The sequence below is a fragment of the Rhodanobacter sp. A1T4 genome, assembly GCF_014207185.1.
Lineage (GTDB): Bacteria > Pseudomonadota > Gammaproteobacteria > Xanthomonadales > Rhodanobacteraceae > Rhodanobacter.
Window position 1 is genome coordinate 55,104 of record NZ_JACHCP010000001.1, and the last position, 172,316, is coordinate 227,419.

The following is a 172,316-nucleotide window of genomic DNA, read 5'->3' on the forward strand; positions in this document are numbered from 1 at the left end:
AGATCAAGGCCGTGCTCGGCCACGAAATGGGCCATTACGTGCTCAATCATGTTTATAAGGGTCTGGTGTTTTTTGCCGTCATCATCGTGATCGGCTTTGCGTTCGTGTACTGGAGCTTTGGCTGGGTCATGCGACGCTGGGGTACAGGCTGGGACATACGCGATCCGGGTGATGTGGCCGGCTTGCCGCTGTTCGCGGCGCTGTTCACGATTTTCGTTTTCGTGCTGACGCCGGTGACCAACACGATCACCCGCAGTGCCGAGGCGGAAGCCGATGCATTTGGCATCAATGCCGCGCGTCAGCCGGATGGCTTTGCCGAAGCGGCGGTGCAACTGTCCGAATATCGAAAGATGCATCCCGGCCCGATCGAGGAATTCGTGTTCTTCGACCATCCCAGCGGTTGGAACCGTATCCACCGGGCGATGGTCTGGAAGGCCGAGCATCTGGACGATGCGGATATTCGTGCTCTGCAGGTCATCACACCGGTGACTTCGCGCTGAGGTGCAGGGCGACCGAGTCAGGCGGCCTGTCTGCTGTTACGACTTCGGCGTCTTGTTCGGCGCGCTGCTGCTGCCGTGGTTCAGCAGGATAAGAAAATAGCGGCTTTGGTGCCCGCGATCGACAAGTGATCGGGCGCGGCGTGGCGTGCTTGAATCAAGGGCCTTCAGCTTTTGCGTGTGCGCGAGACCAGGCTCGCCAGCTGCAGCACGGCGGCTTCCGACACGGCGCGATTCGGTGTTACGTCGCTATTGTTGAAGTTGCCGGTATCGCCAAACGCCTGCACCAGCAGGCCATCGCTGCGCGGCACCATGCTGATGTGCTCGCTGCTTATGCCATAAGTGACCTCGGGCTGCGGAATCAGCCGTGCCGTCTGTCCGCGCACGGGAATGATCGAGTTGTCATTGAACAAGGCCCTGGCGCCATAGCCGGTGGCATTGATCAGCGTTCGCTCGGGCAATTTCAGCAGCTCGTGCGGATGGTCGAACTCGCGCACCTCGATCTTGCCACCGGCGGTCAGGAAGTCGGTCATCAGCATGCGTGCATAGGTGCTGATGTTGAACATCATGGTTGTATAGCGATGCACGTACGGCTGGTGAAACGGATGGCTTCCGGCAGGCATGTCGATCGTGCGCGGTGTGAGATCGCGCACGCGATCGCGGAACTCGCCGTAGTCCGGCTCGTCGGATACCTCCGGCGGCTGCGGCTGATTGAATGGCGTATCCGATAGCGAGTAACCGTCGATCCATTCGATTGGTCGGCCGGGCAAACCCAGCAAGGTTTGATACATGCCGTAAGACGTGCGCGCCATCGTTTCCCAGCGTGCGCCAAAATCCGGTGCGTGTTGGGCGTCGCAGATGCGCGAGTCGGGCGTCCATAGTCCGGAAGCACGCATCGAGTAAACGTCCGGTGGCAGTGCCTTGGCGTAAATGCACACCGACATGCCGGCACGCTGGGCCAGCAATGCCGAGGTAAGGCCGAGTGCGCCGCAACCGATGACGCCGAGTTTATGCACGCCGGTGTCCTGTGCCATACGCAGGGCCAGCATGCTCGATCCCCACGACAGCGACCAGCCGCTGCCGCCGTGCCCGTAGTTGTGCACGATAGTTTTCTCGCCCAACCTTTGCGTTTCGATGCGCGGCCCGGCGGCGCGGAACGGTCGCGTGCAAACGTACACGCCGGTGATCCGGTCGGTCTGCGCCCGGATCGGTGCCAGCTCGACCATGCCCGGCGTGCCCGCGATCGGTGGCGAAACGAGGGTTCCCGCTTTCGATGTGGGGGCCAGGGGCTGCCGCGCGCAGGCCACCAGTCCTGCCGTTGACGCCACCGCCAGCGTTGCACCGGCGTTGCGCAGAAATTGCCGTCGTTGCATGGATCGATCCCCGAATGTGATTAAAAAACCAGCCGCTGCTTCTGCAGAATGCATCGCGCCGACTCTTCTTAGCCGATCGTTCTGGCGAAATCAAAGCCTTCGTCTGGCACCGATGTGACGCGACACCTTGAGGCAACCACCGTCATACTGCCCCGATTGTGCTTCAACGCATTCGTTCAACACCGAGTTGCTGTCTATGAGAACACTGTTCCGGTATGCACTGGCCTTTGCCGCGATGCTGCTCGCTACCAACGCATCGGCAGCACAGCCCGATCCACAGAAAACGCGCGCCTATATCGACCACGCCTGGGACACGCTCACACGTGCGATGGACGATTGTTCGGCGTTGCGCGAGAGCAAGGTGACCACGCATCCGGTGCTGTATCTGCCTGCAGATATGCCAACGCCGCCTGGACTCGCCGGCGTAGTGAAACACTGCAACGTCGATGTGCGCGTGTTACCGCAGGTGATTGGCAAGCTGGGTGACTTTTCGCCCGCGGCGCTCTCCAAACAGGGTCTGCTCTATCTGCCGCACCCCTATGTCGTGCCTGGTGGCTTTTTCAACGAGATGTATGGCTGGGACAGCTACTTCATCGTGCTTGGCCTGATCGCCGATCATCGCGATGCGATGGCACGCGACATGGTCGACAACGCACTGTTCGAGGTGCAGCACTACGGTGCGGTACTCAACGCCAACCGGACCTACTATCTCACGCGCTCGCAGCCGCCATTCCTCGGCGCGATGATTCGCGCGGTGCTGGATGATCCGGCCAGCTTCAAGGACAAGGCCGAAGCGCGCGCCTGGCTGGCGCAGGCGTATCCATTGGCGGTGCGCGACTACTCGACCTGGACACGCAAGGAGCATCTCGCCGGCGATACCGGCCTGGCCCGCTATTACGACTACGGTGGCTCGGCACCCGTGCTGGAGATGCAGGACAGCGACTACTTGCGCGGCGTGATCGCGTGGCTGATCGCGCATCCATCGGATGATCCCGGCTATCTGGTCAAAGCCTCCGAGCATCCTGACGATGCGGAAGCCATGCGTCTGAAAGTCACCAGCTGCGATGTGCGTGCATCCAAGGTGTGCGCCGGTGCGTGGGTCAACGGTTATCGCCTCAGCGCTGACTACTACCTCGGCGATCGTGCGATGCGCGAGTCGGGTTTCGACACCACCTTCCGCGTCGGTCCGTTCGGCGGTTCCACCCATCAGTACGCCACTGTCGATCTCAACAGCCTGCTGTATGGCTACGAGCGCGACCTACATGATTTCGCCGCGCAGCTCGGAAACGATGTCGACGCAAAGCGCTGGACTGCGGCGGCCGTTGTCCGTAAAGCGGCGATCGACAAATACCTGTGGCGCGCCGACAAGGGCATGTACATGGATTACGACGTGGTTACCGGTAAGCCATCGGACTACCACTTTGTCTCGACCTATTATCCGCTCTGGGCCGGTGTGGCCTCGCAGCTGCAGGCAAAGGCACTACGAGGAAACCTGGGCATCTTCGAACGTAAGGGTGGGCTGCAGATCAGCGACCAGAGCAGCGGCGCGCAGTGGGATGCGCCGTTCGGCTGGGCGCCAACCAACTGGCTCGCCATTGCCGGCCTCGATGCCTATGGCTTTCACGACGATGCGCGCCGCATTGCCCGCGAGTTTACCGGCACCATCGATCGCAGCCTCGCCGACGATGGCACCATCCGCGAGAAATACAACATGGTCAGCGGCAACGCCGACGTAAAAATCAGCGCAGGCTACAAGGACAATGTCATCGGATTCGGCTGGAGCAACGGCGTGTACCTGAAGCTGCAGCAGTTGTTGAACGAAACGCCCTCCGAGCATTGAAGGAAGGCGGCGCCATGCCACCAGCCTGACGTCGTCGAGATGTCTGACGTGGCTTCAGTTCGTCGAGTGTGACTTGGTTTATGGTCTGCCCATGGCACTTCGTCGGCCGAGCTATATGATGGGGCGACTTAAGCACTAGACTTGTATCAAGCTTTCTTGCAGTCACTTAATCTCGGTGGCGATCGCGTTGACACAAGACACTCCTCAGAGCAGTGATTATCTGAAGGCTCTTTCGTCGGGGCTTAAACACCAATGATCGCCCTGTTCTTTAAATGTCTGCTCGGCGCACTTGCGGTTCTCGTAATCGCGTTGCTGTCCAAGTCGAAGAGTTTCTACATTGCCGGCATGGTTCCGCTGTTTCCGACGTTTGCGCTATTGGCGCATTACATCGTTGGGTCGGAGCGGTCGATGGTGGCGCTAAAGACAACGGCGCTATTCGGGTTGTGGTCGTTGATTCCATATGCCGTCTATCTGTTCGCCGTCTATTTGTTATGCACACGGGTCGGGCTGGTCGCGACGCTCGGTTTTGCCATGCTGGCCTGGACGGTGAGCGCAGGCATGCTTTTAATCGCGTGGTCGCGACTGCATCCCGAAGCCGGTTGAAGGCAAGGTTCATCGAGTCTCCTTTACGCGCAGTGCTGCGGCGTAGACAAAGCCTCTCGCCTGTATAAGGCGCCGTATACGTTTATCCAGTACGCCTGACCTGCGTACGATTGAAGCCCCGATGGTGCCCGGGCTCCCCTATTTGGCCCCGCGGGCTAAAACCTCGCGACGCGCACCAATCGACATCGGAGCTTGCAGATTCCGCCGCATAGTCATGTCTGGCTGTTTAACTGTGTTTGTCCCCCCTTCGAATTCACGAATGGGGTTATGGAAAGGAGTGGAACCATGATCACGTTGGGTGTGGAAGAGGAAATCCAGATAATCGACGACCAGGGACAACTGGTCGCACATGATTTTTCGTTGGATTTTGCGGAGGCGAATATTCCCGAGGGCTTGATGGATAAGGAAATCCATCGATGTGTTATCGAAACCAAGACGCGCATTTGCCGAACCGTGCCGGAGCTGCTTTCCGCGGTTCGTCTGCTGCGCGGGCAGGCACGGCGCAGGGCCGCATCGCAGGGGCAGCGCATTCTGATCGCCGGTATTCATCCTACGTCGGCGTGGCAACAGCAGCCGCTACACGAAGGGACGGACTTCCCGCACTACGCGCGGCTGATCGACGAGTACCGCGATGTGTCTCGCAGCGCGCTGAGCTTTGGCATGCACCTACACCTGGGTTTTGCTATTGGTGCACCGCGCATGGCCATCATGAATCGGTTGCGGCATGTACTTCCAGAGGTACTTGCGTTGTCGGCCAGTTCGCCATTTTTTGAAGGCCGCGATACCGGCCTGCATTCGTGGCGGCACAGCCTGCTGGATCGCTATCCGCGGATGGGTACGCCGGATGTGTGGGAAAGCGAACAGGATTATCAGACGCATGTGGACCGGCTGCGCAAGGTCGGCTGCCTCGCTGAAGATCAGGGGCTGTGGCAGGACATCCGCTTGCATCATCGCTATGGCACGCTCGAAGTGCGCGTCATGGATACACATCCAGACCTGGCACGTATTGGCCTGATTGTGACCTTGTTGAAATGGGAGGCCGAAACGCTGCTGCTGGAGTTGCAGGCCGACAGACAGGGTCCGGTGTGGTCACGTGCATGCATCGAAGAAAACAAGTGGCGCGCGCGTCGCCACGGCTTGCACACGGAGTGGATTGACTGGAGCCGTGACAGTGTTTCCAGCACACCAGAGCACTTCGAGCGTTGGTGGTCACGCATCGCTCCGCGTGCCAAAGATGCCACCGAGCGCACGTACTGGGAACGACAACTTGCCGATGCGTTGATCCAGGGCACCTTTGCCGATGTGCTGCGTCAGCAGGCCCATCGGCAGGCTGACTGGCATGCCACCTTGGAATGGATGGCTGCTCTGGTTGGCGACGACATCGTCGTTCCACAGCGCGTGGAGGTGTGTTGATGAGCGTTTCTCCACAGGTTCGGCTTGAATTCATCGGCGCCGAACGCTTTGCACGCGCGCTATCGGATACATGCGCGCCACATCTCCCGCAAAGCCTGTTATCCGACCACTATGCGGTCGGCAATGCGGCGTTGCGTAACGCGTTGGATATCAAGATCCAGCATCTGGTCAACGCCTTGAAACCGCACCTGCACCCTGATCGTGTTGCATGGCCGGGCGCGCGGGCGGATGTGCTGGCGCTGGATATGGCGTTCACGGAACATCCCTCTCAGCCATTCGATCTGGCGTGGGTGGAAATCCAGGCCTTTACTTCGATGCTGCCCACTTTCCACACCATGCATCTGGCGCAGCGTCGGGTTCATGGTTTGGACGTCCATCTGCTTCCGCACGATCCATTGCCACGCGATACCTCGTGGATTGATCATTCGCGGCAATGGCTCGCCCCACACGCCAACACCGTATTGATCGAAGATCACCCACGCGATGGTCTCAGCTGGCCGGATCTCGACGGCGCACGCCACTGGTGGAATGTGGAAGTGCACGATTGGCGCGACGTTGTCGTCGACGATGGCTATCTATGCAGTCCCGATCACTCAAAGCGTTATACGCATGTGTGGAACCGGCTGATCTTTTCCGATCTCTCTGCCGCCGACCGCGTGCTGGCCGAAGCGAAAATGCGCGCCGCCCACAAGCTCAACTGGCACAGCCATCCGGCCTGGTACGACGGCGTGCACAAAGGAAGCCTCGCTGATCTGTCGCTGGCCGCGCACGAAGCCTGCCACTGGGTGGAAGACGATGCGCTGCGCGCTACACAGTGGAACGAGCCCGAAAGGTGGGTGGCCAAATCCGTCAGCGGCCATTCCGGCAATGGCCTGCTGCTGAATCCCACCAGCGCCGAACTGCAGGCGTTGCCGATGCCACGTCAGTGGATCGTACAGAACAAATTCCGCCAGGTACCCATCGGCAAACATCCGCTGACCCTGCAGCCGCTGTTCGGCGAAGTCCGCTGCCTGCTTGCCCTGCAAGATGGCAAGGCGCCCTGGGTGATGGCCTGGATTTTCCGCTGCTCTACCAATGGTATCGCCACCATGAGTGGCCGACAGACTTTGCCGGGCGAGGGCATGACGCTGTTGTACTTTGATACGGGTAGGAAGTAGGGCAGGGCATGGCTGTAAGCCCGCGAACTACCGAGATCGTTGGACGCTCTACCAAGCATGATTACAGCCTTCTGGACATGTTCGTTTCAATTCGATGCGAACAGTCTGTAAGCGACACCCATGAATCTCTGCGTTGCCGCAGGGCATCGTCCCTACGGCCAGGTCAACTCAGTGCGGTGCCTGCCAGGAACATTTCAACAGCGCGTTTGGCGATTCGCCGAATTGCCGGAAGTGCTATCGGAGGTGGTTCGCGCTGATACATCCGCTTGTTCACCTCGGCAGTGATCAGCGACATGAGCTGGAGTGCGTTCACGCGTGGGTCGCTGCGGCGTAGCAGGCCATGATTCATCGATGCACCCAGCAACTTGGCGAGCGCCGTCATGCACTCGCTTGGGCCCGCATCGTGAAACAGTTCCCCAACTTCGGATCGGCCTGCCTCGGCGACGACCATCCGGTTGATGGCGACTGCCTTGGCGTCATTCGTCAGTACATGGAGGATTCCCTGGGCAAAGCGCAACAGCACGGACTTGAGTTCCGTTTTGTCATTGGCGGTTGCCGGCAATGCCCGCGCGGCTTCCGAAAGATGCTGGGTAGCAAACGATCGGACCACTGCACCGAACAGTACCTCCTTCGACGGAAAGTACCCATAGAGCGTTGCCTTTGAACCGCCAAGCCGCTTCGCCAGCTCGTTCATGGACGCGCCTTCGTAACCAAATTCCTGAAACAACGTCGCCGCCGTTTCGATGATGGCTTCGCGCTTCGCTTCTGTACGAACTTTCATTCGGCCTCCGTAAGTGAACCCAACTGTACATTTTTCTTGACAGAAGCAAAACACTATCTCTAAAGTGTACAGTACAGTACGGTTTATTTTATGGCCGGCGTTGTGCAAGCCAGCCACTTGTTCGCGATGTCTAGCTCTTCACTTGCCAGCTGAATACCTAATTTTCCATCGGAGTCATCAAATGAAAGTTTCATCAATGGGGTATCAAGTGGCTTTGCTGGCCGCTTGCGTTGCGCTGGCGGCTTGCGCTGGAACTCAACCGGTTCGATACACCGGACTCGAGTCATCAACACAATTGCAGCCGAATGCGAACGACAGTTCCGGGCGCGTGCCTTACAACTATTCCTCTGGAGCGAACTGGCGGAAATACTCCAATGCCATCGTCGAGCCCGTCGTCGTTTATAGCGGCGCGGATAGTCAGTTCGAGAACGTGTCCGAAGATCAAAAACAAGAGCTGGCTGAATATATGCGCGCGCAATTTACAGAAGCGCTGAAGGAAAGATTCTCCGCGGCGAGCCAGCCGAATGCGCGTACCTTGCTTGTGAAGCTGACGCTGACGGGTGCAAAACCCACCAAGCAGTTTATGGGTACGGTGACGAAGTTTGATCTTGCCGGTGGGCCGTATAACGCAGTGCAGTCCATCCGCGGTAAAGAGGGAATGCTGTCAGGTTCCGTCAGCTATGCCGTCGAAATCTATGATGCGTCCACCAATCAGCTTCTCAGCGCCTATGTGGCAAAGCAATATCCCAATGCCATGAATGTAAAAGCCACCTTTGGGGCAATGAGTGCATCAAAGACCGGAATAAAGAAAGGTGCAGAAGACCTGGTCGCACGATTGAATTGACGTAATTAGCTCTGTTCGTTCGATGCGCTCAGAAGCGCATCGATGCGATCTTCTGTCATCGACGCGGCCAAGCCGATAGCCGGGCCATCAGGTCTTTCATGTCATGAAAACCTTTCCACATCTCATTGTCTGCGAGCATTGCGACACCGTATACCGGCGCGTCTCCCTGGAATCGGGCGATGCGGCGCGCTGTGTGGACTGCGCGGCCACCCTCTATCGCGCCAATCGCATGAACGTCGATGGCTGGTTGGCCCTCACTGTCACTGCTGCCATCGCACTCGTCATGGCGAACGTCTGTCCCGTGATCCGCATCAGCCTGCACGGACAACATAATGAAGTCACGCTCTGGCAGTCCGTCGCGGCGCTGGGGCATGGTGCGGCGGCTCCCATCGCTGTGCCGGCTGCGCTGTCGGTCATTGTCGTGCCTGGTTTGCAGATACTGCTGCTTGGCTGGGTGCTGGCCTTCGCGCGGGCCGGGCACCGGGCTCCTGGCTTCGCAATGGCCATGAAGGTGCTTGCCACGTTGCGGCCGTGGAGCATGGTTGAGGTTGCCATGCTGGGCATCCTGATATCGATCATCAAATTATCGAATGTCGTGCAGGTGACGCCGGGCGATGGCGTCTGGGCTACGGCAGGACTGATGGTGCTGATAACGCTCATCGCCAGTCGCGACATCCACTGGCTGTGGGGCATAACCGACAATCACCCTCTACGCGGCAGGCAGGGGGTATGAGTGGACGCCTGCGTGCGCGTCAACTAGGTGTGATCGGTTGCCATGTCTGCGGGCTGGTCTGCAAGGACCGGCTTGGCGAAAGGGGGCATGCGCGTTGTCCATGCTGCCATACGACTTTGCGTCGCCGCCGTCCTGACAGCATCGGGCGGGCCTGGGCCTTCCTGCTTGCAGGCATGGTTTTCTACATTCCGGCCAACGCGCTACCGGTGATGTACACCGGTCTGCTCGGCAGCAGTAGCGACAACACGATCCTGCAGGGTGTCATCTCCTTTTGGAAAGATGGCTCGTATGGCATTGCCTTGGTGATTTTCGTCGCAAGCGTCGTCGTGCCGTGCACCAAGTTTCTGATCCTTGGCCTGCTGCTGGTGACCTCTCAACGGCACAGCCGCTGGGCCATGCGCGAACGTGCCCGACTCTATCGCCTGATCGAGCTGGTCGGTTACTGGTCGATGCTCGATGTGCTGGTGGTGGCTACGGTCGCCGCCCTGGTCAAGTTCCAGGCTCTGGGCGACATCGAACCGCGCATCGGCATCTTCTTCTTCGGCGCGATGGTGATCCTGACGATGCTATCGGCCCTAAATTTTGACCCCCGCTTGATCTGGGACGGCATGGCAACGCATGAATGAGACCTTTGAACGGATGACCGAACCTGGTTATCCAGTGGTGGCTCGAAGTGGCCGGCGATTGTCGCTGGTCTGGCTGGTGCCGCTGGTTGCCGCGCTGATCGGTCTGTCGATGCTGGTCCAGGCGTGGCTCTCGGCTGGCCCAGTCATCACCATCACGTTCCAGACTGCGGTGGGACTGGAAGTCGACAAGACTCCCGTCAAGTACAAGGACGTCACGGTCGGCACGGTGTCTTCGATTACTTTGAGCGACGATGGCTCGCAGGTGATCGCCACCGTTGCGCTGCTGAAGAGTGCCGAGAGTCTGGCTCGCGCAGATACGCGTTTCTGGGTGGTGCGCCCACGCATTTGCCTCAATGGTGTGTCGGGTATCGACACGCTGCTCTCGGGTGCCTACATCGGTGTGGACAAGGGCAAGTCCAGCCAGTCGAACAAGGCATTTGCTGGCCTGGAAACACCGCCAACGGTCATCAACGGAGCACCCGGCAGAAGTTTTGTACTGCATACCGATGATCTGGGCTCGTTATACATCGGTTCGCCGGTCTATTACCGACGCATCCAGGTGGGACATGTGGCGTATTCCCAGCTTGATCCGGATGGGAAGCACGTCAGTGTGCAGATCTTCATCGATGCGCCGTATGACCGCTTTGTCACGGCTGGCACACGTTTCTGGAATGCGAGCGGGGTCGATGTTTCCCTCGACACCAAAGGACTCAAACTCAGTACACAGTCACTGACCACCCTCATCGCTGGTGGCATCGCTTTTGCCACGCCGCCCGACGATGTGGGCGCTCCGGCCATCACGGCCTACGACTTGGCGAAGGATCAGCAAAGTGCGATGGCGCCGCCCGACGGACCGGCGCGGTATATCCAGCTGCGCTTCGAGAAATCGCTGCACGGCCTGTCGGTCGGCGCGTCGGTGGAGTTTTCCGGTTTGGATATCGGACGGGTGGTCGCGATCGATCTGGACTATGACCCGATCGGACATCGCTTTTTTTCCGTCGTCGGCATCGAGGTCTACGCCCAAAGAATGGGGAGCGTACTGAACAAGCTGCCAAAACCCGATGGCGACCCGCAACGACAAGCCGCCCAGTTTTTGCGAGGAATGGTCGAACACGGTCTGCGCGCGCAGGTACGTTCCGACAACCTGTTGACCGGACAACTCTACGTGTCGCTTGATTTCATGCCGAATGCCACGCCGGTCACATTCGACGTCGATGCACGCCCTCTCGCCGTGCCTACCGTGGATGGTGGCTTTGACCGGTTGCAGGAACAGGTCGCCTCCATCGTGGGCAAGATCGACAAAATGCCGCTCGAAGCGATCGGCAACAATCTCAACACCACCCTGGTGGATCTGGATCAGACCCTCAAGCAGGTCAACGTCCAACTGCTGCCAGCGACAACACAGACTCTGCAGCAAGCCAGGCAAACGTTCGGTGTGGTGCAAGGCGTGCTGGCCAGCGATGCGCCGTTGCAACAGAACTTGGGCCAGACGCTGCAGGAGGTTCAACGAACGGCTCGTTCGCTGCGTGTGCTGACCGATCTGCTGAGCCGTCATCCCGAAGCCCTGCTGCGTGGCAGTCCAGATGACGCGCCACCGGTTACATCCGGCTCTCGCTCTGTCTCTGCACCACAAGAGTTCCCGCGATGAATCTCTCCATTCGTCATTGCGTGATCGTACTCACCTTCGGCCTGACGGCTTGCGCTTCTGCACCGGTGCACTACTACACACTGCTTGAGCCGGTGACTACAACAAGCCCTGCTTTGCCACCTGCCTCGTTCCTGATCGATGTCCTCCCGATCGGTGTCCCCGCCCAGCTCGATCAACCGCAATGGGTGGCGCGACAAGGCGACAGTGGCATTGCAGTACTCGATGGTGAGCGATGGGCTGCACCGCTGAGCGACGAACTACGCGCCGCGCTGTCCGCACAATTGGTGCAGCGTCTTGGCACCCTGGATATCGCCGGACTCCCGCAGCCGATAAACACGCCCGTGCTGAGAATAAAGTTGCAGGTCCATCGCTTCGACGCATGGCCGGGACAGACGGTCCAACTCGATGCGGACTGGAGTCTGGGTTATGCGGATGACGTGAATCACGTGCACTTGATCTGCCGCGGTCAGTTCAACGAAACGGCACCGGGCGGCTATCCCGAGCTGGCAAGAGCTGAGCAACGCGCCGTCGGCAAGCTGGCTATCCAGATCGCTGAAGATGCATCCGGGTGGACTCGCGCAAATCAGGCGAAGTGCTCAAGCATGACATCTCTCATCAGTTCGCGGCGCTGACATTGGCCAGTCAGTCGCAAGCATTGCAACCACACTCTGCCATCAATCGTGCACAGGTCATGATATTAGTTCCATTAAGCCATTCGGTTTCTCCGTGTGTCGCGGCTGCAACGGTACTGCGTTGGGCGTCTCGAATAGACGCCAACGAGGCGCACACCCTTGACTGGTTCAGGACTGCGAAAATTCATGAGCTGGGTAATAAAACAGCAGCTGAGCTCGTGCGAGATGGCGCTCACTATGCGGTCATCCGATTTCTTCAGGAAATCATTGCAGGTCGCCGTGATTGATGGCGCATTGAGCGGCAACTATCCATCGTTGACCGGGGTCACCTAGCTAAAATGTTTATCCTTGATGGTCGTTGGTGGTCACTCCATCAAAGACGGTCAAACCACAATTTCATAATGTCTGCTTTCACCAAGCCGGACGTTACCGATTGAAAAGATTTCTAACTTGAGGCGACCTGCTTAAGAAATCAAACGCTTTCCGCGCAGTGCGTACGGGCCGCAAGATGACGGTGAATCATCCATGGTTTCGCGAGACTAGAAGCTCAGCCCTGGCGGTCTATTGCAGTCATATTTTTCGTCAACTTTGTCGACGTCATCAGGCGAGATATGTCGTGCGTTCAACTCCTGTGGAGTGAGACTGCGCCACACATCGACATCAATACAGTGACAATCTTTAATGCCAAAAGCGCGTTGTGTCTTGCGCATTACCGCACCTATACCTTGGCTCATTGGATCGATCAGATGGATGCCAGGTGCAGAGGGCGTATCTGATCCGGGCAGCCCGTGAACCGCATAAGAGTGCTGGGCATTGCGTAGCCGCTCCTGAAAGCCTCCGTCGCTGGTGGAGCCTTCATTGCTCGTGTCCAGGTTTGGTGTGGTTGGTGAGTTGGTTAGATGCGTTTCAGATGACTGTGCGTCAAGGTGCGCGGCTTGTTGAACTGCTAGCGGCTTGGATGGCCTCCCCGATTGTGCTGTATGAATGTGCACTGCCGCAGCGATCAGATGGAGTACCGGTGATACAAGATGCGGTGAAGACGGCCGCGGCGACTGGAAGAAACGCAGCTTGAGTACCAACGGGTTGTTTCTTTCGACCGGAGTCGTATCCCGATAGAAGATTGCTGGCCGCAGCAACAGTATCAACAAACCAAGATGGCAACTGATCACCACGACCAGCACTGCGATCCGGTAACTCGACTCGTGCAAGCTGCTGGACTTCCCCCATCCTACTTTCACGGTCGACCTTCCCTTGGTACAGGCTTTGGATGGACCGTCCCATCGCTCGCAAAGTTCCTGCGCACGCATTGCAAGCACCATTGCCAGGCCGCCGATTTCTCCACCGTAGATCGGCTCAGGATCTGAGAGGCGATCAATCAGATGGTGGTGGCCTGCGGGAGTACGGTGCTGCCTCGCTTAAAACGTGTAGCGCACTCGTCCGTACCAGTACGCGCCATTGCTGCCGATCGGCGAGATCAGGTCGTACGGAAAGTTGCCGCCATAGTTGATGTCGCTGTCGGGGCGGGTGGGGTACTGGTGGTGATGTTGTCGCCGCCCAGCGCAAAGCTGACCTGCTCCATCGCCCGATACTCGACTTCGGCATCCAGTTGGAAGCGCGGTACATAGGTTTGCGTCGAGACGTAACCGTCGCCAAAATCGAAGACGCGTGTGGTGACGCCCTGGCGGGTGAGCAGGACCCAACGTTTGTTGTCCCACACTGGTTCCTTATGGGTGCAACAATCCATCACGCGGGTCGTTATGGCTGCCGCAGGATGGGATGAGTCTGAAGGCGGAGACTGTGGATGGAGCGTGGGCTAGGATTTAGCCCGGACAACATCGCCGCATGGTGATGCCATGCGGCGCGTGTGGGTTCGCAAGCATGTTGTCCGTCATGTTCGACAAGCTTGGTTCCCCGGGGTACAACTGGCAGTGGGCCCGGTCCGCATCGCGGCCGGTGGTTATTTGTTGCATTGCGTAAGATATCTTGTCAATACTTTGGGGATATCGAAATATCTTTGTCCATTTATACGTATAGATGTCCAAATGGACATGAGGAAATAGCCATGGGTTATTTGCGTTTTTCGTCGTTCGTGTTAGTGGCCGCATTGCTGTCTGGTTGCATCGCCTCGGTTGCTCCGACGTCGGCTACCTTGCAGGGCGACGCGGCCCACCCAGCCCGGGCTCAGGGCTGGGTGGATACGAAGTTGTATTTCGGGCTCGGCGTTGCCGGTGATACGGTCAACGGTGTCAGCGAGCAGCGCTGGCGTGACTTTCTCGATGCTGAGGTGACCCCGCGTTTCCCGGACGGGCTGAGCGTCGTCGATGTCTACGGCCAATGGCAGGGCAAGGGGCAGGCGGTTCCGGAGCGGCTGCGCTCAAAAATGCTGGTCGTCGACTACCCGGACACCGCTGCCAATCGCGCGAAGGTGGAGGCGATCCGCACAGCGTGGAAGCAGCGCACTGGCGACCAGTCGGTGCTGCGCGTAACGCAGCCAGCTGAGGTGTCGTTCTGACATGGGCACGAACCGCCCGCAACGCTGGCTATCGCCTGGTGATCTCAATGGCTTTCTTGGATTGGTGGTCGACAACTTGTCGATCATGGCCTTCCTTGCCACTGCTTTGATCGGCATCTTCGGCTTTCCTGCCGATATCGTGTTCCTGCGTATGTTTCCCGGCACCACGTTCGGCGTGCTGTTGGGTAACCTCGCCTACACCGCGATGGCGCGTCGGCTGGCTAAACGGACCGGCCGCGACGATGTCACTGCCATGCCGCTGGGCCTGGATGCACCCACCAGCATCGGCATGGCGTTGCTGGTGCTTGGCCCGGCCTTTTTGCATTTCAAACAGAGCGGTCTGGACGAACATGCCGCAGCGATTGCCACTTGGCAGTTGGGCATGGCGTCGCTGGTCATCATGGGCGTGCTCAAGTTTGTGCTGTCGTTCTTTGGCGGTATGGTGCAGCGGCATGTGCCGCGCGCGGGTCTGCTCGGTTCCATTGCGGGTATCGCGTTGGTGCTGATGGGCTTTCTTCCGCTGGTCGAGATACTCAAGGTGCCGGTGGTGGGTTTTGCCGGCTTGGGCGTAGTGTTGTACGCACTGGTAGCGCGGGCGCGCATGCCGTTGGGGCTGCCCGGCGTGCTGGTGGCATTTGTGGTCGCTACATTGTTGTATTACGGGCTCGGCCCACTGGGCTGGCTAGGCAGTGGCTATCACCCACCAGTCGCCTGGCAATGGCGTTTTGCGTTGCCCTTGCCGACGTTGCAATGGATCGACGGCCTGGCGGCAGCCACGCCTTATCTGCCGTTGATCCTACCGTTCGGCCTGCTGATGGTGGTAGGCGGCATCAACGTCACGGAAAGCGCACGTGCTGCGGGTGATGACTACCGCACGCGGGACATCCTTCTGGTGGAGGCATTGGCCACCCTCGTAGCGGGTTTCTGCGGTGGCGTGGCGCAGACCACGCCGTATATCGGTCAGCCGTCCTACAAGGCGATGGGGGCTCGCAGCGGCTACACCTTGCTGACCGGGTTGGTCATTGGTCTTGGCGGTGTGTTTGGCTACCTCTCCAATCTGGTCGAACTGCTGCCTCTGTCCGTGCTGGCGCCGATTTTGGTGTTTGTGGCGATTGGCATCACCGTGCAGGCATTCGAAGCGACCCCGGTCCGCTATACGGCCGCGGTGGTCTTCAGCTTTTTTCCTGCCATTGCGCGCATGGTGACGATCAAGCTCAGCGATCCCACCTATGTGCCAAGCGACCACTTCGGTGTGCTGTTCGCCGACCATAGCCACGGTATTTCCGAACTGGCGGTGATTACCATCCTCGGTAATGGTTTCATCATCACCTCGATGATCTGGGCAAGCTTCCTGGTGGCGCTGATCGATGGCCGGACCTTGCGCGCCGCGTGGATACTGCTACTTGGCAGTGCACTGAGCCTATTTGGCATCATTCATTCGGTGCAGCTCAGTGGCGGTGTCTATCTGCCCTGGTCGCTGGATGAGGTGTCACGTCAACTGGTTTGGCAGTTCACGGGGGCTTATCTGGTACTGGCCGTCGTGCTAATCCTGCTTTTTATGATTACGCCGCGCACACCACGCGACACCGTTTGAGGGCTCGCGCAGAAACTGCGAGTGATCGCAACGATGATGCGAGGTCACTCGAAGACCCTGGCGGATGTCTGAGGTAACCTCGAATCACAAAGCGGGAGTATGGTCATCGTCAACAGGTGCGAGATGAGACATTCCATGCGGTATGCAAGCCGAATGGCTGCACGCCGGTGATGCTGGGCAGGCAACGGCTGTTCACGGTATTTATCCTTGCGGCTACTGTGCTGGGTATTGTCGTCGGATGGTTATGCAACCGTTCCCTGCCATCGGAGAAGGCGCTTGAGGTTGCCGCGAACCTCTCCATCATCACCGACGCTTTTCTTCGACTCATCAAGATGGTCATCGCGCCACTGGTATTCGCGTCACTGGTGTCGGCGATCGCCAGGATGGGTAATGCCACCGAGATCGGGCGCGTCGGGATCAAGACGATGGCGTGGTTTCTCGGTGCGTCGTGCATTTCATTGATGGTTGGCCTGGTGATGGCGCACTGGCTTCAACCCGGTGCAGCACTGCATTTGCACGTGGACGCGCAAGTATCGCCAGTGGCCGTGAGCAGCAGCAACGCGGAAAGCTTTGGTTTGACGGATTTCATGACACACCTGATACCGCGTTCAATCGTCGAAGCGATGGCCAACAACGAGATCCTGCAAATTGTCGTCTTCTCGATCTTTATCGGAACGGCAGCGGCGGCGCTCAGGGAAAAGGCATCCAAGCTCGTCGAGCTGGTTGAGCAGTTGGCCGCCATCATGTTCAAGATGACGGACTATGTGATGAAGACCGCACCACTGGCGATCTTCGCTGCACTGGCCAGCTCGATATGCCTTCATGGCATCGGTATCGTCGACACGTATGCGCGGTTCGTGGCAGGTTTCTATCTGTCGCTTGGCATCCTGTGGGCTCTGCTGATTGCCGCGCTTGTGGTGACTGTCGGGCCACGCGGCCTTCGTCTGATTTCCAGTATCCGACATACCGTCTTGCTGGCATTCGCTACGTCGTCTTCGGAGGCCGCTTATCCACGCCTGCTGGAGCAACTGGTCGACTTTGGTATTCCACGGCGCATCGCAAGCTTTGTGCTGCCGCTTGGCTATTCGTTCAATCTGGACGGGGCGATGATGTACTGCACGTTTGCGATTCTGTTCATCGCGCAGGCCTATGGCATCGAATTGACGCTGGCCCAGCAGGTCGCGCTATTCGGCTTGCTCATCGTGACGACCAAAGGCGTCGCCGGTGTACCCCGCGCTGCCATTGCCGTTATCGCGGTGACGCTGCACTACTTCAAACTTCCCGAAAGCGGCATAGCGCTTGTGCTTGCCGTTGACCACATCCTCGATATGGGGCGATCGGCCACGAATATCGTTGGCAACTCCGTCGCTGCTGCCGTGGTCGCCACTTGGGAGGGTGCCGCCGAACCGCCACCGCAGAGCGATTCTGCGTGAGCTCTCGGTTTCCGTTCCGTAGCGATTTTCCATCCACCTCATGACGAATTCCCATGCCTGCCATCGCCTATCTTGAATGCTCCCGCTGCCATGCACGGCTATCGGCCGACACGCCGCAGACGCTTTGTACGCAGTGTCCGGACCAGCCGGCCGGTGCGCTCTATGTGAGGTACGACCTTACGCATCTGCATGGCAGTTCGCCCAACGATATTGTGGGTCAAGCGGCTTCGCTGCCGTGGAGTGGCATGTGGCGGTATCACGCCGTGCTTCCCGACGTGGAGCCGGTGACCCTGGGTGAAGGGTGGACACCCATGCTTCGCAGCAAGCGCCATCGCGGCGTCTACCTGAAAGAAGAGGGTGCCAATCCCACCGGCTCATTCAAGGCGCGCGGGTTGGCGCTGGCAGTGACGATGGCGCGGCATTACGGCTTGCGCAAGTTGGCGGTTCCTTCCGCAGGCAACGCGGCAGGAGCGCTGGCGGCTTATGCCGCTCTGGCGGGTATCGAGGCGCACATCTTCATGCCACGCGACGTGCCGCTCGCCAACTATGTGGAAGCCACGGCATACGGTGCGAAGGTGACACTCGTCGATGGCGTCATCTCTGATTGCGCGCGAATGGTTGGCGAACGTAAGCAGCAAGAGGGCTGGTTTGATATTTCCACGCTAAAGGAGCCTTTTCGCGTGGAAGGCAAGAAGACCATGGGTTATGAACTGGTCGAACAGCTCGGCTGGGAATACCCCGACGCTGTGTTCTATCCCACCGGCGGCGGTGTCGGTCTTATCGGCATGTGGAAGGCCTTCGACGAACTGGAGCAATTGGGCTGGGTGAAGCCAGGCAAGCGCCCACGCATGTTTGCCATCCAGTCTTCCGGATGCGCTCCCGTCGTGCGCGCATTCAACGAAGGTGCTGACGCAAGCCAGATGTGGCAAAACCCGGAAACGGCCGCGTCAGGTCTGCGCGTGCCCAAAGCCTATGGCGACTACATCATTCTGGACATTCTGCGCGCGTCTGGTGGCATGGCCGTTGCCGTTTCCGACGAGGATATATTTTCCTCCCTGAAAGACTGGGCCGCCAATGAGGGTATCTTTCTTTCACCCGAGGGAGCGGCCGCCACGGCGGCCTATTCGCAGCTGCTCAAATCCGGCGTTCTCGATGACTCTCATCGCGTCGTACTGTTCAACACGGGAGCCGGCTTGAAATATACCGAAGTCATTGCGGCTGCTCTCGGCCTCAAGGCGCCTGGCCTGATCTGAAACGTCCGCTATCGACCGAAGGCTGTATGAAAATGCAGCTATGCGTTTTTGGTCGATCAAGATTTGCTCGGATTGATGCGTGCACGATGAGACGCCTAGGGAAGTGGACTAATGGAAGGCGCCCCATAACATAGACAACCCCGAAGCGATCATCACCCCGTCGAGGATGAGATGAAAGTGGCTCGGACTCATACGCAAGACGATGGCCTTTCCTGCAATGGCTCCGACCATCAACGATGAGCCAACAATAAGACCTTTGAGGACCACGCTTTCAGGCAATGCACCTAGCTCACGAAATGCAAAGACCTTGCTGCTATACAGCGCCAAGGAGCTGGCCGCCTCAGTGGCAAGGAATGGCCCTTTCAGTAACCCATATGCCGTGAATGCCGGAACGCTGAGCGGCCCCGTCGAGAGCACCAGGCCGGTTAGAAACCCGATGAAAGCGCCCGCAACAGCCAGTTGCCACAATCGTATACGGACGTCCATCCTGGCGAGCTGATAGCGTGCAGGGACCATAGCCAGGAAAAAAACACCCAACGCGCCTTCGATAACATGCGCTGGCAATGCCAACAAAGTACGCGCACCCAGCGCCGCTGCCGGCGCTCCTGGCAGTGCATAGGCAAGGAACGCCCGCCAATTCATGTCACGCCACCAGAGCGCGACACGCGACACGTTGGACATTACGGCCGCGACGGCCATGATCGGGACAGCTTCCTTGGGGCCATAAGCGAACACGAGCACCGGCAGAAGCATGATCGATGATCCAGTCCCGATAACGCCACTCAGGCAGCCCGCGACCAGCGCCACAACCAGCACAAAAAAATATGCCAGCAAAGGCACTCTCCTCTCGAGGTATAGACATACTAGTTCAGCGGCTAAGGCACATGCTTTTCCAATGCTGAAATGTGCGCCTTCCTGGTACTTGAGCCATCGTCTTTCACATGCCGCTTCCCATAGCTGATTCAAGAGACGTCAGCTTCGAAATTGACGAGAATTCGGTCATCCGTTGCGAGTCAAACGGGATGGTTGCCAACCAGTATTCGCGCCTATTCTCGTAGGCACAGTCAGTACAGATCTCTGCGATGAAGTCTACGAACATCCGTGCTTTGGCCGGTAGCCGCCGCCCAGAGGCAGATACGGTGTGGATCGGACGGAGAGGAGGCTGGAAGGACGCTAACGACTGTTGCGAAGATCGGCTAGGCTGGATGCTGCTGTCAGGGAACGCCAAAGGGGGATGGGGATGGCCAAGACGCCAGCGTGGGTGATGTTCAAGAGAATCATCGGTTGCATACCGTTGTTGCTGGCATCGAACGCTTTCGCGATGAGTGCCACCCCGGCGAACTTGCCAGCTTCCGGCAGTGATCAGCCGAAAACCATGGCGACCGATACGCCAAGTGCAACCAGGGGTGGCACCACGTTTACCGTCCCGGCAGGTTGGACTATGGCTGCGCGTGGTTCCTTTATCGTCCTGAGTGCTCCCGAAGGGGATTTCCAGATCGCCGTGACGGATATCCAGGCGTTGGATGCAGACACTGCCGTAGCGTCTGCATGGCAGGAGTTCGAGCCGGGCTTCAAGCGACCTTTGCAACTTTCGGAGCCTCTCCGGCCTGGTGATGGTTGGGAGAAAATCCAGCATTTCGAATATAAAGTGTCGCCGAACGAAAAGCGCATCGTCAGGGCCAGGGCTTTCGCGAGACGCGCAAACAACCGCTGGTTGGTCGTGATCTATCAAGGGGGCTTGGCTACGCGGGAAAAGCGGATGAGTTCGATCGTCCTTGTCTTCGGAAGCCTGCACCCACATGGGTACAAGCGCGAGAGTTTTGCTGGCAAGACGGCACGACCGATCGACGCGCACGTGATTCATGTCATGAAGGATTTCGTCGCTGGTGGAATGAAGCAGCTGGGCATTCCTGGCGCAGCGTTCAGTCTTATCGATCACGGCAAGATCGTTTACGTTGGCGGCCTGGGTGTGCGTGAATTGGGCAAGCCTGATCCTGTAGATGCCGACACCAGGTTCATCGCCGCTTCGGATACCAAGGCGCTGACCACCCTGTTGTTGGCCGAACTGGTTGATGAGAAAAAATTGCGTTGGGACGAGTCCGTCACTGAAGCCTATCCGTCTTTCAAGTTTGGTGATGCCAGAGTCACGCGCGAAGTTCAGATCAAGCACCTTGCTTGCCAGTGCACGGGGATGCCGGCGCAGGACTATGATTCGGAATTCCGCAACTGGAGCATGACGCCCGCCGCATTGATCCAGTTCCTGGGCACCATGCAGCCGACCGCACCCTTCGGCAAGGTTTTTATATATAGCAACGTGTTGCCAGCCGCAGCGGGCTTCATCGCCGGCAGCGTCGCCGAACCCGGCAAGGAACCCGGAGCTGCCTACAATGACGCGATGCAAAGCAAGGTACTCGATCCGCTTGGCATGACGCGCAGCACCTTCGATTTCACTAAGGCGATGCAGGGCAATTACGCGCGACCCCATGACGAAGATGTTGACGGCAAGCTCGTCGTCAGCCCGATGACCTATACCCAAAGCTACGGCGCACGACGACCCGCAGGAGGACTCTGGACCACTGCGCATGACCTCAGTCAGTACGTAATGATGGAGTTAGCTGATGGCGTCTTGCCAAACGGTCATCAGCTGGTATCGAAGGAAAATCTTCTGCAGCGTCGCGCGCCAAATGTGCTGGTCAGCGAAGATATTCAATATGCCATGGGTCTGCTAATCGACAAACACTGGGGCGTCACTGTGGTGAACCACAGCGGTGGCCGACCAGGTTATGAGAGCTACATGATGTGGTTGCCGGATTACGGCATCGGTGCGGTGATCTTGACGAATTCCGATACCGGCGGAGAGCTGATGGACCCGTTCGCGCGCAAGCTCATGGAACAGGTGTTCGATGGAGAGCCTGAGGCCGATCGACAACTGCAGGCCGCGGTTATGCGGAACGAGAGCGACGTTCGTGCCTTCCGCCAGTCATTGCAGATTCCGGCCGATCGCTTGGCTGGCAACCGCCTGGCGGCGCGGTATCACAACGACGCGCTCGGCAATCTCGTGGTGACGCGGTCAGGAAAGAACATCGATTTTCACTTTGACGAATGGCATAGCATGGTTGCCTCACGCGCTAATGGCGATGGAAGTACGACCTTCATCACCTTGGGAGAGGATATGTCGGACACCGAATTCCTCGCCGCAGAACAGCACGGAAAGCGCACTCTGACCTTGCGCGATGGCCAGCGTGAGTACGTGTTCGTGGAGCAGCGTAGCCTCTGAAATGCCGCTGGAGCTTGCCAGCGGAAGCAGCTCCGCCACCAAAGCAGCCACTGACCTTAGAGATGGGGAAAGGAGACTGCGCCATCAAAGTGCCGACAAAGCGACGTTCAATGCCATGACCATGGCCGTTTTGCCCCTCTCAGGTCCCGCTTGCCACATAGGCAACGTCCGTTGCCGCAGGCACGGCTACACTCGATCACCATGAACGTGTTATCTCACCCATTGTCGGCAGGCGTCCACACCGACTACGGCGCGACGTTTCCTCCGAAGACCTTGGTCACGTTTTGGGCGTTGTGGGCAGCATTCTGGCTGCTCATGATCGGTGTTTCCATCGAGGATCAGCTCCGTGATCCGCTCACCCGGTGGTGGGAGCCAGTCCTGTCGGAAGGGAGTTCGGCACTGGTTTCAACAGGATGGATGTGGCTTGCCGTCCGGGTTCGCGAGCGCTATGCGCCGTATCTGGACAAGCCCTTGATCTGGTTCGCTAGCTACCTGCATTGGTTGCCGTTGGTCTTCATCACGTGGATCACGGTGGTTTACTCGATACGGCATGGCGTCTATGCCGCCGTGGGCCGTATCTACGAGCACCCAACCTGGGGCTTCGTCGTTGTGTACGAGAGCTTCAAACTGACGATTTTTACGGGACTGTGGCTCGGGATCCTGTTTGGTATCGATTCGTATGGGCAGTGGCAACTCCAGCGGCACCGTTTGCTGCAAACGCAGAAGGCGCTGGCCCAGGCGCAGCTTGCACAGCTTCAGGGTCAGCTGCGGCCGCATTTTTTGTTCAATGCACTCAATACCGTTTCTGCCCTGATGCATACGGACGTAGCACGAGCCGACCGTTTGGTGGCAACGCTTGGCGATCTGCTGCGTATCAGTCTTCGGTCAAGTGAGAATGAGATGACGCCGCTCGCCGAAGAACTTCGCACGCTTGAGCTATACGCGGGCATCATGCACGAGCGGTTTCGGGATCGCGTGACGCTGAGCTGGCAGACCGATCAGACGCTCCTCGACATCCCCGTTCCGGCACTATTGCTGCAGCCCTTGCTTGAGAATGTGTTCAAACACGGTGTCGAGCCTACGGTGACGCGCGTACGCATCATTATCAGCGTCCGACGCGAAAGCGGCTCGCTGGAAATCGTCGTGAGCAATTCCGGCTCCATGCTGGCACCGGAGCATCATGACGGGATGGGGTTCCGCAACTGTCGGGAGCGGCTGAGCATCATCTACGGCGATGCGGCGTCCCTGCGGGTCCGTAACGAGGACGACGGCGTTGCCGCGCGAGTCTCCATACCGCTGACGGGCATCATTCAATGATCCGCGTCGTCATCGCCGATGATGAGGCCCCGGCTCGCGAAAAGCTCGAACGTTGGCTGGTGGAGCAACCGGACGTGGACGTGGTTGGGGTGGTTGAGGATGGATTGTCTGCGGCGCAGTGTATCGAACAGCTCCGCCCGGACGTTGCCTTTCTTGACATACAAATGCCTATGTTGTCGGGACTCCAGGTCGTGGGGCAGCTCGAGCTATCGAGCGCGCCACTGATCGTCTTCGTGACCGCATTCGACGAGCATGCGGTGAAGGCGTTTGATCTCAATGCGGTCGATTATCTCCTCAAGCCTTACGATCAGGATCGTTTCGCGCGCACCTTGCAGCGCGTCCGCGAACGGCTGCACGGCCATGAGTCCGGCGCTACAGCGGTGGCGATTGGACGAGCACGGGCTCCTTCTTGCGAGCGCTTGCTCGTGCCGGATCGCGAACGGCTACAGCTGATCGACGCTGCATCCATCGAATGGCTAGAAGCCGACGACAACTACGTCCACGTGCACACACCTGCGCGCAGCTACCTGTTACGCAGGACACTGCAGGATCTGCTTTCCCAATTGGGTGAACAGCGCTTCGTGCGGATTCACAAGTCGACAGCGGTGAACATCAACTCAATCGAATCACTCACCCCCCTCTTCAAGGGCGACTACGAAATCCATCTGAACAACGGCCGCATTCTCCGGCTCAGCCGGCGGTATCGCGAAGCGTTATTCGTCCGCATGGGGCAGTAGTTCCCCCTTGCCACGCCGAGCTCTCCATTCACCCCAAATGTGCTGCCAGCTGGTTGCGGGTGGATCAAGCTTCTGCTTATCGCTGCGAGGCGAGAACTTGATGGCTGTTGCGAGCGTCCTGTGATGCGCGCCTTGCTGTTCCTGTCTGCGGTGATGGGAAGTGTGAGTTGTCCGTACGCTTATTTGTAGAAGCGGAAGTGAATGAAGGGGAAAAGGAATGTTCGGCTACTACGTTGACCTTGCCTTGCGTAGCCTCCGGCGTAACAAGGTACTCACCGCGCTGATGGTGCTGGCTATTGCGCTGGGTATCGGTGCCAGCATGACCACGCTGACTGTATTGCACGTGCTGTCCGGTGATCCGTTGCCGGGGCGCAGCAGCGCGTTGTACGCGCCACAAGTTGACCCGCGCGATATGGGTAACTATCAACCGCATGGCGAACCGCCGGATCGAGTTACCTGGATCGATGGCATGAACCTGTTGCAGGCGAAGAGGGCGAATCGCCAGGCGCTGATGACAGGCGGTTCGGTGGCTATCCAGCCAGCGCAGTCCGCACTCAATCCATTTTACGAGAGCGCGCGCTACATCACCGCCGATTTCTTTCCCATGTTCGGTGTGCCATTCCAGTACGGCCATGCCTGGGGCGTGCCGGAGGATGCGGCTAGCGCAGCCGTGGTAGTGATCAGCAGCAAGCTCAATGACAAGCTGTTCGGTGGTCGCGACAGCAGCGGACGCATGCTGCGCGTGGAGGGTCATGCCCTGCGCATCATCGGCGTGCTGGGTGACTGGCGGCCGAACCCGCATTTCTACGATCTCAACCTGAAGAGTTACGGTGCGGACGAAGGAATCTACCTGCCGTTGTCCACCTCGCAGGATCTGCATCTGGCGCATCTCGGCGGCGCCGATTGTTGGGGCAATGGTGGCGACGGCGCCACTCCCTCACATACGGCACCTTGCGTGTGGCTGCAATTCTGGGTGCAGTTGAATACGCCGGCCCAGGCCGACGCGTACCGGCAGTTTCTGATCCATTACTCGCAGGAGCAGCAGTCGCTGGGCCGCTTTCCGCGCTCGCCCAATGTACGCCTGCGCAATCTGATGCAGTGGCTGGACTACGAGCAGGTCGTGCCCGGCGACGTGCAATTGCAGAACTGGCTGGCGCTGGGTTTCCTGCTCGTGTGTCTGGTCAATACGGTAGGCCTGATGCTGGCCAAGTTCCTGCGTCGCTCCGTCGAACTGGGCGTGCGCCGTGCGCTGGGCGCATCGCGGCGTGCACTGTTCATGCAACTGCTGGTGGAGTCCGCCGTGATCGGGCTTGCGGGTGGCCTTGGCGGCCTGCTTCTGGCGTATCTCGGGCTGTGGCTGGTGCGACAGCAGCCGGCGAATTACGCGCCGCTGGCGCATCTCGATGGCGCGATGCTGATGATGACGCTCGTGCTGGCGGTGGTTGCCAGTCTGCTGGCCGGCGCGCTGCCGGCCTGGCGCGCATGCCAGATCACTCCCGCCCGTCAACTGAGGAGCCATTGATATGGATATCCGCCCGATTCTGTCTACCCTGCACCGGCACAAGATCACTTCGTTGCTGCTGATCTTGCAGATTGCGCTGACGTGCGCCATCGTGTGCAACGCGGTGTTTTTGATCCATCAACGCCTGCAACGTATGGACATTCCAAGCGGCGTCGCCGACCACGAACTGCTGCAGATCAAGTTTGCGTACATCGGCGATCGACCGGATGCCTATGCGCAGGCGCAAACCGATCTGGCGACACTGCGGCAGATCGCTGGGGTGCAGGCGGTAGCTCTGGTAAACCAGCTGCCGCTGAGTGGTTATTCCATGTCCAACAGCGGCATCAAGCTGCACCCTCAACAGCAGCAGACATCGCTTGAGGTGGCAAGCTACTACGGCCAGAACCTACTGGCGACGCTGGGTCTACGGCTGATTTCGGGGCGCGATTTTCAGCCCGATGAGCTGGTCGACCTTAAAACCGCGCTGCCCGCGTTGCACAGCGACGATATGAAAAATCTGCCGCACACCGTGATCATCGATCAGGCAGTCGCCACACGCCTGTGGCCAGACCAGAACGCGCTGGGCAAGATGATCTACTTCGGCAACGATATACCGATGCAGGTGGTCGGTGTGAGCTCGCCGCTGGCACGGCCGGACTCGCTGCAGATGGGTGCCCAGAACAGCATCGTGTTTCCGATACGGCTGACCGCGACGGAGGGTGGAAGCTATGTGATTCGCACCACCTCGGGGGATCGCGAGCAGGTGTTGAAATCCGCGCTGGCTGCGCTCAACCGCCTCGATCCCAACCGCATCGTGCTGGAGCAGCGCACCTATGATGAACTACGCCATGACTACTTTCAGGACGACCGCGCCATGGCCGGCATGCTGGTGGGCGTTATCGCGGCGCTGCTGATCGTCACCGCGCTGGGCATTGCCGGACTGGCTAGCTTCTGGGTCGGGCAGCGCCGCCGCACCATCGGCGTGCGCCGCGCACTCGGTGCCACCCGCGGCAACATCCTGCATTACTTCCAGACGGAGAACTTCCTGCTGGCCACGATCGGCATCGCGTTTGGCATGGTGCTGGCCTACGGCATCAACCTGTTGCTGATGCTGCATTACGAATTGCCGCGGCTGCCTGCGATCTATTTCCCGGTCGGCGCGATCGCGCTGTGGTTGATCGGCCAGCTCGCCGTGTTGGGGCCGGCGCTGCGCGCCGCCGCCGTGCCGCCGGTCGTGGCGACGAGGAGCGTTTGATCTCCTGTTGGCAAGATCTTTCAACGTCCGCTATCTGGTGGGCAGATAGCGATGACGACTGACCGATCCTGGCCGATTTGGGACGGTCGCGCCGATCTTCGTGGTGGCCTCTTGCCAGATCTGCGCCGATCGTAAGGCATCGCTAGAGCGTGCCGTTCAATAGTCCGCGAGGTGGACGGTTTGGTAGCATTTCGGGTGGCGGGACGCGAAGTCCCGACCGGTGCTGGAGGGTGCGCTGATGACGAATGCCAAACGCGTGCGGCTGGAGGAAATCATAGCTTCCTCCTTTTATGCTGGAATCGTCGAAAGGAAGGCGCGTGTCTCGGCGACGATGCGGTCCTGGAACTTCGGGTCGCGCACGAGAGCGGAGCCGAGCATCGGATGGCCACTCTCGTCGTAATAGACGCCGGTCTGACCCGACGCATCGATCAGGACTTTCGTGATCACGTGCGCTGCTCGCTTCGGGGTGCTCAAAAATTTCATGAAAGGCATGAGCAGTGGCACGAGCAACGGAATGATGTATTTCAACAGAAAGCGCACGAAGGCATTGGCATCGCGCTGCCCGAGACCGGTGGCAAGATTTACGCCCGGCTCGACCGCGTTGAAATGCAGCCGCGGCGTTTCACGGGCGAAGACCATCATCGTCGCGAGATTGCATTGCTTCGACGTGGCATAGGCGTCCGCGCCCGGCATTTTGGAACCGCCGGGTTGCTGCCACTCGCCGCGCGCGCTCGCGTCCGCTGAAATATAGCGCGCGCCGCGGAAGCCGACGGCTTTGGCGGGTTTGCGCTCGGAATCTTCCACGGCGGAAGCGACGAAGACGACATTCGCACCGTCAGGGAGATGCGGTACGAGCGCCTCTGTCAGCGCGAACGGGCCGAGGTGGTTCGTTGCGAAGGTCATGTCCCAGCCCAGCGCGTTTGTCGTGGGGCGCATCTGCATGATGCCCGCATTGTTGAGCAGGCCGACGACCGGAAGATGGAGCGCGACGATCTCCGCGGCCGCGCGCCGCACGCTCGCAAGATCCGACAGGTCGCACACGACAGACACCGCGTGCTGGCCCCTTTGCGTGATGGTTTTCTGCAGTTCGTCGAGCTTCCTGCGGTCGCGGCCGACCAGGACGACGGTGCCGTGCTCGGCCAGTTCGAGTGCCGTGCTGCGACCGATGCCGGAGGTCGGGCCGGTGATGATGTAGGCCTTGCGATCTCTGGGATTTCCCATCGAAACAGTCTTTGCCATACTTGCCTCCATTTAATTGCCTGTCTAGTCAGACATTATCAAGTCAAAAAATTAGCCGACCATCCGCCAAAGAGCGTCGAACCCTGCCATGGCATGTTTATCGGCGTTGGTCGGGTCATGGATCATGAAGTCGATCGTCGTGTCAGCCAGCGCGCTCATCAGGGCAACGACGAATCCCAACGGAGCATCGCGCATCGGCCCATTTTCGCGGCTCCGCTCCAGCAGTTTGGCTACGCCGGCCATTGTCTGGTGCCCCGTCTGACGACTTTCTGCGGTGATATCGCCCGACACGCCGAGATGCGCGAGAGTCCTGCGTTTCTCGGGGTAGGCCATCGCCCAACGCAGCGAGTGGGACCACATATGCAGCATCTGCTTGCGGATGTTGCTCCCAGCTGGCCGTCCATCCAGGGCTGCTGCAGCCATCTCCGTCTTGATTTCAAGATAGAGCTGGTTCAACAAGTCAGCCTTCGTCTCGAAGTAGGTGAAGAGTGAGCCATTGGAGACGCCCGCCTCCTTCGCGATCGCTGCCGTCGCTGCGCCCAGTCCCTGGGAAGCGATGATGCGGGTCGCTGCCGCCATGATGGCGTTCCGTTTGTCGTCGCTTTTCGGTCTGGCCATAGCTTTTGTCCTTGAGTTGCATGCGCATCATATAAATAAGTGACTAGTCAGTCAATATTCTATAACTGCGGTCGTGGTTGAGGCAGCCATACATATGGATCTTAAGCAGGGTACTGGGGTAATCGCCGGACGCCCCGTCACCGCGGGCCGCATGCCAGCGAAGCCCAGCTCACCCAAGTCCAGCTCATCGACGACTACATCGATCACCCGAACTGGATTCTCCTCGTCGATGTAGTCGTCCAGTTGCTTGGGAAACAGGACACCCAGCAAACGATCGGCACCTTCGACAAATCGCTTCATGCGGCACCCCATCGCCGTGACGGGGTGGCACACCCTTTCGCACAACCTCGGCCAAGAAGCAGACGCTCAACGGCGCCCATCAAGCCGGTTGGCTGAGGCTTTGTGTTGTCGCATATGGGGCTGTTACGCGGCGTCAGTCCACCGTTCTTTTTGCCAGTGAGAACGAAAAACGGTATTGCGCAGGATTTTTCATTTCGTCTCCGACCGAGTCTGCTCGACAGGAGCAGCTTGGGTCGTGCGAGCCGTCAGTCCAAGCCGGCTCAGCCAGTCGATCATGATCGAGGGATAACCTGGTACGAAGCGGGGAGGATCCAACGCATCGCTCTCGTAGCCGGTCTTCGACAGCATTAGTAGATGGTCCGCTCTTGGAAAAACATGCACAGTGAAGTCGCGCATGCCTGATCTGGCAAAGGCCGCACGAAACCCGCGCTGCCCGTCCGCTACATCGACGTTGCGATCCAGCGCGCCATACAACGCGAGCGTAGGTGTCGTGACATGTTCAAGCGTGGATCGCGGATCGTAAATCAATGAAGCACGCAATGCCGTCAACATAGCGGGGGCGGGAGGCGTTGTGATGCCCGGCGGGATGCGCATCAACGGAAACCACGGCTGTGTGCGAGCTTCCTTCAACGCTGTGCCCGCTGATGCCCAGTCACTGTTGGTTTCCAAATTGCGGAACAAGCCCCTCTCGAACCGCATCGCATCGTCGATCTGCTGCGGCGAAAAACGACCGCTATGGAGCAGATCCTGTCTGACCTCGTAGGACACGTTGTCGATGATCGTGCCGCTCGAACTGCTCTTCAGGATCACGAAAGCCAAGGGGTAATGGTGGGCGATGATCGGAGCCACCCAACCGCCGTTGCTGGGTCCCCATGCACCGACCCGCGCAAAATCCACGGCGGTGTCGCCGACCAGCGACTTCAGGGCTGCTTCGACATCCTCAGCTTTGTCAGCCGGTCCGGTAAACCGCCAGTTGCCGCTGGAAATACCCGTTCCCCGCTGGTCGAAGGTCAACACATCCAAGCCGTTTGCCGCGAAATACGGAATCAGGAAACCCATGTCGCGGGTTGAGTCATCGGCCCCTTCAAGCAGCACGATCAAGGGTCGATGAGTCGCATCACGGATATGCCAGAGCGAAAAGCCAAAGCGCCCTTGGCGGTCGCCGATTGCATGCCTGTCCTCGATCACCGCGACCTCTGGCCGCCGCAAGTCAAAGTCCAGATAAGGTTTTTCCTGCGTGCGGTACCGATTGCCTTCCATCTTCACCAAATTGCCGATGCGATGTGTTGCCACGTCGAAGTATTCGAGCTGAGGCTTGGTCGGCGGCTCCGCGGTACGGCCCACGTAGACCACGCCCTGTGCCGTGGCGTAGCGCCCGTTCGTAGGCCAGTCCGAGTCGATAGGCGCGGCTTGCGGCGGTTTTCCCTGAGCCGGCGTGGCCGCTGCGCTGGATGCGCCAGCGCGCGCCGTGGAAGAGAAGGCATTGGCCGCGGCCGTTCCGACAACCAACGCCAGTATGAAAAGAAGACGTGTGCGGAACATAGTCAAGGAAACTCCCCTGGTACGGATATCTGGCAACCACTGAGCTCAACGAGCCAGACGAAAGTGGGCAATGGCTGCAGCCGTGGACGCAAACGAACACGGCGCCGTTGTATCGAAGTGCAGCAAGCCATGTGCCAGCGGGGGATTCGCGACTCAAGCAAGTCAATTCAAGTACTTGATGGCCAGCTACGGTCAGGTGTCAGTGTCCGCGGACAGGTTCGTGGACGTCCGGTCAATGCATGCTGGCAGACGCGGAGATGTCCGGTTTGGGTGGCAGCTGTGGGAAACACAACAGTGCGTTTGAGGCTGATCTGTTGGCGCGCGTAGTCGTTCAAGCGATCAATGGCTGCGTAGAGAACCCGGGCACATCGAACACCGACTTGGTGTTTTCACCCAGCCTCGACCCTGAGCAGATATTTCCCGTGCTTACTAGCAAGCGGCGATGCCAGACGTGATGTAAGCGACCGGCTTGCAGTTCCTCAATGTTTCGGCGGTATGCGAGAGTACGCATGGCCAGCCAACTCGCGTCTGACCTGCAATGATGGTCACGCTTTGTGTGCCGCAGCGGTGGAAGGTGCAGGGGTGATATTCGAGCCGGAAGTGCTGCTGAAATTGGATGTCGATTCCGGACGACTTGTGCCTATTCTGCAGTTGTTCTTGCAGACATCACGCCTTGTTGATCTGATCTATTTCCCCGACCCAAGGCCACGCCACAAACTGGCCGGCATGGTTGATTTTTTGTTCCAAGAACTTGGGCGCGGGTAAATTTTGGATGGCTGCGCTTTTGTTCCGACTGGGTATCATCCGGAGCTGAGAAGTCCGCTTTCGATCCAACGCTAATGGGATGGACTCCCCTGACCTACGGTGAAGGCGCGACATCAATACATGGGAGTCAGCAGCGGATTGATCGCCGCTGATCGTCAGCCAACCGAAGCCTCTTTCGCTAATACACAATAGTCGCCAAGGAGCTTGAGGAATTATCTTTGATCTACGATGTTGTGATTGCCGGTGCTGGTCCTGTCGGCTTGTTTCTCGCTTGTGAGCTGCGCCTTGCGGGCCTTTCAGTGTTAGTGCTGGAGCAGGCCGACAACCCACGATCGCCGTTGAAGCGCATTCCGTTTGGCATGCGCGGCCTCTCGGTACCGACCATCGAAGCGTTCTATCGCCGCGGATTGCTGAGGGACATCGCGATGCCGCAACGCCCGAAAGCCGACGCGGACAGCGGCAACGCTTCGAAGGTGGGGCAAGGAGCGCAACAGCTGCGCCGTCAGGCCGGACATTTCGCCGGCATTCCTTTCGACTACGACAAAATCGATACCTCGAAGTGGCAGTATCGCCTGCCAAGTCCAGCCGACACGAACATGGCGGCTGAGATGGAGAACATCGAATCCGCCTTGACCGCTCGTGCAAGCGCGATGGGCGTCGAGATAAGGCGTGGCCTCGGCGTCGGGGACTTCGATCAGTCGGACGAAGAAGTGACCATTCGCGCAGGCGGCGAGACTTTTCGCGGACGCTGGCTCGTCGGTTGTGATGGCGGCCGCAGCACCGTGCGCAAGACAGGTGGCTTTGAGGTCATCGGCACCGATCCCGAGTTCACTGGCTATTCCGTGCAAGTCGAAATGGCTGATCCGGAGAAGCTCGGCTCGGGCCGCATCTACACGCCCACGGGCATGTATTTCCAGTCGCAGCCCGGAACCATCGCGATGGTCGAGTTCGACGGGGGCGCTTTCCACCGAAGCCAGCCGATCACACTCGAACACATACAAGTAGTGCTGCGCCGTATCTCCTGTACCGACGTGACTTTGACGGGCCTCCACCTTGCCACCACCTGGACGGATCGTGCCTACCAAGCGACGGCGTACCGCAAAGGGCGGGTGCTGCTCGCGGGCGACGCCGCGCACATCCATTCCCCCTTGGGCGGTCAGGGACTCAACCTTGGGTTTGGCGATGCCATGAACCTTGGATGGAAGCTTGCCGCTAGCATCCGTGGCGAAGCGCCGGTCGGTCTGCTCGACAGCTATTCGAGCGAACGGCATCCGGTGGGAGCGCAGGTTCTCGACTGGTCGCGCGCCCAGGTCGCGCTCATGCGGCCCAGCGGCCATTCGCGCGCGCTCGAAGCCATCATCCGTGATGTTATTGACACGCGCGACGGCGCGACATATTTCGCCGAGCGCGTGTGGGGTGTTTCTTTTCGCTACGATCTTGGCGGCAGCCACCCACTGGTGGGCCGCAGCGCTCCCGACTTCGAGTTGGTCGACGGAACGAAGCTCGGCGAGCTTCTCGGTAACGGCAAAGGCCTGTTCCTGGACTTTGACGGCAGTACACCGCTTCAAGCGCTTGCAAGCCGCTGGAATGGTCGGATTACATATGTCGCAAATGACGTCAAGGATCGACTGGGTTTGAGCGCCTTGCTCGTGCGCCCGGATGGCGTTGTCGCTTGGGCCGGTGTTGCGAACCCTAGCCAAGAGGAAGCTGCTCGGGCCGCATCCCGATGGTTTGGCGAAGCCGAAAGTTGACGTCGGCTTCCGACCTAAAGCCGCGGTCTTGCCAGAGAGCTGTAGTAGACGAGTGTCAGCGAGATCGCTGTTGCGAGATCCAACGCGGAGCGAATTCACGCAATCGCTGCAGACAGCAGAAAAGGGGCAGATGTTTTTGCGCGAGACCGCTTTGGTCGGTCTGCCTTTGGCGCATGGCGCGCATCACATCGTGCAGATCCAGCAGCTGGTGAAGGGCGATTACGCCGCCGAAACCGGGACCCGGGCGGCGATGTGCACGCACATGTTCACCATTGTCGACCCGCTTGCCGGCGCCCTGGCCAAGCAGTTCTCGGAGAAGTTGTGAGCTGGACCGAGACCGCCCGGTGCCGAACCGAGCGGCCTTTTTCTTGCCGCCCACGGACCGGCGCTAAGATGACCTCGTACGGGGCGAGCGGAGATGGGGATGTGGAAGCGGGTGGTCAGCTACGGGGCGCTGCTGGCGGCGGGAACGCTCGCCTTGCAGTGGCTCGACTACCAGCGCCTGGCGCGGATGCATTCGGGCGACGTCTATCTGTTCCTGGTAGCGGCTGCTTTTCTGGTGCTGGGTATTGTCCTGGGTGTGCGGGTGTTCGCCGCGCCGGCGTCGGTCGCCTTCGACGGCAACCCGAAGGCGCAGGCGGCGCTGGGCCTGAGCGGGCGGGAGCTGGAAGTGCTGCACGAACTGGCCGCCGGCCACTCCAACAAGGAGATTGCGGCGCACCTCCACGTGTCGCCGAACACGGTCAAGACGCACGTGGCGCGGGTGTTCGAGAAGCTGGGCGCGAAGCGGCGAACCGAGGCGATCCGCCGGGCGCGCGAGCTGGGGATCGTGCCCTGATGCCGGATTATTCGGGGTGAATACGCAAAAATCACCCGTTCGGGCGATTGCCGGGTGACGCCGGATCGCAGTCAATGGCGGCTCAATCCACCACTGAGGAGTCACACCATGTTGCGCACCATCCTGAAATACGGCCTGATCGCCGGCGTGGTCGTCGGCGGCTTCGAGCTCGTCACCTTCGTCGTGTTCTCCGGGATGCCGCCGCTGAAGTACGGCATGGTGATCGGCTACACGACGATGCTGATCGCACTGAGCACGGTGTTCGTGGGGATCAAGCGGCATCGGGACGTCGACCGGGGCGGGGTGATCGGGTTCTGGCCGGCGCTAGGGGTCGGGCTGGGCGTCAGCTTTATCGCCGGGATCTTCTACGTGGCTGCGTGGGAAGCGGTGCAGGCGATGACACACATGGATTTCGCCAGCAGCTACGCGCAGGCGATCATCGCGAGCGAGAAGGCGAAAGGCGCAAGCGCCGCGGCGCTGGCGAAGCTGACCGCCGACATGGAGACCTTCAAGGTCCAGTACGCGAACCCGATGTACCGCCTGCCGATGACTTTTGCGGAAATCTTCCCGGTCGGCGTGCTGGTGTCGCTCGTCTCGGCGGGACTGCTGCGCAACAGCCGGTTCTTGCCCGCGCGGCGAGGCTGAAAAGTTTTATGACCTTAGGTGAGTCAGGTTGTGCGTTACGTGGATTTCAAACAGTGCAGTTTTTATTCGCGAAGACCGCTTTCGACCCCATAACAGACCCTCACCTTCACAGCTGCAAGAGCCTGATATGTACGGACGCATCGATAGAGGGATGGGCTACGCGATGAAAGCAACTCCGCTCACACTGCTTTCAATACTGCTCTTGGCGGCTTGCCAACAGGCATATGCAACGACACCGGTCACCAGCGAGCAAAAACAGGTAGACGCCTTGTTCGCGCGATGGGATAGAGCCGACACACCGGGCGCAGCAGTGGAGGTGATCAAGGACGGCAAGATCGTCTACCGTCACGCGTTCGGCATGGCCGATATCGAACAGGATCGCCCGATCACGCCGTCCACAGCTTTTCACGTTGCATCGCTGTCGAAACAGTTCACGGCCTTTGCGATATTGCTGCTCGCGCAGGACGGAAAGCTATCGCTGGACGATGACGTGCGCCGCTACGTGCCGGAGCTACCCGACTTCGGTCACGTCATCCGGATTCGCCAGCTGCTTAACCACACCAGCGGGTTACGCGACCAGTGGAACCTATTGTCCATGGCCGGATGGCGCATGGACGACGTGATCACTGAAGAAGATGTCATGGGGCTGGTGCGACGCCAGCGAGGCCTGAATTTTGCGCCCGGCAGCGAGTTCGAATACAGCAATACCGGTTACACGCTGCTTGGCTTGATCGTCGAGCGGGTATCGGGAGAACCGCTGGCTGCTTTTTCCAGGGCGCGCATCTTCGGTCCGCTGGGCATGAAGGGCACGTTCTTCCACGAACACTATTCCACACTGGTACTGGGGCGGGCTCAGTCCTATCAGCCTTCAGCGGGCACCGGCTACGAAGGTGTCGGCTTGTCGTATTCCACGGTGGGCCCCAGCAGCCTGTTCACAACGGCGGACGATCTTGTCCTCTGGGAGAGGAATTTTGATGACGCCCGCGTGGGCGGCAAGTCGTTGCTTGCCCAGATGCAAACGCCGGAGAAACTCAATGACGGTTCGGTCCTGGACTACGGCGACGGGCTCTTTGTTGGGGATTATCGCGGACTCAGGACCATCGACCATAACGGTGCGGATGCGGGCTTCAGAAGCTACGCGTTGCGCTTTCCGGACCAGCACCTGGCGATCGTCATTGTCGGCAATGGCGCGGACATCCAGGCAACCCGTCTAGGCGAACGCATCGCAGACATTTACCTAGAAGGCCAGCTAAAAGCCTTGCCAGTCCCCGTGCCTGATTACGCCAACAGCATCGAAGTAAAGATCGATCCGGCGCGATTGGACGCTTTGGTGGGCACTTATGCATTGGATAACGGTTCCGCTATCACGTTTGCCAGAGATCACGACCATTTGGTGGGTTGGACCGCTGGCGATGACAAGATGGTGTTCTACCCAACGGGTGAGCGCGAGTTCTTCGTCAAGGTGACCAATGCTCGCTTCACCTTCGATGCGCCCGGTGTGGATGGCGTGAGCCCTGGTGGCACCTGGCAGAAGAACACGCGCTCAAGGCATGCCACGCGCATCGCGCCTGTCAAGTTCACGGACGGCGAACGGAAGGCTCTGGAAGGTGAGTACTACAGCGACGAGCTGCATGTGCTCTATACCGTTAGCGTGAAAGATGGCGGCGTCGTGCTTCACTATTCGCGTGGCGACGTTCCGCTAGCCCCGTTTGGCAAGGGCAGCTTTGTCGGCACCTGGCCTTTCGGCCTCGTCCAATTCCAGTGCTCGCCGCAGGGCGCTTGCACCGGATTCACGGCAACCGAGGATCGCGCGCGCGATATACCGTTCACCAAGGTAGTCATCATCGATGCTGGCGCGACACGGCGATAAGAGGGCAGGCATCGCAGCCGTGGAAATGTCCGCTAGCCTGTCTCGATGTTGATCGAGGCAGGTCGTTCAGCGAGCGCCGGAATAGTCCATCCGTTTGAGATCGTCCAGCAGACTTGGACCACTCGGATGCCAGTCCAAAACCTGACGCGTCCACGCGCTCGACGCCAAAAGGTCCAGGCCGACGAATGCGCCAAGCCATCCAAAATGATCGCCTGCCTCACTCGGGGAGATGGACTTTACCGGCACACCCAGGCCTGCGCCGATGACTTGCGCAATATCACGGGCTTGAATGCCCTCTTCGGCAACGGCGTGATAGCGCGCCCCCGGCTCGCATTTCTCAATGGCCAGCCGGTAGAGCCGGGCTACGTCGAGCACATGCGCCGCGGGCCAGCTGTTGAGTCCCTCGCCGATATAGGCCGAGACACCCTTGGCGCGAGCCACTTCAACCAACGGACTGACCAAGCCCTGCTTGACCGTGTCGTGCACCTGTGGAAGCCGCACGACCGATACGGCGACACCGGCATCCAGCATCTCGTTGCCTGCGACTTCCGATGCCGATCGCGGGTTGGGGTGCTCGATATTGAAGACATCCTCGGTGGCAGGTTTGCCCGGCATGGAACTGCCCATACCCGTGCCCGAGGTGATCAGCAGCGAACGGCTCGAACCCAGCAGCGCCGAACCCATCGCCTTGATCGCCTGCCGGTCCTTCTCGCAGTTCGCGACGAAGTTCGAAAAATCGTGATCGAACGCGGTGTGAATGACCGCGTCCGCTTTGGCAGCGCCGCTGCGCAGACTGTCGAGATCTTCCAGATGGCCGCGATGCACCTCGACACCGGCGGCAATGAGGGCGCGTGCGCCGTCATCCGATCGTGTCATGCCAAGGACGTGATGGCCTGCTGCGAGTAGCTCCGGCACGATGCGTGAGCCGATAAAGCCGGTCGCGCCGGTAAGGAATATGCGCATGAGGGAGTCTCCAATCGTAGGGTTGAATCCAGCTTACCCCTGCGCTCATACTGGTAAAGTAGTGACATTATCATGGTATAAAAACCAACAGGATCGTCATGTCTACGCCCCTCGGCAATCAGCTCGGCACCTATTTGAAAGATCGGCGCACCCGGCTCGATCCCGCTACCTTTGGCTTCGCCACCGGGCGCAGGCGGACACCGGGCCTGCGCAGGGAGGAGGTTGCGCAGCGCGCCAGCATCAGCCCGACTTGGTACGCTTGGCTGGAGCAGGGACGCGGCGGGGCGCCTTCGGCCGATGTGCTCAATCGCATCGCCAAGGGGCTGATGCTGACCGAGCCGGAACGCGAACATCTCTTCATGCTCGGTCTTGGCCACCCGCCCGAGGTTCGTTATAAAGCCGCTGAAGGCGTCACGCCACGGTTGCAGCGTGTGCTTGATGCGATGGAGGTCAGCCCAGCGATCGTCAAGACCGCCCTGTGGGATGTCGTCGCTTGGAACCGCGCCGCGGCTGCTCTGCTCACCGACTACGGCGCGTTGCCTCCCATCGAGCGGAATATCCTGCGGCTGATCTTTTCCAATTCACGCGTACGCGCCGTGCAGGAAGACTGGCAAAGCGTGGCCCGCTTCGTCGTGGGAGCGTTTCGCGCCGACGCGGCTCGAGCTGGTGCAACGGCAGAGATCGCCCAGTTCGTTGAGGAGTTGTCCAGACTGAGCCCAGAGTTCGAAGCACTGTGGCTGGCCAACGACGTTAACGCGTATGGCGAAGGCCTGAAGCGCTTGCATCACGCAAAACTGGGTCTCTTGGAGCTTGAATTTTCGGCCTTCGCTGTTGATGGACGACCGGACCTTGGCATGATCGTGTACAACCCTGTGACCAGTCCGGACGCGGATCGGATTCGTACGTATATCAAGTCGCAGGTGGTGTTGAGTTAAGGTCCGCTTTCACCCACAGGACGCTTCTAAACAGAATGATGCAGTTCATGGTTGAACCATCCGCTACGGCTACAGGGGACAAGAATGAAAACACTTGGCTTGGCAATAGCACTGATATTTATTTCTATGAACGCGGTATATGCACAGCAAGCGACACCTGCCCGCGCGCCGCTTGCTCCTGGGCAGCTCGATGCTGTTTTCCTGTATGGCCGTGCGCAAGCCTTTCATGACATCGTTCAGGCGCAGCATTGCGATCAAATCGATGCGCAAACCGTGAATACGATCAATCAACGATTGGAGAATGCTCGCTCGCAGCTTGAAGCTCGCTTCGGTGCAAAGGCCGTGCCGGCGGGCGGTCAGGTGCCACCCCAAATCGCCGAACACTCATGCGATGCCATGACGATCGATTCCTACAGCAATCACATGCGGGAGCTTGAGCAGCATCTATCGCGCCTGGGCGCTAATAGCTGAAGGCCTTCAAAATCACGGTATACACGTCCGCATTCGAAGCAGACGTCATTCAGTGCAGATGCGACCATGCCGAGAGGTGGTCATGAATTCGGATGGATATTTGGACTGCTCGTCTTTACGTGGTTTGCTTGGCCCTTCTTTTCGTCCTGACCCATAGTAGTCGTCTTAGCCACTGAGACAGAGCAATGCTTCAGTCAAAAGTCACGGGGACGCTGTGACTGAGAGTCGACTAAGGGAACAGCGCATGCAGTCGCCGGAGAATGCCTCCCATCTGAGCACGACATACGATCAGCTATGACCACCTCCTACATCGATCCAACGCTCGTTTTCGCCTGGCAAACAGCGCATTCCATCGCTCGGGGATCCCCGCTCCCTGTTCACGATCGCGGCGGCTTCCGAGTAGATACCCACTCGGAAAAGGAACTAAAGCGCTGGGTATTTCCACAGCAATGTGATGGGCTGCGCGCAATCGCACATGACATTGCGGCTCCACGGCATTACTTGAAGCTGTGCGGCTCTAACGAAGAGCTGCGAAGGGCACTACCCGTTCACTGGGAGGTCCAGGCAGAAAACTATTTTATGATGGCGGCGGTGACTGCCCTCGATACAAAGCCTCTGCCGAATGGATATAGGATGGAGCTTCATCAGGCTGGGCCAGTCACTCGAGCTCGCGTCATCGCACCGGGCGGCGAGCTCGCTGCAAGCGGATGCGCGGCAGAAGCTGCAGATGTCTTCATTTATGATCGAATCGAAACCGCGCCGGATCACAGGCGAAAGGGATTGGGTGTCGCGGTGATGATCGCTCTTGGAGCAGCGAGGAAATCTCTCATAAGCCCGCAGCTTCTAGTTGCGACGGAAGATGGCCGCAATCTCTATGCGAGCCTCGGTTGGACGGTACTTGCGCCATTCGCCACTGCAACAATTCCGGAAAGTTGAGCCTATACGCGGATTGATCTCGCGGCCCGGCCACGCTCATTACAGTAGCGAGACTTTTGAACGACCGACCCAGGGAAACGTTAGGCTTCGAAACACCGGCCGAACGATTTCAACAAGCTGCTGCACTGACCGATTGAGACCGCCACCCAAAGCGGACACTTCAAAGCAACGCAGTTTTCAGGAGAGTCGAATGGAAACGAAGGATGGAAAGACAAAGTGGCGACAGCTGGCACTCGTATGTCTAAATCAAACCTTCAAATTGGCTGCTTTGCTCGTTCTTTCCGCAACTCTTTGTTCTTGCGCCACCGGAGATGACGCGAGGAAATCTCCAGGCGATAACAACTATCCGGCGCCGAATCCTTCCGCCAAACGATACTTCCTCTTATCCGGTACGCGCCGACTGATGTGGAGTTTGATGAGATCACCCAGCACTTCGTGCCGCCATCTGACGAAGAGGGTTTCCACATCATTTGCCATGAACAGTAGTGGGCGACGTACCGTCACATTCTTGTGTATGTCCACTTCCGAAGTCGACATGGGAGACACATTGACCAAGACCTTTACCGTAGGTATTTCATCCAGTGTACCGGCAGGATACGCATGATAAGTGCCTTTATAGACAGTCTGTTGGCGCGTATTCCGGCGAGGCGACAGACGGGTATCACCGGAGAGTTCCAACACATTCGTTTCATCGAAACGCCTGTGGGCAAAGTGCGCGTGTATGACTCCGGATCGACAAAGCCATGCGTAGTGATGGTTCCCGATGGACCCAACGTCATCGAGCACTACGATGTAGTGCTCGATCTGCTCTCACAGCAGTTGCGTATGGTGTGTTTCGACATGCCCGGTTTTGGCTACTCCCACCCACGGCATTCCTATGAGCATTCGCTGGATCAAGGCGCCCATGCTGTCCTGGGCGTACTTGATGGCCTTGGCATAGAGAGAGCAACCCTGGCGTTTAGCTGTGCTAACGGATTTTACGCTTTGCGTGCTGCCAAGCTTGCGCCGGAGCGGATTCCAAATCTGGTCCTGTCGCAGACTCCATCACTCACAGCCATGCATGCCTGGACGGCCCGCGTTATCCCGAGAGCACTGCGTGTTCCTGTCATAGGGCAGATCGCTGCGTGGCTCTTTCGTCAAAAGGCTGCGACCAGCTGGTATGGCATAGCGCTTCCCAGGACGACAGACCCGCAATTTTTTCGAGAAACGGCGTTGAATGCTCTTTCTGGTGGGGCATGTTTTTGCCTTGCTGGCGTCGTTCAAGGATTGGCCAGAGAAAAGATGGCTTCGTTGTGTGGAGTGACGGTGCCATGCACGATGATTTGGGGTGAGAAAGATCACTCTCACCGGGGTACCGATCCCAACTCACTGCACGAATGTATCCCGCAGGCCGAGATCCTTCATTTCCAGGATTGTGGGCACTTTCCCGACATTGAACAGCCCGAACGCTTTGCTGAAATCCTCATCGATCAAGTGGCTCGATACGCGTAACCGTCGCTCTCTCAAATGTCCGTTTCTTGGCCGCAAGCGGACGTTTCCACCGAGAAGCCGGTCGATCCGCAAGGGCGGCAGCTAACCAACGGCCTCTGAAAATAAAGTTGGTCAACGAACCGATCGAACGGCGCATGGCGTAAGTAGCCAAGCTTTGGGTAGCCAAGCTTTGGAAGATCGCGCACATGGCGCTCAGAGCGTCACTTGATGAAGCTGATCGGCTTCCGGAAGTCAGAAACCAAGCTCATCCGTCGGTGCGGCGCCTGATCCCCTCATCCGCTGTCCGTGCCCTGTCCGGACAGTAGTGGCGCTGTCCGCGGGCAATCGCTCTTGCCGAATGGCAATGGATGAAATGGCTTGGGAATGCGGCTTTCAAGAGATTCGAGCCTTTGGCACGAGCTTTGCCATATGTCTCATTGAAAGCTTCCTACCTACTCACGGAGAACCGCCATGAAATTCGAGACCTTGATGCTGCAGAGTCTTTTCGCCGCCTGCCTGCTGATCTGCCTGCTGACCTTGGGTGCCATGCTCACTTCGCAAATAACCGTGCCGAGCGTTGTGGTCAGCCATGCTCCCGTTGCGGCCATCGAAAGCTTGCTGAGCTGAGTCACCGACGCAAGCATGAGGCATGCTAAATAGCTCGGGCAGGTAACCCCGCATTGAAACGCGGACAGATGTCATCCATCAAGGAGTAGTCCACTTGGCTGTGAATCAATTCAGTAAAGCCGCATTGGCTGCCTATTTTCTTGCTCAACTTGCGTGGGGGATAACGCCGGCCTATGCCCAGTCGGAAAGTGATGACGCGGCACTGACACGCACTATCACTGCGCTCGATGCGAAGGTTTTCGATGCATACAACAGCTGCGATCTGAAGGCGTTTGGCAGCTACTTCTCGCCAACGGTCGAGTTTTATCACGACAAAGGCGGCGTGACCTATGACCGCGAAACGGTTGTCATGAACACCCGCAAGTACATCTGCGACAAAGTGCACCGGGAGTTGATTCAAGGGTCTCTCAAAGTCTATCCAGTCAAGGACTATGGTGCCATTGAGGAGGGCGAACACATTTTCTGTGAGATAAAAACAGGTGCATGCGAGGGCGCCGCCAAGTTTCTGATGATTTGGCAGAACACGGATGGAAAATGGTTGATGACGCGAGTCATCAGCTATGGACATCGGGCCTTGTTGCCGGCTGAAAAGGAAGCGCTCAAATTGCAAAGTCATCCCTGACATGAGCGCTTCACCCACGATAGGTTGTGTGTCAGGGATCCTGATTGCCACTGGCTCTCGTCGCCACCGTGGTGGTGAGTTACGCAGAGCCTGACAACGCATCCAGCTGGACGGGTGTGCCGCTCAACTCAGGAATTGGCAGATAGGGTCACGTCTTCAGTGCGTCGGAACTTAAGGGCGCGGCAACTACTAGCGATAGCGAACCAGTGCATCGCCGAGGGCTTCCTTCAGCGGAGCCAGCCAGGGCTCGTATTTCGTCCACTGATCGACGCCATCGCGGAAGATCGGTTGACGTACCTGTTCCGAGCTGGCCGTGCGCACGCTGCGCGCCGTCTTGTAGAACTCAAGGCAGGATGGCTCGAATGTCAGTCCGCAGAAATCGAGAATCCGCCGCACGTTGCTCTCGAGATCGTCGACAACATCCTCATGATGGATACGCAGTACGCGGCCCGGCAGTACCTCGTCCCAGTGTTGCATGACATCGAGATAGGTCCGGTAGTAACGCGCGATATCCTCGACGCTGTAGGCGAATTCCTGACCCGTCGCAAAGAGCTGTTTCAGATTGCTGAAACAGCAGGCGATCGGTTCGCGCCGGACGTCGATGATCTTCGCGTTGGGCAGGATCAGATGGATCAGGCCGATATGCCGGAAGTTGTTCGGCATCTTGTCGATGAAGTACGGCTTGTTCCCGCGATAGATGCGGGTATCGCTCAAGTACGTTTCGCCAAGCCGCAGAAAATCCTCGGGCGCGAGATCCGTCAGTCCGCCCGGATAACGCGGGCTGTCGAGGTCGAGTTCCCGTCCTTGCAGGTCGAGCACCATGCGTGGAATCTCGCCCAACTCATGGGTACCTTCGACGCGTGAATGGGATGCCAGTATCTGCTCGATCAAGGTGGAGCCGGCACGCGGCAGCCCGACGATGAAGATCGGGTCCGGGCGCTGATCGCCAAAGCCTTCGCGGCTGGCGAAGAACTCACGCGTGCAGACTTCTATCTGCTGGCGCGTGTTGGTTTCGATGATCTCGGCACGGTAGCGGCTCTCGGATCGTTTGAGTGCGTTGCCCCGGCTGTAATAAGGCCACGATTCGGCGTAATCACCGCGATCCTCGAACGCCTTGCCGAGCGCGAAACACAGATGGTAGCGATCGACGACTGGTGTGGTCGGTGCTGCTTCCGCAGCGCGCATGCGGGTGATTTCCTCATCAGTGAAGCGATACGTTTTCAGGTTCGCCAGGCTCCAGTAAGCGTCACCGAAATCAGGACGAGCCACTGCCGCGGCGCGATAGGCCCCGATCGATTCCGCCTGTCGCCCCTGCGTCTTCAGCGAATGCGCGAGCGACAGATGCAGGTCGGCCGCGCCGGGCAGCTCTTGCAGAAGATTCTGGTACAGCGTGATGGCGCGATCGTGTTCACCCAAGCCGACGCTCGCGCTGGCGTATAGCGCCCGGTAATCGAGATGATTTGGCTCGATCGCAAGCAGCTTCTCGGCCTCTTCGCAGGCACGCTGATACAGATGTCGCTCGAGCAGTACGGATGCATAGTCGTAGCGTGCCGCACGATAATCCGGGGCGATCTTCAGTACGGCGTCGAGCAGTATTTCGGCATCGTCGAGTACGTCGCGCGCAAGGCCGATACGCGCGAGCAGGCGCATCCCCTCGACATCGTTGCCCGCTTTGAGCAGATAGGCGCGGATGACCTGTTCGGCAGGTTCAAGTTCGCCGTCCGAGAAATGGCTGGTCGCGCGCACGACATCGGGCGCCATGCGCTTGAGCGTGGCGACGTGCGAGGCGGCGGTCGCCGCGTTGGCGGCATCGCCCGTCATGCGGTAAAGGCCTTCGAGAAGGTTCCAGCTCGAGGGCAGCGCTGGATTGATATTTACCGCACGCAGCAGCGCATCGATCGCGTGCGGCGCATCGCGCAGCACCACGTAACAGTGGCCGCGCTCCTCGTACACACGACTGTAATGAGGGTGTTCCTGTTCCATCCGCGCCAGCGTTTGCAACGCGGCGTCGATCTGTCCCAGATAGCGTTGATTGCGGGCTACGAGATAGAGCACCTCGTAATGGTCTGGCGCCTCGGTCAGCAACGCCTGCGCTGCCTGCAAGGCATGCGCGTACTGCCCGTCCACGTGGAGCTGGCGGATGTGCTGGATTTGAAGCTCCAGCGGCGAGAAGATTGGATCGGTTGCCGTAGCGTTCATGGGGACCAAGGAAAACCATTAAAAATGGGGGCAGGCTTGAAGCCCACCCCCATTCTATTTGCATCGACTTCGGGCGACGTTAGCTTAGAGCCTGCCTACGATCCCTGCGCAGCCCGCTTTGCGCCTGAGCGGCCGCCATGCGACAACGCGCGAGCCAGTCTGGCGCTGCACCACGCACTGCCACCTGACGGCCGCTCAGATACAACGCGAACTGCACAGAGACCGTAGACAGACTCTTAGAACTTGAAGCCCATCTTCAGACCGATGACGCGCGGATGTATCGGCACCTGCGACTCGATGAACTGGGCCGAGGACGTAAACACGCTGGCATGGCTGTTGTTGAGGTTGGTGCCGTAAAGCGACACGTTCCAGTTGTCCTTGGCCACACCCACCGATGCGTCGACGGTGTTGTAACCGGCCTGCAGGTAACGCAACTCCACCGTGGTGATATCCGTCACGCCCGCGCCGCTCGGATAGGTGGCCGGCTGGTTGTACATCGAACCGGTGCGGTTCGCCCCAATTTGCCAGAAAGCCTTGTAGCCGCCGCCGAATTCCCAGTCGTAACGGAAGCGCATATTGAACTGCGAACGGGGCGAGAACGCCGGCGTGCTGCCCACGTCGCCGAACGGATTGGCGAACGACGACTCGGCGCCAATGGCTCCGGTTTCGACGATGCACGAGTTATAGCCGGCCGACCCCGGAATATTGTTGACCAGGCACGGTGAGTTGGTCTGTTTGGCATGGTTGAGCGAACCGGAGCCGATAAGGGACAGGCCATCGGTAATGCGCGCTTGGAATTGCAGTTCCAGACCCTGCACCTTGTAGTTCGGCCCGTTGACCGCGAAGGTGGTGTTACCCAGCACCAACGGATTGAAGAACTGCATCTGCACGTTGTCCCACCGCATGTCATACAGTGAGCCGTTGATCAGCAGGCGGTCATCGAGAAACTCGGTTTTGAAGCCGATTTCGTTGTTGGTCAGCGTGTCGGGCGCGTAGCTGATCGGTTTCTTGTACTGCGGCTCGCCATCGAGCTTAGCCACGTCCGAGGACGTGCGGTTGAAACCACCCGGACGGAAGCCTTGCGAGAAGGTGTAATACACCATCGTGTCCGGCGTGATGTGCCACGTCAGGTTCGCATTGCTCTTAAAGCCATGGTAGGTGGTGTGGGAATTTATCACCGTGTCATCGCCCACATAGGTACCGTTGGGGACGTTCACCTGGGCGCTGGTGGTATAGAACTCCGTACCGGTCTCCCACTCGGAGTAGTGGTAATAGCGCGTGCCGGCGGTCGCGGTCAGGACATCCGGGATGATGTCATACGACATCGAACCGAACGCGGCCTCCTGCTTGTAACCGCGCTTCGCGTTTTCACCGAAGGCCGTGCCAGCGGGGAGCACGACACCCGGCGAGGACTCTGCAACGGCTACGCAGGGATTACCGCCGGCGAGAGCACTGGCGAGGTTTTGCGGCGTACAGGACGGAATCGTGTTGTAGTTGAAACGCATGTGATCGTCGATGTTGAAGTCTTCATAGTACAGACCACCGATGACACGGAAGCGATAGTCTTCCGGTGTGCTCAGCCGCAGCTCGTGGCTCTGGTGCGTGCTGGTCACGTGGTCGTTCCAATAGCCGGCCGGCGAATAGCAGACCGGCTTGCCGGCGCTGGAAATGCCCGCCGAAGTACCGGTGCATTGGTAGTACATGCCACCCGCGCTGCGCGAATAGTTGGTGTAATCCTGCTGCTCGCTGATGCGGCGATTGGTGTAGCCACCGGTGTACACCACCGAAAGGTCGCCGATCTGGCCGTTCAACGTCCAGGCGGTGTTGGTGTCATGGTCATTGTTCCAGGCCGGCACGAACGCGGTGATCTGGTTGGTGCCAAGCGTCTGGCCGTCCGCACCCACCGGATACGTCGAGGACTGCCCCTTGGCATCCAGGTTCTGGTAGCTCTCGGCGACCAGGAGGTTCCAGTCGTCGTTGATCTTCCACAGTCCGGACAGGCGCGCTCCTTGGGTATCGACCGGATTCCAGTTGTTTTGCGCCACGGAATAGTTGTTGAAAACCGAGGTGCCGCCGGCGGCCACATAGGGAGCCATCGCACCGCCGCCGTCTGTGGGCTGACGGGTGAACGTGCTCGGCACGTTGTCGATGTAACCGCCCTGATGATCGTTGTAGATCACGCCGCGTAAAGCGAAGGTGCCGGGAATGATCGGCAGATTCAGCACCGCATTGGCCGAATTGTTCGGAGCGCCACCGGCGGTCACACTGGTACTGGCTTCGGCGCTGCCGCTGACCTTGTCGAGATTCGGCTTGTTGGTGATGTAGCGCACGGCGCCGGCTTCGGCGCCGCCACCGAACAGGGTGCCCTGCGGGCCTTCGAGCACTTCGACGCGCTCCATGTCGACCATATAGATATCGAGGTTACGTGCGGGGAACTGCATGGACTGGTCGTCGAGATAGACGGCCACGTTCGGGAACGGTGCGATGGTCGCGCTGGACTGGTTGCCAAGGAAGCCGGTGCTCAGACCGCGCATGTAGATGTTGCCCTGGCCCGGGCCGTTTGCGGCAAAGGTCACGTTGGGCAGGTATTTGATCAGGTCATTGAATGACGTGACATTCAACTGCTGCAAAGTGTTGCCGGTGAAGGCCTGAATCGTGATCGGAACGGCCTGGATGTCTTGGGTGGTGTGCTGAGCCGTCACTGTTACCGTCTGCAGCGTGTTCGCATTGGACGGGCTAGCGGCGTTGGCCGGCGTCGCGTCGGGCGAGCTTGCTGCAGGCGACGTGGCACCGAGGGTGGCGGTTGGTGCGCTGTTGGTGGGTGTGGTGTTATCAGCGGCATAGGACACGGGGGTCGCAGCGAGCGCAGTCAGCACCGCGAAGGCGATCTTATTGACTTTCAAGGGTCTCTCCAGATGGTCTGTAACTGAGTGTCACAACGACGCGGATGGCGCCGCTGACGGCATGGCGGGTGTGGAGTTGTTGGGTCGCGCTGGAAACAGAAAAGCGGCAAGCAGAGCAATGCGTGGTGGAGCGCGGAGCAACGCGATAAAGCACCCTTGAGGTGAGTGGAAAGATTTAAGCGTTCCCCTAGGCACGCCTTGCAGATGACGGCCCTCCCATTTCAACTGAATCTGATTGCACAAATGTTGTGCAGATATTTCACCGTGACTTCGCGGAAGCGACATCCTTGGCTACTTATCTAGATCGCCTCGTCTAAGGGGATGTCCAGACGCCGCTGTAGTGCATCAACTCCAAGGCACATGTTGGCAGTGGGCTTTCTCATGACGAATCGAAAGAGATTGCGAGTCAGCGCGAAATCGGCATCGTGCGTTGCTTCCGTCAATCGCTCCCCGATATGAAGGTGCAGATGTCCCTCTAACCATCGGCCTGCATGTTGCAGTGGATCATTGTGTTCTTGCCGAAATAAATTGCGGGCCGGTGGAGAGGACGAGGTCATCGACGCCACACATTCGATCGAATCAGCCTGCGTCAGCAGCGACACCCGGTGCGCACGTGCGGGTGAGTGGTATTCATGGTTCTTCCTATGGCTTGTCACAAATGTCTAGTTATCTATGAGTCACGTGCGAAGCATTCCAGCAGCACCGCGTGCTGCTGCCATGACGGGCGATAGACAAGCTAAGGAAGTGGTATGAGCGAAGCGGCAATCGGCGCTTTGACGGGTGGTTTCTTTCCAGTGGGGGAATACTATCGAGCAACGTAGAAGGACGTCGCCATGCAACGACTCGTTGCCTTGAATGGGGTTTGACGTGACGTTGGTACCTGTCTCTTTGCCGGAGGTCTTCAGCTTGATCGTTCTAAAAGATGTTGGTCGAATACTTCTCCCCGAGCCTCGGTGACTTCCGGAGAACACCATCGTGAGTGACAGCGAGAAAATTTCAGTAGGGCCATCGGGGACACGTTCAAATACGCCCATGTTCATTCTTGTTGGCGTCACGGTTTGCATAGGCGTAGGGGCAGGGCTGGGTGGCATGGCATTGGCCTTGCTGCTGCATTTTCTTCAGCACCTCGCCTACGGATACAGCATGGGCGCGGTGATGGGTTCGCAAAGCTTTCTGCAGGGCGTGACGGCATCTGCGCCGGTGCGTCGAGTCTTGGTGTTGCTGATATGTGGTTGTGTGGCGGGTCTTGGCTGGTGGGCGGTCTATCGCCTGGGGCGACCGCTAGTGAGCATCGGCAAGGCGATCAAGGCAGACGATCCGCGCATGCCGGTCGCCACGACGGTTGCACACGCCTTGCTGCAGATCATCACCGTGGCGCTCGGCTCACCGCTCGGCCGCGAAGTGGCACCGCGAGAGATCGGAGCCACGTTCGCAGGGTGGTTGTCGCACCGTATCGGTCTGACTGCGCAGGAAAGCCGGATCATGGTCGCGTGCGGTGCGGGTGCGGGTCTCGCGGCTGTCTATAACGTACCGCTCGGCGGCGCCATCTTCGTGCTCGAAGTCTTGTTGGGCACATTCACTTCGGCGGTTGCGATCCCGGCGTTGCTTACATCGGTGATTGCGGCGGCGGTGGCGTGGATCGGGCTGGGCAACGATTCGCAATACACGGTCCCGCACTTCCAGATCAGCTATTCCCTGGTCATCTGGTCGATCGTGATCGGACCTGTCTTCGGATTCCTCGCCTATTGGTTCTCTCGCTTGACTGCCGCTGCGCGTGCGAAAGCCCCGCGTGACTGGCGCTTGCTTCCCTGTTGCATGGTGGCGTTCGCCATCATTGGTCTGGTCGCGATTCCTTATCCGCAGCTGCTAGGCAACGGCAAGGGTCCGATCCAGCTGGGATTCAACGATGCTGTCAGCATTCCACTTGCCGTGACTTTGCTGCTGTTGAAACTTTTGGCCATAACGGGGAGCCTGCGCGCAGGTGCGGAGGGCGGTCAGCTGACGCCAGGGATGACGATCGGCGCGATGCTTGCGATCATCACCGGCGGTCTCTGGAACGCGGTATGTCCGGTGGTCCCATTGGGCACATTTGCCATCGTCGGTGCGGCGGCCTTTCTCGCTGCTTCGATGCGAATGCCGATCACCGCTATTGTGCTTGCCGTTGAATTCACCCATGTCGATCACGACTATCTGGTGCCGGTCCTCTTCGCTGTGGCCGGGTCCACCACAGCGCTGAGGATGTGCATCCGCCATTTTGATGCAAGCGCTTCAAGGGCTGTGTATCAACACTGATCCTCTGCAAGCGCGATAGGAATCAAGCTTGCGCGGCGATGATGAGCGCCAACACATGCTTGGTAATGACGAGTGTCCAATAAGAAGTGTTAACCACGATTATTGAAAGTCGCGGAGAGTACGATCCGTAAACTCACGCTATCGAACGCAACAGCCCAACTTCCGCACGTAATGCGGTGCCATTGGTACTTGCTTCACCGAGCGTTGACGAGTCTCTTGCTCTCGAATAGTCACTTCGCTTCGAGCGATACAATCGTAGGTGCTTTTCGGTACATATCTCCGCGTGTTCCCCACAAGGCAGGTGACCCATGGGCAAATACTATTTCGTAGGGAGCGGTATCGCTTCATTGGCCGGCGCGGTGTTTCTGATCCGCGATGGCGGTGTGTCAGGCAAGGACATTGTGATCCTTGAGGAGTCGCACGAGTTCGGCGGCGCGTTTGACGCGCATGGCAATGCCGATACCGGTTACTACATGAGTGGGAGCCGGATGTTTGAAGCGATGTATCAGTGCACGTTTGACCTGTTGGCATCGATTCCCTCCGTGAGCAATCCCAACATTTCGGTCAAAGAAGAAACCGATCTCTCCAACAAGGCGACACCTTGGTACAACAAGGCGCGGCTGGTCGACCGCAACGGCAAGATTCCGGATTTTCACACCATGGGCTTTACCGAGAAGGACCGGCTGGACCTGGTCAAGATCATGGCCGAGCCGGAAGGAATGCTCGACAGCAAGCGCATTACCGACTGTTTCGAAGAGCATTTCTTCCAGACCAACTTCTGGTTTGAATGGTGCACCCTGTTTGCATTCGAACGCTGGCACAGCGCAATCGAATTCAAGCGCTATCTGCAACGATTCGTGCATCATTTCTCCACGATCGATACGCAAGAGAACATCTACCGCAGCCTGTACAACCAGTACGACAGTTTTGCCGTACCGCTGGTGCGCTGGCTGCAGGATCGGCAGGTGGATTTTCGCTATGCTGTGCGCGTCGACGATCTGCATTTCAAATCAGGAACCGATGCGATCACGGTAACCGGCATCGAATACCGCGAGCAGGGCGCCAATGGTCGTATCGATATCGGCGACGGTGACATGGTGTTTGTCACCAACGGTTCGATGACGGCCGACAAGGTGTTCGGATCGATGACGCAGGCGCCGCTCATGAACCGCAGCAACAAGGCGGGTGCCTGGAAGCTATGGGAAACGCTGGCCGAAGGCAGGCCGCATTTCGGCAACCCTGCAGCGTTCAACGGCAACATCGCTGAATCGTCATGGATTTCGTACACCGTCACGGTCAAGGATCCGCTGTTCTTCGAGCTGATCGAAAGCTTCAGCGGCAGCAAACCCGGTACGGGAGGACTGATTACCTTCAAGGACTCCAGTTGGCTGATCACGATCTCCATCTACCATCAACCGTTCTTCCCCAACCAGCCCGAAGATACGTTTGTGTGGTGGGGCTATGGTCTGTTCCACGACCGTCCCGGCGACTATGTCAAAAAGCCCATGGCCGAATGCAACGGTGCCGAAATCCTGCAGGAGGTGCTGGGGCATCTGCACTTCAGCGAGCAGGACAAGGACGCCATCATCGCCAGTTCCAACTGCATTCCCTGCACCATGCCGTATATCACCAGTCAGTTCATGGTGCGCAAGGCCGGCGACCGGCCCAGGGTAATTCCACAGGGATCGACCAACCTCGCGTTCATGGGTCAGTACGCCGAGCAGCCCGATGACGTGGTGTTTACCGTGGAGTATTCAGTACGCTGTGCGATGAACGCGGTATACACCTTACTGAAGCTGGATAAGAAGCCACCAGCAGTCTACAAGGGACTGCACAGCCCCAAGGTCATCGTCGATGCGATCCGTACACTGCATCGTTAAGCCATCAATGCGGCTTTCATACCAACGATTGCTGCTGTTGGGTGAGTGGCGAACGTTGAAGTCGCGAAAGACACGGCCGTGAGGCTCACGCAATGGAACGTAGCAGGCCACCTTCCGCGCGCAGTGCAGCACCATTGGTTGCGGCCGATAACGGGCTGGCTAGGTAGGCGACGAGGCTGGCGATCTCCTTTCCGTCGATAAGGCGTTGCAGCAGCGAGCTGCTACGGTGTTTCTCGAAGAACTGGTGTTCGGCCTCTTCGGCGCTGGCCCCGGGTGTAGCGATATTTTTGAGAAAATCGACAATGCCCTCCGAGCGGGTGGGGCCAGGCATGACGCTGTTGACGGTGACGCCGGTGCCCTTAGTGAGCTCAGCCAGGCCACGCGACAGGGCCAGCTGGGAGGATTTGGTGACGCCGTAATGCACCATTTCCGGTGGCGTCATGATGCCGGATTCGCTGGAGATGAAGATCACCCGGCCCCGATTCTTTTTCAGCATGCGTGGAAAGTAGTGGCGCGACAGGCGCACGCCGCTGAGCACGTTGACCTCGAAAATTTTCAGCCAGTCCTCATCGGTAATGTCGGCGAATGGCTTGGCTTCGTAAATACCGAGGTTGTTGATCAGGATGTCGGCATCGGGTACCGCGGCAATCAATGCGGCGGCACCTTCGGCCGTCGCGAGATCAGCAACGATTTTCTGCAATCCCGCGGGGTTGTCGGGAAATGCTTGATCGAGCTTGGCCCGGCTGCGGCCCGGCACGATTACCGAAACGCCTTCGGCCAGCAGGGTTTCGACGATGGCCAGACCAATGCCGGCACTGCCGCCGGTGACGATTGCAGTGTGGTTTTTCAGTTGCAGATCCATGGTGTGTCCTTTGTGAATGCATTGAGCGATTGTCATGGCGAATCGATGGTGTGCCATCTGCATGCATCACGCATCGATCATGGTTGAATGATGGTAGTGATTGATAAAAATGATGTGCGTGCAAATTCTGATCGATCAAGTACAGATGAAGAACGTCATGCACTTATTTTCACGGTCTCATGCAAAGTGCGTCTCTAACCTGGGTTCCAGCGTTCAACCATGAGCGCTGTGCGCGGCAGTGACAACCTTCCTGCTGTGCCAATCCATTCCCCAGGAGCTTTGCAATGAGCACGAACGACCATGATGTAAAAATTCTCAACGGCCTCATCGAGACCACCATCGACAGTGCCGAAGGCTATGAAGAAGCGGCCAAGGATGCTGACAATTCGCGTTATACCGCCGCCTTCCAGAGCCGTGGTTCCGAGCGTCATCAGGTAGCGTCGAAGTTGCAGCAGCAGGTGATCACATTGGGCGGCAAGCCGGAAGACAATGGGACGGTACTTGCCTCGGCTCATCGCATGTTCGTCAACCTGCGCCATACCATCAGCAAGGGCGACATTGCCGTTGTCGATGAAGTCGAGCGCGGCGAAGATCATATCAAGGCGAAGTTCGAGGATGCCTTGAAGGACAACGATCTGACCGTCGCGACCAAGCAGGTGATCACGGACGCTTACGCTTCGGTACGTCAGGGTCATGACCAGATGCGCGATCTGAAGCATGCGCTGCATAACCAGCAGGCCTGAGTTTCGGTTTGCGCCAGTCGAAACAGAAAAGTCGCCGTGAGGCGACTTTTCATTGGCCGCCTTGATCAGATATCCGGTCGGTGCCCCCAGGCTTAGTTCAGCGAATGGGAAGCTCTATCCGCTCTTATTTGGCCAGGGCATGTGCCACTGACGCGTTTGAAGAGGCGTCGAAAAGCGGCTTCGCTGCTGTAGCCGAGCTGCTCTGCAATACACGCTACGGACTGCTGCCGATCGCGCAACAGTTGTTCGGCGACGCTTACCCTCCATTGCGTGACGTATTGCATTGGAGGCATCTGCATCAAATGGGTAAAGCGCTCGGCGAAAGCCGAGCGAGACATGCAGGCCATGCTAGCCATCGAATGCATGGTCCAGGCACCGCCAGGGTTCTCGTGCACCGACTGCAGGACTTTGCTTATGCGCGGATCGGCTACCGCGGCAAACAAACCGCGTCGATTGCCTGCCCGCTTGGCGTAGTCGCAGACAGCCAGAGTGAACAGCGCATCGGCAAGCTTGTTCAACACCACCTGTCGACCGTCTTGTCCCGCGTTGACTATGTCTACCATCATGGCCGACAGCTGACGAAACGTGTCTCCCGCGTCTTTTGCGCGCACCACGAAGCAAGCTGGCAATGCCTGATTGAGCGGATGGTGTGTGTTGCCAAAGAAGCGCATTTCGCCGCAAATAAAACTCGTGCGATCAGCTGCTTCAACAGTCGTCTCGCCCTCGACGCTCAGTCGATGCGGATCGCCCTGCGGAAAGAGGATGAGATCTCCGGTGTTCAGGTGCATCACGCGGTCCAGCGCGGCAGATTCGACCTTGCACTGTCCAGCACCGACAAGATGGAAAAGCCCGCAGTGGTACTGGGGTTCATCGAGGAACCATGAACCGCAGCGGTGCAGCTCGGCGACGACCGCGACACGTAACATCGACTGATTGAGCAGGGATTCGAGTGCCGGGTCGATGAGCGAGGTACGCGGCTCACTCGCGAGCATCGGATTGGCTTCGATATACATGGGTGATCCTTTCGACGATAGGCTCTGATAGCTTCTCTTCGCGGTCTACCCGCCAACGGTTACATCGACTGCAGAGTGGCGTGCTATTGCATTGACCAGCTGCATATCAGGCCGTCGGCAAGCCATTGATGCAGAAGGCTGGCCATGCGCGGTAACGCGTCGGCGGGCTCGTGAAACTCACAGAGCCGTTCGCACAGTGCGGCGAAAGACTCCTCTTTGATCGCCCCGGTCAATGCGGATAGCTCATCCGTGTTGACCGTGCGGTATCGTACGGTCAACGAATGCCGCCAGACCAGAAGATGGCAAACCTTCGCATGACGGCGTAGTCGCGGGCGCTTGCTGTTGGAGTCCGCGGCGCGGCGGAAAGCATCCACGTTGTGCTGAACCGACAGGATCTGCAGGTGATTTTGCGGGCGCAAGCGCAAGTTCGCCCACGCATCTGCAGGTACATGGATCAGATCGGCGGCAGCAAGCACCGGCTCGTTGGCCGCATCGAATGTTGTGGAAATAGCCCAGTCCAGGCTTGCCATTTCGGCCAATTCCGGCGAGGCCTGCCATGGCCGGCTGTATCCCAAGAAGGCCGCAACGCCTGCACCGTGCCAGCGGATGTTGTAATGCATGGATGGATGCGCCTCGATATAGCTTTCCAGCATGGCGTTGAAGCGACGACCCATCAGCTGGCCTAATCCGGCAAATTCCGTTCTCAACGAATCACGTAGACGTACCCGATAGCCATTGCGGTAGATGGCCATGCGAGTCGCGGCATCGGCTCTGACATCGCCGTGTAGTTCCGGCAGTCGCGACGACTCTTCGGCAAGCACCGCCTGCATGATTTGTTGCTGAAATTCCTGAAGGCTCACGCGGCGGCCTGTAGCAGTGGCTTGGCCAGCATTCGTGCGTAGTCGAGCTCGGCAAGCAATTCAGCCAGTGGCGGCATGTGATCGTCACGCTCGATCATGGTCGAGATCCGCCCATAGCGGCGGACGGCTTCCAGATAAAGCTGCCACACGTCATCGATGATCGGCGCATCGTGCGTATCGATCAGCAGTTGTTCGCCGTTTTCGTGACCGGCGAGATGGAACTGCTGAACGCGCGATGCGGGAATGCCGTCGAGATAGTCGAGCGGCGAAAAACCATGATTGTGCGCACTGACATAGATATTGTTGATATCCAGCAGGATCAGGCAATCGGCACGCTCGGCTACCGCTGCCAGGAATTGCCATTCAGTCAATTGCGCGTCGGCAAAGCGGATGTAACTGGATACGTTTTCCAGCAGGATGCGTCGCCCGAGTACGTCCTGTACGCGCCGAACGCGATCGACTACATGCGTGAGCGCTTCCTCGGTATACGGTAGTGGCATGAGATCGTGCAGATTGACGCCCTGCACGCCAGTCCAGCACAGATGATCGGAAATCCACGCGGGCTCCACGCGACGGGCCAAGGCGCAAAGCCGTGCGAGGTAATCATCGTCCAGTGAATCGGTGCTACCGATCGATAGCGATACGCCGTGCATCACCAGCGGAAAGCGTTCGCGGAATTTTTCCAGCCAGATGAGCGGACGACCGCCGGGAATCATATAGTTCTCGGAGACGATTTCCAGCCATTCGACGTTGCCGGGTTCTTCGAGCAGGCTTTCGTAGTGTTCGACGCGCAAGCCCAAACCGTAACCCAGGTAAGGCAGCTGATGTGATGTTGTCTTGATGGCCATGATTTCAGTCGACCGCTGACAGGTGCAGTGAGCGGGGCTTTCCGATCTCTCTAACCGGAAAGCCCCGGGTGGCGTATTACTTGGCCTTGGCGGATGCCTGGGCTGCGTCGCATTCGGCCTGTGTCTTCTGCATGGTGAAGCCCTGACCCTTGCAGGAGTTCTGACCCTTGCAGGAATTGCTGGCTTGCTTGCATGCGCCGTGGCCTTTACAGGACGACGAGTTCATGCACTTCACCGCGGCTGTATCGCCTGCACCGGCGGGGGATGCAACAGCAGCCGACATCGAGGTGATCGCAAACAGGCCGGCAACCATGGCTGCCATCGCGGCACCGTTGAGTGTGTTCTTCATTAGGTAACTCCTGATAAGTGGCGTCTGCCGCAATGGGCTGCGGCTAAGGATGTCTCCCCGGATCAGGTTCAAAGATCGCCTGACACCGGTTTCGACAATCACATTCTCGATAGTTAGCAATGCTTCTGGCTGTTCCCGCGCATCCCGTTTTTGTGCCCGATCGTCCGGGATAGAAACATCCAGCGTACGATTGGACGCGCAGCAAGAAAGCATGGACGCACGAACATGGCGGGGCTCGATTGGGGCACGCATGATGCTGACACATCACGCCCACAGGAATTCACGATGCGCCAGTTCATTGCTGACAAGGCTTCACGCCTGCTCGAAATACTTCAGGCTGTACGCTGGGTCGGTCCTTTCGTGGTCCGTCTGGTATTCGGTTATTTCTGGCTTGAAACAGGTATTGCCAAAGTCCAGAACCTGGATGGTTTTACTCAGCGCTTTGTCGGGTGGCACATACCGTATCCCGCGTTCAACGCCGGCCTTTCGGCCTGGACCGAGCTCATCGGTGGACTCTTCATCCTGCTTGGCTTGTTCACCCGCCTGATCTGCATTCCGATGATCATCAATATGGCCGTTGCGGTGGTCTTGGTGGTATCGGCCAATCTGACGAGTCTGGACGATTACGTCGAGGCGGACGAGATCGTCTACAGCCTGATCTTCTTCTGGTTACTCATCGCCGGGCCGGGCAAGGTCAGTGTCGATACCTTCATTGCCCGCTGGCTTGGCATCCGTACGCAGGTTTGAGCCATGGGTGCGCGGTGATGAGAAGCACTCGATTGTTAATGCGGCTTTCTCCCGGCGTGAGTTATGGGATGCACTGCACCAACGATAGGCAAAGCAAACAACTGAGGAATGTGTCGTCATGAAAAAGAACAGCGTGAAATCTGCTTCAGTTGTGCTCCTGCTCTTGCTGGCAGGCAGTGCCCTGGCCAATGAGGTGCCCTTCAATCAGGCAGCCTTCGATCAGGCCAGGGCTGCAGGGAAACCCGTCGTGGTCTATTTCCATGCGGACTGGTGCCCAACCTGTCGCGTGCAGCAACCCATTGTGGCCCGGCTGGCGTTAGAGCCAGTGTTCAAGCCGGTAACGATTTACGAAGCGGACTTCGACACGGAAACCGCGCTGGAAAAAACCATGAACGTGAGTCAGCAATCGACTTTCGTTGTATTCAAGCAAGGGCACGAAGTCACACGATCCACCGGTCAGACCCAGGAGCCTGCCATCCGCGCCGTTCTGCAACAGGCACTGTGATGGATTTTGGACTCGGCACCTATGCGGTAGGTTTTCTGGCCGGGGCCGCGTCGATTCTGTCACCTTGCGTGCTGCCAATCCTGCCGATCCTGATTGCGTCGGCCTTGTCGAAGCATCGCCTCGGTACGGCCGCGCTGGCGCTTGGATTGGCCTTGTCGTTTGCGATCGTGGGAACGTTCATCGCCACGCTGGGTGCATCGATCGGCCTGGGCGCGCAAACCCTGCGTCAGGTCGCTGCGGTGCTGATGGTGGTGTTCGGCCTGGTGATGCTGTCTCCCCGACTGCAGCTTGCATTCGGCAGCATCAGCTCCCGGATCGGATCAAGCGGGCAGCAAGCGCTCGGCTCGATCAAAGGTGAGGGCCTAGCCAGTCAATTCGCGATCGGCCTGCTGCTGGGACTCGTTTGGAGCCCATGCGTCGGGCCAACGCTTGGTGCCGCTTCAACCCTCGCGGCGCAGGGAAAGAATCTCGGACAGATCGCTCTGCTCATGCTTCTGTTCGGCCTGGGCGCGGGCCTGCCGCTTCTGCTCCTGGGCGGATTGTCCCACGCGACGATGATGCGAATTCGTGGTTCGCTCTCCTCGATCGGTCATGCGGCAAAATCAGCCATGGGCGGTCTGTTCGTCGTGTTTGGCGTTCTCATCTTGAGCGGCTTTGATCGCAAGCTCGAAACGATGCTTCTCTCGATCAGTCCCGATTGGCTGACAAAGCTGACGACATCGCTTTGACGAGCATCGCTGGATGCAGCGGCGGCCAAACCGGGTAGTCAAAGTTTCTCTTTGCGAGCCAAGGCACGATATGTATGTCGGCGATGACGGGTCAGTCAATGCCGCCGGGCTTGTTATGCAAATCACCGCTGCGTGGTGAGCGTCCTCAACTCCGGCAATGCGGGAGTAATCGAGAACTACGCGATGTACGGTCAGTACAGTGTGGGTACCTGGCTGTAAAAGGTTTCACCCAGAATGTGGGTTTCAGATGGTCACCCTGCGCGATGAAGGCGCTGCTCTTGCCAGCGAACGCTTCGAGCACTTTTCCGTGACAACTGCCAAGGCCCAGAAAGCCTTCATAAAAAAAGCCGCGCCAAGCGAAGACTTGGCGCGGCAAGAGGGGTAAAAACCGACCACTGCCAGTGCATCGGTGCCGTCGTCGGAGGGACCGATCGGGCAGGGCAAAGTTAATTGGCAGGCGTCTCACATCCTGCGAATCATGCATTGAACAGATTCAGGCGACATGCGGCGTCTCTTCATAAAGTGAAATTCCCGCTTTCGTGTATTGGATCAGCACAAAGACCAGTCGATACATGCGTCGCGTCGATGTCCGGCACATGTTGCAGACAAACATCACTGGCCAGATCGACCGCAGTGCTTGCCACTCACACGACCTATACGCAGTAAGAGCGCAGCATGCATCACCGGGTGTTGCGCATAGCCCTACTTTCGCAATGCCGACAGAGTCTCTGCTCATGCTTATTACCATCCTTCTGGTTGTACTTCTTCTGGCACTTATCGGTGGCCTGCCGCACTGGGGCTACTCGCGCTCATGGGGCTACGGCCCCAGCGGTGGCCTGGGTCTGATCGTGGTGATTGTGATTGTGTTGCTGCTGATGGGGCGTATCTAGACAAATCAACGTTGTTGAAAAGCCCGGCAGCCATGCCGGGCTTTTTATTTGGCTATCGTCGTGATGCTGTGGGTCGCGTGATTCCCGATCAGCTCATTTTTTGCGCGGACGTTTCGGACCGGGTGCGGAGTGGTTACCTTGCACAGCATCGATCGCATCGATCCAGCCCGCACGCGATGTTGGAAACGCATCGGCATACGGCACATACGGTTTGACATCGAGAATAGGCGTGCCGTCGAGCAGATCCATGCCGCGCACGCGCAGGGCGTGTTCCTCGACGGCGACCAGTTCGACGGCGGAAAGGCCAATTGCATTGGGTCGATGTGGCGAGCGCGTCGCCAGCACGCTGTGCTTGCCGCCGCCGCGTGGTGGTCGCACCTCGGGTTTCCAGCCTTCGCTGCGATGAAACACGAATACCAGCCAGATCCGCTCGAACCCGGCCAGGTCACGAAACGCTGTCGTGGGAAAGCCCTCCGTGAATTCAATTGTGGCTTCGGCCAACGTACCGCTCTCGGTACCCGCCACTACCGTCGACTGATGTGGCGCGTCGATTCGCCGCGCGTAGGGCGAGCGAACGAAGGCAATCGGCGAGAAAGTGAGGCCATTTGGTATGTCTTGCATAAGGCCAAGTATCCCATCGTCAGGGCGTGATCGTCGCGATGGCCTACGTGACAGTGAGCTGAGCAATGATATTCCCCACCAGGTCCATCGGGTGGTTCAAGGTGGCCGAAAGGGGTGTCTTCTCAGGATTCCCATCCCTCGTCACGCTTCCAAAATGCCCACCACGCGCGCACCATGCTTCGCTTCCACAAAGTGATATACCCATGAGCCACGACGAAGACGATTTCGATAACGAGTACGACTTCGATGAAGCCGATGATGATTCGGTCGAGTCGCAGGTCTGGCAGCTGCTGCGCCTGATCAATCCCGGCGACGATGACATGGCGCTGCAGCAGTTTGCCGATTACCGCGAGGCGGTTGCCGAGATTGATCCCGAAGATGTGGTGCCGGTCGAGGTGATTGGCCGTGTGATCGACTGGCGCTCCGGCTTTATCGTGGACGAGCACGATTTGCGCTCGCTGGTGCAGGCGATCAACGAATTGGCGTCGCGCTGGAATCTGTCGATCGATTGGAACGGCGATCCGGATGACGACGAATTTTTCGACGACATCGATGCAGCCGGCCTGTTCGGTATCGCCTACGATCGCCTCGCCGAATTCGGCTACACGCTGTGGGCATGGGAGACCGAAAGCGAGAGCCACGCCGGCTGGATGACGCTGACCCGCGACAACGAACCGATGCGCGAACTGGCTACCATGCTGGGTGTGAACCTGCGTTTGGGCAGCGAAGTTAGCTGAGGCATGCTTCTCCGAATGGCTTTCCATCCGTTTGATTGGGGAAAAAGCGGCAGACCACCAGGAGCGAGCTCGATGGGTTCGGTAGAGCGTGAGAAGGCAAAAGTGCGCTTTCTTTTGCGGCAGGCGATGCTGCTGGCTTTTATCGCGCTGCTGGCGGGCTGCGCCGCCACGCCGGCGCGTAATCCACTCGCTACCTGGGTACCTTCGCCGAACTATGGCGAGCGTCGCCCGCAGCTGATCGTGCTGCACTTCACCGACGAGACGTCGGTACAGAACAGCTTGAAGACCCTGCGCACCGGCAATAGCGAAGGGCCGGTCAGTGCGCATTACCTGATCGGCGACGACGGACATATCTATCAATTGGTGCCAGATTCTTTACGCGCGTGGCACGCCGGGCAGGGGCGCTGGGGCTCGATCACCGACGTGAACTCCGCCTCGATCGGCATAGAGCTGGATAACGATGGCCAGTCGCCGTTTGCCTCAGCGCAGATTACCAGCCTGCTTCACTTGCTGACTGACCTCACCGACCGTCTGCGCATTCCGCGCACGCAGATCATCGGCCACGAGGATTTCGCACCGACGCGCAAGAACGATCCGGGGCCACTGTTCCCGTGGAAGCAGCTGGCGGATGCCGGTTTCGGGCTCTGGCCACAGGGCGTACTGGTTGATCCACCGGCCGGCTTTGATCCGTGGATGGCATTGGGCGTGATCGGCTATCCGCCCGATGATCACGCCGCCGTGGTGCGCGCGTTTCATCACCACTACCGCGGCATGGATGGCGACACACTGGATGTCGAGGATCTGCGCATTCTGTACGCCTTGACGCGCCAGCTGTTGCCACTCGATCGCTGACAAAAGTCGTTGGTGCGCTGAACGAACACAATAAACGATCGCGTTGGCCAACAGCGTAAAATGGCGGGCTACGAACAGACGGCCTTATCGACATGCTTCAACTTATCGGCTTCGACGGTGATGACACGTTGTGGCATAGCGAGGATTACTACCAGCAGGCCAACGCGACATTCGCCACTATCGTCGGTCGCTACGTGGATCTGGCCGATGGCCGGGTGCAGGCCGATATGCTGACGACCGAGCAGCGTAACCTGAAGCTATTTGGCTATGGCGCCAAGGGCATGACGCTGTCGATGGTGGAAACCGCCATTGCAATGACCGACAAGCGTATTACGGCGGTAGATATCCACCAGATTGTCGAGCTGGGCAAAAGCGTGCTGCAACATCCGGTGGAGTTACTGCCGGGCATTCGCGAGGCGGTTGAACAGGTGGCTGTGCAATACACGGTGGTGCTGATCACCAAGGGCGATCTGTTTCATCAGGAAAAGAAGGTGGCGCAGTCCGGGTTGGCCGATTTGTTTCAGCGCATCGAGATCGTGTCGGAGAAGAACGCGGCCACGTATCGACGCGTACTTGGTGAATTCAAGCTGCAGCCGGCGCAGTTCGCGATGGTCGGCAATTCACTGCGTTCGGATATCGAACCGGTGGTGCGGCTCGGTGGCTGGGGCGTGCATCTGCCATATCACGTGACCTGGGCGCACGAGCTGGAAACCGGTCTTGGCGAGGACGAACAGCGGGTGATTTCGGTGGCGTCACCCTCGGCGATTCCGGCCGCTGTTGCGGAGTTGGCACAGCGCGCCGCTGCTTGAATCCCGACTGGTCCGGCCCCACGGTTGTCACTACGAATCACTTGCCGAACCTGATCCATGCATGCCTTGATATTTGAAAAATTCGGCGACCCCGACGTATTGCAGTGGCGCGAACAGCCCGATCCGATTCCAGCTGCAGGTCAGGCGCTGGTGCGCATGCATGGTATCGGGTTGAATTTTGCGGATGTCTATAGGCGCAACGGCAATTACCATCTGAGCGGAAGCGCGCCCTGGATTCTCGGTTACGAGGGTGCGGGGGTGATCGAGCGCTCGGCCGAAGGTGATCCGCTTTTCCCGGTTGGCACGCGGGTCGGTTTCGCCGACATGCCTTATGCGAATGCCGAGCTGGTTGTAGTGGATCTCGACAAGCTGATCCCCCTGCCGGACGACATCTCATTCGACACGGCCGCGGCGGTTCTTCTGCAGGGCCTGACCGCACAGTACCTGATCACCGACAGCTATCAGGTACGCGGTGGGGATGTCGCCGTGGTACATGCTGCAGCCGGCGGGGTCGGGCAGCTGCTGGTGCAAATGCTCAAGACGCTCGGCGCGACGGTCATCGGCGTGGCATCCAGCGCAACGAAACGCACCGCTGTGCTGTCAGCGGGTGCGGATGCGGCGGTCGGGTATGAAGAGTGGATCGCTGAAGTGAGGCGATTGACTGGTGATCGTGGCGCGGATGTGGTTTACGACTCGGTCGGGAAAACGCTCGGCGACAGCCTCGCCGCTGCACGTATTGGCGGTACGGTGGTGTTCTACGGTATGGCGGCGGGTGATCCCGATCCGGTCGACCCGCGTCTGCTGATGGATCGCTCGCTGACGCTGACCGGCGGCGACCTGTGGAATGTGCTGACCAGCGCAACCATTCGTCGTGAACGGGCGTCCACCTTGTTCGCGCAGATAAGTGCCGGCCAGTTGCTGCCGAACATTGCCGCACGCTTTGCGCTCAAGGATGGCGCTCGGGCGCATGCTTACCTTGAAAGCCGGGAAGCGGTCGGCAAGGTGCTGCTGACGGTGTAACGCGTTCAGCGCGCTGGATGGGCGCGCATCAGACGCGCCAGATCAGCCTGGTTCGGCGCTATCCGCCGGCGCGTCATCGTCGAAGCCGGTGTAGCCGTCGGGGAAAATCGGCGTGCCGTCGTCCTCCAATCCGGTCATGTCTGCCAAGGCCTTGGCCGCCGCCGTTTCGGCGACGTCCTTGGCGCGGAAGCTGCGGTTTTCACAGATGGCGAAATACATCGGGAAGCCGTGGCCGCGAGGTGTCACGGCGAGATACGCGGTATAACGCGAGCCTTCCAGCGCGGCGCCGGAGCGTGCCAGGTAGTGGTTGAACTCACGCTCGGCCATTGGTGTTATCCCGTGCAGCATCAAGATTCAGTGCGCGCAGTGTATCGCCTTGCCCGTAACAGGGGTTTTGCGGGTCGCCGGGTCACGTCAGCCAAGCGGTTTTTCGGCGTCCTCCAGGGGCCTTACCTCGTGAAAAACGGCGTAGTCGATGGTATTGACGCCATCGGCGTCTTCACTGACGAGATCAATGTAACGGTGGTTCCAGCGCAGGTCGCTATGGCTCCAGCGCTGGCGTGCCAGCATGGACTGCGCAGTGGTTTCGTCGATGCCCTCAATGGTGAGCAGTAGCGTGGACTGGTTCCGGCCCATGCTCTCCTCCGATTCGCCGAACAATGGACTGCTGGCGTCGATCACGTGCATGAGGCTCCAGCTGAGCATGAAGATCGGATGCCGGTCGCGTACCAGCTTGAGATCGTAGATCTTGCGCAGGCTGAAGCCTTCGGGCGACGTCTCCAGTCGCAGTAGATGCAGTTGCGCAGAGGCTTCGGCAATCACGTTCTGACGCGTGTTGGCCGCACGGATCATCAGCGTCAGCTGGCCATCGATCATCCGCACAACCGGGTAGTTGGCGAACAAGATCTTGGCGCGTGGACGCGAGAAGCGCGAAAAAATCAGGCCTGTGACCACCGCGATGCAGACCATGCCGGTAAAGATTTCCACCGTGGCCACGATGTGTGCATAGACCGTTTGCGGATGCATGTCGCCGTAGCCCACGGTCGACAGCGTTTCGACACTGAAGAAAAATGCACCACCGAAGCCGCGCGGATATTGGTTGGCGATGGATCCGTCACCGAGCTGGTAAACGATGGCGAACAGGGCGTTCAGTAACAGAAAGATCGCGCCGGCGAGTGCGAAGAATGTCGGCCAGCGTATCGTCAGCGCACGATGGTAGATGTCATCCCAGAAGCGTCGCGACAGGCCCTGGCTGACGAACGCCCGGCCACCGATATTCACAATGCGCGGGCGACGCCGGAAACGCAGCTTTTGCGGGGAATTCATCGCCAGCTCTCATCGCGGGAATGGAATGGCCGACCAAGTGCTCAGCCAGCGGTGCGACGATTGTAGCGCGCGGGTTGCCTGCATCAGGCGGCTGGTCTGTGGCAAGCTGGCCCACCATGTTGCGGTCATGTGCTCATGCCTACGCCTTGTGATATTTCCTGCCCGTATTGCGGCGAGCCGATCGAGATTCTAGTCGACGAATCTGCCGGTGATCAGTTCTATATCGAGGATTGCCAGGTCTGCTGCCGGCCAATCTCGTTGAGCGTACGCATTGACGATGATGGCGAGCCGCAGGTGAATGCGGCGGGCGAGAACGACGCTTGATTACGATGGCCTTGCGCTCGCCTCCTGTCTGCGCCAGCCTGGTGCGGTGACGCAATTGAAGTCGTCCGCACCTCGTATCGTGCTGGATACCAATGTTTGCCTGGATCTGTTTTTGTTCAATGATCCTCAGTGCGTGGATCTGATGGCCGCGTTGCGCAGCGGTGCCGTGCAGGCGGTGACCCGTGATGATTGCCGTGATGAATGGCGCCGGGTACTGCACTATCCGCAGCTGCCGATCGACGACAAAATCCGACCAGGCGTTAGCGACGCTTTCGATGCATTGATCCATCATCTGCCCGCGGATGCCTCTACGACGCATGACGATGCGTCGCTGCCGCGCTGCGCCGATCCCGATGATCAGAAATTTCTGGAGCTGGCGTTGGCTAGCAAGGCGAGCTGGCTGATCAGCAAGGACAAGGAGCTGCTGAAGCTCGATCATCGTTCACGCAGTGCGGGGCTGTTTTCGATCCTGCTGCCGCAGCAGTGGTCGCTGACGGACGCTTGAGTTTTCAGTGGTTGCAGTGGGCGATCAGGCGCGCTGCAGGCTGCTCGCTTCGGTGATGGCGATACCCTTGGCGATCAGCGTGTCGCGGGTTGCTGCATCGGTCGTTGGGGTGACCGGTCGGCTGAGATCCCATAGCAGATGCGTGCGAAAGCCGGCATACACCGCGTCTTGTGCTGTCCACAGTACGCAGACGTCGCGTGCCAGTCCGCACACATAGACCTCGTCCACGCCACGTTCGCTCAGCCAGCCGGCGAGACCTGTGCAGGGGCGCCTCCCGTCGGGCCCATGGTTTTCGCGAAAACCGCTATAGGAATCCACGCCTGGATGACTGCCTTTGCGGATAATCGCATTGAGCGATGACCAGTCCACATCCGGGTGCAGCGCTGCGCCGTGCGTAGCCTGCAGGCAGTGATCCGGCCACAGGGTCTGTGGATGTCCATAAAGGTCGATCTGATCGAACGGCTTGGTGCCCGCATGCGAACTGGCAAACGAGATGTGGCCGGCGGGGTGCCAGTCCTGGGTTGCGACTACATGACTGAATACACGAGCTTTCAGCAGTGCACGGATACCGGGCACGATCGTATCGCCTTCATGGCATGCCAGCGGGCCGCCGGGCATGAAATCGGGTTGCACGTCGACGACGATCAGTGCGGCGTGTTGATCAATGATTGGTTTCATAAGCGAGCCGTGCAAAATAGGCCTAGCTGGCAGGAGTTTACCGCGCGTTGCGGCGCCGGGTTTCGCAAAAATGTGACATAGACCAGAATCGGCCGAAACAAGGAATGCTAAAGGGCAGAAGGGGATGGATCAGGTTTCCAGCGGCACCGGCTACCGGGAGTCGGTATTGGCGAGTGCGAGTTATCCGCGGACTTATCGCTACTCGCCGGCCTTGCGTGCTTTCATCTATGTGATCGCGGTCGCGATGATGGGTGGTGGCGTGTGGGCAGCCAGCCTGCAAATCCGCCAGCCGTCGTCACCGACCATACTGTTGTGGGTGGGCTTGACTGCGTTCTGTCTGGGTCTGTCCATGGCGTCGTCGTGCGCCGTATCGTGTTTGACGTTGCGCGCCGATGCGATCGAAGTGCGCGGACTGTTCAGCACGCGGCGGCTACGCCGCGACGAGATCCTCGGTCGTCGCCTATTGCCCACGCGTGGCAAACCGATACAGGTATTGGTACCCAGAAGTGGGCGCCAGTTGCGTCTCGACTCGGGCTACAAACGCGATAGCGTGCTGGAGGCCTGGATTGCGGCCTTGCCCGATATCGACCTGCAGGAGCGCGAAGCGTCGGAGGCAAAGCTGGCGGCGGACCGAACTTACGGCGCCAACCCGAAAGAGCGCCTCGACAGGCTGGCCAAGGCGCGGCAGATAGCCAAAATCGCCCACGGTGTGACCCTGGCAGCAAGCGCATGGGCTTATATTTATCCGCGCCCTTATCCGCTGGTCATCGCCACGCTGGCTCTGTTGCCTTGGTGCGCCGTGGCGATGGTCGCATGGTCACGTGGCCTGATTCGCTTCGATACATCGCGTAACGATGTGCGTCCGAACATCGCCATCATGTTGCTGCTGCCGGGTATGGTGCTGGGTATGCGCACTTTGTTCGACATCAACTTGCTCGATGTGAAGCCGGCGCTCGTGCTTGGCTTTCTTGCAGGATTGCCGCTGCTGGCGGCGGTGCTTCTGGTCAATAATCGGAACGACCAGCCCCGTGCATGGGCTTGGCCGTTACTTTTTCTGGCGCTGGTGGCATTGCCCTACGGTGGGGGTTTGCTCAGCCTGTCCGATGTAGTGTTCGATCATCAGGTGCCGCAGGTTTTTCCGACCCAGGTGCTGAGCAAATATATTTCCAGCGGCAAACATCCTCAGCCTTATCTGGTATTGGCTCCGTGGGGGCCGGAAACGAGCGGCGACAAGGTGGCAGTGAGTCGCGCCTATTACGCTCAGACGCCATTGCATGCTTCTGTTTGCGCCGTGCTTCATCCCGGCAGATTCAACTTACGCTGGTATGCCGTGCATGATTGTGAGCCGACGACTGCTGGCGTCGATGCCACTACGCTGTGAGGCGATACTTCACTGCATAATGATGCCGGTCACTCCGACTTACAGAACGCGAAACACACCATGCATTACAACCAGAGCTGGATGGGGTTCGGCATTGTAGGTGGCATCGAGGCAGGCGCGATTTCCGCCATAGCGGCGCTGCTGCTGTTCGCGGTGTTCCACTGGCTGGGCCAACGCAACGACTGGGGCTACGGCCCCCAGATTAGCTGGACCATTCTGGTGGCTGCGCTGCTCACTGCCAGCGGTGATTTATGGGACCTGTTCTATTTCAACTACAGTCAGCTGCAGTCGATTGACCTGCTGCGTGCGAAGCTGGCCGAGGTGCATGATCCGGACAGTATCGGCGTTCGCGTGCTGTGCGAACTGCTCGGTATCGTGGTTGGAATCTATGTGGGATGGATGCTATGCCATTCACCCTGGGGAGCGCGCTTGCTGAAACGTCGTTGACGTTCAGTGCACGGCTCGCAATTTGTCGAGCCGGTGCGAGAACATCCAGGGCCACAGCTCGGGCAGTGCATACGCCGGCACCCACGATCCGTGATTGACGCCGGGGAATTCGGTGTAACGCACGTCGACGTGGCGCGCCTGCAGCGCGGGGTATAGATGGTGATCGTCGGTAAGTGGCACTACGGTGTCGGCGCTGCCGTGGAATATCCACACGGGTAGACTGCCGATGTGTGAGGCGACCCAGGTGTAAGGATCGACGCCTGCGGGAATGCCCACCACGTGCAGCGCGGGCTCGTCGGAAATCGGATTGATCGCACCGCAGATGATCGCTGCGGCGGCAAACAGGTCAGGATGATCCATCGCGATCTGCCACGCGCCGAAACCGCCCATCGACAGGCCGGTGAGATAGAGCCGATGGCGGTCGCCGTGGAACTCGGTGATGCTGTTCTGCATCGCCTGCAGTGCCATCTGCTCGATTTCACCGTTCCAGTAAGTGTGCTCCGGTGCCTGCGGTATCACCACCACAGCCGGAAATGTCGATCCATGTTCTCGCAGCCACGGCGGCAACCCTTGAGTCATCTGCTTCGTATTATCGTTGCCGGCTTCACCGCTGCCGTGCAGAAACAGCACGATCGGCCATACCTGTTCCGATCCACGTGGTTTAGCCGTCCAGTCATCTGGAACAAAAACCTGATAGCGATAGGTTTTTCCGTGAAGCGTCAGGCTGCGTTCGACAAAGTGGGCGGTATCGTCGGCATGAGCGCAGGCGCTGGATACCATCAATAGAAGCAGCAGGGAAAAGCGCAGACGCATGGATGATGTCCGTTGAGGTATCAGCCTATTCAAGGCTGTCGCGTGAGCTGGCGCAAGTCACGTTGCAGCATGCTGCTGGTTTCGGCGTTACAACAGCGGATCGAACAGCCGCGCCACATGCATCGCTACCCGGCGCAGGTATGGCGCGTCGAGGTATTCGCTTTTATCGACGATACGCGCCTTGGCGAAATCGTTCTTCAGCATCGCTTCCACTTCGCCGGCAAAGTGCTGATTGACGATGAGCGCGCTCACCTCGAAGTTGAGACGGAACGAACGGCTGTCGAGGTTCATGCTGCCGACCGCGGCGGTGTCGTTGTCGATCAGCAGCACTTTCTGATGGGTGAAGCCGGGCTGGTAGCGGAACATGCGGATGCCGGCGCCGAGTGCCTCATAAGCGTGCAACGTGGAAGCGAGAAACACGGTACGGTGATCGGGTCGCGAGGGAATCAGCACACGGACATCGACGCCACGCGCCACGGCCAGTCGCAGCGCCGACAGTACCGAGTGATCGGGCACGAAGTATGGCGTGGTGAGCCACAGCCGCTCGCGTGCTGCATGAATGGCTGCGGTGAAAAACAGCGAGCAGGTTTCCTGCGCGTCGGCCGGGCCGCTGGCCACGATCAGCGCACTGGCCTCACCCGCGCAAGGCGGCGAGGGCAGCAGCGGCGGTGGTGTACCGGTGATCCATTGCCAGTCGCGTGCGAACAGCTGCTGCAGATCGGACACCGCCGGTCCGCGCAGCTCCATATGGGTATCGCGCCACGGTGCCAGCGGCGGCTTCAGGCCCAGATATTCGTCGCCGACGTTGAGACCACCGACGAACGCGCGCGCGCCATCTACCACGACAATCTTGCGATGATTGCGGAAGTTGAGCTGGAAGCGGTTGCGCCAGCGGTGGGTGGCAAACGGATGAATTGCCACGCCACCGGCGCGCAGCGTTTCGACGTAGTGCTTGGGCAGATCGTGGCTGCCGACGCCGTCGAACAGTACGCACACCGCCACGCCGGCTGCCGTGCGCTCAAGCAGGAGCTGCTGCACGCGTCGACCCAACTGATCGTCATGGAAGATGAAAAACTGAATCAGCAGGCAGTGCTTGGCTTCGGCCATCGCGGTCAGCATGACCTCGAAGGCGGCATCGCCATCGATCAACAGTTTCAGCTGGTGTCCGCTGCGAAATGGTCGACCTTGAATCGCGCTGATCGCAGCGTAGCGCGCGCAGTCAGGATCGATCGACGGTGTATTGCCGCTGCCGTCGGGCGCGCGCGACGAGAGCTTGGACTGCTGGCTGGTGAGGTATCCGAGAAACCGATTGGAGCCAAGATAGAGATAGGGCAGCAGCGTCACATATGGCAAAAAGATCAGGCCCAGCGCCCAGCCGATCGCGCCCTGCGGCGTGCGTGTGTGCATCACGGCATGCATGGCCGCGAGCACGCCGAGCACGTGGAACAGCACAAAGCCTGCGGTGATCATGCTGGCGGTCATCGGCGCGCGACCATCGAATGCGAAGTCATCGAAGCAGGCAGCGCCGGTTATTGGGCGAGCAGTCGGTCAGCCAGACTGCGCGCCTGCTGGCGGATTTCCGGCATGGCGGTCGATTCCCACAAGGTGCCGCGCAGCATGCTGCCGATGGCGAACAGGTTTGGCCAATAGTCGTTGTCATGCGCGAGCCGCCCATCGGGCATGGCCTGCATGCCGAGGCCGAGCGGATCTGGCGTGATGTGCCCGTTGGTGAGCAGTTGACTGACCAGCGTATGCGGTGTGCGGCGGATGTCGGTATTCATGCCGGTGGTCTGTATCACCAAGTCGGCATGCAGAGTCTGGGCCGGTCGAGCCTGACCTGGGCTGGCGTGTGCCGGAGCCAGATGCATTTGCAATGCATCGCCGACGAGCCCCACCGACTGCATGCGTCCGCGCTGGCGATGCAACCGGCCCTCGCTTTCGAGCATTGCGATCGATTTGCCTGCCTGTGGCGGCATGCGATGTCGCGCTCGCTCCCACGCCCAGCGCGCGTGGCGCAGAAAGCGTGCGCGCTGATCGACGTCAAGTTCGCGCCACAGACTGGATGTGTGCGGCCGCAGGCTATCGAGAATGGTGCGCCAGTCGCGCTCGTGGGCAGTCGCTTCGCGCAGCAGATGCAGCCAGTGATGGATGTCCGGGGTGTCGCGCATCGATTCGATCAGCTCGGCGCTGTCGCCAGCCGGCGCGGCGGCTGCATTCAGATGCGCCTCTGGCAGCAGGCCGTGGCGCGATATCGCGGTGAATTCAGTGTGCGGCCAGCGTGCAGAAAGTTCCAGCAGCACATCGACGGCGGTCAAGCCCAGCCCGATCAACACGACTTTGCGTGGCGGAGGATGGTTTTCAGTACCGGCTAGCAGGGGCCACGGGTCCACCACATAGCGGCCGCTTGCCAGCGCATCGCTGCTCACGCCACTCAGCGGCTGCGGCGGCAGGGAACCCAGCGCCAGCACGGCCGCATCTACCCGATGGCTTTCTTCGCCATGGATGACGGTGACGCCATCGCGCTCGGGCACCATGGCCTCGACGGGGAACGGCACCACGTTCACATCGTGGCCGTTTGCTTTGGCCTGTTTGAGTGCGTGCGCGACTTCGGCTTCGAGGTAATCGCCGTAGCGGCGGCGCGGCAGAAAGTCGGTGCCGGCAATCGCTGGATCATCACGCTGAACAAAATCCAGAAAGCCGCTGGGCTTGCCGGCGAACATGCTCATCGATGCCGCACGCACGTTCAGCAGATGGCGATCCGATACGGTGCCATAGGCGACCCCGCGAGCCGGTGAACCGCTGCCTGTGTACCAGTCAAGGTGCAGCGGCTGCGACGGCTTGCGCTCCAGCAATTCGCTGAGCAACGTAGCGGCCGCGGCACCACCGCCGATGATGGCGACCCGTCGAAACATGAAATTCCTTGAACAAATGGCGGTGTGGCGATCAGCTGATATGGCCAGAGACGGCGGCGCGCTGCAGCTTCGCCACCCACCCCGCTTCCGGCTCAGCCTTCTCGTAGGCGAAGTACTGTGCCAGATCACCACCATAAACGTGAAGCGTCAGCGCGGTATCGTGTTGCGACAGGTTGCGGCAGCGGTGCGCATGGCTGTCGCCGCCTTCGAACCAGGTGCCATCACCGGGGCCCAGCCAATCGCGCCCAAGCTCGCGCAGATCCCCCGATATCGGATCGCGCTCGTAGGACTGTACTTCCAATGCACCGAGCAAGGTGACTTCCAGGCCCCACAGGCCTGCATGGTCGTGCACTGGCGTGATGTGGTTCGGCGGCCAGGCCATCACCAGCACGCTGATCGCTGGCTTGCTTCGTTCGGCCACCAGCCAGCGTTCGAAGCCATGGTTGCGCGCACGCAAAGGAGCAAAGCGCGTTGTCAACGCTTCCGTATCCTGATGCACCACGCGACCGATTTCTCGCGCCATTGAAGCCAGGTCGGGCTGTTCGGCTGCGCCATGTTCGAGTGCGATCTCGCGCAGGGTCTTCAAGGTGTGCAGATATTTGCCCATTCAGAAAACTCGGCTGTATTTCAAACGAATAACAGTGGAGCATGCGTCTCGTTAAAGACGCGTAAGACGGAAGCGGCATTTTTTTGCGATGCGGTTCGCATGTTCGCAGCGCGTGGCGGAAATGCCGGTGCGGCCTTGTTTCATGCCGTACGGAGCCTGAGTTTTGAGGCTTGAGAATGCTTGCGCGGTGTCGCGCCGACGTCAAAGGCTGCCGGTCAACAACAATGTTCCTGGCGTGCGTTGCGCGGACGATCCCAGTCAGCGCCTGGGCGCCGACCGGGATATGTCTTTCATCATTATTCTTACGCCGTCACTGCCCGTTTCATCATTGCTGGTGCAGATCGAAACTCACCGGCACGCGTGCCCAGGCGCGCACGGCTTTTCCGTCGACCATCGCAGGCTGAAACTTCCATGATGCAAGCACCTGCTCACGTGCGCTGCGGTCGAGCAGGGCGTAACCGCTGGTGTGTTCGACTAGCACATCGATCGGTTTGCCGGTCTCATCAACCAGTACACGCAGCAGCACAGTGCCGTGCAGTTGCTGGCGCATCGCCTGCGCCGGAAACTGCAGCGGTGAGGACCGATAGGCCAGGCTGGCTTCGACAGGATTTGCTGGTGCCGAATTGCCGGGCGTTGCCGTGCTTGGCGTAATGGTTTGTATCGCTGGAGGCGGTGCAACGCGACCTTCTACGGTCGGCACGAACGGTTGTGCGACGACCGGCGGCACTTTTGGCTGGCTGTGAGCTACCGTCTTGGGCGGATGCGGCAGTGGTTTCATCACGATCGCGGGCGGTGGCGGTACCACAGCGGGTGGAGTGATGAGCCGAATCTGCGGAACCGGCGCTGGCTGCTCCGGCGTGGGTAGCGAAGGCGCGCTCATGGGGCGGGTTGCAATCAGGAGGACGGCAAGATTGAGCGCTATCGCTGCACTGAGCGCGGTAATCCGGGTGGCATCAGGATGGTTGGGGTGATGCTGCGTATGACGAGCGTGGGCCAGACTTGCGGAAGACATAAGCGACCTCCTGATGGCAGTTTGGGATGTGCGATGGCGCCGCGGCCCCACAAGCTGGGTATTGCGCCGCAGCAATTGCAGCGTATGCTCATTCCATGCCGTTGCGCAAGTGAGCTTGCCGTTGTTTTTCAAGTGGACGGCTGGACGTCCATATCCACGAGCAGACACGTTATCTTGCAAAGGTTGTTTTTGCCGAATCAGTCCAGCGAAGGCAGGGCGGCCGGTTGATCGGTCGCCTAGCCATGTTTCGATGACCCCGGGTCATCGTAGCCCACCAATAATGTATCCGGGAGCGCCGCTGCATGCCTCCTGATTGATCAGGAGTTGCCATGCACGCTACATCTCAGATCGCCGCTCCGCGCTACAGCTTTGGCGATGAACTGGCCAGCAGCGTTATTCACGGTATTGGCATCGTGCTGAGCATCGCGGGTCTGGCGACCCTGGTAGCGTTCGCCTCGCGCCACGGCGATGCACGCGTGATCGCGGCCAGCGCGGTCTATGGCACCACGCTGATTCTGCTGTATACCGCCTCCACGCTGTATCACTCGATTCCCCTGGTCAAAGCCAAGCCTACCCTGCGCACGCTGGACCACATCGCGATCTTTCTGCTGATCGCGGGCACCTATACGCCGTTCACGCTGATTGCCTTGCCGGGGGTGTGGGGTTGGAGTCTGTTTGTCGCGGTGTGGACGCTGGCGCTGCTTGGCAGCGCGCTGGAAGTTGGGCCGTTGAAGCGCTACCGAAAATTTGCCGTGCTGCTTTATGTCGGCATGGGCTGGATCGGCATGATCGCGTTCAAGCCGCTGAGTGCGTATCTGCAGAGCGGCGGCACTGCGCTGCTCATTGCGGGTGGTCTGGCATACACCTTGGGCGTGCCGTTCTATCTTTGGCGCAAGTTGCCGTATCACCACTCGCTGTGGCACCTATGTGTGCTCGGCGGCAGTGTGCTGCATTTCCTGGCCGTGCTGCTTTACGTGATACCCGACGCCCCGGTGTGATGGTTGGGGCGGCCGGTCAAAGTTGATCAGCCAAGCAACAGCGCTAGCCCGAATAGCCCGACCATCATGAGCGAGATCACCAGCTTCAGCAGGGTTCCGAACAACAGACCGATCCAGGTACCTACGCCTACATGCGCCGAGCGCAGCACGCTGGTACCGGAGGCCAGCTCGCCGAGCAGGGCGCCGATGAAAGGCCCCAGCAGCAAACCCGGGATGCTGAAGAACATCCCCACCAGCGTACCCAGACTCGCGCCCCACAGCGCCAGACGACTCGCGCCAACACGTTTGGCGCCGAGCGTGCTGGCAATAAATTCGATGATCACACCGGCCGTGCCGAGCCCGCCGATGAGCAGCAGCCACCACAGTCCGATATGTCGGTAGTTGTCCACCGCAGCAACGAGCCAGACACCGCCAAAGATCATCGGTAGACCTGGCAAGGCGGGGATCACCGAGCCAATCAGGCCACCGATGATCAGCGCCGTGGCCAGCAGATAAAGCGCGATGTCCATCCGGGGTTTCCTCGGCCGACCGAGTCAGCGTAGCTTGATGTGTGGTTGACTACTTTTCCACGAACGCCCGCTCGATTACATAATCGCCCGGTTCGCGCGTGCGTGGCGATGCATGAAAACCACGGCCATCGAGCAGTGTGCTCAAATCGTCGAGCATCGCGGGGCTGCCGCAGAGCATGATGCGATCGATGGCGGGATCGAGTGGCGGCAGGCCAATCGTCTCGCTCATCAAGCCATCGGCGATGGCGTCGGTGATGCGGCCACGATTGTGAAAGGGTTCGCGGGTCACGCTTGGGTAATAGATCAGCTTTTCGCGTACCAGCGGACCGAGGTATTCGTGCTGCGGCAGCTCGCGCTCCAGCTGGTCGGCGTAGGCAAGGTCACCGATGTTTCGTACGCCGTGAGCCAGCACGATCTTTTCGAAACGCTCGTAGGTTTCCGGATCACGTACCAGGCTCAAGAACGGCGCGAGGCCAGTGCCCGTGCCGAGCAGATAAAGATGCCGGCCGGGCTTGAGATCGTTCAGCACCAGCGTACCGGTGGGTTTGCGGCTGACCAGCACCGGGTCACCCGGTTGCAGGTGCTGCAGGCGCGAAGTGAGCGGCCCGTTGGCGACCTTGATCGAGAAGAATTCCAGGTGTTCCTCGTAGTTCGCACTGGCGATGGAATACGCACGCATCAGCGGACGCCCATCCACTTCCAGCCCCATCATCACGAACTGGCCGCTGTCAAAGCGAAAACCGGGATCGCGCGTAGTGCGGAAACTGAAAAGCGAATCGTTCCAGTGATGCACGTCGATCACGTGCTCGGTCGCCATTGCTGCCATGGTGCTATCGTCTCAAGAGAGTGAATTGGGGGCGGAGTCGTCGTGCATCTGACGGCGAGCCGCAGAGTGACGAGGCACTGGCTGGAGCGTGGCGATGGCTGCGTGTGGCTTGTGCTCGCGACATTTTACGCGATCCGCGATCCGCTCGCCTGTGTGCAGTGATTTGAGAGACCACTGCAGCATTCTGAGGCATGATGCGGGCAGCCGACCGTGGGGAGTGTGGTATGGAATCAGGCGCGTCATTGCCCGTGAAAGGGCATCACGTCCATCAGCGTCATTTCGACCGGCTGGTGATGCTGTCCGACGGTGTATTCGCGATTGCGATGACGCTGTCGGCGGTGGAGCTGAAGCCAGAGCCTCAGCCCGGTGAAAATTTGCTTCATGCATGGGTTGGCCCATTACTGACCTATTTCATCAGCTTCGCCATTATCGGTAGCGTATGGATCAGGCATCGACGCACGCTGGCACATTTGCGTTACGTCGATATGCCGATGACGTTGATCAGCCTGCTTTTGCTGAGTCTGGTTGCACTCATGCCGGTCGTAATACGGGTATTGCTCAGCGACGCGATGGGTGCGAATTCCACCGGTATGCTTATCTACTCGGTCACGCTGATGGCCAACTATGCCTGTCTGGCAGCCGGCTGGGGCTATGCCGCTTTCATCGCTCAGCTCGCGCCGGATGTGCCGCGTTCGCGTGCGTGGGGATGGCTGTTGCAGGAGTTGTTCGTGGCGATTGTGTTTGGTGCGGTGGCGCTTTATAGCCTGCATTTGAAGCTGGTGGCTGCACTGGTCATGCTCGTGGGTGCGGGCTTGCGCATTGCATCGGTGCGGCTGGAGCGCTCGGTCAAAGCCGGTGCGCTCAGTGACGGTAAAGCAAATGCTCCCCACGAGGACGCCAATCCGGGACAATAGTGGTGAGATGACCGACCCTGTTACCAGTCCCGCCATTGCCAGCACCGAACCCACGATCGCGCCTTGGCGCGTATGCGTGGCGCCGATGATGGACTGGACCGACCGCCATTGCCGTTACTTCCATCGGTTGCTGTCACCAAGGGCGCGGCTGTATACCGAGATGGTGACGAGTGCGGCATTGGTGCGCGGGCGGCAGCTGCGCTTGCTCGAACACAGCCAGCAGGAGCATCCGGTGGCGCTGCAGCTTGGCGGCAGTGATCCGCATGAGCTGGCGCAAGCGGCGCGCGATGGCGCCGAGGCGGGTTACGACGAGATCAATCTCAACGTGGGCTGCCCATCTGACCGGGTACAGTCTGGCCGCTTCGGTGCCTGCCTGATGCGCGAGCCGGCACTGGTCGGTGAGTGCATGAAGGCGATGCGTAACGCGGTGAGCGTGCCGGTGACCGTAAAGTGCCGCATCGGCGTCGACGACCAAGACGACTATGCCGGTCTGCAACATTTCACCGAAACCATGCTGGATGCGGGCGTCGAGATACTGGTGGTGCATGCGCGCAAAGCCTGGCTGCAGGGGTTGTCGCCGAAGGAAAATCGTGAAATTCCGCCGCTCGATTACGAGCGCGTTTATCGGCTCAAACGCGAATTTCCAGAGCTGGTGGTGGTGATCAACGGCGGCATCAGCACGGTCGAGCAGGTGCAGGCGCATCTGTGCCAAGTCGACGGGGTGATGCTGGGTCGCGCCGCGTACCACGATCCCTATCTGTTGGCGCAGATTGAGGCCGTTCTCTACGGCGAGCCGCTGCCAGGCAGGGACGAGGTATTGCGGCACATGCGCCCATACGTGGAAGCCGAGCTGGCCCGGGGTACCGCGCTGAAGCACATCGGCCGCCATTTGCTGGGCTTGTATCAGGGCGAGCCGGGAGCGCGTGCGTTCCGCCGCACGATCAGCGAGGGTGCCCATTTGCCCGGGGCGGGCTGGGAGCTGATTGAGCGGGCGCTGCCGCCCTGTTCGATTGCGGCGTGACAGCGTGCGTTCGTCCGGTCAGTATTCAGCCCTGATTGCCTAATCTGAACGCTCTGGCAACTGCCAGTCGGAATGTTGACGTATGGCAACCCACAAATTCTTCACTACAGCTCTGTTTGCATTACTGGGTTTTGGCATGGCACTGACCGCGTCGGCGCAAACCGACGAACCGGAAGTGACAATGGATCAGGCCGTGCAGAAGGTGCAGCAAGAGACGGGCGGCAAGGTGCTTTCTGCCGAGCCGCATCACGTCGGGCGACGGGTGGAGTATCGCATCAAGGTATTGACGCCGCAGGGGCACGTGCGGGTGATGGCGATTCCGTCCGAGGCGAACAAGGTTCCGATGTCTACACCAGTTTTTACACCATCACTCAAGAATCCGCCTGGCAGAAACCCGGGCAGCAAGGAGAAACACTGATGCGCATACTGTTGGTGGAAGACGAGGCGCCACTGCGCGAGACCCTGGCGGCGCGCCTGAAGCGTGACGGGTTCGCTGTCGATGCGGCACAGGACGGCGAGGAGGGTATTTACCTCGGTCGCGAAGTACCGTTCGATCTGGCAATCATCGATCTGGGTCTGCCGAAGATGTCCGGCATGGATCTGGTCAAGGCGTTGCGCGAGGACGGTCAGCGTTACCCTATTCTGATTTTGACCGCACGCGGCAGCTGGCAGGACAAAGTCGAGGGTCTGAAATACGGCGCCGACGATTACCTGGTCAAGCCCTTTCACGTCGAGGAGCTGCTGGCGCGCATCAATGCGCTGGTGCGCCGCGCCAGCGGCTGGTCCAAGCCGATCCTGGCCTGTGGCATGATCAAGCTCGACACCACCGCGCAGACGGTTACGGTGGAAGGCAAGCTGGTCGATCTCACCAGCTACGAATACAAGGTGCTGGAATACCTGATGCTGCATGCCGGCGAGCTGGTCTCCAAGGCCGACCTCACCGAACATATCTATCAGCAGGATTTTGACCGCGACTCCAACGTACTCGAAGTGTTCATCGGTCGGTTACGGCGCAAGCTCGATCCGGAAGGCACCCTCAAACCTATCGAGACGGTACGTGGACGCGGATACCGCTTTGCCATCCCGCGCACCGACGGCGACGACGAGTAACCCCGTGCCGTCGCGCCAGCCGCTGTCACTGGCGGCTCGCGCGGCGATTGCCACCGGATTCGTTCTTGCCGGCTTTCTCGGCCTGGTTGGCCTGACACTGTCGAAGGCCAACCAAAGCCGTGCATTGAGCACGCTGCGTGAGCGGCTGCAGAATGATGCTATTGCGTTGATCACCAACTTCGACGTCAACCGCTACGGCAAACTGTTGCCACCGGACACGATGCCGGATCCCAGTTTTTCGCAGCCCGGCTCGGGCCTATATGCCATAGCGTTGGGCGATGGCGGGTATCGCTGGGAGTCGTCGTCGGCAATCGGTCGTGACTTCACTTTTTTGAAATCATTGGAGCCTGGCGAAAGCAGCCAGTTGATTGGCCCGATCGATACGCGTATGGGCCGGCTCTACTACTACAGTTACGGCGTTGCGCTGGACACGGTGGAAAAGAAGTCGGTGCGGCTCACTGTGACGGTGGCACAGACCGAAGATCAACTCGAAGGCGATAACGCGGTGTACCGCCGTTCGCTGGTGGTATGGCTGTCGATCCTCGGGCTGATGCTGATCGTGCTGCAGTTTCTGCTGCTGCGCTGGAGCCTCACGCCGCTGCGTAAGGTAGCCAGTGACATGACACGCGTGGAGCGCGGCGACAGCGAGCATCTGGACAGTCAGTATCCGCTCGAGCTCACTGGCCTGACTGAGCGCATCAACGTATTCATCGATAACGAGCGCGAACAGCGCACGCGCTATCGGCATACTCTGGCCGACCTTGCGCACAGCCTGAAAACACCGCTGGCGGTAATCCGTTCACAGCTGGAATCGGCAGCCGCCGACGATCCCCTTCGTCGCAGCGGCGTGCTCGATCAGGTGCGCCGCATGGACGAGCTGGTGGCGTATCAGTTGTCTCGCGCTGCGACGTCGGGTCGACAGACCTTCGCCATCGCTGTGCCGATCGCCGGTCATGCCGAGGATCTGGTACAGAGTCTGGAAAAGGTCTACGCGGCCAAGAACGTACTGTGCGAGTTCGATATTGACGAGAGCGCGGTGTTTTACGGAGAGCAGGGCGATCTGCTGGAGCTGATGGGCAACCTGCTGGAGAACGCGTTCAAGTGGGCCGATCACCGCGTCTTGTTGGTAGTGAAGGCACAGGCAACAACCGCCCGGCAGCGGCCGGGCCTGTGGTTGAGCGTGGAAGATGACGGCCCCGGTATTGCCGCAGACAAGATCGAAAAAGTGCTGCAGCGTGGCGTCCGTGGTGACGAGCGCGTGCAAGGTCATGGTATCGGGCTGTCGATCGTGCAGGACATCGTGCACGCCTACCAGGGCGAACTGCTGGTCGATCGCTCACCCGAGCTAGGCGGCGCGCGCTTCAGCGTGACGTTGACGCCGGCCTGACCCGAATTAACGCGCAGCAGGCTTTCCACGCAAGTAAACGACGTTGGATAGTTCGCTCGCCATCGCTGGCGACGGACCGTAAAACGCTTCCAGCAGGTCGGCGATCGCCGGTTCGGCCTCTCGCAGCAGCGTCGGTTGCGAATAATGCAGCTCGGTCACGACCGCGAAATACTCGCTGGGATTCTCAGCGGCGTAGTGATCGATTGGATTGCCACAGTCCTGAGCTGGCGTGTTGGCGAGGCTGTGATATGCGTGCTCGAACTGTTCGACCCAGCGACGCCGTGGAATGTCCGTTAGCGGTGGAATACCGTCGGCTGGGCCATCAAGTATGTCCAGCTTGTGCGCCATCTGATGCAGCACCACGTTGTAGCCGTCCCACGGCTGCTCCAGATCCAGCTGCACGTCAGCCAGCGAAAGCACCAGAGGGCCGCGTTCCCACGTGTCGATGCTTCGGTCATCACCGGCTCGGACCACGCTGCTGTGGCAGGCGTGATGGCTGCCGCGCACCTTGAATTCACCGGGATAAATCAGCACCTCGCGCCAGCCGCGCAGGCTGCCAGCTCCCTGCTGCAACGCTGGCAGACACGCCTGCATGGCAATCAACAGTCGCCAGTAGTCGTCCAGCACGGCGCCGGCAAGAGCGAGGAATCGTTTGCGTGCGAGGAACAGTGCGGCCAGCCGGCGCAGGCGTTGCTGCCGCTCCGAATCCAAGCCGCGCGCCAAAGGACATCCCGCGAGTGCACGCTTCCATAGCGGATCAGCGATCGGCGGAGGTTCGAGACGAGCTCGCAGCGATTGCCACCAACGCCCGGACATGGCCTAGAACGCTTACTGGATGGATCCAGGCAGCAGTGATTGCCAGCCAAGATGGGTCTGCTGGGTATGCGCCGGTGGTGTCATGTCGCCACTGGCATGGTCGGTACCGTTGTATGAGCCCTTGCGCGAATCGCTGCCTGTGTTGCGCGGCGTGTTGTCGCGAACCACGCCCGGTTCAATGCCGCTGCTGCCGTCGTGTGCGCTGCTCGTGTCACCCGCGCCGTGCTGGGCATTATCCAGATCACGACTATCCGCCGTCGTTGCCGCCGCACCGCCGATGCCAGCAAAACAGATGGCACAACCGATGAGCCAATGTTTGACGCGCATGGCAATCGAACTCCCTGACCCGCAAGCGAAGATCCCGATCGTCTCAGAAACACCCGTGCGATGCCAGTGCTATGGCACGTCAGGTATTCGTGGTGATCGGCGTGGGTCTCAAGCCGGGCTAAACTGCGGGAATGCCAATACAGTCATGCCGATCACTTATCCGATGCGCAACAGCCAAGATGATTCTTGTCGTCGGTGGCCGCTGATGCAGCCAGCCCAATTATTGTCGGCACTGGCCGCGGGTGAACCTGTCTCCGGCGCAGGTCTGGCGGCACAGACCGGTATCACCCGTGCAGCGATCTGGAAGCAGATCGAAGTTTTGCGCGCACGGGGCGTTCCCATTGAGGCACAGGGCGCCGCCGGTTATCGCCTGCCATGGCCGCTACAGATGTTGGATGCCGAAAAAATACGTGCCGCGATGCCTGCACCGCTTGCACAACAGCTGGGTGCGTTTGAAGTGCATTGGGAGCTGGATTCCACCTCCAGCGAGCTGCAGCGTCGCGGCGCCACTGCCGCGGATTTCAGCATGCTGCTGGCCGAAACCCAGACCGCCGGCCGTGGCCGCCGCGGTCGCCCGTGGTTGTCGCCGCCAGGGCTGAATCTTTATCTTTCCTGTCTCAAACGTTTCGATCACGGTTTTGCCGCCTTGGGCGGTTTGTCGCTGGCCATCGGCGTGATCGTGATGCGCACCCTGAAAACCCTTGGGGTTGCCGGCGCCGGCCTGAAATGGCCGAACGACCTGCTGGCTGCCGACGGCAAACTTGGCGGCATCCTGGTCGAACTCAGCGGCGAATATCAGGGGCCGTGCGCAGCCATCATCGGCATCGGCCTCAATCTGCGGCTTACCCCCGCATTGCGCGAACAGGCCGGACAGCCGGCTAGCGACATGGCCGCGTTGACGAATGACTCGCCGCCGGATCGCAATCGCGTCGCCGCCACGCTGATCTCAGCGCTCATCGAAGGCCTGCATCAGTTCGAGCGTGACGGCTTTGCGGGCTTCGCCAACGAATATGCTTTGCACGATCTTCTGAAAGATCAGCCGCTGCAGCTGAGCGGTGCGCTCGGTCTGTTCGATGGCATCGGCGCGGGTGTGGACGATCGCGGTGCGCTGCAAGTGCGCATGAGCGATGGCAGCGTGCGCCAGGTCGACAGTGCTGAAGTCACGGTACGTCGCGCATGAGGCTGCTGCTCGATCTTGGCAACACCCGGCTGAAGTGGGCGTTGATGCTGCAACCGGATGGATGGCTGGCGCAGGGCGCGCTGGACTGGCAGGACAGTTTCGAGCCAGCGCTGGCATCAGCGCTGGCTGGGTTGCCGATGCCCGAGATGATCGTTGCGGCCTCGGTGGTCGACGCCGTGCGTGAGGCGCAGGTTGCGGATGTGATGATTCGCCTGTTTGCCAACAACCCCATCTGGCTGCGCACCCCGGCCAGCGCATGCGGTGTGCGCAATGCCTACGCCGAGCCGCAGCGGCTCGGCGTAGACCGTTTTCTGGCGATGGTCGCCGCGTACGCGGATGGCTATGCGCCATGTGTCGTTGCCGGTGCGGGCACGGCACTCACGCTCGATGCGCTGACAGCGGATGGACAGCATCTCGGTGGGCTGATCGCGCCGGGTCCGCAGCTGATGCAACGCTCCCTGCTGGATGCCACCGCGCGCGTTAGGCCAGAGCGACCCGGCGCGGTGCTGGAGCTGGCCGACAACACAGCCGACGCGGTTGCTTCGGGTTGCTGGCAGGCAGCTGCGGCCTTGATCGAACGCTTTGCCACACGTATGGCGCCGACCCTGGGCGGTCTGCCGACGTTGATCCTTGGCGGTGGCGACGCCGCCGAGTTGCAGCCGCTGCTGACGCTGCCGGTTCAGATGACCCGCGATGGCGTGCTACGCGGTCTGGCGGTGTGGGCCAATACGCAGACCGTGACGCCTTCACCGATCTAGAATGTCGCTGCTTGGCGATGGGGGTCCGATGTTTCTGCGTCTGCTGTTTGTCCTCTTGAGTGCGCTCAATATCGCGGTAGGCGCGTGGTTGCTGCTCGGTCAGCCTTATGCGCACAACGGTAGTGCCGCTGATCCGGGTGTGCGCGAATTGCGTTTGCTCTCGGAAATGCCGCAACCAGTTGTCACTGCCGCTGCGCCCAGTGCGGCATCGTCTGTCGCTGAATCACAGACTGCGCCGGTTCCCTCTCCCGTGCCTGTAGCTCAAGTGAATGCTGCAGCAAGCCGGTCTTCGGCGCCTGTCCCGCAAATCTGCCTTGCGTTAGGGCCGTTTGCGACCCCGCAGGATTTACGCAACGCCCGCCAGACGCTAGACGCTCAGGTCATGCGGATGCGTTCGCGGCAGGAGCAGACCACCCAATCCAACGGTTGGTGGGTCTATTTGCCGGCCACCAGCAATCACGCGCAGGCGCTTGAGTTGGCGCGCCAGCTTGGTGCGCGCAACATCAAGGATTATTTTGTCGTCAGTGGCGGCGATCAGCCCAATACCGTCTCGCTGGGTTTGTTCAAGGACCCAACCAATGCGCGCAAGCGTCGCGATGAGGTGGTGGCTGCGGGGTTTTCCGCCCGCATGAGTGAGCGCAGCGAGAATGTGCCCGAGTACTGGCTCGATCTGGTTGCCAGCAACAGCCCCCGGTTTGAATGGCGCAGCCGCGTTCGTGCCAGTGGCGTCAACTCGCACAGCACCAGCTGTTTTTGATTCGCTCGCCAGAGTTTGCACACATCCCGCTTTGAGCATGCGCCACGCGACTGCTAGAATTCCACCCCTTGCCGGCATAGCTCAGTTGGTAGAGCAACTGATTTGTAATCAGTAGGTCCCCAGTTCGAATCCGGGTGCCGGCACCAAATGACCATCCCAAGCCATCCCATATCGGCCCAAGAATCCATCGAAACCCGCATAACAGCGGGTTTTTTTGTGCCATGTCGTCCAAGGTTGTCCCATTGCAGCGCGCTCAAAGTGTGAGTACGTGCGGGCGAATATAGTCCCAAGGGCACAACACTGCGTCAGCCTTCACCTACACGAGGCCGATCTTGTCGCTGATAGCCACCGGAGTCGCTGCGGCGCATCTTGGACACCCCTACACGAGGCCGAACAAGTCTTGCCCAAGCCGACAGGTGTCAGGCAGTACGCGACGCCACAACGTCAGGTGGAACCGACGAACGGGGTACTTCTTCTTGATGTGAGACACACCATGCTTGAGATCAGAGCAGCACACCCAGGCTTCGTCGTTTTCGACACGACAGAGCAAGAGCCGATCATGCGGTTTGATAGCAAGGACGAGGCTACGGAGCTTGTTGCCGAGTTGGTGATTGCCGAGTCGTGCGCGCAGCTCCAAGCGTGGAAACCTCCGACAACACAACGCTAGTTCTATCTGGCGCGGCAACGCCTGTGACTTCAGTGAGCCGATGACCGGATGCTTTCCGGTGCTTTACGTTGACTCGGATCGTGCTGTATAGATGATTGCGCCGGTCGCGACACGCATTATCGGGAGCAAGCATGCGGCGTGAAAGTGAGTTGGAAATTCGTTTGAGAAAATGGGCCGCGGAATACCATCTGCTGGGCGATGGAGATTCGGCACCCGCTTCGTCAGCTTGTTCCGTGATCCTTGGAGTGCAGGAAGCCGTGCTTGCCTTGGAGATGCAACCTCATGGAACCCTCCCTGGGATGGTTCTTCGGTGTCAATACACACTCCGTAATCAACCGGTCAGTATCAAATTGCGCAAGCTTCGCGCAGCAGGTTTTCAGGTAAGTAACGCTTCCCGATATTCGCAGTTACTGCGCGATGCCCGTATCCATGTTGCGGCGTGGCTTCATATTCCGATGCATGGTGATGCTGAAGAGATGCTGGGCGCCCTGGCTAAGGGCCCGCGTCTTGCGTCGAGTTGTCAGACGGCCGAGCTTGTCGATGCATGATGCTCAGATAGAAGCTCGCCGCTGTATCGGGTGGAGCCGATGACCAGACACTTCCATCGCCTAATTGTGGCGAGGTATCAGTGGCAACAAAAAAACGCACAGTGCGAGCTTGATGCAGAGTGGGAAGTGGTTCGCCCTAGAAGTAGCAGGCTTCAGCTCCCTAGGGGAGGATGGGAGCTCCGGGGAGGACACCGATGCGTCTAGGGCGATGGGTGCAGGATCATGGATGTACCGCATGCCCGCAAAGGATAGTTCTTCATAACAATATGCAAGGGCGTCATGTCGAGGTAACGCCCGGCGAAGGCTGACCAGTCGGCAAGCGGATCGAACGAGAAGGATTTGGCGTGCTTGGGCAGTCGGGACATGACTGCAGCATATGTGGCTGCAGTCTAAGGAGCTGATCGAGCGAAGGCCATGTGCTGCTGGCTCAATGCAGGCGGTCCCATGAGCGAACCGATGCCTGTTCACGAGCCTGGTCCACAGCGGATTTTAACTGGGAAAAGCCGAACGGCTTTTGCAAGTACGGGGCGTGTCCCGGAAGCGGATTGCACCCATCGGACGAAGCAACGATGTGGGCAATATCCTTTGAGTCCAGCGCGTCCAGCACGGGCTCGGTAGAATGACCCCTGACGTCGGTCTCAAGCACGGCAAGGTCGACGTCTTGGTCGTTAACAGCATTCAATGCCGACTTCACTGAGCTGACGGATTCAACCGGTGCATAGCCAATTGCACTCAGACCGTCGGCGATCGTTTCGGCAACGAGAGGGTTGTCTTCCACGACCAAGGCCTTCAGCGGTGCGTTTGCCCCAGGATCGGGTTGCTGGTTTGTGGTGGTCACCGGCCTTTCCTGCTCGTGGAGCTTTGTGAGTGAGATATGACTTCACCCACCATACGCGCTTGGCCAGTCGCGGGTGTTACGGTTCTGCGCCAGCCGGTTCATTGTCAGCTGGCCGTGCTTCCTGGTGCGTTATGCCCAGATAGAAGCCTGTGACCAGTATCGCGATCGTTGCCGCGACGAGAGCGAGGAACGCCCAGTTGCGTTTGCGTTTCATAGGCTCAGTTTACGCGCCGTCGATGTGGTCGCGTGACGTGCGATATCAGGGGGAACGTCCAGAAAGCTGCAGCGCCCATATTGGCGCGGTTGTGAGTAACTTCGTGAGTATCTTCGCGAAGTCTCATGGTAAATTCCAATTTAAGTCAGCTACTTAGATTGACTATTCTGTGCCGGGTGCCCACCAGAAATATCAAAGGCTTGCAGAGATGCAGGCCTTTTCTTTGGTGCGGTGTCCAACCCAGGTCCAGATCATCCTTGAGAAAACTCCTTCGACAGGAAGGCTACGAGTGTCATGTAGCTACCAAAAATCGAAGAGCAACGGGAGGCCGGCAAAATGTAGACGCGGCCTGTCCTGTTTCGGACGAGCTAATTTTCCTGACTTATCGGAAGCGTAGATGGGAGCGACTTCATCGCATATTCGAAAGCGCCGGTTGTCGTTATTGAAAGCGACCCCTCGTCGGGGTTTGCTCCTATGCCTTCGAAGGTAACCCGGAGGTTTGAAAAGAGCCAGTCGGCGCTAATGCCATCGACCTGTGCTCCCATTCTGTTCGGTACATGTTTCTTGGTAAGCGTCGTGGGAACGCCGTACTTTTTCCTGAGCATGGCGTAGATGCTTTTCTGGCTATCCACTCCGCTTGTACGCACACGAATGCCCTGTACGGTCCCGTCAAGTATTTGCAGCTCGAAGCTGCCCGCGCGGTTGCTCGAAACCACCCAGGGCTCATCTGAGTGGTTGAAATGGACAGGGGTAGTTTTAGAGCGACCGTCAGCGGTTGCCTCGCCACGGGTCGGTGGCTCCAGGCAAGTGGCGTCTAAGGTTGCTGACCAGGTCTTGCCATCGAAAAGCCCTTCTCTGGTGGTCGGACAGATGAGCAGGGTCGGTCGCTGTCCGAGAGTGAAACCAAACGCCTCAAGACTGGGTGCGGGCTTTGGGGTCGATCCCCTGGTGTGCTTGGCTGCTTGTACGGAACCGCTCGCAACAGTGAGTGCGAGCATCAAAAAAAGCCTTCCCTTCATCTTGCTTCTAGTCCCCTGGAATATCTACAGCCTATCAAATCTCTACCTGCCTCGAAGACTTCCTGATCAAAGTCGAGGGCGAGCGGCTTGTCGCTGCTCCGTGAGTCCGGTCCGATTCCAGAGGGGCGGGCAATAGCCGACGCTGCAACGTCCGGTAGAGCCGATGATGGGGGCTACCTGTCTTATTTTCTGGCCGACTCCGCCACAAAGTTGCCTGCCGAAAAAATGGCAAGAACGACGAGAATCAGCGCGCTGACGATCAGCGAAAAAGAAATCGCAACTAACCTCACTACCCAGCGCATAAGTACCCCTTGTCGATCTCAGCCGGCGAGTATGGCGGGTGCTGATGACGCTATAGCGACGGTAGCCGCATGTGTTTGGTGTTGGTCATCGGCTCCACCGGAGGAAACCTCGGAGCGGTCTCACATCACGGCGAGGTCTTGAACTTGATCCCGTGGCTGACATCGTGCGCTCCGGAGACTGACAGCGCATCAGCGAATGCCTACATAGTCATAAGTCATTCCCTGCTAGGAGTTCTGTCGCCATGGCAGCAATCTGTACTTGCCCGGGAAGTCTGGTTCCTCACCGATGCACCGAGCACCACGAACCGTAAGCAATCCCCTTGCGCGGTTCACTGGCCCCCGAAAGGGGGCCTTTCTCTTTTGAGAGCTGGCGCCAGCGACTGGCCCCGTATGCAGCACATCTACCCCGTATGCAGCACATCTATTGTTGGGGGCTGGCGTTTTCCGCGCATGGACCGGATCTATTCGAATGCGCCTGGTTCTGCATGGATTGAGTCTTCGCACTGATAGGAGCCGCCCATATCGCGAGGGTGACCGTCAGTACGGCCACGATGACAGCCGCCAGCTTCGACCACAGCGGCATCGATGCGGAAAGGAACGATGTGGTCAGAGCGATCACCAACGCGACCCCGGGGACCAGGCTTTTCATGGTTTCATTCTGGACGATTCGGACAAGAAGTTCTTTGAATTTGACGTTCACAGCCATTTCGACACTCCGCCATGGTGTGGACACGTCCCGCGGTGTTTCATGCTGAAGCTGTGGCTGGCGTCGTGGCATTGGGCGGTAGCACTGGCGACCACTGCAACCCATGCGTTATGGACCGAATGTCCCTCACGATTGACGTAGCTCCCTTGCTCGATGGGCGTGGTCGAGCCATTTGTGACACTTTGTGCGCTTTGCTGAGGTTGCTGCTGCGCGTCACTTGGCGTGACCAGAAGGCTATTTAGCCCCATCGCCAGCAGGCAAAGGCATAAAGACAAGCTGATGTGCTTGAACATCTGGATCCCCGTTTTGTTCGAACGCAGGGATCAAAGCAAGAGCGCTGCCAAGTTACTTCGACCGCCGGAAGTGCCGTGGGAGGCGTCTTATGGGCCAGTGGAGATTTTTAGTCACGAATGACAGGCGTTTATCTCAAATTGGCGTCCCTTCGCATGCATCCCCGGGAGCTAGGTTGCTTGCCTGATTGGCTCACATCGGGCCTGCTATGCAGAATCTTGCCGGGGCGCTGTGGGTAGGTTCTGTGAGTAACTTCGGCAGCGTGATAAAAATTTTTCAAAATCACTCAATTACTTGATATAACTATTCAGTGCAGGATGCCACCCGAAATATCAAAGGCTTGCGGAGGTGCAGGCCTTTTTGTTGCTCTAAATTCAGAATTTCGGACAAGATTTTGGGCAGCAAAACATTCGCGAGTGTGATGGCGTGCGGATCTTGGGGCGAGTTGGTACGGCATTTGCAGTAACAAATAACATTGGATTTCACCTAGAGCAGCAAACTGCCATGCGTGCGGCTGAAACGCAGCAAAGGTGATGTGCGTTCGTGAATCCGTTAGTTAGATTGCTACGTATCTGAACGTAGGGAAATGGCTGACGATTTCTGATCACTTGCTTGGAGTTTTTCCATGTCCGTTCTAAACCCTATTGAGCTTTTTGCCCAAACGGCTGGCATGCTTGCCCACGCGGACTGTCCGCAGTGTGGCAAAAAAGATACATCGGCCCTTGCGCCCGGGCGGAAAGCCTCCGGACCCTGCGAATGGTGCCTTGAGCGGCAGCTGCTGCTCGATCATGTGCGGCATTGGTTGCAGCGCAGTGGGGTTACGCCTGCGACGGATCGTGCGCATGAGCGAACCAGTGCACGGCATGAGGCGGTCGAGAGCTAGCCGTACAACAATATCGCCCTTGGGTCATGGCATCAGTTGCTGCTGGTTTTTCGGCGTTGGACTTGCGCGACTATTGATCAGCTCGCCATCGCTGCTGGAGATCATTCATTCAGACGGAATCACGAGGTGATACGGGCTTTTTGTTGTTGCTCGATTAAGCGAGGAAGTATTCAGCCGCTCGATGAAAGAAATCTAAAATTTCCACCAGTCGGCTTTTTTCGGTTTCCCGGCGGCCGCATTCGAGCCATATGTGACGCTGCGCGCGCTTTTCTGGATGTGTTGCTGTGCAGTGGTCTGATTTGCAAAGACCTGGTTCAGCCCCATCGCCATTAGGCAAAGGCATATCGACAGGCCGGCATACTTCAACATTCCGCGTGCTCATCAGTTTCTGAATGAGGATTCGAAGCAAGATTTTTGCCAAGAAGTCGGTCTGCGCCCATGAGTGAGGCGAGCCGGGCATTCAAGACGGTCGCAAGATCCTTGATTCCACAGTCGCCACGCATTTCCGACACGACCGTCATGCGCAGAGTTTGACCATGACAACAGACAAATTCATGATGTTTCCGGTGACCTTGACTGTACGTCATCAGCTGTTTTCACCAGCGCACGCCGTGCTCGCCAGATAAGTGCGGCGGTTCTCCTGTCAACGACTATCGCTCCCGCCTTGATTGCCGCTTCGCGGAGATCCGGCTTCAGGTCATAGTGCGGTGCGCTGACCTTGTTCTGAAACCATTCGATGCGCATGCCTATCTGCGAGGCGATCGCATGCAGCTCGGTCAGATCAAGCATGTCAGTGAACATATGGCAGCTTGGCGTTACCTGTCCATGCACCACCCAGCCATAGTTGTAGAGGCTATCGACGTAGACGGTCATAACTGGTGTCCGGCTCGACCAAGGTCAGCAGCAGTGATCATGATGGTGTGCGTGGCTCGCATCCGCATGGTCATGACCACCGCCGCTCATCATGCACATCATTCGAGGGCCGCCGCTGCGGAAGAACGTGATGGCCAAAATGCTGGCGACAATAAAAAATGCGATGTCCAGCATCGTTGTGTAGTTGAAGCTGATCGTTGCCATGGATACGTTTTTCCCATGTTGCGATGGTATCCATCCAAGCAGAAAAAATATTCCTTCGACGCAAAGTGCCGCCAGCACCATCACGAGGTAGAACGTGATGAAAAGAAATAGCGTCGGCTTGCTTCCGTAGTACTTGCGATAAATATTCAGGATGGGCGGAATGATCAGGTCGCCGAAGATAAAGGCAACTACACCGCCGAAGCTGATACCTCCGTTCCACAACACGGCTGCCAGCGGCACATTCCCGACCGAGCAGGTGAATGCGGCAATCGCGATCAAGGGGCCGATCGCCGCACCCCACAGGGCGATCAGCCACATGCTCCGGCCTTGCAGAAAAAAGACCTGCCAGTAGTGATCCGGCACCCAGGCACCTAATACACCTGCAACCAATAGTCCCACTAGCACATCTTTCCAAACCATCGTCCAGTTCATCACGTAGTAGTGGCTGATCGCGATCCAGCCTTTGCGCGAAGCAAGGCGATCGCGCCAGGTACCGGTACGTTTACCCATCGCCATGGCGGCATGGCCATCCATCGAACTGGTCGCATCGCCCCTGGCGTGTTCAATCGCAGCGTGCTCCAGCTTTTTCGGCAACAGCAGCGCATAACCGGCGCTCAGCAGGATCAGCATGATAGTGCCTCCCACAAATTCAGCGGCCGCGAACTGCCACGCCATCAATACCCACAGCAGCACGCCCAGTTCCAGCACCAGATTGGTGGCGGCGAACTGAAACGCCATGGCGGCGGTGAAATCACCACCCTTGCGCACGATCGAACGCGCCATCGCCACTGCTGCGTAGGAACACGATGAGGTCGCCGCACCGAGCAGCCCCGCGATCACGATCGAGCGTGGCCTGCGATCAGGCAGCAGGGTCGACATTGTGTCCTTGGACACCACCACTTCAATGATCGCGGAAAAGGTGAAGCCCAGGCTCAGACCCCAGAAAATCTGCCAGAACATCGTGAGCGAGAGCCACAGGGCGTGGCCAATGGCGCTGAGAATCTGCATGGCGAATCGTGATTTCTCCAATGCCTGGTGGGTAGTCTGCATGGCGCCGGCCTGTCAGTTTGTCAGGGTATCCAGCCGGCGCTCATGGGTTTTGTTGATGACTTCCTTCAGGCAGGCATCAGTGCTTGGCGCCTACTGCGGCAGGGGCAGGGGCTGTCGCTGGTGTGCTGTCCATGGCAGCGCCCATCGATTTCATCGTCTGATCCATCGCCTTGTCGCGCGCATCTGGCACGGCGGCGAGCTTCTGTGCTGACTCAAGATGCGACTTCAGCGTGGGAAGCGTCGTCTTCACGAACTGCTGAATGTCGGTGTCCTTGGTTTGTTTGCCTTCATCGGTAAACATCTTTATTGCGTCCTGGTGATCTTTGACCATGGCCTTTGACCAGGCTTGGTCAAAACTGGTGCCTTTCATGGCTTTCAGGCTGTCGCTCTGCTTCTGGGCGTCATTGGCAGTATTTGAAGGAAAGCTCACTTTTTTGCTTTCGGCCAATGTCTTGAGTGCGACATTGGCCTTGGTGTGGTCGTCGACGATGCGCTGCGCCAGCTGCTTCACCTGGTCGTCGGAAGATTTGCTGATGGCCATCTGACCCATCTGCACCTCGGCCATGCCGTCTTTGGCAGCGTTCTCGATGAATACGGTGTCGGCTGCACTGAGGCCGCCTTTTCCGCCGCCGGTGTTGTCTGACTGCGCAGCGGCAGTCCAGGCAAAGCCCAGGAACAACGTTGAAACGAGTGCCCGTTGGGAATATCGCATCGTCATGGTGATTCCTTTTATGTCCTTGGACCGACAGATCAAATCCCATCGGCTGGAAAGAGTGTGTGATGACTGGCGCTGGGGGCCTGGCGGCAGCCAGTGTGGATGATCGGCCTTCGTCGACGCGCAGAGCGGTTCTTGCCCCAATCCGCTAAACTTCAGCGGCTTACGGGCAGGTTCTGCCGTAACTTTCTACCGCTTAGAAGCGGTAGTTGATCGCTTCGACGTATTGGCGTGTTACCGGCGTTGCCGGCCACTCGACACCGATATCCTTGGTTTGCGCGCGGACTTCGTTCGGTGCCTGTCGGGATAAGGTACTCAGGTATATCAAGTTATGAGCATGAAGACCGTTTCATTGATAGGGGTACCGACCGATATCGGTGCCGGACATCGCGGTGCGTCGATGGGGCCGGAAGCGCTGCGCGTCGCCAACCTGTTCGCCCGGCTGGAGCGTTGTGGTCTGAAGGTGATCGACCGCGGCAATCTGCAGGGGCCGATCAATCCGTGGCAGCCGCCGATGGATGGTTATCGGCATCTGGACGAAGTGGTGGCTTGGAATACGGCCGTCTATACGGCTGTTCACCAAGAGCTTCAGGCGGGTCGGCTGCCGATCATGCTCGGCGGTGATCACTGCCTGGCGATTGGCTCGATTTCAGCGGTTTCCCGTCATTGCGAAGACGAAGGCAAAAAGCTTCGCATCCTGTGGCTGGATGCGCATACCGACTTCAATACCGCTCTCGCTACACCATCGGGCAATATCCACGGCATGCCGGTGGCGTGTCTGTGCGGCAACGGTCCCGATGTGCTGACCCAGCTCAGCGGCCACAAGCCGGCGGTCAGGCCGGAGGTATTTCGGCAGATAGGCATCCGCTCGGTCGATGCGGGTGAAAAGAAACTGGTGCGCGAAGCGAATGTGGGCGTTTACGACATGCGCTATATCGACGAAGTGGGCATGAAGCGCACGATGGAAGACGCGCTGGCTGATATGGACGAGGGCACCCATCTGCACGTGAGCTTCGACGTTGATTTTCTCGATCCCAGCATCGCGCCGGGTGTCGGCACCACCGTGCGCGGCGGCCCGAATTATCGCGAAGCACAGCTGTGCATGGAGATGATTGCCGATACCGGGCGGTTGGCCTCGCTGGATATCGTCGAACTCAACCCGGCGTACGACAAGCGCAACCAGACCGCCAAACTCGCGGTCGACCTGGTCGAGTCGCTGTTCGGCAAGTCGACGCTGATCCGCTGATAGCCACCGTTCAACCATCGATCACCCAAAAGCGAACACCATGCAGACTCGCGTACTGACCGGCATCACCACCACCGGTACCCCGCATCTGGGCAACTACGTCGGCGCCATCCGCCCCGCGGTGGAAGCCAGCAGGCGCGACGATGTCGATGCGTTCTATTTCATGGCGGACTATCACGCGCTGATCAAGAGCGGCGATGCCGATCGCATCGAGCGCTCGCGGCTGGAGATTGCCGCAACCTGGCTGGCGGCCGGGTTGGATCCGCAGCGGGTTACCTTTTATCGGCAGTCCGACATCCCGGAAATTCCCGAGCTGACCTGGTTCCTCACCTGCATCGCTGCCAAAGGCATGCTCAATCGTGCGCATGCGTACAAAGCGGCGGTGGATCGCAATACCGAGACCGGCGAAGACGCCGATGCCGGCATCAACGCCGGCCTGTACATGTATCCGGTATTGATGGCGGCGGACATTCTCGCGTTCGACGCGCACAAGGTGCCGGTGGGGCGTGACCAGATCCAGCACATCGAGATGGCGCGCGATCTCGGCCAGCGCTTCAACCACATCCACGGTCGCGAGTTCTTCGTGCTGCCCGAGGCGCTGATCGAGGAGCAGGTGGCGACGCTGCCTGGCCTGGATGGCCGCAAGATGTCGAAGAGCTACGACAACACCATTCCGCTGTTTGCCGGCGGTAAGAAGCAGCTGCGCGAGACCATCATGCGCATCGTCACCGACTCGCGTCTGCCGGGCGAGCCGAAGGATCCGGACAACTCCGCGCTGTTTACTATCTTCCGCGCGTTTGCGGGCGAGGACGAGGCGAAGTCGTTTCGCCAGTCCCTGCTTGATGGCATGGGCTGGGGCGACGCCAAACAGGCGCTGTACGAGCGGGTAGAGAAAGACGTGGCGCCGATGCGCGAGCGCTACGAGGCCTTGATCGCCGATCCTGCGGGTATCGAGAGCATTCTTCAGGAAGGCGCCATCAAGGCGCGTGCGATCGCCACGCCGAAAATAGCGGCCTTGCGCGATGCGCTCGGTCTGCGCTCAGCCAGCGCTCGGCCAGCAATGGTTGTGCAGTCGAAGGTTTCCACTAAAGCGAACAAGGCGCCACGCTTCGCCAGCTTTCGCGACGCCGATGGCAGTTTCCGCTTCCGCCTGTTTTCGGCAGAGGGCGACGAGCTGCTGCTGTCGATACCGTTCGCCGATCCCAAGGCGGGCGGCGTGCTGCAGAAACGGATCAAGGCAGCAGGTGTCAGCGGTGTCGTGCTGCAGATCGATGCGCTGCGCGTTGTGCTTGAGCTGGACGGTGAGCCGGTGGCCAGCTCTGCCGACTATCGCGATGAGCCCACGTGCGAGGCCGCGCTGTCGCAGCTGCGTCAGGCGCTTGATCAACTGGCCGCCACCGAGTGAAGCGAAAGCCTGCTGGTTTGTGGGGCCGCTGATCGATGCGTTATCTCGCATTTCTCCTGCTCACGCCATGGTTGCTGATTCTTTGCTGGGCGTACTGGGCTTATCCGAAGAGTTTGCCGAGAACACGAGTTCGGCGCGCGTTTGATGCCGCGGCCGTGCTGATTGCGCTGGTCGTTGCGGCAGAGGCTGCGGTGCTTGGTTTCGATACCGCCCTGCAGCCGACGATCGGTCCGTTTGGTCGTGCCAGCGGCGGGATTTGGCAGCAGGTGTTGCCCGCGCTTTACGGTTACGGCGCGCTGCTCGTCGCGCTGGCGGTGGCGATGGGGCTGCGCTGGATGGTGTGGGGGCGCCGTCGCTGAATCAGATGGTCGGCCGGCATGGATACATGCCCATGCGGCGAATCGGGTCAATCAACTCCAGCGTCTGATGCCAGGGTGATGGGATGCGACAATACCTGCCATGACGCCGCTCAAATACCTTCAGGCTTACCCCGCGAACTTGCAGGACAAGGTTCGCGACCTGATTGCGCGTGATCAGCTGGGCGATCATCTCGCGGCGCGTTACCCACAGCGTCACACCGTGCAAAGCGACAAGGCACTGTACGCGTACACCATGGCGTTGAAACAGCAGCATCTGAAAAACGCGCCGGGCATCGACAAAGTGCTGTACGACAGCAAGCTCGATGTGGTGCAGCGCGCGCTGGGTTTGCACACGGCGATCTCGCGCGTGCAGGGCGCCAAGCTCAAGGCAAAAAAGGAAATTCGTGTAGCGGCACTGTTCAAGGCAGCCGCGCCGGAGTTTCTGCAGATGATCGTAGTGCACGAGCTGGCACACCTGAAGGAACTCGATCACAACAAGGCGTTCTATCAGCTGTGCCAATACATGCTGCCTGACTACCACCAGCTCGAATTCGATCTACGCGTGTATCTGACCTGGCGTGACCTACCATCCGTCGACGAGACCAACGCACACAACTGAGGATCATCATGGATAGTGCAGCACTACAAAAGTATCTGTTGCGATTGTTCGAGCGTCACGACGTTGAGCTCGAGGAAGACGAGGAAGACTGGCTGGTGACGGATGGTGATTTCCCGGCGATCCGTGCCAGCTGGACGCCTGCGAAAGCCGACACACCCGGCCGTCTCGATATCGATATCGTGATCAGCGAAGAGCGCCGCATCGAGGAAAGCTTTGCGGGATTCGGTGAAGGCGATGCCGCCTGCCGCGATGCACTGAAAGCCTTCGAGCAGAATACCTTTCATCTCGTGCTGGCGGCCTGCTGGTATGTCACCGACGATCGTCTAATGCAGATCACAGCCTGGGACATCGGCGTGCGCACCTGGGATGTTTTCATTGGCCGATTCACCGTGCGTGGTGCTGACGCGGATGCCGTGGTTATCCCACCAGAAGCGATGGCATCGATCGAGACGGTGTTGAAGCGCGAGTCACCGACGCCGGAGTTGCACTGGTTGCGAGTCATCCATCGCCACGACGGCCAAGGTGACGCGCGCACCGATGTGTTGCTCGACAACGAGCCGTGGCCGACAGGTCTGCAGGCGTTGAATGCGATCAAGTGGCCCAACACTCACGATTACACTGCCAGCGCGTTCCTGTTGCTGGACGTGCGGGATTACTGAGGTTCGTACAGAGTCGGACAAACCAAATCTCCCCAGCCGTTCGCCCTGAGTGTAGCCACGAAGCAGCGAAGTCAAAGGGTTGGTGCGAAAGCGGTTCGACTTGAGCGAGGCTTCGACTCCGCGCCTACGTCGCTACGCTTAGCTCGACGGTGTCCAGTGGGTCAGTTTGTGGATTTCCACAGGATTTTTATTAGACACGTTCCCAGTGGCCGCAACCGGTGCCCGGACTTATCTGGCGCTTGCCAGTCATGGCGGTCAGCGCTTTCCAGGCAACATTCACGCGGTGGCATCGGTGTGAGGGCTTCCAAAGCGAAAGCTCGATGCCGTGATCATTTGCAAGAAAGCCTTCTCGTGATACACGCAAGCGCCTGGCTCTTCCTCCGCTGCTCCAACGGCCACCATGAGAGGGATCAAATGATCTTCGCGTGCATGCGCGTCGCGGGCATAAGGTGCGTCTTCCCATCGAATCAGTTGTTTGGTGCGTTCAGCGGGTTTCGCTTGCACGAGCACATGTTGCAACCATGCATCGAACTGTTGGGATACGACCCCTGGGCGAGCGCCACGAAAGTTGTGATAACTGAATCCGCTACCGATGATCACTACGCCCTCCTGGCGCAGCGGGGCAAGCAGGCGGCCGACCTGAAGATGCAAAGCCGGATCCATGCCGACGTCGAGCGAGAGCTGGACGATCGGCACATTCTCGCCCGGCGCCAGTACCTTCATGAGACTGAAAGTGCCGTGGTCGTAGCCACGCTCACTGTCCAATCGCGCGGGCACACCACCGGCTGCCAGCAGATCGCGTACTCGCTCGGCAATTTCAGGTGAGCCCGGCGCCGCGTAGCTGATGTGATAAAGATATTCGGGGAAGCCGGAATAATCGAAAACCATGCCGGGTTTTGCGGAGGAAGAGATAGCGAAGCCGCGTTCTTCCCAATGCCCGGAGATGATCAGCACCGCCCGAACCGGGCTGCGCAGCTCAGGCCTCAACTCGATCAGAAACCGTTCGAGGTTGACATAATTCGCACGTCTGGGCTCTTCGACAAAGGACCATGGGCCGCCGCCATGGCTCAGGAAATAGGTAGGGAGTAGATCGATACTCATTATATTTTCTCTCAGCGAATTTTTTCTCGGCGCGTTTTCACTCATCGAGCAAGACGACCATCCTGAGATTCGTGGGCTGGCGTAAGCACAGCCCACTTGAGGACGAGTTAGGCCGCCGCTCGCGCAGCCATTGTCGCCTTGGCCCACCAGACAAGGTCGTCAAGCGCAGCCTTGGCTGAAGGCAACAGTCCAGCCTCGATATCCTCGATGGGCTTGTTGCCGAACATGGGGAATATGGCCATGAAGTCGCTACCACCGATGTTCACGGCGCTGCGCGTCGAGACCATTTGCAGTTCGACGCCGATGCCTCGCAGATGCTCGATGGCACGTGCTCCGCCCACACTGCCATAACCGATTGCGGTGAAGGGTTTGCGATTCCACTCTTTGTAGGCCTGATCCAGCGCGTTCTTGAGCGCGCCGGTAATGGAGTGGTTGTATTCGGCAACGACAAAAATATAACCGTCGTATTGATCGATGGTCTGCTGCCACCGGATAGCTTCAGGGTCTTTGCTGGGCGCGTGCAAAGTTGAGGCCACCTCGGCGAAATAAGGCAGCGGATGATCGCGCAGATCGACCACCTCGACGTCCATGTCTTGACGCGCCTGGGCTTGTTTAAGCATCCATTGGGCGGGCTTGTCGGCAAACCTTGTCGGCCGGGTGGATCCAATGATGAGGGCAATGCGGGGCTTAGCAGTCATGGTTTCGTCCTGTATGGTGGTTACCAACAGAAACCAGCCTAGGAGCGTTCCCGTGTTGGCACAAGAAGGCACCATTTCGAAACCAGGCGAACAAAAAGATACTGCTACCTGCGAGCACATCAGCCGCATGCTCTCGCGGATCTGCGATAAGTGGACAGTGCTCGTCATACGAGCGCTTGGTCGCGGGCCGCGCCGATTCAATGCGCTTCGCAGAGACATTGGCGAGATCAGCCAAAAGATGCTGACGCAGACGCTCAAGGAGCTGGAGGAAAATGGTTTGGTGAGCCGAACCGTAACCCCGGTTACCCCACCGCAGGTCGAGTATGCGCTCACCGAATTGGGCAAGGATTTCCTGCGCCCGGTCCGGGCGCTTGCCACATGGGTCGCGGTTCATTCCGACCAGATTACCGAGGCACGATCGGTTTATGCAGAGGCTCGCATCAACGTGTAAGAGGGTGCAGACATGTGGCTGTCCGCCATCGGCGTGATCGGGCGAAGCGTGCCTTACGGAAGCTCAGGCTGGCTCGACGGTAGAGAGGGATCGACTGGTCTGCATCATTCACTGATGCCTGATCTGCATCGTTCTTGCGGACCAGTGCAAATGGTTGGGCATTCCGCGGCTGGACGCTTCATCCGCTGCTCCATCCGAAACAAAACGCCGCCTTGTAGGGCGGCGTTTTGCTTTGTGTCAGTCAGTCACCGTAGCCATCGACTCAGTTTGGCAACCCCAGATCATCCAGCATCGCTTTGAGGAAGCGTGCCGCTTCACCGCCAGTGGCGGCGCGGTGATCGAACGTTACCGATAGCGGCATGCGGCGATGGACTTCAATGCCACCGATCACGGCGACCACATCGTGGCTGAGCTTGCCGGCGCCGATGATGGCGACGGTGGGTGGCACCACCACGGGTGTGGCGTAGCGGCCGGCGAACATGCCGAAGTTGGACAGGCTGATGGTGTAACCCGACAGCTCCGAGGCCGGAATGCTGCGATCCTCGACCTGCGTGCGCAGGCGCTTGATCGCCGAGCGTACGCCTGCTGCGTCGAGCACGTCGGCATTGCGCAGAGCTGGCACGAACAGGCCATCGTCCGTATCCACCGCGATGCCGATATCGACATGCGGATGCAGGGTGCGGCTGAGATTTTTGCCATCGAACCAGGCATTCAGCGCCGGCACGCTCTTGCAGGCAAAGACGATGGCGCGAACCAGGCGGGCGGTGATGTCCTGCTTGCCGATCCAGGCGTGCAGGTCAGCGTCGTCAACGATCGTGGTCGGCACGACCTGCGCGTGCGCATCGGCCATCACACGGGCCATATTGCGACGCACGCCCTTCAGCTGCTCCGGCTGGCCGCTGGCCTGTGCGCCAGGCGAGGAAGTGCGTACCGGCTTGCCGGCGAGTGACACCGGCGAGCGTGACTGCTCTTGTGGGGCACGGCCGGGCTGCGGCAGCTCTGGCGCAAGGTGACGACCAGCCGAAGCGGGAACCGCGCGCGAAGGCGCCGCACCGAGTGCAGCGGAACCGTTGGCCGCGGCATCCTTCACATCTTTCAACGTCACCACACCCTCGGCGCCGGTAGGCGTGACGCGAGTGAGGTCGATCTTCAACTTTTTCGCCAATGCCCGCACGGCCGGCACAGCCTTGACGCCACCGACGCTGGCGGCCTGTTCGACGTGCACATGATTACCGCTGACCATCGCGCCGACCACGGTGCCTTCGTCTTCACGGACGGCGATGGCTTCGTCGACTTCGCCGCCCTCATCCGAGGCGACGACTTTCTCGTTGTCTTGCGGCGCGGGGCTGCCGACGCTTTTCTTTGGGCCGTGCTGATGGCCGGTGGATTCGGCCTCGGCGCGCTGCTTGGCATTCGGATCGGGTTCGAACTCGGCCAGCGCGGCGCCGGTTTCGATGATGTCGCCCGGTGCGCCGTGCAACTTGGTGACCTTGCCGGTGTACGGTGAAGGCACGTCGACGACCGCCTTGGCGGTTTCCATCGAGCACAGTGGCGCGTCGAGCTTGATGTTGTCGCCTACTTTCACATGCCACTCGACCACGGTCGCGTCGGGCAGGCCTTCGCCGAGGTCGGGTAGGTAGAACGTTTTGATATCAGCCATGGAATCGGGTCCGTTTAATAATTAGCTGGCGGCCAGGGTGCGCTTGGCGGCATCAACGATGCGCTCCACGCTAGGCAGGTATTTCATCTCGAGGCGGAACAGCGGAATGTGCGTGTCGAAGCCAGTGACGCGCTCGACCGGCGCAAGCAGGTCGTAGATGCATTCCTCGGCCAGCCGCGCAGCGATTTCGGCGCCGAAACCGGCCGTCTTCGGGGCTTCGTGCACGATCACACAGCGGCCGGTTTTCTGCACCGACTCGGCGATGGTATCGAAGTCCAGTGGCGTCAGTGTGGCAACGTCGATCACTTCTGCGCTGATGCCGGCGGCTTCCAGCTCGTCGGCGGCTTCCAGGCATTCCTTGACTTGTGCGCCCCAGGTCACCAGGGTCACGTCGGTGCCGTCGCGCAACACGAAGCACACGTCCAGCGGCAGCGCCTCGCCGTCGTCCGGCACCTCTTCCTTGTACTGGCGATAGATGCGCTTGGGCTCGAAGAACATCACCGGATCGGGGTCGCGGATCGCCGCCAGCAGCAGGCCGTAGGCGCGCGCAGGCGACGACGGCAATACCACGCGCAGGCCGGGGATGTTGGTGAACAGGTGTTCGTTCGCCTCGGAGTGATGTTCCGGCGCGCGGATGCCGCCGCCCCACGGGGCGCGGAACACGGCCGGCACGGTGATACGGCCGCGCGTGCGATTGCGCAGGCGCGCGGCGTGGCACGCGATCTGCTCCATCATCGGGTAGATGAAGCCTTCGAACTGCGCCTCGGCGACGGGCTTCATGCCGGCCGCGGCGAGGCCGACGGTAACGCCGGCAATGGTGGTTTCATCCAGCGGTGTGTCGAGCACGCGCAGCTCGCCGAATTTTTCCTGCAGGCCCTGGGTGGCGCGGAACACGCCACCGTTGAGGCCGACGTCTTCACCCAGCACCACGACGTTGTCGTCGTGGGTCATTTCGTAGGCAAGTGCCTGGGTGACGGCTTCGATAAGAGTGATTTGTGCCATGACTCAGTGACCTTTGTTTTCAAGCGAGAGGACGTAATCGCGCTGTTTGGCGAGATCGGCAGGGACTTCGGCGAAGATGTAGTCGAACATCGCCGATACCGGCTGCGTCTTGGTCTCGAGGTAAGCATTCACCTCATTGTCCATCCACTCGTCGCACTCGGCCTTCCAGGCCTCTTCCTTCGCGTCGTCCCACACGCCCTTGGCCACAAGCCAGTTGCGCAGGCGTTTCATCGGCTCGCGTTCCCAGCCGTCCTTCACTTCCTGCTCGCCGCGGTAGCGACGGGCGTCATCGGCCGTCGTGTGATCGCCCAGACGATAGGTCACCGCCTCGATCACGCTGCCGCCGTTGCCGCTGCGCGCGCGCTCGAGCGCGTCCTCCATCGCCTTGCGCACGGCGATGATGTCGTTGCCGTCCACTTGAATGCAGAACAGGCCGGCGGCGATGCCCTTCTGCGCCAGTGTCGGTGCACCGGACTGGATCTTGCGCGGCACCGAGATCGCCCACTGGTTGTTGACGATCACGGCCACGAGCGGCAGGTTCTGCGCGCCGGCGATGTTGATGGCGCCGTAGAAGTCGCCCTTGGACGAACCACCGTCGCCGATGGTGCACACCGCGACGCGCTTTTCGCCGCGGATCTTGAATGCCAGCGCGGTGCCGGCCGCATGCAGGCATTGCGTCGCAATCGGCACCGACCAGGCGAAGTCATGCCGCGCCGGCTCTTTCTGGTAGTCGTTGCCGCGCTCGTCGCCGCCCCAGTACATATACACCTCGCGCGGCTGCACACCGCGGTAGAGCTGGGCACCGTATTCGCGGTAGCTCACCGCCAGCACATCTTCCGGGCGCATCGCGCTGCCGATGCCGACATGCGAGGCTTCGTGGCCCAGGCAGCTGGCATAGGTGCCCAGCTTGCCTGTGCGCTGCAGGGCAATCGACTTGGCGTCGAATACGCGGGTCGACAGCATCAGCTTGTACAGCTCGACCATGTGCGGCAGGTCTTTCGCAAATTCGGGTAGATCATCACGAACCTCTTTGCCTTCGGCATCAAGGTATTGCAGGTATTCGATTTCAAACTTGGCGGCGATGGTCACGACTCGCTCCGGAGTGGGGAATGCGGGGAAAGCGGTTAAAGATCACGCGCACCGTCGGTCGCCGATGCACGCAAACGATCAAACAAGACCGCGCTTGATAACAGGCTCTCATGTTGCACTGCAAGGTACGGCGCAGCAATGCGTGGGCGTATTGGAGCCGTTCGAGAGACTGCTGATGGCGCCGCCAAGTTCAGTGGGCTGGAGAAATCATCAAGCCGCATCAGGCCGCACGGGGCTTCCGGAGGGTGATCAAGGCCTGCTTCTCGCTTAACCGTTAACATGACTGCTTTCTGAAGTGCATCCGATCTCCATGACTGAAAACCAGCGCGATCTCGAAGCCGGCATCCAGACCGATCTCGATGGCAAGATGACTTACGGCGGCTATCTGCGATTGGACATGCTGCTCGCCGCTCAGCAGCCACGCAGCCAGCCGCCGCAGCACGACGAATTGCTCTTCATCGTGCAGCATCAGGTCAGCGAGCTGTGGATGAAGCTGATGATCCATGAACTCGGTTCGGCGATTGCTTTTCTGCGGCGTGATCAAGTCTGGCAGACGCGCAAGGTGATCGCCCGCTGCAAGTCCGTACTGCGCCAGCTAACCGAACAGTGGGCCGTGCTGGAGACTCTGACGCCATCGGAGTATCTCGAGTTTCGCGAGACGCTCGGCCCCTCGTCGGGCTTCCAGTCACTGCAGTACCGGGTGATGGAGTTCATGCTCGGCAACAAGAACGCAGCGATGCTCAAGGTGTTCGACCATGACCTGCAGGGCCAGGCGGCCCTGCGCGACGCGCTCGAGGCGCCGAGCCTTTACGACGAGTTCCTGTGCTATCTCGCCCGCTTCGATCACGCGATCCCGGCCAGACATTTGGCGCGCGACTGGACTGAGCCACACGTGGCCGATCCCGTGCTGCTGCCGGTGTTTGAGCGCGTCTACGGAGATACCGACCGCTACTGGCGCGAGTACGCGTTATGCGAAGACTTCGTGGACCTGGAAACGCAGTTCCAACTGTGGCGTTTCCGACACTTGCGTACGGTGCAAAGGATCATCGGCTTCCGCCGCGGCACCGGCGGTTCGTCCGGTGTGTCATTCCTGAAGAAGGCGCTGGATCTGGAGTTCTTCCCTGAACTCTTCGAGGTGCGCACTACCTTGCAGCCACGGGGCGCCTGATTTGAGGCGTGTCACGTTTCCGGTGAAAGCATGGGTCTTTTGCCGGTAGCCAGCTCCTCCCGGTTGGCCGGCCGAGCAGCGGTCCGTTTCCTGCCAGTTTTAGTGCGTCAGCCCTGCAGCTTGTCCAGAATGCGGTTCAGCCAGATGCGCTCCTGCTCATCGAGCTTGTTCAGCACCTCGCGCTCGCGTTGCCGGGCCATCGGGGCGACTACCTCGTGGATGGCCCAGCCTTCTTCGGTGAGGTCGAGTACGGAGCGGCGTTTGTCGCTGTGGTGCATGTGCCTGCTGACCCGCCCGGCGCCGACCAATCGCGCCAGTGCGCGACTGACCGCCACTTTGTCCATCGCCGTGCGCTCGGCGACCTCGCGTGCGGACAAGCCATCGAAGCGCGCGAGCACCGCCATCACCCGCCATTCGGTCACACCGAGATCGTAACGTTGCTGGTAGTCGTCTGCGATGGCCTGACTGACCGTGTTTGAGAGGATCGAGAGCCTGTAAGGAAGGAAGTTCTCCAGCTCGATCGGTGCGTGCTCGCGGGTTGTCGCGGTTGCTGCTGGCTCGGCCACTGTCGGTTTGTCGGACGCAAATTTTGGTTTGGTCGAGGCGGACATGCTGCAATTTTCCTTGCAAATGGTTTCATGTGTAACTATAACGTGTTCTACGCAGATTCTTTGCGGAAGGCCGCGCATGCTTGTGCAGGTTTCCGCCATCATCCAACGGATAGCAGGAGAGCGCCATGAATGGCGTAATCCACATTAGGAGATTGCCATGAATGGCGTAATCGATATGAGGAGCTTGCCATGAACGCACAGCCCAATCTCGGCATGCAGGTCACCACTTTCGAAAATCCAATGGGTATCGATGGTTTCGAATTCGTGGAATTCGCTGCGCCTGCCGGTCGTGCCGGCGAGTTGCACGCGCTGTTCCGCAAGATGGGTTTCAGTGCAGCGCTCAAGCATAAGTCGCGACCGATCACGGTGTATCGCCAGAATGGCGTCAACTTTCTGCTCAACGAAGATCCCGATTCCTTCGCCGCGGATTTCGCCAATGCCCACGGCCCTTGCGCCTGCGGCTTTGCGATCCGTTTCAAGCACCCCGCCACGGACGTGCTGAAGACGGTGCTTGGCAACGGCGGTGAGCAGATCGAACACAAGGCGGCCAGCAAGGCAGTCGATGCGCCGGTGGTGAAGGGCATAGGCGATTGCATGCTGTATCTGATCGATCGCTACGGCAGCGCAGGCAGCACCTACGATGGGGATTACGAGCCTATCGCTGGCGCCGATCAGAACCCCGGTGGCTTCGGTCTCACCTTCATCGATCACCTCACGCATAACCTCTACTTCGGCAACATGCAGAAGTGGTCGGACTATTACGAGCGGCTGTTCAACTTCCGCGAGATCCGCTACTTCGACATCAAGGGCGTCAAGACGGGGCTGGTGTCCAAGGCGATGACCGCCCCCGACGGGGTGGTGCGTATTCCGCTCAACGAGTCGAACGATCCGAAGTCGCAAATCAACGAATACCTCGATACCTACAAGGGCGAAGGCATCCAGCACATCGCCTGCTTCACCGACGACATCTACAGCACAGTCGAGAAAATGCGCGAGCAGGGCGTAGAGTTTCTCGACACGCCGGATACTTATTTCGACGTGATCGACTTGCGCGTGCCAAACCATGGCGAAGACGTACCGCGTCTTCGCAAAAACAAGATCCTCATCGATGCTGACAAGGAAACCAAGCAGCGCAAGCTGCTGCAGATCTTCACCCAGAACAACATCGGACCGATCTTTTTCGAGATCATTCAGCGCAAGGGCAACGAGGGTTTTGGTGAGGGCAACTTCCAGGCGCTGTTCGAGAGTATCGAGCGCGATCAGGAGCGGCGCGGCGTCCTGTAAGGCGCGAGAAAGCAGAGCGGCAGCGCCGCGCTGCTTCTTCCCGAATCAGTGCGGGAACGTACCGTTCTTGAACATCGCGAACATCATGGCGCCGAAGAACAGGACGTACAGCACCATGATCACGATGCCGACCAGATACAGCACGCCTTGAATCACGAAATAGGTCTTGAGTTTGCCGAGCGCTTCTTTCAGTGCACCCGCGTCACCCGAAAGCTGGGCTCGCTCGATGGCATCAGCGGCTTGCATGATCAGGATGCCAAGCCAGATCGGCAGCCAGGCGATCAAGATGCCGATGATGCTGAGGGCGATAAAGGCACCCTGGATAATGCTCATGATGCCGACGAACTTCATCCAGCCCTTGCCCATCGACAGGGGCAGTGCGAGATCGGAGACATCCGTGGTATTGCCGCCATACGGCGGCGGAGTGAACTGAGACGACATGACTTCCCCTCATGTGATGTGATGCCGTTCGCTACCTCACGGCAGGCTTAAGTTAGCAGCAGTTGGATGTGTAAAAACAAATCGTCGGCACGGCATGTTCCAACATGCTTACTTTTGCGGAGTACTCCATGGATACCGGCAAGCCTTCTTCCTACCAATCCGGCTTCGGCAATGAGTTCGCTACCGAGGCACTCATCGGCACCTTGCCGGTTGAGCAGAACTCGCCGCAACGAGTAGCGCATGGCCTTTATGCCGAGCAACTGTCCGGCACGGCATTCACGGCGCCGCGTCAAACCAATCGCCGCAGCTGGCTGTACCGCATTCGCCCGGCTGCCGTGCACGAGCCGTTTCAGCCGTTGCCGCACACCACATTCCACAATCGCTTCGACGAAGCGCCGGCCACGCCGAACCAGTTGCGCTGGGACCCGCTGCCGTTGCCGAAGGCACCCACCGATTTCATTGATGGTTTGGTGACGCTGGCCGGCAATGGCGGAGCCGGTGAACAGGCGGGCGTGGGCATCCACGTCTATACAGCCAACCGCTCGATGCAGGGTCGCTTTTTCTACAGCGCCGATGGCGAGTTGCTGATCGTGCCGCAGCTGGGTAGGTTGCGGCTGGCGACCGAATTGGGCGTGTTGGAGATCGAGCCGCAGGAGATCGCGGTGATTCCGCGAGGTGTGCGTTTTCGGGTCGAGCTGCTTGATGCCGAGGCGCGCGGTTACGTTTGCGAGAACTTCGGCGCACTGCTGCGCCTGCCGGATCTCGGCCCGATCGGTTCGAACGGCCTGGCCAACGCACGCGACTTCCTGACGCCCCATGCGGCGTACGAGGATGTTGAGGGTGCATTCGAGCTCGTTGCCAAATTCCAGGGCGCGCTGTGGTCGGCGAAGATCGATCATTCGCCGCTGGACGTGGTGGCTTGGCACGGCAACTACGCGCCGTACAAATACGACCTGCGCCGTTTCAATACGATCGGCTCGATCAGCTTCGATCATCCGGATCCGTCGATCTTTACCGTACTCACGTCGCCCAGCGATACCGTCGGTACCGCGAACGTGGATTTCGCGATCTTCCCGCCACGCTGGCTGGTGGCGCAGCATACGTTCCGACCGCCGTGGTTCCATCGCAACGTAGCCAGCGAATTCATGGGCCTGATCGCCGGCGTTTACGATGCCAAGGCCGAGGGCTTTGTGCCCGGCGGCGCGTCGCTGCACAACTGCATGAGCGGCCATGGCCCGGATGCGGCCACATTCGAGAAAGCTTCGTCGGCTGATTTGTCCAAACCGAACGTGATCGAAGGCACGATGGCCTTCATGTTCGAGACGCGCAAGGTCATTCGGCCCGTACAGCAGGCGCTGGATTCGCCGCAGCGGCAAAGCAACTATTACGAATGCTGGCAAGGCATCGCCAAGCATTTCGATCCATTGCAGGCGTAAGCCGCCATCCACTCTGTCGAGAGAAAACTATGAAGCTGGGAAGTCTCAAGGAAGGCGGTCGCGACGGCACGCTCATCGTGGTGAGCCGCGACCTGACCAAGGCCGTCAAAGCGGGCGGCATCGCGACTACGCTACAGGTCGCGCTGGACGACTGGTCGAACAGCGCTCCACGGCTCAACGCGTTATACGAGCAACTCAACGACGGCGAGGCCGGCGGCAGTTTTGCACTCGACATGAGTCTGCTCGCATCGCCATTGCCGCGCGCGTACGAGTTTGTCGATGGCAGCGCCTACCTGCCGCACGTCGAGCGCGTGCGCAAGGCGCGCGGTGCCGAGGTGCCGGCCAGCTTCTACACCGATCCACTGATGTATCAGGCGACCAGCGCAGGCTTTCTCGGACCGCGCGATCCGGTGATCGTGCCCAGCGAGGATTGCGGCATCGATCTGGAAGCCGAGGTTGTGGTGGTCACCGATGACGTGCCGATGGCAGCCACCGCTGCGCAAGCCTCCGATCATATCCAGCTGATCGGCCTGATCAACGACGTCAGTCTGCGGGGTCTTATTCCTGGCGAACTGGCCAAGGGTTTCGGTTTTCTGCAGAGCAAGCCGCGCTCGGCGCTGTCCCCGGTGCTGGTCACTCCCGATGAACTTGGCGATGCGTGGCAGGGCGACAAGTTACATTTGCCGATGCGTACCTGGTTGAACGGTGCATGGTTCGGCGAGGCCGAGTGCGGCGTCGACATGCAGTTCAATTTTGCCGAGCTGGTGGCACACGCGGCGAAAACGCGGCCGCTGACCGCCGGCACCATCGTCGGCTCGGGCACCATCGCCAATCAGGACACCAGCAAGGGTGCCTCGTGCCTGGCCGAGCAGCGCACGGTGGAAACGCTGCGCGACGGGCAGCCGAAGACGCCGTTCCTCTCGTTTGGAGACAGCTTGCGTATCGATGTCACGGACGCGGACGGCCATAGTATCTTCGGCGCGATTGAGCAGCGAATTGCCCCGCTGAAATCTTGATAGCGGTGAACTGATGTAACGCGTCACTGTCTAGATGCGCGTATGCCATCTCGACGCGGTATCGTGGCGTTTCATCCGTTCCCCGTTGTTTCTAATCCTCTCCCTACAAGGAAATCCCCCATGTCTCAGGTCACACTCCGCGGCAATCCGGTCAAGGTTGATGGCACCTTTCCCGCCGTTGGCGACAAAGCCCCGGCATTCAAGTTGGTGGGAAAAGATCTCGCCGATGTCACGCTGACCCACTTCAGCGGCAAGCGCAAAGTGTTGAATATTTTCCCCAGCGTGGATACGCCGACGTGTGCGACCTCGGTGCGCCACTTCAACGAGTCCGCCAGCCAGCTCGACAACACCGTGGTGCTTTGCATCTCCGCTGACCTGCCGTTCGCGCAGGCACGCTTCTGTGGTGCTGAAGGCCTGGACAACGTGGTGACCCTGTCCACGCTGCGTGGGCACGAGTTCATCAAGAACTACGGCGTTGCGCTGGCCGAAGGCCCGCTGGCTGGTCTTACCGCGCGTGCGGTCGTGGTACTCGATGAGCAAGATAAGGTGATTCACACCGAGCTGGTCGGCGAGATCGCCAACGAGCCGAATTACGATGCCGCACTGGCTGTGCTGAAGTAATCGGCGTCAATTCATCAGGCTTCTACTTCGAAAGAGAAAGTCCGGCTCTCCAGGCGCAGGCTTTTACTCAGAGCTGGCGACCATGGACAAAAAGAAAAAGCGCCGCAAGGGCGCTTTTTCTTTGGCAACTTATGACGGATTACTTCGCGACAACACGCACCATTTCAAGGCACTTGTTGGAATAGCCCCACTCGTTGTCGTACCACGACACCAGCTTGACGAAGGTCGAGTCGAGCGCGATGCCGGCGTTGGCATCGAATACCGAGGTGCGGGTTTCGCCGCGGAAATCGGTAGCGACCACGGCGTCTTCGGTGTAGCCCAACACACCCTTCAGCGCGCCTTCGCTCTGGGCCTTCATTTCGGCGCAGATCTCGGCGTAAGTCGCTGGCTTTTCCAGCTCGCAGGTCAGGTCGACCACGGACACGTCCGAAGTCGGTACGCGGAAGCTCATGCCGGTGAGCTTCTTGTTGAGCTCGGGGATCACCACGCCGACGGCCTTGGCCGCGCCGGTGGACGAGGGAATGATGTTCTCGAGGATGCCACGGCCACCGCGCCAGTCCTTGCTGGACGGGCCATCGACGGTCTTTTGGGTGGCGGTGGTGGCGTGCACGGTGGTCATCAGGCCGCGCTTGATGCCCCACTTGTCGTTGATCACCTTGGCCAGCGGTGCCAGGCAGTTGGTGGTGCACGAGGCGTTGGAGATGATTGCCTCGCCCTTGTAGCTTTTGTCGTTGACGCCATAGACGAACATCGGTGTGTCGTCCTTCGACGGCGCGGACAGGATCACCTTCTTCGCGCCGGCGTCGATATGCTTCTGCGCGCCTTCCTTGGTCAGGAAAATACCGGTGGATTCGATCACCACCTCGGCACCGACTTCGTCCCACTTCAGCGCGGCGGGGTCGCGCTCGGCGGTCAGGCGGATTTTCTTGCCGTTGATCACCAATGTGGTGCCATCGACCGACACTTCACCCTTGAAGCGGCCATGCACGGAGTCGTACTGCAGCATGTAGGCCAGGTAGTCCGGCTCGAGCAGATCGTTGATGGCGACGATCTCGATGTCGTTGCCGAAATTCTGCACGGCTGCACGCAGCACGTTGCGGCCAATGCGGCCGAAGCCGTTGATGCCTACCTTGATCGTCATTGCTGGAAACTCCCGCGCGCAGCGCAGCTCGTTGAATGAACTGTTGATTCTAGCAGGGCATCCAGGCGGGACGGCGGTACACACGCTGGGTGATCGGAAGAACGTGCTGGTCGAGTGCTGTCACAGGGTATGGCAGACTTCCCAACCCTACCTGTTTCTATTGTGGTCGAACTTCATGAATCTGCGTCCGAATCGCCTTGCGGTCATGGTTTGCGCTGGTCTCCTTGGGCTGGCTGCCCCACTGGCGATGTCCTGGGGGCCGGAAGGGCATGCCATCGTGGCCGATATCGCGCAGGCGCATCTGGATCCGGCGGCGGCGACCGAAGTCGCCTCACTGCTCAAGCTGGAGGGATTCGATCGGCTGGACCAGATTTCCTCGTGGGCCGACGGTAATCGCAAGGAGTTTCCCGGCACCGGCAGCTGGCATTACGTCGACATTCCGCTCAAGGCCGATAACTACGACGCGACGCGCGACTGCGTGCAGGGCAACTGCATCGTGGCCAAGCTGGATGAAAACACGCATGTGCTGGCCGACAAGACGGCCACGCCGCAGGCAAGACTACTCGCGCTGAAATGGGTTGTGCATCTGGTTGGCGACATTCATCAGCCCCTGCATGCCGAGGACAATGACGACAAAGGCGGCAACACGGTCCAGGTGCAGTTTTTCGGCAAAGGTACCAATCTGCATTCCATCTGGGATGGCGGCATTATCCGGCAGGCACTCAGCCTTCAACCCGGGCCGCATTACACGTTCGATCACGCCGCTGTGCAGGCGGATGCGATGACGCTGGATGCGGCCATCACGCCGACCCAGCGCGCAGCGTGGGCAACGGAAAACCTGCTACCGCAGATCGTCGACGCCTCGATCGTCTGGGCCGACGAATCGCACAAGCTGGCGCAGGATGTGGCTTATGTCGATATCGACAAGCCCTCAGGCGATGCATGGTCGCAGCGTTACCAGCAGAAGGCGTGGCCGGTGATTCAGACGCGCCTGGAGCAGGGTGGTGTGCGTCTGGCTGAAGTGTTGAACGAGGCGCTGTCGAACTGAGCCGGTGGACAAGGCCAGCGCCTCGGTGCAGTTGTACTCAAGTGTGTCGGCGGTGTACGTGCGGTGATATTTTTTATCATCCGGCTTTATGAAAAGGCGTGGAAGTGGCCAGTTGTGGCGTTGCATCGTGGCAACCCTGCGTCGAAATTGCTAAGTTGTCCGGATGACAAACGAACTCACGCAGACACGTCGTACCAAAATCGTTGCCACCCTGGGGCCCGCTACCGATGCACCCGGCATGCTGGAGCGCATCATTAGCGAGGGGGTGGATGTAGTCCGACTCAACCTCTCGCATGGGCAACCCGATGATCATCGGGCTCGCGCTATTGCCGTGCGCGAAGCGGCAGCGAAAGTGGGACGGGAAGTGGGCATCCTGGCGGATCTTCAGGGCCCGAAAATTCGCATCGAGCGCTTCGCCAATGGCCCGATCGAGCTGCAAACGGGCGCCACCTTTGTGTTGGAGTGCCGGCCCGATGCGGCTCCGGGCAATCTCGACCACGTTGGCGTGAGCTACTACGGTCTGCCACATGACGTGCAAGCGGGCGACGTGCTGTTGCTCGACGATGGCCTGGTCGCGCTGGACGTGATCACCGTGCAGGGTGCGGACATTCATTGCCTCGTGCAGATCGGCGGCAAGCTGTCCGATCGCAAAGGGCTGAACCGTCAGGGCGGTGGGCTTTCGGTGGAGGCGTTGTCGGACAAGGATCGCAACGACATCAAGCTGGCCGCCGAGATCGGCGCGGACTTTCTGGCCGTATCGTTCGTACGCTCTGCCGCGGATATGAATCAGGCTCGCCAGCTGCTGCACGATGCCGGTGGAAACGCCGCGCTGGTGGCGAAAATCGAGCGTGCCGATGCGATTCCGGTGCTGGGCGAGATCATCGACGCGTCCGATGTAGTTATGGTGGCGCGCGGCGATCTGGGTGTTGAAATCGGCGACGCCGAATTGCCCGGTCTGCAGAAAAAAATTATCCGCGAGTCGGTGCAGCGAAACCGTGCGGTGATCACCGCCACGCAGATGCTGCAGTCGATGGTGCGCTCGCCGATTCCCACCCGTGCTGAAGTACTCGACGTCGCCAACGCGGTGATCGACGGCACCGACGCCGTCATGCTGTCGGAAGAAACCGCCGCCGGTGCCCATCCCGACAAGGCGGTGGCGGCCATGCGCCGAATCTGCCTCGGCGCCGAACGTCAGTTCGAACCGAAGGAAGATCTCACTGGGCTTGATCGCAAAATCGACCGTACCGACCAGGCGATCGCGCTGGCGGCCATGCTGCTGGCCAGCGAGTTGGGTGTGCGCGCGATCGTCGCACTGACCGAGTCCGGCGCCACGGCGCAGTGGCTGTCGCGCTACCGCAGCGCGGTGCCGATCTACGCGTTGTCGCCGTTCGACGATGCGCGCCGCCGCATGCTGATGCTGCGCGATGTGCAGCCGGTCAAGTTCAACCACGTCGGCCTGACCAGTGCATCGTCCGCACGCGCCGCCGTGCAGCAGTTGTTCGGCGAGGGCAAGTTGAGTGAGGGTGATCGCGTGGTGCTCACCCATGGTGACCACGTCGGCCAGGGTGGTGGTACCAATACGCTCAAACTGCTTTCGGTCGGCGCAGAAGGGATGGTCGAAAGCCTGCGAGATCTGTGATGACTTGAGGGGTTCCTGATCTTTTCCAGGGTGGTGTGTCGTGCATCGAAGAGACGGCTACACTCTGACCGCACGCTTCCCAGCGCCCCACCGAGGAGATCGCCATGAAATCGATATTTCGCCCGCTAGCTCAGGGTTTGTTGCTGGCTTTGGCTCTTGGGTGCGCCGCGCCCGCGATGGCGCAGTCGCACAGAATCGACCCGCAAAATCTGTTTCATTACTGGATTTTGCTCAACACCAATGTGCAGATGGACGCACCCAACAGCGGCCTGAATCTGGACAAGCCCGGCTGCGTGGCGGTGACTTACACCGTGGGCTCGGGCGGCATTCCGATGAACGTGAAGGTGGCCAAGGTCGTACCGCGCAGCGATCTGGGCCCGGCCGCGGCCAGCGCGGTTTCCAATTTTCGCTACGGCCCGTCGCTGACCAACCACGATGGTGATCCGGTGGATACCTATTACGTCGTGCCGTTCAATTCGCCCGACGACAAGGCACAGCGCCAGACGCTGATGGATGCCTGCAAGCTGCCCGGATACAACCAGTAAGCAAGCCGTCGCCGGGCTAAAAGGCCCGTTGCTGAGCCACCGACACGTCCGTTTCGCCAATCTGGCCTATAATTCACGTCTTGAACCCTGCCGCTTCCACCCCGAAGCGGCTATCTTTTTTGCGGTCACGCATCGCCTTCGCACTACGGAGTCATCATGAGTATTGAAGATCTCGAAAGCATCGCATTGGCGATGGTTGCGCCCGGCAAGGGCATCATCGCCATCGACGAGTCGACCAACACCATTGCCAAGCGGTTCGAGTCCGTAGGCATCGAAAATACCGAAGAAAATCGTCGGGCGTACCGCGAGCTGCTGCTGACTACGCCGGGCCTGTCCGAGCATATTTCCGGCGCGATCCTGTATGACGAGACGATTCGTCAGTCGACCAAGGACGGCGTGCCGTTCACCCAGATCATGAAGAAGGCCGGCATCATTCCGGGTATCAAGGTCGACAAGGGGCCGCAGCCTTTGGCCGGCTTCCCCGGTGATGTGGTCACCGAAGGTCTCGATGGTCTGCGCGAGCGCCTGCAGGAATACGCCAAGCTCGGCGCACAGTTCGCCAAGTGGCGCGCGGTGATCAACATCAGCGAAGACAACCCCAGCTCCACCGCCATCGAAGCCAACTGCCACGTGCTGGCCCGCTACGCTGCGCTGTGCCAGGAAGCGGGCATCGTGCCGATGGTTGAGCCGGAAGTGATCATGGACGGCGACCACAGCATCGAAGTCAGCTACGAGGTGCACGAAGCCGTGCTGCGCAGCCTGTTCAATGCGCTGTACGAGCAGAACGTGATGCTGGAAGGCACCATTCTGAAAGTCAGCATGGTCATTCCAGGCAAGGATTCCGACGAGCAGGTCGACGTCGAGGAAGTGGCCGAGGCTACCGTGCGCGTGCTCAAGACCACCGTGCCGGCCTCGCTGCCGGGCATCGTGTTCCTCTCCGGTGGCCAGACCGACGAGCAGTCCACGGCACACCTCAACGCGATGAACCGCATCGGGCCGCACCCGTGGCCGCTGTCGTTCTCCTACGGTCGTGCCATGCAGCAGGCGGCACTGAAGCTGTGGGCGAAAGACATGAAGGCGAACTACGCCGAAGCCCAGAAGACCGTGCATGCGCGCGCGCGCGACAATGGCCTAGCGGCGCTGGGTCAGTGGAACGCCAAGTAATTCGGTCGTTTATCCTGCTGGTTTCGTAAGCGAGATAAAAAACGGGCGCCTCAGGCGCCCGTTTTTTTTGCTCTTTAGATATCAGGGCGTCATCGAAATCCCTGACGCCCTTTTGCGGGTACTTCTTAGAAACGGTACTCGGCGCTGGCAGTCAGCGTGTTGGTGTCAAGACCGACGCGGGTGCCGGCGAACTGGCCGTTGGTCAGGCTCTGGTCGCGGTTGACGCCGTAGTAGGTGTAGTTGACGCCGACCGACCAATTCCGGTTGATATCCCAGCCCGTACCCACGCCGGCGTAGTAGCCGATGTTGTTGGAGAAGCTGCGACGCACAGGGAACTCGGTATCTTCAGACAGCGTCGAACCATGCGCATCGAACACACCACCGCGCAGGTTGATATACCAGGCTTGGGTGAAGTTCAGACGCATCGCGCCACCGAGGGTTGGGCCTCGCAGGCTCGAGCGCGAGTCACCGATAGTGCCGCCGTTCGCCAGATAGGCGTCATTCGCGCTGGATTTTGCGTCGAACTTGCCAAGGTAGACGTAACCCAGCTCGGCGCCGACCGACATGTCCGGGCTTACGGCCCAGCGGTAGCCACCGGTTAGTGAACCGGCATAGTTGGCCTTGCGATAGGTCTGATTGTCATTGGCGCGGCTGGCGCCAAGGTCGCCATCAACATACCAACCGGAATGCGACTTCCAGCCCGACTGTGTGGTGCTGCTGTCAGTGGTGCTGGCGTCTTGCGCAAAGACTGCAGGGATGGCGAGAACGCCGGCTGTGGCGAGTGCGATAGCAAACAATGTCTTTTTCATCGGGGTGTACTCCTAATTTTTTGGGTCCGTCTGCGATTCCGGGGGTTCGGTTGAACGCAAACGGCGCACCTGCTCTAGGCGGTGCTGGTGCATTAGATGGGAATGCACCTGAAGAGTTTCAATACCGTTAAGTGCAGAATTAAGCCATCGTTAATGTCAAGCTTTTTTAAGGACTTGCAGATGCTTGTCTGGAGGCGCGACAACAGTCTGGAGGCGCTGGATCAGGGAGAACATCAAGTAACGATGTCGCTCTTCGTACAAAACGAGGGATAAAAAACGGGCGCCTGAGGCGCCCGTTTTTCGTTTTGCTGGTGCTGTGAAGAGCGTTGCTTAGAAACGATACTCGGCATCCACCGACACGATACCGGTCGAGCGACGCACTGCGAAGTTCGAGTTTGTCGGGGTGTCATAAATGTTGCCGGCCGACACATGGTAGTAGTCGTACTTCACGCCTACGCCGAAGTGCTGGTTGATATCCCAGCCGGTACCGAGACCACCGTAGAAGCCGCCGCGATCGCCACCATGGAAGAGATCCTGGCTAACGGTGTCGTTATAGGCACCGCCATCGTTATTGGCATGAAAGTAGCCGCCGTGTGCACTGATATACCACTGCGGCAACAAGTTGATGCGACCGTTCGCGCCCAGCTGCCAACCGCGCAACGCGTTTTCCCTGCTGCTCTGGTTGACGGATCCACTGCTGGTCAGATTGCTGAGCTTGTAATTACCCAGATCGGTGTAACCGGCTTCTAGACCCAGACCAAGATCCGGTCCAACTTTCCAGCGGTAACCGCCAAGCACGTTGTAACCAGTGCGGCGACCGTTCTTGTTGCTGAAGAGGCTGCCAGAGCCATTGCTGAAGCCGCTGCCGAAGTCGCTGTTCTTGCTGTAGCCGTCGGTGCGGCCAGCGCTGAGGTCCACAAACCAGTTACCGCTACCGACTGGTTGGCTGGACTGATAGTTGCCGCTGGCAGGGGCCGCATCTTGTGCAAAGACAGGAGCGGCTACTAGACCCGTGGTGACGAGGGCGAGGGCGAGTAATGTCTTTTTCATGGGGAACACCTCTTCTTAAATTCTTATGCTTGGTTTTAGGCAACAACCCGTAGAGCGCCTGGGGATGCGTTCAACGGTCGTGCGCGGGGATCGCACAACATGCATTTAACACTTGGAAGCCTGAAGCCAAGCGATATCCGATTTGGAGAAATTAAGGATGAGTTAATTCGCTGATTTTTTGTTGTCCCGCAGCAATGCCCGTGTGCAGTGAGCGTGATGGCGCCCGTTTGCACCGCTGCTACGACAACGAGGCAGTGCACCGGATCGGATCGGATTGGCGACAGCGATTAGCTGATCGGCGACAATTCATTTTTTGCCGAGCCTTCTGGAGATCTGCTGATGACTACCCGCCGCGAACTTGCCAACGCCGTGCGTGCCCTCGCTATGGACGCCGTCGAGGCTGCCAAGTCCGGCCATCCGGGCATGCCGATGGGTATGGCCGACATCGCCGAGGTGCTGTGGAACGACTTCCTGCAGTTCAATCCGGGTAACCCGAAGTGGGTCAATCGCGATCGCTTCGTGTTGTCCAACGGCCATGGCTCGATGCTGCAGTACGCGCTGCTGCATCTCACAGGTTTCGATTTGCCGATCGAGCAGCTCAAGCGTTTCCGCCAGCTGCACTCCAAGACCGCCGGCCATCCCGAAGCCAACGAAACGCCGGGCGTGGAAACCACTACTGGCCCGCTCGGTCAGGGTCTGGCCAACGCGGTGGGTTTCGCGCTGGCAGAGAAGACGCTCGCAGCACACTTCAACCGCCCCGGCCATGCGGTGGTCGATCATCACACCTACGTTTTCCTCGGCGATGGTTGCCTGATGGAAGGCATCTCACACGAAGCTGCCTCGCTGGCCGGTACCTGGAAGCTCGGCAAGCTGGTGGCGGTCTATGACGACAACGGCATCTCGATCGACGGCGAAGTGCACGGCTGGTTCACTGACGATACGCCGGCCCGCTTCGAATCCTATGGCTGGAACGTGATCCGTCATGTCGACGGCCACGACGCTGCGGCGATCAAGCAGGCGCTGATCCAGGCTACCTCACAGGGCGACAAGCCGACGCTGATCTGCTGCAAGACCATCATCGGTTTCGGCGCGCCGCACAAGCAGGGCAAGGAAGAAAGCCACGGCGCCCCGCTGGGCAAGGACGAGATTGCCGCCGCTCGCGATCAGCTCGACTGGCATCACGCACCGTTTGAAATTCCTGCGGACATTTATGCGGCGTGGAATGCGAAAGAGGTCGGGGCCAAGCGTGAGCAGGACTGGAACAAGATTTTTGACGCTTATGCCACAGATCACCCTGAACTGGCGGTAGAACTGAAGCGCCGCCTCGCAGGGAAATTACCGTCTGACTGGGCCGAAAAATCCCATGCCTATGTGGCGAAGATGCAGAGCGAAGGCCCAGAAGTGGCCTCGCGCAAGGCATCGCAGATGGCGCTGGATGCGTTCGGCCCGCTGCTGCCGGAATTGCTCGGTGGCTCGGCTGACTTGGCTGGCTCCAATCTCACCAAGTGGAAAGGCAGCATCGACATCAGCGAGAAAGACGGCAATTACGTGCATTACGGCGTGCGCGAGTTCGGCATGACGGCGATCGCCAATGGTGTCGCCCTGCATGGCGGCTTCATTCCGTACGATGCCACCTTCCTGGTGTTTTCCGACTACGCGCGCAATGCGGTGCGCATGAGCGCGCTGATTCCGGCGCACAACATCCATGTCTATACGCACGACTCGATCGGCCTTGGCGAGGACGGCCCGACCCATCAGCCAGTCGAGCACATGGCGACCTTGCGCTATATCCCCAACAACCACCTGTGGCGTCCGTGCGACGCGGTGGAGTCGGCGATGTGCTGGAAGCTGGCGATCGAGCGCGCTGGCGCACCGAGTTGCCTGATCTTTTCGCGGCAGACGCTCAAGCACCAGCAGCGCAGCGAGCAGCAGGTCGCCGACATCGCACGGGGCGGTTACGTGTTGTCCGATCCGCTGGATACGAAGTTCAAGGCGATCATCATTGCGACCGGCTCCGAAGTGGAGCTGGCAATGGAGGCGATGCGCACGCTGGCGCAGCAGGGCGTGCCTGTGCGCGTGGTGTCGATGCCATGTGCCGAGGTATTCGACGCACAGCCGCTGGAATACCGCGAGGGCGTGCTGCCCGGGTGGTGCCGTGCGCGTGTCGCGGTGGAGGCCGCCATCGCCGACTACTGGCGCAAATACGTGGGCCTGGATGGCGAAGTGATCGGCATGACCACCTTCGGTGCATCTGCGCCAGCACCGCAGCTGTATGAGTACTTTGGTATCACTACGCCTAACGTGGTTGATGCGGTGAAGCGGGTCGCTGGCTGAGTGAGTGTGTAAAACTAGTCACTCATTGAAATTCGGTTTCTGGTTCGCATGAGCGATTCAACAGAGGAACCTTTCCTGGTCTTCGGCGCGCCGAAGATCGGCGAGGAAGAAATCGCCGAGGTCGAAGCCTGCCTGCGCTCGGGCTGGCTCGGTACCGGTCCGCGCGTTGCGCAGTTGGAGAAGGATTTCGCCGCCTATCGACGCGTGCAAGCCAGCCAGGTCGCTGCGGTCAATTCCTGCACCGCAGCGCTGCACGTGAGCATGGTGGCCGCGTCGCTGGAACCGGGCGCCGAAGTCATCACCACGCCGCTGACGTTCTGCGCCACGGTCAATGCGATCCTGCATGCCGGATTGTCTCCAGTGATGGCCGATGTCGACCCGCGCACGCAGAACATCGATCCGGCGGCGATCGAGGCGGCGATCACGCCGCGTACGCGGGCCATCGTGCCGGTGCATTTCGCCGGGCGGCCGTGCGACATGGACGCGATCATGGCCATTGCCGAGAAGCACAGCCTGGTCGTGATCGAGGATTGTGCGCATGCCATCGAAACCGAATACCACGGCCGGCCGGCCGGCACGTTCGGTGACTTCGGCTGCTTCAGCTTCTACGTCACCAAGAATGTGACCACCGGCGAGGGCGGCATGATTCTGGGGCGCGACGAGGATCGTATTGCACGCGCACGCATTCTCGCCCTGCACGGCATGAGCAAGGATGCGTGGCATCGTTTTGGTGATGCTGGCTACAAGCATTACCAAGTGGTCGAGTGCGGTTTCAAATACAACATGATGGATTTGCAGGCGGCCATCGGCCTGCATCAGCTGGCCAAGGTAGAAACACACTGGCAGCGCCGCCGCGCGATCTGGGCGTTCTATCAGCAGGCGCTGGCCGATCTGCCGCTGGAATTGCCGGCCGAACCCGAGACCGATACGCACCATGGTTTCCACCTGTACACCGTGATGGTCGATGCCGCGCGATGCCGCATCACGCGCGATGGCTTTCTCGATGCGATGAACGCGGCGCGCATCGGCACCGGCGTGCACTATCTGTCGGTACCCGAACACCCGTATTACCAGCAGCGTTTTGGCTGGCGCCCAGAGCAGTGGCCGCATGCGATGCGATTGGGAAGGCAGACAGTAAGCCTGCCGCTGTCACCGGCACTGACCGATGCGGATGTTGAGCGGGTGATCGCAACGGTGCGTCGGATCATTTCGGGCTAAGCCGATAGCAGCGATCTTGGCATGCCCCGTCGTGAGCGCGACGGTTCACGGACGCAGCAGCGCATCCAGTTCGGCTGGCGCTGCCGCAATCGCCGCGGCGCCGGCCAGTTCCAGTTCCTTGCGATTGCCGAAGCCCCACAGTACGCCGATGCCGCGCACGCCGTTGGTCACGGCGCCTTCGATGTCATAGCGGCGATCGCCAACCATCACCGTATCGGCGGGATCGGCGTCAAAGTCTGCCAGCGCGGCGGCGATCATCGAGGCCTTTTCGCTGTGCGCGCTGTTCGGATGCGGGCCATACATGCGTAGAAACGCATCGCCGAACGGCAGATGCGCGATGATCGGCGCGGCGTGCCGCTGCGGCTTGCTGGTGAGCGAGTCGATGACCCGCCGTCAGCAAGCGCTGTATCAGCAGCTCGATACCGGGATAGATGTCGTACTCACGCCAGCCGTCGGGATGAAAGCGCTCGTGGTAATGCTCGACCGCCGCCTCGATACGCATAGGATCGTGATCCAGCAGCGGCGCGAAGCTGGTTCGCAGCGGGGGCCCGATCCACTCGCGCAGTTCCTCCTGCGGTGGCGCCGGCACGTCGAGTTTTGCCAGCGCATGCTTCACGCAGGCGACGATGCCGTGCTCGGAATCGATCAAGGTGCCATCGAGGTCAAACAGGCAGAGCATTACTTGACTGCGCGGGTCTTGAGCGCGGTGACAGCCGGCAATTCCTTGCCTTCCAGGAATTCGAGAAACGCACCGCCGCCGGTGGAGATGTACGACACATCATCGGCAATGCCGTACTTTTCGACGGCTGCCAGGGTATCGCCGCCGCCAGCGATCGAGAATGCTGGCGATGCAGCGATTGCGCGCGCTAGAGTTTCGGTGCCCTTGCCGAAGGCGTCGTACTCGAACACGCCGACAGGACCGTTCCACACCACCGTGCCGGCCTTGGCGATCAGCTCGGCGTAGCGCGCCGCAGTCTCCGGCCCGATATCCAGAATCATCTCGTCTTCCTTCACCTGATGCACCGGCCTGACCGTCGCGGTGGCATTGGCGGAAAACTCCGTTGCGACAACGACATCGACCGGCATCGGCAGATCGACCTTGCGGCGTTTGGCATCGGCGATCACTTTCTTGGCGGCGTCGATCAACGCCGGCTCGTACAGCGAATTGCCGATCGAGTGACCCATGGCCGCGATAAAGGTATTGGCGATGCCGCCGCCGACAATCAACTGGTCAACCTTGCCGATGAGATTTTCGAGCAGGGTCAGCTTGGTCGATACCTTGGAGCCTGCCACGATCGCCAGCAGTGGATGCGCGGGATGTTCCAGTGCCTCACCCAGGGCATCGAGTTCCGCGCACAGCAGCGGACCAGCGGCAGCAATCGGTGCAAACTTGATCACGCCATGCGTGGATGCCTGCGCGCGATGCGCGGTGCCGAACGCGTCCATGACGAAGATGTCGCACAGCGCGGCATAGCGTTTGGCGAGTGTTTCGTCGTCCTTGCCTTCGCCGATATTCATGCGGCAATTTTCCAGCAGCACCACTTCCCCTGCGGCCACTTCAACGCCGTCGAGATAATCCGCCACCAGCCGCACCGGTGCGCCGAGCTTTTTGCTCAGCCATTCGGCAACGGGCGCCAGCGAGGATTCGGCATCGAAACGACCTTCTTTCGGCCGTCCCAGATGCGACAGCACCATCACGCGTGCGCCGGCATCGCGGGCCGCCACGATGGTTGGCAAGGAGCTATCCAGCCGCTGTGTGGAAGTGATGTGGCCGTGGTCGTCGATCGGGACATTCAGATCTTCGCGGATCAGCACGCGCTGGTCGCGCAAATCAAGGTCGCTCATGCGGATGACGGACACGGCGTAACTCCGGTAGCAGTTCGAGAGTGAAAATAGGGAGGGCTGTAGACAGCCGTCAGCCGCCTATTGTCGGCCGCCATCGGAGTCGATGCAAACCGCGTGCCAGGGCATGGCGCCGAAAACGACGCGTGGCAGGCAGGCGTATCCATGCTCCGGCTTGGCTAAACTGCATTTTTGGCATGCAGCAGGTAACGACGATGGGCCTTGTGCTTTACGACTATTGGCGCTCCAGCGCAGCCTATCGTGTGCGCATCGCCCTGAATCTGAAAGGATTGAGCTACGAGTCACGCCAGGTGCACCTGATCCGCGACGGCGGCGAGCAGCACGCCGCGGATTACCAGGCCATCAATCCGCAGCAGTTGGTTCCAGCGCTGCTCGACGGCGAGCGGGTGATCACGCAGTCGCTGGCCATCATGGAATACCTCGACGAAACCCACCCCGAGACGGCGTTGCTACCGGCCGATGCGCGGGGCAGGGCGCGGGTGCGGGCGCTGGCCATGACGGTGGCCAGTGACGCCCATCCGATCGGCAATCTGCGCGTTTTGCAGTATCTCCAGTCGCAGCTCAATGTCGATGAACTGCAGCGGGTTGAGTGGTCACGGCACTGGATCGCCGTGAGCTTCAGCGCGCTGGAAACCATGCTGGCCGGTAATGCAGCCACCGGTCGTTACTGTCACGGTGACGTGCCCGGCATGGCCGACGCCTGTCTGGTGCCGCAGTTCTATAACGCACTGCGCTGGAAGCTGTCGCTGGAAGAGTATCCGACGCTGCAGCGGATCTACGGGGAATGCAACGCGCTGGAAGCGTTTCAGCGGGCGGCGCCGGAAGCCCAGCCGGATGCGCCGGTTGCATCGCCTGCCTAAGCGGTTTCTAGAACCCCATACCGTAAGGATCGTTACCGGCCAACTCCTGATTGTCGGTACCGCCGCCCTCGGCTAGACGGATTTTCAACGACAGGCCGTCGCGTGAATCGGACTTATTGAGTGCTTCTTCCAGAGACACGCGGCCGTCCTTGTACAGCCGGTACAGCGACTGATCGAACGTCTGCATGCCTTCCTGCAGGCTGCGATCCATCGCTTCCTTGATCTCGTGGGTCTGGCCACGGCGGATCATGTCGCGGATCAGTGGTGTGTTCAGCAGTACCTCGGCGGCGGGAATGCGGCGGCCGTCCTTGCCCACCACCAGACGCTGGCTGATCACCGCGCGCAGATTGAGCGCCAGATTCATCAACACGTTCTTGTGTGACGCCTCGGGGAAGAAATTGAGGATGCGCTCCAGCGTCTGATCGGCATTGTTCGAGTGCAGCGTGGCCAGGCACAGGTGACCGGTTTCGGAAAACGCGATCGCCGCTTCCATCGTCTCGGTGTCGCGGATCTCACCGATCATGATGACGTCCGGCGCCTCGCGCATCGCGTTTTTCAGCGCCTCGTTATAGCTGTGTGTGTCCAGGCCCACTTCGCGCTGGTTGACGATCGACTTCTTGTGCCGATGCAGATACTCGATCGGGTCCTCGATCGTCAGGATGTGGCCCGGTGTATTGATGTTGCGGTGATCGATCATCGCCGCCAGCGTGGTGGATTTGCCTGAACCGGTAGCGCCAACCACCAGGATCAGTCCGCGCGGCTCCATGATCAGGTCGCGGAAAATATTCGGCAGCTGCAGCTGGTCAATGCTGGGAATCTCGCTCTTGATCGCGCGGATGACCATGCCGACTTCGCCGCGCTGCTTGAACACGTTGATGCGGAAACGGCCGGCTTCCTTGACCGCCAGTGCCATGTTCAGCTCCAGCGTGCGCTCGAACTGTGGCACCTGGCCTTCGTCCATCAGCGAATAGGCGATCTTCTTGACCATGCCGGCCGGCAGTCCGGTATTGCCGAGTGGATAAAGCTTGCCTTCGACCTTGATGTTTACCGGCGCGCCGGTCGTCAGGAACATGTCCGACGCACCTTTGTCTACCATAAGCTTGAGGAAGTAACCGATATCCACGTGTAGCCTCTGTTATGAATGCGCCAGTTACGATGGCGTCTGTTTCCGAGTCATTACGCACGCATTGTGCGTGCAAATGATGCATCAAGGCCATGTGTCGAGAAATTGCGCGTTGCAATAATGGATTATGCCCGCCCACAATACGACGCGACACTCTATGAGGAATGTGATGGTGCACATCTTTTCCCGAACGGCCGGCTCCCTGGGCCGCCTTCCGGCAGCAAGCGCCTTGCTGGCGCTGGTTTTGACGCTGGGCGGCTGCGCCTCGGCGCCGCCGCCCAATGATTCGATGAATGAGGCTCAGTCACGCCTGCAGACGGCACGTGACGCGGGTGCTGCGGACTATGCCCCGGTTGATCTCGGTTTTGCGCAGGACAAATTCCAGCAGGCGCAAGCGGCATTCGCCGATCGCAAATATGCCGATGCGACCAATCTGGCGGAAGAATCGCGTGCCGATGCCGAACTGGCCACTGCCAAGGCGCGATTAGGCGCGGCACGGGCACAGATCCAGAACAAGACGCAGGACAACGCCAGCCTGCGTGCGGAGGGCCAGCAGGTCGAGGCCGCGGCCGAGCAGCGGGAGCAGCAGGAACAACAGCAGTTGCAGCAGCAACAGCAACAGATGCAGGCCGATCCGGCCAACGCGAGTTCCAGCAGCATTCCGACACCTGCCCCGGCAGACATGCCAGCGCCCTCTTCGTCGGCTCTTTCCCAACCGTCGCAGGGCGGTGGCTTCCAGACGATGCCCGATCAGACCTTGCCCGATCAGACGCTGCCCCAGCCGTCATCCGGTCAGCCGGTCGACCCCAATAATCCCGATGCTACCAACCAAGGAGGCCACCCATGAGGCGATTTACCGTCACTTTCGCCGCTTTGGCGATGGCCTTGGTCGCTACAGGTGCTTACGCCAGCAAGAACGATGACATCGACATCAATCGGCTGACCGGCAGCCTTGACCAGCTAGCCAATGACCCGACTCTGGGCAACTATGCCCAGGCGGAGCAGGCGCGCGCCCGCGATGCCATCAATCGGCTCACGCAGGCCAAATCGCGCGATCGTCCACACGATCTTTATCTCGCCGAGCGTCGCGTCGATCTGGCCAAGGCCGCCGCACAGTTGCAGGATGCCCAGGTCAAGTCGACCCAACTGGATCGTGAACATGATCAGATTCTGCTCGACAACAGCCGTAATGAGGCTGACATAGCGCGGCGCGAACTGGAGCGTCAGCGCGTGCAATACCAGCTGGCGCAGGAAGAGTCTGCCCGCCTGCAGCAGCAGGGTGAGGCAGCGTCACAAGCGGCCGATCAGGCGCGCGCCGAAGCTGATCAGGCGAAGAAGCTCGCCGCGGCACAGAGCAAGGTCGCTGGCGCCGCGCGTCGTGAGGCTGCACTGGCCGCGCAAGCCGCCAAGGCGATGCGCTCGCAGATGCAGGGCGGGGATTCCAGTTCCTCTGACACGCCAGCGCCCACTACACACAAAAAGCCTAAAAAGCAGCCGGACGATCAGCAGTAAGACACTTCGTGATGGGACCCCGGTGCCCGTCACGAGCAGTTGATCACTTTAGGCGACTAGCCTGCTGCGGTCGACTGGCTAAAACGGCCAATCAAACCGCCAACAAGTCGTCTTTGTGACATCGTACGTATCGCGTCTATCAGCGTCTTCCGGGTTCAGTCAGGCGGCTTGCACCGCTCTGATCGGAAGAGTACGGTCAATCTTCCACGCTGCATCTTTCAGTGTGGGTAATAGACGCGAGTTATCAGTCTGTTTTGCCCTGCATCGGTGTCTCGGCGCAGACCATGCGAGACGAGCAGGCGCATTGAGTTCAAGCGTCTTCGGATGCCCGGTTTCAGAGCATCCGCCAATCCACTTTCGAGGAGGTCGGATCATGTTTGAAAACCTGCGGCGTGATGATGTCGAAGCATTGATGAAAACGGACGCTGAATTTCGCCGGCTCTACCAGCACCACAAGCATCTGGATAGCAAAGTACACGACGCCGATATCGGCGTGTTGCCCCTTGATGACGCAACCTTGAGCAGCATGAAAAAAGAAAAGCTGCAGGCGAAGGTTCGACTTGAGCGCATGTGGGCAGATCGCGCGCCCATCATCCACTGATCCCGCGCGGCTTTTCATAGATAAATTCTCAGCTAAAACTCATACACATTGCGGCTCTGGTTCTCTGCTTTTCGAAGTTGGAGAACCGGGGCCGCTGTGCTTATGACGCTTCAAAAAGCTTGCAATGGGATGGCTCGGTTATCATGGCGGTCTTTTAAGGTCGACGCGCCAAGCGTAGGCCAAGCTTCCAGCCTCGGAGTTTTCATGACCGTCCACCAGAGTGTTCTTGAACTGATCGGGCGAACCCCGGTGGTTCGCGCGCAGCGTATGGATACCGGATTGTGCGAGTTGTTCCTCAAGCTCGAGAGTACCAATCCCGGTGGCTCGATCAAGGATCGTATCGGCTTGTCGATGGTCGAGGGCGCGGAAAAGGCTGGCAAAATCAAGCCGGGCGACACCCTGGTGGAAGGCACGGCAGGCAATACCGGTCTCGGTCTGGCGCTGGTTGCCCAGCAGAAGGGCTATCGGCTGATCCTCGTGGTGCCGGACAAGATGAGCCGCGAGAAGATCTTCAACCTCAAGGCGATGGGCGCCGAGGTCGTGCTGACCCGTTCAGACGTAGCCAAAGGTCATCCCGAGTACTACCAGGACATGGCCGAGCGCATCGCGCGCGAAACGCCCGGCGCCTATTTCATCAATCAGTTCGGTAACCCGGACAATCCTGCGGCACATGTGCAGACCACCGGCCCGGAAATGCTGGAGCAGATGGATGGCAACATCGATGCGGTCGTTGTCGGCTGCGGCTCGTCCGGTACGATCACTGGCCTGTCGCGTTACTTTGCCGAACACTCGCCGCACACCGAGCTGATCCTAGCCGACCCGGTTGGATCGATTCTTACCCAATACATCAACGAGGGCACGCTCTCGACCAAGTCAGCCAGCTGGATGGTCGAAGGCATCGGTGAAGATTTCCTGCCTTCGATCAGCGATTTCACACGAGTCACCAAAGCCTTTGCGATCACCGACAAGGAAAGCTTCCTCACCGCGCGCGAGCTGCTGGCGAAGGAAGGTCTGCTGGGTGGTTCGTCTACCGGTACGCTGGTAGCTGCGGCGCTGAAGTACTGCCAGGAACAGACGCGGCCCAAGCGTGTGCTGACGCTAGTCTGCGATACCGGCAACAAGTATCTGTCGAAGATGTACAACGACTACTGGATGCTCGACAACGGCTTTCTCGAACGTGAGCCGCACGGCGATCTACGTGATCTGCTGTTGCGTCCCTTCGCGCAGCGCGACACCGTGGTCATCGGTCCGCACGAACTGCTGATTACCGCCTATAACCGCATGAAGCTTTACGACGTGTCGCAGCTGCCGGTGATGGATGGTCACAAGCTGGTCGGGATCGTCGACGAGTCGGACGTGCTCATGCATGTGCATGCCGACGAGACGCGTTTCCGCGATCCGGTGTCCACCGCAATGATGAGCAACTTGCAGATGTTGTCCGTGAGTGAACCGATCGAATCGCTACTGCCGGTGTTCGAGCGCGGGCATGTGGCGATCGTGGTGGACGGCGAGCAGTTCCTGGGCCTGATCACCCGCATCGATCTGTTGAACTATCTGCGGCGCAAGGTGAACTAAGCATGGATTTGGCCACATCTCCGGCAGACGGTTTTGCCGGATGATGAAAGCTGGCAGCAATGCGTCTTTGCCAAAGTCAACGTTTGTGAGGGAGTCTGGAGCCCCACAATAACCTCAAGGTGACTTGCCCATGTGTGGAATTGTTGCAGCCGCCGCCCAGCGGGATGTTGCGCCGCTGCTGATCGTTGGCCTCAAGGCGCTCGAATACCGCGGCTACGACTCCTCTGGCATCGCGGTGCTTGATCGTGGCACCGTCCAGCGCGTGCGCGCCAAAGGCAAGGTTCGCGAGATGGAGGCGCTGTATCTCGCCGATCCGTTTCCCGGCGGCACCGGTATAGCGCACACGCGCTGGGCCACACACGGCGTACCGAACGAAGCCAACGCGCATCCACACGTCGCCGGTCGCGTGGCCATCGTGCATAACGGCATCATCGAAAATTACGTCAGCCTGCGTAATGAGCTACAGGTGAAAGGCCACGTATTCACCTCGGATACCGATACCGAAGTCATGGCGCTGCTGATCGAAGAGCGTATCGCCGTTCAAGGCATGAACTTGCGCGAGGCCGTGCTCACCACCGTACGCGAGTTGGAAGGCGCGTATGCGATCGCCGTGATCAGCCGCGATGAACCCGGTCACGTGGTGGGTGCACGCCGCGGCGCGCCGCTGCTGGTGGGCCTGGGCATTGGTGAAAACTTCCTTGGCTCAGATGCGCAGGCACTGATCCAGGTCACCAACAAAATGCTGTATCTCGACGAAGACGATGTCGTCGAGATCACCCGCGACAGCGTGCAGGTTTACGGTCTCGATGGTGCGCCGGTCGAGCGCGTAGTGCACGAGAGCGAGCTGTCGTCCGATGCGGTGGAACGCGGCGAATACCGTCACTACATGCAGAAGGAAATCTTCGAGCAGCCGCGTGCCGTGGCCGACACGCTGGAAGCGCGCATCGGTCCGAAGGGCGTGCTGCCGAATATCTTCGGCATCGATAGTGATGCGCTGCTGCAGCGCGCGCGCGCGCTGCACATCATCGCCTGCGGCACCAGCTATCACGCCGGTCTGGTGGCCAAGTACTGGATCGAGGAATACGCGCGGCTGCCGGTCAGCGTCGAAGTAGCCAGCGAATATCGCTACCGTGATGCCGTGGTTCCGCTCGATACGCTGTTCGTGGCCATCTCGCAGTCCGGCGAAACGGCCGACACGCTGGCTGCTCTGCGTGAGTCGCGCCGCCGCGGCTATCTCGGTACGTTGGCGATCTGTAACGTGCCTGAGTCTTCGTTGGTACGCGAGGCAGACCTGAAACTGATGACGCGCGCCGGTCCGGAAATCGGCGTCGCATCGACCAAGGCTTTCACTACTCAGCTTGCTGGGCTGGCGCTGCTGGCACTCGAGCTGGCACGTCGTAATGGATTGGACCCCGAGCGCTACGCGATGCTATGCGCCGAGCTGCTGCATCTGCCGCGCGCGATCGAAAACGCGCTGAAACTGGAGCCGGCGATCATCACGCTGGCGGCCGAATTCATCCATCACGAGCATGCGCTGTTTCTCGGCCGCGGCGCGCATTACCCGGTAGCGCTGGAAGGCTCGCTCAAGCTCAAGGAAATTTCCTATATCCATGCGGAAGCCTACCCGGCCGGCGAACTCAAACATGGGCCGCTGGCCTTGGTCGACGAAAACATGCCAGTAGTCGCCGTAGCGCCGAATGGCCCGCTACTCGACAAACTCAAATCCAACCTGCAGGAAGTGCGCGCCCGCGGCGGCCGCTTGATCGTTTTTGCTGACGGTGCTGCCGGCATGGACGATATGGCAGCGTATGGCGCGATGCTCCGTGTCGACTCCGGCGGCAGCTTCATCGCACCGGCCGTATTCACCGTGCCGCTGCAATTGCTGGCTTATCACGTGGCAGTGCTGCGTGGCACGGATGTCGATCAACCGCGTAATCTGGCTAAATCAGTCACGGTGGAATAAGCGGCATATAGATAAAAAGCCGGGTGTAAATCTCGAATTAAAGATCTATCCCGGATGCTTGCTCATTACGGCGAGAGGCTTCGAGCACTGTCGCGGCGAAGTTTTCTCGGATGCATTGTCGCCGATCCTGCGTGACAAGTTCTTAGAAACCAAACACGCCGAATCGCGTCGTATGCATGGCACCGAAATGCTGGCGTCCCCCTCGCGTTTCCTAGGCGAAATGCCCGCCAAATTGATCGACGAAGTACGCCCCCCGCGTGCAGGTCAGCCATACGATCTACGCCGCCGCTTTGCCGGCACCTCAACGGCTGAAGAAGAACCGCTACGACAGTGCCATCAGCCTCCGGCCTCGTGAAGGCTGCGCAGAGGCCCTTCCTGCCCACCCCGGCATCGATGCTGCGGCGCAACTTGCCGACCTGTCCATGAATAGTATTATCAAATAATAAGACAATACGAAATCGCACGATCGGGATAAGACGCGACAGCGAGGGGCTGTCGGATCGCTTCGGGATGTGACGGGCGAAGAACTTTGGAGCGGCTGCGTGCTGCCTGAGGAATCGGGCCAACGAAGCAGGTGTGACATCGCATGAATTGCCGGCGAAGCGTCGCTTGACGTCGCGCAGCCATCATGCCGGGGGTTGACGGGCATTCCATTCAGGGCATTCCACATTCAAGGGGCAATCCATGCAACGAACCAAAATGGCGATTTCGGTGCACCAGGCACTGGCGGCAATAGGCGCCGCCTGCCTGATCGGTTACAGCGTGCAGGGGCACGCGCAAACCAGCACAGCCACGCCGACAGCGACTGCGACTGCGGCAGCCAGCGCCACGGCATCGACGCCATCGGATCAGGGCAACCCTGGCGGGGATGCCAAGAAAAAAACCGACGACAAAACCGTGACCACGCTGAATGAGGTCGCGGTGACCGGCCAGCTGGCGGCGATCCGGCGGGCACAGGCCATCAAGCAGGATGCCGTCAATGTGGTGGATTCGGTTTCCGCGGAAGAGGCAGGGAAATTTCCCGATCCGAATGTCGCCGATGCCCTGCAGCGTGTGCCCGGTGTGTCGGTGAATCGCAGCGGCGGCGAATCCAGCCAGATTGCCATTCGCGGCTTTGGCCCCGAATTTGTCGCCGTGACGATCAACGACCGCCAGATGGCCACGGCCTCCGGTTCGCGTGCCTTCAATTTCGATGTGCTGCCGTCTGAAATCATCAGCGTCGCCCAGGTCAACAAGACCTCGTCGGCGGACATTCCCGAAGTCGACATCGGCGGCGTGGTCAACATCCAGACCGCGCGTCCGCTGGACTTCCATGGCTTCCACGGCGCGTGGAGCGGGGCAGGCGTCAACAGCAACCTGACCGGGGACTGGCAGGGCAAGACCACGCCCAAGGCATCGGGTGTCTTCGGCTGGACGAATTCGGACAATACCTTCGGTTGGCTCGCCTCGGCCACCTATTCCAAGCGCAAGGATACCCAGCTCAATACGCAGGCCAATTCCTGGTATGCCAACCAGAACATTTCTCAGCTGTCGCCAGGCCCTGGCACTGCCGGCTACACCAATGTTGCGGTGCCCGAGACCCTGGCCAGCAACGTCGTCGACGAGACACGTACGCGCAAGGGCTTCAGCGGCGCCATCGATTGGAAGCCGATCGATCGGCTGACCGTTCAGTTCGACACCTTGTATTCGAGCTACAAGGTCGATCCGCTGGAGCACGAGTTCGGCCAGTACGGCAATACCGCCGATATCCAGTCGTTGACGACCGACGCCAACAACACGGTGACCAGCTTCACGCGTAACAGCTCGGGTCCCAACGTCATGGCGAACGACTATGTGATGTCGTACACGCCGAGCTATGAAAAGAGCTATCAGAACGGCTTGAACCTCGGTTTCGACATCAACGAGTCGACCAAGCTCAGCCTCGATATCTCCAATTCCAAGGCTTGGAACAAGCAAAGCCCCAACGGTTACTTCCTCGTGATCGGCGCAAAGAACTTCGGCGTCAATCCGACCTGGACCAACAACGGCGACAACGAACCGCCGAGCTACTCCAATATTCTTTCGTCGACGGACGAGGGGGATTTGGATGCGCATTGCTGCAATGCGGGCTCCGGCAACAACGTTACCAACAACGTCAACGAATACCAGATCAACTTGACGAAAAGCTTCAAGGACGGCGTGCTTTCCGAGCTGGATTTTGGCGGGCAGATCACCGATCAGTCGGTCAAGTCGGTCAGTTGGGGAACGCCCGACAGCATCCTTTGCAATGCCTATTGCGGCTACAGCATTGCCGTTCCACCGGATGCTGTGGGTGCTTATATCTATACGGCACCGCCGAAGATCAGCGGGGTTTCTTCACCGGGTTTGCCATCGCAATGGATCCAATACGATCCGCGCGCCTACCTCGCTTGGCTCGCCTCGCCCGCGGCCTACAACCAGTTGTCCGCTGCCAAGCGCGCGGCGCTGCTTGCGGGTCTGGCCGCCAACGGGGGCACCTTGAATGCGGCGCCAAACCCGGGCAGCTACAACAAGGTGACCGAGAACGAGAAGTCATTCTTCGGCAAGGCCGTGTTTGAAGGCACGGTGTGGGAGAAGCCCTGGGCGCTGGATGTCGGTGTGCGCTATATGGACATTGATTCGACGTCCACGGCGATCAACCAGCCGCCGATCAGCTACTACATCGATCCGAACGACACCAGTGATGGCCAGGTCACCTATGGCGCGCTGGCGCCGGAGTCCGCCGACGGTGGGTATCACAAGTGGCTGCCGTCGCTGAACTTCAAGCTGAACCTGCTCGATAACCTGGTCTATCGCTTTTCGGTATCCAAGACGCTGACCCCGCCGGAACTGAGCAACCTGTACTACAACAGGAGCTTCGGTACGCGTCCGAACTCGCTGACCATCTCGCAAGGCAATCCGCAGCTGCAGCCGTATACGTCGCGGAACTTCGACACGGGTTTGGAGTGGTACATCGATGATGCGAGCTACATCGCGCTGGAAGGCTTCTACAAGAAGGTCAGCAACTTCAGCACGCTGGTCAGCACGCCGGTGGAATTCCTGACGAACCAGGCCAACGGCCAGCCGCTGATCTGGTCGCTGACCCAGCCAATCAACCTGAACTCATCGAATATCTACGGCGAAGAATTCACCTTCAACTACCAGTTCACCCACATCCTGCCCGATCCGTTCGATGGCCTGGGCGTCGCAGTCAACTACACACGCGTCTCCAGCAGCACCAACCTGAGCCCAGGCACGATCGCTGCCTCGGGCAAGTTCGCAGTGCCCGGCATCGGTAACTCGGCCAACGCGAGCCTGTACTACGAGAAGGGTCCGGTGCAGGTGCGTCTTGCGTACAACTGGCGTGGTTCGTACCTGGAGAGCCTGGCCTACGGTTCCGGCGCGCAACCGGCAACGCGAGACTCCTATGGCCAGCTCGACCTGAGCGCGAGCTACGACCTCAACAAGTACCTGTCGGTGTTCGTATCCGGCACTAACCTGACCCATCAGCACCTCTACGATTACTCCGTCTACCCGAATCGGTTCCTTTATGCCGAAGCGGATGGCACGGTGTACACGGTCGGTTTCCGCGGCACCTTCTGAGGTGTTTTCGATGGAATGAGTGCTGTCTAACTGGCATCGGCTCCGCGGATGATGCCGCGGAGCTGAGTCTTGCAACGAGGTATTTCAGTGAGTTCATTGAGAAACGTCTTAACCGGTGTGCTGCTCGGTGCATTGTTCTCCGGCAACATGATGGCAGCACCGGCACCAGCTAATCACGGCCTCGCCGTCGAGCAGGGCCACTTCATGCTCGATGGCAAGCCGTTTCGGATCATCTCCGGCGAGATGCATTACGCCCGAGTGCCGCGTGAATATTGGCGAGCGCGCCTGAAGATGGCCAAGGCGATGGGCCTCAATACCATTACCACCTACGTGTTCTGGAACGCGCACGAAGCGACGCCTGGCCACTACGACTTCAGTGGGCAGAACGACGTCGCCGAATTCATCCGTGAGGCGCAGCAGGAAGGCCTGTATGTGATTCTTCGGCCGGGCCCCTATGTGTGTTCCGAGTGGGAGTTCGGCGGGTTTCCGGCCTGGTTGCTGAAGGACCCCGATACCAAGGTGCGCAGCACCGATCCGAAATTCATGCAGCCGGCGCAGCGTTGGTTGCATCGGTTGGGCCAGGAGCTGGCGCCACTGCAACTCACGCACGGCGGCAACATCATCGCCGTGCAGGTAGAGAACGAATACGGCAGCTTCGGCAAGGATGACAGTCCTTACCTGCAGCAGATTCGCCAGGGCCTGCTCGACAGCGGCTTCGACACATCACTGCTGTTTACCTCCGATAGCGCCCAGCAGCCCGGCTCGTTGCCGGGCTTGCTCAAGGTGATCAACTTCGGCGTCGGTCACGCGCGCGAGAAATTCGCCAAGCTGCATACGTGGCAATCTACCGGCCCTTACATGGCCGGCGAATACTGGGTGGGCTGGTTCGATCATTGGGGTGCACCGCATCACGTTGCCGATCCAAAGAAAGTGGCGAGCGAACTGACCTGGATGCTGCAGCAAGGGTATTCGGTCAATTTCTACATGTTTCATGGCGGCACCTCATTTGGCTGGATGAACGGCGCCAACTGGGATGACGACAATTACCAGCCCGACGTCACCAGCTACGACTACGACAGTCCGCTGGATGAAAGCGGTCGGCCCACGCCAAAGTACAATGCAATGCGCCAGGTGATCGCCAAGGAAACCGGCGCCACACTGCCGCCGGTGCCGGCAACGCCGTCCACGCAGGCGATCGATGGCATCAAGCTGGATGAAGCGGTTTCACTGTGGGATGTCTTGCCGACACCTACGGCATCGCATGAACTCAAGACCATGGAAGCCTTGGATCAGGCGTACGGCGATATTCTCTATCGTAAGCGCATGGTGACCGATGCCTCCGGCGAACTACGCATCGATGGCTTGCACGATTACGCGCTGGTCTACGTCAACGGCAGGCTCGTTGGCACGCTCGATCGCCGGCTGAAGCAGGATCATCTATCGCTCAAGCTTGCCAAGGGCGATACGCTGGATCTGCTGGTGCAGAACGACGGACGTATCAACTTCGGCGAGAAGCTGCTCGCCGAGCGCAAGGGCATTTTGGGGTCTGTCAGTCTGCAGGGCAGGGCACTGCAGGATTGGCAAATCTATTCGTTGCCGTTCACCGGCAATAGCGCGTTGAACTACAACCGTGGCCCATGCCGGCATGCACCGTGTTTCTATCGCGGCACGTTCAATGCTCCCGTTTCCGGAAGCGCCGCCGCGGACACCTTCCTGGACACGGCCGGCCTCGGCAAGGGCTTCGTCTGGCTCAACGGGCACCCGTTGGGCCGGGTCTGGAGCATTGGCCCGCAACGCACGTTGTACGTACCCGGTGTCTGGCTGAAGCCCAGCGGCAATCAGCTGGTGGTGATGGATTTGCTGGCGGAAGGCCAGCCGGTACTCGCCACGCGCAAGCAGCCCATGCTTGGCACACCCACGGTACCGATGCCATGACGCATGACATGGTGCGATCGCTGTATCCGATTTCGTTCAAACAGCCAAGGGGAACATCGATGAAAGACTCCATTCCGAGCTTGTTGCGTGCGGCAGTACCATTCGTGTTCGTCGCCGCCATTGCGGCGGCCGCCACGCCAGTGCGCGCGGATGCGGCGACGCCGGCATTGCCGCAGATGGGCTTCAACAACTGGAATTCCACCCACTGTCGCGACGAGTTCGACGAGGCGATGATTCGCGGCATTGCCGACAAATTCATCGGCCTTGGTTTGCGTGATGCCGGCTACCGCTACGTCAACATCGACGACTGCTGGGCAAACTGGCAGCGCGACAAGGACGGCCATTTGCAGCCCAACCCCAAGCGTTTCCCCGGCGGCATCAAGGCGCTGGCCGAATATATTCACCAGCATGGCCTGAAGTTTGGCCTGTATTCGAGTGCCGGCGTTTCCACCTGCGAGCCGTTGCAGGAAAACCGCGGCTTTCCCGGCGGCCTTGGCCACGAGAAGGACGATGCGGCGACCTTTGCCTCCTGGGATGTGGATTATCTCAAGTACGACAACTGCAACAACCAGAAAGTCGACGCCCACCAGCGCTATACGGCCATGGCCGAGGCACTGCGCGGCAGTGGCCGGACGATTTTCTTCAGCATGTGCGAATGGGGTGAAAACAAGCCCTGGCTGTGGGCCGGCAAGCCGCCGGTCGGTGCCGGCTCGTGGCGCACCACCGGTGATATCAGCGACAACTACGCCTCGATGCTGAAGATCTTCAAGGAGAACGTGGTGCTCGACCGCTACGCCAGCCCCGGCCACTGGAACGATCCGGACATGCTCGAGGTGGGCAATGGCGGCATGACCGATGTCGAATACCGCAGTCATTTCAGCCTGTGGTCGATCATGGCGGCGCCGCTGCTGATCGGTACGGACTTGCGTACGATCAAGCCCGATGCATTGCAGATACTGCTCAACAAGGAAGTCATTGCGGTGGACCAGGACCCGCTCGGTGTCCAGGGCCATCAGGTGCGCGACACCAGCGGCATCCATGTCATCGTCAAACCGCTCAAGGACGGCAGCCGAGCCGTGGCCGTGTTCAATGAAACCGATGCGGCACATGACGTCACCGTTACCGCCAGCGAGCTGGGCCTGAAGGCCGGCCAGAGCTACAACGTACGGGATCTGTGGGCGCACGCCCAGACCAAGGGAGACGGTTCGATCAAGACCGAGCTGGCGGCACATGCCACCGTGATGTATCGCATCGGCCGCCGCTGAGGTGCGGAATCGCTCCCGCCAACGCACGCAACACGAGGTAGCAGTTGCCCGTGCTGGAGATCGCGAACGCGATCCTCGGTGTGCGCATCGTGTTCGGAGTCGGCGGCGGACTGGCCGGCTTCGACTGACGCGGCCGCGGCCAGCCGATTCCGCTATCGCCCAATAGCAAAGACGAGCCGTTACCGATTCACGGCAGCGGTTGGCAGCGCGCATGGCGGGTGCATACAGGTGAGCCGCGCGCAGTGCAATGTCGTTGCACGAATCGGCGGGAGGAGCCCGTGGCGACGCTGCGGATCGGTTCGTTTCTGCGAGTTCGATTCGTTACACGATTGAGCGGATCGAACCCGGTTACGAACGCGTCGGTTTGCGAGCGCGACGGCGGATGTTGTTGCGCGAATCGCCGACCATCTTGATCATCGCCTGCCGCGCCACTTCCGGCTGCTTGCGCTGCACCGCCTCGTAGACTTTCAGATGCTGCGGCAGGGCAACGTTGAAGTTGGAAGCATTGCGCGCGGATAGGCGAAAATATGTCCCCAGCGCTGTTTCGATCACCGAGAACAGCGAAGACATCAGTTCGTTGTTGGCGGCCCGCAGCAGACGTTCGTGAAAGCTCAGGTCGGCCACGGCCCAGGCATCGAGGTCGGTTGCGGCAGCCATGGCCTCATACGCCTCTTTCAGCGAGGCCAGTTGCGCCGTCGTGCGGCGACGTGCGGCAGCGGCGGCGGCAGCCGGCTCGATGATCTCGCGCATCTCCACCAGCTTTTCGACGAAACTCTCGGTTGGCATCGAGGCGCAGCGCCAGCCCAGCACGTCGGCATCGAGCTGATTCCAGTAGATCGGGTCGCGCACGCGGGTACCGGTCTTTTGCCGCGACTCGATCAATCCCTTCGCGGAAAGCACCTTGATCGCCTCGCGCAATGCGGTGCGACTCACGCTCATCTGCTCGGCAAGCAACTCTTCGCGCGGCAGGTTTTCACCGGGCTTGAGTTCGCCGGCGACGATCAGCCGCCCGAGCTCATGGACCACCTGTTTGTGCAGGTTGTGCACGGTAATGGGTTTCACAACCATGGCATGGCACTCTCGAAATGGATGCACCGACAACCAAAGTCGAGAACCATCCCCGGCTTGACCAAGTGAAATTATAATACAAAATAGTTGCTTGGCAGGCGCCTCGTCGGCAATGACGCTGGCTTCGTCAGGCGACCGGGTTCATTCGCGCGGCCGCTGCACACCGTGCTCGCTGCGCTCCTCTATGGTGACCATTCGCGGCGCAGGGCCGATTCGGCTTCATCCATCGCTGACAGGATCAGTCCAAAACCCCGCCGCGTGTAGGCGTCGCTGATGGCAGGCATGCGGCGCAGCGTCTTGAGCAACGGCGACCACAAGGTGCAAACGAGGTGCAATATCTCTAAGAGATAGGCTTGTTTCACTCGCGAATTGTCCGCAAAAAGTATGGGCGTTGTAGTCAGACCCTGAGTTCAAAGGAAACGCACACTCTCGTCTTGTCTCAAAGAGATCACGGACGTGCAGCTTGTATGTCAGTTCAGCAGGTCATTCCGCTGTGCTCAGATTTTTCGGTGACGTAAAAATGGGAATTACACGCACGCCATCGTGGCGTGTCTAGCCTATGAATGGAGTGTTGAAGAGCGTAGGTAGCTGATCGGATTTCGCTGCGGCAGCTTCGATTGCGTGGACCTATCGCTTCCTGCAGAATCGAAAGACCAGTGTCGTACCGGACTCGGGGCAGGCGTGCAGACGCTATCGCCGCATCGTTCATGCGACGAATCGAGAGCGACAGTATCCAAAGGAATTGTCCGTGCAAATCGCGAATGGCGTGCCCGATGACGCCCATGCCGTGCATGCCGATAGCGGCCTCTACATATGGCTAATTTGCCTGGTCGCAGCGCTTGGCGGCCTGCTTTTCGGCTACGACTGGGTCGTTATTGGCGGCGCCAAGATTTTCTACGAAACCTATTTCGGCATCCACGACCCGGCGATGTCCGGCTGGCTGATGAGTGCAGCCCTGGTTGGTTGCATCGCTGGAGCTGCGATGGCGGGCAAGCTTGCCGACCGTTTCGGCCGGCGCGCAGTGCTCATCGTCTCGGCGGCAGTGTTCTTAATCTGCGCGCTGGGCACTGCATGGGCGGACGGTGCCGGCACCTTTGCGACTTTCCGTATCATCGGCGGACTCGGTATCGGCTTGGCCTCCAGCATCTCACCGCTGTATATCGCTGAAGTCAGCCCTGCAGCACATCGGGGACGTTTCGTGGCGATCAACCAGTTCACCATCGTCGTCGGCGTGCTGCTGGCACAGTTGGTGAATCTGTCGATCGCCCGGCCGGTGCCGCCGGGCCTTGACGCGCACGCGCTGCTGCAATCGTGGAACGTGCAGCATGGCTGGCGCTGGATGTTCTTGAGCGGCGGTGTGCCGGCGGTGCTGTTCTTCGTGTTCGCAATGGTCATGCCCGAGTCGCCGCGATGGCTAAGCCGACGAGGTCGTCACGATGAGGCGGAGAGGGTACTGATGAAGATCGGCGGCGGCGCCTACGCCCGCGCTTCGCTGGCAGCCATCCGCACGGTACAGGACTCTACCTCTGGCGTTCGCGCGACCTGGCGCGATCTGCTCGACCGGCGTGTACGTCCGGTTGCCGTGATTGGCGTGACGCTAGCGGTGTTCCAACAATGGTGTGGGATAAACGTTATCTTCAACTATGCGCAGGACATCTTCGCTTCGGCGGGATTCGACATCAATGAAGGGCTCAGGTCGATTGTCGCCACCGGCTCGGTGAATCTGTTGTTCACGCTGCTGGCACTGGTGCTGGTGGATCGCTGGGGCCGGCGCAAGCTCATGCTGATTGGCGCTGGTGGTCTGTTTGCCGTGTATCTGCTGATCGGTGGCGCTTATGCACTGCACTTGCTCGGCCTGCCGGTGTTGCTGCTCGTGCTCGCGGCTATCGCGATCTACGCGACAACGTTGGCGCCGGTCACCTGGGTGCTGCTGTCTGAAATATTCCCGGATCGGATCCGCGCACAAGCGATCGCCATGAGTGTGTTTTGTCTCTGGACCGCGTGCTTCGTACTCACCTATACGTTCCCCTGGCTCAATACCCATCTTGGGCCGGCCGGCAGTTTCTGGTTGTATGGGCTGATCTGCGGTGCCGGTTTCCTGTTCGTACTGCGACGTGTTCCGGAGACTGCCGGCATACCGCTCGAGGTACTGGAAGCTCGGCTCGAACGCCGCACCGATGTGCGCTGAGAGCTCAGGCGTGATAAAGCTGGCTGCGGCCGCCGTCGATCAGCAAGTCCGTCGCGTTGATAAAGCGCGCCTCGTCGCTAGCCAGGAATAGCGCGGCATAGGCGACCTCTTCGGGTTCGCCGATACGTTTGCAGGGCAGAAGGTCAGTCTGCCTGCGGCACTCGGCTTCGGGGTCCGGGCATGACTTGAAATAGCGTTCGGTCGCCGGCGTCAGGATCAGTCCCGGCGAAATCGAGTTCACGCGAATACCATGGGCTGCGTATTCCAGCCCGAGCGCGCGAGTGAGTCCGATGAGGCCATGTTTTGCGACCGGATAGGGAAAACTGCCTGGAATGATCTTGTGCCCATGCACGGATGCAATGTTCACGATATGCCCGTAGCCTGCCTCGAGCATCGACGGCAGCACCGCGCGGGCACAGTGCCAGGCACCTTGCAGGTTGACACCGAGGTTGAGCTGCCAATCCGCTTCGCTCAAGGTCAGCGGATCGCGAAAGACATTGATGCCGGCGCCGTTGATCAGGATGTCGATGCGACCGAGTGCTTCCTGGGCCTGCGCCACGGCGTGCTGCACCTCGTCGGCAATCGACACATCTGCTCGCACCGCGATGGCACGGTGGCCCGAGTCTATAAGCTGACGCGCCAGCGCTTTGGCCGCGTCCGCATCCACGTCCAGCAGTGCCAGCGAAGCTCCTTCGCGCGCGAAAAGCTTGGCGATGGCGCTGCCGATGCCACTGGCGGCACCCGTGATCAAGGCGGTTCGGTTCTCAAGGCGTGGCTTCACGTGGTTCTCCTTTTCCGAAAGTTGCGGTGACCGATGGCATGGCGAGAGGTGCACCATCGTCTTCCACGCGAAAGCAAAAATGCCGGCACAGGTGTCCGCTTGGTGCCAGAGCCGTCATACCGTGCGCCAGTGGTCCGCCGGGCAAATGCACGGCATCGATCGGATGGTCGACTGGCTCGAAACAGAAGAAATCCGCTTTGTCCGGCGTGTAGAGCAGGAATGCGCCGACATCCGCCAAGACGTGCAAGCGCAGTCCTTGCCGGAGCCAATGCACTGTGGCTTTGCCCGACCAGGGCAGGAAGCAGTGATTGAGCACTTCGCTCGGCAATGCCTTCGGCTGCCGAAAGTCCCAGTTGGAGGGTACTGACACGTTCTCCAATGGCAGCGGCGAGAGGCCGTCGTTCTGCCATACGCGAGCAGCGGGCGCATGCAAGGTAACGCCGTCGTGCAGTGCGATGAACGGATGCAGGCCAAGCCCGAAAGGCAGCGTCGCGTCACCCGTATTGGTCACGCACAGTTCGATCTCCAGCGCGTCCCCACGCAGCGTATAAGTGAGCATGGCGCGGTAGGTGTACGCGTCCGACGCTCGCTCGTCCAGCACCAGTTGTACCTCGTCGGCAATATGCGACTGCATCGTCCACGTGCGGCGCCAGCCGCTGCCGTGGATGGGATATGGCTCGCCTGGACAGTTGGGCGACAACGCCACCGATGTGCCGGCAAAGTCGAATCCTCCGCACGAAATACGGTTGCTCCACGGCACGAGGGCATAACAGGCCAGGCGGTTGGGATCGAACGCCGCGCTGCCATCCGTAGGCGCCGGCATATACGGGCGCAGCAAGGGGAAGGCGACGTCTCGTCCAAGCCACTCGAAGCGGCCCAGGCCGCCCCCTTGCGTTGGCAGCACCTGCACGCGCAAATGCGTGTTCTCGAGCCAGCAACCCTCCTCCTCGATCATCGGCCGGCGCATCCGCTACTCGCGGTCGAAGGCGATGGCAGCACCCTGGAAATCGCCACGCATCACGACGTCGATGCCGACGTTCATCCAGTAGGCACCGCTCGCCACCGTTGGCGTACGCTCGGCCAACGTTCCCTGTAGCACGCGCACGCGGTAACGCACATCCGGATCGAGCCCTTGGAGCCGCACCGTCGGGTAGAGATAACCTTCGGTGCTGGAATGCAGGAACGCGAACAGCACGGCATGTGCCTTGTCGGGCGATACGTTCTCGGTGGCCGAATGCTCGCTGCCGCTATCGGGCGAAACCAGGCGATACAGGTCGCCATGCTGTACGGTCTCACGGATCACTTTGTAGTCGGCGATCAGACGTTGTGCAGTGGTCACGTCCTGCGTGGTCCATTTCGTCAGGTTCGCGCCGATACCGAGCGAGCCCTGCATGGCTGACAGGAAACGGTATTCCAGCGACATGCTGCGCCCATCCATGGAGGAGGGCGAGTCGGTGACCCAGGCCATCATCACCCCAGGCGTATACGCCTGGGTAAAGCCGTCCTGGATGCGCAGACGGTCGAACGCATCGGTGTTGTCGGAAGGCCAGACTTCGTCGGTGAGATGCATGATGCCAAGATCCACGCGACCGCCGCCGCTGGAGCACGATTCAATCTCCACGTTCGGGTGCTTGCGACGAAGTTCTTCGAGAATGCCGTAGACATTGCTCACGAAGTCGACGTAGACATTTTTCTGCTGGTCGGGCGACACCTGTGGCCAACCTGGTTCGGACCAGCTGCGGTTGTAATCCCATTTGAGGAAGGCGATCTGGTTTTCGCTCAGCAATTTGTCCAGCGCACCGAACACGTAGGCGCGCACGTCCGGCCGCGCGAGGTTGAGCACCATCTGGTTACGGCCCAGGGTGCGTGGGCGGCCGGTCATGTTGAGCACCCAATCTGGATGCGCGCGGTACAGGTCGCTGTCCGGGTTGACCATCTCCGGTTCGACCCAGATGCCGAAGTCCATGCCTAGCGCATGGACGCGATCGATCAAAGGCTTCAGCCCATGCGGGAATTTCTGCGGGTTGACGGTCCAGTCGCCCAGCCCGGCCTCGTCGCTGTTGCGTGCGCCGAACCAGCCGTCATCCATCACAAAACGTTCGACGCCGATACTTGCCGCCTTCTCCGCAAGCGCAGTCTGCCCGGCTTCGTTGACGTCGAAGCCGGTCGCCTCCCAGGAGTTGTAGAGCACGGGCCGGGCTCGCGAGTGCGGCGCTTGCGGCAGGATGCGAGTGAGTTCCAGTCGGTGCAGCAGGCGCGAAGCCTCGCCCATGCCGCCGGTGGTGACGCCCGCATAGAAGCTAGGTGTTTGCAGACTTGCACCGGGTGCGAGCTTGTAGCCGAAATCAAACGGATTGAAGCCACCAGTGACACGTATCTGTTCGGTTTGGTCCTGCTCGATCGCAATCTGCCAGGAGCCGCTCCAGGCCAGGGCGCCAAACCAGACCTGTCCATGTGTTTCGCTCGCGTCGTTACGGCGGATGGCGAACCACGGCGCGTTCTGCATACCGGTACTGCCGCGGCGGCTTTCGAGCACGGTCTTGCCCGGTTGTACCGGGCGCTCGTAGATGCTGTTCTCGGCCGCCCAGCGGCCGGCTAGGAAGCGCAGCGTGTAATCGTGGCTGCGCGGCAAGAACCATGTGCCGGCGCTTGCCTGTTCCACGATAACCGGCGTCGCCGTCCGGTTCTCGATGACCGCGCTGCGCCGCAGGATACCGGTGCCCGGGTCGATCTCGTACTGCAAGGTGACGACGATCGGGCGCTCGATGTCCTTCAAAACGACGGACAGCACGTTGCCGTGCACGCTGTGCGACAGGTAGCGCAGGGCCAGGTCGCGATTGCCGTCTGGAAACGTCACCTTGAGATCCGGTTCGTAGTAGAGCCCTTCACCCCAACCGGAATATTCCTGCGGCACCGCGTCGACTGCGCCATTGATCGAGTCGCCGCCGGGAGGTGCGACGGGTGCCGGCAAAGGGTCGCCCGGTGCCAGCCGTGGCCCCCAATAGATCGACTGCAGTTGCCCCTTTTCGTTGACCCCGAGCGCGTAGGTCACCTTGGCCGCATCCAACCGGAAGACATGGCCCGATACATCGATGTGTGCTGCGCTGTCGCTGGCCGCCGCTCGTGCGTCGACCATCGCGCCACATGCCACCAACATCATCGCGCTAAGGATCGCCATGTAACGGCGGGCGCATGTTCTTGGAAATTTCATCAGGCGAGGAACCCCTTTTGTTGTTTGCTTAACTGCCGCCGGTCATTTTGCGACCGGTGCGACCGAGCACGCTCAGTAGCGGCCGCGCCTACATTTTTAATCACTCTTGACAAGGATGGGTAAGCAAGCCAAGTAATGATTTTACTATAATACGACAAATACATTTTTGATCTGCTTTCCCTTCAAGGAAGCGATGGTGCCGACCATGGAGGCATGGTCAACCAGGCGTTTACCTGAAAGCTCGATGATCGTGTGACCGTCGCGTGTATCGCCAATTCTTTTCTGTCTTTTCTGCAGTTTCCTCCTCCAAAAAATATTGCGTCGCCGCAATAGCGATGCCGCATGCCGCAGTTCTCATTTGTCCTACAAATAATTCTTGACAGGGTGCGCCGCGCAGGCCTAGTTTAATTTGTACTACAAATATACTTTTACCGAGCGTGGGGATGCTTCGGTGAAAGCCCGCCTGTGGCCGTTTAAATACCTAAAGGACGAATTCTTCAATGAATGTCTCTGTATGGGCGCCCCGCGATCCGAACGTAGTCACTTCCGCCGCACGCAGCCAAGGCCTCTCCTTGCGGCGTGTAATCCACTCCATTTTTCCGCGTTGCGCATTGGCTATCGGTTTGTTCGGCATTGCCGTCGTGGCGAACGCGCAGGTCAACGGCGTCGCGCACACGCCTTATCTCGGCTGGAGCAGTTTCAGCCAACAGACGCTCGACTCGAACTATCTGACCCAGGCCAACATGATTCTCCAGTCCGATGCGCTGGCTTCGTCGGGCCTGCAGGCGCATGGCTTCGACTACATCAATATGGATTCGGGCTGGCAGGGGAGTTTCGATGCGAATGGTCGGCCGACGCCCAATCTGGCGATTTTCCCGGATATCAAGGCGCTGATCGATCACATCCACCAGAACGGCCAGAAGGCCGGCATCTACTGGATTCCTGGTGTCGAGGAGCCGGCAGTACTGGCCAACTCGCCGATTCTCGGCACGTCGTATCACATCCAGGACATCTTGGCGGTGCCTTATACCGCCGGCAATGCATTTGGTGGTCCGGGCACGTCGCCGTATCACTATAAGATCGATTTCGGCAAACCCGGCGCGCAGGAATACATCGATTCGGTGGTCGCCTTGTTCGCTTCGTGGGGGGTGGACTTCATCAAGCTCGACGGCGTCACGCCGGGCTCGTATAGCGACAACTTGAGCATCAACAATCTCGATGATGTCGCAGCTTGGTCGAAGGCGATTACCAGGAGCGGGCGGCCAATCTGGCTGACGGTGTCATGGCAGGTCGATCAGGACTACATCAGCACGTGGCAGCAGTTTTCAAACGCGCGGCGCATCGATGACGACGTCGAATGCGAAGGCCGCTGCGCGACGTTGACCGATTGGCCGCGCATCTACAAGCGCTTTCGCGATATCCCCAGTTGGGAACATGCAACCAATGCGACACTGGGATGGAACGATCTGGATTCACTCGACGTTGGCGACGACGAGCTGGACGGGCTGACCAAAGATGAAAAACGTTCGGCAGTAACGCTATGGGCGATGGCCAACGCTCCGATGTATCTCGGCGGCGATCTCACCAAGATCGACGATTTCGGTAAACGCCTGATGACCAACGATGAGGTACTTGCCGTCGATCAATCCGGCAAGCCGGCGACGCAAGTACTGGGCGGCGATCACCAGGTATGGGTTTCCGATCTCGGGCATGGTGAGTACTACGTTGCGTTATTCAATATGAATGCCTTGCCGGCGGTGGTCGAGTTACCCTGGAACGAGCTTGGCCTAGATGGCGCACGGGAGGTTCGCGACTTGTGGACGCATACCGAACTGGGTAGCTCATCGCGATCGTTCTCGACGCGACTCGAAGGGCATGGTGTGCGCCTACTCAAGATTTCGACGACACCTGGGCACGCTGCACCGACACCCAGCGAGAGCTACGAAGCCGAATCTGCGACGTTGGCCGGCACGGCTGCCGTTGCCGGTTGCAGCGGTTGTTCCGGCGGCAGCAAGGTCGGCGGGCTTGGCCTCGGCGCAGGTAACACGGTGACGTTCAACAACGTCTACGTACGCCACGCAGGCGTCTACCTGATGCAGATCGATTCGATGACGCTGAGTCTGCGTTCGTCGCTATACAAAGTGAACGACGGCCCGTTTCAGACCTTCAACTCCGGCGGTGGCAGCTTTTCGATTCCATCGGCGAGCACGGTGCCGGTGTGCCTGAAAGCCGGCTACAACAGCATCCAGTTTGGCAATCCCACCAGCTATTCGCCGGATATGGATCGCATCGTGATCAGCGGCGATGGCCATGCAGTCCTGCCGACAGCCACCGTGTACGAAGCTGAGGCGGCTACCTTGGGCGGTACGGTAACGGCGGGTTTCAGCAACTATGCCTCCGGTCTTTCCAAGGCGGGCAATATTGGCGCCGGTCCAGCCAATACCGTGACCTTCACCAACGTGACAGTGCCCGCATCCGGTATTTATCAGCTGGAGATCGACTATGCGACCAGCGGTCAGCGCACGCTGTTTGTCACGGTCAATGGCGGTCAGGCGCGGCAGCTGGATTTGAACGGAAGCACATTCGACGATCCCGTGCCGACGATCATTACGGTACCGCTCAAGGCCGGTGCCAACATCATCCAGATGGGCAATCCCAATGCAAATGGCTTTGCGCCCGATCTTGATCGCATCGTGGTAGCGCCTGTAGTGGGTTCGACCTGGTCGTTCGCCGGTGCCACGACGCAAACCTGTCCGGGTGGCAAATAGTGTTGCTGAAGATGCCGACGGAAACATCCCAAGAGAGTGCTGATGAGTAACGAAGAACAGCAGGTGCTCCTGGATGAGGCGCGTTCCGGCCTGATAGCCAGGCGCCGGTTCTTGAAAATGACCGGCGCCATGGCGGTCATGCTGCCATGGCTTGGCTTACCCAGGTTTGCCGAAGGCAGCACCGTACAACGCCCCGTCGGCCCCCTGCCGACGGCGGAGTCAAGGCATACGCTTTGGTATAGCACGCCCGCGCCGGAGTCGAACGTACTGCGCGAGGGCTTGCCGATCGGTAACGGGCGTCTCGGTGCCCTGATCGGTGGCGATCCGGCGAGAAATTTTCTTTACCTCACCGATGCCTCAATGTGGCTCGGCGAGCGCGATGTACCGTTGGGTGATGACGGCCAGTTTGAATACACGACGGCGCACTTCGGCAGCCTGGTGATGCTGGCCAGGTTGTACCTGTCGATAGAAGGGCATGAGGCTGCGAACATCACGGATTACCGCCGCGAGCTGGACCTCGGCCAGGGGTGCGTTCGCGTGACGTATCAAAAAAATGGCGTCAGCTACGCGTGTGAAATCTTTGCTAGCCACCCGGATGACATGATTGCCGTCCATCTGTCTCAAATCGGCGGTGGCGTCTATAACGGTTCTATCGAGTTGCAGGGCATGCATGGCGAAGCCGCCCACCATGAAGCCGAGAGTGCAAGCAGCCATTTCGAAGGTGTCCTGGACAATGGCCTCAAGTACGCAGCGAACATCAAAGCCGTTGCGGTGTCCGGCACGGTGACGGCGGATGCCAAGGGGCTTCGTTTTGCGAATTGCGAGGCGCTGACGGTCATCTTCTGCGGAGGCACCAACTACACCCCGGATCTGGCGATGAGCTACATGGATGCCTCGCTCGATCCATTAAAGCTTTCGGTAAAAAAAGCGGAAGCTGCCGCCAAACAAACGCCGGCAATGCTGCTGCATACGCACGTGGTCGATTATCGTTCCTTGTTCGACACGATGAGTGTTGACTTCGGCGCGTCGACGAAGGCGCAGCGCGAGATGGATACGTGGACGCGTCTTCAGGCGCGGGCCGCGACTGGCTCGCCCGCCGATCCGGAGTTGGAAGCGTCTTATCTACAGTTTGGGCGCTATCTGACGATTGCCGGTTCCCGCGGCAGCTTGCCGACCGGTCTGCAAGGCCTCTGGATAAGTGACAACGAGCCTCCCTGGATGGCCGACTATCACAGCGACGTCAACATCCAGATGAATTACTGGCTGCCGGACCGCGCCGGCTTACCTTCGTGCTTCGATGCCTTGACCGACTATTGCCTCAGCCAGGTAGCCTCCTGGACGGCCATAACGCATCAGCACTTCAACGATCCGCGTAATGTGTTTCGCAATAGTTCGGGCAAGATCGCCGGCTGGACAATGGGCATTTCCACCAATATCTATGGCGGCGGAGGCTGGCGGTGGCACCCGGCTGGCGGTGCATGGCTGTGCAACAATCTTTGGCAGCACTATCAGTACACCCAGGATCGGACCTACCTTGCGCGCATCTATCCCCTGCTCAAGGGTGCCTGCGAGTTTTGGGAGTCGCGACTGCTTACCGTCACAGTGATGGATCCGAAGACCGGCGTCGCGCGCGAGGTTCTGATCGACGATGCCGACTGGTCGCCGGAGCAGGGACCGCTCGATGCCAAGGGCATCACCTATGCACAGGAATGGGTCTGGGATCTGTTCGAGAACTATCGTCAGGCAAGTTCGCTATTAAGCAAGGACGCGGACTATGCCGCATCGATAGCGCAGTTGCAGGCGCGCCTCTATCTACCTCAAGTAAGCCCCAAGAATGGTTGGCTGGAGGAATGGATGACGCCAGACAATCTCGGTGAGGTGAGACACCGGCATTTGTCGCCGCTGGTGGGCTTCTTTCCCGGTGATCGCATTCGCCTCGACGCCAGCCCGCCTGCGTTGATCGAAGGCGTTACCAGGTTGCTCGAGGCACGAGGTACGAGCGGCTATGGCTGGGCTTGCGCTTGGCGTGCGATTTGCTGGGCGCGTCTCAAAAAGGCGGAAAAGGCCTATCAGTTGTTGCTCACCAATCTGTTGCCATCGAAAAATCATAGCAACGGCACCGCGCAGAATTTCTTCGATGTCTACAACATAAGCGCCGACAGCGACGCCTTCCAAATCGACGCCAATTACGGAACGCCAACAGCGATGCTGGAGATGTTGATGTATTCGCGCCCCGGCTTGATCGAGCTGCTGCCGGCGCTACCCAAGGCCTGGGCGGCCTCGGGTAGCGTGACGGGCCTGGGCGCGCGCGGCGGCTTTCAGGTCGACTTCTCCTGGCGACAAGGCAAGATCGCGTCGGTCACGGTGCGAAGCATCGGCGGCGAACAGACACGCGTGAAATGTGGTGCATGGACGAAGCCGATCGCGCTTCATGCAGGCGCGTCCGTCACGATCGACCCCAACGACACCTGAGTCATTGCAAGCTTATGATCAAGCAGATAGGTCGGATCGGATGGACGGCGTTGTTTGTGGCCGCGATCGATGTTGGTTCTGGAAGATGCTGCATAGGATAGATGCTAATCCGACACCCATTATAGATCGCATCGGGTTGGAGACGGTCTCGTAAGCTAGCGCTACGCCATAGTAGGATTCGCCAAAGCGTGCCTTCAGCCGATAGCTCGGAAAAGAACTTTATTCCCTGCTTTCTTTGAGCGACTTTGGCGTACTAAGTGTCCTAAGGATAGAACTTAGTTTTTATCCTTCTCCTCTACCAGATGTAGGGTCCAGCCTGCACGCACTGCTTTTGGATAGATGCTTATTTTCGATCTACAGCCGGGCATTCAGCCCGGCCTTTTCTAGCGTTTAGCCACTTAGCATCGGCCGTAGACGTCGTCGAAGCGCACTATGTCGTCTTCGCCAAGATAGCTACCCGACTGTACTTCGATCAATTCCACCGGAACCTTTCCCGGATTGCGTAAACGGTGGACGCTGCCCAGCGGAATGTAGGTACTCTGGTTCTCACCCAGCAAAAATACTTTTTCGTCGCAGGTGACTTCGGCGGTGCCGGAAACCACAATCCAGTGTTCCGCACGATGGTGATGTTTTTGCAGGCTTAAGCTTGCGCCAGGCTTGACCACAATACGTTTGACTTGAAAACGGTCGCGAGCTTCCAGCGAGTCATAGCTCCCCCAAGGCCGATGTACCACTCGATGCAGTGAGTGTTCGGTGCGGCCGGAGGCTTTGAGTTGTTCAACGATGCGCTTTACATCCTGCGCCGCATCGCGATGGGCGACCAGCGTGGCATCGGGAGTGGTTACCACAATCAGATCGTCGACACCGACAGTAGCGACTAAATGGCGATCATGCGAACGCAGCAAAGAGTTGTGTGTATCGATGGCAAGTGTATCGCCTTCGCTCATGTTGCCATCGGCGTCTTTTTGACCAGTAAGCCAAAGTGCTGACCACGAGCCAATATCGCTCCATGCGCAACTGACGGGAATCACCGCAGCGCGTCGCGTTTTTTCCATCACGGCGTAATCGATCGATCGGTCAGGTACTTGTGAGAAAGTTTCCTGATCAATTCGTACAAAATCGAGATCGGTGGACGACTTGGCGTCCGCTTCCCGCACGGCGGCGAGCATTTCCGGAGCGTGTTCGGCCAGTTCTTCCAGATAGCGCGATGCCTTGAAAAGGAACATGCCGGAATTCCAGTCGTAGCCACCATCGGCCAGATAGGTTTCAGCCGTAGCGAGATCAGGTTTTTCGACGAATTGCTCCACCTGGAAACCGTCTTTATTGATGGCACCTGCGCGACGGATATAGCCAAATCCTGTTTCCGGCCGGTCCGGACGAATACCGAAGGTAACCAGCCAGCTTTGTTCGGCCAATGGAATCGCCTGCTTTACCGCTTCAACAAACGAGGCCTTGTCGCCGATCAGGTGATCAGCGGGCAACACAAGCAATAGCGGATCGCCGCCTCGGCGCAGAGCCTGCAGCGCACCCAGGGCAATGGCTGGCGCTGTGTTGCGTGCCAATGGCTCAAGTACGATGGTCGCGTTATCGATGCCAAGATCAAGCAACTGGTCAGCGGCGAGAAAGCGGTGATCGTCGCTGGCCACCACGATCGGTGGTGCGACATCCGGCAACTGTCGCGTCCTTTCCAGCGTCTGCTGGAACAGCGTGCTGTCCCCTGCCAGAGCGAGGAATTGCTTGGGGAGGTTTTTACGCGACACGGGCCACAACCGGGTGCCGCTGCCGCCGCTAAGAATGAGTGGAATCAACATAATGTCCGAAATCCTTGATCGATCAATGACTAGAGGCGGTGAGCTTTTGCATGACGTCAAACAGCCCATTTCGCCAGTCTGGCAGCATAAAATGGAAGCGCTGCTGAAAACCGCCATTATCCAGTAAAGACCATGCCGGGCGAATGGCTGGCGTTGGAAAATCGCTGCTGGGGATGGCGACTATCCTTGGTCGGCGTTTCATTAAGCCAAGAGTTATGGCCTGCTCGAAAATCGCTTCAGCAAAGCCGTGCCATGTAGTGCTGCCGCCAGCAACCAGGTGGTAAGTACCGCCCAATCCGCTGCCGTCGGCTGATATCCAGCGATCGAAAGCCGCGAGACTTGCTTGCACGATCAGTTTGGTATCGGTGGGTGTTCCGTGCTGATCGGCGACGACGCGCAGCTCGTCGCGCTCGCCGCCCAAACGCAGCATGGTGCGCAGAAAATTCTGCCCGTGCGCAGCGTACACCCACGCCGTGCGCAGAATAAGGTGATCGGCGCCGCTGTCACGCAGAAGTTCTTCACCCAGCAGCTTGCTGCGACCATACGCGCCCAGCGGGGCCTTGGGCGCATCCACGGTGTAGGGCTGCGACTGATGACCATCGAACACGTAATCGGTTGAGTAGTGAATGACCTTCGCAGCATGCGAGGAGGCCCACTGCCCGAGCAGGCCGACGGCTTCGCCGTTCACGCGATTGGCCAACTCTTGTTCTTGCTCGGCACGATCAACTGCCGTGTAGGCGGCGGTATTAATGATTACCTCGGGCTGCACACGATCGAGCAATGCGGTAAGCGTGTTTGGCGCAGAAAGGTCGGCGATCTCGCCACGACCTCCCTGCGTCAGCACCCCGTCGCGGCTGGCGACAACCAGCTCGTCGCGTGCGGTCAATTCACCTTCATCGACAAAGCTGCGGCCCAGTTGTCCATTTGCACCCAGCAGAAGAATTTTCACCGTGCAAAAACCGGTAGCCGATCGGCGGCGACATCCTTCAGCAGCGGTGTCTTGCCATCCTTGCCGGACAACAATGGTTCGCTGACCGGCCAGTCGATACCGATATCCGCATCGTTCCAACGCAGGCCAGCATCGGACGCGGGATCGTACAGTGCGGTGCACTGGTATGTGAAAGTGGCAAAATCAGACAGCACGCAAAACCCGTGCGCAAAGCCTTCCGGTATCCAGAAATGACGATGGTTGGCGGCAGTCAGCATCACCCCAATCCACTGCCCAAAGTTCGGTGAGCCTTGGCGGATATCGACGGCGACGTCGTATACCTCGCCCTCCATAACACTCACCAGCTTTCCTTGGGGATTTGGCCACTGGTAGTGAAGGCCGCGGAGCACACCTTTGGCCGAACGCGAGACGTTGGTCTGGATGAAGTCGCCGATAATGCCGGCATCGTGATAGCGGGCCTGATGGTAGCTCTCGTAAAAGAAGCCGCGGCTGTCGCCGAATACCTGTGGTTCGAGAATCAGCGTGCCGGGTAGCGAGGTTTCAATCACTTTCATCGTGCGTAGCCCTGCCGGGTCAGCTGCTGAAGGTATTGGCCGTAACCGGTCTTGGCCAACGGCGCAGCCAGCTCCATCAGTTGCTCTGCATCGATCCAGCCGTTGTTGTAGGCAATCTCCTCCGGACAGCAGACCTTGAGTCCCTGGCGATTCTCGATGGTCTGGATGTAGTTGCCGGCTTCCATCAATGAGTCGTGGGTGCCGGTGTCGAGCCAGGCGAAGCCACGGCCAAGTTGCTCCAGATGCAGCGATCCGTCGTCAAGATAACAGCGATTGAGATCGGTAATTTCCAGCTCGCCACGCGAGGATGGCTTCAAGGCGGCCGCGTAATCGGAAACCCGGCCGTCATAGAAATACAATCCGGTCACAGCATAGTTGGACTTCGGCTGGGGCGGCTTTTCTTCCAGTCCGATCACGCGCCCAGCTTCGTCAAATTCAGCGACGCCGTAACGCTCAGGATCTCTGACCCAGTAGCCAAAGACGGTGGCTCCGTGATCGCGCGAGGCCGCACGCTTGAGTCGTTCGGTCAGACCCACGCCGTAGAAAATATTGTCGCCGAGCACTAGGCAGCTGGGTTTGCCGTCGACAAAATTGCGGCCGATGGTGAACGCCTGTGCCAGCCCGTCTGGCGATGGTTGCACGGCGTACTGAATATCGATGCCCCACTGCGAACCATCGCCCAACAGGCGCTGGAACATTTCCTGCTCGTGCGGCGTGTTGATCATCAGTACCTCGCGAATGCCTGCGAGCATCAGCGTGGCGAGCGGGTAGTAGATCATTGGCTTGTCGTACACCGGCAGCAGCTGCTTGCTGACGGCGCGTGTGATGGGATATAGCCGTGTGCCGGAGCCGCCGGCGAGGATGATGCCTTTCTGTGTCTGGCTCATGATCCGAGACGTTCCATGCGGTAGCTGCCGTCCAGCACGCGTGCGCTCCATGACTGGTTGCCTAGATACCAGTCGACCGTCTGTGCGATACCGGTTTCAAACGTTTGAGACGGCTGCCAGCCAAGTTCGTTCTGCAATTTGCTGGAATCGATCGCATAGCGACGGTCGTGGCCGGGACGATCTTTCACGTACGCGATCAGCGATTCGCGCGGTTTGCCATTTGCCAGCGGCTGGCGTGCATCGAGCAGGGCGCAAACAGTCTTGACCACGGTGATGTTTTCACGCTCCGCGTTGCCGCCGACATTGTATGTCTCGCCCACGCGACCGGCTTCCAGTACTCGGCGAATCGCGCTGCAATGATCGCCGACGAACAGCCAGTCGCGGATGTTGCGCCCATCACCGTAAACCGGCAACGGCTCGCCAGCCAAGGCTTTCTGGATGATCAGCGGAATGAGTTTTTCGGGGAACTGATAAGGGCCGTAGTTGTTGGAGCAATTTGTGGTTAACGTTGGCAGGCCATAGGTGTGCTGGAACGCGCGAACCAGATGATCGGACGCTGCCTTTGACGCCGAATAAGGGGAATTGGGCGCATAGGCTGTTTGCTCGGTGAACTTGCCTTCCGCGCCGAGCGAACCATAAACCTCATCGGTCGACACGTGCAGGAAGCGGAAGGCCTCGCGCGATTCACCATCAAGGCCGCGCCAGTAATCTCGCGCGCACTCCAGCAGGCCCAGTGTGCCGACCACGTTGGTCTGTACAAATTCGGCCGGCCCGTCGATAGAGCGGTCAACGTGGGACTCTGCGGCGAAATTGATGATGGCATCCGGGCGATGTTCGGCCAGCAGCTTGGTCACCAGATCCCGGTCACCGATATCGCCCTGCACGAATACATGCCTGTTGTTGCCATGCAGCAATGACAGGGTATCCAGGTTGCCGGCGTAGGTGAGCTTGTCAAGATTGATGATGCGCAGGCCGTCGGCGACGGCCTGCAGTACGAAATTGGCACCGATGAAACCGGCTCCGCCGGTGACCATGAGCGATTGTGTTTGAGGTGATGGGCTGTTCATCGGGCCTTCTTTGGTGTCACATAGGCGGACATTCGGGTGCGAATGGTCAGTCGGTAAGCTGGTATGGTTGAGTCAATGTGCCGGTGCGTAAGCGGACAGCGGAGCGATGAATAGTTTGCCATTAGATTGGCCGTAAAGATTGAAAAACAGACTGGGGCAGGCGTCTGCTGGTCGCGACGCTTCAGCGTCATACAGTTTTGGGGTGAGGTGCCAGTTAAGAATGGAAACGGTAAGCCAGTTAAGAATGGAAACAGTAAGAATGTCGCTGTCGAGGCGTATCTGGATAAGGCGGAATGTATTCTGGGAGCTCGCCAAGCGCGATGTGGCAGGGCGTTACAGCGGATCCTTCTTCGGACTATTGTGGTCATTTTTAAATCCGCTGTTGATGCTGGCTGTCTATACGCTCGCGTTCAGGGTATTTCTCGGCATGCGCTGGCCGAACATGGAGTCGGGTGCTGATTTCTCGCTGATGATCTTCTGCGGGATGATCGTCCACTCGCTGCTGGCCGAATGCATCATGCGTGCGCCAAGTGTCATCGTCTCTCAGAGCAATCTGGTGAAGCGAGTGGTGTTTCCACTGGCCATCCTGCCTTGCGTCATGGTGGCTTCGACCCTGTTCAATGCATTACTAAGCCTGCTGGTATTGCTGATTTTCGTGTTGATCTCACGGCACACGCTGCACCCGACAGTGCTGTATCTGCCGCTGCTATATGCACCTTACGTCCTGCTGCTGTGCGGAGTGAGCTGGCTGATGGCCTCGTTGGGCGTGTTTATCCGCGACCTAACGCAGCTTGCGGGCGTGATTTCGTCGATGCTTATGTTCCTGAGTCCGGTGTTCTACCCGGCGTCAAACCTGCATGAACCATATCGCGACTGGATTGCGCTCAATCCGTTGACCTTGATGATCGAACAGACGCGTCAGCTGGTGCTGTTTGGACAGTCACCGGATTGGCACGCATTGGGGATCTACACACTGGCATCGGTGGCCGTGCTGCTGCTCGGGTATTTCTGGTTCCAGCGCACGCGGGATGGATTTGCCGATGTCCTCTGAAGCCATCGTGGCACCACCGGCATCGGTCGCCGAGGTAGTGATCGAGGTGCATGCGCTGGGGAAGTGCTACCAACTCTACGACAAGCCGGTGCACCGCATGTTGCAGAGTTTGATCGGGGGGCGACAGCGTTTTTACAGGGAATTCTGGGCACTGCGTGATATCGATTTTGAAGTGCGACGTGGTGAAACCTTGGGGATCGTCGGTCGCAACGGTGCCGGCAAATCGACCTTGCTGCAACTGATCGCTGGCACGCTCAAACCCAGCGAGGGGAGCGCAGGCATCCACGGTCGTGTGGCGGCCTTACTGGAATTGGGCAGCGGCTTTAATCCGGAGTTCACCGGCCGTCAAAACGTGTATCTGAATGCGTCGATTCTTGGACTGAGCCGCAGCCAGGTGGATGCGCGCATCGACGATATTCTGGCGTATGCAGATATTGGCGAATTTGTCGATCAACCAGTGCGCAATTATTCGACGGGTATGGTCATGCGGTTGGCGTTCGCCGTAGTGGTCCATGTCGATGCCGATATCCTGATCATCGACGAGGCACTGGCCGTCGGAGATGCTTTTTTCATGCAGAAATGCATGCGCTACCTGCGGGAATTCCGCAAGCGCGGCACCATGCTGTTTGTCAGCCATGACGGCAGCGCGGTGACCAGTCTGTGTGATCGTGCGATCTGGCTTGAACACGGTCGCGTGCAGCGCGTTGGCGAGGCCCGCAACGTGATGGAGGCCTACATGGAAGCTTCGCTGGCTGAGCAGCAGGGTGGGTTTCAGGCGCGCGGACACCAACAGCCGGCAAGCCAGCTCAGGGTTTCGCGGGAACATCAGGTGGATCAGCGGCAGGAGCTCATCGATCGTTCCACCCTGCGCAATGATCTGCGTATTCTTCCGTTTCAGCCCGATGCCGAAGGATTTGGCGAGTTCAAGGTGCGGATTGTTCATGTCTCCTTTTTTAACGAGGATGGGCAGGCCGTGGCAGCCGTGGTAGCTGGCGAATACGTCACGTTGCGCATCGAGCTTTTTGCCGAAGCGAGCGCCGACAACGTGATTGCCGGCTTCTACGTGAAGGATCGTCTTGGTCAGTTGCTGTTTGGTGATAACACCGGTCTCAGTTACGAGGATGACTTTCCGGTAACCGCGGGGCAGCATTTTCATGCCAGTTTCTGCTTCGTCATGCCTCGCCTGCTTTCCGGCGAATACTTCATTGCCGCGGGTGTCGCCGAGGGTACTCAGGAGCAGCATGTGGTTCAGCACTGGCTGCATGAGGCGTTGCACTTCACTGCTACGGGAGGCTCCATGGTCGCGGGCCTGATCGGCATACCGATGCTGGATGTTCGGTTGGAGCGAGTACAGAATGAACGGTGATTTCCAGCTTCAGGGCCACCCGTTGGTATTGATGCGGCCACGGATCGTGCCGCCTTACGGCTGGGTTGGCCATATCCCGTTTGCTTACCTTGCTGTCGATCTTCTGCGGCCGCGTTGCCTGGTGGAGTTGGGGACTCATTCGGGCAACTCCTATCTGGCATTCTGCCAGGCGGTGCGCGCGCTGGACCTGCACTGCCGGTGTGTGGCCGTGGATGCATGGCAAGGTGATGCGCACGCTCTGCATTACGGAGAGCAGGTCTATCAATCGCTTCGCTCTCGACATGATCCGCTATATGGGGATTTTTCACGGCTGTTGCGCGCAAACTTCGACGATGCGGTGCCCCAGTTCGAAGATGGCAGTATCGACCTGCTGCATATCGACGGCCTGCATACATACGAGGCGGTGCGTCACGACTTTGAAAGCTGGCTACCGAAGCTCAGCGATCGTGCAGTGGTGCTTTTGCACGATACGGATGTTCGCGAACGCGGCTTCGGCGTCGGGAAATTCTTTGAAGAGCTTTCGAATCGCCATGCATGTTTTGACTTCAGGCATAGCCACGGTCTTGGCGTGGTGGCCGTGGGTTCGCAGCTGCCTGCGGCATTCGTCGCCTTCATGCGTGAGGCTGCGGCTTCGCCCGAGTCGATACGCGGCTTTTTCGAGGCGCTGGCAGGGATTCTTGTGGATGCGAATAATCAGCCACTGACGTCGGCCGTGATCGAACCGCAACCGGTGATCAGCCATCTCTTCTATCGGCGTCATGACGAGGCTTACGATGAAAGTCGCATGATTTCTCAGCCGGTCGACGCGGAAGATGGGGTGGTGGATCTGCAATTCCGTTTGCCGGCGGGTATTCGTCCAGATTACCTGCGGCTCGATCCGGCTGATTTCCCCGGCATCTACGGGCTGAGGCGAGTCATGTTGCAGGAGAGCAGCGAATCGCAGGGGACAGAGCTGCCCCAATTGCAGGGTCGCTTGGGTCACGTCAACGGGGAATGGATGGAGGCTGCCGGCATACAGTCCTTGCGCCTGGTCAGTTTCGATGACGATCCCAGCGTCGAATTCGAGGTCGGGAGTGCGCTCGCGGAAGTGGCCGGTGATGAAGGACTGCAGGTGACCATGCGGGTCGACTACGAGGTAGTGGTTTCCAATCCCGTGTTGCATCGCCTGTTGGAGCAGCAGGCAATTGTCAGCATGCGTCAGCTCTCACGCGCACGAGTAGACGTGCAGAACCTGGCCAGCGCGCTTTCGCAGCAGCAGGGGAGCATGCAGGGTTTGGCCCAGGAGTTTTCGCAGCAACGGATAGAAGCGCTGGCGACCCTGCAGCAGCTTCAGCAAAGTATCGACCAGCTGGCAAGGCGTGGTTTTTGGTCCTGGCTCAGGAGGCTTATCAAACGTGGCCATTGAGCAGGAGCACCGAAGCATGCCGTCCTTGCATCGACTAGTGTGGCGCCGCCTGCGTAGCATCGTGCGGCGTCTTAATGGACGACCGTATGACATGTCGCTGCAACCGCTCGAGCAGCTGGAGCCGGTGACAGGCCATCCAGGGGTATGGCAGGCCAACGGCAACGATCCGAAATTTGCGTGCGTGGCCGCAGGCTTCCCGCTGAAGGCCGGCTGGTATCGTCTTTCGATTGAGCTGGAAGACATGGAGGACGACCGGTTGGAGCCGATGCTGTATTTCGATTATGGCTACGGCATGCACGAGACCTGGTCCCTGTACTTGGGTTTCGTTCGGAACACTGCCAGACGCCATGTCGGCGTTGTGCTGCTTCCATTCGATGTCCAGCGGTTGCGCTTCGATCCGGCAAGTGTTCCGTGCAAGTTCCATGTGCGAGACCTCAGGTTTCGCCGACTAAGTCGTGTCGGTGCGGCCTGGCGCATGCTCCATGCGGTCGCAAGGGATCGGAATGTGCGTGGCCCCGGTATTCGCGGGTTGATGCTGGATGCTTGGCGGAAGCTCCGGGGGGCTGGCGGCCGGCACGCCTTTGCGACTTGGTTGCATGAACGTTACATGGCATATGGCAACTTCAAGGCACCCACTTACAAACGTTGGCTGAAGCTGTACGACCAGTCTGTTGTGTCGATTCGGACGCTTCCAGTACGACTGGTCTCGATTTTATTGCCCACTTTCAATACGCCGGAGATATGGTTGCGGCGTTGCCTGGACAGTGTGTTGGCGCAGTCTTATCCGCACTGGGAATTGTGCGTGTCCGACGATGCTTCCACTGAGCCGCAGGTGCGTGAAGTGCTGGAAGCCTATGCGAAGCGCGATCCACGCATCCGTATCATCTGGCGTGAAAGCAATGGTCATATCTCGGCGGCATCGAACAGTGCGCTGGCCATGGCGCGCGGCGATTGTGTCGCTTTGCTCGATCACGATGACGAATTGCATCCGGCTGCGCTGGCCTCGATCGTCGAGGCATGGCGGCGCCATCCGCAATGGCAGTTCGTTTATACGGACGAGGACAAGATCGATGCCGATGGTCAGCGCTACGATCCTTACTTCAAGCCCAACTGGAACCCGGACCTGTTGCATGGACAGAACTGCGTCAGCCACTTGGGTGTCTATTCGCGGGCGCTGTTGAATGCGGTGGGCGGCTTCCGGGAAGGGCTGGAAGGTAGTCAGGACTGGGACTTGGTATTGCGCTGCAGCGAACGGCTGACATCGGAGCAGATTGGCCATGTACCCGTAGTCCTCTATCACTGGCGTGCGATTGCCGGGTCGACCGCGCAGGGCGTGGGCGAGAAAAGCTATGCCCACGAAGCTGGCCGTCGCGCGCTGCGTGGACATTTCGAGCGGACCGGTGTGGCGGCGGAAGTACTGGAGATTGACGGCATGCTGGGGGCATTCCGGGTTCGTTATCTGTTGCCCGAACTGCGGCCGCTCATCAGCATCATCGTACCCACCAGAGATCGACTAGATCTGTTGCGCCGTTGCGTGGAATCGATCCTGGAGCGGACAACCTATCCGCACTACGAAATCCTCATCGTGGACAACCAGTCCGTCGAGCCAGAGTCACTTGCCTACTTCTCCAGTTTCGATGATCACCCAAAGGTACGGGTGAGGAAGCACGATCAGCCTTTCAACTATTCAAGCATCAACAATGATGCAGTGGTTGATTGTCGAGGTGAGCTGATTTGTCTGCTCAACAATGACGTCGAGGTCATTACCCCGGATTGGCTCGAGGAACTGGCGAGCCATGCGATGCGCCCACACGTGGGTGCTGTAGGGGCAATGCTGTATTACCCCAACGACACCATCCAGCATGCGGGTGTGGTGACTGGGGTGCATGGCGTGGCGGCGCATCTTTACAGCGGTATGCCACGAGGCTTTCCAGGCCAGATGGCGCGTGCAAAGCTGGCACAGGGTATGAGCGCGGTCACGGCGGCTTGCCTGATGGTGCGACGGGAGGTTTACCTTGAGGTGGGCGGTCTGGATACCGCCTTGCAGATTGCCTTTAACGACATCGATTTCTGCCTACGCCTGCGGCACCTCGGCTATACCAATATATGGACACCGTTTGCCGAGCTTTACCATCATGAATCCGCTTCGCGCGGACATGAGGATACGGCGGAGAAGCGCGCGCGCTTCATGCGCGAGATGGAGTTCATGAAGATCCGCTGGGGTGTTCAGCTGGATCACGATCCGATCTATAACCCGAATCTCACGCTTTCAGGGGAGCCTTTCACGCTGGCCTTTCCTCCGCGCGAATGGCAACCGTTGTCGATCGAGCCCGAAGCGATGGAGGCCGCAAGCTTCGCAGCGCCCCGGACCAAGGTCTCAATCGCATGATGTCCACATTGCCGTATGTGCGCATGGATACGCAGCAGCCCATATTGTGTATTGGTCATAGTCATGTTGTCAGCGTAGCGCAGGCCGCTGCGGCTTTAGACATTCCATTTAAGGCCCTCAATTTCTGGGAAATGCCCGGTGCTATCGCGCTGGAGAATGGTGTGCCGCGCCTGTCGCTGCAGGTCGAGCAGCAGTTGCGGGAGCATCCTGGCCCGGTGTTTTCGATGGTCGGTGGTGCGGCACATGGTGTGCTTGGCATGCTGGTGCATCCACGCCGTTTTGATTTCGTGCTGCCGACGCAGCCTTTGCTGCCACTGGATCCCGCTGCCGAGGTCTTGCCGGCGCTGGCGGTCCAGCGCGTGCTGGAATCCATGACGGCGGAGTACCTGGCCCTGATGTCGCAGGTTCGTCGGCTTTGTGCGGGGCAAATGTGCCATGTCGAATCGCCACCACCTTACGCGGATGCCGGGCGCATGCACGCGGATGTGCCATGGGGAATGTATCCGGGCATGTGCCAGGAAATTTCGCCGGCAGCTTTCCGCTACAAGCTTTGGCGTCTGCATTCGCAGATAGTTCGCGAATGGTGCAGTGAGGCCGGGGTATTGTTTGTACCGTGTCCACCCGAAACCGTCGATGAAAGCGGCTTCATGCGCGAGCCGTATTATGGTGATGGTGCCCATGCGAATGTGACTTACGGTGAGCTGGTGCTGGAGCAGATGAGGCGTCTGGTATGAGTCATCCCTACTTGGACATTGACGATCGACAACGCTGGAGCCGTGCCATGGCCGGCCGTGCCAGCGCGGACATCGACCCCGTCCTGACGCCGCCGTTCCTGATCGAACCACATATGCGGGTAGTGACTGCCGGAAGCTGTTTTGCCCAGCACGTGGCGCGCCATCTGCGTGAACACGGGCTTGCATGTTACGAAACCGAGCCGGCACATCCACTGCTGTCCCCTGCTCTGGCCGAAGCTTTCGGCTATGGGGTTTACTCCGCGCGCTACGGCAATATCTATACGTCGCGCCAGTTGTTGCAGCTATGGCGACGCGCGTCGGGCGCATTCGTTCCCAGGGACGACCTCTGGGAGGGCGATGAGGGTTGTTGGTTCGATCCTTTTCGACCGACCATCCAGCCGGGTGGTTTCAGCTCCATGCGCGAGTACCACGAGGACCGCCACCAGCATTTCGCCGCGGTGCGTCGGGCCTTCAGCGAGATGGATGTATTTGTTTTCACGTTGGGTCTCACCGAGTGCTGGGGTTCGCGCGAGGATGGTGCCGTCTATCCGCTATGCCCGGGCGTGGCGGCAGGTCGGTTCGACGCTGATCGGCATATCCTGTTCAATTTCACGGTGGATGAAGTGGTTGCCGATCTGCGCGCCTTCATCGAGGAGATTCGTGAGGTCAATTCACGCATGAAGGTGATTCTTACGGTCTCACCGGTATCCTTGGCTGCGACGGCGGCAAAGCAGCATGTGTTGCTGGCGTCCACCTATTCCAAGGCGGTGCTCCGGGTGGCGGCCGAACAGGTGAGTCGTCTGCCGGACGTCTATTATTTTCCGGCCTATGAGATCGTCAACGCTGCCGGTCGTGAATACCTTGCTGATGATCGTCGTTCGATCTTGGAAGATGGGGTGAGTCACGTGATGTCTTTGTTCTTCCGGCATGTGTTGAATGAGCCTGCAATGGCTCCCATGAAGGCGGAACACGATGATTTCCTGCAGCGTGGACAGGCGATCGTCGATACGCTGTGCGACGAGCAGCGCCTGGATCAGTCAAGCAACGCGACACCTGAAGCGCATCAGATGGAAGGGCATGATGGCCTGCAATGAACTGTCGGACGAGAGTCTGGTTCGCGCACGGGAGTTGATGCAGCAGCATCGCTACGACGATGCGATCGAATGGCTGACAACCTGTCGGCGCCAACAGCCAGATGAGGGTATTGAGCTAATGCTGGCACTGTGCCGCTATCAGGCCTATCTGGCCCAGCCGCCCTGCTCGGCGATTGCTGATCCCTGGTTGATTGCTCCGCCTGACCCGTTTGGCGATGTGGTTGGTGTACCGGAAATACCGGCCAGCAAGCTCGATGCCAATACGCTGGCTGCTGGCATCCGTCATCATGGGGCGCTGCTGGTGCGCGGGCTGTTGTCGGCAGATATCGCGTTGCAGCTGGCCGATGGTGTGAGGCAGGCTCTCGACGCTTGCGCGGCGTGGCATGCGCACGGCGAGGGGACATTCGGCAACTCATGGTATGCGCGCTTGCCGTTGCAGGAGGGCTGCGAGCTGGCGCAGGCACGGCCCTGGATCGAGGAGGGGGCCGGTGGCGTCTGGCTGGCCGATTCGCCACGCATGCTTTATGAGTTGACCGAGCTATTCGGATCCAGCGGGATCACGGACATGATTGCAGACTATTTTGGCGAGCAGCCGATGCTGTCGGTCGGCAAGTCGACCCTGCGCTGCGTGCCGGGGTCGATTCGTCACGCCGATTGGCATCAGGATGGGGCCTTCATGGGAGCCGACATCCGCAGCGTGAATGTATGGCTTGGGCTCTCTCATTGTGGAGAGGATGCGTCGGGACTCGAGTTTCTGCCGCGACGCTTGTCGCGGGTGTTGCCCACCGGCAGCCATGGTGCTTACTTCGACTGGTCGGTGGGGCCTGGCATGGTCACCGAAGCGGCAGCTGGGATGGCGACCACCAGCCCGGTCTTCGCACCGGGCGATGCCCTGTTGTTCGACCATTTCTTCCTTCACCGCACCGGTGTCCCTGCGGCGATAGCGAAAGACCGTTACGCAATCGAATCGTGGTTCTTCGCGCCATCAGCTTACCCGGCCGGACAGGTGCCGCTGAAGCTCTAGGCGGCGTCCTGTGTTCCATGTTCCGCAGCGATCCCGCGCTCAAGTTCCGCAATCTGCCGGCGCTGCGCCTCGATGATCGCGCGCGCGCGCTGCAATGCTTCGGTACGTCGACCCAGGCAGGTTTCGGTCTGGCTGAGCATGGCGCGAAGCTGCATGCCGTCGGCCTCCAGCGACTCACAGGCAGCGAGCATGCTCTCGGCGCTGAAGAAGCTGTCGATCAGCGTCTGCAGGGCGGGTGTCATCCGTGCTGCGGGCACCAGAATGCTCAGCCCGTTGAAGAAGGGAAGCTTGCGGAAGGTGAATTCGATGCCGGCGCTGGCGATGTAGTCTTCGATGGCAGTAAGCACGCCGTTGCGCGGGCCGCCTTCGTGCGTCGCGTTGGCCAGCCAGCCGTTTACACCGCGCTCGTCCAGCTCGGACTGGTTCGGCACCATCCCCTTGTAGCTGTAAGGATGCCTTTGCCAGCCATCCAGGTCGTCCGGGCTGTAGTACATGTCGCGTCGGGCGTAGGGCCATGCTGCATCGTGCGAGAGCACGATCGGAGGTGCCTGGCCGGTCTGTTCCGCACGGGCCTGCAGCAGGTTGAGCTCGCGAAAGACAGTTGCCCAGTTGTGATCACCATCGATCAGTGCGATGTCGGGGGCCTCCAGCTGTGGGATCGCCGCCAGGCTCTTCAGCGCAAGGAAGCGATATTCAGCCGGGCCGAACTGCGCCAGTTCCTCGAGCAGGCTGGGTAGTGGAGCCGGATCGATGATGTCGGCGTGGGCGCCATGCGCGCGACAGTAACTGAGGATATGGCGCGTATTCCAGCCGAATTCCGCGCCAATTTCCATGATGCGTTTCGGTTGCACGGTTTCGAACAGGGGGCGAATGTAACGGGGCCAGAAGCGGTTCATTGCGGATTCTCCAGAAGTGCTTGCTGATCCGGTGCGATGTCGTCGAGCGCGGCATCGTACTGGGTTGCCTTGATATTTCCTCCGACCTTGCGCAGATAGCCGTAGGGGCAGGTGCTGACCAATTGACGGGTCCAACTGCGATCGATGACGAAAGGCGAATTGCCAGTGGCGAATTCGCGAATGGTCCTGAAATGCTGGCGGTTCGAATAACCCAGCCAGGGCTGCCCGAATACGGTGCCCAGGCAGATCAGGAAGGAACGATGAGAAACGAGCTGGCCCCAGGTCTGCAGCGTTGTCGGCGAGAAATTATCCGTACTGTCGACCGCGTGCAGCACCAAAACCGTTTCGGCGCCACCGGCCCAGTCACGCGCGTATGTGACAGTCGCTGGATCGTCTGGCCTCACGTGCAAGGAAGTCATTCGTGACGAGCGCGTCGTCGATGTGGCTGAGTTCGTCACATGCAGGATGCGTGCGCCGACGATGTCCACGGCTTGCAGCGTATTGTCGATGAAGCCGACCAGCCCGGCCTCGGCTCCCACGGCGATAACCGCGTCGGGACGAATTTGGTGGATGATTTCCTGGATGCTGACCAGGTCCGCCGGCGCCACTCCGGTCGGCAGGCCCAGCCAGCGGACGTCGCGCTTCAAGTCGCACTCGGCGTAGACCGACATCAGGTGGGACTGTGCGCCATCATCGAAATGTGCAGACAGTCTGCCAGGTCTTATCTGTTCGGTAACGCCAAGATGCATCGGCATCAGCGTGCGCTGGCGCATGCCTGTGGCGAATTCCGAGGACATGTGACCGCGGAACGTCAGGCTGCCTCGTTCCACCCTGACGAAGTCCCCACCGCGCAGGGTGCGGTAGGCATTCGCATACGAGCGCACGCGCAGATCCTTCTCGAGGTCATCGACATTGGTGGTGGTGCCGCCGTGGAACTGGTGGAAGCTGGCTTCGCCCACCAGCGCCACGAGTGGAGCAGCTGCCGATGTACTGGCCCGGCGCCAGAGGTCGAGATTGGCAAACCCACCGCCGGCCTGATCGAATCCCTCGTCGAAACCGCCGATACGATCGTAGAGCGCGGTCGGCAGCATCAGGCAGTTGGTCTCGGTGATGCCGTCGAACCAGGGCTCGGGGTTGTCGCTCATGGGCGAGCCGATCCGGAACAGGTCGTAGCCATTGAGTGGCCAGCGGATACGCTCGAATAGCTGGTCCTCCTGCTCACGGGTGTATCCGACCAAGGTCAGCCAGCGTTGATCGCCACCGATAAACCATTGACGCAGAGCGACAACGGCGTCGGGATGCTCCCGCCAGGCCTGCAGCGCTTCGCGAAAAGTTCCGGGGGTGAGCACATGCGCACCATCGATCATCACCGCCACATACTTGCCACGGGCCATCAGCGCGGCCTCGTTGAGCGCAGCACATGGCGAAGAAAGCTGGCGGCTGGGACGGATCAGTCGGAACTGCGGGCCGAAGCTGGCGACCCATTCCGCCTCGAGCGGTGGATCGGAGCCGTTGTCGACGCATAGAACCTCGTAATCGAGAGCATCACTGCCGATCTGGTAGTCGCTACTGAGCGATGCCAGCGTGCGTGCCGCCTCGCGTCGCATATTGTAGAAATTGACGATCACTGACAGCGTGACTTTGTCACTGGATGCGTCGCGCACAAGTGGAGCGGGCGACGTCGATGTACCCGGCGTTCGATTCATTGATGCGGAGGGTATTCGTGCATGGAACGGCGCCTTGAGCAGAATCGCATCAGCTTCCGTTATGCGCAGTTCCAGCACGTGCAGGCGATCATCACGAAGCCCTTCAGGCAGCAGAACGTCGAAGCCGCAGCACCCGTCACCCTGATGTATTTCGGAAATGTCGGGGCGCCATTGATTGGCGTCGAAGCGCAACCACTCGTGATCGCCTTCATATAGCGAAAGGACCGGCGAGACATTTGTCCCATCCAGCCAGCGCGCCCACCCGTGCAGTCGATCCGGCCCACATTGATCCAGCGAGCCCTGCAGGCGTGCGAGGCCTATCGGTAGTGGCAGGATGTCGGCATGGCGTGTGCTGGAGCTGGTCAGATCATGGTCGGGCATGGTGAACGGACTGCCGACCAGTGGCTGAACACCGTTGGCTCCCACGGCGATGACCGTGAGCACGGCGCCAGCTTCCGGGATCGGATCGAGCGTGACGGCAAAGGCGCAATGCCCATCGCCTTTGCCGGCATGGGCCAGGTCGGCCCTGAACATCGTGGCAGCACCGCTGCCCAGCAGGATCCCCTCGGCCCGCACTTCCACATGCAGTTGCGATGGCGCTGTATCGTGGCTGCATGCCCACCCCCTCAGCACATTTCCGGTCAATCCATCCACCACACCCTCAAGTACGTCGAGAGGTATGGAATTGCTCGGGGTGTTGATCATGTAATGATTTCTCGCTGGGTCGACAGACGGGCTGACTGATGCCGTGGGCATGTCGCGCGCACTGCGGTTAAGGGGGTAAAGATCGCGTTTCCAGGCGCGATGTGCAATAGATCGCGGGTACGACGAGGGCATGCAAATGTGTCTGGTACCCGACCTCAAGACGGCGGCCATGTACATGAACAGATTTCATGATAGCCGTTCAGCCAGGGATAGCATGGCGAGCTAAGATAGACGTTTTGCCCCGTGCCGATTTCTTCCGGATGCCATGACCGCCATGAAAAACCGCAGCAAACCTGATGCACTTGGTCTGGGCACCCGTGCCATCCACGCCGGTCAGCACCCCGACCCCAGCACTGGCGCGATCATGACGCCGATCTACGCCACCTCGACCTATGTGCAGGAGAGTCCGGGCAAGCACAAGGGTTACGAGTACTCGCGCACGCAGAACCCCACCCGAATGGCGTACGAGCGTTGCGTTGCGGATCTGGAGGGCGGCATGGCTGGCTTCGCGTTTGCCTCCGGTCTGGCCGCGGCGGCAACGATACTGGATCTGCTCGATTCGGGTAGTCACGTAATCGCGATGGACGATCTCTATGGCGGTACTTACCGTTTGTTTGAGAAGGTGCGGCGGCGCTCGGCCGGGCTGGACTTCAGCTTTCTCGACCTGAACGACAGCGCTGCGATGAAGGCGGCGCTCAAACCCAATACGCGGATGATCTGGGCTGAAACGCCGACCAATCCGATGCTCAAGCTGGTCGACTTGGCCAGGGTCGCTGCGTTTGCGAAGAAGCACGGCCTGATCCTGGTGGTGGACAACACCTTTTGCTCGCCGATGATCCAGCGTCCGCTTGAATATGGCGCGGATCTCGTGCTGCACTCGGCGACCAAGTACCTCAACGGCCATTCCGACATGGTCGGCGGCATCGTGGTTGCCGGTAGTAAGGAGCTGGCCGAATCGATGGGCTTTCTGCAGAACTCGGTTGGCGCCGTGGCCGGCCCGTTCGATGCGTTCCTTGCCATGCGTGGCTTGAAGACATTGCATCTGCGCATGAAGGCGCATTGCGAGAGTGCGCTGGAACTGGCGAAGTGGCTGGAGAAGCACCCAGCGGTCGAACGGGTGATCTACCCGGGCCTCAAGAGCCATCCGCAGCATGCCCTTGCGAAGCGCCAGATGAACGGTTTCGGCGGCATTATCACGATCGAAGTGAAGGGTGGCCTGAAAAAAGCCAAACGGATGCTGGAGCGTTGCGAATTGTTCGCGCTGGCCGAGTCGCTGGGTGGCGTCGAAAGCCTGATCGAACACCCGGCGATCATGACCCATGCTTCGGTCCCGGTCGCCAACCGCAAGCGCCTGGGCATTAGCGATGGTTTGATCCGCTTGTCGGTGGGTGTGGAGGATCTTGCTGATCTTCGCGCGGAGCTGTCGTACGCCTTGGGCAACTGAGCCATGGCTTGCACGTATACAAACGCTGGTATATCGATCGGAGGCCTGCGGTGAGTGGCGCCGGCAAGCCAGGGAGAAGCGTGGGGCTCATGTTGCTCAACCTGTCGGCGTGGATTCGCCGGCAGCCGTGGTTGAAGGAAGTCTATCGGCATTTCCCGCAACCGCTGCGCAACAAGGTGTCCGAAACGCTTGCTTCGCGCGCCAGTACACAGATCAGGTTTCAGCGGACAGCGAACTGGGAGCATCGCGCACGGTTACCCATCTCTCCGACTGTGGAGATGGGTAACCGCAAGTTCGGCGCAGCGGCCGGCGTGAACGTGTTTGCCTATGCGCGTGGACAGTCCGGACTCGGTGAGAGTGCGCGTCTGTATGTGCGTGCCTTGCTGGCCGAGGGCTATCCCGTGGCTGTGCACAACATAGATATCGATATACCCCATGGCATGGACGACACCAGCCTGGACGAGCATATCGGTACGGATACGCCGCACGGCATCAATCTGGTTTTCGTCAATCCGGATTATCTCGACGATGCCATTGCCAACATCGGGCGTGAGCGTCTCGCCGGTCGCTACACGATCGCATGCTGGTTCTGGGAGCTGGAGAAGTTTCCAGAAGAATGGCTTCCTGCATTGCACGTAGTCGACGAGATCATGGTCTCGTCAAGTTTTATCGGGGAAGTGATCAGGCCAGTTACGGACAAGCCCATATTGCACGTGCCGTTGCCTGTCGATGAAATTGATGACAGCGGTTTGACTCGGGCGGACTTTGGTTTGGAAGATGATGTCTTCATTTTCCTTAACAGTTTCGATTTCAACTCCTTCCTGACCCGGAAGAATCCATTCGCTGTCATCGAAGCGTTCCGCCGTGCTTTCGCTGACGGTCAAGCGGATGTGCGGCTGCTGATCAAGTCCAGCAATGGTCATCGTCATCCCGACAAGTTGCGCGAGCTGTTGAACGCAGCAGCGGGTGATCGGCGCATTCTGGTCCGCGACGAGGTGATTGATCGCAGTGACGTGCAGGCACTGCAGCGGTGTGCAGATGCGTACGTCTCGCTGCATCGTGCCGAAGGCTTCGGGCTCGGGCTCGCGGAGTGTATGCGGCTAGGCAAGCCGGTGATCGCCACGGCATGGTCCGGCAACATGGAATTCATGACGCCCGAAAACAGTTGCCTGGTCAATTACCGACTGGTGCCGGTGGGCGAAGGTGATTATCTCCATCACGTCGGTCAGCGCTGGGCCGAGCCGGACATAGACGATGCAGCGACATACATGCGCAGGCTGGCTGATGACAGGGAATTCGCTGCAAAGGTCGGTGCGCAGGCGGCGTTTGACATTCGCGACAAGCTTTCGCCACATACTGCGGCCGAGCGGATCATTCATCGACTGAAGGCGTTGTCGTCGCCTTCTGATACATCCGGCGCCGCAGGCACTGGTTCGGCAACTGGCACCACATAAAGGTACGCGCTTCATGAAAGAGATCCTGGCGGCGATATGGGGTTATCGCCATTTCATCGTTTCGTCAATCAAGAATGATCTGCGTGCGCGATTTGCGCGCAGCAAATTGGGTGCCCTTTGGATGGTTCTGCAGCCTTTGGCGCAGGTCGCCACCTATGCGCTGGTGCTGTCACGCATCATGGCGGCCAAGCTGCCCGGTATAGATAATCGCTATGCGTACGTGATCTACCTGATGGCCGGCATGATTGCCTGGTCGCTTTTTGCCGAGGTGGTGAATCGATCACTGACCATGTTTGTCGACAACGGTAATCTGATGAAGAAGATGGCATTCCCGCGTGTTTGTCTGCCTATCATCATTGGCGGCTCATGTCTGGTGAATAATCTGCTCCTGCTCGTAACAGCAGTAGGCGTATTCCTGTTGACCGGTCAGCCGCTGAGTTGGGTGATGCTGTGGCTACCATTGCTGATGGCTATCAATTTGGCATTTGCTCTCGGCTTGGGCCTGATCCTCGGTGTGCTCAATGTGTTCGTCAGGGATGTAGCCCAGGTCATGACCGTGGTGCTGCAGTTATGGTTCTGGTTCACCCCGATCGTCTACATGCCAAGCATCATCCCTGATCGCTTGCGTGCGGTGCTGGAGTTCAACCCGATGATGCACATGGCCGTCGCTTTCCAGGATGTTCTTCTTTATGGACGTACGCCGGGTATCCCCGGGCTGCTCGTCATCGCAGTGGCAGCGGCCGTGCTGTTGCTTTTTTCATTGGTCTTGTTTAGGCGAGCGGTGCCGGAAATGGTGGATGTACTGTGAGTAGACCACTTCTTGTTGTAAATGAAATTGGCAAAGCCTTCCGCGATTACAGGTCAGAATGGGGCCGGTTTGCGGGGTGGTTCGGCTTCAATGCCCGGGTAAAATCCGAGACCTGGGTGCTGCGAGATATTTCGTTCAGTGTGGCACCCGGTGAATCTATCGGCATCGTTGGCCACAATGGTGCCGGCAAGAGCACGTTGCTCAAGCTGATCACCGGCACCCTGCAGGCGACATCGGGAACCGTGGCGGTCAATGGCCGAATCGCGGCCATTCTCGAGCTCGGCATGGGGTTCAGTTCCGAGCTCAGCGGACGCGCGAATGTCTACCATTCAGCCGGGCTTATGGGGTTTTCCCGACAGGCCATCGACAGCGTCATCGATGAGATCGAGGCGTTTGCGGAGATCGGTGAATACTTCGATGAGCCTGTGCGCACCTACTCCAGTGGCATGCAGATGCGCGTGGCGTTTTCTGTTGCCACGGCATTCCGTCCGGAAATCCTCATCGTCGACGAAGCATTATCGGTCGGTGATACCTATTTCTCGCACAAGTGCTTCAAGCGGATACGCGAATTCCGTGAGCAGGGTACCAGCCTGCTGATCGTCTCGCACGACAGTAGTGCCGTGCAGGCTCTTTGTGACCGAGCGTTATTGCTGGAATCCGGTCGGCTGATGAAGGACGGGGATCCGGCGACAGTGATGGATCTTTACAACGCATTGATCGCGGAGCGCGAAAACAGCACGATCAATATCGAAAGTCATGCCAGTGGGCGTGAGCAGACGGTGTCGGGCACTGGCGAGGCCAGCGTCGAGGAGATAGTGCTTCATAACATGCAAGGCGAGCCTGTCGAGTTTGTTGACGTGGGCCAACCGGTGACAATGCGCATCCGTGTTGCCGCGAACAAGTACATTCCGCGCTTGGTACTGGGTTACATGATCAAGGACCGTCTCGGTCAACCCGTATTCGGAACCAACACACATCATACGAAGCAGGTGCTGGAAAATGTCGAGGCCGGCTCAAAGATTGAATACCGCATAAACTTCCCGATGAATTTTGGACCCGGCGGCTATTCGATATCCACGGCACTTGTCAGTACAGACACGCATCTCGTCAACAACTACGAGTGGCGCGATTTGGCGCTTGTGTTCAGAGTCGCCAACCTGAGCCGCATGGATTTCGTAGGTACGGCATGGGTACCCCCAACGATCGAGACAAGCCGTACATGACCACAATTTCATACGCCCAGAATTACGAGGACGTGATGCTGTTGCGCGCACTTCGCAGCGTGCAGCGGGGCTTCTACATCGATGTTGGAGCCCAGCATCCTGTCCTTGATTCAGTGACCAAGGCTTTCTACGAGAAAGGATGGCGGGGCATCAACATTGAACCGGTAACACAATGGTTCGAGCTGATTGCGCAGGATCGACCGGAAGACATCAACCTGCCGATAGCCATTTCCGCGACCAGCAAAGAGTTGAATCTCTTCGAAGTCGTTGATACCGGTCTATCCACCACAACGGAGCGCTACGCCGATAAACATGAGGCGGAAGGGCACCCGGTGGAGCGTCATACTGTGGCCTGTCGCTCGCTCGACGACATCATTGCCGAGTACGCCATTGATGACATTCACTTTCTGAAGGTCGATGTCGAGGGAGCGGAGGACTCGGTCATGGAGTCGATTTCGCTTGATCGTCATCGGCCCTGGATCATGGTGATCGAAGCGACCGAGCCCAACTCGCAGCAGCCTGCCTATGCTGACTGGGAACCGCGCGTAATCGCGAACGGCTACGACTTGGTCTATGAGGACGGCCTCAATCGCTTCTATGTTGCAAGAGAGCGGGCGGAGTTGAAGGACGCATTTCGATTGCCTCCGAATTATTTCGATTTTTTCATGCCCTATGACGAGTGGAACGCAAAGAATGAGCTGGATATTCTGACTCGCAAATTCCATGCGATGGCCGGTAAGCTGCAAATACTCGAGG

General features: G+C 59.4%; 160 protein-coding genes, 1 tRNA gene and 3 pseudogenes (1 of these 164 only partly in view). 100 read left to right on the forward strand and 64 right to left on the reverse strand.

Annotated elements, in window-relative coordinates; translation table 11 throughout:
- A protein-coding gene (locus tag HDE80_RS00285) for a M48 family metallopeptidase (protein WP_221437370.1) crosses the window boundary here: on the forward strand, positions 1-500 show its 3' portion. It extends 844 nt beyond the left edge of the window; only the last 500 of its 1,344 coding nucleotides appear in the window; its start codon lies beyond the left edge, outside the window; the stop codon is at positions 498-500.
- Between the two features lie 164 nt (positions 501-664).
- Here HDE80_RS00285 and HDE80_RS00290 read toward each other — a convergent pair whose 3' ends face one another.
- Positions 665-1,870 carry an FAD-dependent oxidoreductase gene (locus HDE80_RS00290; RefSeq protein ID WP_184666788.1) on the reverse strand — a complete coding sequence of 402 codons (1,206 nt, stop codon included), beginning with the start codon at positions 1,868-1,870 and terminating at the stop codon, positions 665-667.
- Between the two features lie 235 nt (positions 1,871-2,105).
- Between HDE80_RS00290 and HDE80_RS00295 the strand changes: the two genes are divergently transcribed.
- From HDE80_RS00295 to HDE80_RS00310, 4 genes are all read left to right on the forward strand, one after another.
- Positions 2,106-3,710: an alpha,alpha-trehalase gene (locus HDE80_RS00295; protein WP_255483548.1), complete on the forward strand. Its 1,605-nt coding sequence runs from the start codon at positions 2,106-2,108 to the stop codon at positions 3,708-3,710.
- Positions 3,711-3,962: 252 nt separating this feature from the next.
- Complete coding sequence (locus tag HDE80_RS00300) at positions 3,963-4,313, forward strand: GlpM family protein (RefSeq protein ID WP_184666792.1); 351 nt, start codon at positions 3,963-3,965, stop codon at positions 4,311-4,313.
- A 285-nt stretch (positions 4,314-4,598) separates the two neighbouring features.
- Positions 4,599-5,726, forward strand: a complete 1,128-nt coding sequence (locus HDE80_RS00305) for a YbdK family carboxylate-amine ligase (protein WP_184666794.1) — start codon at positions 4,599-4,601, stop codon at positions 5,724-5,726.
- Positions 5,726-6,883, forward strand: coding sequence for a hypothetical protein (locus HDE80_RS00310; RefSeq protein WP_184666796.1), 1,158 nt, complete (start codon positions 5,726-5,728; stop codon positions 6,881-6,883). Before HDE80_RS00305 ends, HDE80_RS00310 begins: the two co-directional genes overlap by 1 nt.
- A gap of 163 nt (positions 6,884-7,046) precedes the next feature.
- Here the strand turns inward: HDE80_RS00310 and HDE80_RS00315 are convergent, their stop codons facing one another.
- Positions 7,047-7,772, reverse strand: a complete 726-nt coding sequence (locus HDE80_RS00315) for a TetR/AcrR family transcriptional regulator (RefSeq protein ID WP_255483504.1) — start codon at positions 7,770-7,772, stop codon at positions 7,047-7,049.
- 73 nt (positions 7,773-7,845) lie between these two features.
- Here HDE80_RS00315 and HDE80_RS00320 point away from each other — a divergent pair, with 73 nt between their 5' ends.
- The 5 genes from HDE80_RS00320 to HDE80_RS00340 all read left to right on the forward strand — a co-directional run bounded on the left by HDE80_RS00320 (position 7,846) and on the right by HDE80_RS00340 (position 12,147).
- A complete protein-coding gene (locus tag HDE80_RS00320) occupies positions 7,846-8,508 on the forward strand; it encodes a DUF3313 domain-containing protein (protein WP_184666798.1) in 663 nt (220 codons plus the stop codon).
- Positions 8,509-8,611: 103 nt separating this feature from the next.
- Complete coding sequence (locus tag HDE80_RS00325) at positions 8,612-9,241, forward strand: paraquat-inducible protein A (protein WP_184666799.1); 630 nt, start codon at positions 8,612-8,614, stop codon at positions 9,239-9,241.
- A complete protein-coding gene (locus HDE80_RS00330) occupies positions 9,238-9,867 on the forward strand; it encodes a paraquat-inducible protein A (RefSeq protein ID WP_184666801.1) in 630 nt (209 codons plus the stop codon). Before HDE80_RS00325 ends, HDE80_RS00330 begins: the two co-directional genes overlap by 4 nt.
- Positions 9,860-11,515, forward strand: coding sequence for an MlaD family protein (locus HDE80_RS00335; protein ID WP_184666803.1), 1,656 nt, complete (start codon positions 9,860-9,862; stop codon positions 11,513-11,515). Before HDE80_RS00330 ends, HDE80_RS00335 begins: the two co-directional genes overlap by 8 nt.
- On the forward strand, positions 11,512-12,147 hold the full coding sequence (locus HDE80_RS00340) for a PqiC family protein (RefSeq protein ID WP_184666805.1): 636 nt from the start codon (positions 11,512-11,514) through the stop codon (positions 12,145-12,147). The genes HDE80_RS00335 and HDE80_RS00340 overlap by 4 nt, the downstream gene beginning before the upstream one ends.
- A 539-nt stretch (positions 12,148-12,686) precedes the next feature.
- Here the strand turns inward: HDE80_RS00340 and HDE80_RS00345 are convergent.
- Positions 12,687-13,385 carry a hypothetical protein gene (locus tag HDE80_RS00345; protein ID WP_184666807.1) on the reverse strand — a complete coding sequence of 233 codons (699 nt, stop codon included), beginning with the start codon at positions 13,383-13,385 and terminating at the stop codon, positions 12,687-12,689.
- A gap of 177 nt (positions 13,386-13,562) precedes the next feature.
- Positions 13,563-13,816 (reverse strand): annotated as a pseudogene (locus HDE80_RS00350) (TonB-dependent receptor); the annotation flags it as partial.
- A gap of 393 nt (positions 13,817-14,209) precedes the next feature.
- On the opposite strand from HDE80_RS00350, the gene HDE80_RS00355 reads away from it, so the two are divergent.
- The 4 genes from HDE80_RS00355 to HDE80_RS00370 all read left to right on the forward strand — a co-directional run bounded on the left by HDE80_RS00355 (position 14,210) and on the right by HDE80_RS00370 (position 18,939).
- Positions 14,210-14,659, forward strand: a complete 450-nt coding sequence (locus HDE80_RS00355) for a DUF3574 domain-containing protein (protein ID WP_184666811.1) — start codon at positions 14,210-14,212, stop codon at positions 14,657-14,659.
- 1 nt (position 14,660) lies between these two features.
- Positions 14,661-16,253: a hypothetical protein gene (locus tag HDE80_RS00360; protein ID WP_184666813.1), complete on the forward strand. Its 1,593-nt coding sequence runs from the start codon at positions 14,661-14,663 to the stop codon at positions 16,251-16,253.
- Between the two features lie 116 nt (positions 16,254-16,369).
- Entirely contained in the window at positions 16,370-17,686 is a 1,317-nt protein-coding gene (locus HDE80_RS00365) for a dicarboxylate/amino acid:cation symporter (protein WP_221437371.1), read from the forward strand.
- 53 nt (positions 17,687-17,739) lie between these two features.
- Entirely contained in the window at positions 17,740-18,939 is a 1,200-nt protein-coding gene (locus tag HDE80_RS00370) for a threonine synthase (protein ID WP_184666815.1), read from the forward strand.
- A gap of 108 nt (positions 18,940-19,047) precedes the next feature.
- Here HDE80_RS00370 and HDE80_RS00375 read toward each other — a convergent pair whose 3' ends face one another.
- On the reverse strand, positions 19,048-19,773 hold the full coding sequence (locus tag HDE80_RS00375) for a sulfite exporter TauE/SafE family protein (RefSeq protein ID WP_221437372.1): 726 nt from the start codon (positions 19,771-19,773) through the stop codon (positions 19,048-19,050).
- Between the two features lie 406 nt (positions 19,774-20,179).
- Here HDE80_RS00375 and HDE80_RS00380 point away from each other — a divergent pair, with 406 nt between their 5' ends.
- The 5 genes from HDE80_RS00380 (at position 20,180) to HDE80_RS00400 (ending at position 27,026) form a co-directional block, all read left to right on the forward strand.
- Entirely contained in the window at positions 20,180-22,216 is a 2,037-nt protein-coding gene (locus HDE80_RS00380) for a serine hydrolase domain-containing protein (RefSeq protein WP_184666817.1), read from the forward strand.
- Positions 22,217-22,417: 201 nt separating this feature from the next.
- Entirely contained in the window at positions 22,418-23,533 is a 1,116-nt protein-coding gene (locus HDE80_RS00385; protein WP_184666819.1) for a histidine kinase, read from the forward strand.
- Positions 23,530-24,270, forward strand: coding sequence for a LytTR family DNA-binding domain-containing protein (locus HDE80_RS00390; protein WP_184666820.1), 741 nt, complete (start codon positions 23,530-23,532; stop codon positions 24,268-24,270). The genes HDE80_RS00385 and HDE80_RS00390 overlap by 4 nt, the downstream gene beginning before the upstream one ends.
- 217 nt (positions 24,271-24,487) lie before the next feature.
- Entirely contained in the window at positions 24,488-25,792 is a 1,305-nt protein-coding gene (locus HDE80_RS00395; RefSeq protein ID WP_184666822.1) for an FtsX-like permease family protein, read from the forward strand.
- A 1-nt stretch (position 25,793) separates the two neighbouring features.
- Complete coding sequence (locus HDE80_RS00400) at positions 25,794-27,026, forward strand: FtsX-like permease family protein (RefSeq protein WP_184666824.1); 1,233 nt, start codon at positions 25,794-25,796, stop codon at positions 27,024-27,026.
- Positions 27,027-27,314: 288 nt separating this feature from the next.
- On the opposite strand, the gene HDE80_RS00405 is transcribed toward HDE80_RS00400, so the two are convergent.
- The 4 genes and pseudogenes from HDE80_RS00405 to HDE80_RS00420 form a co-directional block, all read right to left on the reverse strand.
- Positions 27,315-28,265, reverse strand: coding sequence for an SDR family NAD(P)-dependent oxidoreductase (locus tag HDE80_RS00405; protein WP_184666826.1), 951 nt, complete (start codon positions 28,263-28,265; stop codon positions 27,315-27,317).
- A 51-nt stretch (positions 28,266-28,316) separates the two neighbouring features.
- A complete protein-coding gene (locus tag HDE80_RS00410; protein WP_184666828.1) occupies positions 28,317-28,883 on the reverse strand; it encodes a TetR/AcrR family transcriptional regulator in 567 nt (188 codons plus the stop codon).
- 52 nt (positions 28,884-28,935) lie between these two features.
- Positions 28,936-29,183: pseudogene (locus HDE80_RS00415) on the reverse strand (IS5/IS1182 family transposase); the annotation flags it as partial.
- 189 nt (positions 29,184-29,372) lie between these two features.
- On the reverse strand, positions 29,373-30,725 hold the full coding sequence (locus HDE80_RS00420) for an alpha/beta hydrolase (RefSeq protein WP_255483549.1): 1,353 nt from the start codon (positions 30,723-30,725) through the stop codon (positions 29,373-29,375).
- Between the two features lie 495 nt (positions 30,726-31,220).
- On the opposite strand from HDE80_RS00420, the gene HDE80_RS00425 reads away from it, so the two are divergent.
- The 6 genes from HDE80_RS00425 to HDE80_RS00450 all read left to right on the forward strand — a co-directional run bounded on the left by HDE80_RS00425 (position 31,221) and on the right by HDE80_RS00450 (position 36,594).
- Positions 31,221-31,490, forward strand: coding sequence for a hypothetical protein (locus HDE80_RS00425; RefSeq protein ID WP_184666834.1), 270 nt, complete (start codon positions 31,221-31,223; stop codon positions 31,488-31,490).
- Positions 31,491-31,723: 233 nt separating this feature from the next.
- Positions 31,724-33,241, forward strand: coding sequence for an FAD-dependent monooxygenase (locus HDE80_RS00430; RefSeq protein WP_345776398.1), 1,518 nt, complete (start codon positions 31,724-31,726; stop codon positions 33,239-33,241).
- A gap of 130 nt (positions 33,242-33,371) precedes the next feature.
- On the forward strand, positions 33,372-33,566 hold the full coding sequence (locus HDE80_RS00435) for a hypothetical protein (RefSeq protein ID WP_184666838.1): 195 nt from the start codon (positions 33,372-33,374) through the stop codon (positions 33,564-33,566).
- A gap of 99 nt (positions 33,567-33,665) precedes the next feature.
- Complete coding sequence (locus HDE80_RS22320) at positions 33,666-34,079, forward strand: response regulator transcription factor (protein ID WP_184666840.1); 414 nt, start codon at positions 33,666-33,668, stop codon at positions 34,077-34,079.
- 108 nt (positions 34,080-34,187) lie between these two features.
- The gene (locus HDE80_RS00445) at positions 34,188-34,724 is read left to right on the forward strand and encodes a DUF4199 domain-containing protein (protein WP_184666842.1); all 537 of its coding nucleotides are present in this window, start codon (positions 34,188-34,190) and stop codon (positions 34,722-34,724) included.
- 163 nt (positions 34,725-34,887) lie between these two features.
- Complete coding sequence (locus HDE80_RS00450) at positions 34,888-36,594, forward strand: serine hydrolase domain-containing protein (protein WP_184666844.1); 1,707 nt, start codon at positions 34,888-34,890, stop codon at positions 36,592-36,594.
- A 66-nt stretch (positions 36,595-36,660) separates the two neighbouring features.
- On the opposite strand, the gene HDE80_RS00455 is transcribed toward HDE80_RS00450, so the two are convergent.
- Positions 36,661-37,557: an SDR family oxidoreductase gene (locus HDE80_RS00455; protein ID WP_184666846.1), complete on the reverse strand. Its 897-nt coding sequence runs from the start codon at positions 37,555-37,557 to the stop codon at positions 36,661-36,663.
- 98 nt (positions 37,558-37,655) lie between these two features.
- Here HDE80_RS00455 and HDE80_RS00460 point away from each other — a divergent pair, with 98 nt between their 5' ends.
- From HDE80_RS00460 to HDE80_RS00485, 6 genes are all read left to right on the forward strand, one after another.
- Complete coding sequence (locus tag HDE80_RS00460) at positions 37,656-38,492, forward strand: helix-turn-helix transcriptional regulator (RefSeq protein ID WP_184666848.1); 837 nt, start codon at positions 37,656-37,658, stop codon at positions 38,490-38,492.
- An 84-nt stretch (positions 38,493-38,576) separates the two neighbouring features.
- Complete coding sequence (locus HDE80_RS00465) at positions 38,577-38,963, forward strand: hypothetical protein (RefSeq protein ID WP_184666850.1); 387 nt, start codon at positions 38,577-38,579, stop codon at positions 38,961-38,963.
- 294 nt (positions 38,964-39,257) lie between these two features.
- The gene (locus HDE80_RS00470) at positions 39,258-39,899 is read left to right on the forward strand and encodes a GNAT family N-acetyltransferase (RefSeq protein WP_184666852.1); all 642 of its coding nucleotides are present in this window, start codon (positions 39,258-39,260) and stop codon (positions 39,897-39,899) included.
- A 600-nt stretch (positions 39,900-40,499) separates the two neighbouring features.
- Entirely contained in the window at positions 40,500-41,390 is an 891-nt protein-coding gene (locus HDE80_RS00475; protein WP_184666854.1) for an alpha/beta hydrolase, read from the forward strand.
- A 450-nt stretch (positions 41,391-41,840) separates the two neighbouring features.
- Positions 41,841-41,996 carry a hypothetical protein gene (locus HDE80_RS00480; protein WP_184667836.1) on the forward strand — a complete coding sequence of 52 codons (156 nt, stop codon included), beginning with the start codon at positions 41,841-41,843 and terminating at the stop codon, positions 41,994-41,996.
- Positions 41,997-42,096: 100 nt separating this feature from the next.
- Positions 42,097-42,618, forward strand: coding sequence for a nuclear transport factor 2 family protein (locus tag HDE80_RS00485; protein WP_345776399.1), 522 nt, complete (start codon positions 42,097-42,099; stop codon positions 42,616-42,618).
- Between the two features lie 189 nt (positions 42,619-42,807).
- Here HDE80_RS00485 and HDE80_RS00490 read toward each other — a convergent pair whose 3' ends face one another.
- Both HDE80_RS00490 and HDE80_RS00495 read right to left on the reverse strand, forming a co-directional pair.
- Positions 42,808-44,817 carry a tetratricopeptide repeat-containing sulfotransferase family protein gene (locus tag HDE80_RS00490; RefSeq protein ID WP_184666856.1) on the reverse strand — a complete coding sequence of 670 codons (2,010 nt, stop codon included), beginning with the start codon at positions 44,815-44,817 and terminating at the stop codon, positions 42,808-42,810.
- 236 nt (positions 44,818-45,053) lie between these two features.
- A complete protein-coding gene (locus HDE80_RS00495; protein ID WP_184666857.1) occupies positions 45,054-47,720 on the reverse strand; it encodes a TonB-dependent receptor in 2,667 nt (888 codons plus the stop codon).
- 1,032 nt (positions 47,721-48,752) lie between these two features.
- On the opposite strand from HDE80_RS00495, the gene HDE80_RS00500 reads away from it, so the two are divergent.
- Together HDE80_RS00500 and HDE80_RS00505 are read left to right on the forward strand one after the other, a co-directional pair.
- Complete coding sequence (locus HDE80_RS00500; RefSeq protein WP_184666859.1) at positions 48,753-50,012, forward strand: chloride channel protein; 1,260 nt, start codon at positions 48,753-48,755, stop codon at positions 50,010-50,012.
- Between the two features lie 308 nt (positions 50,013-50,320).
- Complete coding sequence (locus HDE80_RS00505; RefSeq protein ID WP_184666861.1) at positions 50,321-51,892, forward strand: oleate hydratase; 1,572 nt, start codon at positions 50,321-50,323, stop codon at positions 51,890-51,892.
- A gap of 85 nt (positions 51,893-51,977) precedes the next feature.
- Here HDE80_RS00505 and HDE80_RS00510 read toward each other — a convergent pair whose 3' ends face one another.
- Entirely contained in the window at positions 51,978-52,754 is a 777-nt protein-coding gene (locus HDE80_RS00510) for an SDR family oxidoreductase (protein WP_184666863.1), read from the reverse strand.
- A gap of 284 nt (positions 52,755-53,038) precedes the next feature.
- On the opposite strand from HDE80_RS00510, the gene HDE80_RS00515 reads away from it, so the two are divergent.
- Complete coding sequence (locus tag HDE80_RS00515) at positions 53,039-53,497, forward strand: PA2169 family four-helix-bundle protein (protein ID WP_184601794.1); 459 nt, start codon at positions 53,039-53,041, stop codon at positions 53,495-53,497.
- Between the two features lie 92 nt (positions 53,498-53,589).
- Here HDE80_RS00515 and HDE80_RS00520 read toward each other — a convergent pair whose 3' ends face one another.
- The 4 genes from HDE80_RS00520 to HDE80_RS00535 all read right to left on the reverse strand — a co-directional run bounded on the left by HDE80_RS00520 (position 53,590) and on the right by HDE80_RS00535 (position 56,567).
- Complete coding sequence (locus tag HDE80_RS00520) at positions 53,590-54,510, reverse strand: AraC family transcriptional regulator (protein ID WP_184666865.1); 921 nt, start codon at positions 54,508-54,510, stop codon at positions 53,590-53,592.
- 83 nt (positions 54,511-54,593) lie between these two features.
- Positions 54,594-55,370: a DNA-binding domain-containing protein gene (locus tag HDE80_RS00525; RefSeq protein WP_184666867.1), complete on the reverse strand. Its 777-nt coding sequence runs from the start codon at positions 55,368-55,370 to the stop codon at positions 54,594-54,596.
- Entirely contained in the window at positions 55,367-56,218 is an 852-nt protein-coding gene (locus HDE80_RS00530; protein ID WP_184666869.1) for a DUF692 domain-containing protein, read from the reverse strand. The genes HDE80_RS00525 and HDE80_RS00530 overlap by 4 nt, the downstream gene beginning before the upstream one ends.
- Before the next feature lie 76 nt (positions 56,219-56,294).
- Positions 56,295-56,567, reverse strand: a complete 273-nt coding sequence (locus tag HDE80_RS00535) for a hypothetical protein (RefSeq protein ID WP_184601798.1) — start codon at positions 56,565-56,567, stop codon at positions 56,295-56,297.
- Between the two features lie 285 nt (positions 56,568-56,852).
- Here HDE80_RS00535 and HDE80_RS00540 point away from each other — a divergent pair, with 285 nt between their 5' ends.
- From HDE80_RS00540 to HDE80_RS00560, 5 genes are all read left to right on the forward strand, one after another.
- A complete protein-coding gene (locus HDE80_RS00540; protein ID WP_255483508.1) occupies positions 56,853-57,314 on the forward strand; it encodes a DoxX family protein in 462 nt (153 codons plus the stop codon).
- A gap of 118 nt (positions 57,315-57,432) precedes the next feature.
- Complete coding sequence (locus HDE80_RS00545; protein WP_184666873.1) at positions 57,433-57,819, forward strand: thioredoxin family protein; 387 nt, start codon at positions 57,433-57,435, stop codon at positions 57,817-57,819.
- Positions 57,819-58,547: a cytochrome c biogenesis protein CcdA gene (locus HDE80_RS00550; RefSeq protein WP_184666875.1), complete on the forward strand. Its 729-nt coding sequence runs from the start codon at positions 57,819-57,821 to the stop codon at positions 58,545-58,547. Before HDE80_RS00545 ends, HDE80_RS00550 begins: the two co-directional genes overlap by 1 nt.
- Before the next feature lie 247 nt (positions 58,548-58,794).
- Positions 58,795-58,932 carry a hypothetical protein gene (locus HDE80_RS00555; RefSeq protein WP_184666877.1) on the forward strand — a complete coding sequence of 46 codons (138 nt, stop codon included), beginning with the start codon at positions 58,795-58,797 and terminating at the stop codon, positions 58,930-58,932.
- Positions 58,933-59,281: 349 nt separating this feature from the next.
- The gene (locus tag HDE80_RS00560) at positions 59,282-59,437 is read left to right on the forward strand and encodes a DUF3309 family protein (RefSeq protein ID WP_184601803.1); all 156 of its coding nucleotides are present in this window, start codon (positions 59,282-59,284) and stop codon (positions 59,435-59,437) included.
- A gap of 93 nt (positions 59,438-59,530) precedes the next feature.
- On the opposite strand, the gene tsaA is transcribed toward HDE80_RS00560, so the two are convergent.
- Positions 59,531-60,058, reverse strand: a complete 528-nt coding sequence (gene tsaA / locus HDE80_RS00565; protein ID WP_184666885.1) for a tRNA (N6-threonylcarbamoyladenosine(37)-N6)-methyltransferase TrmO — start codon at positions 60,056-60,058, stop codon at positions 59,531-59,533.
- Between the two features lie 203 nt (positions 60,059-60,261).
- On the opposite strand from tsaA, the gene HDE80_RS00570 reads away from it, so the two are divergent.
- From HDE80_RS00570 to HDE80_RS00585, 4 genes are all read left to right on the forward strand, one after another.
- Positions 60,262-60,795 carry a hypothetical protein gene (locus tag HDE80_RS00570; RefSeq protein WP_184666888.1) on the forward strand — a complete coding sequence of 178 codons (534 nt, stop codon included), beginning with the start codon at positions 60,262-60,264 and terminating at the stop codon, positions 60,793-60,795.
- Positions 60,796-60,867: 72 nt separating this feature from the next.
- Positions 60,868-61,647, forward strand: a complete 780-nt coding sequence (locus HDE80_RS00575; protein WP_184666889.1) for an N-acetylmuramoyl-L-alanine amidase — start codon at positions 60,868-60,870, stop codon at positions 61,645-61,647.
- 92 nt (positions 61,648-61,739) lie between these two features.
- Positions 61,740-62,456: an HAD family hydrolase gene (locus HDE80_RS00580; protein WP_184666891.1), complete on the forward strand. Its 717-nt coding sequence runs from the start codon at positions 61,740-61,742 to the stop codon at positions 62,454-62,456.
- Positions 62,457-62,513: 57 nt separating this feature from the next.
- Positions 62,514-63,476: a quinone oxidoreductase gene (locus HDE80_RS00585; RefSeq protein ID WP_184666893.1), complete on the forward strand. Its 963-nt coding sequence runs from the start codon at positions 62,514-62,516 to the stop codon at positions 63,474-63,476.
- A 42-nt stretch (positions 63,477-63,518) separates the two neighbouring features.
- On the opposite strand, the gene HDE80_RS00590 is transcribed toward HDE80_RS00585, so the two are convergent.
- Complete coding sequence (locus HDE80_RS00590; RefSeq protein ID WP_184666895.1) at positions 63,519-63,803, reverse strand: hypothetical protein; 285 nt, start codon at positions 63,801-63,803, stop codon at positions 63,519-63,521.
- Positions 63,804-63,890: 87 nt separating this feature from the next.
- Complete coding sequence (locus HDE80_RS00595) at positions 63,891-64,802, reverse strand: ion channel (RefSeq protein WP_184666896.1); 912 nt, start codon at positions 64,800-64,802, stop codon at positions 63,891-63,893.
- A 135-nt stretch (positions 64,803-64,937) separates the two neighbouring features.
- On the opposite strand from HDE80_RS00595, the gene HDE80_RS00600 reads away from it, so the two are divergent.
- Entirely contained in the window at positions 64,938-65,126 is a 189-nt protein-coding gene (locus HDE80_RS00600; protein WP_184666898.1) for a CPXCG motif-containing cysteine-rich protein, read from the forward strand.
- Positions 65,127-65,172: 46 nt separating this feature from the next.
- Complete coding sequence (locus tag HDE80_RS00605; protein ID WP_345776400.1) at positions 65,173-65,631, forward strand: putative toxin-antitoxin system toxin component, PIN family; 459 nt, start codon at positions 65,173-65,175, stop codon at positions 65,629-65,631.
- Positions 65,632-65,655: 24 nt separating this feature from the next.
- Here the strand turns inward: HDE80_RS00605 and HDE80_RS00610 are convergent, their stop codons facing one another.
- Positions 65,656-66,309, reverse strand: coding sequence for a nicotinamidase (locus HDE80_RS00610; RefSeq protein WP_184666901.1), 654 nt, complete (start codon positions 66,307-66,309; stop codon positions 65,656-65,658).
- 124 nt (positions 66,310-66,433) lie between these two features.
- Here HDE80_RS00610 and HDE80_RS00615 point away from each other — a divergent pair, with 124 nt between their 5' ends.
- Positions 66,434-67,690 (forward strand): hypothetical protein, encoded by a 1,257-nt coding sequence (locus tag HDE80_RS00615; RefSeq protein ID WP_184666903.1) that lies wholly within the window; start codon positions 66,434-66,436, stop codon positions 67,688-67,690.
- Between the two features lie 60 nt (positions 67,691-67,750).
- Positions 67,751-68,137, forward strand: a complete 387-nt coding sequence (locus HDE80_RS00620) for a hypothetical protein (protein ID WP_184666905.1) — start codon at positions 67,751-67,753, stop codon at positions 68,135-68,137.
- Positions 68,138-68,140: 3 nt separating this feature from the next.
- Here HDE80_RS00620 and HDE80_RS00625 read toward each other — a convergent pair whose 3' ends face one another.
- The 5 genes from HDE80_RS00625 to HDE80_RS00645 all read right to left on the reverse strand — a co-directional run bounded on the left by HDE80_RS00625 (position 68,141) and on the right by HDE80_RS00645 (position 73,481).
- Entirely contained in the window at positions 68,141-68,950 is an 810-nt protein-coding gene (locus tag HDE80_RS00625; RefSeq protein WP_184666907.1) for a PHB depolymerase family esterase, read from the reverse strand.
- A gap of 87 nt (positions 68,951-69,037) precedes the next feature.
- The gene (cls, locus tag HDE80_RS00630) at positions 69,038-70,432 is read right to left on the reverse strand and encodes a cardiolipin synthase (protein WP_184666909.1); all 1,395 of its coding nucleotides are present in this window, start codon (positions 70,430-70,432) and stop codon (positions 69,038-69,040) included.
- A gap of 47 nt (positions 70,433-70,479) precedes the next feature.
- Positions 70,480-71,862, reverse strand: coding sequence for an FAD/NAD(P)-binding protein (locus tag HDE80_RS00635; protein WP_184666911.1), 1,383 nt, complete (start codon positions 71,860-71,862; stop codon positions 70,480-70,482).
- A 31-nt stretch (positions 71,863-71,893) separates the two neighbouring features.
- Positions 71,894-72,469, reverse strand: coding sequence for a cysteine dioxygenase family protein (locus HDE80_RS00640; protein WP_184601818.1), 576 nt, complete (start codon positions 72,467-72,469; stop codon positions 71,894-71,896).
- A 325-nt stretch (positions 72,470-72,794) separates the two neighbouring features.
- On the reverse strand, positions 72,795-73,481 hold the full coding sequence (locus tag HDE80_RS00645) for an energy transducer TonB (protein ID WP_184666913.1): 687 nt from the start codon (positions 73,479-73,481) through the stop codon (positions 72,795-72,797).
- 329 nt (positions 73,482-73,810) lie between these two features.
- Here HDE80_RS00645 and HDE80_RS00650 point away from each other — a divergent pair, with 329 nt between their 5' ends.
- On the forward strand, positions 73,811-74,479 hold the full coding sequence (locus tag HDE80_RS00650) for a hemolysin III family protein (RefSeq protein WP_184666916.1): 669 nt from the start codon (positions 73,811-73,813) through the stop codon (positions 74,477-74,479).
- 26 nt (positions 74,480-74,505) lie between these two features.
- On the opposite strand, the gene HDE80_RS00655 is transcribed toward HDE80_RS00650, so the two are convergent.
- Together HDE80_RS00655 and HDE80_RS00660 are read right to left on the reverse strand one after the other, a co-directional pair.
- Positions 74,506-74,988 (reverse strand): DUF456 family protein, encoded by a 483-nt coding sequence (locus tag HDE80_RS00655; protein ID WP_184601821.1) that lies wholly within the window; start codon positions 74,986-74,988, stop codon positions 74,506-74,508.
- 49 nt (positions 74,989-75,037) lie between these two features.
- Positions 75,038-75,814 (reverse strand): ferredoxin--NADP reductase, encoded by a 777-nt coding sequence (locus HDE80_RS00660; RefSeq protein ID WP_184666918.1) that lies wholly within the window; start codon positions 75,812-75,814, stop codon positions 75,038-75,040.
- Positions 75,815-76,038: 224 nt separating this feature from the next.
- On the opposite strand from HDE80_RS00660, the gene HDE80_RS00665 reads away from it, so the two are divergent.
- The 5 genes from HDE80_RS00665 to HDE80_RS00685 all read left to right on the forward strand — a co-directional run bounded on the left by HDE80_RS00665 (position 76,039) and on the right by HDE80_RS00685 (position 80,246).
- On the forward strand, positions 76,039-76,728 hold the full coding sequence (locus tag HDE80_RS00665) for a TMEM175 family protein (protein ID WP_184666920.1): 690 nt from the start codon (positions 76,039-76,041) through the stop codon (positions 76,726-76,728).
- Positions 76,729-76,813: 85 nt separating this feature from the next.
- On the forward strand, positions 76,814-77,749 hold the full coding sequence (dusA, locus tag HDE80_RS00670) for a tRNA dihydrouridine(20/20a) synthase DusA (protein WP_345776401.1): 936 nt from the start codon (positions 76,814-76,816) through the stop codon (positions 77,747-77,749).
- A gap of 82 nt (positions 77,750-77,831) precedes the next feature.
- Entirely contained in the window at positions 77,832-78,167 is a 336-nt protein-coding gene (locus HDE80_RS00675) for a PepSY domain-containing protein (RefSeq protein ID WP_184666925.1), read from the forward strand.
- Positions 78,167-78,859, forward strand: a complete 693-nt coding sequence (locus HDE80_RS00680) for a response regulator transcription factor (RefSeq protein ID WP_179481254.1) — start codon at positions 78,167-78,169, stop codon at positions 78,857-78,859. The genes HDE80_RS00675 and HDE80_RS00680 overlap by 1 nt, the downstream gene beginning before the upstream one ends.
- Complete coding sequence (locus HDE80_RS00685) at positions 78,825-80,246, forward strand: ATP-binding protein (RefSeq protein ID WP_184667727.1); 1,422 nt, start codon at positions 78,825-78,827, stop codon at positions 80,244-80,246. The genes HDE80_RS00680 and HDE80_RS00685 overlap by 35 nt, the downstream gene beginning before the upstream one ends.
- A 6-nt stretch (positions 80,247-80,252) precedes the next feature.
- On the opposite strand, the gene HDE80_RS00690 is transcribed toward HDE80_RS00685, so the two are convergent.
- Positions 80,253-81,062, reverse strand: coding sequence for a M90 family metallopeptidase (locus HDE80_RS00690; RefSeq protein WP_184666927.1), 810 nt, complete (start codon positions 81,060-81,062; stop codon positions 80,253-80,255).
- Between the two features lie 12 nt (positions 81,063-81,074).
- The gene (locus HDE80_RS00695; RefSeq protein WP_184666929.1) at positions 81,075-81,389 is read right to left on the reverse strand and encodes a hypothetical protein; all 315 of its coding nucleotides are present in this window, start codon (positions 81,387-81,389) and stop codon (positions 81,075-81,077) included.
- A 205-nt stretch (positions 81,390-81,594) separates the two neighbouring features.
- Between HDE80_RS00695 and HDE80_RS00700 the strand changes: the two genes are divergently transcribed.
- The 5 genes from HDE80_RS00700 (at position 81,595) to HDE80_RS00720 (ending at position 85,299) form a co-directional block, all read left to right on the forward strand.
- Entirely contained in the window at positions 81,595-82,569 is a 975-nt protein-coding gene (locus tag HDE80_RS00700) for a biotin--[acetyl-CoA-carboxylase] ligase (protein WP_184666931.1), read from the forward strand.
- Positions 82,566-83,327, forward strand: coding sequence for a type III pantothenate kinase (locus tag HDE80_RS00705; RefSeq protein WP_184666933.1), 762 nt, complete (start codon positions 82,566-82,568; stop codon positions 83,325-83,327). Before HDE80_RS00700 ends, HDE80_RS00705 begins: the two co-directional genes overlap by 4 nt.
- A gap of 28 nt (positions 83,328-83,355) precedes the next feature.
- The gene (locus tag HDE80_RS00710; RefSeq protein WP_184666935.1) at positions 83,356-84,084 is read left to right on the forward strand and encodes an SPOR domain-containing protein; all 729 of its coding nucleotides are present in this window, start codon (positions 83,356-83,358) and stop codon (positions 84,082-84,084) included.
- 70 nt (positions 84,085-84,154) lie between these two features.
- Positions 84,155-84,230, forward strand: a tRNA-Thr gene (locus tag HDE80_RS00715).
- A gap of 652 nt (positions 84,231-84,882) precedes the next feature.
- Positions 84,883-85,299: a hypothetical protein gene (locus HDE80_RS00720; protein ID WP_184666937.1), complete on the forward strand. Its 417-nt coding sequence runs from the start codon at positions 84,883-84,885 to the stop codon at positions 85,297-85,299.
- Positions 85,300-85,499: 200 nt separating this feature from the next.
- Here the strand turns inward: HDE80_RS00720 and HDE80_RS00725 are convergent, their stop codons facing one another.
- From HDE80_RS00725 to HDE80_RS00765, 9 genes are all read right to left on the reverse strand, one after another.
- Positions 85,500-85,664 (reverse strand): hypothetical protein, encoded by a 165-nt coding sequence (locus HDE80_RS00725; RefSeq protein ID WP_184666939.1) that lies wholly within the window; start codon positions 85,662-85,664, stop codon positions 85,500-85,502.
- A 62-nt stretch (positions 85,665-85,726) separates the two neighbouring features.
- A complete protein-coding gene (locus tag HDE80_RS00730; protein WP_184666942.1) occupies positions 85,727-86,137 on the reverse strand; it encodes a hypothetical protein in 411 nt (136 codons plus the stop codon).
- 582 nt (positions 86,138-86,719) lie between these two features.
- Complete coding sequence (locus HDE80_RS00735) at positions 86,720-87,349, reverse strand: hypothetical protein (protein ID WP_184666944.1); 630 nt, start codon at positions 87,347-87,349, stop codon at positions 86,720-86,722.
- A gap of 744 nt (positions 87,350-88,093) precedes the next feature.
- Complete coding sequence (locus tag HDE80_RS00740) at positions 88,094-88,378, reverse strand: hypothetical protein (RefSeq protein ID WP_184666946.1); 285 nt, start codon at positions 88,376-88,378, stop codon at positions 88,094-88,096.
- A complete protein-coding gene (locus HDE80_RS00745) occupies positions 88,369-88,671 on the reverse strand; it encodes a DUF3761 domain-containing protein (RefSeq protein ID WP_184666948.1) in 303 nt (100 codons plus the stop codon). The genes HDE80_RS00740 and HDE80_RS00745 overlap by 10 nt, the downstream gene beginning before the upstream one ends.
- 1,073 nt (positions 88,672-89,744) lie before the next feature.
- Complete coding sequence (locus tag HDE80_RS00750; RefSeq protein WP_184666950.1) at positions 89,745-89,921, reverse strand: hypothetical protein; 177 nt, start codon at positions 89,919-89,921, stop codon at positions 89,745-89,747.
- Positions 89,922-90,104: 183 nt separating this feature from the next.
- Positions 90,105-90,425 carry a DUF4031 domain-containing protein gene (locus HDE80_RS00755; RefSeq protein ID WP_184666952.1) on the reverse strand — a complete coding sequence of 107 codons (321 nt, stop codon included), beginning with the start codon at positions 90,423-90,425 and terminating at the stop codon, positions 90,105-90,107.
- Between the two features lie 24 nt (positions 90,426-90,449).
- Positions 90,450-91,679, reverse strand: a complete 1,230-nt coding sequence (locus HDE80_RS00760) for a permease (protein ID WP_221437374.1) — start codon at positions 91,677-91,679, stop codon at positions 90,450-90,452.
- A 76-nt stretch (positions 91,680-91,755) separates the two neighbouring features.
- Entirely contained in the window at positions 91,756-92,397 is a 642-nt protein-coding gene (locus tag HDE80_RS00765; protein ID WP_345776386.1) for a DUF4142 domain-containing protein, read from the reverse strand.
- A 328-nt stretch (positions 92,398-92,725) separates the two neighbouring features.
- Here HDE80_RS00765 and rocF point away from each other — a divergent pair, with 328 nt between their 5' ends.
- From rocF to HDE80_RS00790, 5 genes are all read left to right on the forward strand, one after another.
- On the forward strand, positions 92,726-93,640 hold the full coding sequence (rocF, locus tag HDE80_RS00770; protein ID WP_184601848.1) for an arginase: 915 nt from the start codon (positions 92,726-92,728) through the stop codon (positions 93,638-93,640).
- Between the two features lie 40 nt (positions 93,641-93,680).
- Positions 93,681-95,045 carry a tryptophan--tRNA ligase gene (locus HDE80_RS00775; RefSeq protein WP_184666955.1) on the forward strand — a complete coding sequence of 455 codons (1,365 nt, stop codon included), beginning with the start codon at positions 93,681-93,683 and terminating at the stop codon, positions 95,043-95,045.
- Between the two features lie 35 nt (positions 95,046-95,080).
- Positions 95,081-95,404 (forward strand): hypothetical protein, encoded by a 324-nt coding sequence (locus HDE80_RS00780; protein WP_184666957.1) that lies wholly within the window; start codon positions 95,081-95,083, stop codon positions 95,402-95,404.
- Positions 95,405-95,504: 100 nt separating this feature from the next.
- Positions 95,505-96,023 carry a M48 family metallopeptidase gene (locus HDE80_RS00785; RefSeq protein ID WP_184666959.1) on the forward strand — a complete coding sequence of 173 codons (519 nt, stop codon included), beginning with the start codon at positions 95,505-95,507 and terminating at the stop codon, positions 96,021-96,023.
- A gap of 8 nt (positions 96,024-96,031) precedes the next feature.
- Positions 96,032-96,682, forward strand: a complete 651-nt coding sequence (locus HDE80_RS00790) for a DUF6348 family protein (RefSeq protein ID WP_184666961.1) — start codon at positions 96,032-96,034, stop codon at positions 96,680-96,682.
- Positions 96,683-96,958: 276 nt separating this feature from the next.
- On the opposite strand, the gene HDE80_RS00795 is transcribed toward HDE80_RS00790, so the two are convergent.
- Both HDE80_RS00795 and HDE80_RS00800 read right to left on the reverse strand, forming a co-directional pair.
- The gene (locus tag HDE80_RS00795) at positions 96,959-97,828 is read right to left on the reverse strand and encodes a class III extradiol ring-cleavage dioxygenase (RefSeq protein WP_255483512.1); all 870 of its coding nucleotides are present in this window, start codon (positions 97,826-97,828) and stop codon (positions 96,959-96,961) included.
- 62 nt (positions 97,829-97,890) lie between these two features.
- Complete coding sequence (locus tag HDE80_RS00800; RefSeq protein WP_184666963.1) at positions 97,891-98,481, reverse strand: NAD(P)H-dependent oxidoreductase; 591 nt, start codon at positions 98,479-98,481, stop codon at positions 97,891-97,893.
- Positions 98,482-98,533: 52 nt separating this feature from the next.
- On the opposite strand from HDE80_RS00800, the gene HDE80_RS00805 reads away from it, so the two are divergent.
- On the forward strand, positions 98,534-98,932 hold the full coding sequence (locus HDE80_RS00805; protein WP_345776387.1) for a helix-turn-helix domain-containing protein: 399 nt from the start codon (positions 98,534-98,536) through the stop codon (positions 98,930-98,932).
- 262 nt (positions 98,933-99,194) lie between these two features.
- Here HDE80_RS00805 and HDE80_RS00810 read toward each other — a convergent pair whose 3' ends face one another.
- The 3 genes from HDE80_RS00810 to pdhA are packed head-to-tail and all read right to left on the reverse strand — an operon-like array spanning position 99,195 to position 102,683.
- A complete protein-coding gene (locus tag HDE80_RS00810; protein ID WP_184666967.1) occupies positions 99,195-100,592 on the reverse strand; it encodes a dihydrolipoamide acetyltransferase family protein in 1,398 nt (465 codons plus the stop codon).
- Positions 100,593-100,613: 21 nt separating this feature from the next.
- Positions 100,614-101,594, reverse strand: a complete 981-nt coding sequence (locus HDE80_RS00815; RefSeq protein WP_184666969.1) for an alpha-ketoacid dehydrogenase subunit beta — start codon at positions 101,592-101,594, stop codon at positions 100,614-100,616.
- A gap of 3 nt (positions 101,595-101,597) precedes the next feature.
- On the reverse strand, positions 101,598-102,683 hold the full coding sequence (gene pdhA / locus HDE80_RS00820; protein ID WP_184601855.1) for a pyruvate dehydrogenase (acetyl-transferring) E1 component subunit alpha: 1,086 nt from the start codon (positions 102,681-102,683) through the stop codon (positions 101,598-101,600).
- Between the two features lie 304 nt (positions 102,684-102,987).
- Between pdhA and HDE80_RS00825 the strand changes: the two genes are divergently transcribed.
- Complete coding sequence (locus HDE80_RS00825; protein WP_184667730.1) at positions 102,988-103,851, forward strand: tryptophan 2,3-dioxygenase family protein; 864 nt, start codon at positions 102,988-102,990, stop codon at positions 103,849-103,851.
- A 107-nt stretch (positions 103,852-103,958) separates the two neighbouring features.
- Here the strand turns inward: HDE80_RS00825 and HDE80_RS00830 are convergent, their stop codons facing one another.
- Positions 103,959-104,462 carry a MarR family winged helix-turn-helix transcriptional regulator gene (locus tag HDE80_RS00830; protein WP_184601856.1) on the reverse strand — a complete coding sequence of 168 codons (504 nt, stop codon included), beginning with the start codon at positions 104,460-104,462 and terminating at the stop codon, positions 103,959-103,961.
- A 189-nt stretch (positions 104,463-104,651) separates the two neighbouring features.
- On the opposite strand from HDE80_RS00830, the gene hppD reads away from it, so the two are divergent.
- Entirely contained in the window at positions 104,652-105,746 is a 1,095-nt protein-coding gene (gene hppD / locus HDE80_RS00835; protein ID WP_184666971.1) for a 4-hydroxyphenylpyruvate dioxygenase, read from the forward strand.
- Between the two features lie 45 nt (positions 105,747-105,791).
- On the opposite strand, the gene HDE80_RS00840 is transcribed toward hppD, so the two are convergent.
- Positions 105,792-106,187 (reverse strand): DUF5362 domain-containing protein, encoded by a 396-nt coding sequence (locus HDE80_RS00840; RefSeq protein ID WP_184601858.1) that lies wholly within the window; start codon positions 106,185-106,187, stop codon positions 105,792-105,794.
- Positions 106,188-106,315: 128 nt separating this feature from the next.
- On the opposite strand from HDE80_RS00840, the gene hmgA reads away from it, so the two are divergent.
- The 3 genes from hmgA to tpx all read left to right on the forward strand — a co-directional run bounded on the left by hmgA (position 106,316) and on the right by tpx (position 109,260).
- Positions 106,316-107,623: a homogentisate 1,2-dioxygenase gene (gene hmgA, locus HDE80_RS00845; protein WP_184666973.1), complete on the forward strand. Its 1,308-nt coding sequence runs from the start codon at positions 106,316-106,318 to the stop codon at positions 107,621-107,623.
- 29 nt (positions 107,624-107,652) lie between these two features.
- Positions 107,653-108,639 (forward strand): fumarylacetoacetate hydrolase family protein, encoded by a 987-nt coding sequence (locus HDE80_RS00850; RefSeq protein ID WP_184601860.1) that lies wholly within the window; start codon positions 107,653-107,655, stop codon positions 108,637-108,639.
- A 120-nt stretch (positions 108,640-108,759) separates the two neighbouring features.
- The gene (tpx, locus tag HDE80_RS00855; RefSeq protein ID WP_184601861.1) at positions 108,760-109,260 is read left to right on the forward strand and encodes a thiol peroxidase; all 501 of its coding nucleotides are present in this window, start codon (positions 108,760-108,762) and stop codon (positions 109,258-109,260) included.
- Positions 109,261-109,399: 139 nt separating this feature from the next.
- On the opposite strand, the gene gap is transcribed toward tpx, so the two are convergent.
- Positions 109,400-110,401 (reverse strand): type I glyceraldehyde-3-phosphate dehydrogenase, encoded by a 1,002-nt coding sequence (gene gap, locus HDE80_RS00860; RefSeq protein ID WP_184601862.1) that lies wholly within the window; start codon positions 110,399-110,401, stop codon positions 109,400-109,402.
- Positions 110,402-110,576: 175 nt separating this feature from the next.
- Here gap and HDE80_RS00865 point away from each other — a divergent pair, with 175 nt between their 5' ends.
- From HDE80_RS00865 to HDE80_RS00880, 4 genes are all read left to right on the forward strand, one after another.
- Positions 110,577-111,449: a S1/P1 nuclease gene (locus tag HDE80_RS00865; protein WP_184601863.1), complete on the forward strand. Its 873-nt coding sequence runs from the start codon at positions 110,577-110,579 to the stop codon at positions 111,447-111,449.
- A gap of 163 nt (positions 111,450-111,612) precedes the next feature.
- On the forward strand, positions 111,613-113,088 hold the full coding sequence (gene pyk, locus HDE80_RS00870; protein ID WP_184601864.1) for a pyruvate kinase: 1,476 nt from the start codon (positions 111,613-111,615) through the stop codon (positions 113,086-113,088).
- Between the two features lie 104 nt (positions 113,089-113,192).
- Positions 113,193-113,633 carry an energy transducer TonB gene (locus HDE80_RS00875; RefSeq protein ID WP_184601865.1) on the forward strand — a complete coding sequence of 147 codons (441 nt, stop codon included), beginning with the start codon at positions 113,193-113,195 and terminating at the stop codon, positions 113,631-113,633.
- A 156-nt stretch (positions 113,634-113,789) separates the two neighbouring features.
- Positions 113,790-114,797 carry a class I fructose-bisphosphate aldolase gene (locus tag HDE80_RS00880; protein WP_184666974.1) on the forward strand — a complete coding sequence of 336 codons (1,008 nt, stop codon included), beginning with the start codon at positions 113,790-113,792 and terminating at the stop codon, positions 114,795-114,797.
- A 125-nt stretch (positions 114,798-114,922) separates the two neighbouring features.
- Here HDE80_RS00880 and HDE80_RS00885 read toward each other — a convergent pair whose 3' ends face one another.
- Both HDE80_RS00885 and HDE80_RS00890 read right to left on the reverse strand, forming a co-directional pair.
- Complete coding sequence (locus tag HDE80_RS00885; protein ID WP_184666976.1) at positions 114,923-115,606, reverse strand: outer membrane beta-barrel protein; 684 nt, start codon at positions 115,604-115,606, stop codon at positions 114,923-114,925.
- A 330-nt stretch (positions 115,607-115,936) separates the two neighbouring features.
- Positions 115,937-116,656 carry a porin family protein gene (locus HDE80_RS00890; RefSeq protein ID WP_184666978.1) on the reverse strand — a complete coding sequence of 240 codons (720 nt, stop codon included), beginning with the start codon at positions 116,654-116,656 and terminating at the stop codon, positions 115,937-115,939.
- Between the two features lie 339 nt (positions 116,657-116,995).
- On the opposite strand from HDE80_RS00890, the gene tkt reads away from it, so the two are divergent.
- Positions 116,996-118,990 (forward strand): transketolase, encoded by a 1,995-nt coding sequence (gene tkt / locus HDE80_RS00895; RefSeq protein ID WP_184601869.1) that lies wholly within the window; start codon positions 116,996-116,998, stop codon positions 118,988-118,990.
- A gap of 48 nt (positions 118,991-119,038) precedes the next feature.
- Positions 119,039-120,208, forward strand: a complete 1,170-nt coding sequence (locus tag HDE80_RS00900) for a DegT/DnrJ/EryC1/StrS family aminotransferase (protein ID WP_184666980.1) — start codon at positions 119,039-119,041, stop codon at positions 120,206-120,208.
- Positions 120,209-120,253: 45 nt separating this feature from the next.
- On the opposite strand, the pseudogene HDE80_RS00905 reads toward HDE80_RS00900, so the two are convergent.
- Both HDE80_RS00905 and HDE80_RS00910 read right to left on the reverse strand, forming a co-directional pair.
- Positions 120,254-120,887: pseudogene (locus tag HDE80_RS00905) on the reverse strand (HAD hydrolase-like protein).
- On the reverse strand, positions 120,887-122,068 hold the full coding sequence (locus tag HDE80_RS00910) for a phosphoglycerate kinase (protein ID WP_184666982.1): 1,182 nt from the start codon (positions 122,066-122,068) through the stop codon (positions 120,887-120,889). Before HDE80_RS00910 ends, HDE80_RS00905 begins: the two are co-directional and overlap by 1 nt.
- Positions 122,069-122,265: 197 nt before the next feature.
- On the opposite strand from HDE80_RS00910, the gene maiA reads away from it, so the two are divergent.
- Positions 122,266-122,931, forward strand: a complete 666-nt coding sequence (gene maiA / locus HDE80_RS00915) for a maleylacetoacetate isomerase (protein WP_184601873.1) — start codon at positions 122,266-122,268, stop codon at positions 122,929-122,931.
- Between the two features lie 7 nt (positions 122,932-122,938).
- Here maiA and HDE80_RS00920 read toward each other — a convergent pair whose 3' ends face one another.
- Entirely contained in the window at positions 122,939-124,054 is a 1,116-nt protein-coding gene (locus HDE80_RS00920; RefSeq protein WP_184601874.1) for a PilT/PilU family type 4a pilus ATPase, read from the reverse strand.
- Between the two features lie 169 nt (positions 124,055-124,223).
- Here HDE80_RS00920 and HDE80_RS00925 point away from each other — a divergent pair, with 169 nt between their 5' ends.
- From HDE80_RS00925 to HDE80_RS00965, 9 genes are all read left to right on the forward strand, one after another.
- Positions 124,224-124,901, forward strand: a complete 678-nt coding sequence (locus tag HDE80_RS00925) for a DUF4398 domain-containing protein (protein WP_184666984.1) — start codon at positions 124,224-124,226, stop codon at positions 124,899-124,901.
- Positions 124,898-125,566 carry a hypothetical protein gene (locus HDE80_RS00930; RefSeq protein ID WP_184666986.1) on the forward strand — a complete coding sequence of 223 codons (669 nt, stop codon included), beginning with the start codon at positions 124,898-124,900 and terminating at the stop codon, positions 125,564-125,566. The genes HDE80_RS00925 and HDE80_RS00930 overlap by 4 nt, the downstream gene beginning before the upstream one ends.
- Positions 125,567-125,939: 373 nt before the next feature.
- Positions 125,940-126,167 carry a DUF465 domain-containing protein gene (locus HDE80_RS00935; RefSeq protein ID WP_184666988.1) on the forward strand — a complete coding sequence of 76 codons (228 nt, stop codon included), beginning with the start codon at positions 125,940-125,942 and terminating at the stop codon, positions 126,165-126,167.
- A 204-nt stretch (positions 126,168-126,371) separates the two neighbouring features.
- Complete coding sequence (locus HDE80_RS00940; RefSeq protein ID WP_184666990.1) at positions 126,372-127,742, forward strand: pyridoxal-phosphate dependent enzyme; 1,371 nt, start codon at positions 126,372-126,374, stop codon at positions 127,740-127,742.
- Between the two features lie 130 nt (positions 127,743-127,872).
- Positions 127,873-129,705 carry a glutamine--fructose-6-phosphate transaminase (isomerizing) gene (gene glmS / locus HDE80_RS00945; protein ID WP_184666992.1) on the forward strand — a complete coding sequence of 611 codons (1,833 nt, stop codon included), beginning with the start codon at positions 127,873-127,875 and terminating at the stop codon, positions 129,703-129,705.
- A gap of 257 nt (positions 129,706-129,962) precedes the next feature.
- Entirely contained in the window at positions 129,963-130,148 is a 186-nt protein-coding gene (locus HDE80_RS00950; protein WP_184666994.1) for a hypothetical protein, read from the forward strand.
- 241 nt (positions 130,149-130,389) lie between these two features.
- Entirely contained in the window at positions 130,390-133,305 is a 2,916-nt protein-coding gene (locus HDE80_RS00955; protein ID WP_184601879.1) for a TonB-dependent receptor, read from the forward strand.
- An 87-nt stretch (positions 133,306-133,392) separates the two neighbouring features.
- Entirely contained in the window at positions 133,393-135,240 is a 1,848-nt protein-coding gene (locus HDE80_RS00960) for a beta-galactosidase (RefSeq protein WP_345776388.1), read from the forward strand.
- Between the two features lie 59 nt (positions 135,241-135,299).
- Positions 135,300-136,505, forward strand: a complete 1,206-nt coding sequence (locus HDE80_RS00965; protein ID WP_184666996.1) for a glycoside hydrolase family 27 protein — start codon at positions 135,300-135,302, stop codon at positions 136,503-136,505.
- Between the two features lie 348 nt (positions 136,506-136,853).
- Here HDE80_RS00965 and HDE80_RS00970 read toward each other — a convergent pair whose 3' ends face one another.
- Both HDE80_RS00970 and HDE80_RS00975 read right to left on the reverse strand, forming a co-directional pair.
- Entirely contained in the window at positions 136,854-137,573 is a 720-nt protein-coding gene (locus tag HDE80_RS00970) for a FadR/GntR family transcriptional regulator (protein WP_184601881.1), read from the reverse strand.
- Positions 137,574-137,755: 182 nt separating this feature from the next.
- Positions 137,756-137,935 carry a hypothetical protein gene (locus HDE80_RS00975; RefSeq protein WP_345776389.1) on the reverse strand — a complete coding sequence of 60 codons (180 nt, stop codon included), beginning with the start codon at positions 137,933-137,935 and terminating at the stop codon, positions 137,756-137,758.
- A gap of 386 nt (positions 137,936-138,321) precedes the next feature.
- Here HDE80_RS00975 and HDE80_RS00980 point away from each other — a divergent pair, with 386 nt between their 5' ends.
- On the forward strand, positions 138,322-139,761 hold the full coding sequence (locus HDE80_RS00980; RefSeq protein WP_221437376.1) for a sugar porter family MFS transporter: 1,440 nt from the start codon (positions 138,322-138,324) through the stop codon (positions 139,759-139,761).
- A 4-nt stretch (positions 139,762-139,765) separates the two neighbouring features.
- Here the strand turns inward: HDE80_RS00980 and HDE80_RS00985 are convergent, their stop codons facing one another.
- Genes HDE80_RS00985 through HDE80_RS00995 form a run of 3 tightly spaced genes read right to left on the reverse strand, consistent with a single transcriptional unit; the run spans position 139,766 to position 143,753 of the window.
- On the reverse strand, positions 139,766-140,542 hold the full coding sequence (locus HDE80_RS00985) for an SDR family oxidoreductase (protein WP_343205945.1): 777 nt from the start codon (positions 140,540-140,542) through the stop codon (positions 139,766-139,768).
- Positions 140,526-141,509: an aldose 1-epimerase gene (locus tag HDE80_RS00990; RefSeq protein WP_184666999.1), complete on the reverse strand. Its 984-nt coding sequence runs from the start codon at positions 141,507-141,509 to the stop codon at positions 140,526-140,528. Before HDE80_RS00990 ends, HDE80_RS00985 begins: the two co-directional genes overlap by 17 nt.
- A 3-nt stretch (positions 141,510-141,512) precedes the next feature.
- Positions 141,513-143,753: an alpha-galactosidase gene (locus HDE80_RS00995; RefSeq protein ID WP_255483514.1), complete on the reverse strand. Its 2,241-nt coding sequence runs from the start codon at positions 143,751-143,753 to the stop codon at positions 141,513-141,515.
- A gap of 500 nt (positions 143,754-144,253) precedes the next feature.
- Here HDE80_RS00995 and HDE80_RS01000 point away from each other — a divergent pair, with 500 nt between their 5' ends.
- Together HDE80_RS01000 and HDE80_RS01005 are read left to right on the forward strand one after the other, a co-directional pair.
- On the forward strand, positions 144,254-146,521 hold the full coding sequence (locus tag HDE80_RS01000) for a CBM35 domain-containing protein (RefSeq protein WP_184667001.1): 2,268 nt from the start codon (positions 144,254-144,256) through the stop codon (positions 146,519-146,521).
- Between the two features lie 42 nt (positions 146,522-146,563).
- Positions 146,564-148,993: a glycoside hydrolase N-terminal domain-containing protein gene (locus tag HDE80_RS01005; protein ID WP_184667003.1), complete on the forward strand. Its 2,430-nt coding sequence runs from the start codon at positions 146,564-146,566 to the stop codon at positions 148,991-148,993.
- Positions 148,994-149,391: 398 nt separating this feature from the next.
- On the opposite strand, the gene HDE80_RS01010 is transcribed toward HDE80_RS01005, so the two are convergent.
- Genes HDE80_RS01010 through rfbB form a run of 5 tightly spaced genes read right to left on the reverse strand, consistent with a single transcriptional unit; the run spans position 149,392 to position 154,261 of the window.
- Positions 149,392-150,804, reverse strand: coding sequence for a mannose-1-phosphate guanylyltransferase/mannose-6-phosphate isomerase (locus HDE80_RS01010; protein WP_184601886.1), 1,413 nt, complete (start codon positions 150,802-150,804; stop codon positions 149,392-149,394).
- Positions 150,805-150,826: 22 nt separating this feature from the next.
- Positions 150,827-151,753, reverse strand: a complete 927-nt coding sequence (rfbD, locus tag HDE80_RS01015; RefSeq protein ID WP_184667005.1) for a dTDP-4-dehydrorhamnose reductase — start codon at positions 151,751-151,753, stop codon at positions 150,827-150,829.
- The gene (gene rfbC / locus HDE80_RS01020) at positions 151,750-152,307 is read right to left on the reverse strand and encodes a dTDP-4-dehydrorhamnose 3,5-epimerase (protein ID WP_184667007.1); all 558 of its coding nucleotides are present in this window, start codon (positions 152,305-152,307) and stop codon (positions 151,750-151,752) included. Before rfbC ends, rfbD begins: the two co-directional genes overlap by 4 nt.
- Positions 152,304-153,194: a glucose-1-phosphate thymidylyltransferase RfbA gene (gene rfbA, locus HDE80_RS01025; RefSeq protein ID WP_184667010.1), complete on the reverse strand. Its 891-nt coding sequence runs from the start codon at positions 153,192-153,194 to the stop codon at positions 152,304-152,306. Before rfbA ends, rfbC begins: the two co-directional genes overlap by 4 nt.
- On the reverse strand, positions 153,191-154,261 hold the full coding sequence (gene rfbB / locus HDE80_RS01030; RefSeq protein WP_184667012.1) for a dTDP-glucose 4,6-dehydratase: 1,071 nt from the start codon (positions 154,259-154,261) through the stop codon (positions 153,191-153,193). The genes rfbA and rfbB overlap by 4 nt, the downstream gene beginning before the upstream one ends.
- A 139-nt stretch (positions 154,262-154,400) precedes the next feature.
- On the opposite strand from rfbB, the gene HDE80_RS01035 reads away from it, so the two are divergent.
- Genes HDE80_RS01035 through HDE80_RS01065 form a run of 7 tightly spaced genes read left to right on the forward strand, consistent with a single transcriptional unit; the run spans position 154,401 to position 163,324 of the window.
- Positions 154,401-155,312 carry an ABC transporter permease gene (locus HDE80_RS01035; RefSeq protein WP_255483517.1) on the forward strand — a complete coding sequence of 304 codons (912 nt, stop codon included), beginning with the start codon at positions 154,401-154,403 and terminating at the stop codon, positions 155,310-155,312.
- Positions 155,302-156,678, forward strand: coding sequence for an ABC transporter ATP-binding protein (locus HDE80_RS01040; protein ID WP_255483518.1), 1,377 nt, complete (start codon positions 155,302-155,304; stop codon positions 156,676-156,678). The genes HDE80_RS01035 and HDE80_RS01040 overlap by 11 nt, the downstream gene beginning before the upstream one ends.
- Entirely contained in the window at positions 156,668-158,083 is a 1,416-nt protein-coding gene (locus tag HDE80_RS01045; protein WP_221437377.1) for a class I SAM-dependent methyltransferase, read from the forward strand. Before HDE80_RS01040 ends, HDE80_RS01045 begins: the two co-directional genes overlap by 11 nt.
- A gap of 16 nt (positions 158,084-158,099) precedes the next feature.
- On the forward strand, positions 158,100-160,472 hold the full coding sequence (locus tag HDE80_RS01050; RefSeq protein ID WP_255483519.1) for a glycosyltransferase family 2 protein: 2,373 nt from the start codon (positions 158,100-158,102) through the stop codon (positions 160,470-160,472).
- Positions 160,469-161,206 carry a hypothetical protein gene (locus HDE80_RS01055; protein ID WP_184667018.1) on the forward strand — a complete coding sequence of 246 codons (738 nt, stop codon included), beginning with the start codon at positions 160,469-160,471 and terminating at the stop codon, positions 161,204-161,206. The genes HDE80_RS01050 and HDE80_RS01055 overlap by 4 nt, the downstream gene beginning before the upstream one ends.
- Positions 161,203-162,300 (forward strand): GSCFA domain-containing protein, encoded by a 1,098-nt coding sequence (locus HDE80_RS01060; protein ID WP_184667020.1) that lies wholly within the window; start codon positions 161,203-161,205, stop codon positions 162,298-162,300. The genes HDE80_RS01055 and HDE80_RS01060 overlap by 4 nt, the downstream gene beginning before the upstream one ends.
- Positions 162,287-163,324, forward strand: coding sequence for a hypothetical protein (locus HDE80_RS01065; protein ID WP_184667022.1), 1,038 nt, complete (start codon positions 162,287-162,289; stop codon positions 163,322-163,324). Before HDE80_RS01060 ends, HDE80_RS01065 begins: the two co-directional genes overlap by 14 nt.
- Here HDE80_RS01065 and HDE80_RS01070 read toward each other — a convergent pair.
- Both HDE80_RS01070 and HDE80_RS01075 read right to left on the reverse strand, forming a co-directional pair.
- The gene (locus HDE80_RS01070; protein ID WP_184667024.1) at positions 163,321-164,220 is read right to left on the reverse strand and encodes a class I SAM-dependent methyltransferase; all 900 of its coding nucleotides are present in this window, start codon (positions 164,218-164,220) and stop codon (positions 163,321-163,323) included. The genes HDE80_RS01065 and HDE80_RS01070 overlap by 4 nt on opposite strands.
- On the reverse strand, positions 164,217-166,631 hold the full coding sequence (locus HDE80_RS01075; RefSeq protein ID WP_184667025.1) for a CmcI family methyltransferase: 2,415 nt from the start codon (positions 166,629-166,631) through the stop codon (positions 164,217-164,219). Before HDE80_RS01075 ends, HDE80_RS01070 begins: the two co-directional genes overlap by 4 nt.
- Positions 166,632-166,905: 274 nt before the next feature.
- On the opposite strand from HDE80_RS01075, the gene HDE80_RS01080 reads away from it, so the two are divergent.
- The 5 genes from HDE80_RS01080 to HDE80_RS01100 form a co-directional block, all read left to right on the forward strand.
- Positions 166,906-168,075 carry a PLP-dependent aspartate aminotransferase family protein gene (locus HDE80_RS01080; protein WP_184667027.1) on the forward strand — a complete coding sequence of 390 codons (1,170 nt, stop codon included), beginning with the start codon at positions 166,906-166,908 and terminating at the stop codon, positions 168,073-168,075.
- Positions 168,076-168,164: 89 nt separating this feature from the next.
- Positions 168,165-169,529 (forward strand): glycosyltransferase family 4 protein, encoded by a 1,365-nt coding sequence (locus tag HDE80_RS01085; RefSeq protein WP_184667736.1) that lies wholly within the window; start codon positions 168,165-168,167, stop codon positions 169,527-169,529.
- 13 nt (positions 169,530-169,542) lie between these two features.
- Entirely contained in the window at positions 169,543-170,337 is a 795-nt protein-coding gene (locus HDE80_RS01090; RefSeq protein ID WP_184667029.1) for an ABC transporter permease, read from the forward strand.
- Positions 170,334-171,560, forward strand: a complete 1,227-nt coding sequence (locus HDE80_RS01095; RefSeq protein WP_184667031.1) for an ABC transporter ATP-binding protein — start codon at positions 170,334-170,336, stop codon at positions 171,558-171,560. Before HDE80_RS01090 ends, HDE80_RS01095 begins: the two co-directional genes overlap by 4 nt.
- Positions 171,524-172,316 (forward strand): FkbM family methyltransferase (locus tag HDE80_RS01100; protein ID WP_221437378.1); only part of this gene is annotated, 793 nt, incomplete at its 3' end. The genes HDE80_RS01095 and HDE80_RS01100, both read left to right, overlap by 37 nt.

What these genes read in the sequence shown, in the direction of transcription:
- HDE80_RS00890 (WP_184666978.1), bottom strand. Translation starts at nt 116,656, where the DNA reads ATGAAAAAGACATTACTCGCCCTCGCCCTCGTCACCACGGGTCTAGTA.
- HDE80_RS00695 (WP_184666929.1), bottom strand. Translation starts at nt 81,389, where the DNA reads ATGCGCGTCAAACATTGGCTCATCGGTTGTGCCATCTGTTTTGCTGGC.
- HDE80_RS00830 (WP_184601856.1), bottom strand. Translation starts at nt 104,462, where the DNA reads ATGTCCGCCTCGACCAAACCAAAATTTGCGTCCGACAAACCGACAGTG.
- HDE80_RS00540 (WP_255483508.1), top strand. Translation starts at nt 56,853, where the DNA reads ATGCGCCAGTTCATTGCTGACAAGGCTTCACGCCTGCTCGAAATACTT.
- HDE80_RS00405 (WP_184666826.1), bottom strand. Translation starts at nt 28,265, where the DNA reads ATGGCAAAGACTGTTTCGATGGGAAATCCCAGAGATCGCAAGGCCTAC.
- HDE80_RS00665 (WP_184666920.1), top strand. Translation starts at nt 76,039, where the DNA reads ATGGAATCAGGCGCGTCATTGCCCGTGAAAGGGCATCACGTCCATCAG.
- HDE80_RS00865 (WP_184601863.1), top strand. Translation starts at nt 110,577, where the DNA reads ATGAATCTGCGTCCGAATCGCCTTGCGGTCATGGTTTGCGCTGGTCTC.
- HDE80_RS00340 (WP_184666805.1), top strand. Translation starts at nt 11,512, where the DNA reads ATGAATCTCTCCATTCGTCATTGCGTGATCGTACTCACCTTCGGCCTG.
- HDE80_RS01040 (WP_255483518.1), top strand. Translation starts at nt 155,302, where the DNA reads ATGTCCTCTGAAGCCATCGTGGCACCACCGGCATCGGTCGCCGAGGTA.
- HDE80_RS00640 (WP_184601818.1), bottom strand. Translation starts at nt 72,469, where the DNA reads ATGGGCAAATATCTGCACACCTTGAAGACCCTGCGCGAGATCGCACTC.
- HDE80_RS00300 (WP_184666792.1), top strand. Translation starts at nt 3,963, where the DNA reads ATGATCGCCCTGTTCTTTAAATGTCTGCTCGGCGCACTTGCGGTTCTC.
- HDE80_RS00660 (WP_184666918.1), bottom strand. Translation starts at nt 75,814, where the DNA reads ATGGCAGCAATGGCGACCGAGCACGTGATCGACGTGCATCACTGGAAC.
- HDE80_RS00725 (WP_184666939.1), bottom strand. Translation starts at nt 85,664, where the DNA reads ATGTCCCGACTGCCCAAGCACGCCAAATCCTTCTCGTTCGATCCGCTT.
- hppD (WP_184666971.1), top strand. Translation starts at nt 104,652, where the DNA reads ATGAACGCACAGCCCAATCTCGGCATGCAGGTCACCACTTTCGAAAAT.
- tpx (WP_184601861.1), top strand. Translation starts at nt 108,760, where the DNA reads ATGTCTCAGGTCACACTCCGCGGCAATCCGGTCAAGGTTGATGGCACC.
- HDE80_RS00500 (WP_184666859.1), top strand. Translation starts at nt 48,753, where the DNA reads ATGTTCATTCTTGTTGGCGTCACGGTTTGCATAGGCGTAGGGGCAGGG.
- HDE80_RS00570 (WP_184666888.1), top strand. Translation starts at nt 60,262, where the DNA reads ATGAGCCACGACGAAGACGATTTCGATAACGAGTACGACTTCGATGAA.
- HDE80_RS00555 (WP_184666877.1), top strand. Translation starts at nt 58,795, where the DNA reads ATGGTCACCCTGCGCGATGAAGGCGCTGCTCTTGCCAGCGAACGCTTC.
- HDE80_RS00520 (WP_184666865.1), bottom strand. Translation starts at nt 54,510, where the DNA reads ATGTATATCGAAGCCAATCCGATGCTCGCGAGTGAGCCGCGTACCTCG.
- HDE80_RS01080 (WP_184667027.1), top strand. Translation starts at nt 166,906, where the DNA reads ATGAAAAACCGCAGCAAACCTGATGCACTTGGTCTGGGCACCCGTGCC.
- HDE80_RS00550 (WP_184666875.1), top strand. Translation starts at nt 57,819, where the DNA reads ATGGATTTTGGACTCGGCACCTATGCGGTAGGTTTTCTGGCCGGGGCC.
- HDE80_RS00745 (WP_184666948.1), bottom strand. Translation starts at nt 88,671, where the DNA reads ATGTTCAAGCACATCAGCTTGTCTTTATGCCTTTGCCTGCTGGCGATG.
- HDE80_RS01050 (WP_255483519.1), top strand. Translation starts at nt 158,100, where the DNA reads ATGCCGTCCTTGCATCGACTAGTGTGGCGCCGCCTGCGTAGCATCGTG.
- HDE80_RS00370 (WP_184666815.1), top strand. Translation starts at nt 17,740, where the DNA reads ATGCCTGCCATCGCCTATCTTGAATGCTCCCGCTGCCATGCACGGCTA.
- HDE80_RS00815 (WP_184666969.1), bottom strand. Translation starts at nt 101,594, where the DNA reads ATGGCACAAATCACTCTTATCGAAGCCGTCACCCAGGCACTTGCCTAC.
- HDE80_RS00355 (WP_184666811.1), top strand. Translation starts at nt 14,210, where the DNA reads ATGGGTTATTTGCGTTTTTCGTCGTTCGTGTTAGTGGCCGCATTGCTG.
- HDE80_RS00530 (WP_184666869.1), bottom strand. Translation starts at nt 56,218, where the DNA reads ATGGCCATCAAGACAACATCACATCAGCTGCCTTACCTGGGTTACGGT.
- HDE80_RS00795 (WP_255483512.1), bottom strand. Translation starts at nt 97,828, where the DNA reads ATGAGTGAAAACGCGCCGAGAAAAAATTCGCTGAGAGAAAATATAATG.
- HDE80_RS01000 (WP_184667001.1), top strand. Translation starts at nt 144,254, where the DNA reads ATGAATGTCTCTGTATGGGCGCCCCGCGATCCGAACGTAGTCACTTCC.
- HDE80_RS00505 (WP_184666861.1), top strand. Translation starts at nt 50,321, where the DNA reads ATGGGCAAATACTATTTCGTAGGGAGCGGTATCGCTTCATTGGCCGGC.
- HDE80_RS00840 (WP_184601858.1), bottom strand. Translation starts at nt 106,187, where the DNA reads ATGTCGTCTCAGTTCACTCCGCCGCCGTATGGCGGCAATACCACGGAT.
- HDE80_RS00700 (WP_184666931.1), top strand. Translation starts at nt 81,595, where the DNA reads ATGCAGCCAGCCCAATTATTGTCGGCACTGGCCGCGGGTGAACCTGTC.
- HDE80_RS22320 (WP_184666840.1), top strand. Translation starts at nt 33,666, where the DNA reads ATGTGGAAGCGGGTGGTCAGCTACGGGGCGCTGCTGGCGGCGGGAACG.
- gap (WP_184601862.1), bottom strand. Translation starts at nt 110,401, where the DNA reads ATGACGATCAAGGTAGGCATCAACGGCTTCGGCCGCATTGGCCGCAAC.
- HDE80_RS00885 (WP_184666976.1), bottom strand. Translation starts at nt 115,606, where the DNA reads ATGAAAAAGACATTGTTTGCTATCGCACTCGCCACAGCCGGCGTTCTC.
- HDE80_RS00705 (WP_184666933.1), top strand. Translation starts at nt 82,566, where the DNA reads ATGAGGCTGCTGCTCGATCTTGGCAACACCCGGCTGAAGTGGGCGTTG.
- HDE80_RS00475 (WP_184666854.1), top strand. Translation starts at nt 40,500, where the DNA reads ATGATAAGTGCCTTTATAGACAGTCTGTTGGCGCGTATTCCGGCGAGG.
- HDE80_RS00625 (WP_184666907.1), bottom strand. Translation starts at nt 68,950, where the DNA reads ATGCGTCTGCGCTTTTCCCTGCTGCTTCTATTGATGGTATCCAGCGCC.
- HDE80_RS00325 (WP_184666799.1), top strand. Translation starts at nt 8,612, where the DNA reads ATGAAAACCTTTCCACATCTCATTGTCTGCGAGCATTGCGACACCGTA.
- HDE80_RS00620 (WP_184666905.1), top strand. Translation starts at nt 67,751, where the DNA reads ATGCATTACAACCAGAGCTGGATGGGGTTCGGCATTGTAGGTGGCATC.
- HDE80_RS01055 (WP_184667018.1), top strand. Translation starts at nt 160,469, where the DNA reads ATGATGTCCACATTGCCGTATGTGCGCATGGATACGCAGCAGCCCATA.
- HDE80_RS00780 (WP_184666957.1), top strand. Translation starts at nt 95,081, where the DNA reads ATGCGTTATCTCGCATTTCTCCTGCTCACGCCATGGTTGCTGATTCTT.
- HDE80_RS01065 (WP_184667022.1), top strand. Translation starts at nt 162,287, where the DNA reads ATGGCCTGCAATGAACTGTCGGACGAGAGTCTGGTTCGCGCACGGGAG.
- pyk (WP_184601864.1), top strand. Translation starts at nt 111,613, where the DNA reads ATGACAAACGAACTCACGCAGACACGTCGTACCAAAATCGTTGCCACC.
- HDE80_RS00295 (WP_255483548.1), top strand. Translation starts at nt 2,106, where the DNA reads ATGCTGCTCGCTACCAACGCATCGGCAGCACAGCCCGATCCACAGAAA.
- HDE80_RS00970 (WP_184601881.1), bottom strand. Translation starts at nt 137,573, where the DNA reads ATGGTTGTGAAACCCATTACCGTGCACAACCTGCACAAACAGGTGGTC.
- rfbA (WP_184667010.1), bottom strand. Translation starts at nt 153,194, where the DNA reads ATGAGCCAGACACAGAAAGGCATCATCCTCGCCGGCGGCTCCGGCACA.
- HDE80_RS00445 (WP_184666842.1), top strand. Translation starts at nt 34,188, where the DNA reads ATGTTGCGCACCATCCTGAAATACGGCCTGATCGCCGGCGTGGTCGTC.
- HDE80_RS00900 (WP_184666980.1), top strand. Translation starts at nt 119,039, where the DNA reads ATGAGCGATTCAACAGAGGAACCTTTCCTGGTCTTCGGCGCGCCGAAG.
- HDE80_RS01010 (WP_184601886.1), bottom strand. Translation starts at nt 150,804, where the DNA reads ATGTTGATTCCACTCATTCTTAGCGGCGGCAGCGGCACCCGGTTGTGG.
- HDE80_RS00410 (WP_184666828.1), bottom strand. Translation starts at nt 28,883, where the DNA reads ATGGCCAGACCGAAAAGCGACGACAAACGGAACGCCATCATGGCGGCA.
- maiA (WP_184601873.1), top strand. Translation starts at nt 122,266, where the DNA reads ATGGGCCTTGTGCTTTACGACTATTGGCGCTCCAGCGCAGCCTATCGT.
- hmgA (WP_184666973.1), top strand. Translation starts at nt 106,316, where the DNA reads ATGGATACCGGCAAGCCTTCTTCCTACCAATCCGGCTTCGGCAATGAG.
- HDE80_RS00600 (WP_184666898.1), top strand. Translation starts at nt 64,938, where the DNA reads ATGCCTACGCCTTGTGATATTTCCTGCCCGTATTGCGGCGAGCCGATC.
- HDE80_RS00385 (WP_184666819.1), top strand. Translation starts at nt 22,418, where the DNA reads ATGAACGTGTTATCTCACCCATTGTCGGCAGGCGTCCACACCGACTAC.
- HDE80_RS00560 (WP_184601803.1), top strand. Translation starts at nt 59,282, where the DNA reads ATGCTTATTACCATCCTTCTGGTTGTACTTCTTCTGGCACTTATCGGT.
- HDE80_RS00635 (WP_184666911.1), bottom strand. Translation starts at nt 71,862, where the DNA reads ATGTTTCGACGGGTCGCCATCATCGGCGGTGGTGCCGCGGCCGCTACG.
- HDE80_RS00760 (WP_221437374.1), bottom strand. Translation starts at nt 91,679, where the DNA reads ATGCAGACTACCCACCAGGCATTGGAGAAATCACGATTCGCCATGCAG.
- HDE80_RS00735 (WP_184666944.1), bottom strand. Translation starts at nt 87,349, where the DNA reads ATGCTCGCACTCACTGTTGCGAGCGGTTCCGTACAAGCAGCCAAGCAC.
- HDE80_RS00420 (WP_255483549.1), bottom strand. Translation starts at nt 30,725, where the DNA reads ATGTTCCGCACACGTCTTCTTTTCATACTGGCGTTGGTTGTCGGAACG.
- HDE80_RS00425 (WP_184666834.1), top strand. Translation starts at nt 31,221, where the DNA reads ATGCGAGAGTACGCATGGCCAGCCAACTCGCGTCTGACCTGCAATGAT.
- HDE80_RS00400 (WP_184666824.1), top strand. Translation starts at nt 25,794, where the DNA reads ATGGATATCCGCCCGATTCTGTCTACCCTGCACCGGCACAAGATCACT.
- HDE80_RS00330 (WP_184666801.1), top strand. Translation starts at nt 9,238, where the DNA reads ATGAGTGGACGCCTGCGTGCGCGTCAACTAGGTGTGATCGGTTGCCAT.
- HDE80_RS00390 (WP_184666820.1), top strand. Translation starts at nt 23,530, where the DNA reads ATGATCCGCGTCGTCATCGCCGATGATGAGGCCCCGGCTCGCGAAAAG.
- tsaA (WP_184666885.1), bottom strand. Translation starts at nt 60,058, where the DNA reads ATGCAAGACATACCAAATGGCCTCACTTTCTCGCCGATTGCCTTCGTT.
- dusA (WP_345776401.1), top strand. Translation starts at nt 76,814, where the DNA reads ATGATGGACTGGACCGACCGCCATTGCCGTTACTTCCATCGGTTGCTG.
- HDE80_RS00590 (WP_184666895.1), bottom strand. Translation starts at nt 63,803, where the DNA reads ATGGCCGAGCGTGAGTTCAACCACTACCTGGCACGCTCCGGCGCCGCG.
- HDE80_RS00690 (WP_184666927.1), bottom strand. Translation starts at nt 81,062, where the DNA reads ATGTCCGGGCGTTGGTGGCAATCGCTGCGAGCTCGTCTCGAACCTCCG.
- rfbB (WP_184667012.1), bottom strand. Translation starts at nt 154,261, where the DNA reads ATGAACAGCCCATCACCTCAAACACAATCGCTCATGGTCACCGGCGGA.
- HDE80_RS00360 (WP_184666813.1), top strand. Translation starts at nt 14,661, where the DNA reads ATGGGCACGAACCGCCCGCAACGCTGGCTATCGCCTGGTGATCTCAAT.
- HDE80_RS00595 (WP_184666896.1), bottom strand. Translation starts at nt 64,802, where the DNA reads ATGAATTCCCCGCAAAAGCTGCGTTTCCGGCGTCGCCCGCGCATTGTG.
- tkt (WP_184601869.1), top strand. Translation starts at nt 116,996, where the DNA reads ATGACTACCCGCCGCGAACTTGCCAACGCCGTGCGTGCCCTCGCTATG.
- HDE80_RS00765 (WP_345776386.1), bottom strand. Translation starts at nt 92,397, where the DNA reads ATGACGATGCGATATTCCCAACGGGCACTCGTTTCAACGTTGTTCCTG.
- HDE80_RS01085 (WP_184667736.1), top strand. Translation starts at nt 168,165, where the DNA reads ATGTTGCTCAACCTGTCGGCGTGGATTCGCCGGCAGCCGTGGTTGAAG.
- HDE80_RS00965 (WP_184666996.1), top strand. Translation starts at nt 135,300, where the DNA reads ATGAAAGACTCCATTCCGAGCTTGTTGCGTGCGGCAGTACCATTCGTG.
- HDE80_RS00535 (WP_184601798.1), bottom strand. Translation starts at nt 56,567, where the DNA reads ATGAAGAACACACTCAACGGTGCCGCGATGGCAGCCATGGTTGCCGGC.
- HDE80_RS00480 (WP_184667836.1), top strand. Translation starts at nt 41,841, where the DNA reads ATGAAATTCGAGACCTTGATGCTGCAGAGTCTTTTCGCCGCCTGCCTG.
- HDE80_RS00335 (WP_184666803.1), top strand. Translation starts at nt 9,860, where the DNA reads ATGAATGAGACCTTTGAACGGATGACCGAACCTGGTTATCCAGTGGTG.
- HDE80_RS00875 (WP_184601865.1), top strand. Translation starts at nt 113,193, where the DNA reads ATGAAATCGATATTTCGCCCGCTAGCTCAGGGTTTGTTGCTGGCTTTG.
- HDE80_RS00850 (WP_184601860.1), top strand. Translation starts at nt 107,653, where the DNA reads ATGAAGCTGGGAAGTCTCAAGGAAGGCGGTCGCGACGGCACGCTCATC.
- cls (WP_184666909.1), bottom strand. Translation starts at nt 70,432, where the DNA reads ATGACCGCCAGCATGATCACCGCAGGCTTTGTGCTGTTCCACGTGCTC.
- HDE80_RS00645 (WP_184666913.1), bottom strand. Translation starts at nt 73,481, where the DNA reads ATGTCTTCCGCAAGTCTGGCCCACGCTCGTCATACGCAGCATCACCCC.
- HDE80_RS00675 (WP_184666925.1), top strand. Translation starts at nt 77,832, where the DNA reads ATGGCAACCCACAAATTCTTCACTACAGCTCTGTTTGCATTACTGGGT.
- HDE80_RS00580 (WP_184666891.1), top strand. Translation starts at nt 61,740, where the DNA reads ATGCTTCAACTTATCGGCTTCGACGGTGATGACACGTTGTGGCATAGC.
- HDE80_RS00310 (WP_184666796.1), top strand. Translation starts at nt 5,726, where the DNA reads ATGAGCGTTTCTCCACAGGTTCGGCTTGAATTCATCGGCGCCGAACGC.
- HDE80_RS00750 (WP_184666950.1), bottom strand. Translation starts at nt 89,921, where the DNA reads ATGTTGAAGTATGCCGGCCTGTCGATATGCCTTTGCCTAATGGCGATG.
- HDE80_RS01070 (WP_184667024.1), bottom strand. Translation starts at nt 164,220, where the DNA reads ATGAACCGCTTCTGGCCCCGTTACATTCGCCCCCTGTTCGAAACCGTG.
- HDE80_RS00880 (WP_184666974.1), top strand. Translation starts at nt 113,790, where the DNA reads ATGAGTATTGAAGATCTCGAAAGCATCGCATTGGCGATGGTTGCGCCC.
- glmS (WP_184666992.1), top strand. Translation starts at nt 127,873, where the DNA reads ATGTGTGGAATTGTTGCAGCCGCCGCCCAGCGGGATGTTGCGCCGCTG.
- HDE80_RS00510 (WP_184666863.1), bottom strand. Translation starts at nt 52,754, where the DNA reads ATGGATCTGCAACTGAAAAACCACACTGCAATCGTCACCGGCGGCAGT.
- HDE80_RS00940 (WP_184666990.1), top strand. Translation starts at nt 126,372, where the DNA reads ATGACCGTCCACCAGAGTGTTCTTGAACTGATCGGGCGAACCCCGGTG.
- HDE80_RS00680 (WP_179481254.1), top strand. Translation starts at nt 78,167, where the DNA reads ATGCGCATACTGTTGGTGGAAGACGAGGCGCCACTGCGCGAGACCCTG.
- HDE80_RS00935 (WP_184666988.1), top strand. Translation starts at nt 125,940, where the DNA reads ATGTTTGAAAACCTGCGGCGTGATGATGTCGAAGCATTGATGAAAACG.
- HDE80_RS00455 (WP_184666846.1), bottom strand. Translation starts at nt 37,557, where the DNA reads ATGCGCATATTCCTTACCGGCGCGACCGGCTTTATCGGCTCACGCATC.
- HDE80_RS00775 (WP_184666955.1), top strand. Translation starts at nt 93,681, where the DNA reads ATGCAGACTCGCGTACTGACCGGCATCACCACCACCGGTACCCCGCAT.
- HDE80_RS00755 (WP_184666952.1), bottom strand. Translation starts at nt 90,425, where the DNA reads ATGACCGTCTACGTCGATAGCCTCTACAACTATGGCTGGGTGGTGCAT.
- HDE80_RS00380 (WP_184666817.1), top strand. Translation starts at nt 20,180, where the DNA reads ATGGCCAAGACGCCAGCGTGGGTGATGTTCAAGAGAATCATCGGTTGC.
- rocF (WP_184601848.1), top strand. Translation starts at nt 92,726, where the DNA reads ATGAGCATGAAGACCGTTTCATTGATAGGGGTACCGACCGATATCGGT.
- HDE80_RS00545 (WP_184666873.1), top strand. Translation starts at nt 57,433, where the DNA reads ATGAAAAAGAACAGCGTGAAATCTGCTTCAGTTGTGCTCCTGCTCTTG.
- HDE80_RS00785 (WP_184666959.1), top strand. Translation starts at nt 95,505, where the DNA reads ATGACGCCGCTCAAATACCTTCAGGCTTACCCCGCGAACTTGCAGGAC.
- HDE80_RS00740 (WP_184666946.1), bottom strand. Translation starts at nt 88,378, where the DNA reads ATGGCTGTGAACGTCAAATTCAAAGAACTTCTTGTCCGAATCGTCCAG.
- HDE80_RS00650 (WP_184666916.1), top strand. Translation starts at nt 73,811, where the DNA reads ATGCACGCTACATCTCAGATCGCCGCTCCGCGCTACAGCTTTGGCGAT.
- HDE80_RS00800 (WP_184666963.1), bottom strand. Translation starts at nt 98,481, where the DNA reads ATGACTGCTAAGCCCCGCATTGCCCTCATCATTGGATCCACCCGGCCG.
- HDE80_RS00655 (WP_184601821.1), bottom strand. Translation starts at nt 74,988, where the DNA reads ATGGACATCGCGCTTTATCTGCTGGCCACGGCGCTGATCATCGGTGGC.
- HDE80_RS00395 (WP_184666822.1), top strand. Translation starts at nt 24,488, where the DNA reads ATGTTCGGCTACTACGTTGACCTTGCCTTGCGTAGCCTCCGGCGTAAC.
- HDE80_RS00515 (WP_184601794.1), top strand. Translation starts at nt 53,039, where the DNA reads ATGAGCACGAACGACCATGATGTAAAAATTCTCAACGGCCTCATCGAG.
- HDE80_RS00450 (WP_184666844.1), top strand. Translation starts at nt 34,888, where the DNA reads ATGAAAGCAACTCCGCTCACACTGCTTTCAATACTGCTCTTGGCGGCT.
- HDE80_RS01005 (WP_184667003.1), top strand. Translation starts at nt 146,564, where the DNA reads ATGAGTAACGAAGAACAGCAGGTGCTCCTGGATGAGGCGCGTTCCGGC.
- HDE80_RS00465 (WP_184666850.1), top strand. Translation starts at nt 38,577, where the DNA reads ATGAAAACACTTGGCTTGGCAATAGCACTGATATTTATTTCTATGAAC.
- HDE80_RS00955 (WP_184601879.1), top strand. Translation starts at nt 130,390, where the DNA reads ATGCAACGAACCAAAATGGCGATTTCGGTGCACCAGGCACTGGCGGCA.
- HDE80_RS00930 (WP_184666986.1), top strand. Translation starts at nt 124,898, where the DNA reads ATGAGGCGATTTACCGTCACTTTCGCCGCTTTGGCGATGGCCTTGGTC.
- HDE80_RS00435 (WP_184666838.1), top strand. Translation starts at nt 33,372, where the DNA reads ATGTTTTTGCGCGAGACCGCTTTGGTCGGTCTGCCTTTGGCGCATGGC.
- HDE80_RS00575 (WP_184666889.1), top strand. Translation starts at nt 60,868, where the DNA reads ATGGGTTCGGTAGAGCGTGAGAAGGCAAAAGTGCGCTTTCTTTTGCGG.
- HDE80_RS00290 (WP_184666788.1), bottom strand. Translation starts at nt 1,870, where the DNA reads ATGCAACGACGGCAATTTCTGCGCAACGCCGGTGCAACGCTGGCGGTG.
- HDE80_RS01075 (WP_184667025.1), bottom strand. Translation starts at nt 166,631, where the DNA reads ATGATCAACACCCCGAGCAATTCCATACCTCTCGACGTACTTGAGGGT.
- HDE80_RS00320 (WP_184666798.1), top strand. Translation starts at nt 7,846, where the DNA reads ATGAAAGTTTCATCAATGGGGTATCAAGTGGCTTTGCTGGCCGCTTGC.
- HDE80_RS00995 (WP_255483514.1), bottom strand. Translation starts at nt 143,753, where the DNA reads ATGAAATTTCCAAGAACATGCGCCCGCCGTTACATGGCGATCCTTAGC.
- HDE80_RS00470 (WP_184666852.1), top strand. Translation starts at nt 39,258, where the DNA reads ATGACCACCTCCTACATCGATCCAACGCTCGTTTTCGCCTGGCAAACA.
- rfbC (WP_184667007.1), bottom strand. Translation starts at nt 152,307, where the DNA reads ATGAAAGTGATTGAAACCTCGCTACCCGGCACGCTGATTCTCGAACCA.
- HDE80_RS00710 (WP_184666935.1), top strand. Translation starts at nt 83,356, where the DNA reads ATGTTTCTGCGTCTGCTGTTTGTCCTCTTGAGTGCGCTCAATATCGCG.
- HDE80_RS00925 (WP_184666984.1), top strand. Translation starts at nt 124,224, where the DNA reads ATGGTGCACATCTTTTCCCGAACGGCCGGCTCCCTGGGCCGCCTTCCG.
- HDE80_RS00585 (WP_184666893.1), top strand. Translation starts at nt 62,514, where the DNA reads ATGCATGCCTTGATATTTGAAAAATTCGGCGACCCCGACGTATTGCAG.
- HDE80_RS01060 (WP_184667020.1), top strand. Translation starts at nt 161,203, where the DNA reads ATGAGTCATCCCTACTTGGACATTGACGATCGACAACGCTGGAGCCGT.
- HDE80_RS00610 (WP_184666901.1), bottom strand. Translation starts at nt 66,309, where the DNA reads ATGAAACCAATCATTGATCAACACGCCGCACTGATCGTCGTCGACGTG.
- HDE80_RS00460 (WP_184666848.1), top strand. Translation starts at nt 37,656, where the DNA reads ATGTCTACGCCCCTCGGCAATCAGCTCGGCACCTATTTGAAAGATCGG.
- HDE80_RS00490 (WP_184666856.1), bottom strand. Translation starts at nt 44,817, where the DNA reads ATGAACGCTACGGCAACCGATCCAATCTTCTCGCCGCTGGAGCTTCAA.
- HDE80_RS01090 (WP_184667029.1), top strand. Translation starts at nt 169,543, where the DNA reads ATGAAAGAGATCCTGGCGGCGATATGGGGTTATCGCCATTTCATCGTT.
- HDE80_RS00720 (WP_184666937.1), top strand. Translation starts at nt 84,883, where the DNA reads ATGCGGCGTGAAAGTGAGTTGGAAATTCGTTTGAGAAAATGGGCCGCG.
- HDE80_RS00615 (WP_184666903.1), top strand. Translation starts at nt 66,434, where the DNA reads ATGGATCAGGTTTCCAGCGGCACCGGCTACCGGGAGTCGGTATTGGCG.
- HDE80_RS00305 (WP_184666794.1), top strand. Translation starts at nt 4,599, where the DNA reads ATGATCACGTTGGGTGTGGAAGAGGAAATCCAGATAATCGACGACCAG.
- HDE80_RS00790 (WP_184666961.1), top strand. Translation starts at nt 96,032, where the DNA reads ATGGATAGTGCAGCACTACAAAAGTATCTGTTGCGATTGTTCGAGCGT.
- HDE80_RS00990 (WP_184666999.1), bottom strand. Translation starts at nt 141,509, where the DNA reads ATGCGCCGGCCGATGATCGAGGAGGAGGGTTGCTGGCTCGAGAACACG.
- HDE80_RS01045 (WP_221437377.1), top strand. Translation starts at nt 156,668, where the DNA reads ATGAACGGTGATTTCCAGCTTCAGGGCCACCCGTTGGTATTGATGCGG.
- HDE80_RS00810 (WP_184666967.1), bottom strand. Translation starts at nt 100,592, where the DNA reads ATGGCTGATATCAAAACGTTCTACCTACCCGACCTCGGCGAAGGCCTG.